The organism is Phyllobacterium sp. CL33Tsu, from assembly GCF_900113985.1.
GTDB classification, from domain to species: Bacteria; Pseudomonadota; Alphaproteobacteria; order Rhizobiales; family Rhizobiaceae; genus Phyllobacterium; species Phyllobacterium pellucidum.
In genome coordinates this window covers 795690-1024730 of record NZ_FORJ01000001.1, presented here as the reverse complement: position 1 = coordinate 1024730, position 229041 = coordinate 795690, and the positions used below count along the sequence as shown (strand labels likewise).

The 229041-nt window shown below is 58.0% G+C and carries 217 protein-coding genes, 2 tRNA genes and 2 pseudogenes (1 of these 221 cut by a window edge); 128 read left to right on the top strand and 93 right to left on the bottom strand.

Annotated features, from left to right (window positions below; genetic code table 11):
• The first annotated feature begins 251 nt into the window (after positions 1-251).
• Genes BM074_RS05070 through BM074_RS05055 form a run of 4 tightly spaced genes read left to right on the top strand, consistent with a single transcriptional unit; the run spans position 252 to position 3599 of the window.
• Positions 252-1424: an MraY family glycosyltransferase gene (locus BM074_RS05070; protein WP_091920219.1), complete on the top strand. Its 1173-nt coding sequence runs from the start codon at positions 252-254 to the stop codon at positions 1422-1424.
• Between the two features lie 43 nt (positions 1425-1467).
• Positions 1468-2280: a glycosyltransferase gene (locus tag BM074_RS05065; RefSeq protein WP_091921480.1), complete on the top strand. Its 813-nt coding sequence runs from the start codon at positions 1468-1470 to the stop codon at positions 2278-2280.
• A complete protein-coding gene (locus tag BM074_RS05060) occupies positions 2277-2948 on the top strand; it encodes a YdcF family protein (RefSeq protein WP_175498899.1) in 672 nt (223 codons plus the stop codon). The genes BM074_RS05065 and BM074_RS05060 overlap by 4 nt, the downstream gene beginning before the upstream one ends.
• Before the next feature lie 60 nt (positions 2949-3008).
• Positions 3009-3599, top strand: coding sequence for an LbetaH domain-containing protein (locus BM074_RS05055; RefSeq protein ID WP_091920215.1), 591 nt, complete (start codon positions 3009-3011; stop codon positions 3597-3599).
• 25 nt (positions 3600-3624) lie between these two features.
• On the opposite strand, the gene BM074_RS05050 is transcribed toward BM074_RS05055, so the two are convergent.
• From BM074_RS05050 to BM074_RS05040, 3 genes are read right to left on the bottom strand one after another with little or no spacing between them, the layout of a single operon-like run.
• Positions 3625-4833 (bottom strand): glycosyltransferase, encoded by a 1209-nt coding sequence (locus BM074_RS05050; RefSeq protein ID WP_091920214.1) that lies wholly within the window; start codon positions 4831-4833, stop codon positions 3625-3627.
• On the bottom strand, positions 4830-6086 hold the full coding sequence (locus BM074_RS05045; RefSeq protein ID WP_091920212.1) for a glycosyltransferase family 4 protein: 1257 nt from the start codon (positions 6084-6086) through the stop codon (positions 4830-4832). Before BM074_RS05045 ends, BM074_RS05050 begins: the two co-directional genes overlap by 4 nt.
• Positions 6083-7342 carry a glycosyltransferase family 4 protein gene (locus BM074_RS05040; RefSeq protein ID WP_091920210.1) on the bottom strand — a complete coding sequence of 420 codons (1260 nt, stop codon included), beginning with the start codon at positions 7340-7342 and terminating at the stop codon, positions 6083-6085. Before BM074_RS05040 ends, BM074_RS05045 begins: the two co-directional genes overlap by 4 nt.
• Positions 7343-7713: 371 nt before the next feature.
• Here BM074_RS05040 and gmd point away from each other — a divergent pair, with 371 nt between their 5' ends.
• Both gmd and BM074_RS05030 read left to right on the top strand, forming a co-directional pair.
• A complete protein-coding gene (gmd, locus tag BM074_RS05035; protein ID WP_027230553.1) occupies positions 7714-8784 on the top strand; it encodes a GDP-mannose 4,6-dehydratase in 1071 nt (356 codons plus the stop codon).
• Positions 8777-9766 (top strand): GDP-L-fucose synthase family protein, encoded by a 990-nt coding sequence (locus BM074_RS05030; RefSeq protein WP_091920201.1) that lies wholly within the window; start codon positions 8777-8779, stop codon positions 9764-9766. The genes gmd and BM074_RS05030 overlap by 8 nt, the downstream gene beginning before the upstream one ends.
• 127 nt (positions 9767-9893) lie before the next feature.
• On the opposite strand, the gene BM074_RS05025 is transcribed toward BM074_RS05030, so the two are convergent.
• From BM074_RS05025 to BM074_RS05000, 6 genes are all read right to left on the bottom strand, one after another.
• Complete coding sequence (locus BM074_RS05025) at positions 9894-11156, bottom strand: polysaccharide biosynthesis/export family protein (RefSeq protein ID WP_051614622.1); 1263 nt, start codon at positions 11154-11156, stop codon at positions 9894-9896.
• Between the two features lie 8 nt (positions 11157-11164).
• Positions 11165-13369, bottom strand: coding sequence for a GumC family protein (locus tag BM074_RS05020; protein WP_051614620.1), 2205 nt, complete (start codon positions 13367-13369; stop codon positions 11165-11167).
• Positions 13370-13418: 49 nt separating this feature from the next.
• Positions 13419-14210, bottom strand: coding sequence for a response regulator transcription factor (locus BM074_RS05015; protein ID WP_027230550.1), 792 nt, complete (start codon positions 14208-14210; stop codon positions 13419-13421).
• Positions 14211-14580: 370 nt separating this feature from the next.
• Positions 14581-15240 carry a PIG-L deacetylase family protein gene (locus BM074_RS05010; RefSeq protein WP_027230549.1) on the bottom strand — a complete coding sequence of 220 codons (660 nt, stop codon included), beginning with the start codon at positions 15238-15240 and terminating at the stop codon, positions 14581-14583.
• Positions 15237-16049, bottom strand: coding sequence for a sugar phosphate nucleotidyltransferase (locus BM074_RS05005; RefSeq protein WP_027230548.1), 813 nt, complete (start codon positions 16047-16049; stop codon positions 15237-15239). Before BM074_RS05005 ends, BM074_RS05010 begins: the two co-directional genes overlap by 4 nt.
• Entirely contained in the window at positions 16046-17341 is a 1296-nt protein-coding gene (locus BM074_RS05000) for a class I SAM-dependent methyltransferase (protein WP_091920197.1), read from the bottom strand. The genes BM074_RS05005 and BM074_RS05000 overlap by 4 nt, the downstream gene beginning before the upstream one ends.
• Before the next feature lie 330 nt (positions 17342-17671).
• Here BM074_RS05000 and rfbC (BM074_RS04995) point away from each other — a divergent pair, with 330 nt between their 5' ends.
• Complete coding sequence (rfbC, locus tag BM074_RS04995) at positions 17672-18211, top strand: dTDP-4-dehydrorhamnose 3,5-epimerase (RefSeq protein WP_027230546.1); 540 nt, start codon at positions 17672-17674, stop codon at positions 18209-18211.
• A 5-nt stretch (positions 18212-18216) separates the two neighbouring features.
• Here the strand turns inward: rfbC (BM074_RS04995) and BM074_RS04990 are convergent, their stop codons facing one another.
• The 5 genes from BM074_RS04990 to BM074_RS04970 form a co-directional block, all read right to left on the bottom strand.
• Positions 18217-19518: a DUF4910 domain-containing protein gene (locus BM074_RS04990; RefSeq protein WP_175498958.1), complete on the bottom strand. Its 1302-nt coding sequence runs from the start codon at positions 19516-19518 to the stop codon at positions 18217-18219.
• A gap of 46 nt (positions 19519-19564) precedes the next feature.
• On the bottom strand, positions 19565-20635 hold the full coding sequence (locus BM074_RS04985; RefSeq protein ID WP_027230544.1) for an NAD-dependent epimerase/dehydratase family protein: 1071 nt from the start codon (positions 20633-20635) through the stop codon (positions 19565-19567).
• A gap of 161 nt (positions 20636-20796) precedes the next feature.
• Positions 20797-22125 carry a glycoside hydrolase family 140 protein gene (locus tag BM074_RS04980; protein WP_175498897.1) on the bottom strand — a complete coding sequence of 443 codons (1329 nt, stop codon included), beginning with the start codon at positions 22123-22125 and terminating at the stop codon, positions 20797-20799.
• Positions 22118-23488 carry a glutamate-1-semialdehyde 2,1-aminomutase gene (locus BM074_RS04975; protein ID WP_091920192.1) on the bottom strand — a complete coding sequence of 457 codons (1371 nt, stop codon included), beginning with the start codon at positions 23486-23488 and terminating at the stop codon, positions 22118-22120. The genes BM074_RS04980 and BM074_RS04975 overlap by 8 nt, the downstream gene beginning before the upstream one ends.
• Positions 23489-23612: 124 nt before the next feature.
• On the bottom strand, positions 23613-24809 hold the full coding sequence (locus BM074_RS04970) for a glycosyltransferase family 4 protein (RefSeq protein WP_091920190.1): 1197 nt from the start codon (positions 24807-24809) through the stop codon (positions 23613-23615).
• 305 nt (positions 24810-25114) lie between these two features.
• Here BM074_RS04970 and BM074_RS04965 point away from each other — a divergent pair, with 305 nt between their 5' ends.
• Complete coding sequence (locus BM074_RS04965; RefSeq protein WP_091920188.1) at positions 25115-26320, top strand: polysaccharide pyruvyl transferase family protein; 1206 nt, start codon at positions 25115-25117, stop codon at positions 26318-26320.
• 23 nt (positions 26321-26343) lie between these two features.
• On the opposite strand, the gene BM074_RS04960 is transcribed toward BM074_RS04965, so the two are convergent.
• Both BM074_RS04960 and BM074_RS04955 read right to left on the bottom strand, forming a co-directional pair.
• Entirely contained in the window at positions 26344-27339 is a 996-nt protein-coding gene (locus BM074_RS04960; RefSeq protein WP_091920186.1) for a glycosyltransferase family A protein, read from the bottom strand.
• Between the two features lie 37 nt (positions 27340-27376).
• Entirely contained in the window at positions 27377-28822 is a 1446-nt protein-coding gene (locus BM074_RS04955; RefSeq protein ID WP_228019323.1) for an oligosaccharide flippase family protein, read from the bottom strand.
• A gap of 426 nt (positions 28823-29248) precedes the next feature.
• Here BM074_RS04955 and BM074_RS04950 point away from each other — a divergent pair, with 426 nt between their 5' ends.
• Both BM074_RS04950 and BM074_RS04945 read left to right on the top strand, forming a co-directional pair.
• On the top strand, positions 29249-29548 hold the full coding sequence (locus BM074_RS04950) for a hypothetical protein (RefSeq protein WP_027230538.1): 300 nt from the start codon (positions 29249-29251) through the stop codon (positions 29546-29548).
• A gap of 6 nt (positions 29549-29554) precedes the next feature.
• Entirely contained in the window at positions 29555-30670 is a 1116-nt protein-coding gene (locus BM074_RS04945; protein WP_091920182.1) for an NAD(P)/FAD-dependent oxidoreductase, read from the top strand.
• 732 nt (positions 30671-31402) lie between these two features.
• On the opposite strand, the gene BM074_RS04935 is transcribed toward BM074_RS04945, so the two are convergent.
• Both BM074_RS04935 and BM074_RS04930 read right to left on the bottom strand, forming a co-directional pair.
• The gene (locus BM074_RS04935; RefSeq protein ID WP_091920178.1) at positions 31403-32605 is read right to left on the bottom strand and encodes a tyrosine-type recombinase/integrase; all 1203 of its coding nucleotides are present in this window, start codon (positions 32603-32605) and stop codon (positions 31403-31405) included.
• Positions 32602-32970: an Arc family DNA-binding protein gene (locus tag BM074_RS04930; protein ID WP_091921478.1), complete on the bottom strand. Its 369-nt coding sequence runs from the start codon at positions 32968-32970 to the stop codon at positions 32602-32604. The genes BM074_RS04935 and BM074_RS04930 overlap by 4 nt, the downstream gene beginning before the upstream one ends.
• Positions 32971-33087: 117 nt before the next feature.
• Between BM074_RS04930 and BM074_RS04925 the strand changes: the two genes are divergently transcribed.
• The 9 genes from BM074_RS04925 (at position 33088) to BM074_RS04890 (ending at position 37048) form a co-directional block, all read left to right on the top strand.
• On the top strand, positions 33088-33276 hold the full coding sequence (locus BM074_RS04925) for a hypothetical protein (RefSeq protein WP_091920176.1): 189 nt from the start codon (positions 33088-33090) through the stop codon (positions 33274-33276).
• The gene (locus tag BM074_RS04920) at positions 33276-33998 is read left to right on the top strand and encodes a hypothetical protein (protein ID WP_139217632.1); all 723 of its coding nucleotides are present in this window, start codon (positions 33276-33278) and stop codon (positions 33996-33998) included. Before BM074_RS04925 ends, BM074_RS04920 begins: the two co-directional genes overlap by 1 nt.
• Positions 33989-34123: a hypothetical protein gene (locus BM074_RS23420; RefSeq protein WP_280139065.1), complete on the top strand. Its 135-nt coding sequence runs from the start codon at positions 33989-33991 to the stop codon at positions 34121-34123. The genes BM074_RS04920 and BM074_RS23420 overlap by 10 nt, the downstream gene beginning before the upstream one ends.
• Positions 34123-35208, top strand: a complete 1086-nt coding sequence (locus BM074_RS04915; protein ID WP_091920161.1) for a phage major capsid protein — start codon at positions 34123-34125, stop codon at positions 35206-35208. The genes BM074_RS23420 and BM074_RS04915 overlap by 1 nt, the downstream gene beginning before the upstream one ends.
• Positions 35209-35210: 2 nt before the next feature.
• Positions 35211-35405 carry a hypothetical protein gene (locus BM074_RS04910; protein WP_091920159.1) on the top strand — a complete coding sequence of 65 codons (195 nt, stop codon included), beginning with the start codon at positions 35211-35213 and terminating at the stop codon, positions 35403-35405.
• A complete protein-coding gene (locus BM074_RS04905; protein ID WP_091920157.1) occupies positions 35402-35641 on the top strand; it encodes a hypothetical protein in 240 nt (79 codons plus the stop codon). Before BM074_RS04910 ends, BM074_RS04905 begins: the two co-directional genes overlap by 4 nt.
• The gene (locus BM074_RS04900) at positions 35641-36006 is read left to right on the top strand and encodes an HNH endonuclease (RefSeq protein WP_091920155.1); all 366 of its coding nucleotides are present in this window, start codon (positions 35641-35643) and stop codon (positions 36004-36006) included. Before BM074_RS04905 ends, BM074_RS04900 begins: the two co-directional genes overlap by 1 nt.
• Positions 36007-36242: 236 nt before the next feature.
• On the top strand, positions 36243-36812 hold the full coding sequence (locus tag BM074_RS04895; RefSeq protein WP_091920153.1) for a hypothetical protein: 570 nt from the start codon (positions 36243-36245) through the stop codon (positions 36810-36812).
• Positions 36809-37048, top strand: coding sequence for a hypothetical protein (locus BM074_RS04890; RefSeq protein ID WP_091920151.1), 240 nt, complete (start codon positions 36809-36811; stop codon positions 37046-37048). The genes BM074_RS04895 and BM074_RS04890 overlap by 4 nt, the downstream gene beginning before the upstream one ends.
• Before the next feature lie 96 nt (positions 37049-37144).
• On the opposite strand, the gene BM074_RS04885 is transcribed toward BM074_RS04890, so the two are convergent.
• The 4 genes from BM074_RS04885 to BM074_RS04870 all read right to left on the bottom strand — a co-directional run bounded on the left by BM074_RS04885 (position 37145) and on the right by BM074_RS04870 (position 40059).
• Positions 37145-37903, bottom strand: coding sequence for a hypothetical protein (locus BM074_RS04885; protein ID WP_139217630.1), 759 nt, complete (start codon positions 37901-37903; stop codon positions 37145-37147).
• A gap of 156 nt (positions 37904-38059) precedes the next feature.
• Complete coding sequence (locus tag BM074_RS04880; RefSeq protein WP_091920147.1) at positions 38060-38806, bottom strand: hypothetical protein; 747 nt, start codon at positions 38804-38806, stop codon at positions 38060-38062.
• Between the two features lie 291 nt (positions 38807-39097).
• Positions 39098-39823 carry a hypothetical protein gene (locus BM074_RS04875; RefSeq protein WP_091920145.1) on the bottom strand — a complete coding sequence of 242 codons (726 nt, stop codon included), beginning with the start codon at positions 39821-39823 and terminating at the stop codon, positions 39098-39100.
• A gap of 162 nt (positions 39824-39985) precedes the next feature.
• Positions 39986-40059 (bottom strand) — tRNA-Gln (locus tag BM074_RS04870).
• Positions 40060-40299: 240 nt separating this feature from the next.
• Between BM074_RS04870 and BM074_RS04865 the strand changes: the two genes are divergently transcribed.
• Complete coding sequence (locus BM074_RS04865; RefSeq protein WP_244532734.1) at positions 40300-41214, top strand: glycosyltransferase family 2 protein; 915 nt, start codon at positions 40300-40302, stop codon at positions 41212-41214.
• 17 nt (positions 41215-41231) lie between these two features.
• Here BM074_RS04865 and BM074_RS04860 read toward each other — a convergent pair whose 3' ends face one another.
• Complete coding sequence (locus BM074_RS04860; protein ID WP_091921474.1) at positions 41232-41978, bottom strand: ABC transporter ATP-binding protein; 747 nt, start codon at positions 41976-41978, stop codon at positions 41232-41234.
• A 35-nt stretch (positions 41979-42013) separates the two neighbouring features.
• Positions 42014-42823, bottom strand: coding sequence for an ABC transporter permease (locus tag BM074_RS04855; RefSeq protein WP_210183739.1), 810 nt, complete (start codon positions 42821-42823; stop codon positions 42014-42016).
• Positions 42824-43080: 257 nt separating this feature from the next.
• On the opposite strand from BM074_RS04855, the gene rfbA reads away from it, so the two are divergent.
• The 5 genes from rfbA (at position 43081) to BM074_RS04830 (ending at position 48006) form a co-directional block, all read left to right on the top strand.
• Positions 43081-43965 carry a glucose-1-phosphate thymidylyltransferase RfbA gene (gene rfbA, locus BM074_RS04850; protein ID WP_091920143.1) on the top strand — a complete coding sequence of 295 codons (885 nt, stop codon included), beginning with the start codon at positions 43081-43083 and terminating at the stop codon, positions 43963-43965.
• Complete coding sequence (rfbC, locus tag BM074_RS04845; protein ID WP_091920141.1) at positions 43958-44515, top strand: dTDP-4-dehydrorhamnose 3,5-epimerase; 558 nt, start codon at positions 43958-43960, stop codon at positions 44513-44515. The genes rfbA and rfbC (BM074_RS04845) overlap by 8 nt, the downstream gene beginning before the upstream one ends.
• 13 nt (positions 44516-44528) lie before the next feature.
• Positions 44529-45599, top strand: a complete 1071-nt coding sequence (gene rfbB, locus BM074_RS04840; RefSeq protein ID WP_091920139.1) for a dTDP-glucose 4,6-dehydratase — start codon at positions 44529-44531, stop codon at positions 45597-45599.
• Positions 45596-46501, top strand: a complete 906-nt coding sequence (gene rfbD / locus BM074_RS04835) for a dTDP-4-dehydrorhamnose reductase (protein WP_091920137.1) — start codon at positions 45596-45598, stop codon at positions 46499-46501. The genes rfbB and rfbD overlap by 4 nt, the downstream gene beginning before the upstream one ends.
• A gap of 92 nt (positions 46502-46593) precedes the next feature.
• Entirely contained in the window at positions 46594-48006 is a 1413-nt protein-coding gene (locus tag BM074_RS04830) for a phosphomannomutase (protein WP_091920125.1), read from the top strand.
• Positions 48007-48013: 7 nt separating this feature from the next.
• Here BM074_RS04830 and BM074_RS04825 read toward each other — a convergent pair whose 3' ends face one another.
• Positions 48014-49273 (bottom strand): hypothetical protein, encoded by a 1260-nt coding sequence (locus BM074_RS04825; protein ID WP_091920123.1) that lies wholly within the window; start codon positions 49271-49273, stop codon positions 48014-48016.
• A 179-nt stretch (positions 49274-49452) separates the two neighbouring features.
• Positions 49453-49962: a GNAT family acetyltransferase gene (locus tag BM074_RS04820; RefSeq protein ID WP_091920121.1), complete on the bottom strand. Its 510-nt coding sequence runs from the start codon at positions 49960-49962 to the stop codon at positions 49453-49455.
• Positions 49963-50126: 164 nt separating this feature from the next.
• Between BM074_RS04820 and BM074_RS04815 the strand changes: the two genes are divergently transcribed.
• Positions 50127-50519 (top strand): GFA family protein, encoded by a 393-nt coding sequence (locus BM074_RS04815; RefSeq protein WP_091920119.1) that lies wholly within the window; start codon positions 50127-50129, stop codon positions 50517-50519.
• Between the two features lie 13 nt (positions 50520-50532).
• On the opposite strand, the gene BM074_RS04810 is transcribed toward BM074_RS04815, so the two are convergent.
• Positions 50533-52041, bottom strand: a complete 1509-nt coding sequence (locus BM074_RS04810; protein WP_091920117.1) for a winged helix-turn-helix domain-containing tetratricopeptide repeat protein — start codon at positions 52039-52041, stop codon at positions 50533-50535.
• Between the two features lie 322 nt (positions 52042-52363).
• On the opposite strand from BM074_RS04810, the gene BM074_RS04805 reads away from it, so the two are divergent.
• The 4 genes from BM074_RS04805 (at position 52364) to BM074_RS04785 (ending at position 55064) form a co-directional block, all read left to right on the top strand.
• Positions 52364-52615 carry a DUF1127 domain-containing protein gene (locus tag BM074_RS04805; RefSeq protein ID WP_228017226.1) on the top strand — a complete coding sequence of 84 codons (252 nt, stop codon included), beginning with the start codon at positions 52364-52366 and terminating at the stop codon, positions 52613-52615.
• 92 nt (positions 52616-52707) lie between these two features.
• Positions 52708-54093, top strand: a complete 1386-nt coding sequence (locus BM074_RS04795) for a tyrosine-type recombinase/integrase (protein ID WP_244532733.1) — start codon at positions 52708-52710, stop codon at positions 54091-54093.
• Positions 54094-54361: 268 nt separating this feature from the next.
• Positions 54362-54763, top strand: coding sequence for a hypothetical protein (locus BM074_RS04790; protein ID WP_175498895.1), 402 nt, complete (start codon positions 54362-54364; stop codon positions 54761-54763).
• 85 nt (positions 54764-54848) lie between these two features.
• Complete coding sequence (locus tag BM074_RS04785) at positions 54849-55064, top strand: helix-turn-helix domain-containing protein (protein WP_244532732.1); 216 nt, start codon at positions 54849-54851, stop codon at positions 55062-55064.
• A 68-nt stretch (positions 55065-55132) separates the two neighbouring features.
• Here the strand turns inward: BM074_RS04785 and BM074_RS22685 are convergent, their stop codons facing one another.
• A complete protein-coding gene (locus tag BM074_RS22685) occupies positions 55133-55384 on the bottom strand; it encodes a hypothetical protein (protein ID WP_139217628.1) in 252 nt (83 codons plus the stop codon).
• 40 nt (positions 55385-55424) lie between these two features.
• Here BM074_RS22685 and BM074_RS04775 point away from each other — a divergent pair, with 40 nt between their 5' ends.
• From BM074_RS04775 to BM074_RS04730, 9 genes are all read left to right on the top strand, one after another.
• Positions 55425-56474: an MT-A70 family methyltransferase gene (locus tag BM074_RS04775; RefSeq protein ID WP_244532731.1), complete on the top strand. Its 1050-nt coding sequence runs from the start codon at positions 55425-55427 to the stop codon at positions 56472-56474.
• A 10-nt stretch (positions 56475-56484) separates the two neighbouring features.
• A complete protein-coding gene (locus tag BM074_RS22680; RefSeq protein ID WP_139217627.1) occupies positions 56485-57489 on the top strand; it encodes a hypothetical protein in 1005 nt (334 codons plus the stop codon).
• Complete coding sequence (locus tag BM074_RS04765) at positions 57490-58011, top strand: hypothetical protein (protein ID WP_091920100.1); 522 nt, start codon at positions 57490-57492, stop codon at positions 58009-58011.
• A 26-nt stretch (positions 58012-58037) separates the two neighbouring features.
• Positions 58038-58637: a terminase small subunit gene (locus BM074_RS04760; protein ID WP_348271654.1), complete on the top strand. Its 600-nt coding sequence runs from the start codon at positions 58038-58040 to the stop codon at positions 58635-58637.
• A gap of 268 nt (positions 58638-58905) precedes the next feature.
• On the top strand, positions 58906-59592 hold the full coding sequence (locus BM074_RS04750; protein WP_244532730.1) for a recombinase family protein: 687 nt from the start codon (positions 58906-58908) through the stop codon (positions 59590-59592).
• Positions 59593-59873: 281 nt separating this feature from the next.
• Positions 59874-60581, top strand: coding sequence for a hypothetical protein (locus BM074_RS04745; protein ID WP_139217626.1), 708 nt, complete (start codon positions 59874-59876; stop codon positions 60579-60581).
• 8 nt (positions 60582-60589) lie between these two features.
• Positions 60590-60799, top strand: coding sequence for a hypothetical protein (locus BM074_RS22675; protein ID WP_139217625.1), 210 nt, complete (start codon positions 60590-60592; stop codon positions 60797-60799).
• A 961-nt stretch (positions 60800-61760) separates the two neighbouring features.
• Positions 61761-64400, top strand: coding sequence for an autotransporter family protein (locus BM074_RS04735; RefSeq protein WP_091920089.1), 2640 nt, complete (start codon positions 61761-61763; stop codon positions 64398-64400).
• Entirely contained in the window at positions 64394-65032 is a 639-nt protein-coding gene (locus BM074_RS04730; protein ID WP_348271653.1) for a recombinase family protein, read from the top strand. The genes BM074_RS04735 and BM074_RS04730 overlap by 7 nt, the downstream gene beginning before the upstream one ends.
• Positions 65033-65247: 215 nt before the next feature.
• Here BM074_RS04730 and BM074_RS23250 read toward each other — a convergent pair whose 3' ends face one another.
• Complete coding sequence (locus BM074_RS23250) at positions 65248-65628, bottom strand: hypothetical protein (protein WP_244532729.1); 381 nt, start codon at positions 65626-65628, stop codon at positions 65248-65250.
• Here BM074_RS23250 and BM074_RS23245 point away from each other — a divergent pair.
• The 7 genes from BM074_RS23245 (at position 65623) to BM074_RS04690 (ending at position 75258) form a co-directional block, all read left to right on the top strand.
• Positions 65623-66186 carry a transposase gene (locus BM074_RS23245; protein WP_244532728.1) on the top strand — a complete coding sequence of 188 codons (564 nt, stop codon included), beginning with the start codon at positions 65623-65625 and terminating at the stop codon, positions 66184-66186. The genes BM074_RS23250 and BM074_RS23245 overlap by 6 nt on opposite strands.
• Before the next feature lie 970 nt (positions 66187-67156).
• Positions 67157-67681: a hypothetical protein gene (locus BM074_RS04720; protein ID WP_091920087.1), complete on the top strand. Its 525-nt coding sequence runs from the start codon at positions 67157-67159 to the stop codon at positions 67679-67681.
• A gap of 960 nt (positions 67682-68641) precedes the next feature.
• Positions 68642-70576, top strand: coding sequence for a SulP family inorganic anion transporter (locus tag BM074_RS04710; protein ID WP_091920084.1), 1935 nt, complete (start codon positions 68642-68644; stop codon positions 70574-70576).
• A 775-nt stretch (positions 70577-71351) separates the two neighbouring features.
• A complete protein-coding gene (locus BM074_RS04705) occupies positions 71352-72446 on the top strand; it encodes a porin (protein ID WP_091920082.1) in 1095 nt (364 codons plus the stop codon).
• A gap of 98 nt (positions 72447-72544) precedes the next feature.
• Complete coding sequence (locus tag BM074_RS04700) at positions 72545-72967, top strand: hypothetical protein (protein WP_091920080.1); 423 nt, start codon at positions 72545-72547, stop codon at positions 72965-72967.
• A gap of 3 nt (positions 72968-72970) precedes the next feature.
• Positions 72971-74203 carry an HlyD family secretion protein gene (locus BM074_RS04695; RefSeq protein ID WP_091920079.1) on the top strand — a complete coding sequence of 411 codons (1233 nt, stop codon included), beginning with the start codon at positions 72971-72973 and terminating at the stop codon, positions 74201-74203.
• 374 nt (positions 74204-74577) lie between these two features.
• Positions 74578-75258 (top strand): MarC family protein, encoded by a 681-nt coding sequence (locus BM074_RS04690; RefSeq protein WP_091920077.1) that lies wholly within the window; start codon positions 74578-74580, stop codon positions 75256-75258.
• Between the two features lie 18 nt (positions 75259-75276).
• Here the strand turns inward: BM074_RS04690 and aspT (BM074_RS04685) are convergent, their stop codons facing one another.
• From aspT (BM074_RS04685) to aspT (BM074_RS04675), 3 genes are all read right to left on the bottom strand, one after another.
• Positions 75277-76965: an aspartate-alanine antiporter gene (gene aspT, locus BM074_RS04685; RefSeq protein WP_091920066.1), complete on the bottom strand. Its 1689-nt coding sequence runs from the start codon at positions 76963-76965 to the stop codon at positions 75277-75279.
• A gap of 50 nt (positions 76966-77015) precedes the next feature.
• Positions 77016-79727, bottom strand: a complete 2712-nt coding sequence (locus BM074_RS04680; protein WP_091920065.1) for a decarboxylase — start codon at positions 79725-79727, stop codon at positions 77016-77018.
• Between the two features lie 114 nt (positions 79728-79841).
• The gene (aspT, locus tag BM074_RS04675) at positions 79842-81533 is read right to left on the bottom strand and encodes an aspartate-alanine antiporter (protein ID WP_091920063.1); all 1692 of its coding nucleotides are present in this window, start codon (positions 81531-81533) and stop codon (positions 79842-79844) included.
• Between the two features lie 376 nt (positions 81534-81909).
• Between aspT (BM074_RS04675) and BM074_RS04670 the strand changes: the two genes are divergently transcribed.
• Positions 81910-83523 (top strand): bifunctional aspartate transaminase/aspartate 4-decarboxylase, encoded by a 1614-nt coding sequence (locus BM074_RS04670; RefSeq protein WP_091920061.1) that lies wholly within the window; start codon positions 81910-81912, stop codon positions 83521-83523.
• Between the two features lie 81 nt (positions 83524-83604).
• Here BM074_RS04670 and BM074_RS04665 read toward each other — a convergent pair whose 3' ends face one another.
• The 5 genes and pseudogenes from BM074_RS04665 to BM074_RS04645 form a co-directional block, all read right to left on the bottom strand.
• Positions 83605-83856, bottom strand: coding sequence for a hypothetical protein (locus tag BM074_RS04665; RefSeq protein ID WP_091920059.1), 252 nt, complete (start codon positions 83854-83856; stop codon positions 83605-83607).
• Between the two features lie 126 nt (positions 83857-83982).
• On the bottom strand, positions 83983-84306 hold the full coding sequence (locus tag BM074_RS04660) for a hypothetical protein (RefSeq protein ID WP_139217624.1): 324 nt from the start codon (positions 84304-84306) through the stop codon (positions 83983-83985).
• A gap of 34 nt (positions 84307-84340) precedes the next feature.
• Positions 84341-84469 (bottom strand): annotated as a pseudogene (locus BM074_RS23240) (histidine kinase); the annotation flags it as partial.
• 224 nt (positions 84470-84693) lie between these two features.
• Positions 84694-85722 (bottom strand): DUF2955 domain-containing protein, encoded by a 1029-nt coding sequence (locus tag BM074_RS04650; protein ID WP_091920055.1) that lies wholly within the window; start codon positions 85720-85722, stop codon positions 84694-84696.
• Positions 85712-86836, bottom strand: a complete 1125-nt coding sequence (locus tag BM074_RS04645) for an HlyD family secretion protein (RefSeq protein ID WP_091920054.1) — start codon at positions 86834-86836, stop codon at positions 85712-85714. Before BM074_RS04645 ends, BM074_RS04650 begins: the two co-directional genes overlap by 11 nt.
• A 260-nt stretch (positions 86837-87096) precedes the next feature.
• Here BM074_RS04645 and BM074_RS04640 point away from each other — a divergent pair, with 260 nt between their 5' ends.
• From BM074_RS04640 to BM074_RS04625, 4 genes are all read left to right on the top strand, one after another.
• Positions 87097-88203 carry an AI-2E family transporter gene (locus tag BM074_RS04640; protein WP_091920052.1) on the top strand — a complete coding sequence of 369 codons (1107 nt, stop codon included), beginning with the start codon at positions 87097-87099 and terminating at the stop codon, positions 88201-88203.
• Complete coding sequence (locus BM074_RS04635) at positions 88200-88655, top strand: ion channel (protein WP_091920050.1); 456 nt, start codon at positions 88200-88202, stop codon at positions 88653-88655. The genes BM074_RS04640 and BM074_RS04635 overlap by 4 nt, the downstream gene beginning before the upstream one ends.
• 178 nt (positions 88656-88833) lie before the next feature.
• Positions 88834-89271, top strand: a complete 438-nt coding sequence (locus BM074_RS04630) for a hypothetical protein (RefSeq protein ID WP_091920049.1) — start codon at positions 88834-88836, stop codon at positions 89269-89271.
• A 179-nt stretch (positions 89272-89450) separates the two neighbouring features.
• Positions 89451-92201, top strand: coding sequence for a UvrD-helicase domain-containing protein (locus BM074_RS04625; protein ID WP_244532727.1), 2751 nt, complete (start codon positions 89451-89453; stop codon positions 92199-92201).
• 761 nt (positions 92202-92962) lie between these two features.
• Here the strand turns inward: BM074_RS04625 and BM074_RS04620 are convergent.
• From BM074_RS04620 to BM074_RS04605, 4 genes are all read right to left on the bottom strand, one after another.
• Positions 92963-93039, bottom strand: a tRNA-Arg gene (locus tag BM074_RS04620).
• Positions 93040-93192: 153 nt separating this feature from the next.
• A complete protein-coding gene (locus BM074_RS04615) occupies positions 93193-94026 on the bottom strand; it encodes a DUF429 domain-containing protein (protein ID WP_091920048.1) in 834 nt (277 codons plus the stop codon).
• Positions 94027-94032: 6 nt separating this feature from the next.
• Positions 94033-94983, bottom strand: coding sequence for a DUF5655 domain-containing protein (locus BM074_RS04610; RefSeq protein ID WP_091921461.1), 951 nt, complete (start codon positions 94981-94983; stop codon positions 94033-94035).
• Between the two features lie 234 nt (positions 94984-95217).
• Positions 95218-96183, bottom strand: a complete 966-nt coding sequence (locus tag BM074_RS04605; protein WP_091920047.1) for a zinc ribbon domain-containing protein — start codon at positions 96181-96183, stop codon at positions 95218-95220.
• Positions 96184-96489: 306 nt separating this feature from the next.
• On the opposite strand from BM074_RS04605, the gene BM074_RS04600 reads away from it, so the two are divergent.
• From BM074_RS04600 to BM074_RS04565, 8 genes are all read left to right on the top strand, one after another.
• Positions 96490-98040: a type I restriction-modification system subunit M gene (locus BM074_RS04600; protein ID WP_091920045.1), complete on the top strand. Its 1551-nt coding sequence runs from the start codon at positions 96490-96492 to the stop codon at positions 98038-98040.
• Positions 98037-99152 (top strand): restriction endonuclease subunit S, encoded by a 1116-nt coding sequence (locus tag BM074_RS04595; protein WP_091920043.1) that lies wholly within the window; start codon positions 98037-98039, stop codon positions 99150-99152. The genes BM074_RS04600 and BM074_RS04595 overlap by 4 nt, the downstream gene beginning before the upstream one ends.
• On the top strand, positions 99149-100084 hold the full coding sequence (locus tag BM074_RS04590; protein ID WP_091920041.1) for a hypothetical protein: 936 nt from the start codon (positions 99149-99151) through the stop codon (positions 100082-100084). The genes BM074_RS04595 and BM074_RS04590 overlap by 4 nt, the downstream gene beginning before the upstream one ends.
• Positions 100085-100087: 3 nt before the next feature.
• Positions 100088-103507, top strand: a complete 3420-nt coding sequence (locus BM074_RS04585; protein WP_091920039.1) for a DEAD/DEAH box helicase family protein — start codon at positions 100088-100090, stop codon at positions 103505-103507.
• A gap of 1430 nt (positions 103508-104937) precedes the next feature.
• Positions 104938-105444 (top strand): hypothetical protein, encoded by a 507-nt coding sequence (locus tag BM074_RS04575; protein WP_091920035.1) that lies wholly within the window; start codon positions 104938-104940, stop codon positions 105442-105444.
• A gap of 101 nt (positions 105445-105545) precedes the next feature.
• Complete coding sequence (locus BM074_RS04570) at positions 105546-106244, top strand: hypothetical protein (protein WP_139217623.1); 699 nt, start codon at positions 105546-105548, stop codon at positions 106242-106244.
• A 773-nt stretch (positions 106245-107017) separates the two neighbouring features.
• Entirely contained in the window at positions 107018-107149 is a 132-nt protein-coding gene (locus tag BM074_RS23415) for a hypothetical protein (RefSeq protein ID WP_280139063.1), read from the top strand.
• 3 nt (positions 107150-107152) lie between these two features.
• Positions 107153-107494, top strand: coding sequence for a Rap1a/Tai family immunity protein (locus tag BM074_RS04565; RefSeq protein WP_139217622.1), 342 nt, complete (start codon positions 107153-107155; stop codon positions 107492-107494).
• Positions 107495-108337: 843 nt separating this feature from the next.
• On the opposite strand, the gene BM074_RS04555 is transcribed toward BM074_RS04565, so the two are convergent.
• Entirely contained in the window at positions 108338-109324 is a 987-nt protein-coding gene (locus BM074_RS04555) for an integrase (RefSeq protein ID WP_091920027.1), read from the bottom strand.
• Between the two features lie 533 nt (positions 109325-109857).
• On the opposite strand from BM074_RS04555, the gene BM074_RS04550 reads away from it, so the two are divergent.
• Both BM074_RS04550 and BM074_RS04545 read left to right on the top strand, forming a co-directional pair.
• A complete protein-coding gene (locus BM074_RS04550; RefSeq protein WP_091920025.1) occupies positions 109858-112425 on the top strand; it encodes a TIR domain-containing protein in 2568 nt (855 codons plus the stop codon).
• Between the two features lie 130 nt (positions 112426-112555).
• Positions 112556-113836 (top strand): PAN domain-containing protein, encoded by a 1281-nt coding sequence (locus BM074_RS04545; protein ID WP_244532726.1) that lies wholly within the window; start codon positions 112556-112558, stop codon positions 113834-113836.
• 124 nt (positions 113837-113960) lie between these two features.
• Here BM074_RS04545 and BM074_RS04540 read toward each other — a convergent pair whose 3' ends face one another.
• Together BM074_RS04540 and BM074_RS04535 are read right to left on the bottom strand one after the other, a co-directional pair.
• Entirely contained in the window at positions 113961-114296 is a 336-nt protein-coding gene (locus BM074_RS04540) for a hypothetical protein (RefSeq protein WP_091920012.1), read from the bottom strand.
• A 354-nt stretch (positions 114297-114650) separates the two neighbouring features.
• Complete coding sequence (locus BM074_RS04535) at positions 114651-115232, bottom strand: thermonuclease family protein (protein WP_210186468.1); 582 nt, start codon at positions 115230-115232, stop codon at positions 114651-114653.
• Between the two features lie 230 nt (positions 115233-115462).
• Between BM074_RS04535 and BM074_RS04530 the strand changes: the two genes are divergently transcribed.
• A complete protein-coding gene (locus tag BM074_RS04530) occupies positions 115463-115963 on the top strand; it encodes a hypothetical protein (protein ID WP_091920010.1) in 501 nt (166 codons plus the stop codon).
• A gap of 272 nt (positions 115964-116235) precedes the next feature.
• Here the strand turns inward: BM074_RS04530 and BM074_RS04525 are convergent, their stop codons facing one another.
• The 3 genes from BM074_RS04525 to BM074_RS04515 are packed head-to-tail and all read right to left on the bottom strand — an operon-like array spanning position 116236 to position 119603.
• Entirely contained in the window at positions 116236-117150 is a 915-nt protein-coding gene (locus tag BM074_RS04525; RefSeq protein ID WP_091921457.1) for a plasmid partitioning protein RepB C-terminal domain-containing protein, read from the bottom strand.
• A 6-nt stretch (positions 117151-117156) separates the two neighbouring features.
• The gene (locus BM074_RS04520) at positions 117157-118056 is read right to left on the bottom strand and encodes a plasmid partitioning protein RepB C-terminal domain-containing protein (RefSeq protein ID WP_091920009.1); all 900 of its coding nucleotides are present in this window, start codon (positions 118054-118056) and stop codon (positions 117157-117159) included.
• Positions 118053-119603, bottom strand: a complete 1551-nt coding sequence (locus BM074_RS04515) for a recombinase family protein (RefSeq protein WP_091920007.1) — start codon at positions 119601-119603, stop codon at positions 118053-118055. Before BM074_RS04515 ends, BM074_RS04520 begins: the two co-directional genes overlap by 4 nt.
• A 103-nt stretch (positions 119604-119706) precedes the next feature.
• Here BM074_RS04515 and BM074_RS04510 point away from each other — a divergent pair, with 103 nt between their 5' ends.
• Complete coding sequence (locus BM074_RS04510; protein ID WP_091920005.1) at positions 119707-120117, top strand: hypothetical protein; 411 nt, start codon at positions 119707-119709, stop codon at positions 120115-120117.
• A 463-nt stretch (positions 120118-120580) separates the two neighbouring features.
• A complete protein-coding gene (locus BM074_RS04505; protein ID WP_091920004.1) occupies positions 120581-120814 on the top strand; it encodes a hypothetical protein in 234 nt (77 codons plus the stop codon).
• 70 nt (positions 120815-120884) lie between these two features.
• On the opposite strand, the gene BM074_RS04500 is transcribed toward BM074_RS04505, so the two are convergent.
• A complete protein-coding gene (locus tag BM074_RS04500) occupies positions 120885-122396 on the bottom strand; it encodes an L-piperidine-6-carboxylate dehydrogenase (RefSeq protein WP_091920002.1) in 1512 nt (503 codons plus the stop codon).
• 122 nt (positions 122397-122518) lie between these two features.
• Positions 122519-123925 carry a 2-oxoadipate dioxygenase/decarboxylase HglS gene (locus BM074_RS04495; protein WP_091920000.1) on the bottom strand — a complete coding sequence of 469 codons (1407 nt, stop codon included), beginning with the start codon at positions 123923-123925 and terminating at the stop codon, positions 122519-122521.
• A 121-nt stretch (positions 123926-124046) separates the two neighbouring features.
• Here BM074_RS04495 and BM074_RS04490 point away from each other — a divergent pair, with 121 nt between their 5' ends.
• From BM074_RS04490 to BM074_RS04480, 3 genes are all read left to right on the top strand, one after another.
• A complete protein-coding gene (locus tag BM074_RS04490; RefSeq protein ID WP_091919999.1) occupies positions 124047-124973 on the top strand; it encodes a LysR family transcriptional regulator in 927 nt (308 codons plus the stop codon).
• A gap of 98 nt (positions 124974-125071) precedes the next feature.
• Positions 125072-126355 (top strand): NAD(P)/FAD-dependent oxidoreductase, encoded by a 1284-nt coding sequence (locus BM074_RS04485; RefSeq protein ID WP_091919997.1) that lies wholly within the window; start codon positions 125072-125074, stop codon positions 126353-126355.
• A gap of 49 nt (positions 126356-126404) precedes the next feature.
• Positions 126405-127268 carry an endonuclease/exonuclease/phosphatase family protein gene (locus BM074_RS04480; protein ID WP_091919996.1) on the top strand — a complete coding sequence of 288 codons (864 nt, stop codon included), beginning with the start codon at positions 126405-126407 and terminating at the stop codon, positions 127266-127268.
• Here BM074_RS04480 and BM074_RS04475 read toward each other — a convergent pair.
• Together BM074_RS04475 and BM074_RS04470 are read right to left on the bottom strand one after the other, a co-directional pair.
• A complete protein-coding gene (locus tag BM074_RS04475; RefSeq protein WP_091919995.1) occupies positions 127240-128700 on the bottom strand; it encodes a phospholipase D-like domain-containing protein in 1461 nt (486 codons plus the stop codon). The two genes, BM074_RS04480 and BM074_RS04475, sit on opposite strands and share 29 nt — an antisense overlap.
• Positions 128701-128714: 14 nt before the next feature.
• Positions 128715-130196, bottom strand: coding sequence for a sensor histidine kinase (locus BM074_RS04470; RefSeq protein ID WP_244532772.1), 1482 nt, complete (start codon positions 130194-130196; stop codon positions 128715-128717).
• 258 nt (positions 130197-130454) lie between these two features.
• Here BM074_RS04470 and rpmH point away from each other — a divergent pair, with 258 nt between their 5' ends.
• The 4 genes from rpmH (at position 130455) to yihA (ending at position 133786) form a co-directional block, all read left to right on the top strand.
• Positions 130455-130589: a 50S ribosomal protein L34 gene (gene rpmH / locus BM074_RS04465; RefSeq protein WP_040853797.1), complete on the top strand. Its 135-nt coding sequence runs from the start codon at positions 130455-130457 to the stop codon at positions 130587-130589.
• A 48-nt stretch (positions 130590-130637) separates the two neighbouring features.
• Positions 130638-131000 carry a ribonuclease P protein component gene (gene rnpA, locus BM074_RS04460; RefSeq protein ID WP_091919991.1) on the top strand — a complete coding sequence of 121 codons (363 nt, stop codon included), beginning with the start codon at positions 130638-130640 and terminating at the stop codon, positions 130998-131000.
• A 30-nt stretch (positions 131001-131030) separates the two neighbouring features.
• Positions 131031-132884, top strand: a complete 1854-nt coding sequence (yidC, locus tag BM074_RS04455) for a membrane protein insertase YidC (RefSeq protein ID WP_091919990.1) — start codon at positions 131031-131033, stop codon at positions 132882-132884.
• A gap of 218 nt (positions 132885-133102) precedes the next feature.
• Positions 133103-133786: a ribosome biogenesis GTP-binding protein YihA/YsxC gene (gene yihA / locus BM074_RS04450; RefSeq protein WP_091919989.1), complete on the top strand. Its 684-nt coding sequence runs from the start codon at positions 133103-133105 to the stop codon at positions 133784-133786.
• 82 nt (positions 133787-133868) lie between these two features.
• Here yihA and BM074_RS04445 read toward each other — a convergent pair whose 3' ends face one another.
• The 3 genes from BM074_RS04445 to BM074_RS04435 all read right to left on the bottom strand — a co-directional run bounded on the left by BM074_RS04445 (position 133869) and on the right by BM074_RS04435 (position 135753).
• Positions 133869-134420 (bottom strand): fasciclin domain-containing protein, encoded by a 552-nt coding sequence (locus BM074_RS04445; protein WP_091919988.1) that lies wholly within the window; start codon positions 134418-134420, stop codon positions 133869-133871.
• Positions 134421-134509: 89 nt separating this feature from the next.
• Positions 134510-135217 carry an anti-sigma factor gene (locus BM074_RS04440; protein ID WP_091919987.1) on the bottom strand — a complete coding sequence of 236 codons (708 nt, stop codon included), beginning with the start codon at positions 135215-135217 and terminating at the stop codon, positions 134510-134512.
• The gene (locus BM074_RS04435) at positions 135214-135753 is read right to left on the bottom strand and encodes a sigma-70 family RNA polymerase sigma factor (protein ID WP_091919986.1); all 540 of its coding nucleotides are present in this window, start codon (positions 135751-135753) and stop codon (positions 135214-135216) included. Before BM074_RS04435 ends, BM074_RS04440 begins: the two co-directional genes overlap by 4 nt.
• A gap of 164 nt (positions 135754-135917) precedes the next feature.
• Here BM074_RS04435 and argB point away from each other — a divergent pair, with 164 nt between their 5' ends.
• A complete protein-coding gene (argB, locus tag BM074_RS04430; RefSeq protein ID WP_228017206.1) occupies positions 135918-136817 on the top strand; it encodes an acetylglutamate kinase in 900 nt (299 codons plus the stop codon).
• Here argB and BM074_RS04425 read toward each other — a convergent pair whose 3' ends face one another.
• On the bottom strand, positions 136818-137300 hold the full coding sequence (locus BM074_RS04425) for an Lrp/AsnC family transcriptional regulator (protein WP_091919985.1): 483 nt from the start codon (positions 137298-137300) through the stop codon (positions 136818-136820).
• A gap of 124 nt (positions 137301-137424) precedes the next feature.
• On the opposite strand from BM074_RS04425, the gene phhA reads away from it, so the two are divergent.
• Complete coding sequence (phhA, locus tag BM074_RS04420; RefSeq protein WP_175498890.1) at positions 137425-138258, top strand: phenylalanine 4-monooxygenase; 834 nt, start codon at positions 137425-137427, stop codon at positions 138256-138258.
• Positions 138259-138272: 14 nt separating this feature from the next.
• Here the strand turns inward: phhA and BM074_RS04415 are convergent, their stop codons facing one another.
• A complete protein-coding gene (locus tag BM074_RS04415) occupies positions 138273-139028 on the bottom strand; it encodes a GGDEF domain-containing protein (RefSeq protein WP_027230507.1) in 756 nt (251 codons plus the stop codon).
• A 158-nt stretch (positions 139029-139186) separates the two neighbouring features.
• Between BM074_RS04415 and BM074_RS04410 the strand changes: the two genes are divergently transcribed.
• On the top strand, positions 139187-139912 hold the full coding sequence (locus BM074_RS04410; RefSeq protein WP_027230506.1) for a pyrimidine 5'-nucleotidase: 726 nt from the start codon (positions 139187-139189) through the stop codon (positions 139910-139912).
• A 4-nt stretch (positions 139913-139916) separates the two neighbouring features.
• Here the strand turns inward: BM074_RS04410 and BM074_RS04405 are convergent, their stop codons facing one another.
• Complete coding sequence (locus tag BM074_RS04405) at positions 139917-140759, bottom strand: LOG family protein (protein ID WP_091919984.1); 843 nt, start codon at positions 140757-140759, stop codon at positions 139917-139919.
• A gap of 128 nt (positions 140760-140887) precedes the next feature.
• On the opposite strand from BM074_RS04405, the gene dapD reads away from it, so the two are divergent.
• The gene (gene dapD, locus BM074_RS04400) at positions 140888-141742 is read left to right on the top strand and encodes a 2,3,4,5-tetrahydropyridine-2,6-dicarboxylate N-succinyltransferase (protein WP_027230504.1); all 855 of its coding nucleotides are present in this window, start codon (positions 140888-140890) and stop codon (positions 141740-141742) included.
• Positions 141743-141747: 5 nt separating this feature from the next.
• Here dapD and BM074_RS04395 read toward each other — a convergent pair whose 3' ends face one another.
• Positions 141748-142773, bottom strand: coding sequence for a 2-dehydropantoate 2-reductase (locus BM074_RS04395; protein ID WP_091919983.1), 1026 nt, complete (start codon positions 142771-142773; stop codon positions 141748-141750).
• A 143-nt stretch (positions 142774-142916) separates the two neighbouring features.
• On the opposite strand from BM074_RS04395, the gene dapE reads away from it, so the two are divergent.
• Entirely contained in the window at positions 142917-144104 is a 1188-nt protein-coding gene (gene dapE, locus BM074_RS04390) for a succinyl-diaminopimelate desuccinylase (protein WP_091919982.1), read from the top strand.
• A gap of 13 nt (positions 144105-144117) precedes the next feature.
• Entirely contained in the window at positions 144118-144729 is a 612-nt protein-coding gene (locus tag BM074_RS04385; protein WP_091919981.1) for a hypothetical protein, read from the top strand.
• Here the strand turns inward: BM074_RS04385 and truA are convergent.
• Genes truA through def form a run of 4 tightly spaced genes read right to left on the bottom strand, consistent with a single transcriptional unit; the run spans position 144681 to position 147423 of the window.
• Positions 144681-145466 (bottom strand): tRNA pseudouridine(38-40) synthase TruA, encoded by a 786-nt coding sequence (gene truA, locus BM074_RS04380; RefSeq protein WP_091919979.1) that lies wholly within the window; start codon positions 145464-145466, stop codon positions 144681-144683. The genes BM074_RS04385 and truA overlap by 49 nt on opposite strands.
• Positions 145466-145957, bottom strand: a complete 492-nt coding sequence (locus BM074_RS04375) for a GNAT family N-acetyltransferase (protein WP_091919977.1) — start codon at positions 145955-145957, stop codon at positions 145466-145468. The genes truA and BM074_RS04375 overlap by 1 nt, the downstream gene beginning before the upstream one ends.
• A complete protein-coding gene (fmt, locus tag BM074_RS04370) occupies positions 145954-146883 on the bottom strand; it encodes a methionyl-tRNA formyltransferase (protein WP_091921451.1) in 930 nt (309 codons plus the stop codon). Before fmt ends, BM074_RS04375 begins: the two co-directional genes overlap by 4 nt.
• A 9-nt stretch (positions 146884-146892) precedes the next feature.
• Positions 146893-147423: a peptide deformylase gene (gene def / locus BM074_RS04365; RefSeq protein WP_027230497.1), complete on the bottom strand. Its 531-nt coding sequence runs from the start codon at positions 147421-147423 to the stop codon at positions 146893-146895.
• 114 nt (positions 147424-147537) lie between these two features.
• On the opposite strand from def, the gene BM074_RS04360 reads away from it, so the two are divergent.
• Positions 147538-148767 (top strand): DNA recombination protein RmuC, encoded by a 1230-nt coding sequence (locus tag BM074_RS04360; RefSeq protein ID WP_091919975.1) that lies wholly within the window; start codon positions 147538-147540, stop codon positions 148765-148767.
• A gap of 20 nt (positions 148768-148787) precedes the next feature.
• Here BM074_RS04360 and BM074_RS04355 read toward each other — a convergent pair whose 3' ends face one another.
• Positions 148788-149747 (bottom strand): cation diffusion facilitator family transporter, encoded by a 960-nt coding sequence (locus tag BM074_RS04355; protein WP_091919973.1) that lies wholly within the window; start codon positions 149745-149747, stop codon positions 148788-148790.
• A 152-nt stretch (positions 149748-149899) separates the two neighbouring features.
• Here BM074_RS04355 and BM074_RS04350 point away from each other — a divergent pair, with 152 nt between their 5' ends.
• From BM074_RS04350 to BM074_RS04255, 19 genes are all read left to right on the top strand, one after another.
• Positions 149900-151912 (top strand): hydantoinase/oxoprolinase N-terminal domain-containing protein, encoded by a 2013-nt coding sequence (locus BM074_RS04350; RefSeq protein ID WP_091919971.1) that lies wholly within the window; start codon positions 149900-149902, stop codon positions 151910-151912.
• 107 nt (positions 151913-152019) lie between these two features.
• Positions 152020-154197: a malate synthase G gene (locus tag BM074_RS04345; RefSeq protein ID WP_091919969.1), complete on the top strand. Its 2178-nt coding sequence runs from the start codon at positions 152020-152022 to the stop codon at positions 154195-154197.
• 10 nt (positions 154198-154207) lie between these two features.
• Complete coding sequence (locus BM074_RS04340; RefSeq protein ID WP_091919967.1) at positions 154208-154717, top strand: DUF3859 domain-containing protein; 510 nt, start codon at positions 154208-154210, stop codon at positions 154715-154717.
• A gap of 37 nt (positions 154718-154754) precedes the next feature.
• On the top strand, positions 154755-155570 hold the full coding sequence (locus tag BM074_RS04335; protein WP_091919966.1) for a DUF2066 domain-containing protein: 816 nt from the start codon (positions 154755-154757) through the stop codon (positions 155568-155570).
• Positions 155571-155626: 56 nt separating this feature from the next.
• On the top strand, positions 155627-155830 hold the full coding sequence (locus BM074_RS04330; RefSeq protein WP_091921449.1) for a type II toxin-antitoxin system VapB family antitoxin: 204 nt from the start codon (positions 155627-155629) through the stop codon (positions 155828-155830).
• A gap of 380 nt (positions 155831-156210) precedes the next feature.
• Positions 156211-156894, top strand: coding sequence for a tRNA (adenosine(37)-N6)-threonylcarbamoyltransferase complex dimerization subunit type 1 TsaB (gene tsaB / locus BM074_RS04320; RefSeq protein WP_091919964.1), 684 nt, complete (start codon positions 156211-156213; stop codon positions 156892-156894).
• The gene (gene rimI / locus BM074_RS04315; RefSeq protein ID WP_027230489.1) at positions 156891-157394 is read left to right on the top strand and encodes a ribosomal protein S18-alanine N-acetyltransferase; all 504 of its coding nucleotides are present in this window, start codon (positions 156891-156893) and stop codon (positions 157392-157394) included. The genes tsaB and rimI overlap by 4 nt, the downstream gene beginning before the upstream one ends.
• Position 157395: 1 nt before the next feature.
• A complete protein-coding gene (locus BM074_RS04310) occupies positions 157396-158241 on the top strand; it encodes a lyso-ornithine lipid O-acyltransferase (RefSeq protein WP_091919962.1) in 846 nt (281 codons plus the stop codon).
• 11 nt (positions 158242-158252) lie between these two features.
• Positions 158253-159692: a tRNA (N6-isopentenyl adenosine(37)-C2)-methylthiotransferase MiaB gene (gene miaB / locus BM074_RS04305; RefSeq protein WP_280139062.1), complete on the top strand. Its 1440-nt coding sequence runs from the start codon at positions 158253-158255 to the stop codon at positions 159690-159692.
• 27 nt (positions 159693-159719) lie between these two features.
• Positions 159720-160739, top strand: a complete 1020-nt coding sequence (locus BM074_RS04300) for a PhoH family protein (RefSeq protein ID WP_027230486.1) — start codon at positions 159720-159722, stop codon at positions 160737-160739.
• Positions 160740-160755: 16 nt separating this feature from the next.
• Positions 160756-161253: an rRNA maturation RNase YbeY gene (gene ybeY, locus BM074_RS04295; protein WP_228017156.1), complete on the top strand. Its 498-nt coding sequence runs from the start codon at positions 160756-160758 to the stop codon at positions 161251-161253.
• A 5-nt stretch (positions 161254-161258) separates the two neighbouring features.
• Positions 161259-162344 (top strand): hemolysin family protein, encoded by a 1086-nt coding sequence (locus BM074_RS04290; RefSeq protein ID WP_091919958.1) that lies wholly within the window; start codon positions 161259-161261, stop codon positions 162342-162344.
• 57 nt (positions 162345-162401) lie between these two features.
• Positions 162402-163991 carry an apolipoprotein N-acyltransferase gene (gene lnt / locus BM074_RS04285; protein ID WP_091919956.1) on the top strand — a complete coding sequence of 530 codons (1590 nt, stop codon included), beginning with the start codon at positions 162402-162404 and terminating at the stop codon, positions 163989-163991.
• A gap of 100 nt (positions 163992-164091) precedes the next feature.
• Entirely contained in the window at positions 164092-164502 is a 411-nt protein-coding gene (locus BM074_RS04280; RefSeq protein ID WP_027230482.1) for a helix-turn-helix domain-containing protein, read from the top strand.
• Positions 164503-164678: 176 nt separating this feature from the next.
• Positions 164679-165944: a methionine adenosyltransferase gene (gene metK, locus BM074_RS04275; protein ID WP_036813956.1), complete on the top strand. Its 1266-nt coding sequence runs from the start codon at positions 164679-164681 to the stop codon at positions 165942-165944.
• A 19-nt stretch (positions 165945-165963) separates the two neighbouring features.
• Positions 165964-166662, top strand: coding sequence for a tRNA (guanine(46)-N(7))-methyltransferase TrmB (locus BM074_RS04270; protein ID WP_027230480.1), 699 nt, complete (start codon positions 165964-165966; stop codon positions 166660-166662).
• A 257-nt stretch (positions 166663-166919) separates the two neighbouring features.
• Positions 166920-167870, top strand: coding sequence for a Bug family tripartite tricarboxylate transporter substrate binding protein (locus tag BM074_RS04265; protein ID WP_091919954.1), 951 nt, complete (start codon positions 166920-166922; stop codon positions 167868-167870).
• A complete protein-coding gene (locus BM074_RS04260; protein ID WP_091919952.1) occupies positions 167867-168349 on the top strand; it encodes a tripartite tricarboxylate transporter TctB family protein in 483 nt (160 codons plus the stop codon). Before BM074_RS04265 ends, BM074_RS04260 begins: the two co-directional genes overlap by 4 nt.
• Positions 168350-168363: 14 nt before the next feature.
• On the top strand, positions 168364-169881 hold the full coding sequence (locus tag BM074_RS04255; RefSeq protein ID WP_027230477.1) for a tripartite tricarboxylate transporter permease: 1518 nt from the start codon (positions 168364-168366) through the stop codon (positions 169879-169881).
• A 29-nt stretch (positions 169882-169910) separates the two neighbouring features.
• Here the strand turns inward: BM074_RS04255 and BM074_RS22955 are convergent, their stop codons facing one another.
• Positions 169911-170075 carry a hypothetical protein gene (locus BM074_RS22955; protein WP_172982540.1) on the bottom strand — a complete coding sequence of 55 codons (165 nt, stop codon included), beginning with the start codon at positions 170073-170075 and terminating at the stop codon, positions 169911-169913.
• Positions 170076-170346: 271 nt separating this feature from the next.
• Here BM074_RS22955 and rimP point away from each other — a divergent pair, with 271 nt between their 5' ends.
• The 9 genes from rimP (at position 170347) to BM074_RS04210 (ending at position 181502) form a co-directional block, all read left to right on the top strand.
• Positions 170347-171018, top strand: a complete 672-nt coding sequence (gene rimP / locus BM074_RS04250) for a ribosome maturation factor RimP (protein ID WP_091919950.1) — start codon at positions 170347-170349, stop codon at positions 171016-171018.
• A 51-nt stretch (positions 171019-171069) separates the two neighbouring features.
• Positions 171070-172674, top strand: a complete 1605-nt coding sequence (gene nusA, locus BM074_RS04245; RefSeq protein WP_027230474.1) for a transcription termination factor NusA — start codon at positions 171070-171072, stop codon at positions 172672-172674.
• An 81-nt stretch (positions 172675-172755) separates the two neighbouring features.
• Complete coding sequence (locus BM074_RS04240; RefSeq protein ID WP_036813405.1) at positions 172756-173397, top strand: RNA-binding protein; 642 nt, start codon at positions 172756-172758, stop codon at positions 173395-173397.
• Entirely contained in the window at positions 173394-176126 is a 2733-nt protein-coding gene (gene infB / locus BM074_RS04235) for a translation initiation factor IF-2 (RefSeq protein WP_091919948.1), read from the top strand. The genes BM074_RS04240 and infB overlap by 4 nt, the downstream gene beginning before the upstream one ends.
• A 75-nt stretch (positions 176127-176201) precedes the next feature.
• A complete protein-coding gene (gene rbfA / locus BM074_RS04230) occupies positions 176202-176654 on the top strand; it encodes a 30S ribosome-binding factor RbfA (RefSeq protein ID WP_091919946.1) in 453 nt (150 codons plus the stop codon).
• Between the two features lies 1 nt (position 176655).
• Positions 176656-177627 (top strand): tRNA pseudouridine(55) synthase TruB, encoded by a 972-nt coding sequence (truB, locus tag BM074_RS04225; RefSeq protein ID WP_091919945.1) that lies wholly within the window; start codon positions 176656-176658, stop codon positions 177625-177627.
• Positions 177628-177788: 161 nt separating this feature from the next.
• Positions 177789-178058 carry a 30S ribosomal protein S15 gene (gene rpsO / locus BM074_RS04220; RefSeq protein WP_027230470.1) on the top strand — a complete coding sequence of 90 codons (270 nt, stop codon included), beginning with the start codon at positions 177789-177791 and terminating at the stop codon, positions 178056-178058.
• Between the two features lie 206 nt (positions 178059-178264).
• Entirely contained in the window at positions 178265-180409 is a 2145-nt protein-coding gene (gene pnp / locus BM074_RS04215; RefSeq protein WP_091919943.1) for a polyribonucleotide nucleotidyltransferase, read from the top strand.
• Positions 180410-180485: 76 nt separating this feature from the next.
• On the top strand, positions 180486-181502 hold the full coding sequence (locus BM074_RS04210) for a class I SAM-dependent methyltransferase (protein ID WP_091921445.1): 1017 nt from the start codon (positions 180486-180488) through the stop codon (positions 181500-181502).
• A 65-nt stretch (positions 181503-181567) separates the two neighbouring features.
• Here the strand turns inward: BM074_RS04210 and fabI are convergent, their stop codons facing one another.
• From fabI to fabA, 3 genes are all read right to left on the bottom strand, one after another.
• On the bottom strand, positions 181568-182383 hold the full coding sequence (gene fabI, locus BM074_RS04205) for an enoyl-ACP reductase FabI (protein WP_091919941.1): 816 nt from the start codon (positions 182381-182383) through the stop codon (positions 181568-181570).
• A 74-nt stretch (positions 182384-182457) separates the two neighbouring features.
• Positions 182458-183684 carry a beta-ketoacyl-ACP synthase I gene (gene fabB, locus BM074_RS04200; RefSeq protein ID WP_091919939.1) on the bottom strand — a complete coding sequence of 409 codons (1227 nt, stop codon included), beginning with the start codon at positions 183682-183684 and terminating at the stop codon, positions 182458-182460.
• Between the two features lie 36 nt (positions 183685-183720).
• Entirely contained in the window at positions 183721-184236 is a 516-nt protein-coding gene (gene fabA / locus BM074_RS04195) for a 3-hydroxyacyl-[acyl-carrier-protein] dehydratase FabA (RefSeq protein WP_091919937.1), read from the bottom strand.
• 315 nt (positions 184237-184551) lie between these two features.
• On the opposite strand from fabA, the gene irrA reads away from it, so the two are divergent.
• Positions 184552-184983, top strand: a complete 432-nt coding sequence (irrA, locus tag BM074_RS04190; protein WP_027230464.1) for an iron response transcriptional regulator IrrA — start codon at positions 184552-184554, stop codon at positions 184981-184983.
• A 59-nt stretch (positions 184984-185042) separates the two neighbouring features.
• Here the strand turns inward: irrA and BM074_RS23235 are convergent, their stop codons facing one another.
• From BM074_RS23235 to BM074_RS04175, 3 genes are all read right to left on the bottom strand, one after another.
• Positions 185043-185279 carry a type II toxin-antitoxin system VapC family toxin gene (locus BM074_RS23235; protein WP_348271652.1) on the bottom strand — a complete coding sequence of 79 codons (237 nt, stop codon included), beginning with the start codon at positions 185277-185279 and terminating at the stop codon, positions 185043-185045.
• Between the two features lie 145 nt (positions 185280-185424).
• Positions 185425-185670, bottom strand: coding sequence for a type II toxin-antitoxin system Phd/YefM family antitoxin (locus BM074_RS04180; RefSeq protein WP_091919935.1), 246 nt, complete (start codon positions 185668-185670; stop codon positions 185425-185427).
• A gap of 67 nt (positions 185671-185737) precedes the next feature.
• A complete protein-coding gene (locus BM074_RS04175; protein WP_244532770.1) occupies positions 185738-186241 on the bottom strand; it encodes an SH3 domain-containing protein in 504 nt (167 codons plus the stop codon).
• Between the two features lie 239 nt (positions 186242-186480).
• On the opposite strand from BM074_RS04175, the gene BM074_RS04170 reads away from it, so the two are divergent.
• Positions 186481-187482 carry a 2-hydroxyacid dehydrogenase gene (locus tag BM074_RS04170; RefSeq protein WP_027230460.1) on the top strand — a complete coding sequence of 334 codons (1002 nt, stop codon included), beginning with the start codon at positions 186481-186483 and terminating at the stop codon, positions 187480-187482.
• Positions 187483-187491: 9 nt separating this feature from the next.
• Here the strand turns inward: BM074_RS04170 and BM074_RS04165 are convergent, their stop codons facing one another.
• The 4 genes from BM074_RS04165 to sugE form a co-directional block, all read right to left on the bottom strand.
• Entirely contained in the window at positions 187492-187899 is a 408-nt protein-coding gene (locus BM074_RS04165) for an aconitase X swivel domain-containing protein (protein WP_091919933.1), read from the bottom strand.
• Entirely contained in the window at positions 187896-189155 is a 1260-nt protein-coding gene (locus tag BM074_RS04160) for an aconitase X catalytic domain-containing protein (protein ID WP_280139061.1), read from the bottom strand. Before BM074_RS04160 ends, BM074_RS04165 begins: the two co-directional genes overlap by 4 nt.
• Positions 189142-189927, bottom strand: a complete 786-nt coding sequence (gene moeB / locus BM074_RS04155; RefSeq protein ID WP_091919931.1) for a molybdopterin-synthase adenylyltransferase MoeB — start codon at positions 189925-189927, stop codon at positions 189142-189144. The genes BM074_RS04160 and moeB overlap by 14 nt, the downstream gene beginning before the upstream one ends.
• Before the next feature lie 118 nt (positions 189928-190045).
• Complete coding sequence (gene sugE, locus BM074_RS04150; protein ID WP_027230456.1) at positions 190046-190360, bottom strand: quaternary ammonium compound efflux SMR transporter SugE; 315 nt, start codon at positions 190358-190360, stop codon at positions 190046-190048.
• Positions 190361-190675: 315 nt separating this feature from the next.
• Between sugE and BM074_RS04145 the strand changes: the two genes are divergently transcribed.
• On the top strand, positions 190676-191263 hold the full coding sequence (locus tag BM074_RS04145; protein WP_244532723.1) for an ankyrin repeat domain-containing protein: 588 nt from the start codon (positions 190676-190678) through the stop codon (positions 191261-191263).
• 409 nt (positions 191264-191672) lie between these two features.
• Complete coding sequence (locus tag BM074_RS04140) at positions 191673-192743, top strand: DUF2778 domain-containing protein (RefSeq protein WP_244532722.1); 1071 nt, start codon at positions 191673-191675, stop codon at positions 192741-192743.
• Positions 192744-192801: 58 nt separating this feature from the next.
• Here BM074_RS04140 and BM074_RS04135 read toward each other — a convergent pair whose 3' ends face one another.
• The 3 genes from BM074_RS04135 to BM074_RS04125 all read right to left on the bottom strand — a co-directional run bounded on the left by BM074_RS04135 (position 192802) and on the right by BM074_RS04125 (position 195060).
• A complete protein-coding gene (locus tag BM074_RS04135; protein ID WP_051614821.1) occupies positions 192802-193956 on the bottom strand; it encodes an acyl-CoA dehydrogenase family protein in 1155 nt (384 codons plus the stop codon).
• Positions 193957-194048: 92 nt separating this feature from the next.
• Positions 194049-194471 (bottom strand): DUF1801 domain-containing protein, encoded by a 423-nt coding sequence (locus BM074_RS04130; RefSeq protein WP_091919930.1) that lies wholly within the window; start codon positions 194469-194471, stop codon positions 194049-194051.
• 64 nt (positions 194472-194535) lie between these two features.
• Entirely contained in the window at positions 194536-195060 is a 525-nt protein-coding gene (locus tag BM074_RS04125; protein ID WP_091919929.1) for a DUF1801 domain-containing protein, read from the bottom strand.
• A gap of 162 nt (positions 195061-195222) precedes the next feature.
• Between BM074_RS04125 and BM074_RS04120 the strand changes: the two genes are divergently transcribed.
• Positions 195223-195915, top strand: a complete 693-nt coding sequence (locus BM074_RS04120; protein ID WP_091919927.1) for a winged helix-turn-helix transcriptional regulator — start codon at positions 195223-195225, stop codon at positions 195913-195915.
• A gap of 63 nt (positions 195916-195978) precedes the next feature.
• Here the strand turns inward: BM074_RS04120 and BM074_RS04115 are convergent, their stop codons facing one another.
• Both BM074_RS04115 and groL read right to left on the bottom strand, forming a co-directional pair.
• Positions 195979-196272, bottom strand: a complete 294-nt coding sequence (locus BM074_RS04115; RefSeq protein ID WP_027230451.1) for a GYD domain-containing protein — start codon at positions 196270-196272, stop codon at positions 195979-195981.
• A gap of 135 nt (positions 196273-196407) precedes the next feature.
• Positions 196408-198036, bottom strand: coding sequence for a chaperonin GroEL (gene groL, locus BM074_RS04110; protein WP_091919926.1), 1629 nt, complete (start codon positions 198034-198036; stop codon positions 196408-196410).
• 106 nt (positions 198037-198142) lie between these two features.
• On the opposite strand from groL, the gene BM074_RS04105 reads away from it, so the two are divergent.
• From BM074_RS04105 to BM074_RS04095, 3 genes are all read left to right on the top strand, one after another.
• Positions 198143-198415, top strand: coding sequence for an usg protein (locus BM074_RS04105; protein WP_027230449.1), 273 nt, complete (start codon positions 198143-198145; stop codon positions 198413-198415).
• A 208-nt stretch (positions 198416-198623) separates the two neighbouring features.
• On the top strand, positions 198624-199700 hold the full coding sequence (locus tag BM074_RS04100; RefSeq protein WP_091919924.1) for a fatty acid desaturase family protein: 1077 nt from the start codon (positions 198624-198626) through the stop codon (positions 199698-199700).
• A gap of 25 nt (positions 199701-199725) precedes the next feature.
• The gene (locus tag BM074_RS04095) at positions 199726-200052 is read left to right on the top strand and encodes a MocE family 2Fe-2S type ferredoxin (protein ID WP_091919922.1); all 327 of its coding nucleotides are present in this window, start codon (positions 199726-199728) and stop codon (positions 200050-200052) included.
• On the opposite strand, the gene BM074_RS04090 is transcribed toward BM074_RS04095, so the two are convergent.
• On the bottom strand, positions 200049-201095 hold the full coding sequence (locus BM074_RS04090) for a LacI family DNA-binding transcriptional regulator (RefSeq protein WP_091919920.1): 1047 nt from the start codon (positions 201093-201095) through the stop codon (positions 200049-200051). The genes BM074_RS04095 and BM074_RS04090 overlap by 4 nt on opposite strands.
• A gap of 24 nt (positions 201096-201119) precedes the next feature.
• On the bottom strand, positions 201120-201830 hold the full coding sequence (locus BM074_RS04085) for a glutathione S-transferase N-terminal domain-containing protein (protein ID WP_091919918.1): 711 nt from the start codon (positions 201828-201830) through the stop codon (positions 201120-201122).
• 210 nt (positions 201831-202040) lie between these two features.
• Between BM074_RS04085 and BM074_RS04080 the strand changes: the two genes are divergently transcribed.
• Positions 202041-202805 (top strand): SDR family oxidoreductase, encoded by a 765-nt coding sequence (locus BM074_RS04080; protein WP_091919916.1) that lies wholly within the window; start codon positions 202041-202043, stop codon positions 202803-202805.
• A gap of 52 nt (positions 202806-202857) precedes the next feature.
• Here the strand turns inward: BM074_RS04080 and BM074_RS04075 are convergent, their stop codons facing one another.
• On the bottom strand, positions 202858-204519 hold the full coding sequence (locus BM074_RS04075; RefSeq protein WP_091919914.1) for an L-lactate permease: 1662 nt from the start codon (positions 204517-204519) through the stop codon (positions 202858-202860).
• Between the two features lie 428 nt (positions 204520-204947).
• Here BM074_RS04075 and BM074_RS04070 point away from each other — a divergent pair, with 428 nt between their 5' ends.
• Entirely contained in the window at positions 204948-206336 is a 1389-nt protein-coding gene (locus BM074_RS04070; RefSeq protein WP_244532769.1) for a DUF1254 domain-containing protein, read from the top strand.
• Between the two features lie 93 nt (positions 206337-206429).
• A complete protein-coding gene (locus BM074_RS04065; protein WP_091919912.1) occupies positions 206430-207593 on the top strand; it encodes an FUSC family protein in 1164 nt (387 codons plus the stop codon).
• A 3-nt stretch (positions 207594-207596) separates the two neighbouring features.
• Here BM074_RS04065 and recF read toward each other — a convergent pair whose 3' ends face one another.
• From recF to BM074_RS04015, 10 genes and pseudogenes are all read right to left on the bottom strand, one after another.
• On the bottom strand, positions 207597-208745 hold the full coding sequence (recF, locus tag BM074_RS04060) for a DNA replication/repair protein RecF (protein WP_091919910.1): 1149 nt from the start codon (positions 208743-208745) through the stop codon (positions 207597-207599).
• A gap of 111 nt (positions 208746-208856) precedes the next feature.
• Positions 208857-209975 (bottom strand): DNA polymerase III subunit beta, encoded by a 1119-nt coding sequence (dnaN, locus tag BM074_RS04055; RefSeq protein WP_091919908.1) that lies wholly within the window; start codon positions 209973-209975, stop codon positions 208857-208859.
• Between the two features lie 179 nt (positions 209976-210154).
• Positions 210155-211612 (bottom strand): annotated as a pseudogene (gene dnaA, locus BM074_RS04050) (chromosomal replication initiator protein DnaA); the annotation flags it as partial.
• Between the two features lie 930 nt (positions 211613-212542).
• A complete protein-coding gene (gene rpsT / locus BM074_RS04045; RefSeq protein ID WP_027230438.1) occupies positions 212543-212809 on the bottom strand; it encodes a 30S ribosomal protein S20 in 267 nt (88 codons plus the stop codon).
• Between the two features lie 155 nt (positions 212810-212964).
• Positions 212965-213738, bottom strand: coding sequence for an enoyl-CoA hydratase (locus tag BM074_RS04040; RefSeq protein WP_091919906.1), 774 nt, complete (start codon positions 213736-213738; stop codon positions 212965-212967).
• 19 nt (positions 213739-213757) lie between these two features.
• Positions 213758-214651: a bifunctional DNA-formamidopyrimidine glycosylase/DNA-(apurinic or apyrimidinic site) lyase gene (gene mutM, locus BM074_RS04035; RefSeq protein ID WP_091919904.1), complete on the bottom strand. Its 894-nt coding sequence runs from the start codon at positions 214649-214651 to the stop codon at positions 213758-213760.
• Entirely contained in the window at positions 214644-215888 is a 1245-nt protein-coding gene (locus BM074_RS04030; protein WP_091919902.1) for a phosphopentomutase, read from the bottom strand. The genes mutM and BM074_RS04030 overlap by 8 nt, the downstream gene beginning before the upstream one ends.
• 77 nt (positions 215889-215965) lie before the next feature.
• Entirely contained in the window at positions 215966-216583 is a 618-nt protein-coding gene (locus tag BM074_RS04025) for a TadE/TadG family type IV pilus assembly protein (RefSeq protein ID WP_051614603.1), read from the bottom strand.
• Positions 216584-216618: 35 nt separating this feature from the next.
• Positions 216619-217236 (bottom strand): TadE/TadG family type IV pilus assembly protein, encoded by a 618-nt coding sequence (locus BM074_RS04020; RefSeq protein ID WP_091919900.1) that lies wholly within the window; start codon positions 217234-217236, stop codon positions 216619-216621.
• Positions 217237-217362: 126 nt separating this feature from the next.
• Positions 217363-217803: a pilus assembly protein N-terminal domain-containing protein gene (locus BM074_RS04015; RefSeq protein WP_027230434.1), complete on the bottom strand. Its 441-nt coding sequence runs from the start codon at positions 217801-217803 to the stop codon at positions 217363-217365.
• Positions 217804-218082: 279 nt separating this feature from the next.
• Here BM074_RS04015 and BM074_RS04010 point away from each other — a divergent pair, with 279 nt between their 5' ends.
• The 10 genes from BM074_RS04010 to BM074_RS03965 all read left to right on the top strand — a co-directional run bounded on the left by BM074_RS04010 (position 218083) and on the right by BM074_RS03965 (position 227632).
• Positions 218083-218283 (top strand): Flp family type IVb pilin, encoded by a 201-nt coding sequence (locus BM074_RS04010; protein ID WP_228017117.1) that lies wholly within the window; start codon positions 218083-218085, stop codon positions 218281-218283.
• 4 nt (positions 218284-218287) lie between these two features.
• Positions 218288-218812, top strand: a complete 525-nt coding sequence (locus BM074_RS04005; protein WP_091919898.1) for an A24 family peptidase — start codon at positions 218288-218290, stop codon at positions 218810-218812.
• Positions 218813-218918: 106 nt separating this feature from the next.
• On the top strand, positions 218919-219356 hold the full coding sequence (locus BM074_RS04000; RefSeq protein WP_027230431.1) for a VOC family protein: 438 nt from the start codon (positions 218919-218921) through the stop codon (positions 219354-219356).
• Between the two features lie 288 nt (positions 219357-219644).
• Positions 219645-220448, top strand: a complete 804-nt coding sequence (gene cpaB / locus BM074_RS03995; RefSeq protein WP_027230430.1) for a Flp pilus assembly protein CpaB — start codon at positions 219645-219647, stop codon at positions 220446-220448.
• A 61-nt stretch (positions 220449-220509) separates the two neighbouring features.
• A complete protein-coding gene (locus BM074_RS03990) occupies positions 220510-222060 on the top strand; it encodes a type II and III secretion system protein family protein (protein WP_091921435.1) in 1551 nt (516 codons plus the stop codon).
• A gap of 14 nt (positions 222061-222074) precedes the next feature.
• On the top strand, positions 222075-222764 hold the full coding sequence (locus BM074_RS03985) for a CpaD family pilus assembly protein (protein ID WP_091919896.1): 690 nt from the start codon (positions 222075-222077) through the stop codon (positions 222762-222764).
• Positions 222765-222792: 28 nt separating this feature from the next.
• On the top strand, positions 222793-224067 hold the full coding sequence (locus tag BM074_RS03980) for an AAA family ATPase (protein ID WP_091919894.1): 1275 nt from the start codon (positions 222793-222795) through the stop codon (positions 224065-224067).
• 18 nt (positions 224068-224085) lie between these two features.
• Positions 224086-225549 carry a CpaF family protein gene (locus BM074_RS03975; protein WP_091919892.1) on the top strand — a complete coding sequence of 488 codons (1464 nt, stop codon included), beginning with the start codon at positions 224086-224088 and terminating at the stop codon, positions 225547-225549.
• Positions 225550-225570: 21 nt separating this feature from the next.
• Positions 225571-226584, top strand: coding sequence for a type II secretion system F family protein (locus BM074_RS03970; RefSeq protein ID WP_091919890.1), 1014 nt, complete (start codon positions 225571-225573; stop codon positions 226582-226584).
• A 22-nt stretch (positions 226585-226606) separates the two neighbouring features.
• The gene (locus BM074_RS03965) at positions 226607-227632 is read left to right on the top strand and encodes a type II secretion system F family protein (RefSeq protein ID WP_027230424.1); all 1026 of its coding nucleotides are present in this window, start codon (positions 226607-226609) and stop codon (positions 227630-227632) included.
• A 73-nt stretch (positions 227633-227705) separates the two neighbouring features.
• On the opposite strand, the gene BM074_RS03960 is transcribed toward BM074_RS03965, so the two are convergent.
• Positions 227706-228509 carry a tetratricopeptide repeat protein gene (locus tag BM074_RS03960; protein WP_244506739.1) on the bottom strand — a complete coding sequence of 268 codons (804 nt, stop codon included), beginning with the start codon at positions 228507-228509 and terminating at the stop codon, positions 227706-227708.
• A 164-nt stretch (positions 228510-228673) separates the two neighbouring features.
• Here BM074_RS03960 and BM074_RS03955 point away from each other — a divergent pair, with 164 nt between their 5' ends.
• Positions 228674-229041, top strand: the start of a protein-coding gene (locus BM074_RS03955; RefSeq protein WP_091919888.1) for a leucyl aminopeptidase family protein. Its footprint extends 1003 nt past the window's final position; the window shows 368 of its 1371 coding nt (coding positions 1-368); the start codon lies at positions 228674-228676; its stop codon lies off the right edge, out of view.

The window sequence follows — 229041 nt, the reverse complement described above, 5'->3', positions numbered from 1 at the left end:
CATTTCGGGGTTGACGCGTTCGGCTAACAGGTCACGGGAAGCGCTTGTTTTCCCACGAGCGACGTTCTTTCACTCCACCAAAGGGACACACAAGTTCGAGCCGGGTTCATCCATCAGGTGGAACCTCTTCTCACTTCTCCTAAATGGCGCGCAATCACTCCCGCCGGTACTGTTTTCCAAAATCCACTCGGTTTGGCCGTGACAGGTGAACACACCTTGCATGGCGAGTGTTCAATTCGCGGGGGTGCGCCTTGTTTGCATGGATCACCAATTGTTTTGCAGCATTGATTGTAAGTGCTGCGCTGGTCGTAATCTTGAAACGGGTGTCGCCTGTGTTCGCCCTCGTCGATCATCCCGACCGGCGCAAATTGCACGATGGCGTCGTTCCGCTCTGCGGCGGCATTGCTATCTTTGCAACCTTTGCGCTCGTCATGATGTTGCACGACCACGCGCCGTCGCTTCCCGTCAATTTTTGGGCAGGTCTTTTCGTAACTTTGGTGGTCGGCATAACCGATGACCGCGTCGATCTGCCGGCCGTGCGTCGCCTGGCTGCGCAGTTTCTGGTTGCCCTGACGCTGGTCAATCCTTTTTCCGGAGCTACTATTGTCACCGGCATTGCCCTGCCGCCAGCGCTGCTGGCCATATCGTTTCCGCTTCTAACCATCGTCGCGATTCTCTTCGTCATAGGTCTTATCAATGCCTGGAACATGATCGACGGCGTCGATGGCCTTGCTGGCGGCTGCGCCGCAGTCGCCCTGTTATGGCTGTCGGTTATTGCTGGCTTTAAGGGCGTGACGGAGCTGATCCTGCCAATGCTGGTGCTTCTTGCGGCTGTGGGAGGGTTTCTTGCCTTCAACATGCGCAGCCCATGGCTCGCGCGCGCCAAGATATTTCTCGGCGATGCCGGAAGCACCGCGCTTGGTGCGGTCATTGCCTATTTCATCATAACCCTGTCCATCCACGCCAACATAGCTTTCACCGTGCTGCTCTGGATCGTCATTGTTCCGGTCATCGATACGTTGAGCCTGATCGTGCGCAGGGTCCATGCCGGCCGCAGCCCGCTTGCTGCTGATCGCTGGCATCTCCACCACCTCCTGCTCGACCGCGCGATCCCGCCTGCGAAAACCACACTGACGATCGTTGCGGCTTCGGCGGTGTGCGGAGGCATAGGGTGCCTCGGCATCATTCTCGGCATCTCGAACCTTGCCATGACACTGGCGTTGGTGGTGCCGTTCCTCGTGCACAGCGCCTTCGTCTACGCAACGCTGTCGGGGCGCTCGACGACCGTTCAGCGCCCGCTGGCGCCGGTGCAGAAAATCTCGGCCGTTTCGGCAAGCGCTATTCGGCCCGACCTCAATTTAACCCACACGTCCGTGCAACCAGCCAAGCCCACCCGGCCTGGCATCCTTTCGGACGCAGTTTGACGACCCAAGAAACCGGAGCGAGACAGTGATTTCTGCATTGATCATGACCCTCAACGAAGAAGAGTGCCTGCCGGCCTGCCTGGCATCCCTCAGCTGGTGTGACGATATCGTCGTGCTGGATTCGTTCAGCACCGACCGCACCGTCGAGATCGCCAAGGCCGCCGGGGCCCGCGTCTATCAGCACAAATATGAAACCGAAACCAAGCAGCGCATGTATGGGCTGAAGGAGATCGAGTTCAAGCACGCATGGGTCTATATGCCCGATGCCGACGAGATAACGCCTGACGATTTGCGCGACGAGATGCTGGCGATCGCCGCTGATCCGAACCGTCCTGAGGCGATGTTCAGCGCCCGCTACAAGAACATGTTCATGGGACGCTGGGTCAAGCACTCGAGCCTCTACCCGACCTGGATCACGCGGCTTGCACGTCCTGAACGCATCCAATATGAGCGCGAGTGCCACTCCCGACCGGTTGGCGATGGCCCGACGGGCCGCCTGAAGTCGCATTTCATCCACTACAGCTTCAACAAGGGCATGGCGGCTTGGTTCGATAAGCACAACCGCTATTCCGGCTTTGAAGCGCGCGAATCCCTGCAGATCCTGCGCAGCAAAAGGATTCCGTGGCACAGCTTCTTCAGCGCCACGCCGGAAGCAAGGCGCAGGGCGCTCAAGGAATTCTCCTATCGTCTTCCTTTCCGGCCGCTGGCACGATTTGCCTACATGTACTTCCTGCGCGGCGGATTTCTCGACGGATGGCAGGGCTATCATTACTGCCGCCTCATTGCGTCCTACGAGTATATGATCGTCATCAAGATGCGGGAACTGCAGCGGCGAGAGCTTGGCCTTTCGATATGACCGCAGTCAACGCGCATTCCGTGACGGTATCGGACGAGCGCGTGCGACGCCTGCCGTTACGGGAGTATGTCTTTCCGGCCATCGGACTTGTTGCGGTCCTGACAGTTCTTTCCGTACTGTCGCTTCCGCTCCTCGCGCAGAGGTTCCTGACCATTCAGGACCAGCCGGCCAAAGTCGATGTGATCGTCGTCCTTGGCGGCGACGGCCCGGCGCGCGCCAAGCTTGCGGCCAGCCTGTGGCTCGGCAAGTTTGCGCCCCGCGTCCTCATCAGCGGCGATGGCGATTGCTACTGGATCAAGACCGCAATGGTAGAGCGCGGCGTCGATGAAAAGGCCATCGACGTTGAGTGTCAGTCCGGCACGACATGGGAAAACGCGCTCTATTCGGCTCCCTACGTGAAGCGAATGGGCGCTCGCAGCGGCATCGTGGTGACAAGCTGGTATGCTTCGCGGCGAGCGATCACAAGTTTCGACGCCGCGTCGCCGGACGTTCACTGGCTGTCCGTCCCGGTGACAAATCAGCAGCCCATGTGGAAATTGGCAATCGGCACCGACACCTACCTGCAAAAGGAATTCCCGAAATTGATCTGGTATACCGTGCGCGGTTGGCTTGGGCTTAATTCGACATTCGTGCCGGGGCCGTTCCCGTCGCGGGAGGTCCGGGCATGAACGTAACTCGGCAGACGTGGCACAGGGTATCAAACAGAATTGGTAAGGCGGGGTAAGACAATGCGCTCACGGTACAACGATCCGGCATTCGACGCAGCGAGCGCGCCATTGCCGCGTCTTGGCGGAGCGACATTTGCTCTCAGGTTCCGCCTCATGCGCCTCCTTTGGATGATATCGTGGACCCTCCTTGCATCGTGGACGCCTTCGCCGCTCAGTCCATGGCGGGGTTGGCTGCTGCGCAAGTTCGGCGCCACGATCGACCCGTCAGCCATTGTCAGAAGCAGCGTGAAGATCTGGTGGCCCGGCAACCTCATCATGGGCAAGCATGCATCCATGGGGCCCGGCGTAATTTGCTACAACGTCGCCGAGATCACGATCGAGGATTTCGCCATCGTCTCGCAGCGCACACATCTTTGCACCGGAACGCACGACGTGGACGATGCGGATTTTCCGCTGAAGAGCCGGCCGATCACAATCAAGGCCAACGCCTGGATCGCGTCCGAAGCTTTTGTCGGCCCTGGCGTCGTCGTCGGCGAAGGTGCTGTCCTCGGTGCACGGGGTGTTGCCATGCGCAAACTCGATCCATGGATGATCTATGTAGGCAATCCGGCACAGCCGGTCAGGGCGCGCAAACAACCAGCCAACGACTGAGTTTCAGCCCTGACTATCCATGCGGCTATGAATGGTCGGGAGCGACGCGGAGATTTGCTGAACCGGTCGCTGCGCTGGGGCTCGGCGATGCGTAGCCCTGGAGCGTCAGTTCCGCAACGCGCGGCCACGTATAATTCTCACGCACGAGACGCTTGCCGTTCTCGCCCATGATCGCGGCCATACCCGGATCGTCGAGGATATCGCCGATCGCGGCGGCAACATTCGCGGGATCGAGCGAAACGACTGCGCCGGCGTGGGCCGTCCTGACTTCGGGAAAATGACAAGGCTCGCTGATCACCACCGGCAGGCCGCAGGCAAGGGCTTCGGTAATGGCGACGCTAAAGCCTTCCTGGCGGCTCGGCAGGCAAAAGCACGCCGCATCCATCAGCGCCCGTAACTTCTCCGCGCCATAGATCGGTCCGGTAAGATGAACCCGATCCGTAATCCCGAGGTCCGTGACGAGGCTGACGAAACCATCCTGCGCGCCGCCGTCCGGTCCCGCAACGGCGAGATCGACATCGGGGTGGGATTTGGCCAACATGGAAAACGCCGCGGCCAGAATATCGAGCCCCTTTTTCGTATGAAGGCGCGACAGGAACAATACGACCCGCTTGCCTTGCAATTGCGGAAAGCGCTCGGCAAAATATCCCTTGCCTGGCAAATCGGCGAATTCTTCGAGAAATATGCCGTTCGGAATGACCAGCCGTGGCGGGGTCAATCCCAACGGGTCAAGCAGGTTTGCTTCGTCCGTGTTGAGCGTGTGGATGAACTTTGCCCCATTCAACATCTTGCGGTAGCCAAGCAGCAGCGCCACACGCTTCTTCAGGCGCTTCTGCTGCATGCTCCAGACATCGAGCATCCCATGCGGTTGAACGCAATATGAAACCTTCAAACTCCGGGCAATGCGCGCGGCATGCTTCAGGATTGGTTCCCAAACGCCATGAATGTGGACGAAAGACGCGTCCTTCAATACGTTCCGAAGCGCTCTTGCTGCGCGGAGCCCGAGAACGCGCTCGATTTTGTCCGGGTCGGCCAGAAGGTGCCAGCGGACTTTTGCAAGCTGCGGCACATCGTGTGCCGCGCGCAACGCACGTTGCCGGATGTCGCTCCCGCCATAGCTGATGATCTCGACCTCGTGGCCGAGGGCTGCCTGTGCTGCCGCGAGGCGCAAGCAGCCGGCTTGTGGTCCGCCCTGCGCTGGATCGATCGAACTGACGACGTGATAAATTTTCATGAAAGCGCGGCCTGGTTGACTGTGTGCTGTTGCGATGGAAGCAGGGAAAGTGCTTCGAGCAAGCGCTCGCCATAGCGCTTGACCGTAAACTCTGCGGCCCGCGTCACCGCGCTTTCGGACATCGCCGCTCGCGTGCCGGGGTGTTCGCTAAGATCGGTCACCGCTTTGGCGATGGCTTCACTGTCACGTATAGGCACGATGAAGCCGTCCACGCCGTCCCGCACGACGCTGCCGGCATTTTCGGTACAGATGACCGGCAGACCTGCGGCGAGCGCCTCATAGATGGCGGTAGCCGAACCTTCGCATATGGATGGCAGGAGGAACACGTCAGCCCATTCATATTCCTTGGCCATTTCAGCGCGGGGCACGATACCGCGCAGTTCGACGGATCGGCCGATCTCGGCCTTGACTTCCGGTGACAATCTGCTTGGGCCAGCCATTCTAAAGGTAGCGGATTTGCCGAGCATACGTGCCGCCTCGGCGACGTAGGGCGAACCTTTGCGCAGGCCGACTTCGCCCACGGTCAGGACGCGCAAGGGACCGCCGATACGGATAATGTCTTGCGCCGGAAATTGCGGATCAATCCCATATGGCACGACGACGCATCGTTCCGCGCTGCCACCGCGCGCAATGACGTTGCGCCGTACAAATTCCGAAGGGCAGACGATCACGTCGGCGAGCGCCCACTCGGCTTTTTCTCGTTCGGCAAATGCCCGCGCATATTGATTCTCACTATAGGGACCCGCCCAATCGGGAAAGCGCGCGTGTTCGCCGGCGACGAGTTCTTCGACGGTGTCCCAAGGCGCAATCATCTGCTCGACCGCAGTCCACATTCCCTGCCGTTTCGCGGCCTGCATTTGCTCCAATGCATCGCCGGCAAAGGCATAGAGGCCGTCGGCGCCGTGGAAGCCGCTGGACGCCACCAGGCGGGAAAACTCGGAACCGGCCCAGATCGTATGAGCCATGTGCTCGATACTGTTCTTTTGCCGCAACCGGCGGACCGCCGACCGGGCGCCGAAGTTCGGGAAGGTCGAGATGAGTTCGGCCGGGACGCCTTTCGGGATCCGCCCTGTCAGGCGCTTGACGGATGACGGAAGCAGACGACGCGGCAGCTTGTTGACGAGTCGGGGCCATCCCTGAGTGGCACAGATATCCGTATAGAAATGTGCCAGCCGCCCCTCCGAGGCGAAGATGCGTGGCACTGCGTAGTGCATGCGCGCACCGAGCTGACTGACAACGACGCTACCGCTCATTCTGCTGGCCCGAAAACTGAGGTTTGCGATGAAGCCGCCGATTGCTGGCGGAACTGGTGCATGACGTCGGACCAGGCTCCAACCGCCCGGTCGCGCGAAAATACGGTGTCGAGCGTGTGCCTGGCATTGATCCCCATCTGCGCGCGGTGCGCGGGCTCGTTCTTCAATCTGAGAATATGATCGGCGAGCCTTTGGCCCTCACCGATCCTGACCGCTGCGCCGCAATCTGCCGAAGCAACGACGCGCGCAACCTCGCCATTACCGTCGCCGATGAACAGCGTCGGACGGCCGGCAGCAAGGACGCCGTAGAACTTGCTTGGAACGATACAATGTTCGAGCCTTGGAATGAGCGAGACGATATGCGCGTCGGCCGTGCTGAGGCTTTCAGCGATGTGTTCGGACGGCTGGAGCGGTTTGAACGTTACGTTCTTGAGGTCGCGGTTGCGGACGATTTCTTCGACATGGGCGCGCTGCTGGCCGCCACCGATCAGGAGGAACCGGATGTCGTCATGGTCGCTGAGAAGCACGGCGGCTTCGATCAGGGTCGAAAAGTCATGGGCACGGCCGAAATTGCCTGAGTAGCCGACGACGAACTTTTCCTGGAGTCCCCAGCGCGTACGCAGAGTGTTGTCGGCGGGAAAGACCGGATAGATTTCTTCCCCGTCGGACCAGTGATGCATGACGCTTAGCCGGTCCTCGTCAAGTCCGTGCTCGGCAAGGTAGGACGCCATCGAAGCGGTGGGACAGACGATCATCGTGGATTTACGCATCGACCAGTCGCGCGCAACCTTGCTCAGCCTGCCGGCGATGCCCGTTTCGGACAGCATGCCGAGCTCCATCGCCACTTCCGGGAACAGATCCATGACCCAGTTGACCATGCGTGCGCCGCGCCAGCGGATTGGGAGCGCTGTCGTCACGGAAAGGAGTGGCGGGTCAGTGCAGACGACGCAAATATCTCCCTTTTCCAGATTGGCGAGACACCAGAAGAACGCGGAAACATGGAAGGTCAGGTAGTCGATTGCCCGGCCAAGAATGTTGCTGCGCCCAAATCGCGTTGCCCAGAGGCGTTTAACGGTAACCCCACCGACCACCTCATCGGCGGGCAGCTCGATATTGGGATTGTCGTGCATGGTGCGACTGGCGATGGCGGCAACGTCGAAGCCGCGCCGGTGCAACGCAAACGCGAGCCCTGATACCATACGGCTCGTCGCCGATTGATCGGGTGAGAAGTAGCGATTTGCAAATACGATCTTCATGTAGACCTGCCTCGAGCCATGGCTGTGCCCAGCCCTGAAAACTTGGCTGTGATTGTTGCAGTTCGCAGCGAGCACGGACAGTTCAACAAAGGCACTACCAATGTCGGTGCCCCGTTTCCCGGATCTACCACTTCCGTAGAAGCCATCATCCATAGTCGCCGCTTTTATCGACCGGAATCAGCCCGCTACGCCTTATGTTCCATCGCCCTGGATGCCGCGCCTATCCCTATTGCCGAAGTGTCTCCCGGCCCGCGGTCTGTATAGTGAAACGAGGATTCTTCACTGTTTTCGGTTGCCGTTTCCATTCGGGGAAGCCGGTCCGGAGGCCAAAATGAAAAGAAGCTCTGAGAGCACGAGACCGGGGATAAGATATGACCGCGAAGACCGCTTTGATCATTGGCGTTACAGGCCAGGACGGCGCCTATCTGAGTGAATTCCTGCTCAAGAAGGGCTATATCGTTCACGGCCTGAAGCGGCGCTCCTCCTCGTTCAATACTGCGCGTATCGATCATCTCTACCAGGACCCGCATGAGGAAGACATTCGCTTTCGTCTGCATTTCGGCGACCTGACGGATGCAACGAACCTCTGCCGTGTCGTCCAGGAAATCCAGCCGGACGAAATCTACAATCTCGGTGCGCAAAGCCACGTTCAGGTCAGTTTTGAAACCCCCGAATACACCGCCAATTCGGATGCGCTGGGCACCTTGCGCCTGCTCGAAGCCATGCGCATCATGAAGATCGAAAAGACCTGCCGGTTCTACCAGGCTTCGACTTCCGAACTGTTCGGCAAGAGCAAAGAGGCGCCGCAAAACGAACAAACGCCTTTCTATCCGCGCAGCCCCTACGCCGCCGCCAAGCTTTATGCCTACTGGATAACCGTCAATTACCGTGAAGCCTACGGCATGCATGCGTCCAACGGCATCCTTTTCAACCATGAAAGCCCGCTGCGCGGCGAAACCTTCGTCACCCGCAAAATCACGCGCGCGGTTGCCGCAATCGAACGCGGCCTCCAGGAGAAGCTCCGCCTCGGCAACCTCGAAGCTAAGCGCGACTGGGGTCACGCGCGGGACTATGTCGATGGCATGTGGCGCATCCTGCAGCAGGACCAGCCAGATGACTATGTTCTCGCAACCGGCGAAACCCACACTGTGCGCGAATTCGTCGAAAAGGCTTTTGGCGCCGTCGGCAAGGAAATCGAGTGGGCGGGTTCAGGCGTCGACGAGATCGGTTATGACCGCAAGTCGGGCAAGGAACTCATCGAAATCGATCCGCGCTATTTCCGACCGACCGAAGTCGAGCTGCTCCTTGGCAATCCTGCGAAGGCGCGGGAAAAACTCGGCTGGACGCATACGGTCTCGTTCGACGCGCTGGTGACGGAAATGGTAGAATCTGATCTGAGGAACATCATGCGCGAAGAAGGGCGGAACGATTTCTATGGCTGAGACCGACGATCATCACTTTGACCTGCGCGGCAAGCGCATCTGGGTGGCGGGGCACACGGGTATGGTGGGCTCCGCGTTGGTGCGGCGCCTGCAGAACGAGGGATGCGATCTCCTGCAGGTCTCGCATGACGAGCTCGACCTCACGCGCCAGGCCGATACCGAGGCCTGGATGGCCAGAGCCCGCCCGGATGCGATTTTCATTGCTGCGGCCAAGGTTGGCGGCATTATCGCCAACTCCACCTATCCGGCCAATTTCCTCTACGACAATGCCATGATTGCCATGAACATCATGCACACCGCGCATCAGCTCGGTGTGCAGAAGCTGTTGTGGCTTGGCTCGAGCTGCGTCTATCCGAAATTTGCGGAGCAACCGATCAGCGAAGACTCGCTGCTGACCGGTGCGCTTGAGCCAACCAACGAGGCTTACGCAGTCGCAAAAATCGCCGGTCTGAAGCTTGCCGAGGCCTATGCGCGCCAATATGGCCAGCGATTTATTACGGCGATGCCGACCAATCTCTACGGCCCGAACGACAATTTCGACCTGCAGAACGCACATGTGCTGCCGGCATTGATTCGCAAGATGCATGAGGCGAAGATCGCGGGAAGTTCCAAGGCAATCGTATGGGGTACCGGAACGCCGAAGCGTGAATTCCTCCATGTCGATGATCTCGCCGACGCCTGCGTGTTCATCATGAAAAACCATGCCGGTCCTGAGATCATCAATATCGGCTCTGGCCGCGAGGTCTCGATCGGCGAACTCGCAAAGCTCATAGCCGGGATAGTGGGATACGAAGGCACGATTGTCTTCGATACGACCAAGCCCGATGGAACCCCGCGCAAATTGGTCGATCCGGCGCGACTCGAGAGCATGGGCTGGCGCCCGAGCGTGGCGCTCGAGGCCGGCATTAGCGACCTCTATCTGCGCTGGCAGCAATCCATGCACGTATCTCTCAGCGAAAAGCGCGTCGATACTGCCGCCTAATAACCAGAATTCGATCAACCCGCCTGCGCTTCCGGCGCTGGCGGGTTGATCTTTTGCAATCTGGACCCAACGGAGAAGCCCGCCGGGGTTAAAACCGCCGGCGGGCTTCTTCGATTTAATTACTTGGCTAATTGATTTTCTTTTCGACCTGGCCCGGCATGGTCAGTTGCGCGCGCAGAATATCGCCCGCCTTGATCGGATCATGCTCGGAAAGTTCGGTTTCCTTGTAATCGCCATTCACATTGCGAAGCACACTGAACGTCAGTTTGATCGATTCCTCGCGGGTGCTTGCACGCTGCGCGCTTGCACCGATTTCAGACATGGTCTGCACGATGAAGGAGAGCTTCTTGCGCAACCTCATAATGTCGAGGTCGATGTCCCGCAACTGACTGGCTGCATCGTTCGAGCGCTGCTCGCGCAAGGCAAGCAGGTTCTGCTGGATGGCATTCTCGTTCTGCTTCGCCCGGGCGAGGAACGAACCAAATTCCAGCGAGTCGCGGCGCATTGCCGAAAGCTGGCGTTGGGTGTCGCGCAGCGTCGACTGCGACGTAAGGCCCTTGTCGACCAGAGTCTGCGAGGCGTTGACATTCTTCTCCAGGAGCGAAATTTCGTCGTTGCGCAGCCGTGTACTTTCTTCGAGCGTCTGGATCTCCTCGCGGTAGTTCTGCGTCTGGGCTTTCAACGCCTGTTCCTGGCTCGCGAGTGTTGCGAGCCGCAGGTCGAATAACCTGCGTTCGGAATCGACCACGCCCTGGCGCGCATCCCTGTCCTCGGTTGGTGTATCGCTCGAAAGCACATATTCGAAAGGCTTGTCGTCGAGCTCCGCTTTCAGCCGCGCCTCCCTGACTTCTTGGGCGAAGAGCTGGAGGCTGGTGTCGGAATAATCCTGGCGGGCCGCCACGAGCTGCACGCCGGCAGCGTCGATCTTGCCCGCATCCTGTTTCAACCCCCCGCTCAAGGCGAAGAGCTCGAGCGCGATCATGCCGGGACGATACTCATACTTTCCCGGCTTCTGCACGTCGCCGATAACGAATACTGGAGCATATTCCTTGACCGCCACCGAGACCGAAAGGCCTGGTATGTGTTGCAGGAGCGCCTGGCTTATGCTGCCGGTAACTTCCGGGATGCTGTGATCGGCGACCGCAATGTTTCCGAGGATCGGATAGCCGATCGTTCCGTCGACACCGACCGGGAATACCCCGGAGAGGCCGGCGTCGCCATAGACAGTGATCTGCAGCACATCTCCGGACGCAATCTTGTAAGGCTCCTCAGCCCAGGCCGGGGACACCGTCGATGAAAGCAGCAACAGTGACGAAAAAGTCCAGGCTGCCACTGTGCGATTGATGCGAAAGCCGATGCCGTTACTTTTGTTCTTTTGTTTGATTGACATGGTTCACCTCATGCCTTCGCTGTGAAGGAGCGGGATTTTTTGACATGCCCGGCGATCTTCTTGATCACCTGAGGCGATGCAAGCTTGATCTTCGGGAGGGAGGTATCGATATGGCCAGCCTTGCCTTTCCGGCGATCACTGTTGAGCACGATGCCACTGATCTTGCGGCCATCCGCACGCAGCCTGTTAACGGCGGCAACCACCATATCGGTTCTTGCCGTGTCGCGCCGTACGACGACGATTGTCGTATCGACCAGCGCCGAGACGCGGATCGCGTCTGCGCCGTTATTGAGGGCAGGCGTATCGATCAGCACGATGTCATACTGACGCTTCAACTGGGCTATCATCTTGGCGAATTGTTCGTGGCCCAGCAGATATTCGGCTGGAACTTCGCAGCTTTGCGAAGCGACGAAATCGATGGTCGACGCGAGATCGTGTTGAACCGCAGCTTCCAATGTCTGCCTGCCGCGGATCACCTCTTCGAGATAGGGGCCGAACTGGTCGCCAAATTCCTGCGCAACCATCGGGTTACGGAAATTGGCGTCAACAACGACAGTCCGGATACCAGTCGCAGACAGGGACCGGGCCAGGCCGGCGACGATCAGCGTCTTGCCTTCCTGATCGCCGGCCGAGGTGATTGCGATGGCACGCGATGCCTTCGGCGAAGACGACAATAGCAAGTGGGCCTGAAGATCAGCGATGGCTCGTCCGAAGCTCGAGTGGCCATCCCTTACCATGCGGGCGACTTCCTGGCGCTCGCGATGCGTGAGCTCGGGAATACGGCCAATGATCGGCAGGCGGGTGATCGTTTCGAGCGATTCAGGCGAGCGGATCGACCGGTCGAACCATTCGATAAGGAATGCTCCGAGGAAGCCAAGACCCGTGCCGGCAATGATGCCGAGCAGTAGCCAGCTCTTGAGGCGCGGGCTCGATTTGGACGATGCCGGCTGCGCGCGGGAGATCATGCGGGCGTCAGCCGAGGCAATGCCATCCTGCTCGATCGTCTGCTTGTAGCGTGTCAGGTAGCTTTCATAGATGGCGCGATTGGCGGCCGCCTCGCGGTCGAGTTGGTCCGCGTGTACCAGCGCCTGGTTGGCCGTGGACATGCTGTCCTGAATCTCCTTCAGGTTGGCTTCCACCGCCGCCTGCTGGCGGTGCGTGACTTCAATCTCGCTCCGAAGGCTGTTGATGATCTGCTGGATCCCTTCATTGATCTGAACGTTCAGCGAATCCAGCTGAGAGTTCAGTTGCGGCAGCTGTGCGCTTTGCGTGGCGCCGCTCTGCTTGATTTCCAGAATGGCGCGTTCGACGCGGGACTGTTCGGTTCGCAACGCCAGGATTGCCGGGGAATTCAGGACTTCAGTCAATGCGACGCCGGCCTTGTTGTTTGCTGCGTCGATGGCCGTGGCGAGCCGGGCTTCCGTCCCTGCAAGCTTTGCCCGAAGATTGGCCAACTCGCCATTGAGTGCAGCGATCTGCTGGGACTGCAATGTCATGCCATTGGCCTTCACAAGGCCCGACTTCTCACGAAAATCGGCGGCGGCCCGTTCGGACTGTTCAAGCGTTGCGCGCAGGCTGACGATCTTGCCGCCAAGCCAGTCGCCGACGCGCCGCGTAGCGGATGTCTGAACATCGACCTGGTAGTCGAGATAGGCCTCGCCGAAGGCATTGGCCACTGCTGCGGAATAGACGGGGTTATCCGAACGGTAGCTGATATAGATTGTGTAGGAACGGCCGTCATTGGCAACATTCACATCCGACAGAAGCCTGTCGATGCGATCGCGGTTCTGATCCTCCAGCGTCGCGGCATTGGCGCTGTCCGGAACCGGCGGTTCCACTCGCGATGCGGCTCGCTCCGCCTCGGGAACAAGCCTCCCGTTGGCGTTGAAGCCCTCTCGATCGAGCCGGGCCAGGACGTTCTCTGCCATCGTTCGCGAGGTTATGATGTCGAGTTCCGTCCGCAACACCGGACTTTCCTGCGGCAAGGGGGAAACCACGGACTCCGTTGGCAAGGCTTGGAGTTTACGTACATTGAGGGCGAGGATCGCTTCGGAACTATATTGTGCCGGTGTGAGCATATAGCCGACGAGCGCCACGCCGACGGCTGTGGCAACTCCCGCCAGAACAACGAGCTTTCGGCGCCACAGTAGCGAGGCGATGCGAGGCAGCGCCATGCCGCTGCCATGGGTGGACGGTACTTCGGATACGATCATGATTGACCCCCCTGCAAGTTCAGATTTCGGTTAACTGGCCCAGGTCAGGTCAGAATCTGGTCTCATGCGGGATCATGTCGCTAATCTTGTAGGCAACCTCGGTCCGGTTCGTCGCGCCGAGCTTCTTCATGATATTGCGGATGTGCACCTTGACCGTGCTTTCGCACAAGTTCAGTTCGTAGGCGATGATCTTGTTGGCCTTGCCGCGGCGCAGACCCTCGGCGACGGCCGACTGGCGAGCCGTGAACGAGGTTGCGATGTGGCGGAATTCGTCGTTCCGGTTGCCGAGCATCTTGCGCAGTGCGAGGACGCTGCTTGCCGGTACGAACTTGCCGCCGGCAATGGCAAGCTCGATGGCCTGCATGCAGATCTCGATGCCGCACGTTGTCGGAATATAGCCGCGAACACCGATTTCGAGCGCCTTCAGAACATAGTTGAGATCATCATTTTCGGCGACGACGACGACAGCTGCGCTCTCGAATGTTGCAACGAGTTCGCTGATTTCCGCCGTCAGATCGGTATCATCCATGTTGCGGTTGCCGGCGTTTACCAGGACAGCGCGAAGATGGGAAACACTTCGCTTTGACGCGCGCCATTCTTCGAGGCTACCGAATGTATATACTTTAAGACCGATGTGATGATTGTGAAGAGCCTGAGCAAGACATTCGCGTTCAAGGGCGCGTTTGTCGACGATTGCGAGATAATCTTCAGGCTGATACTTTTGGAAATGGCGATCGTTGCTATATACTGCGTGATGGTGCTGATTGTTGTTTACAACGATTTCGCGGGTAAAGGATTCATTCTCGAGTTTCCCCATAAGGGACGGATGCGTATTCTCCATTTTACTACCCCAGTTTTTATATTTGTTGCGAGTTGATATATTGAACGTGTTAACCACGCCCAGCCGCACTTCTTTTCACGGTTTTCAATTTACGCCGATTATTTCGGGGTGTCTTTAATCCTCGAATAATTCATTCGATTGGGGCAATCGGGCCGATGTAGGCAGCGCCCAGATCTAGGCCTAGTCAGGATTAGTTCGACTTAGCCGGTGTTTAGTCATAAAAATGCGAAGAATCGGACGGGTTAATTACTTAATTACACGGTTTATACTTTAGGATAATCAATTTACGCACAGCAGGAGCGTGCCGATAGGGCGATTCGGTCGCCTATGGCCTCCGAATCGTGGGCTTGCCGTTTGCAAGCGTGAAAGCTCACTTGAATGTGATCGCGAGCTTGCGAACGGTGAAGCCCTCGGCAAAGCGATCGGCGGCCCGGCATTCCATGCCGCGCAGCCTCGCGAGGCCCTTGAAGGTCAGTTCATCGAACCAGTCCTTGGAGCGCTGCGTGCCGAAATGCTTCAACAGCAGCTCCACCTTGCGGTCCATGATGTTCGAGGTCAGGGGCACATAGGTGTTCGGTTGTCCGACATCACCATCCCATTTTGGGATCTCGTATTCCAGCACGAGATGATCGCGAAAGACGTTGGTGGTGAGGCGATTGACTTCGCGATGATCCTGATGCGCGTCGTCGCGCGCATGCGTAAAGATCACATCGGGTGAAACACGGTCGCGCAGCGCCATCAGCCACTGCTTGATCTCCCGGCTCTGATCGGGAAAGTAACTGTCCTCGAACTGGCCGAGGTCGATCATATAGGATGCAGCGCCCTGCAGGAACGACACAGCCGAATCATTGGCCTCGCGTGCCCGTACCCCGGATGCGCTCAGCACACACCAGTGAACATCGACGAGCACTCCATCCGCGATCAGGCTCAGGATAGTGCCTCCGGCGCCGATCTCGATGTCATCGGAATGGGCGCCGAGGCAAAGTATCGACAGGCGTTCACCGCGTTTTGCCAGAGGCAGTTGCTTCATAGTGCCTTGACCACTCGGATATTCGTTCCGTCTCGCGCAGCACCATGGGCCGTCCAAGGCATGTCGCCCCGTTCCACCATCTCCTGGAGCGACTGCCAGTCGCGCAGGGTGTCCATGGATCGCCAGAAGCCTTCATGCTTGTAGGCCATCAGCTTGTCCTCGGCGATGAGGCGGGTAAAGGGCTCAAGCACGAGTTCTTCGCCTTCGCGCATATAGTCGAAGATCTCCTTGCGGAAGAGGAAATAGCCGCCGTTGATCCAGATATCCGAGCGGTCGGATGAACGGAATTCGCGCACGCGCCCGTCTTCGGCAATGTCTGCAAGATGATAGGTGAGGGGCGGGCGGACAGCGAGGAAGCAGCCAATCTTGCCGCTTGCCTCAAACTTGGCGATCATGTCGTCGAGATCGACATTGGAAAGACCGTCGCTGTAATTGGCGAGAAAGATGGGCTCGCTCTTCACCTGGTCGCGCACGGCCCACAGGCGCTCGCCGATATTGCGCCAGATGCCGGTATCGATCAGCGAGATACGCCAATCCTTCTGCGACTCGCCCAGAAGTTCGACATTGCCGTTGCCGGACACCACGCAGTCCGAGAAGGTCTGCGGCCGGACGTTGAGGAAAAAGTCCTTGACCACGTTGGCCTTGTAGCCGAGGCACAGGACGAAGTCGTCATGACCGTAGTCGGCATAGTACTGCATCACATGCCGGAGGATCGGTTGCGAGCCAAGCGGGATCATCGGTTTCGGCACGTTCTCGGAGTATTCGCGGATGCGCGTTCCCATACCGCCGCAGAAAAGGACGACTTTCATGGCTGCAACTCCTTCGGATCGATGATGCTGACGCCGGGGATCGGGACGATGAACTTCGCGCCCCATTCGGCGACATGGCGCATTTGATTGACGATCTCTTTTTTGAGGTTCCAAGGCAGGATCAGGATGTAGTCAGGCTGCATCAGGTCGATGGCTTCGACAGGTTCGATCGGGATATGCATGCCTGGGGTATAGCGCCCGTGCTTGTACGGGTTCCTGTCGACGGTGAAGTCGAGGAAATCGGTGCCAATGCCGCAATAGTTGAGCAGCGTGTTACCCTTGCCCGGTGCGCCGTAGCCGCAGATCGACTTACCTTCTTCCTTGGCCTTGATCAGGAAGGAGAGAAGTTCACGCTTTACCTTGCGCGCCCGCTCGACAAACGACGTATAGACTTTGAGCGTGTCGAGGCCTGCCTTCAGTTCGTTGTCGCGGACGCGGGCAACGCTCGGCTGTATCTCGCGTGCACTGTCTTCGTGAGCGAAATGGATGCGCAGCGAGCCGCCGTGGGTGACAAGTTCTTCGACATCGATGACCTTCAGGCCATGGCGCTTCGCCATATGCTCGATGGTCAGCAGCGAGAAATAGGAGAAGTGTTCGTGGTAGATCGTATCGAACTGGTTTTCGGCGATCAGCTTTTCGATATGCGGAAACTCGAGCGTAATGACGCCTTCGGGCTTCAGCAGGACCTTCATGCCGGCGACGAAGTCATTTAGGTCCGGAACCTGCGCGAGGACGTTGTTGCCGACGATGAGATCGGCACGCAGGCCCTCGGCAACGAGTTCACGTGCATAGTTCTCGCCAAAGAATTCGACCCGCGTCGGTACGCCCTTTTCGATCGCGACCTTGGCGACGTTGGCTGCGGGTTCGACGCCGAGCACTGGAATGTCGAGCGGCAGAAAATGTTGCAGCAGGTAGCCGTCATTGCTGGCCAGTTCCACGACCAGGCTATTGCGATTGAGGTCGAGCTGCCGTGCCATCTGGTGGCAGTACTTCTTGGCGTGAGCGACCCAGCTTGTCGAGTAGGAGGAGAAATATGCGTATTCTTCGAAGATCGCCTGGGGGCTGACATATTCAGCAAGCTGCACCAGGAAGCATTCCTCGCAAACGAAGACGTGCAGTGGATAGTAGGCTTCCATCGAGTCGATGTGTTCGCGCGGCACGAAGCTTTCGCAGGGTGGTTGCATGCCAAGATCGATGAAGGTGTGCTTCAAACCGGTGCCGCACAGGCGACAATGGTGAACTTTGTCACTCGGGCGGTTTGCCAACAAAAGCGTGCTGGTTTGAATGTTCATGCGGTCGCTCCCGGTCACTGGCCACGATCCGCGCAAAGGAGACGTTCCCGGCGGACCGATCATTGCTGTTCATGGCTAGAAGGTACGGCGTCGGCGCTTCAGGGGCGATATGACTATGCGACCAGTGGGGTCATCCGAAGGTGGAACGTAGGCGGATCAGGTCGTTCAAACGGAGGCAGCATCTGACGGAAAACGGCCGTAAACTGGCGGTTAGAGATCCTTGTCGGCGCCAGAGCCGACGGCAAATTCTACCCCTATTTGTGAGTTTCGCGCGGGCAAAGAGTTTGACAGAATTGGCCTTGCGGAACGTAACCGATGCGAGGCTTGAGCATGCGATTCACCGAGACAGAACTGAATGGCGCCTGGCTGATCGAGGCTTTGCCGATATCCGACGAGCGCGGCTCGTTTGCCCGGACGTTCTGCGCCGCGGAATATGCCGAGCATGGCCTTGAAACCAATTTTGTTCAGCACAGCGTCTCGCATTCGGTCAAGAAGCACACGCTGCGGGGCATGCACTTCCAGAGCGCGCCGCACGCCGAAGTAAAGGTTGTGTCATGTATTGGCGGCGCGATCCTCGATGTGATTGTCGATCTGCGTCCGAACTCGCCGACATATCGCCGCTGGACCGCCTGTGAGCTCACGGCGAGCAATAATCGCCGGTTCTATATCCCCAAGGGATTTGCCCATGGATTTCAGACCCTCACCGAGGATGCTGTTGTCGCCTACCTGATCTCGGAATTTTATAATCCGCAGGCCTCGACCGGCGTCCGCTGGAACGATCCTGCCTTCGCTATCGCCTGGCCAGCTGAACCGACTGTGCTGTCGGAGAAGGATCAGGCCTGGCCGCTCCTCGATAAATTGCCTGCCTGACCGGATCAGGCAGCTTCAGCGAGAAGGTCGTTCTCCCTCAGCAGCTGCGCTGCGCGCACGATATCGCTGAAGGCCATCCCTGAGCGTTCGGCTATATCGAGCAGCGAGTGCTGACCATCGGCGAGGTTGAGAACCCAGAGATAGGCCATGGCAGTTTCGCCTGCGGATTTGTCACCGCCGAGCGCCGAATAGAGGCCGCGGCGTCCGAGCTGCGGCTCGCCCTTGGGAAAGAGATTGAGCGGCGTCCAGTCCAGTTCGAGGATATCGATTGCCTCCATGATCATCTTGTAGGACGAGGCAAGGTGCTCAGGCGCGATAAAATCGAGATTGTCCGCGGACGTGTGATATTGCGGAAACGTGCCGAACGCGCTGCGCTGGAACAAGCCGACAGGAAGATTGTAGCCTGGCGAACAATATTGCCGCTCATCATACCCGTAAGGGCTGAAATCCTTGATCGTGCCCTTGCGATCTTCCCGGTTGAGCACATATTCCATCGCCTTGTCGATCGTGGCATCGCCGCGCCGGCTGCGTTTGTAGTTCGGTCCGCCGCCGTCACCCACGCAGGAGACGATGAGGCCATGATCGATCCGGGCCGCATTTGCCTCATTATGGGCTAGCCAGGTAAGCGCCCCGATCGTGCCGGGGGCAAAGAGGAAGCGGTAGTTATAGCGGGTCTTGCGCCCGCGCATTGCCTTGGCCAGGCAGGCAAGCAGCGCGAGGCCGGAGCAATTGTCGTTGGCGAGCGAGGGATGGCAGATATGCGCCGATAGCAGCACGTCCCGGTCGGTCTCTCCCTTATGGACATATTCGCCATAGGTGAGATGTCCGTCCGCCTTTTGCGAATCGATCATGACCTCATATTCGCCGTCCTCCATGGCGAGGAAGCGGTTATGCGTCATGCAGAACCCCCACTGTTCGCTGTAATACGAGGTGCGGTAGGGGATGAGATCAGGCTGGTCTGGCAAAGTGTAGATATGCGCCTTGAGTTCGCTTAGCGGCATCGTCCGATGTACCGGCGCGCTGTATCCGAGGACATGGAGATTATGGTCGGCAAAATCGACGACCTTTCGCCCCGAGGCGTCCTTGATATAGCCGCCTCGGATGTTCCACTCCTGCGGCACAGTCCAGTCCAGCACCGGGGTACCTGTCGGAACCTCGTGCTGGGTCAGGTCGATCTGCTGGCCAAGGACCTGCAATGTCTTGCGAACGCCCTCGCCCGTTATGCTGCGGCAGATCGGGTAGAGGCGAGCCGCCAGCGCGTAGATGCGGATACCCACATCCACTTCCGCGTCGGCCGCCGGCCGCATGTTTTCGAACGAGACCATAAATGTGTTCATGTCATGCGCTTTGCGTTTAGACGACAGCATCTGCCAGGGCAGGATGTCGGCTCGAGGACGGAACGCGGCGCAGGCTCTCGTTGAGCGTACCTTCCTCCAGTGACTTGCGGATATTGGCGATGCGCTGGTAGCGCGGTCCCTCGAACTCCTGCAACGTCAGGCCGGAAGTCGCATAGGCCGCGTGCAACTGCTCGGCGCCCGCGCGCGCATCCCAGACCGGCTTGAAAGCCGGGAGAACGCGCGCAATCTTTTCGAAGCTGACGCGATAGGAGCGTGTGTCCGGCCCGGCATCGGCGGCAAATTCGAGCTTGCAGCCCGGAACGACCTCTGAAACGATCTCAGCGATTTCACGGATGCGATAGTTGTGAGCCGACTGGCCGACATTGAACGCTTCGTTGTGCACCTTGTCCTTCGGCGCTTCCATGGCGGCGAGGAAGGCACGCGAAATATCCTCGATATGAACGATCGGACGCCATGGCGAACCATCAGACTTCAGGAGGATCACGCCTTCGGTCACTGCCCATGCAACAAGGTTGTTAAGGACGATATCGAAGCGCAGCATCGGCGAAAGGCCATAGGCTGTTGCCGGGCGCAGGTAAGTCGGGGTGAAATTGTCATCGGCAAGCTTGGCTATGTCCTTTTCCGCAAGCACCTTGGACGAACCATAGGCTGTTACCGGATTGAGTTCGCCCGTCTCGTCGATCATGCCCTCGCCGGACTTGCCGTAATTGCTGCAGGAAGACGCAAAGAGGAAGCGTGAAACGCCTGCCTTCTTGGCGGTCTCGGCAAATTTGACGCTACCACGGTGATTGATCTCGTAGGTGATATCCGGATTGAGGTTGCTCAAGGGATCGTTCGACAACGCAGCAAGATGGATGACCGCATCGAACCCCTTCAGGTCGCTTACCTCGACGTCGCGCACGTCCTTGCAGAGCCCCGGAACATCCTTGATCGAGCCGCCCGGCGCATAGCCACAGCTGCGATAGAGTTCGGCGTCATAGCCATGAACGTCGTGGCCAGCCTTCATCAGGAAAGGCACCATGACCGTTCCGATGTAACCCCGATGCCCTGTCACGAGTACTTTCATGTCGCAATCCTTTTGAAATTTACGTTGGATTTGTAAAAACGGTACTTCCGGGCGCGTTCGACAGCGAGAGAGGAGTTCGGTGGATCAGGGTGTAACAAGGGCTACACTTTGGGGAGGTTCTCTACGCCTTTTGCCCGATTGCACTTTCACCGAACCGGACTCTAGCCGCGATCCTCGAACACGAGGAGCCAATCCGTATAACCGGCGGCATTTTGCGCAGCCGGAACTTCAAATGTTACCGTTTCCCGCCGCTGGGTTTTCTGCTCGGCGGCATCCGTATATTTGCCGGATGCGGGATCATACCAGCGGGCGCGTTTGGCATGGGGCGCAAGTACCGCCGAATTGATGGCGACGTCGCTGCGCCCTGAAACATAGATCACGGCGAGGCTACCGTCCTTCGACATGCTTCCAAACGCGGTGCCTGGAAACAGCGTGTCCGGATCCACCAGAAGCCTTCCCTGTTCGGGCTCGAGTTTCCACCATGGCAACGCGTCAAAGAACTGCTTCAAATAGCTAATGCTTTGTGCTCCCCGGCTTCCGAGGGCCGCTTCCCAACTGTCCTTGGCATCGAAAAGTCCAGGCCCGGAAAAATGCCAGATGGGGTTACTGCCGAATATCTGGCCGCAGGCGCCGCCCAGAAGGGCACCGTATGCGATCTCGCGAAGGCTCTGCTCGGTCGAATCGTGTTCTCCCTCATAGGCGCCTTCGATGAACAGGAATGGGGTTTTTGCATTGGAAGTGTAGCGTTCGAGCGCTTTGTCTTCTACCTCGTCATAGGTGTAGATGGTATCGAAACTGAGCCATTTCGCCTCCGCCCACATTCGCTGAATATCGGTATCCGGACTTCCGTGAACGGTTTGGAGAGCTTCTGGATTTGTTTCGGCCAGCCCCTCCGCGACCGCATTAACCAGTACGTGGTCTGGCGGGTTGTAGTCTCCACCCTGAACCCAAACGATGTTCTTGTACTTTCGAAAACGCTGGCCGAGATAGCGCCCGTACGATTTGAGGGCTGCCGGTCCTGCAGCCGCCATTTCCTTGTACCAGCCTTCGTCACCGCCGCCTGCTCCGAGATAGGACGGCACGAGAAGGACAAGAAAACCGCGCTCCTGGGCTTTCTGCAGGATCCAGTCGGCATCGTCGAAATAGGCGTCGTTTGGCCGACTGAAGTCGCCCTTCGCGAGAAACGGATCGCGGTCATAGAAATTGCGCGGTGCGTTGCGGCTGAAGCGGTGTTCAATCAACGATACGAGGATCGTGTTGAAGCCACGCTTTTGCCGGTCAGCGAGATACTTGTCCGCCTCTTCGCGCGACAGTTCGCCAATCAGCGACCAGGCGGCATCTCCGGTGACGAGGAATGGCTTGCCGGAGGCATCCTCCAGATAGCGGTGATTTTCTGAAACGCGCAGCGGAAATGCCACCGGATCTGCATGGCTAGTAAATGGAAAAAGCACCAGCAACAGGCATGCCCATCGCCGGATATATTCAGCCATTCGATGCACGTTCCAGTTGGCGGTGCGCCACGGGCCCCCTGTTGAACCGACGGAAGACGACGTCTGACGGGCGTCCGACGAGGTAGTTCTCGACGCCATTTTCGAGCGCCTGCTTGTAGACGCCCAACGCCCCGTCAACTGCATCGATCGTGCGGGCCACGTCTTCGTCGCTATGGGTGTAGCTCACCACCAGCGACGGCATGAGGATGCCGCGTTTGATGGTTTCCTGAAGGAACAGGGTGCGGAATGCCTGGGAAGGGGCTCGATCCTGATCAAGCGTCGCATAGGCCAGACAGCAGGCGCGGCCGGTTACCTTGACGTAGGCGCTAAGACCATGACGCGTCGTTGCCTGCGCGATCCCGGCGCGCAAGGCCTGGCCCTGATCGTAGAGATGTTCGATAACCGGTTCGTTCCGATAGATGCGCATCGTGGCGATCGCCGCCGCTAAGGCGTGCGTTTCCGCCCCATGCGTGGTCGACAGAAGGAATACCCGCGGCTTGCCCGTCTCTTCCAGCCCGCCGAGACGCATGAATTCGCGCTTGCCGGCAAGTGCGGAGACGGAGAAGCCGTTGCCGAGTGCCTTGCCGAAGCAGGAGAGGTCGGGCTCGATACGATAGAACTGTTGAGCGCCGCCGACATGCCAACGAAAACCGGTGATCATCTCGTCGAGAATGAAGAGCGCGCCGTTGCGGTGGCAAAGATTGCGCACTTCATGCAGGAAATTGTTTTCTGGATCGTCCCCGCGCGATGCCTCGAGAATCAATCCCGCGATCTTTCCCGGATGGTTCTCGAACAGCGCCTTGACGCTTGCAATGTCATTATACTTGAACCCGAGTGTCAGTTCCTGAACGGCTCGCGGTATGCCGGCATTCATTTCCGTCGTACCGATGAACCAGTCGTCGGTCGAAAAGAACGGATGATCACTGCAGCGGGCAATATAGTCCCGGCCCGTGACTGCTCGTGCCAGACGGACCGCGCCTGACGTTGCGTGCGATCCGTCCTTACAGAACTTGACCATCTCGGCCGTCGGGATTGTTTCAAGGAAGGTCTCGGCACATTCGACTTCGATATCGGCCGGACGGACGAAGTTGCAGCCGCGCTGTAACTGCCGGGTGACCGCTTCGAGCACCGGGGCGTATGCATGGCCAAGCCCGACGGATCGGTTGCCCATGCCATATTCGATATATTCGTTGCCGTCGACGTCCCAGATATGGCTGCCGAGCCCGCGTGCTATGAAGCCAGGCGATAGCACCGGATATTGATCATCGCCCTTTGCGTAGGTGTGGGCGCCGCCCGGGATAAGGTGATGCGCCGGCCCGCGCAACTGGTCCGATTTTTCGAAGCTCTCGATCAATGTCGACATTTGCTAACCTCATAACCACGACGCGGGCGTTTTCTCCCACGATCAAATATGACGGCGGCGCCGGGAAAATTCACTTCGGCAATTCAGTCAGCAGCAAGCGTCAAAAGGGGTAGGGACCTAAACTTCAAGTTCTTTCCCGCATGACGCGCAGCCAGTTCTTGATCGGAGTCGGGATATAGGTGCGCAGGCCCGGACGAAGCCCTTTCGGGAACGACCAGTCGGCAAAGCTGAGCGGAGGCGCGATTTCGGGGGGCGCGGCCGTGACGTTACGGATGACTTCGGCATAGCGACGCGCCATTGCATCAAGGGTGAAGACGTGTTCCGCTTTGTCTCGCGCGGCACTCGAAAGGAGCTGCGCCGCCTCCGGATTTGCCGCAATGCCAGTAATGATCCGAGCGGCCTCCGCGCTGTTGCCGATCTGGAAGAGAAAACCATTGATGCCATCGTCAATGATCGTGTCGGTAACGCCCCGGATCCGCGAAACGACGGGAACGCAGCCGACTGCCATCGCCTCTGTCAGCGTAAGGCCAAAGCCCTCAAACCGCGACGGCATGATCATCACATCCTGATGGAGCAGGACCCTGTGAACCTCTTTCGGGTGTACGGCTCCGAGAAAGGTGACACGCTTGCCATGGCGGGCAAGCTTGAGCTTCAGCGCCTGTAGGTCTGGGCCATCCCCCGCGATGGTCAGGTGAATGGAGGCGTCGAGATGGTCGAGAATGTCGGCGAGCCAGAATACGCCTTTGGAAGCGTCCTCGACGCGGCCGAGGAACACGAGGCGAAGCGGTTCCGTAGCTCGCGGCGTACGATTGAGCAGTCTCGACAATCGGGTCTCGGCTGCGTGCGGAATGGCGAACGTATGGTCTGCATCAAAACCCATGGTCCTGACGAGATCGGACTGGATCCGATCCGAAACACCGATTGCGGCATGCACATGATCACGCACGGCGACCGCAGCTGCATAGGTGCCGGCGGTGATGTTGTGCACGATCATGATGCGCGTGATCGCTTCCGGCAGGTAGCGCGCGATATTGGTCTGGATTCGGTCGCTGAGGACGTTGATGAACACGCCGTCGAAGCCTCCTTCCTCGATTGCAGCCGCGAGGGCGCGGGCTTGATCGCGCTCGTTCGCCAGGCCATCCGTACTGACTGACGTGCCAAGCGCAAATTCCGGGAACCATTCCGGGTCTTTCAGCGCTTCGGTTTGGCCCATCGACATCCAGCAGACCTCGATGCCGTAGGGCGCGAGCCCCTCGCGCAACTGCTTGAAGACCGTGTAGGTTCCGCCGATATGCGGGCGTACAAAATAGGCGAACTTCATTCCGCTTGATCCTGCTGGGGTCCGCGCCACATCGCCCGGCCACAATGCAATAATAGTGGCAATTTGGCTCGCGACTGTACCTGCCGCGATGGGCAGATGCCGTAGCCTTTTGGGGGAACACCTTCATCGTTCGGGTGCCCCCGGTGTTCCAAGAGCCATGTGTTTTTTTGCATCGCAGCGCAGCAAGATCAAATCCGGTGCCCAATCGACCCCGCTTGTTCGAACAGCGGCACGCGACAGAATGTGGGTCAGGTGTTGAGTACGCGTCGATCGGTGGTCCGAGCAATGTACAATTGAGGGCTTGAATGAAAATCGGCTTGCTAGGTCAGTTTGGCAGCGGAAACACCGGCAATGACGGTTCGCTCGAAGCCATGCTCGATTTCCTGCGTGCTTCCAAACAGGAGGCCACGCTGCTTTGCGTCTGTTCCAATCCAGCTGCGGTCACGGAACGCTACAAGGTCGATGCAATCAGCATCGGCGGCGTCCAGCTTGAAGGCAATTGGTCCAACAGGCTCAATCGGTTGCTCGCGGATTTTCCCCGCAGGCTGGGCAGCCTTTATGCCGTCATCAGTGGACTGCGCGGCGTGAGTGTCCTGATCATCCCCGGCACGGGGATTCTCGATGACTTTCAGGAGACCGCGTTCGGTTGGCCTTTCGTTGTATTTCGCTGGTGCCTGGCTGCGCGTCTGCAAAATGCGCGCATCGCCTTCGTCAGTATTGGAGCGGGTCCCATTGAAAACCCCTTGAGTCGCTGGTTTTTGAAATCCGCGGCCAGAATGGCGCAATACCGGTCGTATCGCGATGATTTCTCACTGGAATACATGAAGGGGATTGGGCTCGACGTGACGCCGGACCTGCGCTATCCGGACATCGCCTTTCGGCTTCCCTTGCCTGCCGCGGTGCCCGCGAAAGACACGGCGCGCACGACCATCGGGGTCGGTGTGATGGATTACCATGGATGGAAAAAGGCGAATGCAGACAATGCGGAAGGCGAACGTATCCACAACAACTATATTGCGAAACTGACCCAATATATTTGCTGGCTGATTGACGAAGGACATAACGCACGCCTTCTGACCGGCGATCTGCGCGATGGCAGAGCCGTAAAGCAGTTGATGAAGTCAATTTCCTCGACACGGCCCGATATTCCCATGGAGCGCATCGCGGTCGGTCACGGGGGGTCGTTGCACGAGCTGATGAGCGAAATCGCACAGACGGACATCGTCGTTGTCTCACGTTATCACAACGTGGTCTGTGCTTTGAAATCCGGCCGGCCGACAATTTCGTTGAGCTATAATCTAAAGAACGACTATCTGCTGTCCCAGTTCAGGCAGGCTCATTATTGCCAACACATCGAAACCTTTGATGTCGAAAAGCTCAAACAGCAGACGAACCAGGTGCTTGGCAACATGGATGCCGTCAAGCAAGAGATAGCGGGGGTCAATCGTTCGCTTCAAGAAAAGCTGGCTGAACAGGAAGCCGTCCTGCTACATCGCGTCATCGCCGGGTGATCGGCGCGTAGCCCGCCAGAGCTTCAATCTGCAATCGCAGTTCCAGTCATCCGCCGCGTTAGCGATGCAATACTGGCTTTGGCCAAGGACCAGGCGCCAGCACGCTTCCACAGATAGCCCACGGGCGGCAACAATGCGGCGGCCGGATGCAAGTGCAAGGCCCTGGCAAACAGTTGGCGTCCGCCGGGTTCGCCACGGCATATCAGAGAGATGGCCGACCAGTAGGCCCGGTCGCTGAGCGCAAGACGCGCCGTGCGCAACAGTTCCTCGGAATTGTCGAGGTGCGCGCCGACACCATTGAAGAACGCGTTGTAAGCATCCTCGAACTCAATGCTCCATTGGCGAATGTTTCCAACGGTCGCTGACTGGTTGTTCGAATGGACCCGCGCGATGGCCTGAACCGCCGCGGTGGATGCAATCGAGCCACGCAATGCAAATCTCATCCACATTTCCATATCGTCAGTGTGGCTCAATTCGGGGTTGTAGTATCCGACTTGCTTCTGGACAGACGTACGGACCACGACGGTCGGCCCGCTCACGTAGTTGAGGCCGGCCTGGCAAATGTCTTTCAGAAAAGTCGGGCCATCCTTGATCGTCCACTGCGCCCTCGCGCCAATGTTCGGCGCGGTATCGCTGCCTCTGCCCTCGACCTGGAAGAATGTTGCCCCATGCGTCAGGTGAACGTTCGGGTTCGCCTCCATGCAACCGACCGCGTTTTCGAGTGTCCCGGGGGCAAGGAGATCGTCCGAGCAGAGGATGAGGAAATAGTCCGACTGGGCCCACTCGATTCCATCATTGAATGATGCGTGAGGTCCCATGTTCTTTTCGCGAAGCAGGAGTTCGACGCGTGGATCTTCCGCTGCGATATCGCGCGCTATCTGCTGGCTGCCGTCGGTCGAAGCATTGTCGATGATTAACACGCGAATTGCATCGACATTCTGGTTCAAGGCACTTTCGACACAACCTCGCAGGTAGCGGGCATAATTATAGTTCGGTATGACGACATCGACCGATTTCATCGATTGAACCCATGAAACTGATGTCGGTACCAGGTGATCATTCGGCGGGGACCCCCGGCCTGTTTGCGAGCAGCCGGGGCATGAACAGCTCGACCATATGGATGATTTCGTCAAGGAGAGGATGTTTCGTCAGGACGAGTGCCGTTAGCCACCCGGCCGCAGAAAGGAGGGTCGCGACGAGCGCAAGGCCGATCGACAGGTCGAATGCGAAACCATGGGCAGCCAATATGCCGAGTGGCCCTATGACAGCCCCGAAGGTGACAAGCGCGCTGTTGCAAAGTATCGCAGCGAATTCAGTCCATGCGAACGGTACATGCCGGCGCACATAGATCAATGAAATCGCCATTTGGAAGGGCAGGACAATAAACTGGCTGAAGACGAGTGCGTAAAGGCCATAGAAGCTCGCGACGCAGATAACCACCATCGCCAGACCTCGACCGATGAAGTTCGCCTCGAATGCCTCCCTGTTGGCGCCCAAGGCAACAAGAACCGGGAACGTCAGAATATTCGGAAACCAAAAAATGGCAGCCAGCGACAGGAGCTGGACGAGCGGTACTGCTCCATCCCACGCCGGTCCGAGAGCGATGTGGACAATGGGGTAGGCCAGTATCGCGAGGACAAGCTGGGCCGGCCAGTAAAGGGCGGTGATATAGCTGATCAACCTGAGATAGGCTTCCTTTACGCTGCGATTTTGTCGAACCTCAGCGGCAAAGGCCGGAAAGGCAATGGAGAACAGCGCCGACAGCATGAACTTGTCGGGGAGCCCGCATACGAGATTGGCGCGGTTGAACAGGCCGACTGCGGTGAGCGGCATGAAGTGTCCGAGAACGAGTTGAGGCAGCGCTTCGTAGGTTCGGTCGAGGACGGTCGAGGCCCCCTTGTAACCGCCGAAGACGAAGAAGGACCGCCAACCTTTAAGGCATGGGCGATACATCCAGAGAATGGGGCGTGCGTGAAACGCAAGCACCATCCGCACCAAGGCGGAAACCAGCGTACCCCAGGCATAGCTCATGAAGCCGAAATCGAACCAGGCCAGCGTGACCGTGACGGCGGCATTGGTGATGACGCCGAGGGCGTTGATCCGGGTCATCGCTCCAAACTGCATATCCCGCTTCAGCAAGGCGGCGATGGTGCTGACGGACGAATCGATAACGCCGGAGAATGCCAGAATAATGATGAACATCTTCAGGGCCGGCTGAGAGTAGAACTCCGCGATCCAGGGGGCAAAGGCAGACAGGCCGCAGCAGATAAGAAGCGATGTGCCGAACATCAGCGTAAAAGCGGTGCGGATATCCTCACGCGAAACGTCGATGCGCTGAATGAGATACTCCGAGGTGGCAAACTCGCGGATATTGAACGCAATCGTACCAATTCCGAGGCCTATGACCGCAATACCGATTGCTGTCGTGTCCAACAGACGCGAAAGAACGGCGATCATTGCCAAGCTTACGATCACTTGGGAATATTGCTCCAAGGTCGCCATGAAAAAAGCCCGGCGTACTGTGCCCAATTGATGCGCTCCTGTATGTCGCTTCGATGCCGCATGTGCGAAGGGCATTGATTGTTGATTGTTTTGCGATCGCACAGCAATAGGAGATGATTTGCCTCCCGTGATCCAACGAAGGTAACTGCAGCAGGGACGGCATTTAAGATGCCTAATGAGATAGCGCACGCTAAGCCGTTTGAAGTAAGCAGTGCGAATTCTGGCTGACCGCGCGATCAATCGGATGTAGCGAGACGCCACTTGACATTGGTCGAACGTGCACCGCGGCTATAATACTGCCGTGGCGGGCATGCAGAAAGTCCGCTTTTGGATGCGTCCTCTATCCGTCAAGCCGAATTATCAATCAATAACAAAAAGGTCTTTAGTTAGATGGCTTTAAACCCTTGCGGCGGGATCTGAATTTTCATGATCGAAGACGAACAAATACGCATCGAACTTATGGCCACCCAGTTCTGGCTGCGTGCACTTTTCATGCATGTGGCAACGGGCACGCCGCCGAGCTCCTTTTCAGTCCAGGAATACCTTACAGAACTCAAGAACTCTGCGCCCCAGGATTGCTGCCCCCACGGCCTGTCGCCTGCCGATTGGGACAACGAGCATCTTTTGCATTATCCATGCTATGAACGGGTCGGGCTGCAGATCATGGAAACGCTGCAAAGCCTCGAACGCAAGCTTGCCCCGCTCGCAACGCATGGAAGGCACTGAAAAACGTTGGAACGCGTCGAATGCGTCATTGCTGGCGGCGGTGTCATCGGCCTGGCGATTGCCCGGGAACTTGCGATGCGCGGCATCGAGACGCTCGTTGTCGAGGCGGCGGAAACCATCGGTACCGGGACCAGCTCACGCAATTCCGAGGTCATCCATGCGGGCATCTATTACCCGCAAGACAGCCTCAAGGCGCGGTTTTGCGTTGCGGGGAGGAGGGCGCTCTATGCTTTCGCCGAAAGTCACGGCGTTGCCTACAAGCGCTGCGGCAAGCTGATCGTCGCAACCAACGAGGACCAGATCGGGACTTTGGCGACGATAGCCTCGCGCGCCCGCTCCAACGGAGTTGACGATCTTGTCGAACTGTCGGCAGCGGAGGCCAAAAGCCGGGAGCCGGACCTTTCCTGCAATGGAGCGCTGCTTTCGCCCTCGACGGGCATCATCGATAGCCATGGACTGATGCTCGCGCTGCTTGGCGACGCGCAGGACCACGGTGCAGCGATTGCCTTTGGCACAAGAGTGGTGAGCGGTGAGGTCGATGATAAGGGGCTGCGGCTCGAGACCATCGGCGTCGAGAACGACCGGCGCTACGAATTGCACACGTCGATCTTCGTCAACGCCTGCGGACTCGACGCGCCGGCGGTGGCGTCAACGATTGCCGGCCTGCCGCAGAGGTTCGTTCCGCGCGCCCGCTATGCCAAAGGAAACTACTTTTCGGCACCCGGCAGGACGCCCTTCAAGCACTTGATCTATCCGGTGCCGGAAGAGGGAGGGCTTGGCGTGCATCTTACCCTTGATCTCGACGGGCGCATGCGGTTTGGGCCCGACGTCGAATGGGTCGAAGGGATCGACTATTCCGTTGACCCGCAGCGCGCCGATCGCTTCTACGCCGAAATCCGCAAATACTGGCCGGACCTTGCGGACGAAGCCTTGCAGCCGGCCTATTGCGGCATACGGCCAAAGCTTGTGATCGATGGCGAGCCGGCTGCAGACTTCGTCATCGAAGGGCGAGAAACGCACGGCGTGAACGGCCTCGTCAATCTCTTCGGTATTGAGAGCCCTGGCCTCACCTCCTGCCTCGCCATCGCGCGGCATGTCTCGAAAATGATAGAAATTTCCTGAAGCCGGGATTCGCCCGGCGCACCCCTCAAACGTATTTGCAGCAAGGCAGCAGCGCCCGTTCTTATCCAAGCCACGCTTGCCACTCTATCGGCAACGGTTATCGGAGCGGGGGGTAAAAGCCGCGCTGTCCACCGCCGTTGCGGGCGGTAACTCGCAGTTTGCTCAGGTTGAATTCCCGCCATGCGCAGGAATCGGGTGGCGCGCTGTTTGAGCGAGTGCAACTTTCAACGTATCCAAACTGGAGTGGAGGCCCATGGAGAATCTGTTGACCGGCATGCACGCAATCGCTGCGCAGCGCGGCGATGGCCTCCTGCCCGATCTGGCAAGAGTGATAAGCATGCGTAGCGCCAATTACGACGGCAACGCTCACCCGCCTGTGTACGGTTCGACTATTGACTTACAGCAGACTTCCGACGCGACGATAGGGTCAACTTCGTTGAGACAGGCGAAGGGCCAATCCGTTGTTTAGTTTCCAATAAATGTAGGAACAGTGGATCGCCGATGCCCGTGCCGCCGCCGTTTCGGTCGGGTTTCACGCCTGTCCATGGCGCGCTCACTTCAGGGGAGATCGCACAGACGTGGTGCGCGGAGCAGTGCACAGCCTGGCGCTGCAATACTAGGAAATGTGTTGAAATCAGTTGGCTGGGGAACCTGGATTCGAACCAGGACTAACGGAGTCAGAGTGTTTCAACGATTGTTGTTTTCATTACGGATTTTCATGCTATGTCGCGTCTATGTTGCGCCAACCGCGAGTAGGCGGCTCTCCGCATCGGCCAAGGCTTGCGCTTCGTCGGCCGCTGGAAAGAGGTGACCATAGGTATCAAACGTCACTTGGATGCTCGAATGTCCCATGCGCGATTGTACCGCTTTGGGCGATAACTCAAGGCCGCCGTCGACCTTGCTGTTGATGCACCATGAAGCGAACCAGTGCCGCAATGCGTGCAGGCCGGTGTATTTCGCCTTGATGACAAGCTCGTCATCCTTGTCCTTCTTTTCGATCGTGACGCCTGCTTTGATCAGCGTTGGATGCAACCCGCGCTTAATGATGTTCTGATGCCATTCGATATTCCCTTCCCCGTTCGGAAACACAAGATTCAGTTCGCCTTTGGGGCAGGCGAGCTTCCACTCCTTTAGGGCATTGATGACCATCGGTGTCAGCGGAATTGTCCGCTGTCCGGCGTCGGACTTTGGCATGCCGATCACATGATATTTGTCGGCGCGCTGCCGGACGTGAAGTCGGCCTTTATCAAAGTCAATATCTGTCCAAGTCAGGCCGCGGAGCTCCGACGCACGAAGACCGGTAAAGATGGCCGTGATCAAAAATGGCCGGTATCTGCCCTCAGCAGCCCCGAGGATTGCGCGCACCTCGTCCATGGTGGGAATATCAATCCCGTACCGCAAACGCGCTTTCTGACGCTTCTCCGCCTTGCTGGCGCCGCTTCCCCGTTTCTTCGACATTTCGTGCACGGCATTGCGAACGACCAGACCACGCTCTTGAGCGTCAGAAAGGATGCTGCCGAGGCTGACAGTCACCCGCTTGATCATTGCAGTCGATCGGCCGTTCTCTCGCAGTATGTCCTGAAAGTCCCTGACCGCCGGCACGGTGACCTTGTTCAGCTTCGTAGAGCCGAGGTAGGGAGCAATGTGCAGATTAAGGTGCTGGGTGTACTGGTCGATCGTCGATCGCTCGAGCCCGGCCTTATCGCAGCTTACCAGCCAAAGATTTCCCGCCTCGGTCACCGTCACCGTGTCGCTCTCGGCGACATGGACCCCTTGGCGTACCTCAACGCTTGCAGTGGAGGCAAACTGATCTGCCTGCCTCTTCAGTTTGAACGTCTTCAGCCGGCGCTTGCCTTTGGTGTCGACATAATCGACCACCCAGGCGGTTTTCTCCTCGCCCTTGCCATTGGTCCATGTGCGCTTACGCGTGCTCATCGCCGCGCCGTAATCTCTTCTGCGCTCAGGTATCCTTTCTCGACCAGGTGATCGACGACGAGTTTCGAGAGAGCAATGTCTCGATTGCTGATTTGTTGATCATCCATGAATTCGAAGAATGCCAGTTGGACGTTCCTCGGAATTGAATCGGACAGGAACTTCCATGTGACAACATTCCTTACGGCGTTCACGACCTCTTCAGCATCGTACTCGGAAACTTTCGGCTCGAATGATCTTTCAAGCCGGGAAACTATCTCCGCATTCATTGATCGATTGTTGGCCTGTGCCGACTCCTCAATCAGGCCTTTCAACTCCGAGGTCAGTCGCAACTTGAACTGCGGGTCGGTCTGTTTAGGTGTCGCCATGTCTTCCCCATTAACAAATCTTTGAAACTCAGTGTATGGACCAAAAAGGTCCTTGACGCCAGTGGTACCAATTAGGTACATGGGACCTGTTAGGTACATGGTTAAGAAAGGATGAACATGTCCGAAAAGGAAAACCTAGATCTTGTTTGGGGTGTGCGTGCAATCGGCGACATCATCGGCCGCAGCTATCGTCAGACTTATCACATGATCTCCACCGGCAAGCTCCCAATGGTGAAGCAAGTTGGCGAGCGATACTTCGCCAGCCGTTCGAAGCTGATCAAGTTCTTCATGGAGGACATGGCGTAATGGCGTTGAAAACAGAAAGGCCCGGAGAGGCGGCAACCTCGTCCGAGCCATCGTTCTCAATTTCCCAGGGAAGGAAAATGTCTATGAACGCCGCAATCTTTATCACGCCGGGCCAGCCCATGGCAACCGATCCGTCCCTTGAAGCTATAAACGCACTCATAGCGGCTCACCAAGCCGTATATGCCACCGATGAGGCCGCGTGGCTGGCCGTATCAAAGATCGAAGATTCAGACCCTATGCGGGCCATCAAATTCCCATCGGTGCACATAGGCAGGACACTCATCGGAATGGATGAGCACCGGAATAACGTTTGGGAGCCGATCTACGTCTACTCCGTTGAAGATATCGACCACCACATCGACATGCATCTGCGGTCGGCATTGGCGATGTGCGGGAGCCGCGAGGATTGGAAGGAACTTGAGCGGAGAAAATACGAAGCCAAGCGGGCCGAGCATAAGGCCAACCTGGCAATTCAGAAGGCCGAGCAGAAGCGCGTTGAAGACGGCTCTGGCTATACCGACGCGCTCGAAGCTGCACGAGCCACCAACGCCGAGGTGAAAAAAATAGAGAGGGCGATCGTGGCCTTCGTTCCGCAGTCGCTCGCCGCGGCTGTCAGGCTCGCCTCCTTCGCCTGCCAGAACTTGGATGGAAATTCCTGTTTCGAGGAGAAAGACCTTCTCGCTGTACTTGCCTCGATCGGGAGGGCGCGGTCGTGCGATTGATGCGCTCCTACTATCTCCTTGCACTGCTGAAAATCTCTCATTGGTGCGCCGATCAGGCAGACGAAATCTTCGACCAGATCAATGAAGAACGCCGGCTGAAAGAACTCAATCGGAGACATTTCTGATGACTGGCCGTCACGTTTCCCGTCGCATTGTGGTCTTCAACGATTTCAAAAACGATCAGGAGGCAATTGTGGCGCCACAGCCCGAAAATGCAACAATACCCTGGATTGCTCGCGCACTGCTTCACGCCAAAGGCGACCTAATGTTAGCCGCCAAGTGGTCTGAACTGAACTCGGCACCGGATCGCGCCTTGCGCATTCTCAAGGCCGCCGCAAGCGCCGGAACCATATCGGATCCTGATTGGGCCGGTGCGCTGGCAGACTATCGCATAGCAATAGGCGCGTTTGTCGAATCCATGCGCACCCGCAGCGTGTTCTATCGGTTTTTAGCTGAGAATGCGTTCCGCAGAGTTCCGCTCCGGACTCGCATCGCGCTCACGACGATTTCGGCTACAGGCTGGATCATCGGCGAAAGCCGGCCTATTCCTCTTTCCGAGATGAACTTTGCCGGTAAGTCGCTCGAGCCTATCCATGCCGCCGCGTTGGTGGTCGTCACGGCCGAACTGGTCCAAAGTACAACCGCAGCCGGCCAGAGTTTGCTCGCCTCGGAGCTTAAAGGCGCTGTTGCTGATGTCGTAGACGAAAAGCTATTCGACATAGCACTCACAGGCATCACCCCTGTGGCTTCATCCGGATCGACCGCGGCGGCGATTGCGGCCGATCTCCGCAAACTACTGATGGCGGTAAACGTCGTCGGTCAGACATCGAATTTGGCATGGGTTTTTTCCCCAGACGTAGCCAACGGCCTTGCAGCGCTAACCACACCCGATGGGATATTCATACACCAGAATATGTCCCCGACCGGCGGCGAGTTGCTAAACCTTCCTGCCCTCGTATCGAACCGCCGACCATCTGGGACGATCATGCTTCTGGATGGTCTCGGATTTGCTGCTGACAGCGATACGATTGTCCTGGACTCTTCCGGTCAGGCCACGGTCGAAATGTCCAACACGCCAAGTTCGGACCCCGTACTGACCAGCCTATGGCAGCATAATAACACGGGACTGCTCGCCAGGGCCTTCTTCGGTGCCGAACGACTTCGCGACAATGCTGCCGCAGTTCTTACCGGCATCGAATGGGAGGCGTGAACGTGAGCACGTTTGATGGGGAAGAATTTGGCGCCAAGGTTGTCGGCGCGGTTAAAGGTTACCTTGAGCGCAAGGTGACGCCCTTGATTGAGCGGATCGAACATCTTGAACATGAGATGCTTCTCATCGAACAGCAGCTTGGCGTCAAAAAGCAGAAGCCACGTTATCGGGTTCCTAGCGGGAGAATTGATCGATGAACAATAAGCAGTTCATTGACGAGGCCCTGCGAGTGGGCAGCCGGCACTTCGATGAGAAGTCGAAGGAAATGGTGCAGGCGTCCATCGATCGCATGGTCGCAAATGGCCAAGGCCACGAGACCATAGCTGCAACGTCGGCCGAACTGCAGGCCTTTACCGCGCTCCAAAAGGCGCAGGTGATGATCGAGCTCGAACGAAACATACGTCAATACCTCAAGGATGAGGGCATGCTCTGATGGTCAAGTTGCTCAAGCCCCGTCTCGGCACGCTTGCGCCACGCCTCGGCCCTACGCCCGGCGACAGTAAGGCGCGGGACAGACATCGAGAGAAAACTCAACACTGGCGCGCCTGGTATCACTCAGCACGTTGGCAGAAGCTCCGCCTGCAGATCCTGATCAGAGACAACTACACTTGCCGGCAAACAGGCGTGTTGCTGATTGGCAAGGCACGATCTCCCAACAGCCCGGTAGTGGATCACATCATGCCTCACAACGGTGACGAGACGCTTTTCTTTGACCCTACAAACCTGCAAGCCGTGTCGAAAGAATACCACGACTCCGAGAAGCAGAAGCAGGACAGGCGCAGGGGTCTGTTTGCATGACCGGGGGGGTAGGTCAAATCGCTCGAATCCATTTCAAGCCGCACCCGCGTCCCCGTAATTCGCATAATTTTTTTGGTCAGAATGAAATTTTGGCGGAAACGCTAAAACGACGGAAAAACTTGGTCCCCACAGCATTTATTTTTTGCGGTAAGCGAGGGCGAGATGCTGAAACAGTTCGCTTTAATCGGCGATTTGAGCTTAGAAATTCAAAGAACGTAGAAAGATGGAGGAGCGAATTGAACCTACCTGCCGTATTTTTCATGGTTTGTATGTCGTTGTTTTCAATGGGAGCTCAGGCGCAGAGCAGCTGCTTTCATGAAGATGAGCTTAGATCCAAAGCTATATTTATGGAGCGTATTACCGTGCACGTTATCAGAAAGACGTGTGAGCGTAATTTTGAAAATCTAAAACCTGAAATCGAGGCTGCTTTCGTAGCATTTGCAAATACGTTTGACCGAGTGCTTCAAGAAGACAAAGCGAGGGCCCAGGTCGCCTCAGATCGCGTCCAGGGGCAATTAGGAGCGGAGGTTTGGGAGCGCGAGTTTCTAAACAACCGTACTCATGAAGTTGAGAAGTTTTCCGAAAAATTGTGCGGCGACACCATGGAGGGCTATGCGGTTCTAGCGAGGGCTTTTCAAACTCACCCCGAGAGGATCCGAACTATACTATTGCAGGATCTCGAGAATTATCGAGGATGGCTTCCGGCGTGCAAAACCAAGGAAGGCAGCATCGTCGGCCCATACTCCTGCGGAGAGGACCCCAAAACCGGTGAGTTTGACTGTGGGCCAGAGTGGGGGCGTCAATGATCACCGAAATCGAGATTGAAGACGTCGGAACCTATCGATTGCCCAACATGTGGCAGCAAAGTCGCATTGGAAAGATCAATGGACCAAACCGCGGCATTGCTCCTCTTGCATTCGGTCTCGGGATGACGATCCATCAGTTCAAAAAGCTGCCGGCCGACAGACAGGAAGCCACGCGGCAGGCTTACATGGCGCTCACGTCGCCGGCGAACATCGTGTCGATCGCACAAACCTTGTGACGATTCAGCCTTTATCGCAATATCCCGTTGTAGTTGCACTCGCTCGTCAATATTTGACCACACGGGTACAGTCATTAAAAGATGATGATAATGCTATTACTCTCTTTCCGATGGGATAGTGAGTGTAAAGAGTTTTGGGTCGTTGAAATAAGCCTTCGCAGCCAAGTTAATGTCTTCGCAAAGCGCCAAGGCTTCGTTAAAATCTATCCGTACGAGCTTGTAACATTCCCGAATCAAATCATTGAGCTCTTGAGATTTCATCTCAAAGAGCGCTCTGAGTTCTGGTGGTATAACTGTAGTGGCCATACCGGTCGAAGGATCGACAACAGAGTGAGGGGCGAGCACGTCCTGTAAAGCGCTCCTTCGATCGCTGTAGAATTGAAAACTCAGCGCAGTCGATTCATAGCGTAGTGAAAGCATTGTTGCGCGATCGATAAGATCGGCTCGCCCTGCGCGAATGAACATCTCAAAATCCTTGCTTTCAAATTTAGGATGCACTGCAGGACCGCCAATCGCTGGCTTCACTAATTGCCAAAGTGGGTGGTGGAGTTGCCGATCTGCATTCGCCCGACGTAACGAATTTTGAATGTACAACAGATTTGTGTAGTAACCGTTCGTAATTTCCTGGATCTTCAACATCGTGCGAATCGTGGTGGCTTTTTCGAGCTCGGTTCGCTCTGCGGCGGCCAACGCCCTTGCATGCCGCTGCGAACTGATGCCGAGCAGCCAAGATATAACTCCTCCTAACAGAACGCCCCCAAATCCCGCTACCAACGTCGCAGTATCTGAGCTTGGTACTTCAATGAAGATAGCTGGGTTTAAAGCGGTACTGAGTTCTTTTGCGAGGTCAATCATCGTGGAGGGCATATTTGTTGAGGTTTGTGGACCCTATATATTTGACAGCCCAAAATCAGCTATTTTTTCCAGTGGGACAACGTTCAGGTATCGACCTCACAGCGCGTGTGTCTTTCGTAACTGGATGTACAGCGCAATGAAAGCAATTTGAATCTCTCACATAAGCGGCAAAATAGTCTGTGCTGCCGCTATCCCTTTCTTGAGCTGAGTTTCCGCGATGAGCGTAATAATCGCGGGCGACACCTCATCAGCGAACTCTAAGAGGGTTTCGAGCCTATCCCTCAATTGATCGATCGGCTCCTTGCCAAAGCTCGGGATGACTTGTTGCTGCGTGGTCGGAGAGATCGAATGTTGTACCGAAACAAGTGTTCTGCAAATGTCCGTGAGTACTCCTTGATCCGATGATTTGGTAACTCGAAGCAAGATACGGTTCTGGTTACCGTTCGTGACGATATCAATATGTTGGTTTTGAAAATTGTGCGAAACCCAATGACTAAGGGAAGCCAGCGACCTCAAAAATGCGTCATCGGCGACTTTCTGTTGCATGAGCTTAGTTTGCAGTCCAATAAACTCAGCTTGCTTCCTGGCTTCTTCCGTTTGCGCCTTTAGCACCTCACGGCTTTGTTCCATTTCCTGACGAGTAAGCTTGAGTTCCTCACGCTGTGATTTCAATTCGCTCGATTGAATAAGCACTGCTACTACCAGCCAAATAAAGGCAAGCGGAGCGAATACGCCCGCAAAGAAGTCGCCTAATCCGTTCAGGTCCAGGCACGTAAGGCCTATTGCATCGGAGGAACAGTTCCCCGTTCGGGTGGCGATAATGTGTGTTAACCAGCCGATATATATGACAGTGAGCGAGATGCCCAAGCTCAACCACGACCGAAAAATACCGAAAAATTTCATTGTGTTCGCACCCCCCTTATGGGGCAGAGCAATTGCAGAGGGTTTGGTTCCCGTCAATGCATGTAGAAAATCGTTAACGTCACCAATCTGGGTGAATGGAGCCGGCGCATGGTGGCAATTAAATCATTGGTGCCATACCGACACTAGAGTTGACCGGCCCGAATGGTCTCGGCCCTTCACGCTGTTAACGCCGGTTTTCGACCACTATTTCGCGATGGTCGCCTGACAGCGCAGGTCAGGAGGCCCAGGCTTGCGGCGCTGGGCCGAGACGCGCAAGAGTTTGGAGACACATCAGTTACCTTGCCAATGCCCGGGATCCTGACCGATTCCTTGCAAGGCACTGAGACGTTTAGATACGTGAAGCATCTCTTTAATCATGCCATCGTGCCCGTCAACGACGCCCTTCGCCATAATGGCAGCAATTTCGGGCAGAACCTTTGGTAACTCGCTCTCTGGGTATACTGAAACCTTGCCAAAGATAGAGGCCACGTCTCCTGCTACGGATGAGCCAAGCACTCCCAGCCTGGCAATGTTCGCCTCGAAAATTGGCGTCTTATAGCGAGGCCAATTGACAGGAACTTCGATGTTCTTAAATTGATTGTCCCCTGCTAACTTTTCCCAAACCACACGCTGCAACTTATAGAATTGTTGAACATTGAGGCATCGCTTTTCGAGCGCAACCAACTCACCGAACAACGCTGCGGCAAGGGTTCGCTTTTCGTGCTCCCGTTCTTCGGCTCTTGCCTTTTCCTGAAGCGTGTATTGATCGAGCCGCGCACTACGATCGCGCTTGGCTTGCAATTCCTGAGAATGGATAAGATTTCGGAAACCGAAATAAGTCGTAAGCGCAACGCCCGAAAACCCGATGACGGCAGAGAAGATTGTCGCCGCCGCTGGCGATAGACCACCGCTCATAGCTCTTTCGACTAGAACAATAATGGGACGGATGCTCAACAAAATACCGAACCCTAGCGCGGAAAAGCACAGCCATGGCTTCAACCAAGTTTTCTCTGGCATATCTAATCCTGCTATGTTGCATCCATGTTGCATGGATTTGCCGAGTGTCACAGAAAATCGTTGGAAATCAATGGGACTCAGTTGCAACATGGCGCAACATGAAATCAACTCAGCGCCATTACCGGCACCAAGTTAAATAATTGATTTTACTATGGAAAAGTTTGGCTGGGGAACCTGGATTCGAACCAGGACTAACGGAGTCAGAGTCCGTGGGTCTACCGTTAACCTATTCCCCAACAGCCGACCGGCAGCGGCCGGTGCGGGTCGTCATATAGTTGAATTCTTGGAGGATGCAAACCCCCGATCGCATGTTTTTGGCATTTGTTTTGCCGAATGCCGGGAACAGGCGGCGGGGCGAGGAAGGGCGATCGCGATTTTGGGCTATGCGCGACGGAAAAAAGCTGTATCTGCATGAGACAGCCAGAACATTCTTCAGCAGGGATTTTAACGCATTGCCAGGCGCCCCATCCACCGGAGTGGTTTCAATCCTCCTTGCAACATATAACGGCGCCAAGTTTCTGGACGAGCAACTGGCCTCGATCGAAAACCAGATCTACCCCGCGATCGATATATGGGTTTCGGACGACGGATCGACCGACGCTACCCTGGAGGTGCTGGACGTGTGGCGCAGTAAGTGGTCGAAGGGCAGGTTCACTATCCTGCCTGGACCGTGCAAGGGCTACGCGGAGAACTTCCGCTCCCTGATCGTCAATCCCGATATCATCTCCAACTATTACGGATTTGCCGATCAGGACGACATCTGGGAGCCCGACAAGATAGCCAAGTCAGTTGCTTCGATCGAGAAAATCCCCTTGTCGACGCCCGGCTTGTTCTGCTCGCGAACCCTCGCGATAACCGAAGACGGCGAAACCATCGCGCCTTCAGCGCTGTTCAGGCGCTCACCCAGCTTTAGAAATGCGCTGGCGCAGAGTCTTGCGGGCGGCAACACCATGCTCTTCAATCATGCAGCGCGTGTCTTGCTTGCCGACGCTTCGCGCCGTACCGGCTTCGTCAGCCATGATTGGTGGATCTACCTGATCGTTTCGGGGGCCGGTGGTAAGGTTCGCTATTCCCCGGAAATGCTCATGCGCTACCGCCAGCATGTGCGCAATCAGTTCGGAACCAACGTAGGAATTATGGCGGCCATGCAGCGGTTGCGCCTGCTCTTCAAGGGACGTCTTTCCGAGTGGACCGACCTCAACTTGCAGGGGCTTGAGCGAAGCCGCGACCTGCTTACGGCGGAATCGCGCGGCATCCTCGACGAATTCAGCAAAGCGCGAGGACGCGGGCCCTTGCGACGGCTTTACTATTTCGTTCGATCCGGCGTCTATCGGCAGACTGCGCTCGGGCAGCTCGGCCTCTATGTGGCAGCGGTTCTCGGCAAGATCTGATCGGAAGCAGGCGGCGGTCAGTGATGGCCGAAATAGGCGTTGGCCACGGTCTCGGCATCGCCGTCCATCTTGACCCGCCCATGTTCGAGCCAGACAATGCGTGTGCAGTTCTTCACGAGCAGGTCTCTTGAATGGCTGGCGATGATCAGGATTTTAGTCTTGTTGACGAGATCGTGCAGGCGCTCATTGGCCTTGTGCTGGAACCCTTCGTCGCCTGTCGCCAGCCATTCGTCCATGATCAGGATCTCCGGCTGAATTACTGTCGAGATTGAGAAGGCAAGGCGTAGCTGCATGCCGGTTGAATAGGTACGCACCGGCATGTCGAGGAAGTTGCCGAGCTCCGAGAATTCCTCGATCTCCGCCAACCGTTCTGCGAGTTCCTTTTTCTTGAAGCCGAGGAGCGCGCCGCGAATTCCGATATTTTCCCGGCCCGTCGCCTCGGGGTCGATGCCGAGCGAAATGTTGATCAGCGACGTGCACTTGCCATTGATGGTGATATTGCCGCCGGACGGGTAGTAGACGCCGCTCATGACGCGCAGGAGCGTTGTCTTGCCCGATCCATTATGGCCGATCAGCCCGAGCCGCTCACCCTCCTTGAGGCTGAGCGTGACGTTCTCGAGCCCGCGAATGACGACATGACCTTCCGGGTTCGAGCCGATGGTGCCACCCGTCGCCAGACTCATGACCTGGTTCTTCAGCGATCTGCTGCGCGTGTTGTAGATCGGAAAATCCACGGTCACATTTTCAAGGTGCATCGACGTCATGTCTGCCTGCGCAAATTGGAGCGGGGATGTAATGTTCATAGCCAATAAGTAATCCGGGTGCGGTAGCGATTAAGAAACAGGAGTGCGACGACCCAACCGATAAGGGCCATGCCGATGGAGACGACCCAGTTGAGCGGTGTTGCCACGCCGCCGAGCAGGGGTTCGCGCACGATGCTGATGAGATGATAGAACGGATTGTAGTCGAGCATGAGCTGCGAGCGCGCGCCGCCCGGGAGGTTTTTCGGCATCCACATGATCGGCGTCACATACATGCCGACCTGCATGATATTCTGGACGATCTGCGTCAAATCGCGATAGCGCGTGCACAGAACCGCCAGAATGACCATCACCCAAAGCAGGTTGACCGACACCAGGATGAAGCCCGGAATGGCCAATAGTGCGTCGAAATTGACAAACTTGCCGAAGATCAAGAGGACGAGAGGGAAGATGATGATGTTGTGGGCGAGGATGATGGTATTGCGCCACCAGGTCCGCAGGATATAGGTGAAAAACGGGATTGGAAGCTGCAGCATCGTCTCGGTATTGGCAACGAAGCTGCCGCAACCCTCGGTCACGAGGCTCGAGAAATAACCCCACATGATCAGGCCGACGCATATGAACGGCAGGAACTCCGACATGGGCGTGTTGAAGATCGTGCCGAAAACCAATCCGAGCGCGCCGATAAGCACACCCATGTTGATCGTGAGCCAGAAAGCGCCGACGCTCGATCTGCGGTAGCGCTGGGCAACGTCCTGCCATCCGAGCAGCGCCGCCAGTCGAAAATTGGCAAGGGACGCGGAAATATCTTGCCATGCCGTCATCTTTTGCGAAGTCGCTGTGGCCATCGAATTGCAGTCTCTCTTCTGTCGTCCTTTTGCAGAGCCTCGCGGTTAGCACATTAGATTGGGACTTAATAGTGACTGCCTGTCGCAATTCGGAAGCGAGAAATGGCGACGGTCTGGCGGTGCGGTCGATTTCATGCCGCTTTTCCCCCTTAAGCGGCAAACCTCCTCTGGCGGGAGATCGCCCATTGAGGAGTTGTCCTATCCAAGCGGATAGGATAACGGTTCCAAGCTATCGATAACGTAGGAATTTGGCTTACATGAAGGGTATTATTTTAGCTGGCGGCAGCGGAACGCGGCTTTATCCACTGACAATTGCGGTGTCAAAGCAGATCTTGCCGATTTACGACAAGCCGATGATCTTCTACCCGCTGAGCGTACTCATGCTCGCAGGTATCCGGGACATTCTGATCATATCGACACCGCGCGATCTGCCGGTATTCCGCGACCTTTTCGGGGATGGCAGCGATTTCGGCCTCAATTTGACATTTGCCGAGCAGCCGCAGCCCAACGGCCTCGCGGAAGCCTTCATCATCGGGCGCGAATTCATCGGCAACGACCCTGTCGCCATGGTACTTGGCGACAATATTTATTACGGCGACGGCCTGTCGCGATTGTGCAAGGAAGCCGCCGACCGCAAAAAGGGCGCTTCGGTTTTCGCCTATCACGTCGAGGATCCCGAACGCTATGGCGTGGTCGAGTTTGACCGCGCAACCAAGCGGGCGATCTCGATTGAGGAAAAGCCGCAGAAGCCGAAATCCAATTGGGCGGTCACCGGCCTTTATTTCTACGACAACGACGTTGTCGATATTGCGGCCAACATCAAGCCGTCGGCGCGCGGCGAACTGGAGATCACCGCCGTCAACAATATGTACCTCGAGCGCGGCGATTTGCATGTGCAAAGGTTGGGGCGCGGCTATGCCTGGCTGGACACCGGGACCCACGACAGCCTGCACGAGGCGTCATCCTTCGTCAGGACGATCGAGCACCGCCAGGGCGTCATGATCGCCTGCCCGGAGGAGATTGCCTATCAGAACCGTTGGATCAACGATGAGCAGGTTCTGGCTCGGGCCGCGCAGCTTGGAAAGACCGGCTATGCCGCCTATCTGCGCCGGCGTATTGCGGAGCTTGCGACAGATGCTTGATATCCGCCCCCTCGGCCTCGACGGCGTCCTCGAGATCGCGCCGAAGCGTTTCGGCGACGACCGCGGCTTCTTTTCGGAAACCTATAACGCGGCCCTGTTCAAGGATGCCGGAATCGACCTCGTCTTCGTGCAGGACAATCACTCGCTCTCGGTTGCCAAGGGCGTGCTGCGCGGGCTGCATTACCAATTGCCGCCGAAGGCGCAGGACAAGCTGGTGCGCGTCGTTCGCGGCTCGATCATCGACGTTGCAGTCGATATTCGCAAAGGCTCGCCGACCTTCGGCAAGTGGGTTGCGCTTGAACTTTCCGCTGCGAAATGGAACCAGATTCTCGTTCCCAAGGGCTTCGCCCACGGGTTCATGACGCTCGAGGAAAATACCGAGGTCGTCTACAAGGTTACCGATTATTATTCGCCGGCACATGACCGTTCGATCCGCTTCGATGATCCGGAGATCGGCATCGACTGGCCTATCGCCACAGATTTGATCCAGCTTTCGGACAAGGACCGCGCGGCGCCGCCGCTCGCCGACGCTGAAACCTTCATTTATTGACGGAGTTTATTTGATGCGGATTCTCGTTACTGGGGGTGCTGGATTTATCGGCTCGGCGGTTTGTCGCCAGCTTGCAGCCAATCCGGGCAATCATGTGGTCAACCTCGACAAGCTGACCTATGCCGGTAATCTCACATCGCTGCGCCAGATCGAAAACTATCCGAACTACCGCTTCGTGCAGGCCGATATTTGCGACGATGCGACGATGCTGGACCTGCTGCGGAGCGAGAAGATCGACGCTGTCATGCACCTTGCAGCGGAGAGCCATGTCGATCGCTCCATCGATGGCCCCGGTGCATTCATCGAGACGAACATCGTCGGCACATTCCGCCTGCTCAATGCCGCACTGGCCTATTGGCGCGAATTGCCGGCCGACGCAAAGAGCGCCTTCCGCTTTCACCACATCTCTACGGACGAGGTATTCGGCGACCTACCCTTCGACAGCGGCATGTTCACCGAAGAGACGCCCTACGCACCGTCTTCCCCCTATTCGGCATCGAAGGCGGCATCTGACCATCTGGTGCGCGCCTGGCACGAGACCTATGGCCTGCCGGTGGTGCTATCCAACTGCTCAAACAATTACGGGCCGTTCCATTTTCCGGAGAAATTGATTCCTCTCGTTATCCTGAACGCCCTCGATAGCAAGCCATTGCCCGTCTACGGCAAGGGCGCCAATGTCCGCGACTGGCTTTATGTCGAGGACCACGCGCGCGCGCTCGAGACCGTTGTTACCAAGGGCGCCGTGGGCGAGAGCTACAATATCGGCGGCCACAACGAAAAGACCAACCTGAATGTCGTTGAAACGATCTGCGATATTCTGGATCAGAAGCGGCCGCGCAAGGGTGGCGGGCGCTACCGCGACCTGATCACCTTCGTATCCGACCGGCCCGGCCATGATCGCCGCTACGCCATCGATGCCTCGAAGATCGAGCGCGACCTTGGCTGGACCCCGCAGGAATCGTTCGAGACGGGTCTTGCCAAGACGATCGACTGGTACCTCGCCAATGAATGGTGGTGGGAGCCGATCCGCAGCGGCCGGTATGCAGGTGAGCGTCTTGGCGCGGACATCAAGGCGAGCGCATGAGGATCGTTGTCACCGGCACCGAGGGGCAGGTCGTACGCAGCCTCGTCGAGCGTGCTGCGCGCCATGGCGATATCGAAATCATTGCCCTTGGGCGCCCTGATCTCGACCTTGCCGTGCCGTCAACCGTGGCCAACGCCATTGCCGAAGCGAAGCCGGATATTGTTGTTTCGGCTGCCGCCTATACGGCGGTCGATCAGGCCGAAGACGAGCCTGAGCTCGCCCACGCAATCAATGCCCTTGGCGCCGGCGCTGTGGCGCAGGCCGCTGCCGACCTCGGCGTTCCGGTCATCCATCTTTCAACCGACTATGTTTTTGCGGGCGACGGTGAAGCGCCCTACATCGAGACTGATGCGATGGGTCCGCAGGGCGTCTATGGCAGGACCAAGCTTGAAGGGGAGGCTGCGGTAATTGCCGCCAATCCGCGGCACATCATCCTGCGCACGGCCTGGGTCTACAGCCCGTTCGGCAAGAACTTCGTCAAGACAATGCTGCGCCTTGCCGAAACGCGCGACCAGGTCTCGGTCGTCAGCGATCAATGGGGCAACCCCACCTCGGCAATCGATATTGCCGACGCGATCACCGAGGCGGCCAGGCGCATCGACGTTGAACCGTCGTTTACGGGCTATGGCATCTATCATCTCGCGGGGACCGGCAATATCAATTGGAGCGGCTTTGCCCGGGCAATCTTTGCATCGAGCCGCAACAATGGCGGACCTTTTGCTGAGGTCGCCGACATTGCCAGTGCCGATTATCCGACCAAGGCCAAGCGCCCCTTCAATTCGCGGCTTTCTACGGACAAGTTTTTCAAGGTTTTCGGTTGGCGCGCGCCGGACTGGCAGGTTTCAACCGAGGCCACCGTGTCGCGTCTCCTGGCGGAAGCAAAGGGCCGGGACGCTTCTTAGGCCGTCGCAGACGCACGTCTGGGTGTCCAAGGGAGAAAATGCTGCATATAGTAGCGTTTCCATAGTCGCCCTCTTCCCCAACGTGAAAAACCATGAGCAGTCTCAAATTTGGAACGAGCGGTCTGCGCGGACTGGTAACGGATCTGACCGATCCAGTTTGCATGGCCTATACGAGCGCCTTCCTGCAATATATGTGGGGCAGATACGGCACGTCCGCCGATACTACCGTTCTTGTCGGATATGATCTGCGCTCAAGCAGTTCGCGTATCGCCGGCGCCTGCATGGCGGCCATAACGGATACTGGCATGAAACCCGAAAACTGCGGACCGCTGCCAACCCCCGCGCTGGCGCTTCGCGCGATGAGGGTTGGAGTCCCCGCCATCATGGTGACGGGTAGCCACATACCCGACGACCGCAATGGTTTGAAATTCTATCGCCCGGACGGCGAAATCGACAAGGCCGACGAAGCGGGTATCCTCGCGGTCCTCGATGTCGACCGGACCGCCGCCCCGGGTCCGGCGGGCCTTCCCGCGATTTCACCGGAAGCGCTGCAGAACTATATGGCTCGCGGCCGTGCCATCCTCAGAAAAGGAACCCTGGCGGGCAAGCGCATAGGCGTCTATCAGCATAGTTCGGTTGCGCGCGACGTGCTCGTCGATCTTCTCGCGCATGCAGGCGCCACGGTCGTTGCGATAGGACGCTCTGACGTTTTCATTCCTGTGGATACGGAGGCGCTGCGTCCTGAGGATGTGGACCTTGCTGCCGCAGCAACGAACGAAAATTCGCTCGATGCTCTGGTATCGACGGATGGCGACGCCGACCGCCCGCTTATTGCCGACGAGCACGGCAATTTTTTGCGTGGCGACAGTGTTGGATTGCTGACCGCGCATTTCCTCGGCGCGGATGCGGTCGTTACGCCTGTTACGTCGAATACGGCGATCGAGCTTTGTGGCTTGTTCAAGCGGGTCTACCGGACGAAGGTCGGCTCGCCCTACGTCATTGAGGGCATGCAGCGGGCGCTCAAGGACGGTTACCATAGCGTCGTGGGCTTTGAGGCGAATGGCGGTGTGCTCCTCGGCTCTCCGGCAGACCTCGATGGCCACAGGCTCGACGCGCTCCCGACCCGCGATGCGGTGCTCCCGGTCATGAGCGTTCTCGGCATGGCGGCACGAACCGGATCGACGATATCGCAGCTTCTGGGTGGCCTGCCTTCGCGTTTCACGCGCAGCGGGCGGCTTGAACATGTTTCCGCAACCGCCAGCGGTCCGTTCCTCCAGGGTCTCCTCGATGGCGAGGCCCGCGAGCGGTTCTTTGCCGAAGTCGGGACCATTTGGGAAAACGATTCGATCGATGGCGTTCGCGTCGTCCTCGCGAGCGGTGAGGTCATCCATTTTCGTGCGTCAGGCAATGCGCCGGAATTGCGCTGTTATGCCGAAGCGTCCTCCGACGTGCGCGCGGAGGAACTTTTGGCCTGGGGACTGAGGAGCGCGGTCACTGCCCTATAGGGTAAGACTACCCGCCGGGGTTCACCGCGAACTTGGAGAACGGCGCATTGGGAATGCGCGCGTAGTAGAGCGCCGGCCCGAGGAAAATAGCCATATGGACCCATGCGATGACGATCTCGTTGGTGAAGTGCGTGATGACGAGAATCGATTGCACTGCCGAGAGCATGTAGATTGTCTGGGCGGTAGTGTTGCCTTTCATAGCCGACATATAGAGCCGCGCCATGAGATAGGCGACCAGGAAGAATTTCAGGCATCCGAACCACCAGAATGATGCAAAGGCGTCCGCCATGCCCGTGGGCGTTTCGCCGACGCCCGGCGTATAGCGCCCGAACATGGAGTCCTGCGGGATCATCAGCGATTTCTTGAACTCGGGCCCAAAGATCTGTGCCGGAACGAAGGTGAAGACCATGCTGTTCCAGTGTTCGATGCCGTAGTCGAATTCATGCGTCTCATCGATGTAGTTGATGGCTATCAAGGCGTTGGTCATTTCCGGTCCGCCCTCCTTGAGGAGACGGTTCCAGTTTTCCGCAAGATTGATATCGGCCACCGCGCTCCAGTCGCGCGTTGCCCCGTAATAGGTCGCCTGCCGGTATTCGGCGGCGCCGAGCATACCGACGATAGCGAAGAACAGGCCGGCGACGACAGCGATACGCGGCACCACCCAACGCCTCTGGAACCAGAAGGCCAACGCGATCATCAGGCAGAATTCAGCCGTTTCGCCGCGTCGCCCCGCAATGACGATGCGGTCTAGGTAAAAGATCGTGTCGAAGAGTATGATGCCAAGCGCGAGCGGCGAACTGCGCCGCGCGTAGCAGACCAGCGCTATGGCGAGGCCGTAGGTGAGAAGCCGCGCAAAGAACAGGTAGGCGACGGGGAGACCCGTAAGCTGGCCCTTCAGCCGAAGATCATCGGGAAGGTGACCGAACTTATAGAAGAAATAGGCGCCGATCACCGAGAGGACTGCGGCAGCCTTCAAAAGATGGTCTTCGCTGTAAACGTGGTCCTTCATCGGCCTGGCGCGCATGCCATAGCGCCAGCCTATGCCGCACATGGCAAGGCAGAGCGTCGAGAACAGGAGGGTTTTTGTCAGTGCCTCGTCCGAAATGAAGCGGCTATTGGCAAGCCCGGGCAATTGCGGAAGGATGAAGCTGAGGAAGATGCCAGCTGCGAAAAATGGAAAATGATAGAACCGCCCTGGCACCAGCAGGCCGTAAACCAGCATTCCAAAACAAAGAAGAGTGAGAATCCAGAGCGCCGACCAGTCCATATTTCCAATCTCGGTTGCAGCGTTGAATCAACCGCAGCCGGGCGCCGGAATCAATTTGTCCATAAGGGGTAACGGAAATTAAAAGACCGCCTTCTGCGCCGGAAGGCCAGTTGATCCGACCGCAATCTTAGCCGAATGGGTGAGGACTTCCGATATGTGATGCCTGAAGGGCGAGCCGGTCAGGCCGTTCCGCGCGCCGCTCCTGCCTTCGGTGTCTTCTTTGAGCTCTCCGGATCGCTGGTTTCGTTCTCGACCATGGCGCTCAAGCGCTGGTAGATGCCAAGGCCGATGATAAGCGCGACGCCGGTGAAAAGCAGAAGCGTCGGATAGATCATCATCCGCAGATCCTCCTTGCCGGCCTCGAAGACGGCGACGAGACCCTCAAGGAACACGGCGATGGCGATCGTGGAAATGAACTTCGTCAGGCTGCGCCGCGCTTCAGCGGCCTGCCGCATCTCCCGGCCACGGATCGCTTCTTCCTCGAGGAGATATTTTCCGACATCGAACACCGCAATGGCAATGACTGTATAGCCAACGGCTTCGAGCAGCGTTGCTCCAATGTCGGTTCTGTCGATCAGGAGGGAGCGCACGACTTCATAGGCCGCATAGGCGATCAGCCCGAACGCAAGCAGCATAAGGAATGCGCTTGCGACACCGAACGCAATGCGCGTAATCCGGTCAAACATCATCGGCCACTTTCCCTTCTCCTATCCCATTGAATATTTAAACATTTCTCGTCATTGCGGAACAGCAAAAAATGGGCGCTAGCCGCGAGGAGCGGTGGATCGTGCATGGACGCTCGACAGGGTTCGTTGTAACCATTCTGGCGGGTTGATTTCAAAGGAGGCATGGCATGCAACGATTCACCGGCGGTTGCCTGTGCGGCAGCGTCCGAATTGTGGCATCGGGGTTGCCATACCGGGTCGGCGTTTGTCATTGCCTCGACTGCCGCAAGCATCATGGCGCCCTGTTTTACGCTGCTGCGGTGTTCCCTGAGGACGCAGTAGCGATCGATGGCGAAACGCGCGATTACGCCGGACGGTTTTTCTGTCCCCGCTGCGGCTCGTCGGTCTTCGCACGCACCAAAGACGAGATCGAAGTGCATCTCGGGTCGCTCGATGCCCCCGACCAACTGATGCCTACCTACGAAAGCTGGACGCTGCGGCGCGAGTCCTGGTTGCCGCCGTTCCCGCTGGCGAAGCGGTACGAGCGCGGTCGCAATTCCACAAGCCGCTCCGAGGACTAGGTCTGTCGGTCCGTTACTCCGGAAGACCGGCTTTAAGATAGCCATCGACGAAATGCGCACGTGTAGCGTCGTCGCGAAACGGCTCTGTCGCGGCCCAGCGGCTTGTCGTGAAATGCGGATTGGCGACAAGGAACAGTTGGACCTCGGATCGCGCTTCGTCGAACCGGCCGAGTTGCGCAAGGCTTGCGGCGAGGAACCGCCGTGAGCTCGTGCGATACGTCTCGTCCCGGCGCAGCGTCTCGACGGCCGCTTCGTAGTCGCCGGCCGCGTATTGCGCCTGGCCGAGCGTCAGATAGTACCAGCCCGACGGGAACGGGTTGAGGCGGAACGCCTTGCGGATATGCTCAAGGCCCTCCTCGACCCGCCCGGCCAGAACCGCGATGTCTGACAATGTCGCCCAGGTGTCCGCCTCGTTCGGGTCGAGATCGATCGCCCTGGCGAATTCCGCATCGGCCTCGGCAAAGCAGCGCTCGTAGGCTAGCAGGTTGGCGAGGACCCAGCGGCAGCCGGCGTCATTGGGGTCGATCGCGACGGCCTTGCGCGCCAGATCCAGGGCGAGGCGGCGCGTCGGTTCAATGGGATCGCCCCAATGCACCCATCCCATCCAGTGGTTCATGGCAAGCCAGCGATAGGCTTCCGCATATTCCGGATCGAGCGAAACCGCGCGCGTGAGCATAAGATGCGCTTCCCGCGCCGTCTGCGGCGAATCGTCGATCAGCTTGCGCGCGCGCACGCACAGATCGTACGCCTCGAGACTCTTGGGCCGATTGCGTGGCGGCGGTGCGCGCAGCCGCCCGAGCAAGGCCTCGACGATCTTGGCGGTGACCTCGTCCTGGACGGCAAAGATGTCCTCGAGGCCGCGATCGAAGCGTTCCGCCCAAAGGTGATCGCCATTGACGGCATCAACCAGCTGGGCGTTGATGCGCACGCGCCCCCCGGCATGGCGTGCACTCCCCTCAAGGAGATAGCGCACGCCAAGCTCCTGCGCGATCTCGCGCACATTCGTCGCCTTTCCCTTGTAGGCGAAGGCCGAGTTGCGTGCGATAACGAAAAGGCCCGCGATTCTCGAGAGGTCCGTGGTCAGGTCTTCGGCCAGCCCGTCGGCGAAGGATTCCTGCGCGGGATCGTTGCTGAGATTGACGAAGGGCAGCACGGCTATCGAAGGTTTATCGGGGAGTGCCAGGGGTTTTCGTGCCGGGCCATCGCGCCTTTCGATGGCGCCGGTGAAGCGGTAGCCGACGCGCGGCACCGTGGAGATCCATTCGCCGCCATCGGTTGCTGGGCCAAGCAGTTTCCGCAGCTGCGCGATCTGGACTGTGAGGTTGCCTTCCTCGACGGCCGTGCCTGGCCATGCCGCGTCCATCAGTTCGGCCTTGCCGAGGATTTCGCCCGGCCGGTCGGCGAGCGCCGCAAGCAGCTTTATCCCGCGGTAGCCTACGGCAACAGGCTCATTGTTCCGAAGGAGCGTTCCCGCACCCGGATCAAGCACGAACGGACCAAAGGCAAAGCGCGATCCTTGCATATGGCGGATATAGCCGGTTTGGAACGTTTTGAGAACTCTTTGGGCACGCCTTTAAGAAACCGCATCGTTGACCGGGTTTGCGAGCGTTGCCCCCTGCACCTTCAAGCTATTCGAGGCGCCCGAGGATATGCGCGTCTTCGCGGACGAGGTTGCATGCCGACAACGTTGAGCAATAGGCGGACGATCGCCAAACACGCCCCGTACAGCTCCGTTTGGAAGTTTTGAGAACTATTTGGCAGGGCTTAATTACGACGCCGACCGCATCCTGCACAATTCACCCTTCTTTAGGGCCTTCAGGTCCTGAAGCCATCAGGAGGTTGTCATGGACGATATTCGCACCATTACCCCGGTCCCGCATCAGTTGGTACGGAAGCTCGCGCGCCTGGCGCCTGAACCGCGCCGAGACTACAGCCTCGCGGCGTTGCGCAGCACAATGGCCGCATGGAGCGAGCGGGCCCGCTTTCGCTGGGCACTTGCGCAAATGGCCAAGGACAATCCGCATTTGATTGACGATATCGGCCTGACGAGTTGGCAGGTCGAGGAAGAGATCGCCAAGCGCTTCTGGAGACGGTGAGGTGGGGATCGAAGAATGGCGCACCCGACAGGATTCGAACCTGTGACCTCTGCCTTCGGAGGGCAGTGATCAAGTGATCGGTACGTTCATTCATGTTCATCAATGTGTTTTATATCAATAAGATAAGAAATCAATGTTCGCTCTTGTTCGTTGATGTGCACAGAGGTATATTTGACAGATATTTTACAATTTCAGGAACCGCAATGGCCAAAACTCTAAAAGAAGCGAAGCTCACAACGCCAAATGCTCGCAAAGAATTAAAGTCTGGGGTCCATTGGCGGTCGATCGATCCTGAAATACACCTTGGGTATCGGAAAGGCATACGAGCAGGTCGGTGGCTTGTGCGCTGGTATTCGGGCGAAGGGAAATATCAGCAAGCGACGTTGGGCACGGCAGACGATGTAATAGCCGAAGGCACCCTTTCCTATGCCAGCGCGGAAAAGGCTGCTCGCAAACATGTGACCGCTGCTCGACTTGAGGCGAGGGCAAAGGCGGGGGGGCCATTGATGACCGTAGCTCTTGCCGTTGAGCAATACGTAGAAATGCGAGACGCGACCGATACCAAACGCGCCGGTAGGAAAACCCGCTCCAATGCATCGCAACGGCTGGGCAAGCACGTGACTGGGACGCCGCTATCCGCTGTTGCCTTACATGCTTTGACGGAGCAGGACTTGAAGGCTTGGCGCACAGGGCTTTCCGAAATGAAAACCGCGACTGAAAATCGTCTCATCAGCGATCTGAAAGCAGCACTCAACGCGGCTTGGCAAAATAACCGTAACCGCCTGCGGTCAGATACTCCCACTATAATCAAGTACGGCTTGAAGGCGGCTCAAGTACACGGTGATGGAGAAGAAATCGCTCGTGAAAATCAAATTTTGACAGATGCCGAAGTAGGCAGGCTGATCAAAGCGGCGCAGATCGTTGACAATGGGCGGAATTGGGATGGTGATCTCTACCGGATCGTCCTCCTTTTGGCAGCGACAGGAGCCAGGTTTTCGCAGCTCGTTCGGCTTCGCGTTGCAGACGTTCAGGAAAGCCGTCTCATGGTTCCGACAAGCAACAAGGGGCGAGGCACGAGAGCCAGTAGGATTGCGGTTCCAGTAGGCAAGGACGTCCTGCAAGCGCTTGTTACGGCAACGCAGGGCAGGGCTGGCGAAGAGTTGCTCCTTATGCGCTGGAGGCACAAGCAGAGGGCTGGAAGCATCGAGTGGGCGCGAGATACCCGTGGCCCGTGGCAGCCTACCGAATTGACGCCACCGTGGCAGGAAATCCGCAGGATTGCTGAGATGGCGGATGTAATTCCCTACGCATTGAGACACTCATCCATTGTTCGCGGCATTCGCGCCAACCTTCCAATCCGACTTGTCGCTGCTCTTCACGACACGAGCGTTCAGATGATCGAAAAGCATTATGCCCGTTGGATTGTTGATGGGCTTGATGAATTGGCGGCACGGGCGATTGTGCCCCTGGTCCACTAAGCAGGGGCTGGAAACGTCGTGCGAATTGACGCGAGGGGCGGATGGACTCAGACGCTGTAAGCAGAATCATCGACGCCGTTGGGGCCGAGGACTACCGCAAGCGCAAGTCCCGTGAAGACCTAGTGCTAGACTCGATTGGGCAGGGTTCTGGCATGGCGTCAACGTTGATTTGCGGAGGAGCAGCACGTCACGCGAGAAACGCCTCTCGGCCGCTCTAAAAGCCGCCAACCGATACGAATTGGCACTCCGGGCGCTTGACAAGGACGACATGCCCACAAAACCGCCCAAGGGGGAGCTGCAAATAGGAGTCGAATTGCTCAAGGCCGCGCTATCTCCGCCAGCACCGGAGTCGGAATGGCAACAGAAGGCAGCAAAGAAGATGATCAGAGAACTTCATCTCAAAGAGCGCAGTTCGCTCGAGTGGCTTGTCGGCGTTGAATTGCCGCGGGTCTTCAAGAAGTTCTTCGTTCTAAAAAAGGGGCCGAGCGTTGGTTTTTCTCGAGGCAAAGCCAAAGAAGCGCTAGGCCCATACATCCGGTTTGCGGAGCAAGCACTCCGCGAGCTCGGAATTACGAATCACGGTGAACCATACAGCGCCGATACAATAGCCAAGGCGCTGTTTGATGCGCGAAAGCGACGCTCGCGTCGGACGTTGGGCAAGGCCAAGTAAAAAATCGCGGGCTGCCCAACGACATCTTATCTACGAACTGTGCTGAACTCGCCGTGTACCGCCATTGAATCAGGAGGTAGTCACGATGGACATGGCGCAGCATGCCTTGGCGAGCATCTCCCCGCTCGCTCTGAGCGTTGATAGAGCCGCGGCGGCGGCCGGGATCGGCCGCACGAAGATTTATGAGGCCATCAAGCTTGGGAACCTCAAGGCGAGGAAAGCCGGCAGGCATACCGTTATTCTGACGGACGATCTCAAGACTTTTCTGGAATCGCTGCCAGTGAAGGAGGTCGTGTCATGACCCCTTGGCGCGAATCTCTCAAGGTGCACCGCGCGACTAGCGTGTTTCCACCGCTCGAGCCCAATCAACTAACTGAGGTGGCGGACGCCGTCGGTACGAACGGACTGCTGCACCCGGTTCCCGCCTGTAAGGCCGGCGCGATCGCCGAGGTGATTGTCGCTACGCTGCATATTGATGACATCGTAATCGGCCCGCGGACCAGCAGGGACTTTGGCAATATCGACAGCCTCGCCGCTTCTATCGCGACCGCTGGGTTGGACCGTCGCCTCATTGCCAGCGAGGGTGGTGGCGCGCCCTACCGCCTTCGCCACTGTCAACATCTACTGCTCTTTCCACGGCAAAAAAAGCTAGGTCGCGCCCATGAGCACTGAGCTCGTTCACTACGACGCCGCCTGCCGCGCCATTTCCATTGCCAAAACGGTCGATGAGGTGCGCGAGATCCGTGACCAATCGGCAGCGATGAAGGCCTACGCCCGCCAGGCCAAGAACCGGCAGTTAGAGGCAGACGCCGTCGAGATCCGCTTCCGCGCCGAACGGCGGATCGGCCAGCTAATGCAGGCGCAGCGCGAATCGGTCGGCCTCAACCACGGGACGATGGGCAGCCCGCTCAAGGGAGCGCGGGTTAACAACAAACCCACGCTGCTCGAGGCAGGCATCGACAAGAACCTGGCTCACCAGGCCCGGATCCTATCACGCCAAGATGACGCCAGCTTCGAGCAGACGGTGGCGGAGGTTCGCGCTGGCATCGACCGCGCGGTCAGGACCGTCATTCGCAGCGTCGACATCGAGCAGGCCCGCGAACCCTACCGCAATGCGATCGCCGAAGGCTGCACCGTCAGCGACCTCAATACCCTCGCGGCCTCCGGTTACCGCGCCAAAGTCATTTACGCGGATCCGCCGTGGAAGTTCGAGGTTTACAGCGGTGAGGGCAAACAACGCTCGGCCGATCGGCATTACGACACGCAATCGCTCGCCGACATCATGGCCCTTGGCCCCAGTATCGACGCCATCGCGGCCGAGGATTGCGTGCTGCTCCTCTGGGCCGTCATGCCGGAGCTGCGAGGGGCGCTCGCCGTTATCGACGCGTGGGGTTTCACCTATAAGACCGTGGCTTTCGTTTGGGTCAAGACCGCCGCCGGCGGCCAGCCGATAACCGGGATGGGATATTGGTCGCGAGCTAATGCCGAGCTTTGTCTGCTTGCGACACGCGGCGCGCCCCAGCGTATATCGAAGGACGTTCATCAAGTCGTGATGGCGCCTCGGTGTGAACACAGCGCGAAACCGGACGAGGTCGCCTCCCGCATCGAGCGGCTCCTCCCAGGCCCTTACCTCGAACTCTTCGCCCGAGAGACAAGACCTGGATGGCAAGCTTGGGGCAATGAAATCCTGGCGTCCTGGGTGGCGGTGTAGGAGTGGTTAGATGTGGTCAACCTCCAGACCTCCCAGATCAGCCGGCTTTCCGCCTGGCAGCAAGAAGATTGTGACCAGCAAGGGACATCGCGGAAAGCTGAGCGGCAAGTGGCTCGCCTATAAAGCCTTGCTCATCGCGCCAAACTTATCGAGTAGCCAGCGCCGGGTCGGCGCCGCGTTAATCGACCACATGCATGGCTTACACGGACGTTGTGATCCTGGCATGCGGCGGCTGGTCTGGGACACCGGCTATACGCTCGGCACCGTGCAATCAGCCATTGTCGCGCTCTGTGATCCAAGCAATCCGGACGGGCTTTTCGACAACGTCAATGCGGGACCGGGAAGGCGTCCGAGTTATCAGGCGCGTTGGAGAAGCATCGAGGCGATCGTCGACGAGTTCGAGGCTAGGACGCGTTCACGAACTGTTCAACGACAACCGAACAGTGCGGGTACGCCAACCGTTCGGGAACACCTGAACAGTCACTGTTCGGAAAGTGACCCGCCAACTGTTCGGGAGTTGCCGAACAAAACCAATGTAAGAACCAATACAGGCGCGCGGCCGGCCGCCCCTCAAGCGGCTGCGCCGTGCCGCGCGCCTGTATCTAGCGAAGCAAAAAGTGCATTTGGAAATACCCGTCAGCCGGACCGCGCTCTTGCTGTGAGGGCAAGCGCGCCCAGCTTCCCTCCCGTTGGCGATCCCCACCTGGAGCCGCCGGTGGCGGCTTTAATCCAAGCAGCGTGCGCTGAAGCCGAAAAGGGCAGTGTCGCCAACCCCAAACCTACCCGGCTCGACCGCCCACTCATCACCGCTGAGCAACGCCGTGAGAACGAAGCTTTCGAGCGCCTCGATGCAGGCCTGCGGAACGGCGGAATAGAGTTCTACCTCTCGGCCATGGATCGGCTCGATGCAGATCTTCGCGATATGGCCGTTGCGGCTGAAATCGCCGAACCCGGCGCGGGTGCCGCCACGGTTCGGCTCGCAATTCTGACACCCATAACCGAAAGAAAGGACTAGATGGCCATGAGTACCGAAATTTATGGAGTCCATCCCGATGCACGAGTTGGCGAAGATTTTCAGCCGCGATGGAGAGGGTCTTTCGATGGCCTCGTCGCTTGCTTGCGTGCTCTCGCCCCCGATATTGGTGCCGCTTGGGACCGGGGATCTGACGGTGACACGCTCAAAAACGATGATTGCGTGGCGCTTGCCAACGAACTCGATCGCTGCCTCGCTGACGGCAGCGTCGAACAGTATGTCGCGGAACGTAATGCATACATTGAGCAGCTGCCCCGCGTTCAGTGCGACCGCTGCGGTGGCGCGGGCATTTGTAGCGGTGATAAGAGCCGGGAGAACGAACTATTCGAACTCCTCGGTGAGCTTGCCGAACGCCGTTTGACAGCTGGTTTCGTTGAACAGTGCAATTGCTGCAGTGGCGCGGGCACCTTCAAAGATGGGAGATCATATAGAGACTTGTATGTCTCCGATGTACGAGAATTCAGCGAATTCCTGCGTCATTGCGGCGGCTTCTACACCAAGTGAATCCTAAGCTGGATGGCTTCTTCAGAATGCGGTATTATAATACCGCTATGCTTACAGCCAGACAGGAAGCCTTTTGCCGCAATCTTGCTGAAGGACGCTCGCAATTTGAGGCCTACAGGAAGGCTGGCTATCGATCGAAAGGGCGAAACGCAACTGATGCACATGCCGCAAGGTTGGCAAGAAATGGCAAGGTGGCCAGCAGGGTGGCGGAATTGAAGGAGAAGGCAGCACGACGAACCGAAAAGACCGTTGCCTCGCTGGTTGCGGAACTTGACGAAGTCATTGTTTTCGCACGGCAATGCAGCAATCCGTCCGCCATGATCGCTGCAATCGCCCAGCAAAGCCGGCTGCTCGGACTTGAGGCTCCACGGTCGCTCGAGATCATGCATCGTCCCGCCCCGCTGCCGACAAAAGTGCTTGAACTTACCGTCGAAGAATGGACGGCGCAGTTCTCCCCACGCGGGCTTCCCGAGCCCAGCAGAACTTTAAAGCCCCTCAGGCAGATCCGGGCGGAAAAGCCACCAAAAGTGCTTGCCGTCCAGGAAATCGTCGCCGAACCGCCGGATACATCGGGGGCGCAAACCTGGGTACCTGGCGAGATTTGCCTCGATGACGATGAACAGTAAAACAGCGAGAAGCGCCTATCCGGTTACTCGGGCTCGGCTTATCGCCGACTTGAGAGAAATTGCCACCGAAGCGGAGAAGCATGGTGATATGGCTGCGGCCGATGAGGCACTCGAATTGGCATGGCGCATTGCTTTGTCCGAGTGGGAGAACCGCACGCTTCACTAAGCATCCGTTGCATTTTGCTGGCATCCACTCGTAAGCTGTTGTATCATTTGCTCAAGGAAATGATACAAAAATGAGGGTATAGGTATTGATAACAAAGGGAAAGTGAAGGCTGTTGCCTATCTCCGTACCTCCAGTTCGGCCAACGTTGGCCAGAACAAGGATAGCGAAAAGCGGCAGCGAGATGCCATCAATGCCTACGCGCAGGCAGCAGGCTATGACATCGAGGACAATTACTACGACGCGGCCGTCAGCGGTGCCGATCCGGTGACGGCACGACCTGGCTTCTCAATTATGCTGGAGCGGCTATTGTCGAACGGCGTGCGAACGATCCTGGTCGAGACTGCCTCCCGATTTGCCCGCGACCTCATCGTGCAAGAAACCGGGCACGCTATGTTAAAGGCGCGCGGCATAGATCTGATCGCAGCTGACAGTCCCGACAGCTTCGTCGCCGACACGCCAACGGCGACACTGATCCGCCAGGTGCTCGGCGCAGTCTCGGAGTTTGAAAAGGCCATGCTGGTGGAAAAGCTGCGTGGAGCGCGTGAGCGCAAGCGGAGGGAAACCGGCCTCAAGGTCGGCGGCCGACGAAACTACACCGAGATAGAAGGCGGCGCCGAGATGGTTGCGCTGGCGAAGAAGCTGGGTCGCTATCCGGTCAACGGCAAGAGGCGGTCTCTGGCGGATATCTCCGACGAGTTGGCTCGAGCCGGCTACCTTTCAAGCGCTGGAACCCGCTTCACCAGAGCATCTGTGTCTCGCATGATCAGCCGTAGCAGGCGGACGTCCTAGGTCTCCTCGGCAGGAGGCGGACCCCGGTTCATCGGCAGGCGGGGTGGGCGTCGAAAAAAGGGCCCCACCTCGAGATGGCGCTGCGGTCAGACAACTACTCGCAGCATCAACAAGGATTTGGCATTATAAGCTATCTAAATAGTTGATGTTTACTCATTTTGGACGACAGCAATATTTGCAACGGAAAACATGCTACAAAAGGTGTGGGCAAGCGGATGAGTACAGCAGAGACGATCGCGTTTAGCAGATCAGTTAAGGCTATGCGCTTGGCGATTGACCGAATGACTAATTCCCTCCCTAAGCCAGCGATCGTTCAGACGGTGGGAGGGGCACACTATCGATATCGTGAAGAGCTTGTCGGCCAAGCGTTGTTTTTGAAGTCCGTCCGCATTCTCAGCGCACTTCTTGCTGGACGGACGTTGCTGGAGGCTGGACTTTTTTTAGATGCCGGCGCATCGATGAGAATCTTGGATGAGGTTGAGTCCGATATCCTATTCTTGGCTGGTCCGATCATCTTCCGTACTGCTCCCGAGAAGGGTCACGAGCAATATCTGAAAGAATTCTTTCAAGAAGAGTTCGATCACCCTGATCCCCTTAAAGCAACACAGAAACGGCATCGGGTTGGCCGCCGGGACATCAGAGCATATGTGGCTCGAGCATATCAGGCCGGGATGGGCGTCAGCGACATTATATCTGTGACAGAAACGATTGAGAGAATCTTTTCTGGGTATGTTCATGGTGCCGCCGTGCATACTCTAGACACCTACGATGGGCGTCATTTCCGTGTGCCTATGGTGCGAGGCGACCGTTCGCTGGAGGCACTAAGGGACCAATTTAGCCAATACACCTCGCGGGCTTTAACGGCGCTAGCAACCGCTGCGAAAGCAATAGGCGATGAAGACCTCTTCTCGAACTTGTATCGGCTTAATCACGAATTATACGACGAATATGGCACCCTTCGCTCCCAAGCCGGGACACGGTCAGGCTAGAGGATCATATGACGTCCTTCACACTCGATATGAATTGTTTGATCGCTATCGAAAAGGCCGAGCCAGTGCAAGCTGATGTCCTTGCTTTGATCGACAAAGAAACATCGATCTCGCGATGGTTGCGTCCGGGGCATCCGAAAGACAGCCTGGCGGAGGCTATCTCCAAAATATTTCAGATTTCGAAGCCCGCATGGCTGAGCTTGGGTTTCACTCTATAGAGTTGCTCAAACCCATAGGCAAATCGGGGATCAGCTTCTGGGGGCACGCGATATATCCCACTGACGAAATGGTGGCGAGGGAAACGAGCAAATTCAAGGTATTGATCCCGCAGCACTCAGCGTCTTGGCCAGAATATGCTTCCGCCTACGGGGCTGATGTCATGACATATCGTCAGTAGCCGGAAGCGCTGGAAAAACATGCGGTTCGACGCTCAGGCATTTTGTGCGCATGAGCACGGCAGAGACCATTTTGTCACCATTGACGACAATTTTCGAAGGAAGCTCGTTTTGACCGGCATTGTCCCAGCCGACGTCATTGTGGCTCCTAAACAGGCAATTGCGAAAATCTAACGTTCAAAAGAGCTACCAGCGACCTATGCCGAAATGCGCATGGCAGCAAGGCGCGCAACTATCTGGCGCCAGAAAGTAAGAAGTATAGCCCCCGCTGCTGTTGGGGCATCAGGTCTTTAACTTCCAATCGAGACTACTCGTATTTTCAAGATCTAGGGCTCTGTTCGCACTCGTTCGGGACACTCGGCGAGATCGGGTTGGCCCCGGGCAAAAAGTGTGAAGGATCGGTCCGATCCGCTCTCATTTCGCCATGTTCATTCACGCTGCACGGTAGCTTTTTTGGGTCATCCAGTCCGAGTTGCTCAGTCCGCGTAACTCAATGCGCAGATCGCTTGCAAAGGTCGAGACCGGTGCCACGGTCGGATACAACAAGCGGCCGCCGGGTGTAACACGACAACACTCGGTGCTCTGCAGCGCGATACAAAGCTGTCTCCCTGCGGCAACACTCCACGCCTTTCCGGGACCCACCTGGCGGGTAGGCGGTTTGCGCTTCTGATTTCGACCCGTTCACCGTAATGTTACACGAGATCCTGCCGGAGGGAGTAGGCAGCGTCGGCACGGAGGTGCCGGACGTGCAGGCTATGAGACCTGCGGAGAGGGGAGCATAGCAATGCGCGCATTTTCCCGCGGACTTCGTGTTCAATTTTGGACACAGTGCTTTTCACAATTCAGATTGCTGGCGGCAATTACGCTTTTAACGGCAGTTACAGTTTCGGCACACGCTCAGACGAACTGGAACGGAACCAGTTCCTCCGAATGGGTTGATCCTGGCAACTGGACTGCCGGCGTTCCAATCGCGGGAACAAGTGCAAACATCAATACTGTGATGTCGAATGCAACAGTGCTTAGCACCCCGGGCGCAGTTGCCCTCAACCTATCTGTCGGCCAGAACCGGACAGGAATGCTTACAATTCAGGCCTCAGGTTCATTGACAGATTTTGGCGGGTTTGTCGGCAGTTTGCCTGGCGGGCAGGGGATAGTGACTGTCACTGGCACCGGATCCGTGTGGACGAACACCGGAACTGTCGTGGTCGGCGGCCAAGGCGCGGGGACACTCATAATCCAGGACGGCGGCACGGTAACAAGTGGCGGCGGCGGCTCCGTCGGACTGTCTGCCGGCTCGTCTGGTACGGTGATGGTGACCGGCGCAGGCTCGCGTTGGATCAACGCCCCAGGTGGTGGGCTCAATGTCGGCAGTTTTGGCAAGGGCCTGCTTACGATCGAGAATGGCGGGATGGTCATCAACAACACCAACTTCGCCGCCAACATCGGCAATGGTGCAGGCGCGACCGGTCTGGTGACGGTAACCGGCGCGGGCTCGACATGGAGCAATAGTGTGGGGATGAACGTTGGCGGGTCGGGCACAGGAACTCTGACAATTACAGACGGCGGCATTGTCTCCGCTGGACCCACCGCGATCGCGGCCAACGCTGGTTCGGTCGGAACGCTCAACATCGGCGGCGGGACAGGCAGTCCGGCGGCTGCCCCCGGTGCGCTTACGGTGCCTAGCGTTACGTTTGGTGCTGGCATCGGCACGCTCAACTTCAATCACACTAGCGCAAACTACGTTTTTGCCCCTGCGGTCAGCGGGAGCGGGACTGTCAACGTGCTCGCGGGCACCGCCACGCTCACAAGTGCCAACAGCTACAGCGGCGCAACAAATGTCAACGCGGGCACGTTGCGTGCAGGGGGCCTGAACACTTTTAGCCCCAATTCGGCAATGATGATTGCGAGCGGTGGAACACTCGATCTCAACGGGTTCAGTCAGACCGTACCCCGCGTCACCAATGGCGGCTTGGTGACCATGGGGACGAGTACTGGGCCGGGCACGGTGCTCACGACGGCCAGCTACATTGGGAGGGGCGGAACGATTAGTTTGAACACGTTTTTGGGTACCGACGGATCACCCTCCGATCGGCTGCTGATCGACGGGGGTCCGGCGACCGGCACAACCCGCATGAGCTTCACCGACACGGGTGGCGGCGGCGCGTTAACCACTGGCGACGGTATCCTGGTTGTCGACGCTCAGAACGGCGGCAGGACCGCGCCTCGCGCCTTTGCCGGATTCGCCGCTGCAGGGCCCTTCGACTATCTTCTCTTCCGTGGCGGTTCGACGCCCGGCAGCGAAAACGACTTGTTCCTGCGTAGCAATCTCCAGCCGATACCGCCGGAACCTTCATCGCCTGGAGCCGAACCTGACCCTAACCCTGAGCCGCCGTCGCCGCCGGGACGGCCGGTACCGCGCTACCGCCCGGAGGTATCACTGTATGCGGCGATGCCGGTACTGGCCTCGATCTATGGCCGCCATATCATTGGCACGCTGCATGAGAGGATGGGTGGCGATGCACAATTGCTCGGGCCGGGCAAGCAGGACGTGCCCGACGGAATGTGGGGCAGGATTATCGGCTACTGGGGCCACCGCGACGGTGATCCGATCGGCATTTATGGTCGCAGCGGTCCTGCATTCGACTACGACTTTGGCGCGGTCCAGACCGGCCTCGATCTTTACCGAAACGAATATGCCAACGGCCAGCGCGACAATGCCGGCCTTTATGTGGCCGTCGGCCGCGCCAATGCCGATGTCGAGCATAACCTCCTGGGGCGTACCTTCAAAGGAGGCGAAGACAAATTCAACGCAGTTACCGTCGGCGGCTACTGGACGCGCTTTGGCGAGAGCGACTGGTACGTTGATGGCGTCCTGCAGGGAACCTGGTACGACATGGACATGACAGCATCGCGGGGCTTGCGCGACGGTGACACGAACGGCTTCGGTCTGGCAGCCTCGCTTGAGGGGGGATATCCGTTCCACCTTGGCAATGACTGGCTGCTCGAGCCGCAGGCCCAGCTGGTCTACCAGGCGCTCAACATTGACGATTTCAACGACGGTGCGGCCGATGTCAGTTATTCCGATACCGATTCACTAGCCGGCAGGCTCGGCGCACGGGTGGCGCGCGACTGGCACATTGGTGCGGCCGACGCCAGTGGCCGGGCGGCCCGCAGGTTCAGCCTGTGGGTTCGCGGGGACATCTGGCACGAGTTCCTCGACGAACCGACGACGGAGTTCTCCTCGGCGACTGGTGCTATCCCCTTTACCGCTGACCTGGGCGAGACGTCTGGCAGGCTTGGGATCGGCGCGGCTATGCAGGTGACGAATGCCACGACCGTATATGGCAACGTCAACTATGAAAGCAGTTTCGAGGGCGATGCCGATGCCTGGGCCGGTAAGGTCGGCTTCAAAACGACTTGGTAGCTTGGATCATTTGGGGCAAGACCTTGGCCCCGCACATTTGTAGACAGCTTCTCATTATCAGCTTCAGTGGTGCCTTAACTGATAGCCAAGAGCGACGCCGTACAGAATTGGTACGTCGGCTATGCGCGCGTGTCCAGCGTCGGGCAGGAACATGCGGAACAGGTGGAACGGCTGAAAACGGCCGGCGTGACCAAAATATTCCAGGAGTAGCCCTCGGGCGTCGACCGCGAGCGGGACAATTCCTGGACTATGTGCGGGATGGCGACACGTTTTTGGTAACGAAGCTTGATCGCCTGGCGCGGTCGGCCATTGATCTGCTCAACATCATTCGGGAAATGCAGGGCAAGGGCGTCGCCTTTAAGGCGCTGGACCAAAGCCTCGATATGACGACGCCGGCTGGCAAGCTCCAACTCCAGGTACTCGCGGCCGTTGCCGAGTTTGAAACGGCCATTCGCCGCGAGCGGCAAATGGAAGACATGGCACGGGCCAAAGCCGAGGGACGCACGGGCGGCCGGCCCAAATTTGTCACGGACGCCATCGCCGGCGAAAGCTTTCGCTCGATCGCGAAGAGCGTCGGTTTCAGCGTGGCAACGATCCATAACGTTTTGAAGAGCGCGCCGGCGAGGGGGTAATACCGAGGATTGTTTGTTCGAGATGATGTAATTTTGGAATGCGGCTGCGGGCTCTGTTACAGCCCGCAGCCGCTGTTGCAGGCGACCGTCCGAGGAAAGGGTTGCACCCGTCGTCATCACGGCTCCCTGCGGCATGCTGCCATCGCTTGGAGAGTTGATTGGGCCGCTGTTTCACGCCCGCAAACAATCCGAAGCCTGCACCCGAGAGGATAGCATCAGTATGGCCTTTCTGCATCATCCCCCGTCACGCTGCCTGGGTTTCGATATCGCCAAGGAGACGATCGCCGTTTGCGATGGTCGAAGGTGATCACCATCGCCAACCGGCGCAGTGACATCCGCCGCTTCCTCAGCGTTCGAACGCCGATCTCGCCGTCTGCGAGCCGACGGGAGGGTTCGAGACCCTTCTCATCGAGGAATGCCAGCGATGCGGCCTGGCCGTCCATCGCTGCGACACCCGCAAGCTCAATGCCTTCATCCGTTCGAAAGGACGGATTGGCAAGAGCGATGCGATCGATGCGCGTGAACTGTCGGCCTATGGTCTGGAGCGCTGGGCAAGCCTGGTCTTGTGGTGTGCACAGGAGTGCAGGGAGGTGCACCTCAAGGCACTCGTGCGAAGGCGCAGCGACCTGATGGCGATGCGGGTTGCCGAGCGCAACCGGTCGAAGGCACCCGGTGCCCGCAGGCTCGCTGCAACCTTCAAGGCGACACGCGCCGTCATCGACAGGCAGATCGCCCAGATTGACCGTGACATTGCCGTCCTGACCGGAACCGGCCCTCTCAAACGCCGCGCCGAGATCGCCACCGCCATGACCGGCATCGGCAAGACGACGGCTGCAGCCCTCATTGCCACCTTGCCCGAGCTCGGGCGGATGGATCGGCGCCATGCCGCCTCGCTTGCCGGCCTCGCGCCTCACCCGAACGAAAGCGGCAAGACAATCGGCTATCGCAGGATCCGCGGCGGGCGGCCCGAGGTTCGAACGATCCTCTTCATGCCTGCCATGCAGGCCGCACGTGGCAAAGGCGAGTTCGCCGCCTTCTACAAACGTCTCGTCGCCAGTGGCAAAAAGCCGATCGTCGCTCTCGCTGCCGTCATGCGAAAGATCGTTGTCGTGCTCAATGCGAGACTCAGAGACGACCTCGTTCAACAGAGTTGATGACGATGGGTCGTGCGGCAACGACCATTGCCCAAAGAGGACTCCGCGCCCCTATGCGTTGGTCACAATCGGTATTGGCTTTTATGGGCCACAAAGGCTTCCGATGCGGTGGCGGTGACGGCTACGCTGGGACTCGCGATGAAGCACGAGCCGGCATTACACTACCCGCCATAGGCGGAGGCCTCGATGTTCTGGCTCACCGAAGGTCGCTCGGCATCTAAAGATTATACGCCTTCACCAAACTGTTTAAACGCGGTCAATGAACAAAAGGCAAATCAGCCTCACACTCGCCTCGGCTTCGCCGCCGCGGGAAAAATATATGCACGAGGATCGGGATATCAAGCCTGCCATATTTGGAATTATATTTGTCGTTGGGATGCTAGGGCTGCCTCACGAAAGCGGGTGGTTCTTGGGTTGAGGGCGCCTATTGCGTCAGATCGCGTCGTTTCCCGCGACTGCTAACAAGTCGATCGTTGAGTTCAACCCGAGGCAGGATTGCGAATTCAGTTAGGATTCACACCGCTGCACTTGGGCTTTTATGCATACATTTGGGACGCACGTTACATTGTCGCGAACCTCGAAGTGGAGTATGTTGTATTGTAGAATCGTGCCATCAACTGCCCGATTGACAACCCCCAAACCCGTCGTTGCTTGAACACAGCGACGGGTTATTTACACTTCCTTTTGAACTAACTGCACAGCATGCCGAGCGTTTGATGCTTGTCAGTGGGCAATTGAAGAGGAAGTGATTGAACTGGTCGGCCAGAAGGTTGATAAAAGGTGGCATAGGACAAAGTTGCGATCATAGGGCTGGCCGACATCTGGCCTAACGCTCCGCGAATAGCGATTGAAATGCGAGTGCTCCGAATGACAAGAAACGCGAACTCTAAAAGTCGCTTCTAGACTGCACCGTGACTACCTACAATTCTCGACAATCAACTGGAGCCCAGTCTGCACAAGGGGAATATTCATGCGAAACTTCCTGACACTGATCGCGGCCACGTCAATAACACTTTCGTCTGTGATGGCTTACGCACAAAACCAGAACCCGCTTCCCAAGGCCAGCGACGCGCTTGTTCGATACGGGGACGACATCGAGGGCTGGACTGTCTATACAAATCAAACCCGCGGAGATTGTTTGATCGTGCGCTCGGATGGCCCAAGTTCGGTGCAAATGGGCGTTACGGCAAATCAAGAGGTCGGGTATCTCGGTGTATTCACCAAGGTCGATATCGGCCTCAAGAACGGGAATATGTCGGACATCTTCGTTTCTATCGACGGTCAGCTTTACAAAGGTGTGGCCACCACCACGAGCGGCGACCTTAAGGACGGCTATTCTGGTGGCTATATCTTGACTGATGACCCGAAGTTTAAGCGCGCCGTCGCGAAGAGATATAAAATGACTGTATTTCCGGAAACAAAAGGAGCCTTTGTTGTTGATCTGAAGGGGACCTACAAGGCAATGGCAGCAGCCCGCAAGTGCCTCAAGCATTGACTGCCCCTCTAGCTGCTCTCAACTGTAGCCCATAGGCTTTATTGGCGTTATTTCACCCAAGCGCCACGTTATTGTTAGTTGCAATACGAGAATAGTGGGACCCGCCGGTGGCGGGCCACCTTGTCGTTCGTCGTGAAGAGATAGGCGCCCCCCATCAGTATTTGATGGCGCGACCCGTTTGACGAGCGTCCTGCTTTGTCGATCGCTTATCCTGCCGGCACGCCGCATTGCTTTTCTGATCAGCGGCGCGACAATCCTGCTTTGCTTGTCGTGCATCAGGACGCGCTTGCTGGCGGGTGTCCCGTGCCTGTTGGCGTTGTTGCGATTGGTCGGTCGCCCACGAAATTCCCGGTAACGCCACGAGGGATACCGATACTATCGAAGCGGCGAATAGGGACTGCAATTTAAACATTTTAGTATCCTCCCACGAATGGGTTGTCAGAGCGATACTAACGCGTAAGGGTCGCCCGACCAAAGGCGGCTGGATATCCGGTAGTCGTCAGCGATCAACGTTATACGCTCGGATAAGGGTTTAGTTTTCCGAAAAGGGCTCGCTGCCGCGTGGTCTGCAAACAGCGGGCTTATTTTCGGCAATCACCGAAAAGGCGGAATGCCCTTCCACCAACTATAGTACGCTTTGGCTGCTTGAAATCCAAACGATATCACGCATCGTTGCGGTACAAGCAAAATCCCCAATAAAGTTAACCTCGCCAACAGAGTCCGCTTGCATGGTGCAAGATTTAGATCAAGCTGAACTAGCGCCGGACGCACCCTAACCTTTTCAGGGCAAGGCCAACACCCCGTGTCCGGCGCCACGCCTTCAACTAGCTAAATTCCCGGCGGAAAACTCAAGTGGCCTTCTACCACTCCATGTTCGCTAAAGTAGATCCTAAATCGCTAACAGATCTGGTGACCAAAGCAAGGACCTCGTGTGTTGCGGGCAATTAGGAGTATTGTGTAATGACATCCGACCGAACGGAGAAGCCGGCTGATCAGGTACTGCGTCCCGACTTGGTTGCGGGTCTCACAGTGGCGGCGGTCGTACTGCCCAAAGCTATGGCCTATGCGACCGTCGCTGGCTTGCCAGTCAGCGTAGGGCTATACACGGCCTTTGTCCCGATGATCGTTTATGCACTTCTGGGCACCTCACGGGTTCTGAGCACGAGCTCAACGACCACCTTGGCAATACTCACCGCCACTGAGCTGGGCATGGCCGTGCCTGACGGAGATCCCGGGAAGCTAATCATAGCGACAGCGACGCTCACAGCCCTAACCGGCTCCCTGCTGGTTCTGGCTTCCTTCCTTCGTCTTGGGTTTGTTGCAACCCTGATTTCAGCGCCTGTGCTGACCGGGTTCAAGGCGGGCATTGGGCTCGTCATAGTCCTCGATCAAGTGCCGAAGCTTTTTGGCGTCCACATATTGAAAGAAAGCTTTTTTCGCGACGCGTTTAGCCTTGTCCAGCATCTTCACGAAAGCTCCCTCATCACGCTGGCACTGGGAGTGGCGGCCTTGATCCTGCTCCTGGTTACGGAGCGCGTCTGGCCGCACTCTCCAGCACCGCTGGCGGTGGTCGGCGCCGGCATTGCCGCGTCCTGGTTAGGCGATTTGAGTGGAGCTGGCGTGGCAACGGTCGGTCTCATCCCCCAATCGTTGCCTTCGATAACGTTGCCAACCCCCGGCCTCGCAATAACGCTGCTCCCGGGGGCAATTGGCATAGCGCTTATGAGTTTTACCGAGACGATTGCCGCCGGCCGCGCCTTTGCTGTCCCGTCCGACCCGCCAATCAGGGCAAATCGGGAACTTATCGCTATTGGCGCAGCGAACTTGTCTGGCGCCTTTTTTGGTGCCATGCCTGCTGGTGGCGGGACATCGCAGACGGCCGTGGTGCGCGCCCTTGGGGCGCGGACGCAGAAGGCATCGCTCGTCACGGCTGGTGTCTCGGCGGCAACCATGCTGGCTCTGGCCCCGTTGTTGGTACCTCTGCCACAGGCCGTGCTCGCGGCTATCGTAATTGTCTATTCAATCGGTCTGATCCAGCCGCTCGAATTCGCATCGATCCGCAAGGTCCGCACGATGGAGTTCCGATGGGCGGTCGCGGCTTTCCTCGGTGTGCTCGCATTTGGTACCCTTCAGGGGATAATAGTTGCGATCGTGCTGTCGCTGCTCGGACTGTCAAGTCAGTCGACGCGTCCACGTGTCCATGTGATCGGTCGCAAACGAGGGTCTGATCTGCTACGCCCAATATCGCCGGAGCATCCGGATGACGAAACCTTTGATGGACTCCTGATCGTGCGTCCGGAAGGAAGGTTATTCTTTGCTAATGCCCAGCATGTCGGCGATCGCGTCCGGGAACTCGTTACTCAGAACAAGCCCAGCGTACTCATGCTAGACCTCAGCCGGGTCTTCGATATTGAATATTCCGCACTTCAAATGATGATCGACGGCGCACGCCGTTTCGCAAAGGAGGGAACAGCGACGTGGCTCGCGGAGCTTAACCCGGACGTCCTCGATTATGTGCGGAGGTCGGGCTTTGCCGACCACGTCGGCGAGGATCGTATGTTTTCCAATGCCGAAGCAGGCCTCCGGCGATATCTCAACGAGTCCGCCCCCCAGACCGCCGACCGTTGGGTAGAGCACCATGCGTTTCAACGTCTGGGCGCCTTGCTCCAGGGTCCGATGAAGGTGTGTTCCCTGCGCCGCCTGCGCAGTGATGCAATGGGCCAGCGGGGCGACCCACTGATCTTTATCCTTTTTACAAGTCGGGGCAGCAAGGTAGTGAATCCTACCCCGATTAATTACGTGGATCACTCGGCGAGTCAGACTCCGTATTCTCCAGTGCCCACTTCGGATCATGCTTCCGTGTATTCGGTCCGCAGCAGCTCGGCCCCCATGTAGTTGCAGCAGCCAGTGCCGAGAATGTGTCACGCATTTGGCCTCTGGTCACAACGCGAACGTCCGCTTCCTTGCAGGCATCGATGAAGGCTGTCCGAACCTCTCTCCTGAAAGCTGACTCGAAGCGGTAACACGCAGCCGACAGGAATAGTCTATCTTGCGCGGGCCAATGATTGCAGAGGTGTTCAACAGCTTGCGAAGCAGGAGAGATCGTTCGAGATTTTCTTTTGACGACTGTCGCTGCAATCGCAACGTCGTCAAAATGAAATGCGGATTTGATCGCGTTGAGGAAAATTTCCGTGTTCTTGATATCTAGATAGATCGTCTTGGATTTCTCAAGCCATTATCACCGTCGATCTTCAACGTGCAGGTGTCGTCGTCGTACCGCAGCTTCTTCAACTGGCGCATGTGCATTGCGATCTCTCCTCCACCACTTTTTGCCGCTGGACTTGGATGGGAACGTCACAACGTAGACAACCCAGGCCAAGAGGGTTATCTCGATTGTTTCACGCAACACCAAACAATTTGTAGGCTCCGCAGGCCACTGAGCCCGGCTTCTGTCAAGAATTACATATCAACAACGCCAGCGCCTCGTTGTAAGTCCAATCGGTCAGTTACCGCCGTCCCTCGTCTCCTGGCTCAGAAGTGGTATAGGTGTGGTGATTTGGCAACACTTTGCATTTTTTGATCAACGTTATGATCCTCGACACTTGAAAGGGATAAGCTGCAGCGATTGCTGAAGCAGAAATGCTCGGGCGGGCAATCTGGAGGGGATCGCATGGCTATTCGGACGCTTTTTCTGATATCGGGTGCAGTCCTCGTGACGACGTCGGCCTATGCGGCGGATGCAGTCGTCGTTGCGGAGCCCGAGCCTGTTGAATATGTCCGGGTATGCGATGCCTACGGGGCGGGGTTCTTCTATATCCCGGGAACCGAAACATGCCTCAAGGTCAACGGTTACCTGCGCTTCGAGTTTTCCGGGGGGGATAACGTGTTTACCGGCGGCCCCGTTGGTGCAGGCGGAAATGATACCTGGCGTGTCCGCACCCGCGCCGAAATTCGTTTTGACGCGCGTTCCGAAACAGAACTTGGCACGCTGCGGTCGTTTATTGACACTCGTTTTCAGAATACTAACAGCGACGACGCCGGAGGCACGCTGCATCAGGGGTTTATCGAGCTGGGCGGGTTCCAGATGGGCGTCAACGACGTCCTCTTCGGCTCCTGGCTCGGCTATGCCGGGACGATTATTCAGGACGACGTGATCCAATATGGATCCGATAGCATTTCCAGCAATCAGATCAGCTACACCTTCAAGGGTGGCAACGGATTTTCCGCTGTCGTCGCCGCGGAACAGGGCATGGTATTCAACGGTTATGACTACGTCATCGATGATTACATGCCGCATGTCCTTGCCGGCGTGAAATATCAACAGGGTTGGGGCCAGATTGGCGCTGTTGTCGGTTATGATTCCGTGCAGGACGCCGTCGGCGTCAAGGCACGACTCGACGTGAGCCTCACGGATGCAATATCGGCCTGGATCATGGCGGGCTATCAATCCGACTATGATTCTGATTCTTTCATCACCAATCAGAACAAAAACTGGTACGGGTTGTGGGAAGGCGACTGGGCCGGCTGGGGCGGCTTTGCCGTCAAGGTTACCGACAAGGCGACGATCAACGGCCAGGCGGCTTATGAAGAGCAGGGCACCTGGGCTCTCGCCCTCAACGTCAACTACGAGCTTGTGCCAGGCTTCTTTATCAGGCCGGAAATCGACTACACCAAGTTCGGCGGCGACCGAAAGGAAGTGGCAGAGAGCGATTTCGGTGAGGATGACGCACTCGGCGGCATCATTCGCTTCCAGCGCAACTTCTAGATCCTTCAAGACTGTTACCGTAATTTTTTTGCTGGAGCCAAGGCCTAGGTTTAGAGTTGTGGGTTGGGCAAGAATGTTTGTTTTGAGGAGAAGGCTGAATGGGGGAGCCGAAGATGAATCCGGCGGTAGTGGATCACCTGCCGGCATTTATTACACTGCCGGGACAGAGCGACTGGCTTTTTAACGCCGTCGTGGTCTTCCTTCTCATCGTGGTTCTTGCCGTAGGCAATCTCTATTTCCAGTTGCACGCCGTGCCGGAGCGCATGGCGCACCGCACCAACAAGGTGCAGATTGAAATCGTTGCAGTATTGGCGCTGATCTCGCTGTTTACCCATAATCACATCTACTGGATTCTTGGGCTGCTGCTCGCAATGATCGAGTTTCCCGATTTCTCGACCCCGATGGGATCAATTGCCCAGTCGCTCGAGCGGATCGCCGGAAAGGAGCCAGAGGCGACTGGCGGAGACGTGGCAGCGACAGGGGTCGGTGAGAGAACGCCCGGCTCCAGTGAAGGAATCTGAGCCATGTTCGAGTTGATGCTTTGCTCCATGCTCACGATCTTCCCCGATTATCTCTTCCGTCGCTATGTCCAGGGCAAACGTCTCGGCCGGGAAATCACGCTCTATACGGTGTGGTACGAGTTGCGCTGGGGCATCACCACGTGCCTGCTCTTGACCGTGACGCTCATAACCATGATTTTCTACTTTCATCCGACGACGCAAAACGTCACCGCCATCTTCCGCACAATCACGATCCTGCCTGAGACCAATGGGCGCGTCGCCGAAATCTATGTCGTCAACAACCAGAAAGTGGAAGCCGGCGCACCGCTGTTCCGCCTCGACAGCTCCGAACAGGAGGCCGCAAAGCAGACGGCACAGCGCCGCATCGCCGAGGTGGACGCGGCGATTAGCGTGGCAGAGACCGAACTTGTTGCTTCCGATGGTTTGATCCAGCAGGCGCAGGGCGCCTATCAGCAGGCGCTCGACGAACTATCGACAAAACAGGAAATCATGCGTCGCAACCAGAACGTCGTTGCACCGCGCGAGATCGAGCGGCTGCAGGTCGCCGCCACAGGGCGGCAGGGCGCGGTTGACGCCGCCATTGCCAATAAACAAACGCTGCAGACGCAAATCTCGGCGCTGTTGCCCGCGCAACGGGCGAGCGCCGAAGCCGCGCTGGCTCAAGCTCAGGTCGAACTTGACAAGATGGTCGTTCACGCCGGCGTTTCGGGGACCATTCAGCAATTCGGGCTGCGCAAGGGCGATTTCATCAACTCGCTGATACGCCCTGCCGGGATCCTCGTTCCGAGTGAAGCGGGCCGCGTATCTCTCGTCGCCGGCTTCAACCAGATCGAAGCGCAGGTGATGAAGCCAGGCATGATCGCCGAAGCAACCTGCATCGGCAAACCATTCATCATCATACCAATGGTTGTCACGCAGGTGCAGGACGTTATTGCCGCCGGGCAGCTACGACCGACGGATCAGCTTATCGACGTGCAGCAAATCAGCAAGCCCGGAACCTTGACCGTCTATCTGGAACCGATATTTTCCGGAGGCCTCGACGGTGTTTCGCCGGGCAGCAGCTGTATTGCTAATGCCTATACCAGCAATCACGCAGCGCTCGAATCCCAGGATCTCGGCACGCTGCAGCGGATCTTCCTCCATGGCGTGGATGCCGTCGGTCTCGTCCATGCGGGTATTCTGCGCATGCAGGCCTTGGTGCTGCCGGTTCAAGTCCTGGTGTTTAGCGGCCATTGATGTTTCCGCCTTATTTAAGGGCGTCTTGCTGGTCCTCAATTACTCGGATCAATTATTGGGGTCTTCGACTTTGGCCACGGCGTAGGCTCAAGAATAAGAGCCTTGTAGGCATAAGCGTGTTCGTCAAAACTTGAAACAAGGTGAGATATCGTTCAACTGGCGTTCGTTGAATTGATCCAGGGGCCCTTCACAATGATAGCGTAGTAACCTCTCCGGGATAGATGTATGGTCTATCCTCGACGAGAAGGGCCCGCTCGTTCAACTGCGCATGGTTTGAAAGGCAATGAGATGACGCAAGCCGCCGGCTGGTTGTTCGCCTCGGAGACCTTCCTGGGGCTCAGCGTTGCGAGTCTGGTTTATAGGCTCACGCGTCAATGAGTGCCGCCTTCAGTACGTTTGCGCTGGTGCTGGCCTCGATTTTTCCCGTGGTCAACCCGCCCGGTTCGGCGCTCGTGTTTCTCGGTCTGACGACCGGCGCGACGCCCGAGCTTCGCGCCATCCTTGCAAGACGCATTGCGCTGAATTCCTTCGTCCTACTCGTGTGCTCATTCTTGCTGGGCGCGCTGATCCTGCAGTTTTATGGCATTTCAATCCCCATCCTTCGCATCGCCGGTGGATTCATCGTCGCGGTGGCCGGCTGGAAACTTCTCAATGAAGGAAGCAGAAAGGAACTCGAAACCCCGACGGGGGGCGTCTCGAACAAGAAACTGCTCGATCAGGCCTTCTATCCCCTAACTCTGCCGCTGACGACAGGGCCGGGGTCGATGGCTGTCGTGATCAGCATCGGACTTTCGGAGGCAACGATTGCGAGGCCCGCGGACCGGATAATATTCGTGGTGGCGAGCGTTGCCGCCATCGCCGTTCTGGCGCTGACGATCATGCTTTGTTTCACCTATGCGGATCGAATTCAGCGATTTCTCGGGCCTGGAGGCACCGATATCGCCGTTCGCCTTTCCGCGTTCATTCTGTTTTGCCTTGGCCTGCAGATACTATGGTCGGGAGGAAATGAATTGTTGAGATCCGTACTCATCGCAAGTCCCGCCCCATTGCTATGAACCGGCTTCAGCTGCCTATCAGGCTATGACGCCGACGATGACGGTCCCCCAGGTGGTGAGGAGAATGTGGCCGATGGGGACTGCGGGCGTATAGCCGAGGACGGCAACCGGACTCCCCGAGCGGTCCTGCACAGCCGCCATGCCGGCCGTCATTGTCTGGGCGCCGGCGAGCCCGCCGAGGAGCAGTATCGGATTCATGCGGAGCAGGTAACGTCCGACATAGAGTCCAATGATCATCGGCGCAAGCGTGACGACCATCCCGCCAAATAGAAGTCCGACGCCCGCCTCAGCTATGGCGGAGACAAAGACAGGTCCGGCGTGAAGGCCGGTCATTGCGACGAAGGCGGCCAGGCCAAGTGCAGTCATAAGCGAGACGGCACCGTCCGGTATGCGGCCGAATAGTGGAAACTGCGTGCGCAAATGGCCGACGATCAGTCCCGCCAGCAAGGTTCCGACGCTTGTGCTCAAGGATATTCGCATATCCCCGATTGGAATAGTGACGAGCACGCCAACCAGCCCCCCAAGGAAGATGGCAAGGCCAAGTACAAAGAAGTCGGTTGCCGTTGTCGGCGCAATGATGACGCCCACCCGCTTGGCGGCCCGTGCGACGACGGCCTCGGGCCCCACGAGCCGGAGGATGTCGCCCCGCTGTACCGCGATCCCGGGTGCGAGCGGAAGCTCCTCGGTGCCGCGCGTGATTGCTCGCAGGTAGAGGCTGCGCGCCCAATCCTGTTTTGCGGTGTCGGCAATGCTCCGCCCGTCGACTTCCCGGTTCGTCACAAGCACGTCCGCGACTGAAACCGGGATATCGAGGAGTTCGCGATCCTCGACTTCCTCGGCACGGGGACCGAGTACTTCCACCAGACTCTCTCGTCGGCCAGACACTGCAACAATATCACCGGCGCACATCTTAAACTCCGGTGTCGCCTCGAAAATCTTTTCACCTCGGCGCACGCGCTGGATAAACAATCGGTGCTCGGGAAATTTGACTTCGGCCGCCGCTATGGAAAGGCCATCAACGGGCGCGCCTTTCGCAATCAGGTAGGAGCGGAGTTCGAACCTGTGCCAAGCCGAAGATACGCCCGCCGCCGTCCGTTTGATGCCAAGTTCTTTTTCCAGCTTCAGCGCCTCGGTCGGAAGGTCGATGCCGAGCAATTTCGGTCCAGCGACACTGCAGAACAAAATGACGCCGACAGCGCCGAAGATGTAGCACACCGCATCGGCAACGGCGACGTGCGCCACCAGTCGCGCCCGCTCGGCCTCCAAAAGCGGGAGTGCGTTGATCGCCTCTGTCGCCGTTCCCATGGCGGGGCTCTCGGTGAGCGAACCTGAAACAAGGCCCGCGGCGAAACCTGCATCAAGTTTCAGCGCCTTGGCGATCACGATCGCAGTAAGCAAGCCCGTCACGCAGACGACCACAGCGAGTATAACGGGCTTCAAGCCGTCCCTTTTAAGCGCCTGGAGGAATTGTGGACCGACGGAATAGCCGATGCCGAAGAGGAAGAGAAGAAACAGAAAGGATTTGGCCATGCTGGCGGTCGGCACCTCGGCGAACTGGCCGATCAGAATCCCGGCAAAGAGGGAGCCGGTGACAGGGCCGAGGCCGAAGCCCCTGATCTTCACGCCCCCGATCAGATAGCCGATGCTGATTGCAAGAAACACGGCAAGCTCCGGATATTTTACCAGGAAGTGCTCGAACCAGACCATAACAAAACCCTCCCCCCGAGGACCTTAACGTGCTCGCTGCTCTGCTCTTGCTAGCGCTTGGCCTTTTTCGCTACTGCATCAGGTAGCAACAGCTTGAGGCCTCTGGCCTTTTCGTATCCGTGAATTTCCTTCACATCGAGCTTGCGCATGAAGTCTATTGTTTCCTGGGTGAGGACCTGGCCCGGCACCATAATCGGGAACCCTGGCGGATAGGGTATAACGAAGTTGGCCGAAACCATCTCCGGGCCATCACGCAGCCGGCGGTCGCACTCCGAGCCAAATAGCGGAACGTATTCGCATATCGTCGGATCGTAGGCGCTGAAAAACGCCGTGCGTATGTCGCCCTCGGGCGTTGTCCGGCCCGCGTCGCCACGGAACACCTCATGGAAGTTGCTGAAATTCGGCAGATCCGGCACATCGGTCATCAAGGATTTGACCCGGGCTTTAAAGGCCCTGCTCTCAGGCTCCCCGCCATCCGCGAGCCGCTTGTCGATGGCGTGGCAGATTTCCACCAGGACGCGGACAAGTTGCGCCACATCGCTGCGCGTGTTGTTTATATTGGACTGCAACAGCACGCTGTTGCGCGACGTCTTGTTGAGCTGGATATTATAGGTGCTGGCGAGAAGGCCTTTGAACTGGGTGCCGTCAAAGCCGGCCGTTCCGCACACAAGGGTCATGCGCGTTGGATCAAGATAGAATTCATCCTCGCGCATTGCCTTGACGACGTTGGCCCAGGTGGAACCGGGCGACAGGTAGTCCGTAAATCCTGACGAGCGATAGGATGCAGGCATCATATCGTTCGCTCCAAGGACGCGGAAATATTTCGAGATCAATGGATGCTCGGCTATCGCCCGCCTGATCGTGAGCGCGATCTCGATCGCATTCATGACGAGACCGTACCCCTCAAGCTCCATCTGCCGGCGGGCAATGTCGAGGCTGGCAATCAGCTGCTGGTTCGGGCTCGTCGAGGCATGCGTGAACACTGCCTCGTGGAACTGCGCCTCTACCGTGTGAAAATCGACGTCCTTGACCAGGAGCATCGATCCCTGGCGGATCGCCGACATTGATTTATGGGTGGAGTTGGTCTGGTAGACTCGCAGACGCACCTCGCGCGGATCCGGCAGGAGCCTCGCTGCAAGCAGCGCCTCGTCCGAGGGATCGGCGCCCAGTTCCTCCTTTTGCTTCTCATAGGCCGCTACGGATGCCGGATCACGCAGCCAATCCTCGATGTCGGCGGCCGCGCCCATCGCGGTGCGGGGGCGCAGGAACGGCGAAAATCTGGCAAAACCCGACCAGGCCTCGTCCCAAAGGAAAATAAGGTCCGGTTTGATCGCGAGGCATTCTTCCATGACGCGCCGGACGTTGTACATGTGACCGTCAAACGTGCAATTGGTCAGGTCGAGGAGTTTCACACGCTCCAGCCGCCCCTCGGCCCTTAGCGCAAGCAGGGCGCGTTTGATGGTATCGAGCGGTACCGCTCCATACATCGAATATTCCGTCATCGGAAACGCTTCGACATAGTATGGTTGGGCCCCGGTGAGCACCATGCCGTAATGGTGCGATTTGTGGCAATTGCGATCGACTACCGCGATGTCACCGGGAGCAAGCAATGCTTGCACGGCCATTTTATTAGACGTGGAGGTGCCGTTAGTGACGAAGAACACATGGTCGGCGCCAAACGCCCGAGCTGCCATTTCCTGGGAGCGCTTGATATTGCCGGTCGGCTCCAGAAGACTGTCGAGGCCGCCCGTCGTTGCGCTGCTCTCCGCAAGGAAAAGGTTGATGCCATAGAACTCGCCCATGTCGCGAATCCAGTCGGATTGAAACACCGACTTGCCTCGTGCAATCGGCAGAGCATGGAAAGTACCGATTGGTCGACGCGCATAGTTCTTCAGATTGTCGAAGAACGGGGTGTCGTAGCGCGCCTGTACACCTTCAAGGATGGCCAAATGCGTTTCAAGCGGCTCCTCGACCGCATAAAAGATGCGCCGCACCGCGTCAGCTGCGGGATCACCGGCAAGTTTTTCGACTTCACGGTCGGAGAGCAGGTACAGGTCAAGCTCAGGGCGGATGCGCTTTAGCGATCGTGCCAGCCGCAACGCCGACTTGTCGGCTGTTTCGGTTTCGCCGAAAGGATCAAGCACCGATCGTAGCACTGGCATATCGTGGCGCGAGCGATAGGGGAAACCTTCAGCGAGTACGACAGCGGCAATGTCCGGGTTGACAATCGCGGCGCACAGGGCGTCCTCGAAAGAGCCGACAAGGACGGGCTCATATATGAATGCGTCCTCCGGGCGGCGGAGCCGCCGTAGTTCCCCAGCCAGCGCCGGCCACCTCGCGGCTGGTTGGCTGGTCAGGAACAAGGCTTCGAAATAGGGGCGGCGCACGCCTGGCTCGCCCGACGATGCTGGCATCAAATCAGCCACCTCGCTCGGCGACACTTCATCGTGAATGTCCCATTCGGCCGGACGTCCTCGATAAACACGGGTCAGCAGGCCATTGGAAATACGCCGCGCGAGTTTCGCCGCACCTGCCGCGTCGTTGGTGGCAATGCGCTCGTTCAGGGCGCCCAACAAACGCGCGCCGGGATATGCATGGTATTCTTCCGTCGGCAGTATGCCGGCGACAGCCTCTTCCACAGCGCCTCTTTCACCGCGCTTTGTAGCCCAGGCGTCGGCCAGGGTCGTGATCTCGCGCCAGTGGTCGGCCCGCGTGGAATGAATGAGCAGGAACTGATCTAGGCGTTTGGGCTCGCGTGACATCGCACCCCTCCCTTGTTTCTATGGTTATGAGCAACCGTCCGATACATTCGCGAAGTTGGACGCTTGCGATACCGAGCGGACAATGGTCTGCGGCCCGCGTGATCCGGCCAGCCGTCAAGTCATCAGCATAACGAGGACCATGCCCCAGACGGTCAGCAGGGTGTTTCCCACCGCATAAGTCACGGTGTAGCCGAGACCGGGAATTTGGCTCTTTGCACGGTCGTTGATCATGCCCAGCGAGGCGGTGGTCGTGCGTGCACCGGAACAGCAGCCCAAGAGGATGGCGGGGTGAAAGCGGAAGACGTATTTCCCAACGTACATCGCCAATACCAGAGGTACGGTCGTTGCGAAGATGCCCCAGAGAAACAGGCTGAAGCCCAATTGCTGCAATCCGGCCACAAAACCCGGACCCGACGAAATGCCAACAACCGCGATGAAAATATTCAAGCCAACCGAGTTCATGAACCATACGGTTGACGACGGAATGCGCCCGAAAGTCGGATGGACGGATCGCAACCAGCCGAAGACCAATCCCGATATCAGCGCGCCGCCCGAGGTCGACAGTGTCAAAGGTATATCGCCGACTTTATAAACAAATGCACCGACGAGCGCACCGATTGCAATCGCAGCGCCAATAAAGGCCACGTCGGCGACGTCGCTTGGACGGTCGGCGACGCCGAGTGCCTTGGCAGCGGCCGTGGTGTCCTGCGTGCGGCCGACCAGGGTCAATATGTCACCGCGATGGATGGTTGTGTTGGGGAGGATAGGAATTTCGGTGGACGTTGCGCCGCGGACGATCTTGCGCAGAAATACACCCCGAGCTGAGGGCAGCTGCGCGAGTTCAGCCAGGGTTTTGCCATCGGCTTGCTTGCTGGTAACGAGGACATCAACGCCTTCAACTGGCACCGCCAGCAAATCGCGGTCGTCAACTTCTTCTGCAGCAGTGCCAATTAGACTTACCAGCACCTCGCGGCGTCCGGCGACAGCAACGATATCGCCTGCCTGTATGACGGTTTCGGCCGTGGCATCCAGAATTTTGCCGCCCCGTTTTATCCGCTCGACAAAAACCCGCTCCTCCGGAATCTGCCGCTCGGCGTCGTGAGCGGTGAGACCGACAACCCGTCCGCCCTCTTTGACGCGATATGCCCTCAGCTCATAATTGTGCCAGGCCGATCCCGCCCCGCCGACATCCTTCTTGCCCCCATACTCTTCCTCGTAACGCTTGCACTCGGCTTCGAGGTCGATACCCAGAAGCGCCGGGCCCAGCAGCGCCAAAACGATGGCTGAGCCCACGGTGCCGAAAATATAGGTGACGGCATAGGCCACCGGCATTGCATCGAGCAGGCGCTTGGCTTCTTCCGGCGCCAGGCCAAGGCGATTGATTGCATCTGTGGCCAGACCCATCGAAGCTGAAATGGTCTGCGATCCGGCGTAAAGTCCTGCCGCCGATCCGACATCGTAGCCGGCTATCTTTGCGGCGAGGAGCGGGGCACCGAGGCAGAACACGCAAACAACGGCGGCAAATAGCGCTTGCGGCAGGCCGTCCTTTGCTATGCCGCGAACGAATTGCGGACCGACGCCATAGCCGACGGCAAAGAGGAACATCAGGAAGACCGTCGCCTTCAATGGCGGCGATATGGTAATACCTAGCTGTCCGATGATGACAGCGGCGATCAGCGTTGCCGTCACCGCACCGAGGCCGAGGCCCTTATAGGTGAATGAGCCGAAGTAATAGCCAAACGCCAGAGAAATAAAGATAGCGATTTCTGGATAGCTGCGAAGCGTGTTTGCGAACCAGTCGAACATGCTGCTGTTCCCATGTCAGAACGCCCCGCTAATGCTCTGCGACCAGCGGACGTTGTTTGCCCTAGGTAACTATTGAAGAGTTTTTTTAATGCGAGCGCATGAATCCAAGTGCAGCTATCAGTAAAATATTATAAGTATAGCGTCAATACCTCATGTAAGACGCCTTATGTCGAAGTCGAGGGACTTTTTGCATATGTTTGGAACGGAATGACAAAGTCATTCTGCCTGTTGGTCTTTTGTTTTATTTTGAATGGGAAGAAATGTTGGCTCATCCTGCGAGCTACAACGGTGCCGCGACGTTGGCTCACGGTCTCACGTGGGAGCAGGGAGGGACGATCCGGGCTCGGGCACGAATGTCAATTGTGGGAGAAATATCATGAAGACGATCGACTACCGCGACTACGAGAAAATGAGCCCGTTCGAAATCAAGGACGGCTTGATCAAGCTCGCCAAGCGTAAATCTCAGAAGTCGGCGCAGGTTTTGCTCAATGCGGGCCGGGGCAATCCTAACTGGATCGCGACCAAGCCGCGCGAGGGCTTCTTTCTGTTTGGCCAGTTCGCCCTGTCCGAATGCCGCCGCACGATGGACGACCCGAAGGCCGGCGTCGCCGGTATGCCGCAGCAAAAGGATATCGCTGCGCGGCTGAAGGACTGGCTTGAGAAACACGCCGACATGGAGGGGGCGGATTTCCTTTCCAGGATGGTGGAACACGCCGTCACCGCGTTCGGGTTTGATGCGGACGCGTTCGTGTTCGAACTGACGGATTCGATCATCGGCGACAACTATCCTGTTCCCGACCGTATGCTGGTGCACGCCGAACAGGTGGCGCACCGCTATTTGATGTGGGCCATGTGCGGCGACAAGGCTCCTCCCGGCAAGTTCGACCTCTACGCGGTCGAAGGCGGAACCGCCGCCATGTGCTACATCTTCAAGTCGCTGATCGCCAACCGTATCCTTAAGAAGGGTGACACCATCGCCCTCGGTACGCCGATCTTCACGCCCTATATCGAGATTGCCGAACTCGAGGACTATGCATTCAAGGCGGTGCACATAAAGGCGACGCAGGAACATCGTTTCCAATACTCCGACGAGGAAATCAAGAAGCTCGAGGATCCGAAGATCAAGGCCTTCTTCGTCGTAAATCCCGGCAATCCGACGTCCATGGCAATCGATGCCCCGACTATAAAGAAGCTCGTTGAACTCGTGAAAAAGAAGCGGCCCGACCTGTTGCTGCTCACCGACGATGTCTATGGCACCTTCGTTCCAGGTTTCCGTTCGCTTATGGCGGAATTGCCGGAAAATACCATCGGCGTTTACTCGTATTCGAAGTATTTCGGCTGCACGGGCTGGCGGCTTGGCGTCATCGCCATTCACGAGAAGAATATTCTTGACGAAATGCTCACCAAGCTTCCTGCGAAGGAACTCGAGGCGCTCGACAATCGCTACATCTCGATCACGCTAGAGCCGCGCAAGCTCAAGATGATTGACCGCATCGTTGCCGATAGCCGCGATGTCGCCTTGAATCACACCGCGGGCCTGTCGCTGCCGCAACAGGTGATGATGACGATGTTCTCGATCAGCGAGTTGATGGACACCGAAAAGCTCTATCAGAAGGCCTGCATGGACATTTGCCGGGCTCGTGTGGAAAGCCTGCTCGAAGGGTTGCCGCTCGATGTTCAGCCCAACCCCAATTTTGCCTACTATTACGGCACCATCGATTTCGAATTCTGGCTGCGCAAATATGTCGGGGAAGACATGGTGAAATGGCTGAAGAAGAACGTCCATCCGCTTGATCTTGTCTATCGTCTGGCTGAAGACCACTCGATCGTGCTCCTGAACGGCGGCGGCTTCGATGCACCCAACTGGAGCGTGCGCGTATCCTTCGCCAACCTGACCGACGACGTCTATGACGATATCGGGCGGGCGGTCCGCGCCGTGGCGCGCGGCTACATTGATACGTTCAACGCATCAACGAAGAAGGGTAAGTAACTTGCCTGACTTCAAGCGTCGGGCGAGGGGGTGATCTCCTCCTTTGATGGTTGGAATGAAAACAACGCGATACGAGGTCTGCTATGTTCGATATTCGTAATGTTGGGAATGCGGCTTCCGACCTGCTTTCCTCTTGTTGAGGAAAAACTTTTCCACGCTTTCCAACGCGCTTCCCGAATATTCCTTAGGATCGAGATCCGCTAGCACATCGGGAAAAGCCTGGCTTGAATTGGGGTGGTCGATAAATTCCTCTAGGAGCCTACAGTTTTTATGTTCGCGCACCGCGCACAGCGCCACCGCTTCAAGAAAGCCAAGACAGTCCCCATAGTCCATGGGGTCCTTCGCATTCCCACTTGAAGTTTTGCAAATGAGGGCGCTTCGGCGAAAGCCGGATTACTAAGGCATATCATTGCCAATGCAAAAAAGACCGGGCGAGAGCGGACTGATTCAACATCTGAGTTACCTCCCGGATGGCGGGCATATTTCGTCCACGGCGTGCACGATCGCACCTACTGCGCTGCTCTGTTCAGGATGCATTTTGATGTAGCTGATGACGGTCCCGTAGAGCTGTTGCGACATGAACTTGCCATCGACCAGACATTTGCGGATCTCCTGGCGGCGTGCCGAAACACCGTCGTCACATACCACCGCCAACTGGTACTCAATAGCGCCAAAAATGTAGCCGGAGGCGAATCCCCTATCGGCTTTCAACAACTCGGCGGCACCCATTGCATTGACCGGTGACGCAGAAAGCAGGACAAACAAAAGTGAAGCTAGCTTCATGATTTTGGCTCTCTGTAGAAGGAATTTTGCAAGTTCAACCACCCAGATCCGAGCCCCAAACCAAGAAGAAATCCACGTCTCCCGGCATGCCGTGGGGAGAACTGACAATCATTGCCTTGAGCCTAAGTGCCTGGGGCTTGCCAAATTTCTGGTAACGACCGTAGAGTCCTGAAGAGGTCAGGGCCAGCTTTTATCGCCGCTGTCAGCATCCGTTGGTAGAGCTTGCTGATCTACCAAACGTGCCATTCGCCGCAACGCTCTCCCTTGGTCCCCCGGACAAGCAACCGCCACTTACGGTTGCATAGTGGAGTATCTTACGCCCTTCGCCGGAGTTATTGCAATATGGGCAGCGCGCGCAGAGTGATTGCGGTAAGCTCCGAAAAGCATTTAACCGCGATGAGCTTCCTGCCGGGGCCAAAGCAAAGTTGTCATGAAGATCGCATAGGCGATGGCCACGAGTATGTAAGTGACCCTGGTGGAAAAGGAATCGGCAGCGGACCCTGGAAGCGGTGAAACGCCCGTTCCGAAGACGAGCAGGAAGATCGTCAGGGCGCCGGCATGGAGCTTGGCGGCCGGTGACCGCATGGCTGCACGGCCGCCAAATACCAGGCCGGCGAGCAGTACCAGAAGAAAGAGGAAGAGGAGCGATGGCCGCACCTGAAGCAGTCCGAAGGCGACGGACGCCGCCACGCCACCCGTGATATTGGTTATCATGATCCCCAAAGCAGCCCGCGTGCTTGCTGCAACGTCGAATTGGGAAAGCAGCGATACGACGGTGATCGGAATGACAATCGCCGTGGCCAGTCCATCGCGTGTCAGACAGGCAACGACGGCGATCAGAAGTATGGCGGTATTGGCGGCAGCGTAGCCCACCGCGCGCGGATAGGTCGTCACCGTCGCAGCCTTCGTGGCGGGCCTGCCCCTGTCTGGGATAAGGACGTATGCCAGCCACATCAAGAGCATGCCGGTCACGACACTTTGAACAAGGATCCCGAGAATCGTGTCGCCGAGATCCTCGTTCAGGATTGTAAGGAGCGGCACCATAACGGCAATGACCAGCACAAGAAAAATTACGGGCCCGCCCTTGCCGTTCGCCTGCTGATAGAAGCATCCAAAGTAAATCAATCCGAGCAGCAGTATGAGTACCGGCGGTCGGTCCCCGGTCAACACCGTTACAAATTGCAGAAATGCTCCAACAACAAGGATCAATACAGTGACCGCCAGTGCTTTTTGGAGCGGCATGGGGCGGGAACTGGAAATCAAGAACTGTGCTGCAAACAATGGCCCAAGGAAGGGAATGATCGCGCCCGAATAGACCAGCCACGAAAAGCCCACCGCAACGGCCAGCGCTATGCGCATACCCTTGCGCTTAATATTAAGCTGGTCCTCGTGGGCGAGATAAGCGTCAGTTGACATAGGTCAGGACTGACAGGACGCGGATCCAGATTCTGCCGAGCATATTGGTGACCGGATGGTCCCCGGTGTAGATGACCACATTCGCCTGCGAGCCGTACCGGACGCCCTTGGGGCGCCCCTCGTCAAGCACCAGACGAATGGGAAAGCTCTGAGGCGTTCTCACCCATCCAGTATCTGTGGAAATCTTCGGCAGGCCGGTCGCCGGATCGACGCTTCCTTGCGCCACACCCAATCCGATGCCTTCAACGGTGGCTCCGAAAATCTGGCCCGGGAGAACATCGAAAAGCACCTCGGCGCGGTCGCCCGGCGTAACCATCTCAAGGCTGTTTTCCTTAAAGGCGGCTGTGATCCAGATCGTCCCGGTATCGATGAACGTCATCGCGCTCTCGCCAGCGCTGATCATGCCTCCAACGGAAAGCTGAAGATTGGTGACGACGCCTTCAGCCGGCGCCACGACGGTCGTACGAAATTGATCAAGCTGAGCGCTTTCAAGCGCAGCCAGCGCCTCTTTCAACTGCGGGTTGTCCTTCCCTGCGGGTCCAAGCTCCTCCTGCGCCCGTTCGAGGTCGGCTTCAGCTGCATTGACGCCGGCCTCCGCCTGATCCAGCGCTGCAGCTGCCTCATCATATTTCGCCTGAGCATAGATACCCCGCCTGACGAGTTCCATGGCGCGGGTGGCTTGATCCTGGACGTTGACGCGGACGGCCTTGGTCTCCGCTACCTTGGCCTGTGCGACATCGACTGCCGCTGTCGAAGCCCCTATCGTCTGTCCTACCCCTGCAAGGCGTGCCTCCGCTTCGTCAACCGCGAGCCGGTATTGTTCAGGATTGAGGCGAAACAGCATCTGTCCGGGCTTTACGGCGCTGTTGTCGGCCACGCCGACTTCAATGACGCGGCCGGTAACTTCGGGCGCGACACCGACCACATATGCACTGACGGTTGCCTGGGAGGAGGACGGCGTGCGCCTTTCCATGAAAACAGTTACGACGAACAGAAGGAAAGCCGCCAGAAGCACGATAATTGCAACCGCGCGTTGCGGGTTTTTTTCTTTGCGCGGCGTCTTTACTCTATTTGGAGCGTTATCAGGAGTTGCTCCTGTTGCTTCCGACGCCATGACCTTCCCCCTTAGGTCCGCGGCTTTCACCCCGCAGCTTTGCTCACGCCGGCACCTGCGCTGAAGTGACAAGTTAATCCTAACTGAGCGCTCTCGCAACCGGAGGTCGTGCGGAGCTCGGGCCTCGCCGAATTTCTCGCATGACACAGGCCTCAAGTGAGCACGGTTGCCTCCTTCTTGCGGAAAGCTCGAAACAGGTGAATACTTGCGGTAAGGACCGAGCCATCTGCATTAACGGTTGGCTGGGAGGGGACAGCTAAATGCAGCCGAACGTGACAACGACTGAGAGTGCGCCGTCGCTCTTGAGAATGCTCGATTCAGCGCTTCAGATCGGACTGGTAGGCTTACTGATCTTTGCCTGCAGCCGCATCATATTGCCGTTTACAGGTATCCTGCTCTGGTCGGTGATCCTCGCAGTCATGCTCTATCCCCTCCACCAGCGCTTGGTGGTCCGGATTGGCAATCGCTGGTCGGCGACCTTAATCGGATTGGTCAGCGTTGCACTGATGCTGGTTCCGTTAATCATGGTGGTAACATCGCTCGGATCGTCTATCCTTGAGTTCGTCTCGGGCCTGCAAGAAAGCAGCCTAACGGTACCGCCTCCGCCGGCATGGCTTGCGGATCTGCCGTTCGTCGGTCAGAAACTGACCGAGACGTGGGCTCTCGTCGAGACAAACATGCCGGCAGCGCTTGCCAAATACGGCAAGATGCTCAGCGGTATTGCAACATGGCTGGCATCGTTCGCGGGTGGCTTGGCAGCAGGTCAATTATCATTCGTGCTTTCGTTCGGGGTCGCCGCAGTGCTCATCGCCTATGGGGAAGGCGCCACCGACTTTGCAAGTCGCCTGTTGGAACGCATCACGGGGAGCAAGGCGCAGGGCCCGCGGCTGGTCGCAATGACCGCAGCCACGATCCGCGGTGTGGCCGTCGGTGTAGTCGGCGTAGCGGTCATTCAGTCGCTGCTTATCGGGATCGGCTTCTTCGCCATCGGTCTCGCGTCAGCCGGCATTTTGACGCTTGTTGTGTTGTTGTTTGCCATCGTGCAGGTGCCCGCGGTGCTTATAACATTGCCGGTTATAGCCTATGTACTGGCGACGGAACCGACCACGCCGGCGATCATCTTTACAATCTGGACCATCATTGCAGGGCTCAGCGACAATCTTCTCAAGCCGTTGATGCTTGGGCGAGGCCTTGAAGTCCCGATGCCGATCATTCTCATTGGCGTGATTGGCGGCATGATCGCTGACGGGCTTCTCGGCCTGTTCGTGGGCCCGGTACTCCTGGCCGTTGGCTACGTACTGCTCGTGGAGTGGGTTCGGTACGAACCAATCGAAGTCAGGACCCCGAGCGACGTTCCCCCGCTATGATAGCGGTAATTGCTCTTGGCTTGCTGGCGATGCTTGTATGCCTTGCATTTCAGGTACTGACATCTGTATTAGCCGCCCGCTACTTCGCCCACGCTTCGCGAAAACCGCTCGGTCCCAAGCCGCTTCGCGGAATTTTCCTGCAATTCTCCATTTTGATGGCAGTCCTCATGATCGGCAACATCGTCCAGGTTGCTTTCTGGGCAGTGCTGTACCGACTTGTCGGTGCATTTGCCGACTTTGAAACCGCGATGTATTTTTCGGGCGTAACCTTCACTTCGCTCGGTTATGGAGACGTTTTGCTGACTGGCCGAATGCGGCTGCTTGGGCCTCTTCAGGCTGCGAACGGCCTGATGATGTTTGGGATAACCACGGCTCTCTTCATCTCGGTTATCCAGCAGACCACCGCCAAATGGATTGCAGCGCAGTCAGCAGGCACCCAGAATGTCCGATAGGAAGGCGGTCGCCGGTTCGCGGCCGCCCCTGCAATGCGATGATCAGCAACTGGAAGACGTGTAAGAGGTAGCGAAAGATGGTTTCGCACTACATAACCCGTGGAACGCCGAGAAGATCGATTTAAAGCCTTGGAAGATAATGTGAGCGACTCCCCTCGAATCACAATGGGAGCAAACAATGGCTGTATCCAAGCGGCTGGTAGGCAAATTTTCATGGACGGCCGAGTCGGGCGAGCATTTGTTAGTACAAGGCCCCGCCATCTCGACCCCAAATGCGTCTTTACGCAGACATCTGGTGGTATTGCTCCACCGAAAAGCTTCCTCGACAGAATTTGTCGACGGGATGCTTCGGTCGCTGCCCCGGGCGTTGTTTCTTTTTCAAGGTTCGACGCTCATCTGCCATATATTCAACGGTTTTAGGCGTCGGATCGTTGAACTACCTGACGCTCAGCGTTTGCAGTTTGTTCCCATTATCCAGGGCGAAGCTCACGCGAGGCTTTTGACGCCGTCAGCACAGTTCGTGCGCTTCCTCTTTACCACTCCTGGATGTAAAGGTCGGGTCATTAGGATGGCCAAGTCGAACTGCGCCGCCGAACGCGATACGAGGCTGGATTGAAACGACTGCAACAACGGCCATTGCTTGGACTGCTCGTGAACCTATTCGGGACGACATTTCGCGCTATGGAGCTTGACGGAGATCACTTGCGGCTAACGCGCCGCGGATTGACCTCGTCCGTTCCCCTTGAAGCGATATCTGCCGCCCCGCTTGTGCGAAAGGGGACGGTCGGTGCGACGATGACTGTCACGACGGCAGAGCGCTCCTTAGTCATGCGTGGCCTACGATATTCTGACGGGTGCGCGTTCGCTGAAGTCGTCAAAAGCGCTTGGATCGGGTTCAATCTTTCGGCGCTGGAGCGCGAAGCAGCTCGCTTTCTGCGAGTCCATCGAGCGGTTGCCGGGCTGGCCAAGCCAGCTCGTTATCCCGCGGCCGCTGAACTCACGCCTCTTCTGAGCGATGCCAGGGCACTTGATACCTCGCTACTATCGAAACTTCAGTTAGCCGCCATCGGGGCCGAGCAAGCCGAACGTGTTGCGCTTGTCAGGAGTTTCACCGCCAACCCTGTCGCGATGAAAACGAGCGCCGCCGCTACCTTTGTTCCTGCCGAGCTTGAACGCTGGAAAGACTTCTTCGATACGATCGAGGATAGGCCTCTAACGCCGGAACAGCGGCTTTCTGTTGTGGTGGACGAGGAAGCAACGCTAGTGCTTGCCGGGGCCGGATCCGGAAAAACTAGCGTGATTACGGCCAAGGCCTCCTATCTCGTCAGGGCCGGTATCCGCCGGCCGGAGGAAATACTGCTGCTGGCATTTGCAAAGAACGCCGCAAAAGAAATGTCGGAACGGGTCGAGGCACGGTCGGGCGTGCCAATCGTGGCGCGAACTTTTCACGCACTTGCCTATGACATAATCGGTAGTGTCGAGGGGTCAAAGCCGGCTCTGGCCGATCACGCCATAGACGACTTAGCATTCACGAACTTGATCAAACAGATTCTAAAGGATCTGGTTCGCGAGAACTATGGAGTATCTAGGGCAATCATACAGTGGTTTGGGCACTTTCTAGTCGAGCCGAAAGCCGAATGGGATTTCAAGACCAAACACGAATTCTACACCCATATCGAAAAGCAGGATCTTCGGACCCTGCAGGGCGAAAAGGTCAAAAGCTACGAAGAACTGCAGATTGCCAACTGGCTTTACGAGAACGGCATCGAGTACGATTATGAGCCGGACTACGAACACAAGATTCGGGAGACGGGACGACGGAACTATTGCCCGGATTTTCGTCTGATCGAAAGTGGTGTCTACATCGAGCATTTCGGTGTGCGGCGTCAGCAAATGCCAGATGGCACTGAGAGGTTGATCACAGCACCCTTCGTCGATCGTGACGAGTATCTGGCGGACATGGAATGGAAGCGCGGGGTTCACGCTGCTCATCAAACCACCCTCATTGAGACATATAGCTTCGAGCGGCAGGAGGGTCTTCTGCTCACCGCTTTGGCCGAAAAGCTCGTACCGCATGTGACGGTAAAACCTCTCTCTGCCGACACTATCTTTGACCGCGTGATTGAATTGAATCAGGTCGACGCGTTTTCACAACTGATCGGGACCTTTCTGCGCAAATTCAAAAGCGGCAGCTACAGCGTCGCTGACTGCGAGACGAAGTCAGAACAACTTAAGTTAGGCAGTCGCGCCATAGCGTTCCTCGCCGTTTTCGCGCCAGTTTTCGCGGAGTATCAGAAGCGGCTTGTTGGAAGGATCGATTTCGAAGACATGATCCTGCGAGCCGCTCGCTATGCTGAAACTGGGCAATTTGTTAGCCCGTTCCGCCACATCCTCGTCGATGAATTCCAGGATATCTCACAGAGCCGTGCCAAGTTGGTGAAGGCGTTGAAAGCCCAGCACACTGACATCCGTGTCTTTGCTGTTGGTGACGACTGGCAATCGATCTTCCGCTTTGCTGGATCTGACATCCATCTAATGCGCCACTTCGGAGATGAATTTGGTGGGAGCTTCAACGGCGAGACCGGTGTCCATCAGATAGTGGATCTTGGTCGCACATTCCGATCGGTCGACCAGATCGCATTCGCAGCCAGAACATTCGTGCTGAAAAACCCGGCCCAGATATCCAAGGAAATCGTTCCCGCGGGCAATGCAACCGAGCCAGCCATCAGGATCGTGATGACGCCGAAGAACGATGACGAGAAAAAGCTCGACGAAGTTCTGGCAGAACTGTCCGCAAGGATTGACCTCGCGAACACGGCAAGCGTGTTGCTGCTGGGACGGTACCGCTTTCTTGAGCCGAATATGATCGATCTGAAACGACTTTTCCCCCAGCTGCATATTAGCTTCAAGACTATCCATGCATCAAAGGGCCTCGAAGCCGATCATGTGATACTTCTGGGTGCGGACAGCGGCCGGATGGGCTTCCCCTCCGAAATCGTCGATGATCCCTTGCTTGCGTTGGTATCGCCGGAGGAGGAGTTGTTCGAAAACGCGGAAGAACGGCGCGTAATGTACGTAGCAATGACGCGGGCGCGTCACACCTTGACGATCCTCGCCTCCAACTCGAGACCATCGTCCTTTGTGACCGAACTCCACAAAGACCCGGAATATGGCATTGCTACGCGGCCTGGCGGCCGACAGACGGCGCACGAGTGTGGAGAGTGTGGCGGAAGGTTAATCGACGTGCGGGGCCAGGCTGGTCGAACCCGGTATCGCTGCGAACACGTGCAGCATTGCGGAAATTATCTACCCGCCTGCTCGTCCTGTGGTGTTGGACTTCCAAGACATACGGGCGGACCAGCGGAGGCCAAATGTAGTTGCGAAGCCACTTACCCGTCCTGCCCGGAGTGTAAGGATGGATGGTTGATCGAACGATCTGGGCGTTACGGTGCCTTCCTGAGCTGCGTCCGCTATCCTGCATGTACCGGCAAGGCTAGGATTTCGACCAACATGGCGGGTATCGGGGTGACACAGTCAAAGCGTTAGCCAGATGCGGCGACGCTCCGCCGTCGATTTGGTGGAGCGAAATTATCGCCGGACAGCACGGATGCCATAAACGCCATTCTGGCCGGTGTAGGTGACCCTGTTTGCGCCGTAAGAGGGGCTCGACCACGCGCTTCCAAGCGACGCCCTGGCGAGCAAATGAAGTGACCTAACTGCTGCTGCGTTGGCGCACCCCGTCGATGCCTGAGCAGGCTAGTCCATCAACGGCAGCCTAGGCGGCCATCAACGAGTGAAATCATTCCCAAACGCAAGAAACCCCAGAGCGTCCTCCGGGGGGCTGGCCTGTTGCTATTGGTGCTGGCGGATCGATCGGGTCTTTTTCGGACTGATTCCTCGTGAGGAATACTGGCCCTTTTTACACTGTCGATACAGCGCGCTGACGCTCTTGCTAGGCCCTTGCGTTGCGTTGCGTTGAACCCGGGTGATCAGTCCGGGACGACGGGTTCGTCCCCTGTCTGCCACGACAGAATGTCGCAGCAGTTGTCGGATGTCAATGCAGTAGGTCATTCGGGCGCGCGAACGCAGCGCTCGTCGGAACTGTCGAAGCGAGCAATTTCAACGAACAAATGGATTGGCTCGATGCGAGCGAAAAGAAGCTGGCGCCTAAATGGATGAAGCCTCTATGGCGATCGAGCTTGTAAGTGTTCGCGATCATTCGTCCTCGTACCAAGGGGTATATTTGACGTATATTCGACTGTTATCAAGCGGGTATCCGGAAAATAACTATATTTTGAGGACTTAGTTGGCGCACCCGACAGGATTCGAACCTGTGACCTCTGCCTTCGGAGGGCAGCACTCTATCCAGCTGAGCTACGGGTGCTGATACAAGGCGTTGGCCTTACATGCGCGAAGCGTTTCTAGCCGATGCGGGCCAAGGCTTCAATGGCGAATTTTGGAGATGGAGCGATATCCAGAAGGCAGAGGTCACAGGTTCGAATCCTGTCGAATGCGCCTTGCGTGCGCCGGGGAAGAGCTAAGCGAAGAGCTGACCATCGATAGGAACTCCCGTCTCGCGCGCTTTCGCCAGAATCCGGGCGTGAATGCCATCGATGCACGGGGCAATCATATAGCCGTTCTGCAGGTCTCCAATCATCATCGACTGCTTGCGCGGCGCAGTGAGCCAATGCAGGCCGATCAAGGCGCAGATCATCGCATCAAGTTTGTCCTGATCAGCTTTCCTTGGCGAGGCGCCTGATCGTGTGGCGTCGCACCAATCGTCGATAAGGTCGATCGCTGCTAAAGTTCCAAAACGCCGGATAGTTTCAATAACATCATGCCAATGGGTGAGATTGAAAGTCTTCCGCCGCTCCGGATTATAACGGGGACCTTTCAAGCGATCGCAAAAGGCACTGTTCAATCCAGCGAGAGCCAAAGCTGGGAACACCTCCATAATATATAGGCCGTCTGACGCAGCACGCGCAGCTTCTGGGTCCTCGACTGCGCCGAGTGCCTCCTTGAATTTCCAGATCGGAGCCGCATCATCGAACATGCCGACCTTCGAGCGGTTGGCCGGTTGAACGCCTCCGCCAAGCCAGGAGATCAGCGCGCCGGCAATGCGATCGACTGGGCGTAGGCTCGTGAGATTTGGCACGATCGTGGGCTGATCGATTGCAACAAGACATAGTTGGCTGCGTTCCCGCTCATCACGGATGATGTCGAGCGCCTGCGCAAACGACGCCAGTTGCGGCTCTTTGTAAGAGAGCTTGCCTTCGGAATTGGATCGTATGACACAGACTGCGCCCGGAGCTTTGGGCTTGTCAGTCCAGGCAGAATCGAAGCCAACGATTGTGAATGCTTTTGGTGACATCTGATCTCAAGACCCTTCATAAGCACGCCGGAACAGAGGTTGTGCTCTTTCAAAATCGGCCATCGACTTCAACGACAACTCCAGATCACCTGTGCCGTGATGCCCGATGTCTCTAACGTCGCGTGAAAAACCCTCATTGGGATCAACGGTTGTTGGATCGAGACGGACGTAAGCGGTCAGTGTCTTGGCTTGAGGGTAGATTTGCAGGCATGTGAAGTTCTTGATGCGCTTGAAGGCGGTGTATTGCTTCAGTTCTCTCACCTGAACGTCATCGCCGAGACTAACCAGAAACTGATGGGTAGCATCGTAGAGGTCGCGAAGCTCTGGTGAAGACTGAGAGAGCTTATGTCCCATCCGGTTTGCCCAATAGGGATCGGACAAATTGCTAGAATCGTTGTTTGTTACCTCTGCGCTTGTTATTTGTTGAGGCGCTGATTGCGTGATGCGTGCCACCTTGGGTGTATGAACCAGCTCCATCATAAGTAGGTCTTCGCCAAAACGGCGATAGCGGATCAATTCAATGTTCCGGGCAATCTGCTTGACCGCGTGTGCGTCATATTTGGTAAAATCCCCGGCGATGCAGAGAAGACGCGGCGCCGACCAATCGACGTTTTTCGCAGCATCGGGTCCAAGTTTTTCAAGCACCAGCCACTGAAACTCCTTGCGATGATCTAGCAGCCAATCGAGGTAAAAGAGCCCCTGATTGATGACGTTCTCGTTGACCGCGCGCTTGTATTCGATGATGACGGGACAGTTGTCCTCATCAAGGCCCAACGTGTCGATCCGGCCACCGTGCACGGAACCGGTTGTATGTTCGGAAGCGAGGAAGCGAATTCCGAGTAAGGGCTCAAGATTTCGTTCGAACAGAACCTGTAAGGATTTTTCTACCTGGACTGCTGTTCCAATGAGCTCTAGCACCTGCCCGGCATTGAAATGAAAGAGCTTGATGTCGCTCACTGTGATCCCCCGGTTCCCGTTTTTTAGTGGACTATTTCTGCTTTTGTCTCTGCTGTCCAGAGATCGCATTGATGGCGCACTTGCCTATCAGCAATGGCGAATTTTGGCGATGGTGCGATATCCCAAGGTAGAGGTCACAGGTTGCCGGAATGTGTTTGCTGGCTACCGCGATTCGGCTGTAGAACGCATCCCAAGCAAGTCACTACATTACGACGCAACCCAACACAGCCGACTCTATTCTCTCATCACCTTATCAAGCATGTGACCGCAATATCCGCATAGTCCCTCATGCTCGGAAAATATGATCTCGTTCAACGGAATGGAGGTCCCGCAGCGAATGCAGTCCTGATCGCCATATTCGTGTCCACAATTGGCACACGAGCCTTCAAAGTCCACATACGTCTCATTTCCACATTCTGTGCAATGATAGAGCGGGCCGTCCTCTCCTGTTTCCTTGGCGCGCGAATAAGCTTCAAATTCAAGTGCTTCCTGAAGGGAGTGGGCGATTACTTCGTCTACTTCGGGCTCGTCATCACATGCTCTGCAATGAAGCTCCATTGCAGACTGTTGTTTGTTTTCCTTCTCGCGCTGGCGAACTAATTTTGACTCGCATTTCGGGCAAACTAGGCCGCTTTGTGCAATCGTTCCCGATACCCAATCAATTTCGGACAGCGTTTCCCGGCAGCTTTTCAGTTCCGTTTCGTAAAGTGCCTTTGCGTCCAGCATGACGTGCCAGGCTTGCCCAAGATGAGCTCCGGGACTTTCATCCATGTGCGCAAACAGCTGAACAACAACGGGAAATGCGTTCGCTATCGCTTCCCTCATGGCGTGATCGGGTTTCTGGGTATAAAGGTGCTCCACGTCGTTTCGGAGCCTGTTAAGCTCTTCAAGGGCCTTTTGGTCGATCGACAAACCGAAATCCTTGAAGCGCTTCCCAATGGTCACAAAATCGATAGTGGAATTGCCGTCCGGGACGAAATCAACTCCACCCTTTCCATCCGGAACAGGCTTATACTTCGCTCCAATAAGCTCACTTACATCTGCGTCGGGAACAGTTCTTACCAATGTTTCTTTTGCCAGCAGTAACACGCCGGCATAGAAATTTCGGACCGCAGATATGGCGCGCCTCGGATCGTTGGCTTGGTAGTCCTCGACACCAAGTTGGATCGATACGATTGCATTCTCGAAGAGCTTACTCACTTACTAAAGTTCCCCTAAGTTTCCATTGGACCAAATCGACACCGCTGATTCGCATCTTCATTGCTGATGGATTTCGCTTCGCCCGCCTTTGGGCCCCACACCATCAGTCATCAAGATAGTTGATGGGTTTACGTCTACAACACCTCGACAGGTCTATGAGTCGCCATGTCACGATACAATGCAGAGTCGCGCTTGAGCGAGGCTGTAGCCCCCAACTCTATTTATTCCCAATTGTTTTAGACCGCCTGCTTGCCGATCAACAAAGTGCTGCTAAGGTCCGCAAAAACTGAGTTGTAAGGGACTGGCATGCTCACAGGTGAAATACGCGCAAAGGTTGATCAGGTCTGGAACGCCTTCTGGGCGGGCGGGATTGCCAACCCACTCGAGGTGATCGAGCAGATTACTTACCTTCTCTTCATGCGCGGGCTGGATGACATCCAAACGCGCGAGGAGAACAAGGCCAACCTGCTCGATAAGCCTATGGAGCGGGTGATCTTTCCAGAAGGCGTCTATCGGCAGGACCGTGAGGGCAATGATGTCGCCTATGACGAGCTGCGCTGGTCAAAGCTGAAGAATGCCGATCCGAGCCGAATGTTCTTGCTTGTGTCCGAGTTCGTCTTCCCCTTCCTGCGTGAGATGGCTGAAGACGGCACGGCACATGCAGAGCATATGAAGGGTGCGCGCTTCACCATTCCGACGCCTGGTCTCCTCGCCAAGGTCGTCGATATGCTCGCGGACATACCAATGGAGGATCGCGATACCAAGGGCGACCTCTACGAATATATGCTTTCCAAGATCGCCAGCGCTGGCCAGAACGGTCAGTTCCGCACGCCGCGCCATATCATCAGGCTGATGGTAGAGCTGACCAAGCCAACACCGAACGATGTGATCTGCGACCCGGCGAGTGGCACCTGCGGCTTCCTCGTCGCGGCTGGCGAACATCTGCGCGAGCATCACAGCAAGCTGTTCATGGATACATCGCTCAACAAGCATTTTCACAACACCATGTTCCATGGCTATGACTTCGACCAGACCATGCTGCGCATTGGCTCAATGAACATGCAGCTGCACGGCGTGGAAGGCGCAGACATTCGCTATCGCGATTCGCTCTCTTCCAGCCATGGAGATGACGCCGATAAATATTCGCTGATCCTCGCCAATCCGCCGTTTGCCGGCTCGCTCGATTTCGAGACGACGGCCAACGATCTACTCGCCATCGTCAAGACCAAGAAGACCGAACTCCTGTTCATGGCGCTGTTCCTGAAGCTCTTGAAACCAGGTGGTCGCGCGGCGGTCATCGTGCCGGACGGTGTGTTGTTCGGGTCATCGACAGCGCACAAGGCGATCCGCAAGATGCTTGTCGAGAATCATAAGCTCGACGCGATCGTGAAGCTGCCGTCCGGCGTGTTCAAGCCCTATGCCGGCGTCTCCACGGCGATCGTCTTCTTCACCAAGACCAATTCCGGCGGCACTGATAATGTCTGGTTCTACGACGTTCAGGCCGACGGCATGAGTCTCGACGACAAGCGCCAGATGCTTTTGGCAGAGGAAAAATTCGGACCCGTGCCGACATCGGCGCTGAGCGAAGACGAGCATGCGAAGAACAACCTGCCAGATGTTGTCGCTCGCTGGAAAGAGCGCAACGGCACCGAACGCGATAATCGGCGCACCGGCCAGAGCTTTATCGTTCCCCACAAGGAAATTGCCAACGCCGACTACGACCTCTCGCTCAACCGCTACAAGGAAGTCTTCCACGAAGCTGCCGACCATCGCCCGCCCAAGGAGATCATCGCGGAGTTGCTGGAGCTTGAGGATGACATTGTTAGGGGGCTCAGAAAGCTGGAGGCGATGCTGTGAAACAGTTAGTCGAACTCGGAAACGTCGCAGACGTGAATTGGGGGGATACCTCCACCACAAAAGGCGCCTACGTCGATGAAGGGTTCAAAGCCTACAGCGCGACAGGACCTGACGGTTTTTTACCTTATGCAGATCATAATCGAGAGGCCGTCGTTCTTAGTGCGATAGGTGCTCGCTGCGGCAAAACATGGTTCGCCTCGGGTAAGTGGTCGTGCATCAAGAACACAATCCGCTTCTGGAGCACAACACCTCACGTAGACAATAAGTATCTTTATTGGGTGACCAATAAAGAAGACTTTTTTCCGAAGCGCGGCGCGGCTCAGCCATTCATCACAATTGGAGACGCGCGTAAGGCACTTATTCCCCTCCCACCCCTCAACGAGCAAAAGCGGATTGCGGCGATCCTGGATAAGGCCGATCAGCTGCGCCAAAAGCGCCGCCAGGCCATCGCGCTACTCGACAACATTACCCAATCGATCTTTTTGGAGATGTTTGGCGATCCGGTCAGCAACCCGAAAGGGTGGGATCAGGCTACCCTCGGTGAAGTCACCGAGTTTATGAGTGGCGGAACTCCATCGAAGTCTTCCCCAAGCTTCTGGGTCGGTAACACACCTTGGGTGTCTCCCAAGGACATGAAGACTGTTGTAATTCGAGATTCCATCGACCACATCAGCGAAAATGCAGTCGAACACTCAGCAGCAAAACTCGCTCCAGAGAATGCCGTGTTGATCGTTGTGCGTGGGATGATCCTAGCCCACTCGGTGCCCATTGGAATTTTGGCCCGACAAGCGGCCTTTAACCAAGATATCAAGGCGCTTCTATTCCATGACGTAATCAATCCTCTCTTTGGACTCTGGAACTTGGTGGTGCAAGTTCCAGCCATTTTGAAAGAAGTGTCTACTGCCGCCCACGGCACGAAGCGCTTGGAGATGGTAACGCTTTCCAGGCTGCCTGTCTTGTGCCCACCGATTGCACTGCAGAAGCAATTCGCGGATCAATGTGCAAATGTCGATCAATCCTTAAAAGCACAGACCAAGGCAGCCTTTGTAGCCAACCTCCTCTTCCACTCGTTGCAGGAAGCGGCATTTTCGGGCAAGGGCATCATGCAATGAACGGCGATTTCAAGCATGTTTGGCGAAGACTCTGGAGCGAACTGTGGGTTCCGCTCGCAGAAAATCGGCGTCATCCCGAATTGCTCTTTGCCGACATTTATCGCGGCTTGAAACGACCCCCTGTTCCACCAGTCGAGCCAGAACGACCCGATGAGGCGGCATTCGATGCGGACGGAAACCTCACTGCTCGGGTGGCAATTGCCGCGTTCGAGTCTTACCAGCGATCGCTCGAAGAATACCAGCTCGCTAGATCCAATTACGATCTTGCGGCGACCGGGAAGGGTTCGCGAGACGCGTTGCGAAATGTAGTTGTTGGCGAGGTTGAATCTGAGCTGGCGTCACTGGTCTGTCTTTCAAAGACCTACACGGCGCTTGTCGATCTCGAAGAGCCCGAGCTGTTGGTTCGGTTTAAGAGGCTCGTCGGCGAAGCGATTGATACATACAATCTCGGCTACAGGCTGGTGGATCCATTTATATTGGCACCCACGGTGCCTGGCGTGATCTCTCGACTCTTTCAGGAAATGAAACGGCTCTCGTCCCTTGATGCGCATTTAAGACAACTGTGTGATGAATACGAGGAATCTTGCATCGATTTGAGCTCGGATCCCACACCGGGGCGCATAAAGAACTGTATTCAAAAGCAGTTCATTTTCGTTGAAGGCGTTGGAAAACGGACATTCAATGTAAATGGAACAACGCTTGGAGCTATTTGTGATCAAGTCAACCTCTGGCCACACGTTACGCTGAAGGAGATAGGTAAGAAACTCTACGGATTCCGTTCGGACTATCCTGGACTTGGTCACGCTGGTAATCCTGACGCTGTTTTGCGCGAGGTGGACCTCAAGGATTTCGTAGCGCTCTCCTGTCTGTTAGCCGGACTCTATCCTTATATGCATGCTCAGATTGATCCCGCAGTGCTTTACCGAGGATAACGTATGTCCAACTTCGCCTTCCTCGCCGCCGAGTTTCCAGAAATCTTCGACAGCGCGAAACGGGCGGAGGCGAACGCTGCCGGCGATCCACGCGCTGCGGCATTCTATGCCCGGCGCACAGTGGAGCTTGCCGTGCAATGGGCCTACAAACACGATTCCGGGCTGCACTTTCCCTATGACGACCGGATTTCGACGCTGATCCACGAGCCGAGCTTCCAAAAGCGTGCCGGTCAGGCTGTCTTCACCAAGGCGAAGCTCATCGTTCAAATCGGTAACCGCGCGGTGCACGAGGCCAAGGACACGTCGGCGAAGGAAGCCGCCGATGCCGTGCGCGAGCTTTTCCATCTGACTTTCTGGCTTGCGCGCACCTATGGCAAGACGCCGCCGCCCGACGGTTTGGCATTCGATCCCCTGCGACTTTCCCGCAAGGACGAGCTGGTCAAAAAGGCCTTCGAGGAGCTCACGCGCCTCAAGTCGGAAATGGAGGCGCGCGACAAGGCTTTCGCTGACCTGTTGCGCGACAAGGGCGAACTCGATGCCGAGCTTGAGCAAGCACGCGCCGAGCGTGACCACATCCGCCGTGAGAACGAGAAGCGGCCGGACCATCACGATTACTCCGAAGCCGAAACCCGCGATCTCTACATCGACCTACTCTTGAAGGAGGCCGGCTGGAAGCTTGACCAGCCGCGCGATCGCGAATTTCCCGTCGAGGGAATGCCAAACAATGAGGGCAAGGGCTTCGTCGACTACGTGCTCTGGGGTGAAGACGGCAAGCCGCTAGCCCTCGTCGAGGCCAAGCGCACCAAACGCGATCCCCGTGCCGGTCAGCAGCAGGCAAAGCTCTATGCCGATTGCCTTGAGCGGAAATTCGGCCAGCGGCCGGTGATCTTCTACACCAACGGCTATGATCACTGGATTTGGGACGATGCGGCATACCCGCCGCGTGAGGTTTCCGGTTTCTACAAGAAGGATGAGCTACAGCTTTTGATCCAGCGGCGAACGACGAGGAAGACAATGGCTTCTGTTCCCGTCAATCGGAAAATCGCCGACCGCTACTACCAAGAGCGGGCGATCGCGCGCGTCAAGGAGAGTTTCGAAACGCACAAACAACGCAAGGCGCTGCTGGTCATGGCCACGGGCGCTGGCAAGACGCGCACCGCGATTGCTCTCGTCGATACGCTGATGCGAGCCGGCTGGGTGAAACGTGTGCTGTTTCTGGCCGACCGCGTCGCGCTCGTGAATCAGGCCGCGAGGGCGTTTAAGGCTTTTCTTCCGGAAACGTCACCGGTGAATCTCGTGACGGAAAAGTCAGCGGAGGGCCGCGTCTTCCTCTCCACCTATCCGACGATGATGAACCTGATCGACGAGCGGGCGAAGGGAGCGGCGCGCTTTGGACCGGGACATTTCGACCTCGTGATCATCGATGAGGCGCATCGTTCGGTCTACCAGCGCTATGGCGCCATTTTCGACTATTTCGACAGCTTGCTGGTGGGTTTGACTGCGACGCCGCGCGGGGAAATTGATCGCAACACCTATGGTCTGTTCGATCTTGAGGAAGGCGTTCCCACGGATGCCTATTCGCTCGACCAAGCCATTGCCGATGAATGGCTGGTGCCACCTGTTCCCATTTCGGTGCCGCTCCGATTCGTGCGTGAAGGCATCCACTACGACGACCTTTCCGAGGAAGAGCAAGAGCAATGGGACATGCTCGAATGGGACGAAGAAGATGGGGAGCCGCCTGATAATGTAAGTGCCGAGGCAATCAACAAATGGCTGTTCAACGCCGATACGGTCGACAAGGTGCTTGCCCACGTGATGACCAAGGGGGTGCAGGTGGCGGCTGGCGACCGGATCGGCAAGACCATCATTTTCGCCAAGAACCAGGCCCACGCTGATTTCATTGAGAAGCGCTTCAATCTGGCCCATCCGCACCTTGCCGGTCATTTCGCCCGCGTCATCACCTTCAAGACTGAGTATGCTCAGACGCTCATCGACGACTTCTCAAAGAAGGAAGGTGCTCCCCATATCGCCATCTCTGTTGATATGCTGGACACCGGCATCGATGTGCCTGAAGTGGTAAATCTCGTCCTCTTTAAGCTCATTCGTTCGAGAACCAAATTCTGGCAGATCATGGGCCGCGGCACGCGTCTCTGCCCTGACCTTTTCGGACCGGACGAAGACAAGGAGTTTTTCCGCGTCTTTGACTTTTGTCAGAACCTCGAATTTTTCAGGCAGAATCCGAAATTCGTAGAGGGGCGGAATGCGCGATCCCTAAACGAGCACCTGTTTGCCGGCCGCTTCGATCTCATTCGGGCGCTGGATGAGAAGAATGGACACCACACCGGCTATGGGTTTGCCGAGGAAGGTGACGAATACGACGCCGGCGACGATGTCGCTCCAAGCGAAGGGAAAATCAGGACGCAATCGTTGGAATTTCTCAAGACCTATGTGGGTTCGATGAGCTTGGACAATTTCATCGTTCGAGGTAAGCGGCGGCTAGTCGAAAAATATCAGACCGAGAAGGCATGGAGCACGCTGACCGATGAGACGCGCGATGAACTCGTCAACGAAGTCGCGCCGCTGCCGTCTACCGTAAGGTCGGAACTGGAGGAGGCAAAGCGGTTCGATCTCCTCCTGATCAATCTTGAACTTGCTTTGCTCAAAGGCTCCAAACGTTTTGACCGACTGAAGAAGCAGCTCATCGAGATTGCTTCTGCACTCGATGAACAGACGGCGATACCCGCGATTGCGGCGCAGCACGAATTGATCCTGGACATCCTTTCGGATCACTGGTGGAAGGGCGTAACCGTGCCGTTGCTCGAGCTTGTGCGACTGCGGCTCCGCAACGTCGTGCATCATATAGAGCCGGGCAAGAAGGCAATTATCTATACCGACTTCAAGGATCAGCTTGGCGAGGGGACCGAGCTTGAACTCCCGCAGGTTGGCGAAGTTGAGTTCGCTCGATTCAAGAAGAAGGCGAGGCACTTCCTGCGTCAGCATGAGGATCACATTGCGCTTGCAAAGCTGCGTCACGGCAAGCCGCTGACCCCGACAGATATAGAGCAATTGGAGCAGATGCTTCTCGGCGCCGGGATCGGCCAGCCTGTGCATATCGAAAAGGCGACGGAAATCGCCCATGGTTTTGGTGCGTTCATCCGCTCGTTAGTTGGGCTTGATCGACATGCGGTGGCGGAGGCCTTCAGTGAGTTCCTTGGCGACACTGGGGCGACTGCTCAGCAAATCGAATTCATCGATATGGTGATTGAGCATCTGACCGAGAAAGGCGTGATGGACCCCGGGTTGCTCTACGAGAGCCCGTTTATCGACGTAGCGCCGGAAGGACCGCAGCAGGTGTTCGATCTTGAAAAGACCAGGCGCTTGGTAGCGGTCATCAAAGAGCTCAACGAAAGCGCGGCGGGATAGCGCGCCATTGACTCGAGGATCGTCACTGGCGCGATTGCCCGAGTTGTCTGCGTAATCGACTTGCCTGATCGGAATGCGCTTCGGTGACTCACAATGACGCTTAGCATTATTTGTTTGCGCTACCCGTTCTCAAAGCTGCGTGGCCCCTTTCTGCTGTTTTTTCCGTCCAGGCTCACAGATTACACTTGCGTTTTTAGATTCGACTATGGCAATCTCATTCAGCCGACCGTTTTCGCTAGGCAGTCTCAAAGCGCCCCACCTACCAAAGCACCCAAATCACAAAGCTTTGTCAGTTCCTTATTCCGGAATTGACTTTGGACTGTCGCCAATTCGTTCACTAGCGCATTGGTTTGCATACTGGCCTTACTTCAAGGAACGGCGCGGGATCATGACCGCCATCTTTACAGCCAGATACTACGGAAGCCGAGATGTCAGCTCCCCTATGGAAAGCGTAGGACGCCCATCTCGTAGGCTGGAATGCCTTGCAGCGAACGCCGGATATCTTCGATATCGAAGGCCCAAAAAGACGGCGCAATGTGAAACGCTCACAAGATGAGCACCCACAACGCCGGTCACATTTCGATTGAAGGAAAGTCGTATGTGATGCGTGAACCCCGCGGGGTTCATAACCGTTTGATCGTAAGATCGGATAGCGGAGCTGATAGTTAGGTAAAAGGAAACCACCTAGCTGGTCTAATGAACCAAGGCTCTCCACCAACTGTGTAACGCAGAAATCCCCCTCTAGGTAATGAACACGGCCAGTTGCTGGCTTTATGCTAGTTGCTGGGATGTTTATTGCCTAGGGGGGATAAGACTATGTCCGCAGGCTTGATCCGATTAAGAGAAGAAGCGCAAACAGCATCCGAGCGAAGCGAGGGGCAAGCGAAGCGCGCAGGCGAACGAGAGAAGCGAGTGAGTAACCGCCGCCGTTGATGTAGGGCACTCATTCCTACCTTTCGGCAATTGGTCGCAGTGTTCACGACCATCAAGGCGCGCGCTGAATACGACGCTAGTCACGAAGAAGTAGTCACGCGGCTTAATGCCCAGTAATAGCTAACAAATCCGCGAGAAAAGTCAGTCAGCGCTGACTGTAATATATTGTTTTTGTTGCATTTACTTTAGATTTTGCTTGCCAAGGCGCGAGCTTCGACACATGATTCCGCTTGTAAACGCCAACTCGCGGGTGAACCATGACGACATACTGCAATTCCGACGACTACCGCACGGCAATCGATCAGATCATTGCCGCACCTTCAGCCGACTCTTTGTTCGATCTTCGCTCTCGGATCACCCTCATTCTTGGTGAAGTCTTGGACGTGTGGCCCGATACGATCCGTGAAAATGATGAGCTGTTGTTTTTTCCTACGGACGCCTCTTGATTTCCAAAATCTGTTTCGTTACGTGTAACAGTAACGAAACGGAGGTTGACGATGGCCAAGTCAAATCGTGAGCGGATCAAGGTATATCGCGAACGCCAAAAGGCAAAACGCAAAGCTGCCACCGATTCTGGCAGTGACGACTTCCGGCGATCCTTTAGTGAATGGCTTTCGTCCAACGACGCAAACTGGTCGGAATTCGAGATACCTCTAGACATTGCCGGTATTCAGCCACCCAGCTTCTCGGATGATTGCGATCCGGTGTCGGCTACTGGCGCCATCGATCCCGAAACATATGATCATACGAAGGCCTCGATCGGTCGTGCTGAGGTGATGGTTGAGAGCTTGCTGGAAGCGGCACGCGCGCTTGCTGACCACGTCAACGCCTATAAGCGCGCTGAGCTTTCAGCACGCATCGAAGAGCTTGGTAGCGCCGATCTGTCCAATCCAGCGACTAAGAAAACTGCGTTGGCCGATATCGTGCGGCTGACGAAGGCACGTGACCGGCTTGATAAGCAGGTCCGTTACACCCTGCCCGAATGGAAAGTGAAAGGGGGCTAGGCAGGCTAATAGGCACGACCAGGTTGCCGCCCGGTCATGCCTAATATCAGAACATCGACGGTGGTCAATATTCAATGCCCATGGGGCAGAAAGAGATTAGCATGTATGTTGAAATGAACTCAACAATTCTATCCCGCGACGCGGCGATTGGTCAGATTTGTATTGCACTAAGCGAGGTTGAGCGATCGCAACTGCACGATCCTCATGTGATCATTGATCTTTACGCAATGGCCGAAGACCTCCTTGAAAGACTCCTAACGCCCGTGGATAACAGCAGCGATGTGGAGATGAATATAGGCAAAGGTTCACTGTCGGTGCCATACACGCAGCAGCGCATGAGCAAGCTAGAATTTGATTATATCGTGCGAAATGTCTTTAAAAGCGACGATACAAGGGAAACTATTGCTGAGGCCAATATTAGCGACCACCGATATTCCGACATTCACCGTGTCGAAGCCATAAATGCGGATGTCGGATTGCATATTGCCGTTCATTTTGAGGATGACGTGCATTTGATACGCCCGACCGTCCCCGGAAATGAAGTAGTTGAAGCGATCTATAATACTTTCGCTCGACACAATGAATTCATGCAAGATCATCTCGAACTTGTGAGGGAGCACCGAGCACTTCAGAACCGTTGCCAGAAAATTTCAAAGGATTTCGACGAGCTTCTTGATGAGTGGTTGGAAATTCAAGAGGATTATCCGGAGCTATTTGAGTGGCCGCAATTTGATTCCAGACAGTTACCCAACTCACTCGATAGTCCACGCAGTCACGGGCACTTACACCTGGTGAAGTGACGGCTCCAATCTAACGGCATGGGGAGGTGTTAGACCACCTTCCCGGATCGCCAAAAAGCAGAAGCAGGGCCGGAATGAAACAAACAAAGCCGACAAGAAACTAAAGCGGCGCGCTAAAAATATCCCCTCACCAAAATAGCACAGCAACCAGTCGGGCACCCGTGCAGGAGTTCACCCTCTGTGAAATTTGGGATAGCGACTGCTCTCGACGTTGATGCGAGAGAGCTATTCGATACATCCTTTAGACGCAGTTCTTGATCAATATCTTGCTCATACGTTCTCCAAGGATATCTGTTTTCCCTAGAGCCTCTGAGGGTTTAGCGCTGCGGTGTTCCTCTAATCTAATTGTCTCGAGGTTTGCTCCGGATAGATATCCGATATATTTTGCGAGGCGGGGCGGTAAGCGGGACGGTTCATTCTAGTGAACTTCTACGACATTTTTGATGATCACGGTTTGCGCTCGGGTTCAGGTTTACATCAATGTCCGTTTTTGCATTTTCATTGGTTGCGCCAACTTAAGGTAAACTTCATGTTAATTAAGTGTCTATTGGCGACGACACTGAACAGAATCTTGGTTTACATGGCCTCGGTCGATGTAAACTTCTTGGGCCTTGCCGGGGTGGTTTTGGACCGGTTTGGTTTACGTTTTGCGTGGTGATGTAAACCAGACTCAACCATCTGGGAGAGGGTGAGATCGCCGGTCCCAAATCAGCTGAGGACTATCCGGATCGGGACATTGATTGTCAGTTCGCCCTCTATAACGCTACCTCGAGGTGCTTGACACTGAGGACGATGGTGAGAGCCTCATCGCCATGATCCGGGATGGCATGAGTGCAGGCTGGAGCCTTGACGAGGTTGAGACGGCGCTGCGTGCCTTCGTGCGGTCGTTTGACAATTGGGGGTGATGAATGAGGCGTTTTCTATTAGTTGCTGCGATGGTGGTTGCGACTTCGAGTGCGCAGGCTGGGTTTTATACGGGGAATGAAATGCTCGAAATGTGTGAGGCGAAAAGAGGCACGGTAGATAGGGCGATTTGCAATGGCTTCATTACGGGTGTCGCTGACTCCATGGATGCTATTCGTGCATGGCTCGGTATAAAACGCCAATGTGTGCCAGGGAGAGTGACGACCGGCCAGCTCGTGGACCTGTTGAAGGACTATCTTGAGAAACATCCGGCTGTGAGACACGACGATGCGGGTGCAATAGCGGTTCTTGCTATCTCGGAGGCGTTTTGCCCAGGAAAGCAGTGATCTAACGATCCTGATTGACCGTGCCGAGAAGAGACCGGTTCGGCTCTGGCATTTGATGCCCTGGCATACCAGGAGCGGCTTTAAGGTGTTGATGTAGGTCTCCGTGCCATACTTCCAGCCGAGCGCGCGCTTGTCCAGCTGCGCCTTATGTCCACACGGTATGGGTGGATTGGCGGCGAAAAATTGCTCTGGCAGCAAAACGCATCCCCATCGCACAGGACGAATTTTTCTAGGACTTCGATGTCATACCGATGCGACAATTCCACTGTGAGCAACGACCGTTGGTGGCGCAGCTCACAATGGTGACGGACGAGTCAAGACGGATCGAATGCGCGATGGCGCGGTCGTGCAACAGCTATTGGCACATCGTGTCTTGTAGCAGCTCCTCAAGTGGCTGGAAGAACGCGGTAACCGGTCCGACTGACAGTTGGCCATCCCTGAGAAACAAGAGCGCTTGATAGGAATTCATTGTGTCGGCGAAGCGTGGGCTACCAACTGGAGCGATGCGACCGCAAACAAAGCCGACTTGGCGTTCGTGGCGTGGCATTACGCTCAACAGTAAAGCGCATGTTCTCAGCATCAAGCACCGTTAGTGGTGCTTTCGCATTGACTGCAATCTCGACATCGAGGCGGTCAAACGTATGGGTTTGAGCTGGCGCAACAGTGATGACGCTGGGGAGCGCGAGTGCGAAAATAGAAAGTCTCGCTAAGTTGCGGCGACGGGACAGTTTTGCGTTAGTCATTCTCAGGCTCCAGTAAGTGTAGATGAGTGATGATTAGGATGGGGCTGGAGCGGAGCCAAGGAGCGAGCGCTCGTATTGCAGGAATAAATTCCTAAGAGTGTTAACCCAAGCGATCCACGAGATCGACAGCTCTCAGATGTGAGTATCGCTGCAACATGCGAAGCTCTTTGTGTCCGGAAATGGTCGCCGTCTCAATGACGTTGAAACCGCGTTCGAGGAGACGCGTCACCGCCTCATGGCGTAGATCATGAAAGCGCAAGTTTTGGGACCCGGCGCGTGTGCGCAGATGCTCCCAGGCTTGGCAGACCGCGCCCTTGGTCGTGGGAAACACCCTATCAGCTAGGCGTTCATCTTGCAGGCGACGCAGCTCATCCAACGCGCGTTTGGAAAGCGGCACGTCGCGGCTTTCACCGTTTTTCGTGACCTTCAGATGCACGATCCGGCGTTCAAGGTCGACGTCGTCCCATAAAAGCGACAGCAATTCGCCCTGACGCATCGCCGTCTCGATTGCGATGATAATCAATGCACGCATATAGGGATTGCGTCCGGCATCAGCGGCGTCCAGAAGTTTCCGCTCTTCGCCGTCTTGCAGACGACGATCGCGCGCGCGCGCCGGAGCAGGGCGCCGTATCATGCGACACGGATTCTGAGGTAAATGCACGCCCCATTCCTTGCGCGCGATGTCGATCGCATGTCCAAAAATGTTGAGCTCTTTTAAGACTGTGGATCCTGATACCACTTGCAAACGCTCGTCCCGATAAGCAGCGATGTCGGTGGGGCTAAGAATTGCGAGCGTGCGATAGCAGATGGCGCGTTTCAACATGCCGCCTATGCGTGTTGCTTCCGTTGTGGCACTGCGCTTTACAGATGTGATCTCGCGCCGATAGCGAGTTAAAAGGTCATGAACGGTCATCTGTTCAGCAAGACGCGTATCTGGCATCGATCCACAACGATCAAGCTCTGCCTCGAGATTGCGTGCCCACTTTTCTGCCTCGCTCTTACTGTCAAAGCTTTTGGCACGCGGTCGCATGCCCTTGCGTCTGACCTGTCCCTGCCAGCGGCCTCGAAGCTTGCGGATCGTTGCCATGAAACATCTCCCAAAAAGTGTGCCTCTCTCGCGTAGGACGCCCCCGTCGCCTGGCCAAGAGCGACGGCAAACTTTTCCGGGGGTTGCAAAGCTAGGACGCCAGCCTCTTTCATGACTGGATAGACGCCGACTTTGATTTCTGTTGTGCTGAGACAGTCGCAGCGCGAGAGGCACGGCATTTGGTCGAGTGTGACGGATTTGTGCCGCAACGGACTAAAAGTGCCTATCCCACCACCAAGGTCGCCTCAGCTCTCAACGAAATCAACGACTTCCGCATTCGGATTTGCCGAGAGAGTGCTGTCTTATTTAGGCAGCAATTTATAGATGGCGCCGCCGCAAGTTTCATATAGATGACTCGAGGGAGAATAAGTTAGGGATATTGAAGTGAAAAGCACCTGCACCAGCATGGTTAGACTCAGACAAAGCAACCGCCTGCGGTGGGCCAAACACAGCTAGTTCAACCCCTATGCAGCAACGATTTACAGTTGCATCACGCAACATCAAGTGTTTGATTGGGTCAAGCGAGGGGAACGATGAAAAGCATACATGGCAATATATTTTTATCGCATGCTAGTGAAGACAAAGACATTGTCCGGACAGTTTATGAAAGATTAGATACTGCCAGCGCATTTTTCGATGTCCAGAGTATCGATAGCGGCCAGAAAACCATTGACGCAATGGAATCAGGTGTGGCCCAATCATCCGTATTTGTTCTCTTCCATTCCCCTAATTCAAACAAGACGTGGGTAAATTTTGAGAAGGACCGCGCAAGAATACAATCCATTCTTAGGAAAGAAACAAAAATATTAGTTTGTGCAGTCAAAGGAGAAACTTATAAGACTCTACCGTCTTGGATGCAGTCTTATATGACTACAGGCGAACAATATAGGTCCAACGACATTATCAGAAGTATCTTAAGGTTACAGACCGAGTCTATACGAGAGCAGACCGGGACAAAGGAGCTTTTCGTAGGACGCGAAACCCTATTGAGGCAAATTGAGCTCGAGGTCTTGGGAGCTCCGGCAAAGGTAGGAATGCCGCTACAGCATATTGTTCTCGCGGGATTGCCAGGTATGGGAAGATCAACGTTGGCAAATAACGTGATCGAAAACTCCTTCTCTGCGATGCGCCCAGCGGGACCAATTTTTGATCTGCCGGATATGAGCGAGGCTGTAGACATCTATCTTAGGATAAAAGAAGACCTCGATGGCGTAATGTCCAAGGCGGAAATAGAGTCGCAGATCGCGATGTTTCAAACGCTCGATGTTGAGAAACAAGTCGACTACATATTGAAATCACTATCACATTGGGCGGAGCTAAACCAAGTAATCACGCTACGAACTCGGTGGGGCCTTCGTGACAGGTCAAGACGGTTGAAAGTGTGGGTCGAACAGCTGTTCCGCAAATCGACGTCCATTCGAAATCTGCGAATAGTTTATATTTCCGAGCGAAAGCTGCCCGTCGAAGAAATAGCCCGACTCGGAAACGTGGCTCAATATGAAGTGTCGCAACTCGAAAATCAGGATATACAGTATATTTTGAGTAAGAAAATAGAAGGTCGATTTTTTGATCCCAACTTAGCGAGTGATATAGCATCAAAAATTAGAGGACATCCATCGACTGCACTTCACGTTGCTTATTTAACGAATGGAGGAATGAGTTTTGATTCGATTAATTCGAATCCTGAACCAATATACTCATTTCATGACCATATGTTTGATGGCATTTTTGCTGGAAACTCACTGTCAGATATACAATTCTCGATATTAAATCTCCTTGGCTGGTTTCCAAAACTTTCAATATCTATTATAGAGAGAGTATTTAATATTAAAGAGCGAAAAGAGATAGTTGAGGAAATATGGGGTCTTCTTGATTATTCGTTATTATATTTAGGTGAGGGCGGATTTTACCACGTGCCTGATGTCGTAGCTGCAAAAATAAAAAGATCGGCTAGTTCTGATCATAAGGAAATTTTCGTCAAAGTGGGCGAAATAATACAGGATCAAATCAAAGCCGGTTATCTGGAAGCGGAACTCATAGACGCGTTTTTGATATCGGTGGTTGAAACAGGCGGTGATTTGCCCGACGAGCTACTAGGCATCGTTACTAGCGCATCGCTTTTAAGCCTGGTGCAAGAACAATTCCTAGCGGCCAGATCGTCCAAAGATCAAAAAAGTGTCGCCTACGATCGCATCTATAAAATGTCAAAGCTAGCATTCAAAATGAGCACGTCGGATGATGCCGTTGAACAGATCCTTTTTACCGGCGGCGACAGCGCCATCCGTAGTGGTCAATTTCCTGCTGACATTATAGATTTTATGAACAAGAAGGCGTTACCCTCAGTTTATTACTTAATAGGAAGCTTCGCCTTTCACGTCGAGAAAGACTTCGCAAAAGCCGCCAGCAACCTTGAGAAAGCACTTGCCTTAAAACACTTTCGGACAAGGAACACCCGCTTGTTGGCAAGGTGCTACGTAAGAGCTCAACGTTTCGATAAGGCAAAGGATTTATTAGAAAAGTTGCCAGAACGGCAGTTGTTTGCGGATTCTGGTCTTCTTGTTCTGATGATAAGAGCACTGAGGGGAATGCGGTTAAACAGACAAGCTGACGACCTAGAGAGGCAGCTACAGTCGGTGACGGACGAGTTTGGGAATGTGTCGCTCTATCTAGCTGGGAGGGCTGTTCGTGAATCCAAATTTGATCTTGCCCGAAAACACATTAGGAAAGCGCAAGAGTCGCCGCGAGTAAATCAATTAAGCGTTGCGCTTTTGGAATGTTCTGTAGCCATTGAGAGCGGTGATGCGACTTTGCTTCCGCAGACCGTGGAGATGGCAATATCCGCCGGTCGCCAGTATGATGCATGGGCACTTCAGGCACGAATGTCGCTGGTCGGGGGCAACTGGCAAGAGGCTTTAGACCTTCTCGCCAAAATTCAACGTAAAGATTTCTTCGATCTGTCTATTGAGCATCGCGCACTCCAAATGAAGAAGACAGATAAGGACATTCTTCGCGATCCCATCCTCATAGCAGAGGTCCAAAAGCGGGAGGAAGAGATATTGCGTCTGAGCGTGAACGCTCCCGAGGGTTTTCGGGACGCTTAATTGGCAAGTTAGCTTCACACCTCGTCTCTTGTGTTGAATTACGCCAAAGGTGTAGGGCACGAGCAACTTGAAATGCGCCCCCGATTGATGGTTCAATGGGAAAAAAAACGGCGCCGGGGGGGGCGTGGTGATGCGTATCAGTGTTGGAGTCTGCCGACTGTTGTCGGTTCTTGTGTTTTTGGCGTCTTTGACCGCTGCAGGCTTGGCAGCGCAGCAGACGTTCGGACCATTTTCCGTTGACGATAGCCGACCGGATGTCATCGCTCTCAATGGCGAAATCGGCGTTGGCGCTGCGCTCGACTTTCGTCGTGTTCTACAAGCGGCCCCAAATACCAAGTTGCTTGTTTTGAACAGCCCAGGCGGCACCGTGGAGATGGCGCTGCTAATCGCCGATGACGTGCATCAGCGCAATATCGCCACCTATATTGCCAAGGGGTCGGGCTGTTACTCCGCCTGTGCTTACATCTTTCTCGCCGGTAAGGAGCGGCAAGTTGACGGTGAACTCGGTGTCCACCAGATTTCGAGCGACAGCGGCAATCTCGTTAGCGCGCAGTATTCGATTTCCGACATTATCGACGTCCTCAATCGCTTCGAGACACCGACCGAGGTGCTGACGGTGATGTTCAGGACGCCGCCGAAAGACATGCACGTCTTTACCCAAGACGAAGTGGCGCAGTTCCACATCAACCGCAAGCGCGACGATCCGGTAAGCGCTGCCAGCGTCGCCGACAAGGCGGCGCCTCCCGCGGTGGCGTCTCCTCCAAGTCCTGAACTGCTGCCAACAGCGGCGCCATCAACGCCGACGGTCGAGCGTGCTGGCAGTGGTGCGTCTCTGTCCAAACTCTCGGTCATTGAGGACTATGCGCGGCGGCCAACGCGCATGGCGGTCTATACCGGGCTTGACCTCTTCGGCGATGATTTGACATCGGTGCGCAGCAGCGACGCGGCGCAATGCGCTAGGAGCTGTCTGGCGATGAACGGGCAATGCAAGGCGTTCACCTATAATGCCAATACCCGCGCCGGCCGCGGACCGAACTGCTTCCTAAAGTCGAGCGAGGGCAGGGCCGATGGCAACGCGGTTGCGATTTCAGGGAAACTCCTAACCAGCGCCGATCCCAATCCGCAGCAATTTTCCATGGGCACCATTGATCCGAAGCTGTCGCTGTTCAAAGATGTCGATTTACCTGGCGGCGATCTCTTCAGGCGGCCGTTTCGCAAGGGTGGGACGGCGCAGGAGTGTCGATTGGCCTGTGTTGCTGACAATCGCTGCATCGCTTTCACCTATATCAAGCGCAAAAGCGAGTGTTGGCTCAAAGGCGCGGTCGGCACGCCGATCTACGGACCAGGCATGGTGACGGGCGTCAAAAAGATGCAGACCTTTGCGCCAGCAACGATCATTAGCCTGGAGTGAGCCTTATCGCGGTGCGGCCGCTCTCAGGGGCGAGAGCAAAGGGTTTCGCTCGAGTTCCATAATGGGGCGTTATGCAACGCGGATTCTGAAACGCTACGCCCAAGGGATTGCCCGGGCAGACCGCTCAATGGTTGTCAGCGGCTGTTTCCGCAATAGGAGCAGAACCCGAGTTTGCGGCGAACCCATTGCCGATGATCTTATTTGCAACGGGAGACCCGTTTCCGATGATCTTACTTGCCAGCTGAATAATGGCAGTAGCGTCATCGGTTTTTTCATCGGTTGCTTTGTTTTCGAGCCCCTTAGTAAGGCACTGGATGGCTTGCGCCAGCTCAACGTCGGTTACGCCTGACTTGTTGATGAGCTCAGTTGAATTTGGACACGTCTTAGCGTCACTTGCAATTGCGGGGCTGATCGTAAATGGAACCAAAACCATCGATGCCAAGGCCAGGATGCGAAACATAGTCACCTCCCATGGAAAAAACCATTTGAGTATCGCACCATGGCGCGCTCATGTCGATGATCGGCAGAGCGTGGCGCTAACGCTTTGCTATGTTGTTATCGACGGCAAGTTCTGTAAAGGCGCGAAGTCCAGTCCACATTGGGTATCCGGGACCCCAACGGCTTGGCTTCAACTCTCGGACAGCTTTTGCCGGCAGTTGGGGCAGTGGTTATCGCACTGGCATGTGTCCAGCGGGGCGCTCCGGCACTGGCTGTGGCTCGAGATACCAGCCATATACTCTTAGGATGTCCGCTCTCAACCGCCAGCTGTCACACACGACAGTCACGATTTCCTATTATTAAGGAATGAGGCCAGTCAACACCATGGCATCCGGCGCCCAACCCAAGGTCGCGCATGGCGCTGCTGGATGAGAATCGTTCCGACGTCACGACCGCGTATCGATACAAGCGCCAAGGTTCGACCATACTTATCGATGGTCCGACCTGTTGTTGGGTCGCCGCGCCGAACTTCCAGGCGCTCGCCTTCGAGAAGATGTTTGAGGGCGGCCTTGGCATCCGGGCCACGCTTCAACTCCGTATCGCACTTCGCACCGCTGATTTCTGGCGTATCGATATTAGCTATTCGAATCTTTTCGCCATTGTAGTGAATGGTATCGCCGTCGACGACATAGAGCGCCGTCTTAGCAACGAACGGATTGACAAGGGAGAGGGGTTGCTCACCACCGGACCCCATATCAAAACGCAAAGCAAAGACACCGGCGAGCACGGTTGCGCCCATGACAAGGGAAGCGAATGTAAATTTGACGCGCTGTCGCCATCTTGGGCGGGGCGGCTCGCGTTGCAATTTGTCTATCCACGGCGATGCATTACTTTGCCACGGCGACGGCCGTTTCTTCTTGACCTGGTTGTCTACGACCAATCTCGGGCGATCACTCATGCGTCCCCTCCTTTGCAAGCAAGGATAGAACGCGAGCCATAAAGGACAGCTTGAGAAATCAGTTAAAGTTTGGGGGACTGAGCCAAAGCCCGATCGTGCGCAACTTGTCTCTTAAAGGCTTGGCCCTAATAGCGAATTGCGTTGATTCCCCGATCGCATAGCGCGATGATAATGTCGTGGGTGCTTGGCTTGCGGAGATTGGCCTTATTAAAAGAAAAGGGAGACTTGCCATGGCGACCAAGACAGATTTTACCACAGAGGAATGGAGCGAGGTGCTTGGCAGCGTCATGCTGGCGGGGATGGCGGTCACGCTAGCCGACCCAAGTGGTCTGATTGGCATGGCCAAAGAAGGGCTGGCGAGCGGCAGCGCTCTGATCGCGGCCAAGACCGATCCCAATTCGAATGCCTTGATCAAGTCGGTGGTATCCGATTTCGAGACCTCTGAGGGGCGCGGAGCGGCGCGCGACATAATTAAGGGCAAGCTCGCGGGGAAGCAGGCGGCCGAGATGAAGAGCACTATTCTGGAGACGCTCAGCCAAACCGTTGCGCTGGTTGACACAAAAGCTCCAGATGATGCAGCGGGTTTCAAGGCGTGGCTTCGAAGCATAAGCGAGCGGGTAGCGAATGCTGCCACCGAGGGTGGTTTCCTGGGCTTTGGCGGCGTGCCGGTGAGTGATGCCGAACGATCAACGCTTGACGAGATATCTAAGGCACTGAAGCTTACAGTTTAGTGATGAGGTCCAAAGCATTGGCGAAGATGCGCCACCACTGACCCTCATTCGCCCTTGAATAAACGAAACTGGTTGTCTCTCAGAAGTGTGCACTGGCTTTGTGCGTTTGGATCACTGCGAAGCCCATGGGTTTTCGGGTCGAGCGCACGCCGGTCTGCGCGGACCGTAAGCGAGGTGAAATATCAGTCCCAAAGCGACGTTGCGAGCTGAAATGATGCCTTGATCCGAGCGTGTGAATTTGGAGTGGAAGCGCGGCGTTGCGCTGCGGTCGCTTAGATGTCGGTTGAAGAGGAGGTCATATCGACCACGCTTTGCAGCTCAGGCACATATTCCGGCCGCGTTGCCAAAAGATAGCTAACGACGCGCGCGTTGCCTAATAGTCGTTTGATATAGCCTTTGATGACGGTCAGCTCCAAGTGATCCTTGCCGTAAGATTCTTGTATCGAGCTCATCCCCTGTTGAAGCCGGGCAAGTTCTTTTTCCATTCGCGCGATCGCCTCGACCGTCATTCCCCGTAGCTGTTTTGGTTTAGTGGGGTCCGCTAACTGAGCCTGTGGCGTTCCGGCCAAGATTGCGCCGATATAAGCGGTCGAGTAATTGTTGGCGTTTATCATAAGCTCGGCGGCTTCTATTTGCCGAACAGCCTGCATCTTTCGCAGCACCTCGAAAACGGCCATTGGACAGTTCTTGTCCTTCAAAAGCTCACTGGCTTCGATACAAACGCCATTCAGCATGCGCTTGCGCCGGCGGATGGTCTCGATGTTTACAGCGAATATACTGGCAAGCCGTTCTTCTGGGACGCCCTGTTCTAACGCCTTGACAATCATGGCGTGCTCTTGAACAGCGGCCAGACGACTGACTTGTTTGTTGTAAGTGAAGGCTTCGTCGTCTGTAGAAATGAGGCATTCAACCTCCGTCTGATTTAAGTCGCGCAGAACTTCGATCCGCAGATGCCCATCAAGGATAAAAAACAGTGAGGAGTTGCCGGGGTCGCGCGCAATCACAGGTGGTTCTACCAGACCAATTTCGACAATTGACGTGGCAATCTGGCGGTATTTCTTGCTATGCTTCACACCCTTGGGAAGACTTTTGCGGGGAAGCAGTTGATCAAGGCGGACGAGTAAGCACCGCTTCTCAAAACCTTGGCTAACGGCTGGCAAGGCGATCTCGGTTTCTTCGATAGTCATGACCATTTAGCCTTCGAGCAACCGATGTTTCAATTGTGAAGGCACCGCATCAAGTCCTTCCGATTTTAGCAGTTCTAAGAAGCGGTTGTCTGCTAGTAATGTCCGCAGGGCCTCTACGACGAACAGCAGCTTGCCTTGCGTCACTTCAGCCTTCTTGACGAGCACCTTTTGCCTGGAGGCTTCCAGTTGGTAGGCGCGCACGATTGCCTCGCTGGTGATGGGGCGTTGTCGCTCATGGCGGCCAAAAGCATGACCGCGTAATTGTCCGCCCCGCCGATTCCGTGTTTGCAGCAGCCGCCGCAGAGCAACTAACTTTTTGCCTCTGATCTTGTTCTTGGTGTAGGCTTCAATAAGGGCCGTTTGCGCGCCGTCCTCGTCAACGCGTGCGATTTCAACTGCAAGACTGAGCGGTAAAACGCCGACTTCGACGGCGGTTAATAACCGATCCTCGCCCTTTTCCAGAAGGCCGACAATCATACCAATATATTCAGGCGTAACTCCAATCTTGTCGGCAATTTCACGGTCACTATAGCCAATTTCACGAAGCTTAAGCACATCCTGCAACAGATCGATTGTCCGATGCTGACGCCGGGCGCAGTTTTCGACCAGGCTCATGATCAAACGCTCATGGAGGCTCGCTTCAACGATGATTGCAGGAATATGCGTCTCGCCGAGTTCTTTATATGCTTCTATACGTCCCTGCCCACAGACGAGGTCATATTCGCTGGATTCGTCAGCTAGTCCACGTGCCACTGTTATCGGACGCTTTAAGCCAACCTTGCTTATGCTGTCGACGATTTGCTGAAATTTCCGCTTGTCTCTGAAACGGGGATTTAGAATGCGAATTTGAGCAATGGGTATGACCTCAATATCCTTCCAGGAGGCAATGAGTGCGTCTTCGATCATGCGACGTTCTCCAACTTTGCCGGCATCGCGAGTTGATAAAAGAAGTCGAGTGAATCGAACCGGTAGGCGTCCAGAGAAAATGGATTGCGTTCGGCCAAGCGGAGCTTCAGTAGGGTCATGTCGATGGAGGGGAGCAGATAGTAGTCAAGGGTGGATTGATTTGTCCCATCCATCCGCACCACCAAGGTTATGTCGGGCGCGAGGCCTGTATCTAGTCGAACTTTCCAACGAAGGGCACCGCTGGGAAGTGCAAATGAACGCGAAAGAACGATAGAAACCGAATACTGACCGTTGATTTCTATCAATTCAGTCGCTGGATCGTAAGCGACCGATGCGCCGACAGTCTTGAGGTCATTGATGAGACTGGAAATGATCTCGGGATGGCGGCGGCGTAGCTCTTGATTGATTTCGATGTAACGATGGTCACGACCCGGATCGTATTCGATCAATGCATAGGCTCGATAGAGGCTACCGAAACGACGTCTGTAGATTGAACTCGATGGCATCGAATCCATCTCATCAATTATTATACCGGAGAGGCGACCTTCGCTTGTTAGTAAAGCACGTAGTCTCTCCAAGAGTTCAGTATCGGTTATGTGTTTATGTCGAGCTTCTATAATCGATATCGCGCGCAAGAACGTGCCGGAATCGACTAGCGGGGTAAAGGCACCTTCGGCGCGCACCCAAGCCTCAGGCTTATTCCTGACCCGTTGTTTCTTAAGCTTGTATGAAATGCGGTTGTAGACGTTATTACCTACGTATTTTTCATTGGTCAGAATTTGATGAATCGAGCTCCTTCGCCAAGCGCGGCCCAAATCGGATAGGATGCCTTCGGAATTTAAAAGATCGGCTATGTAGTGTTCGGTCTTTTGATCGTTAACAAATAGGCTGAAAATTCTTCGGACGGTTTCGACTTCTTTAGGCGGTCCAGGCACGAGAATGACACGGTCCGTTTGAAGGCTCTTTCGCTGTCCCGCTTGAAGTTCGCCCTTTGGATTGCCATGCTCATCGACGAGCTGGCGTCTGAGGCCAAAGCCAGGTGCGCCGCCCTGGCGGTAACCAAGTTCGATTAATCGGCATTGGCCAGCGAATACCTTGACTGAGAGCTCTCGGCTGTATTCACCGGCCATTACCCTTTTGACCGTTTTTAGCAGATTTGAACCGATACTCCCGTCATTCTCAAATTGTTCCGCGCAATAGTGAACCCTAATACCGGCGCGAGAGCACAGGTATTCATAATAAGCGCTTTCGTCCGCGTCTTGGAAACGCCCCCATCTGCTGACGTCATAGGCGAGAATAGCGGTAAAATTGGCTTGACCGGATCGAACATCGTTCATCAAGCTTTTTAGTGCTTCTCGACCATCAAGACGAAGGCCACTTCGACCTGAATCTTCGTATGTCCGCACAATTTCGAAGCTGCGATCGTTGGCGTATTTACGGATCGCCTCGAGCTGGTTCTCTGTTGAATATTTCTGATGGTCCGTCGACATCCGCACATAGGCTGCGGCGGGTTCCGGAACGCTTTCGTCATCCCCTGACACGACCATTGGCTAAATCCGTTTAATGGTGTCCACGTCGGATTGTGTTAAAAGCGACATCACTCCGCTCGTATGATTTTAAGAGCACCAACTCTACGAAGCGGAGAAAGAAATGTCGTTTCCTAAGAAGGGTAAGTTCTTTCCATTCAGTGATGAAAATGTTGGACCGGTCATCGACGAATTGAGCTATCCAATGGTGATCTCGCTCGCCTTAAAGCGCTCAATTGGAGAATCACACAGTGCGATAAAAACGGCGGCAAAGTGGACTGGGGCCAACGAACGCACAGTGAAAAACTGGTTCCGAGGGAAGTATGGCCCCAGTGGTGAACATTTGATGTCTTTGGCTAATCACTGCGATGAAGTCATGGAGGCAATGATGTTGCTAGCCGGTAGGAAAACCCTGTTGTTGGGCATGAATCTGCAAGACTTGGAAACGCGACTGGAACTGGCTTTAAAGATCGTGCGCAGCTTTGCTGATGACGAAGCCAGTGGTGAAAAATCGAACACAAAAGCCCATAACTAGGGCGATATAGCTATCGATAGCGCCTGGACCTGAACCTTGAACTCTGTTCACTTGGAAGTGGCGTAAGTGTGCCGTCAGGTCAGCGCAATCGCGGGCCCGTCATCACAATCGCATGAAAATAAGGGGAAAAAGCCAGGATATTTCAATCGTTTACGTGGATTCGGAGGGCAGCACTCTATCCAGCTGAGCTACGGGTGCTGATACAAGGCGTCAGCCTTACATGCGCGAAGCGTTTCTAGCCGATGCGGGCCAAGGCTTCAATGACGAATTTTGCTTTGTCTTCGTTGCCACATGGGGGCCGGCTTGAGGTCACGCAGTATTAGGCCCTAACTCCTGTCCCAATCCAAATAGTAGTCGATGGGATACTCCGGCCACCGCTGATGCCCCCCTAACTGATTAATTGTCCGATGTCATGGCGAGGCGTAAAATATAGGCGCGGGTATAACAATAAGGCACTGGGGCCATGAAAAAAACTCGAGACTACTATGATGATGACAGCAGAGACGCGCGCTCGTTCCTGGTAAAGGTATGTGACTACGGCGTGGCGATACTGCTTCTGGCAGGTCTTTTCTATTCGACATTTCTCGACGTGCAGGGCCGGTTCAAGCCGAGCAATGCGGAAATCGTCGCAGCGCGGCAGTCGAAGATCGCCAGCGAGCACGCCAAGCTCGAGGCGCCTGTCACCATCGTCGAATAAGCCGACAGAATTTCCCCTGCGGGAGCCGGCCCCGGTCATGAAACCGGGAACGGCTTGTTATGCCCTGGACTTATTCGATGTCGAAGGAGACGCCCTGGGCAAGCGGCAGGGCCGTCGAATAGTTCACCGTATTGGTCGCGCGGCGCATATAGGCCTTCCATGCGTCCGAACCCGATTCGCGGCCGCCGCCGGTTTCCTTTTCGCCGCCGAACGCGCCACCGATTTCCGCCCCTGACGTGCCGATGTTGACATTGGCGATGCCGCAGTCCGAGCCGTCGGCGCTGAGGAAGCGCTCTGCCTCCTGCAGGTTCAGCGTGAAGATCGAGGAGGAGAGGCCGGCGCCAACCGCATTGTGGTCGGCGATCGCTGCGTCGAAATCATCATATTTCATGACATAGAGGATCGGCGCGAAGGTTTCTTCGAGAACCGGGCCTGCCTGCTTGGGCATTTCGACGAGGGCAGGACGGACATAATAGGCATTGGCATGGCCGTTTTCGATGCGGTTGCCGCCGGTGACCTTGCCGCCATGGTCGCGTGCTTCGCCAAGGGCGTTCTGCATGTTGTCATAGGCGCCCTTATCGATCAGCGGGCCAACCAGGGCCGAAGTCTCGAGCGGGCTGCCGACGCTGACGCTCTCATAGGCCTTCTTCAGGCGCGGCACCAAGGCGTCATAGACGCTCTCGTGAACGAAAAGGCGGCGCAGGGTGGTGCAGCGCTGACCGGCCGTGCCCATGGCGCCGAAAGCGATGGCGCGCAGCGCCATATCGAGATCGGCCGAGGGGCAGACGATGCCGGCATTGTTGCCGCCGAGTTCGAGGATCGAGCGGGCAAAACGTTTTGCAAGACGAGGACCGACCTCGCGACCCATCCGCGTGGAACCGGTTGCCGAAACGAGCGCAACCTTCCGGTTGTCGACGAGGGCTTCACCGATCGTGCGGTCGCCCATCAGCGTCTGCGACAGGCCGGCCGGAACCTCGCCGAAACGGGCTGCGGCACGCTCGAAGATGGCCGCGCAGGCGAGAGCGGTGAGCGGGGTCTTCTCCGACGGCTTCCACACGACGGCATTGCCGCAGACGAGGGCCAGTGCCGTATTCCACGACCAGACGGCGACCGGGAAGTTGAAGGCCGAAATCACGCCGACGACGCCGAGCGGGTGCCAGGTTTCCATCATGCGGTGGCCGGGGCGCTCGGTGGCAATGGTGAGACCGTAAAGCTGGCGCGAAAGACCGACAGCGAAATCGCAGATGTCTATCATCTCCTGCACTTCGCCGAGACCTTCGGAGGGGATCTTTCCGGCTTCGATCGAAACCAGGCGGCCGAGTTCGTTCTTCAGGGCGCGCAGTTCCTCACCGAACAGACGGACAAGTTCGCCGCGCTTCGGAGCGGGGACAAGGCGCCATTCGCGGAATGCGGCATCGGCCTTGTCGATGATCTTTGCGGCGTCGTCGGCCGAGTGGACGGCAATGTCGGCGATCTTCTCGCCCGTGACCGGGCTGAACGATGGCATCGCGCCGCCTGTATAGGCGGCCTCGGCGACGCCGAGCTTGGAAAGGAGGGTCTTTACTTCTTGAGCAATGGTCATCTTGCTTCCCTTAATTTGTCTTTCTGCCGGGCTGGCAGAGATATTGGATGCGTGACGGGCTTTTGCCAGCCATGTTCGAGGGTCAGCCACCTTAGCAGGTCCTGACCCCAAGTTTTAGTTTCTCAATCTACAAGTGCGACTGGCTGGAGATTGCGGCGGCAGCGGGCGATCGACGCCTTCTCAAGGCCTTCGTAATGGGCGAATTCGTCGAGGACCGGCATGCCGAGATGGGCTTCAAACTCCTGCTGGCTCGGGCTTGCCGCAAATTTCTGCGCACCGTTATCGCCAAGGTTCGACTGGAAAATGCCGGCGGCGCTTACCGGGAGGAAGTCTTCATAGACGATCGGATCGAAAACGACTGCGCCCATGGCGACCAGCGTTTCGAGGCTCGCCGGCTCGCGCGCCGAAAGCGCTGCCCGGGGGAACCCTTCAACGGGCGTATACCGGAAATAGCCGAGGCCCTGCTGACGGATCGTGTTCCAATCGTCCGGGAAGGCTTTGAAGGCTTCGCTGAGGGCGGCGATGTAGGCGGCCGCGTTCGAACCGTCGGGAGCAGGACGCACAACCTCTCGTGCCTGCGCAAGCAGCCGATCATAGAGCGCGCGGCCCTTCGGCGTCAGCGCGACTCCGCGCTGTTCGATTTCGCCAAAGCGGGCAGTGTGCGAACCCTTTGCCCACGTGCCCTCTTCATCCCGGAACGACACCGCTTCCTCGAGGGCTTTGAATGAGGTCTGCCGCAGGAGGATGGGGCACTCTCGGGTGGGCGGGCCCTCGATAACGGCCTTGGGCGCGATGCCGTGGGCCGGCATCAGCTTCTGGACGGCATCGATGTCGAGCGTGCGCGGGGTCAGATGATTGATATGCGGTCCTTTGAACGACACGACGTCGGCGATCAGCCGGTGCGCATCGTGCAGGCGGCGGTAGAGGTCGCTGCTGACGCTGGCCTGGTCGTGCCAGCGGAACGTCTCGAGGATTTCCTTGACGAACAGGGCGGCGTCCGCAGCGTCGAGGCCGCCCGCAGCTTCAGCCTTTTCGATCAGGAGAATCGCCTTGTCCGTGAATATCTGGCGCGCTGCGAGGGTCTTGCGCGCTTCCTCCCGCAATGCGCCGTCGTCGATCAGATCGAGGCGCAGGAGCGAAGTGAATACGCGGAATGGATTGATTTTCAGCGCTTCGTCACCGACAGGCCGAAAAGCGGTCGAATGGACCGGCACGCCGGCTTCGCTGAGATCGTAATAGCCGACCGGATACATGCCCATGACGGCAAAGGCACGGCGCAGCATGGCAAGTTCGGCAGGGGTTCCGACGCGGATAGCGCCATGCCGCTCCTCAGAGATGCGGTCGAGCGTCTCGGTCTGTTCCAGCCGGTGGCGCAGTTTCGGCGAAGCGGCGAGCGTATCGTCGTTCACCTGCGCCACGAGTTCGAGGAGCGTTCCATAGGCGGGAACCTCGGTCCTGTACATGGTCGACATCGCTGTCGAAAAGGATGCGCGGATCACGTCCGTTGAGGTAAACGTGGCTGAATTCATAACTCTGCTTCCGTTATTGTTTGCGACGGCAATTTCTTTCCGTTCATGCATGTTATGGATTATAGAGTGGTCACCGGCCTGCGGATTGCGAAGAATCAAACTGGGTTAATGCGAGATTGGAATGAAGTTAAGCCGCCGATTGATCCCGGATATCGACATATTGCAAACGTTCGAATGCGCGGCGCGCCATGGCAGCTTCACGCAGGCGGCCAAAGAGCTTTCCCTGACCCAGAGCGCGGTGAGCCGCCAGATGAGCGAACTCGAAAGCCAGATCGGCGTGCTGCTGTTCGAGCGCGTTCGCCAGCGCGTGGTGCTTTCCGAGGCAGGGCAGAAATTCCTGCCAGAGGTGCGGCATCTGCTTGGTCTTACCGAGGAGACGATGTTGCGAGCCATGGCCGCCTCGCAATCCGCCTCGTCGCTGAGCATCGCCACGCTGCCGACCTTCGGCAGCCGCTGGCTCATGCCGCGCCTTCCGGATTTCGTGCGCAGGAACCCGGAAATGGCACTGAGCGTGGCCTCACGCTCACGGCCCTTCGATTTCGAGGATGAGCCGTTCGATCTCGCCATCCATTACGGCCAGCCGGTATGGGCGCATGCCACTTGCACCTATCTGTGCAGCGAGTTGATCGTACCGGTGGGCAGTCCCGAACTCTGCACGGCCAACCCGATCAGGGCAGCGGCCGAACTTGCCGATGCGCCGCTTTTGCATATTTCGACGCGGCCGAAATCCTGGGCCTCCTGGTTCGAAGCGGCGCAGGTGAGCGTCGCGAGCCCCTATAAGGGCCACCGGTTCGAACATTTTTCCATGGTCATCGAGGCTGCGCTTGCCGGGCTCGGATTTGCGCTCCTGCCGCGCTATCTGATCGAACAGGAGCTTGCATCCGGCCGGCTCATCGTCCTCTTCGATCAGCCCTTGCGGACGGAAAACAGCTACTACCTCGTCGTGCCGGACCACAAGAAGGAAAATCCGCTGATGCAGAGCTTCGTCACCTGGATCGCCGAGCAGGTGTCCGAACGCGCGGGCCCCGGTCATTCGCTCACCGCATAATGTCTTCGAAGAATTTCACTTCTGGTTGCAAGATTGCGCTTTATAACCACCATAGGTAATTGTGCCGCGCCCCCTCGGCCGACTGTTCAGGTGATCCCATGCTCAATGACGAACGCTCCCACGGCTTGTGGGAAAAGACCGCCCCGCCTGCGCCTCGCACGGATGCTTTGCGCGGCGATATTTCGGTCGATGTCGCGGTCATCGGCGCGGGCTTCACCGGCCTCTCTGCCGCCCTCCACCTTGCCGATGTCGGCACCAAGGTTGCAGTCGTCGATGCCGTGGAGATCGGCTTCGGCGGCTCGGGCCGTAATGTCGGCCTCGTCAATGCCGGCATGTGGGTGATGCCGAATGACCTGCCGGGCGTTCTCGGGCAAGTCCACGGCGAAAGGCTGCTTGAACTTCTGGGTAATGCGCCGCAATCGGTGTTCAACCTCGTCGACCGTTTCGAGATCGATTGCGAACTCGAACGCAATGGTACGCTGCACTGCGCCGTCGGCGATGATGGCGTGAAACAACTCGAACAGCGGGCCGAGCAATGGCTGGCGCGCGGCGCAGCCGTGCGGCTGCTGAACGCCGCCGAAACCGCCGCAAAGGTCGGCTCGACCGCCTATGCCGCATCGCTTCTCGATAGCCGGGCGGGTACGATCCAGCCCCTCGGCTACGTGCGCGGGCTTGCGCGAGCGGCGCTTTCCAGAGGCGCGGCGATCTATTCGGGTTCTCCCGTTACTGCGACCGAACGGAGCGGCGATCGCTGGCTGGTGCGCACGCCATCGGGCACCGTCTCGGCCGAGTGGATCATCGTTGCAACCAACGCCTATACGACATCGCCGTGGCCGCAATTGCGAGCCGAACTCCTGCATCTGCCCTATTTCAACTTCGCGACCACACCCTTGCCGGAAGACATTCGGAAAACTGTCCTTCCCGAGCGGCAGGGCGGCTGGGATACGAAGGAGATTCTGAGCTCCTTCCGCATGGACAGGGCAGGGCGCCTGGTGTTTGGCAGCGTCGGCGCCCTGCGCGGCACCGGCATGGCCGTGCACAAGGCCTGGGCGGCACGCTCGATCCGCAAGGTTTTTCCGCAGATCAAGAATGTGCAATTCGAAGCCGGCTGGTACGGTCAGATCGGCATGACCAGCGACAGCCTGCCCCGTTTCCACACGCTCGCCCCAAAGATCATCAGTTTCAGCGGTTATAACGGTCGTGGCATCGCGCCCGGGACGGTCTTCGGCCGCATTCTTGCCGAGCACGTTGCAGGCAAGGTCAGCGAAACAGACCTGCCGCTGCCGGTCACCCAGCCGCGGGAGCAGGGTCTTCGCACTGTTCGCGAAGGCTATTACGAAGTCGGTTCGCAACTCGCGCATTTCGTCGGGAACAGGTTTTAGCCATCCGCATTTGCTTGCCATCTTGCGCGTTGCGACATATTCCTAGCGGATGGATAGCAAGAAGCCGACGCGGCCATTCAGACCGAGCGTCTCCGCCAGCATTCTCGCAGCGGTCAGGAACCGCAACAAGCGCTCCACCGGCGCGACCAAGGTCGTGCGCAGCGACCTGCTCATCGCTTCCTACAATGTTCACAAATGCGTCGGCATCGACAAGAAGTTCGATCCGGACCGCATTGCGCACGTCATCAGCGAGATTGGGGCGGATGTCGTCGCCATCCAGGAGGCCGACAAGCGCTTTGGCGAACGCAGCGGCCTTCTCGACCTGGCGCGCCTCGAACGGGAGAACAAGCTGATACCCGTGCCCGTGGCGTCGCTCTATCCGAAAGGCCATGGCTGGCACGGCAATCTGCTGCTGTTTCGCGCCGGCGTCGTCCAGCGCGTACAGCAACTGGTGCTGCCGGGGCTGGAGCCGAGGGGCGCGCTGGTTGCCGATATCGACCTTCAGGCGGGGCCCTTGCGCATTATTGCCGCCCACCTTGGCTTGCTCAAGCACTCGCGCCAGCAGCAGACTGAGGCGATCCTCGATGCGGTGCATGCCGACCCCTCGCGCCCGACGCTCCTGCTCGGCGACCTCAATGAATGGCGCGTCGGCAAGGGATCGTCCCTGCATTTCCTGAAGCCGATCTTCGATCCGGCGAGGAACGCTGTTCCAAGCTTCCCGTCGCGCTTTCCGGTGCTCGCGCTCGACCGGGTCCTCGGCCATCCGCACAGCCTCGTCACGGCGATCGAGGTGCACGACACGCCGCTTGCGCGCGTCGCCTCCGATCACCTTCCGATCAAGGCGCATGTTGATCTCAAGGCCGCGATTGCCGAGACAAACGCCATCAAAGATAGGGCGAACCTAGCCAGATAATCCGGTCGATCAGCCTCGCCCAGAACGAGCGGGCCCGCAGCTTTTGCAGGAGCACTGGTTTCGCTGAGGCGATTGCCGTGTCGATCAGCGCCTCCACTTCGGCAGCGAATGGCGCATCGATGACTTCAAGATCGACCTCGAAATTCAGCCGCAGCGAGCGCGGATCGAGGTTCGACGATCCGACATAGGACCAGGCGCCGTCGATTGCGAGCAGTTTCGAATGGTTGAAGTTGCCCGATGCGCGCCAGATGCGGCAATGGCTCTTCAATATCTGATCGAACTGCGCGGTCATGGCCCGGTCGACCAGCTTGAGATTATTGACCGACGGCACCACGATATCGACCTCGACGCCGCGCCGCGCCGCGGTCACGAGCGCGCTGATCAACTCGCGGTCAGGCAGGAAATAGGGCGACATGATGCGTATGTGTTGCTGTGCGACCGAAAAAGCGCCCATCAGCATGCGATGATTGGCTTCGACGCTCCGATCGGGACCCGACGGCACCACCCGGATAAACACCGGCTCGCCCGGCTGCTTTGCCGGCGGCTCGATGGCCCAGGCCTCGCCGCCAAGGTGCTCACGCGTGGTGAAGCGCCAATCTTCGGCCGCCACGTGGAAAAGATCGGTGACGATCGGCCCTGTCAGCCGGAAGTGGGTGTCGCGCGCATTGTCTTCGCCAAAAATTTCGCGCGAGAAGCCAGCGCGGATATTCATGCCGCCGGTAAAGGCGACCCTGCCGTCGACGACGAGTATTTTCCTGTGGGTGCGAAGGTTGGCATAGGGCAGGCGCAGGCCGATAATGATGTTGCCGTTGAAGACGTCGACCTTGACCCCGTGCTTGGCCAGATAGCCGACGATCGTCGGTATCGAATAGCGCGCGCCGACGGCATCGATAAGCACCCTGACTTCCACCCCGCGCTTCTTTGCGGCAATGAGCGCGTCGGCGAGGCGCAGACCGATCTTGTCGCGGTCGAAAATATAGGTTTCGACGAGGACGCTGCGTTGCGCGCCCTGAATTTCCGCAAGCATGGCATGGTAGGCTTCGTCGCCGCCGTGCAGCATGTCGATGTCGTTTGCCGTGGTGAGCCGACAGCGGCTGACCCTATCGCCCAGCGTCTTCATCGTGGCGAGGCGCTTTTCGAAATGCGCAAGGACATCCTGATCGCGCGCGTGAAAGCGCACGAGCTGATCCTGGCCAATCTCGCGCAGGAATTCGCGCTGCGACGAGATGGTCGAGCGCCGGATGCGATTAATTCCGGCAACGGCATAGATGACGGCGCCAATGACCGGCGAGAGAATGATGACGCCGACCCAGCCAATCGCTGCGCGCACCTCCTCCTTGGTCATCGTCGCATGGATAGCGGCCGGCACACCAAGAAGAACCGAGAGCACGAAAAAGATGTGCGGCCAGTAGGTTGTAATGAAATTAGACATGCGAACGCATCATATCAGGAAATCGAATCCCGACGCGAACGCCATTCGGCCAGCGAGATAGGCTGGTCGGGAATACGAATTTCGAAACTCGTTCCCGCCCCTTCATTGTCACGCAATTCAATTGTTCCCCCATGTGCCCGTACCAGCTCGTGTACGATTGCAAGGCCAAGTCCGGTACCCCCGGAGCGTGCCGATCCCCTGAATGCCCTGAACAAATTCTCCCGCGCCTTGGCGGGAAGGCCTGGCCCCGTGTCCTCGACGCCGATGATCGATGTCGTCCCGATCTGGCCGGCCGTTATTGTCAGCCGCTTGATAATGGCGTCGTCGTCGCGCGTATCGCCGGTCATGGCCTGCACCGAATTGCGGCAGAGGTTGAGAATGATCCGGAAAAACTGATCCGGATCGGCATCGAATTCGAAGGATTCCGGCACGAGATTCTTGAATTCAATACCGGATTTCGCGTCGATGCTGAGCATTTCCTCGACTTCGTTGACGAGCGTGCGCAGCTTCACGCGCCGGCGTTGCGGCGGTGGCTCCTGCGTTCCGCCATAGGCGAGAACCGTCTGTGAATAATTGATGGCGCGGTCGATCGTGCGCACAAGCTTGGGGACAAAGCGCTGGATCGCCGGATCACTGGTATTGGCGAGATGATCGGACATCAGCTGCGCCGAGGCGAGGATATTGCGCATGTCGTGATTGATCTTGGAGACGGCAAGGCCAAGATCAGCGAGATGCTTCTGTTCAGAAAGGGTGCGCTGGAGCTGGCGCTGCATGTCGGCAAGCTCGCGCTGGGCAATGCCGAGTTCGTCCTCGCGGTTCTCGGGCTTGATGATTTTTTGCGGATCATCCGGAGAGCGCGCAAAGGCGAGCATATTGTCGCTCATGCGCTGGATTGGCCGGATCAGCAGACGGCTTATGGCAAGGAAGACGAGACCGGCGGTGATCGCCGAGATGAACAGCGAGATGAGTGCCACATTGCCGGCATAGCGCAGCATGGCATTGCGCAGCGGCCCGTCGGAGGTCAGGAGCTCGATGACCTTGCCGGTGTCGCCGATCGGCCCATAGACGCGAATGATCCGGTTGCCGCCATTGATTACGGTATCGAAGGCGTCGCGAATTACGGTGATCGGGTCGGTCACCGTGATATCGACGTGGCGATCGACCTTCGACGGCATTTCCGCCACGGCCAGCAGGCGCGAGGCGCCTTTTTCGCGCAAGGCGATTGCTTTCGTGCCGGTGGCAAGGAGCACGTCGTCCTGCACTGTGCGCGGAATTTCCTCGCTGTCGTTTGCCGCAAGGACGACGCTCGCGGCGGCGACGGTATTGAGGCGATCCGACAGCCAGCGAATGCGCATGTCAGCCATGGTCGGCACGAAGATCATCACTTCGGCAACGAGGCCGAAGAGCAGGGTGAGCAGCAGCAGCTTGCCCGATAGGCGCTTGAAGACGGGCAAGCGCCGTCCGGCGTGCCGTGTCACGCTCGTTTCGGCAGACATTTGTTCCGGTGCAGCCATTTGATCTCCGTCGTCAGGCGGTGTAAGCCGCCTGACGAATTAGCACAATAATTCACTTAGCCGTTTTTGCCTATTTTGAATCACGGCAACGAATTGACTTCTCGGCATCGGGCCTCTATAAGCCGCGCACGTCCGGGTTGACCGCCCCGGCGGCGTGTTTTTACGCGCTAATGGCGGTCCTGATATGCTCCTGTCAAAGAACAGACCACAAGAAGGGCCGCACACCGCGGTATTTAACAAATGAAGCGTACTTATCAGCCATCCAAGCTTGTCCGCGCACGTCGCCACGGGTTTCGCGCCCGTATGGCTACGGCTGGCGGCCGCAAGGTAATCGCAGCGCGCCGCGCCCGCGGTCGCAAGCGGTTGTCGGCATAAAGGCAAAACCGCGCGACTTGGTGCGGTTGCCAAAGTTGGCACTACACGATGAATGAGCAAAAACCACTCCGCCTTCGCAAGAGAGCGGAGTTTTTGACTGTTCGGAACGGAGAAAAGCGCCGCGGCGCCTACTTCCTGCTCGAGGTCAAGGAGCGCGACGACCAGGCTGGCCCACCGCGCGTCGGTTTCACCGTCACCAAAAAGAACGGCAATGCCGTCATCCGCAATCGCATCAAACGCCGCCTGAAAGAGGCTGTGCGCGTCAATGTTGCTGATGACATGCAGGCGGGAACCGATTATGTGATCGTTGCTCGCCGTGATGCGCTAGACGCGCCGTTCGCGGACCTGACACGGGAACTCTTAAAACGGGTTTCCAGGAAAACACAGACCCGGCGTTCGACAAAGCCCTGATGGCGCACCCGACCCGACCCAAGGACTACAATGGAAACCAATCGTAATTTCTTTATCACCATTGCCTTGTCCATTGTGATCCTGACGCTTTGGCAGGTGTTCTACATGAACCCCAAGATCGAAGCGCAGCGCGAACAGGCCCAGATCGAGGCCACGCGGCAAGGACAGACGCGCGTTGACGGACAGGCGAGCACGCCGGCCGGAACGCCAACCACCGGCACCGCGGCAAACCTGCCGTCGTCGACGCCGGCAACGCCTGGCGCCAATATCCCCGGCCAATCCCAGGATGGCGCCCAGGCCGGCAGCCTGACCCGCGACGCCGCGCTCGGCCAGACCTCCCGCATAAAGATCGATACGCCGAGCCTCGGCGGCTCGATCAGCCTGACCGGCGCACGGCTCGACGACCTGCAGCTCAAGAAGTATCACGAGACCGTTGACGACAACTCGCCGGCCATCCAGCTTCTGAGCCCGGCGCAGATGGCGGACGGGCAATTCGCCGAGATCGGCTTTACCGGCAACGAGTTGACCGGCACGGTCCCTGGGCCGGGCACCGTATGGACGGTCGAGGGCAACAGCACGCTGACGCCGGCAAATCCGGTGACGCTCTCCTTCACCAACGAGAAGGGCCTGACGTTCAAGCGCACCTTCACGGTGGACGACCGTTACATGTTCACGGTCAAGGACACGGTAACCAACAGCACGTCCGCTCCCGTTTCGCTCGCCTCCTATGGCCGCGTTACGCGCTTCTCCAAGCCGCTCCATCCGAGCACCTATGTGCTGCACGAAGGTCCGATCGGCGTGATCGGCGACGAAGGCCTGGTGGAATACAAGTTCGCCGCCATCGAAAAGGCGCGCGAAGTGTCCCCGCCGAAGGCGACGACCGGCGGCTGGATCGGCATTACCGACAAATATTGGGCAGCAACCCTCGTTCCCTCGGCAGCAAAGCCGTTCCAGGCGCGCATGTCGTACTTCGACGACGGACGCCCGCGCTATCAGAGCGACTACCTTTCCGACCCGACGACGATCGAGCCCGGCCAGTCTGCGACGATTGAGAACCTGCTCTTCGCCGGCGCCAAGGAAGTCGGAACGATCAATGCCTATGAAAAGGAACGCAGCATCCGCCAGTTCGATCTCCTGATCGATTGGGGCTGGTTCTATTTCATCACCAAGCCGATGTTCTACCTGATCGACACGCTCTACAAGGCGATCGGCAATTTCGGCATCGCCATCCTCCTCGTCACCGTTATCCTCAAGGGCTTGTTCTTCCCGCTCGCCAACAAGTCCTACGCCTCCATGGCGCGGATGAAGCTGGTGCAGCCGAAGATGACCGAAATTCGCGAGAAATATGCGGATGACAAGGTCAAGCAGCAGCAGGCGCTGATGGAGCTCTACAAGACGGAAAAGATCAATCCGATCGCCGGTTGCTGGCCGATCCTGATCCAGATCCCCGTCTTCTTCGCGCTCTACAAGGTCCTTTACGTGACCATCGAAATGCGCCACGCGCCGTTCTTTGGCTGGATTCAGGACCTTGCCGCGCCCGATCCGACCTCGCTCTTCAACCTCTTCGGGCTTATGCCCTGGGCGGTTCCGGCCTTCCTGATGATCGGCGTCTGGCCGTTGATCATGGGAGTGACCATGTTCCTCCAAATGCGCATGAACCCGACGCCGCCCGATCCGACGCAGCAGATGATTTTCAACTGGATGCCGCTGATCTTCACCTTCATGCTGGCAAGCTTCCCTGCAGGTCTCGTGATCTACTGGGCGTGGAACAACACGCTCTCGATCATCCAGCAAGGCGTCATCATGAAGCGCCAGGGCGTCAAGATCGAGCTCTGGGATAATCTGGCGGGCATGTTCAAGAAGAAACCGAAACCGGCCGAGTAGCGGCCCGAGTTTCGCGAAATTCTTTACATCGGCCGGGCCTGACAGGTCCGGCTGATCTCGTTTCAGCGCCTGGTTTCGCTGGACATTGACGGCAGCCTTACGCAAGCCATGACGCAATAAGGGGTAAAAGCTGTTGCGCCGGTCTGCCCTGCTGTGTTGACAAGGCGAGGATAAACCTTGATGCACACTTCTCAATCCCGCACGCGCAATGGAATGGAATGAACGTGACTGAAGCCGAGGACAGGACAAACGGGTTGATCGAGAGGGGCAGGATGCTCTTCGCGCAGGGCTGGGTATTCATTCGCGGTGTGCCGTCGATGAAATTCCTGCCGCCTGAAGGACCGCTTGAAATCGCGTTCGCCGGCCGCTCCAACGTCGGCAAATCATCCCTTATCAATGCGATCCTCGGCCAGAAGCTGGCGCGCACCTCGAATACGCCCGGCCGTACGCAGGAACTCAACTATTTCGTTCCCGACGGCTATTCGGGCGAGGGCAAGGACCTGCCGCCGATCGCCGTCGTCGATATGCCAGGCTATGGCTTTGCAGAAGCGCCGAAGGAACAGGTCGACGCCTGGACCCGTCTGGTGTTCGACTATCTGCGCGGGCGTTCGACCTTGAAGCGGGTCTATGTGCTGATCGACGCGCGTCACGGCGTCAAGAAAAACGATGCCGAAGTGCTCGATCTTCTCGACCGGGCCGCGGTTTCATACCAGCTTGTTCTCACCAAGATCGACAAGATCAAGGCTGTGGGCGTGCCCCGGTTGATGGAGGAGACGGCGCAGGCCATCAAAAAGCGCGCAGCCGCCTATCCGGAAATCCTGGCGACGTCATCCGAGAAGGGCGCCGGGCTTGATGAGCTGCGCGGTGCAATCGCGCTTTTGCTCGAAGAAAACCAGAAATAAAAGGGCCCCGCACGACCTAGGGCTAGGAGATCGCCGCGGGGCAAGATGCGCAGATGCCGTCTGCGCATTTGAGTGCTGCGGTTTACATTTTTGGCAGCAGCACCTTGTCGATTACATGGATGACGCCGTTCGACTGTTTGACATTGGCGATCGTCACATGAGCAACGGTGCCGTTTTCATCTGTCAATGTCAGGTTCTTGCCCTTGTACTTCGCGGTCCAGACGCAGCCGCCCACGGTCTTCACCGGATGCGCGCCTTCATCATCATCAATCATCTTCATGATCGTCTTTGACGAGGCGTCGGCAGCGACGACATGGCAGGTCAGGATCTTGACCAGCTTGTCCTTGTTTTCAGGCTTCAGCAGCGTCTCGACGGTTCCCTTCGGCAGCGCCGCGAAGGCCTCATTGGTGGGTGCGAACACCGTGAAGGGCCCCTTGCCCTCTAGGGTTTCGACGAGGCCCGCAGCCTTGACGGCAGCGACGAGGGTCGTGTGATCCTTCGAGTTCACCGCATTCTCGATGATGTTCTTGTTTGGATACATGGGCGCACCGCCCACAGTCGGATTCTTGGCGAACGCAGTTCCGGCAATCAGGACCGTGGAAAGTGCGATCAGGCTCAGTGATTTGCGTAACATCTCTATCTCCACTGTTGCATTGCCTCTCTTGAGAGGTCGGTGGAGATACGGGAGTGCTGACGGCAAAGTTTCAGCGGTGGGATATTTTTTCAGATTGCGCGGATCGTACCAGTTGCGACGACTGCCCCGGTGGGGGCTCCGCTTGGCGAACCGCCAAGCGGTTCGACCGAAATGGCAAGCGTCGTACCGTCACGCAGTTTGGCGACCAAACCCTGCGGGACATTGAATTCGGTGACCTGCGGCGATTTCATCAGCCCGAGTGAGACTGGCGCTTCATTCCCGGCAATCAGCCAGAGTTCGAGCGAACGGTCTGAGGGCATGTCACCGGCAACCAGGCTCACTTTCAGGCGCTTTGTCTGCTCGTCATAAACTGCGACTGTGCGAACCTTGCTGTTGTCAGCAGCCATGGATGCCACCAGCTGCGCCGGCGCGGGACGCTGCAAAATAAGGTCGCGCCCGAAACCGATCATCGCCAGCAACAGGGCGGCGAGTGCAAGCCCGCGCCAGAATACGAGGCTGGTCCATAGCGGCATCGCCGGCGCCGGCGCATCGGTTCCGAACAGGCGATGATCGATCTGGGACTTGATATGGTGCGGCGGCGAAACCGGCGTGAACCCCTCATCGAGTGCGCTGAAATATTCCTGCCACCGGGTGACAAGGCGGGCGAATACCGGGTCCGTTTCGATGCGGCGCGCGGCGTCGCGGCGCTCCTCTTCGGGCAGCACGCCCAACACATATTCGGCGGCAACGAGATCGTCGCCGTCCGGAACAGTGTCATCGGGTGGTGTCGCGCTCATCCTTCCAGGCATTCCTTCAGTTTCAAAAGGCTGCGTCGCAGCCAGGTTCGCATTGTATTCAACGGCACTTTATGACGCTGCGCGAGCAACTCGTAGCTGTCGCCATTAAGGTAAGCGCCGCGCACGGCCGCCGCACGTGGAGCGTCGAGTTGGTCGAGGCAATCCCCAAGGCGGCGCGCCTCTCCCGTCGCAATGGCGGATTGTTCGGGATCGGCGGAAGGCTCGGCGATATCCGATGCCTCGTCGAGATCCTCCGTTCGGCCTTTGCGCGCCCGCAGGCGGTCGATGCAGTGGTTCCTGGCAACGGCGACGAGCCAAGAAATCGGGCTGGTGCCAGCGACAGCAAACCGGTCCGCCTTGTTCCAGATCTTGACGTAGATGTCCTGCAGCGCGTCTTCGGCCTCCGTGCGGTTACCCAAGACACGCAGGCACACGCCGAAAAGTTTCGCGCTCGTCGAAGCATAGAGCGCATCGAAAGCCGCCCGGTCCCGCAGGGAGACGCGTGAGATCAGTTCCGATATGCCTTCGGGCGTCATGTGAAGGGCGTTTCCAACTGCTGGTTGCATGATTTAAATCCGGCGGTGCGGCACACTGTCAATGGCTTCGGGCAAAAACCTTGGCGGCGAGCCGAAATCATGTTTGCCCGGGATCGCCTTTGGCGCTAAGAACCCCACGACCTTCCAAAAGCCGGAGCCCGCGCATGTCCCTGATGCCCGACGACCAAACCGCCGAAATCCAGGCAAATCTGCTTTCGGCTGCTCTTCCCTATATGCAGCGCTATGAAAACAAGACCGTCGTCGTGAAATATGGCGGCCATGCCATGGGCGATGCCGCGCTGGGCAAGGCGTTTGCGCGGGACATAGCCTTGCTGAAACAATCGGGCATCAATCCCATCGTTGTTCATGGCGGCGGACCGCAAATTGCTTCGATGCTGGCGCGCATGGGGATCGAATCGAAGTTTGAAGGCGGATTGCGCGTCACCGACGAAAAGACCCTCGAGATTGTCGAGATGGTCCTTGCGGGCTCGATCAACAAGGAGATCGTGGCGCTCATCAATGCCGAAGGCGAATGGGCAATCGGCCTGTGCGGCAAGGACGGCAACATGGTCTTCGCCGAGAAGGCCAAGAAGACCGTTATCGATCCCGACTCCAACATTGAAAAAATCGTCGATCTGGGCTTCGTCGGCGAACCGGTGGAGATCGACCGCACGCTGCTCGACCTTCTGGCGCGCTCCGAGATGATCCCGGTGATCGCACCCGTTGCCCCGGGACGCGACGGGCATACCTATAACATCAATGCGGATACTTTCGCGGGAGCCATCGCCGGCGCGCTGAAAGCCTCGCGCCTTCTGTTCCTCACCGATGTTCCGGGCGTGCTTGACGCCAACAAGGAGCTTATCAAGGAGCTTTCGGTCGGCCAGGCGCGCGCGCTCATCAAGGATGGCACCATTTCGGGCGGGATGATTCCCAAGGTCGAAACTTGCATCGACGCAATAACACGCGGCGTCGAAGGCGTCGTCATCCTTAATGGCAAGACGCCGCATTCGGTTCTGCTCGAACTTTTCACCGAGCGCGGCGCCGGCACGCTGATCGTTCCCTGATCACCGCTTCAGGTGTTCGAGCGGGATCTTTCCCGGCCCCTTGATGTTCTGCAGGACGAGTTGGGTGTGCACGTCGCGCACGCCTTTCAGCCGCATCAGCCGATGCATGACGAAATCGTTGAGATCGTCGACCGTCGGTACCATGACATGCAGCAGAAAATCGTATTCGCCGGTCATGGTCCAGCATGACGAAACTTCGTCCATGCGCTCTATCTCTCCGACGAAGCGCTCGGGCGAGTCGTCGCTGTGCGTATTGAGCCGCACCTGGATGAACACTTCGACCATGAGCCCGATGGCGCGGCGGTCTATCGTCGCTGCGAAACCCTTGATCACGCCGCTCTCCTGGAGATGCTCGAAACGCCGCGCGCACGGCGTCGCGGACAGCCCGATCATCTGCGCCAGATCAGTGATGGCAACCCGGCCATTGGCCTGGAGGATCTGCAGCATTTTGATCTCGAACTCATTCAATTGAGGTGATGTCACCCGATTTCCTCCAAAAAAGATCAAGTTTCACCTTATAGCATGCGTTTTTGAGATGATTAGGTCAAATTCTCTCCTATCCTCAGGGTATCCTGCACGTCATGGTTCCATGGTGGAGGAGAAAATCATGACGATCAGTGTTGAAGCCTATGCGCGCGAATGCGCTGAGCTGGGTCTGCGCGGCGACTATACGGCGTGCAACGCCGACTTCACGATCGAACAGCAATATGACTATTCGGACGAAGACCAGGAGGTATGGCGCTCCCTGTGCGATCGCCAGACGAAGCTGACGGAAAAGCTTGCGCATCGCAGCTATCTCGACGGCGTGGAAGCGCTCGGCCTACTGGATCGCATCCCGGATTTCCATGAAGTCAGTGACCGGCTGCGCAAGTTGACCGGCTGGGAAATCGTAGCGGTCCCTGGCCTCATCCCCAACGAGCCCTTCTTCGATCATCTCGCCAACAAGCGTTTTCCCGTCACCAACTGGCTGCGCAAGAAGAAGGAACTCGATTACATCGTCGAACCAGACATGTTTCACGATTTCTTCGGCCACGTGCCTATCCTGAGCCAACCCGTATTTGCCGATTTCATGCAGCTATACGGGGTCAAGGGTGGAGCAGCGTCGCGGATGGGCGGCGAGCAACTGGCCGCTCGTCTCTACTGGTACACCGCCGAGTTCGGCTTGATGCAGGAGGAAGGCGCCCCGGTTAAGGCCTTCGGCGCGGGGCTGATGTCGTCTTTCAGCGAGTTGCAGTTCGCGGTGACGAGTGCCGATGCGCACCACGTCCCCTTCGACATCGAAACGGTTATGCGGACGGGATATGAGATAGACAAGTTCCAGCGGGCCTATTTCGTACTGCCGTCGTTCGCCGCCCTTCGCGATGCTTTCGAGACGGCGGACATGCCGGCGCTGATTGCGCGGTGGAAGGAGGCAGAACCGCTTGACCCCGCCATGGTCTGATGGGAGCGCCGCGTTCAGGCGATGTTCTTGACAGGCGAGCGGACGCTGACGCAATTGCGGCCGCGACGTTTGGCATCGTAAAGACGCCGGTCGGCTGTCCGGAAGTGTTCCTTGACCGTACCGGCGGCAACGCCTGCTACGCCGCCGATGCTGACACTGAGCGGAACCTCCGCGCCTTCGGCCGATTTCAATGCATGGCTGCAGACCTCGGCGCGAATGCATTCGGCTACGCCGCGTACCTCGGTTTCATCCGCCGTCGCGAGGAATATGGCGAACTCCTCGCCCCCGATACGGCCGGCGCAGTCATCTTCACCGATACACCGCGATATGCACTGTGCGATTGCAATGAGCGCAGCGTCACCGGTGTGATGGCCATGGTTATCGTTGATCTTCTTGAAGTGGTCGGCATCGACAATCAGCAAGGAGCCCGGTCCCTGCCTGCGCAAAGCCTCCATCCGCTCGAAGAACGTTTCGCGGTTGAGAAGCCCGGTCATGTTGTCGCGCAGGGATGCCTCGAATAGACGGACGTTCGTTGTCTCGAGTTCCTGCATGATTCGATTGAGGTCGGTTAGGGCTTGTCGCAACTTTTCCGATTGGCGCAGGCACAGGTAGATTATGGGCGGAGTGATCAGCAGCGGACAGAGGATGGCAATGAGGCGCGCAGGCCCATCTGACATATGGACCGCCTCGCGGATCGCGTTGGTAATCACGACGCAGGAGGCAGTCATGACAATGGTTACCAATATGCACTTGAAAATGACTTTGGACATCGTTTCTCTGGAAAATGCATGAAACAAGAAATTGGGAAAATGCAGGCGAGCGATAAATCTAAAATCGGTCGTAGTTGCGACCATTTTCGTCTATTGATGAGACGCACTAATAAAATCGATGCATGAGCAGCGCAGATAAATAGCGGAAACCCTAACGGATGACAAACCAGCCTGATCCATTAAACTTTGCGCATATAACGGACTGGGTCTTCGATCTGGACAACACGCTATACCCGCATCATTCCAATCTCTTTTCGCAGATTGATGTCAAGATGACGGGCTATGTCGCTGATCTGCTGAAGCTTTCGCATACGGATGCACGCGATCTCCAGAAGCGATTTTACAAGGAATACGGCACGACGCTCAAAGGCTTGATGGACCGCTACGATATCGATCCCGATGATTTTCTGCAGAAGGTCCACGACATCGATTATTCCTGGCTGGTGCCCGACCCGTCGCTTTCCACGGCGATCAAGCAGTTACCGGGACGGAAATTCATCTTCACCAATGGCGACCGGGGCCACGCTGAACGCGCAGCGCGCCAGCTCGGTGTGCTCGAGCAGTTCGATGACATTTTCGACATCAGGGCAGCGGAGCTGACACCCAAACCGGCGCGCGAGACGTACGATCGGTTCCTGGCAATGCACAAGATCGACGCCGCCAGCTGCGTCATGTTCGAGGATCTGGCGCGCAACCTCGTCGTGCCGAAGGCGCTCGGCATGACCACGGTCCTCATCGTTCCGCATAATTTCGAACCGACCTATTCCGAGATATGGGAGCGGGATCCTGGCAACACCGACCACGTCGATTACGTGACCGATGAACTTGCCGCATTCCTCGACGCGATCCTGCCAAGGCAGGTCAAGAGGAGCGAGCCGGTCTGAGGCGTCAATCCAGCTTGTAGAAGGCCTGGATCACATCCCAGGCCTCGTCGGCGGTATCGACGAAGGTGATGAGTTCGCGATCCGATGGCGAGATCACGCCTTGCTCGGCGAGGAAGTCGAAATTGATCGCCTTCTCCCAGAAAGACTTCCCGAAGAGTAGAAGCGGGATGCGTTCCATGCGTCCGGTCTGAATGAGTGTGAGCGTCTCGAAGGTTTCGTCCATGGTTCCGAAACCGCCGGGAAATATCGCCATGGCCTTCGCCCGCATCAAAAAGTGCATCTTGCGAATAGCGAAGTAATGGAAATTGAAGCACAGATCCGGCGATACATAGGGGTTTGGCGTCTGCTCGTGCGGCAGGACGATATTGAGCCCGATCGTCGGCGCGCCGACATCCGATGCGCCGCGGTTGCCGGCTTCCATCACACCGGGGCCGCCGCCGGTAACGACGACGAACTCGCGGTAGTAGGTCGTTGACGAATAGGTAGAGCAGAGTTCGGCGAACTTGCGCGCCTCGGCGTAGTAGCGTGAATTGGCCTCGAGGTTCTTTTTCTGGGTCGCGTTCTTCGCCGCCCAGGCGGCGCCGCCAGGTTCGGGGATGCGCGCTCCGCCGAACAGGACCACGGTCGAGCGGATGCCGCGCTCGGCGAGCGCCATTTCCGGCTTCAACAGTTCAAGCTGCAGGCGCACGGCACGCAATTCGCGCCGCGTCATGAATTCCGGATCGGCAAAGGCCAGCTTATAGGTGCTGGACTGGGTCTGCGGCGTCTCCGGCGCAGTCTCGACACGGCGTACCGCTTCGGAAGAATGAGAAAACGGTGTCCAGCTGTCTTTTTCATCGGTGTTCAATTCGGCTTCTCCTCCTGCGGACGCTTATGACGTTCTGAGACATTCTTTCGCGGTCCAGCATGGTAATGGTGAGATTGACCCTCTCACAGACTTAAATTAAACCGCCCGTGTAATGGAGTGACCTGCAAATGTCCAAGCCTGACCTCACCAGCCTCGAATTGACCATCGAGAAGGCCTTCGATGAACGCGATGCAATCAATACCGATACGCGCGGCGAAGTTCGCGACGCTGTCGAGGCAGCGCTTCTCCTGCTCGACGGCGGCGAGGCTCGGGTCGCTGAGAAACAGGCTGACGGAAACTGGAAGGTCAATCAGTGGCTGAAAAAGGCAGTGCTTCTGTCGTTCCGTCTCAATCCGATGGGGATCATCGAAGGAGCCCCGGGCGGCGCTGTCTGGTGGGACAAGGTGCCGTCGAAGTTTGACGGCTGGGGTGCGACGGAATTCGCCAAGGCGGGCATCAGGACGGTGCCCAACGCCATCGTCCGCCGCTCGGCCTATATCGCGCCGGGCGCGATCCTGATGCCATCCTTCGTCAACCTTGGCGCCTATGTCGGCGAGGGAACCATGGTTGACACCTGGGCCGGCGTCGGTTCGTGCGCGCAGATCGGCAAGCACGTACATCTGTCGGGTGGCGTCGGCATTGGCGGCGTGCTCGAGCCCATGCAGGCCGGTCCGACCATCATCGAGGATAATTGCTTCATCGGCGCCCGCTCCGAAGTGGTCGAGGGCTGCATCGTTCGCGAAGGCTCTGTCCTCGGCATGGGCGTTTTCATCGGCAAGTCGACGAAGATTATCGACCGTGCAACGGGCGAAATCTTCTACGGCGAAGTGCCGCCCTATTCGGTGGTCGTCGCCGGCTCGCTTCCCGGCAAGCCCTTCCCCAACGGCCAGCCTGGTCCGAGCCTCTATTGCGCCGTGATCGTCAAGCGGGTCGACGAACAGACCCGCTCGAAGACGTCGATCAACGAATTGTTGCGCGACTGATCCGCTCACGCGGGCGAGTTGCGGATTTCCTCCACGGTGTGAGAGCGGAGCGGCTTGCCCTCCGCCTCCCTGATACACGCGATAATCCGCCGCGTCAGGGGGACGTCGATGTTCTTCTCCTGCGCCAGGCGAAGGATCACGCCTTGCAGATAGTCGATTTCGGTCGGACGCCCCCGTGACAGATCCTCCCACATGGAGGATCGCGCGTGTGGCCCCACGCTCAGCATTTTCCGTGCGAGAATTCCGAAGAGGAAGTCCGGCAACCGCAATATCCACGGCAGAAGCGCCGGCGGAAGGCCCTGTATCTTTGCCGGCGCGATCCCATGGGCCTTGAGCACCTTGATGCCTTCGTTCATCTGGTCCGCCAGCAGCCGGCGCCAGTTGCGATCGGACAGTTCGGTTGCAAGCGGCAGGTTTGACAGGGCATTAAGGGCGTTGTTGAGGTTCATCAGCAGCTTGCCCCAGAGAACGCTCTGCATGTCTTCGTCATTTGCCACCTGGAGACCGGGGACCGAGAGTTCATCGGCAAGGTCTCCGGGCTTGTCGTCGATGAGAATCGTGCCTTCCGTGGTCCGCCGGACAGTGAGCGGAACCTCTCCTGGTTCCGATTGCACGACGTTGAAGGGAACCATGCCCGCAGCGACGGTGAAACCCGTGGGGAGGGTGCGACGCAGCACCTTTGCGTTGTCGACGCCGTTCTGCAGGCTCACAACGACGGCGCTGGAAGGGGCGTGCGCGGCAATCAGCTTTGCCATCTCTTCAGTCGCGCCACTCTTGACCGTGACGAGAATAATCTCGGCCGACCCAAAGGCTGCGGCAGGATCGACCGCGAGCTGAAGCTTCTCCGGCGTGACGAGGCGCTCGGTCCCGTCGAGATCGACGATGTTGAGGCCCCCTTGGCGAAGCGCTTCATCGACCCTTGGCCGTACGAGAAAAACCACGTTCTTGTCGGCGGCGGCGAGGCAACCACCGACGTAGCACCCTATCGATCCGGCTCCAGCGATGACGATACGGCTTTCGTTTTCGGTCATGTTGCTGTTCCCGGTTCATCGGTCGCGGCATTTAAACAGATGCGGATGCTTCAATCCAGCGCCCGATGCCGGGAACCGCAATGCCCCGGCACCCGCCGCAGTAGTAGGTGACAGGCCTATCCTTTTCCATTATCGCTTCTTGCATGAAATCCGCGACAGATCCCGTAGAAAACCTCGTCCAGCTCATCACTTGCCCGTCGGTAACGCCCGCCGAGGCCGGAGCGCTGACTGCTCTTGAATCCATGCTTGCGCCCCTCGGTTTTTCGGTCGAGAGACCGGTTTTCAGCGAGGAGGGCACGCCCGACGTCGAGAATCTTTATGCGAGACGTTCAGGCAATGGACCTCATCTTATGTTCGCGGGACATACGGATGTGGTGCCTGTCGGCGACGAGGCCGCGTGGAAGTTCCCGCCCTTTTCCGCCGCCATTCACAATGGCCAGATGTATGGCCGCGGCGCCGTCGACATGAAGGGCGGGGTCGCCTGCTTCACCGCTGCCGTCGCGCGTCACATCACGAAACATGGCAGCCTCAAGGGGTCGATTTCGTTTCTGATCACCGGCGACGAGGAGGGCCCGTCGATCAACGGGACCGGCAAGCTTCTCGAATGGGCAAAGGCCAAGGGCGAAAGCTGGGATGCCGCGATCGTCGGCGAGCCCACCAATCCCGACAAGCTCGGCGACATGATAAAGATCGGAAGACGCGGCTCGCTCTCCGGCACGATAACCGTAAACGGCGTTCAGGGTCATGCAGCCTATCCGCACCTCGCCGACAATCCGGTGCGGGGCCTCGTCACCTTGCTCGACAGCCTGCTTTATCCCGCGCTCGACAAGGGCACCAAGGATTTCCAGGCGACAAATCTGGAAGTCACGACGATGGATGTCGGTAATCCTGCGGTCAATGTCATACCGGCCAAAGCGACGGCAACGTTCAACATCCGCTACAACGATAGCTGGACCGACGAAACGCTGATGGCCGAGATCCACAACCGGCTCGACCGTGCCGCCGGACGGCGCAAGCTGCGCCCCGGGCGGAAAACCCCCGTGAACTACGAGTTGACCTGGCGCGACCGGCCGAGCCACGTGTTCCTGACCCACGACGACAAACTCGTCGGCACGCTGACGAAGTCCGTCGAAGCGGTAATCGGCCGGCGCCCGCAGCTTTCAACGTCCGGCGGCACGTCCGACGCCCGCTTCATCAAGGACTATTGCCCTGTCGTCGAGTTCGGCCTTGTCGGCAAAACCATGCACATGGTTGACGAAAGGGTAGATATTGCCGATCTTGAAACGCTTACCCAAATATACGAACGCTTCATCGAGGATTTTCTTGCGTAGAGCATGAGTGACAATGCCGGATTTCGATGAAACTCAGCAATATTTGTGGGGCGCATGGCGGATGATGAACGGTCATGCCGACGGCCTCGACATGCTCGATTTTTCCGAAGACGGTTTCTGGCAGTCCTTTCACGCCATAACGATCTCGCTGCCCCCGCTCATCCTTGGCTGGATCATCTTCGCCAACGATATGATTGCGCTGCGGCCCGAAACCGGAAACCGCTTCTCGATCATGGGCCGCGTCGCCTTCGTCGATCTCGCCGCCTGGGTCGCGCCTCTTGTCGTTCTTGCTTTCAGTGCGCGCCGCCTCGGTCTCAGCAAGCGCTTCAGCCCCTATGTCGTCGCCAGCAACTGGGGCACGGCAATTGGCGCCTGGCTTATGGTGCCAGCCACGTTGGTGCGGGTGATCGTGCCGGATTGGCCGGGCTTCACCACCGCGATCAGCCTTTTGCTCTATGCGGGCATCATGTTCCTGACCTACCGTCTCACACATATCGCCCTGAAACGATCACACGCCTATACGGCGGGGTTTTTCGTGGTCCTGATGGTCGGTTCGCTTTTCGTAATGATCCTGCTTCAGGGCGCCCTCGGCATTTCCCTGCCGGACCCGGTTACGATCGGGTAGTCGACCCCAATGAGATAGAGCCCGTAGGGCGGCGCAACCGGCCCGCAGGCCCTGCGGTCGCGGGCTTCGAGCGCCGCGCTCACATCGTCAGCGTCCCAGCGCCCGCATCCCACTTCGTTGAGCGTTCCCGCGAAAGAACGGATCTGGTTGTGCAGGAACGAGCGCGCCGATGCCCTGATCTCGATGATCTCCCCATTGCGCGTTACGTCGAGGCGGTCGAGCGTTTTTACCGAGCTTTTCGACTGGCACTGCGTAGCGCGAAACGTGGTGAAATCATGCGTGCCGATCAGGCGCTGCGCCGCGTCGTGCATAGCCTCGGCATCGAGCGGCTTCTTGACCCACCACGCGCGATGCGCTTCCAGCGGAGCAGGGGGGCGGCGGTTGATGATTCGATAAAGATAGTGGCGGCCCGTTGCCGAGAAGCGCGCATCGAATCCATCGCTGACGAGTTCGACATTGAGAATGCTGACAGCCTCACCGGCAATGACGAGATGGGCGTTGAGCGCCTCGCGGATCTTCGAACTGCTCCAGTTCTTGGTAAGATCGGCATGAGCGACCTGAGCGCAGGCGTGCACGCCCGAGTCGGTGCGACCCGCCGCCCCCAGCGAAATCGTATCGCCGCAAAAATTGAAGATTGCCTGCTCGATAGCCGCCTGCACCGTATGGCCGTTTTCCTGACGCTGCCAGCCCGCATAGGGCGTCCCGTCATATTCGACCAGAAGCTTGTAGCGGGGCATCAGAGCGCTCCGAATGCGGGCGCATAGGTGAGGGCGCCCGATATCGGCGCCTCACGAAACGCCAGCGCCTGCAAATGCTCGCCCTGGTAGGTACTGTCGTAGCCGGCGGCACGGGCATGCGTGTAGCCTAAACGTCCGTAATAGGCAGTATCGCCAAGGACGATGGAAAGGCTTTCTCCGCTGGCCTGGAGTTGATCATGGGCCGCTTTTACCAGCGCTGTACCTACGCCATGGCGCTGATTTGCGGGGAGAACCGCCAGTGGTGCGAGTGCGACAGCATCGAAATCATCGCCCACGGTGAGGCGGGAAAACAGGATTTGCCCGACAATCGCGTCACCCGCGACGGCCACCAGTTCGAGGACCACGTCGCCTGCGCCGCGAAGGTTTTCCACGAGGTCGGCTTCCTCCCTACCGCCGAAGGCGGCGTTCAGCAGCGTGGAAATAGCCGGATGGTCTTCAGGCCGCGCAGGTCGCACCGCGACGCCGCTCATGGCAGCCGTGTGCCCTGGGCGATCTTGGCGCCACGCTGGAATTCGATACTGTCCATGACCTTGCCGCCGGCCCGCTGCAGCGAACGCAGGCGGACCGCGCCTTCGCCGCAGGCGATGCGCAGGCTATCGTCGAGCACCGTGCCCGCATCGCCGACGCCGGTCGCAAGCACCGAGCGCAGCAGCTTGATGCGCTCGAGCGAGCCGCCGATCTCCATCTCGCACCAGGTGCCGGGAAAGGGCGCAAGCCCGCGAATACGGTTGTGAACGTCGATTGCCGGTTCGCTCCAGTTGATGCGTGTTTCCGCCTTGGTGATCTTGGACGCATAGGTGACGCCGTCTTCCGCTTGCGGCGTAAGCGTGAGGCTGTCCCGTTCAAGCGCGGCCATGGCGCGCACCATCAAATCCGCGCCTGCCGCGCTCAACTGGTCGTGCAATTCGCCCGCGGTCATATCGGCGGTGATCTTCACCTTTTCGACCATGGCGACTGGTCCGGTATCGAGACCCTCGTCCATCTTCATGATCATGATCCCGGTTTCGAGATCTCCGGCCATGATTGCCCGCTGAATCGGCGCCGCGCCGCGCCAGCGCGGCAAGAGCGAGGCGTGACCGTTGTAGCAGCCAAGCCGCGTGCCATCGAGGATTGCGCGCGGCAGGATCAGCCCATAGGCGACGACGATCGCAACATCGGCGTTGAGGTCGCGAAAGGCTTGCTGCTCTTCTTCGCTTTTGAGGCTTGTGGGCGTCCGCACCGCGATGCCGAACTGTTCGGCGTTGCGCTGGACCGGCGAGGGCGTGAGTTCCAGACCCCTGCGCCCCGCGGGGCGCGGCGGCTGGCTGTAGACTGCAACAATCTCGTGACCCTGGCCAATCAAGGCGGTGAGAATGGGGACGGCGAAGTCCGGCGTTCCCATGAAAACAATGCGCAAACTCATCGCCTACACCGCCAGCCGGCTCGGCGGACGATCCTTGGCGAGCTTCTTGAATTTCTTGACGACCATCTCGCGCTTCAGGCGGGAAATATGGTCGATGAACAGGATGCCGTTGAGATGGTCGATCTCATGCTGGAGGCAGGTCGCCAGAAGCCCGTCGGCGGCTACTTCCTGCGCCTTGCCGTCGAGATCGAAATAGGCAATGCGCACCTCCGCCGGCCGCTCCACCTCGGCATAATAGTCCGGGATCGAGAGGCAGCCTTCTTCGTAGACATTGCGCTGTTCGCTCGATGAGAGAATTTGCGGATTGATGAACGTCTGCGGCGCCTTGGGCTCGTCTTCCTTGGCAAGGTCGATAACGAGCATGCGGAGGGGCTCGCCGATCTGGATCGCTGCAAGGCCGATACCCGGTGCGTCATACATGGTGTCGAGCATATCGGTGGCGAACTTGCGCAAATCCGCATCGAAGCGTTCGACTGGTTTTGAAACCTGACGCAGCAGAGGATCAGGAAGAATGACAAGTGGTTTGATAGACATGCAACATCACCTAATAGTTCATCCATAAACCGTCAATCCGACGCAAAATCCATTTGCAAAAATGTTCTCGTTTTGATCTCACACTTGTCGCCCGAATCGGCTAGTCTGGTTCGCATGGAAACATCAATTTCTTTCGATCAAACACTTATCCATCTCGGTGCGAGCTCAATTTCGCTGGGTTCGGCGCTCATTGCCGGGGCTGTGGTCGCAGGCGGCGCCGTGCTGCTTGCCCTCATCGTCCTGTGGCGTTCGTCGAAGATACGGCTGACTGCCGAACTCCAGGCGGAGGACCGCGCCCGCGACGCCGAGTTCCGCATGGGCGAGATTCTCAAGAGCCAGGCGGAAATGCAGGGCCGCATGCAGACAATGGCTGAACTCTTCGGCTCGCGGCAGGCCGAACTCAACCAGTCGATCCGCGAACGCCTCGACGGTATGACCAGCCGCATCGGCCAGACCATGACCGAGCAGACCCGTTCCACCCACGAGAATCTTGCGAAGCTGCAGGAGCGGCTCGCGGTCATCGATACGGCGCAGAACAATATCCAGGCGCTGGCCGGCCAGGTCGTACAGTTGCAAGCCATTCTCGCCAACAAGCAGACCCGCGGCGCTTTCGGGCAGGCGCGCATGGAGGCGATCATCGCCGACGGCCTTCCGCAAGGCGCCTATGAGTTCCAGGCTACGCTTTCCAACGGCAGCCGGCCCGACTGCGTGGTCCACATGCCCAATGGAGCGCCGAACCTCGTGATCGATGCCAAGTTTCCGCTGGAAGCCTGGAACGCCATTCGCCAGGCCGACAACCCGGAAGCCAAGAAGGTTGCTCTTGCGCAATTCCGCCGTGACGTTGAGATACACATTCGCGACGTCGCAGAGAAATATCTGATCAACGGCGAAACCCAGGACACGGCGTTTCTCTTCGTGCCGTCGGAATCGATTTTCGCCGAGATTCACGAGAACTTCGAAGGTGTGGTGCAAAAGGCCCATCGCTCGCGCATTGTCATCGTTTCGCCTTCACTGCTGATGCTATCGATCCAGGTCATCCAGGCCGTCCTCAAGGATGTGCGCATGCGCGAACAGGCTCATCTCATCCAGGGCGAGGTGATCCGGCTGATGGAAGATGTCGGCCGCCTCGACGACCGGGTACGCCGTCTGCAGACGCATTTCGGCCAGGCGAACAAGGATATCGATGACATTCTTGTCTCTTCGAGCAAGGTCACGAGGCGGGGCCAGAAGATTGAAGCCCTCGAATTCGCGGAGGCGCCCACGAAGGAGACTGAGCCCAGCCGTGCCGCCGCCGCTTCGTCAACCGGGCAGTTGCGCCTGCGCGTCGTCGATGGCGAGGAATAGAAGAAAGGCCGGGTGACGGCTTAGGCCGCCTCGATCTTCTTGCGCCGAACTTCCCATGTTCTTGCGGTTTGCGGCTTGACGAACAATGTAACGATATCGGGATTGGCGGTTTTCAACGCCGCCTCGAGCCGTTCGACGCAGGCTTCGATCTGCGGAGCCTGGATATGGTCTTCGAACTCGACGCTCAGTCCGGCGACGATCTGCTTCGGACCCATATGGACCGTCAACACGCCGTTTGCCTTCTGGATGTCCGGATCCTTGTTGGCAAGATCGAGGATCTGCTGTTCCACTTCAGGAAGCGCTGCCTCGCCCATGAGCAGGCCCTTGCTTTCGCGGGCAAGAAACATCGCCGTCGCGGCGAGAATGACGGAAATGCCGATGGAGCCCACGCCATCAAGTGCCGGCATGTCGAATATCTGCGCCGCCGAAATCGCAACCAGTGCGATGATCAATCCGAGCAGCGCGGCCGTATCCTCGAACAGCACCGTGAAGACGCTCGGATCCTTGCTTTCCTGCACAGCCTCGACATAGCCGAGTTTGCCCTTCATCGTCCGGAATTCCTTGAGTGCCACGAACCACGACGCGCCTTCAAAGATCATCGCAAGGCCGATGACGACGTAGTTCACGATCGGATTGGCAACTGGTTCCGGCCGCATGATGTGGATGACGCCTTCGTAGAAGGAAACGCCGGCGCCGACGGCGAAAACCAGGAGCGCCACGATAAAGCTCCAGAAATAGAGCTCACGCCCATGCCCGAAAGGATGCGACTTGTCCGCAGGTCGCGCCGCACGGCGCAAGCCATAAAGCAGCAAGGCACCATTGCCGGTGTCGACAAGAGAGTGAACACCCTCCGACAGCATGGCGGAACTGCCGGTAAAGAAAGCGGCGATGAACTTTGTTGCTGCGATCAAGAGATTGCCAAGGATGGCGGCGTAGATCACTTTTTTCGAACCGGCATGTGTTCCCGATTGTGATGCCATCGACTATCCCCTTGTGCCCGACGAAACGTCTTTGGATTGAACAGGTTCCGCGTGAAACGTTCAACCGCGCCGATGCGTCAGCATCTGGTCGGAATGACGCTAGCTCTTGCCGGCGTCATGCGCTAACCCTGCCTCGAACAAGGCAGGACATCATGGCAGACACCACTGAAACGGCAATCTTTCTCGGCATCGATACGGGCGGCACCTATACGGATGCGGTGCTGTGGTCGGAAAGAGATGGCGTTATCGCGAAAGCCAAGGCGCTGACGACCCGGCATGATCTCAGCGTCGGCATTGCCGGCGCCGTCGAGCGTATCGTTGAAGAAACCGCGATCCGCCCAGCGGATATTCGCCTTGTTTCCATGTCGACGACACTCGCAACCAATGCGCTCGTCGAAGGGCAGGGCGGCCGCATCGCCCTTGTCATGATCGGGTTCTCGCAAGCGGATCTCGAAAAGGCGGACCTCAAGACAGCGCTTGGATCCGACCCGGTCGTCTTCGTCCCCGGCGGTCACGATGTCTATGGCAGGCCGCAACTGCTCGATACGGCTGCTCTCTGCGAGACGCTGCCAAACCTCGCCCGTGAAGTGACGGGTTTTGCTATCTGCGCCTATTTTGCGGTCCGCAATCCCGAGCACGAGATTGCCGTGCGCGATCTTATCCGCAACGTGACCGGGCTCCCCGTCACCTGCAGCCATGAACTTTCCGCCAAGCTGAATGGACCGCGCCGTGCGCTCACGACGGTCCTCAACGCACGCCTGATCGCAATGATCGACCGGCTCGTGGCGGCGACGGAAGGGTTTCTCGACCGCAGCGGCATCCACGCCCCCTTGATGGTGGTCCGTGGTGACGGCGCACTCGTCACTGCGGCTTTTGCGCGCCACCGTCCGATCGAGACGATCCTCTCCGGCCCTGCTGCCAGCCTGGTCGGGGCGAGTCATATGACCGGTCTCGACAACGCCATCGTTTCGGACATTGGCGGCACGACCACGGATGTCGCCGTGCTTGACAAGGGACGTCCACGGCTCGATCCGAATGGCGCGACGGTCGGCGGCTTTCGTACGATGGTGGAAGCCGTGGCGATGCGCACCTTCGGCCTTGGCGGCGATTCCGAAGTGTCGCTCGACGATAATGCCATGGCACCGAGCATCAAGCTTGGACCGCGCAGGCTGGTGCCGCTGTCGCTGCTTGCTGCCAACCACGGCGAGAGCGTGCTTGCCCACCTTGAGCGCCAGGTCAAGGCGGCCAATGTCGGGCGACTCGATGGCCGTTTCGCCCTGCGCACGGGGGTTCCCGCCCAACTCGCTTCCGGCCTGAGCAAGAGCGAAGCCGAACTTTACGAGCGCATAACCAGCGCGCCGCAGCCGCTCGACCGGCTTCTCGCTTCGATTTCACAGGCTGCGACCGTCAATCGCCTCGTTGCCCGCGGTCTGGTTCATGTGTCCGGCTTTACGCCTTCGGATGCGTGCCACGTGCTCGGCCTGCAGGGCAATTGGAACGCGGATGCCGCGCGCTACGGTGCGATCCTTTATGCCCGGCGCAAGGATGGCGCCGGACGTCCCCTCTGCGATACGCCCGAGGAAGTGGCGCATCGCACCTATGACGCCCTGATACGGCGCTCGTCCGAGGTCGTCCTGGAGACGGCATTTGCCGAAGACGAGCTTGACGGGCCGGAGACGGCTGCGAGCCCTCTTGTCCAGCGTGTGCTGTCGGGCGACGGGCGGATCGCCGGTGTCAAACTCGCCATCGACCGGCCGATCATTGGTCTCGGCGCCTCGGCGCCGGTCTATTACGCCGCCGTCGGCGCGATGCTTGGAGCAGAGTGCGTTGTCCCTACCGATACGGATGTTGCCAATGCGCTCGGCGCCGTCGTCGGTCAGGTGCGGGTTTCGGTGGAAGCGCATGTCAGCCAGCCGGCCGAGGGCGTATTCCGGGTGATGGCCGGCGAAGTGTTGAAGGATTTGCCCTTCGAGGAGGATGCTATCGCCTTTGCAGAAACCGTCTTGCGCCAACAAGTTTCCGACCTTGCCCTGCAAGCAGGTACCGACGAAGGCCAGATCGTTGTTTCAAGGAACATCAGCGCCGCAACAGTCGAAGATCAGCGTAAATTCATCGAGGCGGTGCTTATCGCCACAGCTTCCGGCAGGCCCAGAATCGTGCATTAAGTTTGATTTTATCCGCTACGGCACAAATCCTGTGCACTATTGATGAATTGACGGGGAATGCTTCTATATGATCAAGGGTAGGATCACGTAAAGACGAGGAACCGATCATGAGCGAAAGCATCGAAATCAATGGCTTGAAGGTAGCGAAGGAGCTCTATGACTTCGTGGTCGATGAGGCCATCCCGGGGACGGGCGTCGATGCGACGAAGTTCTGGGCCGGCTTTGCGCAGATCGTCAGCGACCTTGCGCCGAAAAACCGCGAACTTCTGGCCAAGCGCGATGCATTCCAGGCGAAGCTCGACGCCTTCTACAAGGAAAAGCGCGACAGCGGATACAGCCAGGAAGAATACGAGGCGTTCCTCAAGGAAATCGGCTACCTCCTGCCGGAAGGTGGCGCCTTTACGGTGACGACAGATAATGTCGATCCGGAAATCGCAGTCATTGCCGGTCCCCAACTGGTCGTACCCGTCATGAATGCGCGCTATGCCCTCAATGCCGCCAATGCGCGTTGGGGCTCGCTCTATGACGCCCTCTACGGAACCGACGCCATATCCGACGATGGCGGAGCCGAGAAGGGCAAGGCATTCAATCCGGCGCGCGGTGCGAAGGTCATCGCATGGGCGAAAGCGTTTCTTGACGAAAGCGCGCCGCTGGCGGGTGCACAATGGGCCGATGTCACGGGCCTCGCCATCGAAGGCGGCAAGCTGGTGCTGACGGCAAACGACAAAAAGGTGCAACTCGTCGACGCTACCCAGTTCGCGGGCTATCGCGGCGAACCGACGAACCCGACTTCAGTGTTGCTCGTCAAGAATGGTCTCCACGTCGAGATCGTTATCAACGCCGACCATCCCATCGGCAAGACCGACCCTGCGCACATCGCCGACGTGGTTCTCGAGTCCGCGGTAACGACGATTCAGGACTGCGAGGATTCCGTCGCCGCTGTCGATGCCGAAGACAAGCTCGTCGTCTATCGCAACTGGCTGGGACTGATGAACGGCGACCTTTCCGATACGTTCGAGAAGGGCGGCAAGACCGTTACACGCAAGCTCAACCCTGACCGCGAATATATTGGCCCGGACGGTCAGAAGCTGGCATTGCCGGGCCGCTCGCTGATGCTTGTCCGCAATGTCGGGCACCTGATGACCAACCCTGCCATCCTCGACCGTGACGGCAACGAGGTTCCCGAGGGCATCATGGACGCGGCCATCACCACGCTCGCTGCCCTGCATGACATCGGCAAGGGCGGTCGCCACATGAATTCCCGCGCCGGCTCGGTCTATGTAGTCAAGCCGAAGATGCACGGACCGGAAGAAGTCGCGTTTGCGGCGGAGTTGTTCGGCCGGGTCGAAGCGCTGCTTGGCCTTCAGCCGAATACGATCAAGATGGGCATCATGGACGAGGAGCGTCGCACCACGGTGAACCTCAAGGAGGCGATCCGCGCCGCCAGGGAACGCGTCGTGTTCATCAATACCGGTTTCCTCGACCGCACTGGCGATGAAATACACACCTCCATGGAGGCGGGCCCGATGATCCGCAAGGGCGACATGAAGCAGGCGTCCTGGATCGGCGCCTATGAGAACTGGAACGTCGATGTCGGTCTCGAATGCGGCCTCTCCGGCCATGCGCAGATCGGCAAGGGCATGTGGGCCATGCCCGACCTCATGGCCGCCATGCTCGAGCAGAAGATCGCACATCCGAAGGCCGGCGCAAATACCGCCTGGGTGCCGTCACCGACCGCAGCGACGCTGCATGCGACGCACTATCACAAGGTCAATGTGGCCGAGGTTCAGGCCAAACTGAAGCAGCGTACACGGGCAAAGCTCAGTGACATCCTCTCGGTTCCGGTCGCATCGCGGCCGAACTGGACGCCGGAAGACATCCAGCACGAACTCGACAACAATGCGCAGGGCATCCTCGGCTATGTCGTGCGCTGGGTGGACCAGGGCGTCGGCTGCTCGAAGGTGCCTGACATCAATAATGTCGGCCTGATGGAAGATCGTGCGACGCTGCGCATTTCCGCGCAGCACATCGCCAACTGGCTGCACCACGGCGTTGCCAGCGAAAAGCAGGTGCTCGACACGCTCAAGCGCATGGCCGCGATCGTTGATGAGCAAAATGCCGGCGACCCGCATTATCAGCCGATGGCCGCCGATTTTGATGGCTCCGTGGCATTCCAGGCCGCCTGCGACCTCGTCTTCAAAGGCCGCGAACAGCCGAACGGTTATACGGAACCGGTCTTGCATCGTCGCCGCCTCGAACTGAAAGCCAAGGCAAAGGCGGCATAGACAGGAAACAATGGGAACTTTCCGCCGCGCCTTGCTTGCTGGGGCCATCGTTTTGATGGCCGGACCGGTTGGCGCGGCGGAAGAACCCGTCATCGAGATTGTCGATTGGGGCCTGACCGCAGCAAAAGAGGTTGGTTCCGAGGTTTCGCCGGATACGCCGACGGGCATCAATCGCCTCGTCGAAGGACCGGTCGATGTGACGCGAGCGAACGAAATTCACGCCTGTATCGGAACGAGCTTCGGCATTGTCTATCGGGCAGCCTATACCGGCGAAGCGTCTGTGGTTCCGATTAAGGTCGTTGTGGATCATCCGCTCATCAGGACCCCGGACGGCCGGGCGATGGAACACAGCAGTTGGCCGGACAGTGCCATCCTCGCCCGCCGCTACGCCGGCTGGGTGTTTGAAGAAAATTTCGAGCTGGTGCCTGGCCGCTGGAAAATCTCGCTGCGGGACCTTGCGGGGAGCGAGCTCGCATCGAAGACGTTCACCGTTTCGACTGGGAGCTGCCCCATTTCCTGATAGAATGCCGAAAAAAATGTAGAGGGTGGTGACCGCGATGTTTCGCCAGTGGAGCCCGATCGGCCTGTTCCTGACGGTCATGCTCGCTTGCGGTGCGGCGCCGGCCGCCAACGGCGATCTCTATCAGGCAAGCGCAGTCGTTTCGGGGCAGGGCGAAGCCGGCCGGTCAATCGGGCTTGCTCAGACTTTCGAGGATGTGCTCGTCAAGGTCTCTGGCGACCCAAGGCTGATGGGCGACCCGAAGATCGCGGCGCTGAAACAGCAAGCGGCGCAGTTCGTCGCGACCTATCAGTATCGCGACCGCATGTCCGGCGTGCCGATCCATGACGAGCAAGGGACATATGACCGCCCGCATGACCTGACCGTCAGTTTCGATCCGGCCAGGATCGATGCGCTGTTGCACTCGCTCGGACGAAAAGCCTGGCTTGATCCGCGCCCGCGTATCGTTGTCTTTCTCGATGTTGTCGGACGAAAGGAAAGGTTCGCGCTCGCTGAGGATGGTTCGAAGGAACCGGATATGCGCAGTTCGCTGGCAGCGGCCGCCCGGAAGGTCGGCTTGCCCGTGGCGTTGCCGACTGTTGCGCAACTCACAAAGTACGAACTGAACGCCGAGACCCTGCCGAGCGCCGACCTTTCTGTGTCCGATGCCGCGGCGCGCAATGCCGGGGGCGATGTCGCGCTTGCCGGCGATCTGCGCTGGAGCGATTCCGCACTCGGATGGATCGCTGATTGGCGTATAGACTATCGTGGCACGCCCTTCCGCTGGCAGATCAAAGGCGTCGGCTTCGACGATGCGTTTCGCAATGGCATGCGCGGTGCAGCGCAGATACTGTCAGGGAACGGGCCGCCGTAGCGCGGCATTGTTTGTGGCATCATTCGATGCTGATAATGTGCCTTCTGGAGGCAACGATGCGAACCACAATTGCTTTGGACGATGAACTGATTGCAAAAGCCCAGGCCTATACTGGGTTAAATGAGAAGTCAGCCTTGGTTCGCGAAGCGCTTCGCGCCCTAATTGAGCGGGAAAGCGCGCGACGCCTTGCTCGCCTCGGCGGAAGCATGCCCGATCTAGATATTACGCATCGCCGCCGACCCGACCACTCACCTGACTGATGTGTCTCGTCGACACGTCCATTTGGGCCGATTATTGGTGAACGTGCCCTTGGTCAGTTGAGGGCCCGAACATCGACGCTGAACGCGCTCCTGGAACTGCCTCGAGCAGAGGTCGCCAATGACGCGGAGGTTCTCGGATGCATCGAAAAAGAAGGAATTTACGGCCGTGGCGTTGGATATGTCGACGCCCACTTGCTTGCAGCGGTGCGGCTGACGCCCGGAGCCGCGATATGGACAAGAGATAAGCGCTTGGCAAGACTTGCGGTGGAAATGCAGCTTGACGCAAATCTGACCTGACTGACCTGACCTCGCAGCGAATGAAGGAATGCACTCACCGCGCCCACTTGTTTGCTGGCTGATTCTTGTTTAGGCGAAGGCGCATGAAATTGCTTGCGCTCGATACCGCTGCCAATCTGTGCTCCGTTGCCGTTTTCGATGTCGAAACGGGAGTGGTGCTGGCTTCGAACAGCGAGGATATCGGCAAAGGTCATGCCGAGCGGCTAATGGGCGCAATCGAGCAGACTTTGCAGGGCGCGGCCGTAGAACTTATAGACATCAGCAGGATTGCTGTCAGCGTCGGCCCCGGTTCGTTTACCGGCGTTCGGGTGGGGGTCTCGACGGCACGCGGCTTTGCGCTTGTGCTTAAATGCCAGGTTGTCGGCATCAGCACCTTGCAGGCGCTCGCCTTCGACGGTGCCCGGGCGTTTCCCGGAAGACCGGTCCTGTCTATCATCGATGCCCGGCGCGACGAGGTCTATGCCCAATTCTACGGCAAAGACGGGGTGGCAATATCCAAACCGCTGGTGACCGATTTGCCGGCAATATTGGATGAATTGGCCGGGCGTGACATGGTGCTTTCCGGCTCCGGCGCTCTGCTCGTCAATGAGGGGCGGGATAAGCCCTTCGATGTCGCAACAACGGAAGCGACTGGAAGCATCGAGGCCTTTGCCCGCCTTGGCGCGGCAGGCGAGCCCCCGGCGGAGGCGCCGAAGCCGCTCTATCTGCGCGGTCTCGACGTCAAGCCGCAGCAGGGTTTCGTCATGCAGAGGAAGGTAACCGAATGATCGGCTTTCCGTTCGACAATCTGCGTCCGCGCAGTTTCGTCATCGAGCCGCTCGCGCGCGCCGACGCTGCCGCGATCGCGAATATTCACGGACTGACCTTCCGCCAGCCATGGAGCGATGAAGATTTTCACGCTCTCCTGGTCGATGAGAATGTGTTTGGGTTCGTCGCCCGCGAGGAGGGCAATCGCCGCGCCCAGCCGGGCGGCTTCGTTCTCGCGCGCCTGGTGCTGGATGAAGCCGAAATATTAACGATTGCCGTCGCGCCCGCAGCACAGCGGCGGGGCCTTGGCCATGCCTTGATGGATGCGATCCTCCGCCATCTTCACAATGCGCGCGCAAGCATGCTTTTTCTGGAAGTCGACGAACTCAATGGCCCCGCCGTTGCGCTTTACCGCCGCCTCGGCTTTAAGCAGGTCGGCAAGCGGCCGGGATATTACGAAACGTCGAGCGGCCGCTCATCGGCCCTGACGATGCGCCGCGATCTCAAGCCGGGACGTTGAAATGGCCTGGTTGCGCTTCGCCCTGACGTCCACCGTCTTCGTTCTCGCCATTATTCTGCTGGTGCCGGCGCAATTCATCTTTCTGAAGACAGGTGTCGGGCCGAGCGCCGGGACCCCAATGCTGTTCCACCGCATCGTATGCCGCCTGCTTGGCTTTCGCATCCATGTTCATGGCGATATGGCAAAAGGCCGTCCGCTGCTTCTGGCGGCCAATCATACCTCGTGGACCGATATCGTCATTCTCGGCTCGCTGCGCAAGATGGCCTTCATCGCCAAGGCCGAGGTAGCGAAGTGGCCGCTCTTCGGCATGCTCGCCAAGCTGCAACGCACGGTCTTCATCGAGCGGGAGAAACGCGGCAAGACCCACCATCAGGCGAGCGAAATCGCGCTGCGCCTTGCCGCGGGCGATGCCATGGTGCTTTTCGCCGAGGGTACGACTTCCGATGGTAACCGCGTATTGCCCTTCAAAACTTCGCTGTTCGGCGCGGCGCAGGTGGCAATTCGCGATACCGATGCCGAAACCGTGACCGTGCAACCCGTGGCCGTCGCCTATACGCGCATCCATGGCATGCCGATGGGCCGCACCCATCGTCCGATCGTCGCGTGGCCGGGCGATGTCGCACTTGGTCCGAGCCTCATAGGCCTCCTGAAGGAAGGCGCGGTCGATGTCGATGTCTGGTTCGGCGAGCCGGTGGTGATCGATGCCAGGAGCGACCGCAAGGCATTGGCGCGAACAGCCGAAGAGCGCGTGCGCGCCATGGTACACACCTCGCTGATGGGACGCGACTACCTCGACGCGTCGGAAAGCGACGCCGAGCCTATTCTCAAGGCGGTCAAAAACGGCTAGAAGCCTCGCCCATGGACGATATCAGTATCAATCACGAGCCGGAGACCGCTTCCGGAGCAACGACGCATTCGCCGGCGCAGCCGAACACGCGCAAGGTCTTTGTGAAGACCTATGGCTGCCAGATGAACGTCTACGACAGCCAGCGCATGGCCGACAGCCTTGCCGCCGAGGGCTATAGCCAGACCGACAGCGCCGAAGACGCAGATCTGGTGCTCATCAACACTTGCCACATCCGCGAGAAAGCTTCGGAAAAGCTTTACTCGGCGCTCGGGCGGCTGCGCAAGATGAAGGATGCGCGCGCCAGGGAAGGCCGCGAATTGACCGTCGGGGTCGCGGGATGCGTCGCGCAGGCTGAGGGCAACGAAATCACCCGCCGTGCACCGGTCGTCGATCTGGTGGTCGGACCGCAAACCTATCACCGGCTGCCGCAGGCCCTGGCGCGCGTGCGCCAGGGCGAGCGCGTCGTCGAGACCGAATACGCGATCGAGGACAAGTTCGACCACTTGCCGGCGCCGCCCAAGGAACAGACCCGGAGCCGCGGCGTCACCGCTTTCCTCACGGTCCAGGAAGGTTGCGACAAGTTCTGCACCTTCTGCGTCGTGCCCTATACGCGCGGCTCGGAAGTGTCGCGGCCGGTCGCCCAGATTGTAAAGGAAGCCGAGAAACTTGCCGATGCGGGCGTGCGCGAACTGACGCTCCTCGGGCAGAATGTGAATGCCTGGCATGGCGAAGGCGCGGACGGGCGCGAATGGGGACTTGGCGAACTTCTCTACCGCCTTGCCGAAATCCCCGGCATTGCCCGCCTGCGCTATGTCACCAGCCACCCGCGCGACATGGATGATACCCTGATCGAGGCGCACCGCGATCTCGATATGCTGATGCCCTATCTGCATCTTCCGGTTCAGTCGGGCTCCGATCGCATCCTCAAGGCGATGAACCGCAAGCACACGGGGGAGGACTATTTGCGGCTTATCGAGCGTATTCGCCAGGCACGGCCGGATATTGCCCTATCGGGCGATTTCATCGTCGGCTTCCCCGGGGAGACCGAAGAAGATTTCGAGGCGACGATGCAGATCGTACGCGACGTGACATACGCTGCCGCCTATTCGTTCAAATATTCGCCGCGCCCAGGCACGCCTGGCGCTGACATGGAGGATCATGTCGAGGAAAGCGTCAAGGATGAGCGGTTGCAGCGGTTGCAGAACCTCCTCACGGAACAGCAATATGCGTTTCAGCGCAGCCTCATCGGCAAAAACACGGATGTTCTGATCGAAAAGGCCGGCCGCCTGCCCGGACAGATGGTCGGACGATCTCCCTGGTTACAACCTGTAATTATCGATGTACACGGCGGTCGAATCGGCGACATTATCAACGTACGAATCATCGACACGGGCACGAACAGCCTGATTGGCGTGCGGGAGATGAACTCGCAGAGGAATGGGACTATATAGGGCTGAACACTTCGTTAGGAGAGCCGTTTGAACGCCACCGAAAAGCTGAAACCCGCTCCCTCAGGGGCCTCGGATCTGGCCCATATCGTACTGACATTCGACAATAACCGGTTGGCAAGTGCGCTTTTCGGTCAATTCGATGAAAATCTCGCCCGTATAGAACAAAAGCTTGGCGTCGACGTACGTTCGAAAGGCAACCAGCTTGCCATTCGCGGTGAACCCACCGCAACCGAGCAGGCGCGCCGGACGCTCGACCATCTCTACGAGCAATTGCAGAAGGGACATGATATTTCTGCTTCCGATGTCGATGGCGCGCTGCGCATGGCGATCGCCGCCGACGATCAGTTGACGCTCCCGACCATGGAAAACAAAAGCAAGATGGCTGCTGCCCAGATATCGACCCGCAAGAAGACGATTTTCGCGCGCACGCCGACGCAGGACGCCTATATGCGCGCGCTCGACCGGTCTGAACTGGTCTTCGGCGTCGGGCCGGCGGGCACGGGCAAGACCTATCTTGCCGTCGCCCATGCCGCGATGCTGCTTGAGCGCGGCCTTGTCGACCGCATTATTCTTTCGCGTCCGGCAGTCGAAGCAGGCGAACGTCTCGGCTTCCTGCCCGGCGACATGAAGGAAAAAGTCGATCCCTATCTGCGCCCGCTCTATGATGCGCTCTATGACATGATGCCGGCTGACAAGGTCGAGCGGGCTATTGCCGCCGGGGTCATCGAAATCGCCCCACTCGCCTTCATGCGAGGGCGCACGCTTGGCCATTCTGCCATCATTCTCGATGAAGCGCAGAATACGACATCGATGCAGATGAAGATGTTTCTGACGCGCCTTGGTGAAAATGCCCGCATGATCATCACCGGCGATCCAAGCCAGATCGATCTGCCGCCCGGCCAGAAGTCGGGTCTCGTGGAAGCCTTGCGTATCCTCGATGGCGTCAGCGGTATCGTGACCGTGCGCTTCACGGATGTCGACGTGGTCCGCCATCCGCTGGTTGCGGCAATCGTACGGGCCTACGACAAGGAAGGCGCGAAGCCCTGAGCTTGGCGACACGATCGTGATCGATATCGACATATTGGTGGAAACGGAAGGCTGGGCCGACGAGTCCAGCCTTCGCCAGTTATCGGCAAGCGCGATCGCGGCCGCCTGGGACGAGCTTGACGGCGGCGAGCAGCCGGTGAGCGAACTCAGCCTTGTCTTTACCGACGACGCCGCGATCAGGGAACTGAACAGCGACTGGCGGGACAAGGACAAGCCGACCAACGTGCTGTCGTTTCCGGCATTCACCCTCAAACCGGGACAGAAGCCCGGGCCCATGCTTGGCGATATCGTCATTGCCCGCGAAACCGTGGCGCGGGAAGCCTCCGATGAGGAAAAGCCTTTCGACCACCATCTGACCCATCTTGTTGTGCATGGATTTCTGCATCTCCTGGGGTATGATCACCTCTCCGATGCGGAAGCCGAGGAAATGGAGGGATTGGAGCGCAAAATTCTGGCGCGTCTTGCAATCCCGGACCCATATGCGCTATCCGTCATTGACGATCAATCCGATTGAGGACCATGTCTGACACGTCGCACCAGAACGATCCTGCCGCGCCTGCACGAGGGGTTACGGGGCAGGAGAGTGATGCCGAAGGGCAAAGTAGCACCAGAGCGCAAGGCCCAGAAAAGCGCTCGCTCCTTTCAACCATATTTCCTTTCCTGCGCGCCCGCCCGGGCACGACCTTGCGAGAAGATCTCGACGCGGCGCTGGCGGAAGATCATAGTGGCGACACCGCGTTTTCGCCGGAAGAACGCGCCATGCTGCACAATATCCTGCGGCTGCGCGAATTGCGCGTCGAGGATGTGATGATCCCCCGCGCCGATATTGAGGCAGTCGATATATCAACGACTCTCGGCGATCTCCTCGAAGTGTTCGAGAAATCCGGCCATTCGCGGATGCCGGTCTTTTCTGAAACGCTCGATGACCCGCGCGGCATGGTCCATATCCGCGACGTGGTGAATCACATAACCCGGAGTTCGCGCGTAAAGGCGCCGCGGCGTGGTGCCGCTCGCGCTAAACCGCCCGTGTCGGCGAAGCTTGATCTATCCCATGTCGATCTTGGCAAGACGATTGCAGACCTCAGTCTTATGCGGCCAATTCTCTTCGTTCCGCCGTCCATGCTTGCCAACGACCTGATGGCACGCATGCAGGCGCAGCGTATTCAGATCGCACTCGTCATTGACGAGTATGGCGGCACCGACGGGCTGGTATCGCTCGAGGACATTGTCGAGATGGTGGTCGGCAATATCGAGGACGAGCACGACGACGACGAGGTGATGATCATCGAGGAGCCTGAAGGCGTTTTCGTTGCCGATGCACGCGCCGACCTCGATGAAGTGTCGCAGAAAATAGGGCCTGCTTTTGTCGTCGGTGAGCACGGTGAGGACGTCGATACGGTCGGGGGCTTGATCTTCTCGATCCTCGGCCGCATCCCGGTTCGCGGCGAGATGCTGCAGGCCGTCCCCGATTATGAATTCCACGTGCTTGAGGCCGATCCGCGCCGCATTCGCAAGGTGCGCATCGTGCCTTTGCGCCATGCGGATCGCCGACCGCGCACCGTACGGCAGGATGCAGCAGACCAACCCGCAGAAACGGACGAATGATTGACGCAAGCCTCACCTTTTAAGACTGACGTCAAATCGGAAGTCGTGGGGCAAGGCATGATCGAGCGTCTGGCCGGAACAATCATTCTCTTGTCGGGCTGGAAGCGTATCCTGCTGGCATTTCTCATGGGCGGGCTCGCAAGCTTTGCCTTGCCGCCCTATGATTTCTTTGCGGTCTGTCTCGTTTCGTTTCCCGTATTGGTCTGGCTGATCGATGGCGCTGTCGACAATGCTGACGCCGGCCCCATCCGCCGCCTGCTTCCGGCCGCCATGGTCGGCTGGTGGTTTGGCTTCGGCTATTTCGTGCTTGGCCTCTGGTGGATCGGCAACGCGCTCCTCGTCGATGCGGAGAATTTCGCCTGGGCCGTTCCTCTCGCCATTCTTGGCCTGCCTGCGGTTCTCGCGATCTTCTATGCCCTTGCCGCCGCGATCGCCCGCCTGTTGTGGAGCGACGGACTGGGGCGAATTTTCGCGCTGGCCGTCGGATTTGGCATTGCCGAGTGGCTGCGCTCATTTGTGCTCACGGGATTCCCCTGGAACGCCATAGGCTACGCGGCGATGCCCGTACCACTGCTCATGCAGTCGTCGGTGATCGTCGGCCTTCTTGCAATGAACGTGCTTGCCGTGATCGTCTTCGCCATGCCGGCTCTGCTTTCGGGCCGCCGCGATCTGAAGACCGGACTGGGGCTCGCACTGCTCCTCGTTGCCGCGCATGTGGGCTATGGCGCCTGGCGGCTGTCGACAGCGACCGTCGATGCAAAAGGGCCGCTCGTGCGTATCGTCCAACCTTCGATCGAGCAGAATCTGAAATGGGACGATGATGCGCGGCGCAGTATCTTCGACCAGCATCTCGCCCTGACGGCGCAAACGCCGAAGGACGGCAAGCCGAAGCCGCAGATCGTTGTCTGGCCGGAAACGGCTGTTCCATACGTCCTGCCGCAGTCGCCGGAAGTCCTCGGTGCGATTGCCGACAAGCTCGACGACGGCCAGATCCTGCTTGCCGGGGCCGTCCGCATGGAGAGTAGGGGCGAAGGGGTAGACCCCCTCTATTATAACGCGATCTATGCCATTAACAGCGATGGTGAAATTATTGGCGCCGCCGACAAGGTCCATCTCGTGCCTTTTGGTGAGTATGTGCCGATGGAGAATGTACTGCGCAGGCTGGGCGTGAGTGAAGTCGTGGAACTTCCGGGCGGCTTTAGCGCTGCCTCGAGCCGTCGCTCGCTGGCCGTGAAGGATGGTTTCCAAATCCTGCCGCTCGTTTGCTACGAAGCGATCTTCCCGGCAGAAATGGGCTATGATGGTCCGCGCGCCGACGCGATCGTCAACGTCACCAACGACGCCTGGTATGGCGATACGCCCGGTCCCTACCAGCATTTTCGCCAGGCGCAATTGCGCGCGGTGGAACAAGGCCTGCCGATGATCCGGGCGGCGAATAACGGGCTTTCGGCGACCGTCGACCCCTATGGCCGCATTATCGACGGGCTCGCGCTGGATGCCGTGGGTGTGGCGGATTCCATCCTGCCGTCAAAGGTGGCGCTACCGCTTGGTGAGCGCGCTCGCAAGCTGCAATTTCCGATTGTGTTGGGGCTTGCTTTGCTTGCAACGCTAGCGTATTTTTCGCGCCAGAGGACAAGGGTTGGTTGACATTTTAAGCCCTGTCCTGTCAATGATGCCCCATTTGGTGCGTTGATACATTAGTGATAAAATTCTTTTTTAGTTCAATTTAAATACGAATGAGATTTTCATGTCTGATAATAAGAAGAGACCAAATCCGGTGGATGTACATGTTGGCGCAAGGATTCGATTGCGTCGCAATATGATCGGTTTGAGCCAGGAAAAGCTTGGCGACAGCCTCGGAATAACCTTTCAGCAAATCCAGAAGTACGAGAAGGGGATGAACCGCGTCGGTGCCAGCAGGTTGCAGGCGATCGGCAATGTTCTCAACGTTCCCGTAACGTTTTTCTTCGACGACATGCCCGGGCAGGATGACAAGCCCAAGGGGTTCGACGAGGAGAGCGAGACGACCTATGTGGTCGGTCTGCTGAACAGTTCCGAAGGGATTCAGCTTGCGCGGGCCTTTGCCAAGATCACCGATGCCAAGGTCAGGCGCAAAATTCTCGATCTCGTGCGTACACTCGGCCTAGAGGAAGATTGATTTCATCGACGCATTACGCCTTTTGGGGGCGGGAGGGGGCGGGAAAAAAATTCCCGGTCCCCCGAATGTTTGAAAATGAAAGCAATTGACTGATCCACTTTGGCTTGGCAAAGACTATGCGGCCCAGACTGGACTTGGTCTGGTGGGCTTTCGTTTGCTTTCAAGAGGGGTTCCCCGTGACACGCAGTTCTTATCTTTTTACCAGTGAGTCCGTATCGGAAGGACATCCAGACAAGGTCTGTGACCGCATCTCCGACGAAATCGTCGACATGATCTATAAAGAGGCAAAGAAGACGGGCGTTGACCCGTGGACTGTGCGAATTGCTTGCGAGACCCTGGCAACCACCAATCGCGTGGTCATTGCCGGTGAAGTACGTGTTCCGGACACGCTGTTGAAGAAAGACAAGAGCGGCGTAGTGGTAAAGGACGCCAAGGGGCATCCAGTCATCAATCCTTCCCGCTTCCGCGCTGCGGCACGCCGCGCCATCCGCGATATCGGCTACGAGCAGGACGGTTTCAACTGGAGGACGGCCAAGATTGACGTCCTCCTGCATCCGCAGTCGGCCGACATTGCCCAGGGCGTCGACAATGCATCCGACCGCCAGGGCGAAGAGGGCGCTGGCGACCAGGGCATCATGTTCGGCTACGCCTGCCGCGAGACCCCTGACCTGATGCCGGCTCCGATCTATTATTCCCACAAGATCCTCGAAATTCTTGCCGCTGCCCGTCATAAGGGTGAAGGCGATGCCGCCAAGCTCGGCCCGGATGCGAAAAGCCAGGTGACCGTGCGTTATGTCGACGGCGTTGCCGCCGAGACGACGCAGATCGTGCTTTCGACCCAGCATCTGGATGAAAGCTGGGACTCGAAAAAGGTTCGCAAGGTCGTCGAGCCCTATATCCGTGAAGCGCTGGGTGATCTCAAGATCGCCGACGATTGCGCCTGGTACATCAACCCGACGGGCAAGTTCGTCATCGGCGGTCCCGATGGCGACGCTGGCCTGACCGGCCGCAAGATCATCGTCGACACCTATGGCGGTGCTGCGCCGCATGGCGGCGGCGCTTTCTCGGGCAAGGACACGACCAAGGTCGACCGTTCCGCTGCCTATGCAGCCCGCTATCTTGCCAAGAATGTCGTAGCCGCCGGCTTTGCCGATCGCTGCACTATCCAGCTTTCCTACGCCATCGGCGTGGCGCAGCCGCTGTCGATCTATGTCGATTTGCACGGCACGGGCAAGGTAAAGGAAGATGCGGTTGAGGAAGCGCTGCGCAAGGTCATGGACCTTTCGCCATCGGGTATCCGCAAGCACCTCGACCTTAACAAGCCGATCTATGCCAAGACCTCGGCCTACGGTCATTTCGGTCGCAAGCCCGGTCGCGATGGGTCCTTCTCGTGGGAGAAGACCGATCTCGCCAAGCAATTGAAGTCAGCACTGGCCGTCTGAGCGGCCAGCATTGCCTACCATGACCGAGCCAAGGCGAGAACGTTCAACTGAGGCATTCTTCGGCAGAAGAGCCGGCAAGACGCTTCGCCCGATGCAGCGAGCCATTCGCGACGAGTTGCTGCCGCTCCTGAAACTCGATCTTGGTTCACCTGCACCTGACGACCTCCGCACGCTGTTTACTGCGGAGGTCGACGCAGTGCGGATGGAAATCGGCTTCGGGGGCGGCGAACATCTGCTGCACGAAGCAGCACGGCATCCGAAGGCCGGATTCATCGGCGTCGAGCCCTTCGTCAACAGTATGGCGAAGCTGGTGGTCGATCTGCATGACGAGCCGTTGCGGAACATCCGCCTCTATGATGACGACGCGACGCAAGTGCTCGACTGGCTGCCGGAAGCCTCGCTCGACGGCATAGACCTCTTCTACCCCGATCCGTGGCCGAAGAAGAAACACTGGAAGCGGCGTTTCGTCAGCCAGAAAAACCTCGACCGCTTTGCCCGGGTCCTGAAGCCCGGCAGCAAATTTCGCTTCGCCTCCGACATAGATACCTACGTCAATTGGACATTGCAGCATTGCCGGGCCCATGGCGGGTTCGATTGGCAGGCTGAAAACGCGGCCGACTGGCATACGCCCTACGAGGCATGGCCGGGCACGCGTTACGAGCAGAAGGCGCATCGCGAGGGCCGGATCGGCGCCTATCTGACATTCGTCAGGGTCTAGAGCAGGTCCTGAACGGTTCTGTTAAGGCAAGAAACGCTGTGATCGGCCGACCGGCCGCCATTTCGCGTGACAGCTTCCTGACAGTTTTCTAGTATCATTTCGACGGTGAGGAGACCGCTGGGAGGCTGTCAGCTTTTATTGTTGAGCGTTTGGATTTGACTGACCGTCAATTCAGAGGCTCGATTGTCGATATCTTCCCGCGACCTCGAAATCGATAGGCGCAGATGGCTGATGGCCGTCATGGGAGGAACTACATAATGCGTAAGATATTGCTCGCTTTTGTTGCAGCCGGGGCGCTGGCGCTTTCCGGTCAGGCCTTTGCGGCCGACTACAAGATAATGGCGCCGGCAGCGCCGGGCGGTGGTTGGGACCAGACCGCGCGCACCTTGCAGACGGCCCTGCAGGACGAGAAGATTTCCGGCAGCGTTCAGGTCGTGAATGTCCCGGGCGCGGGCGGCACGATTGGCCTCGCACAGTTCGCAAATTCGGCCAAGGGTGATCCTTCGCAGCTGATCGTCGGCGGCTACGTCATGGTCGGCGCGATTCTCACCAATGCATCGCCCGTTACGCTCGATCAGGTGACGCCAATCGCCCGCCTGACCGGCGAATATGAGGCGCTGGTTGTGCCGGCGGCGTCGCCCATCAAGTCGATGGCCGATCTCGTTGCCAAGCTTAAGGCTGACCCCGGCTCAGTGTCCTGGGGCGGTGGCTCGGCAGGTGGTACCGACCACATCACCGCAGGCCTCATCGCCAAGGCGGCCGGCGTCGATCCGACCAAGGTCAACTACATCGCATTCTCCGGTGGCGGTGAAGCCTTGGCAGCTATTCTTGGCGGCCAGGTAACCGTCGGTATTTCCGGCTACGGCGAATTTGAATCGCAGATCAAGGCCGGTCAGCTGCGCATCATCGGCATTTCCAGCGAACAGAAGGTCGAAGGCATCGATGCGCCGACCTTCAAGGAAGGCGGCGTCGACGTCGCGATCCAGAACTGGCGCATGGTCGCCGCGGCTCCCGGCATCTCGGCCGAACAGGAAGCTGCGATCAATGCCGATATCGAAAAGCTGGTAAAGTCGAAGACCTGGCAGGAGCAGCTGAAGGCCAAGGGCTGGGCTGACACCTATCTCGCCGGTGACGCATTCAAGGCGCAGCTGGCGAAGGATACCGAGGCAACCTCCACGATCCTGAAAGACATTGGTCTCGTCAAATGACGCAACAGCCACCGAGCACCGAAACGCGCCGCCCTGACCGGGCGGCGCTGGTTATCGCAGCCGTTCTGGCAATCATTGCGGCTGTGATCGTCTACAGCACTGCCACTGCCCGTGGCGGCAGCGCGACCCGGATCGGTCCCGGAGCATTTCCCTATGCAATCGCTGCGTGCCTCTTTGTTTTGGCGATCTGGACGGCGTTTGAAGCGGTTCGCGGTGATTTTCCCGAGCGGGAAGAACAAAAGGTTGGCCCGATCATCTGGATCGTTGGCGGTCTCGCGGCGCAGATGCTGCTCCTTCACATTGCCGGATTTGCCATTGCGACAGGCCTGCTCTTTGCCGCGACGGCGCGGGGATTCGGACGTGGACCGCTCTGGCTCACCATTCCTATCGGCATTGTTCTGTCTTTCGTTATCTGGGTCATCTTCGCCAAGGGACTGCAATTGTCGCTGCCCGCGGGACCCCTTGAACGCCTCATTTAGAAGCAGGTTCGGCTATGGATAGTTTCACTCTTCTGGCAAATGGTTTCGCCGTTGCCCTGCAGCCGCTCAATCTGCTCTATGCGTTGATTGGCGTAACACTCGGCACTGCCGTCGGCGTTCTTCCCGGCATCGGACCGGCGCTTACCGTGGCGCTTCTCCTTCCCGTTACCTACAAGCTCGATCCAGCCGGCTCGCTGATCATGTTCGCCGGCATCTACTATGGCGGCATGTACGGTGGTTCGACGACGTCGATCCTCCTGAATACGCCCGGCGAAAGCGCCTCGATCGTCACTGCGCTCGAGGGCAACAAGATGGCGCGGGCCGGGCGCGGTGGTCCGGCGCTGGCGACAGCTGCTATCGGTTCGTTCGTTGCCGGCTTCATAGCGACGATGGCGCTGGCGCTGATTGCGCCGACCATTGTCAAGTTCGCGCTTTCGTTCGGCCCCGCCGAATATTTTGCCCTGATGATCCTTGCCTTCATGACCGTCTCGGCCGCGTTCGGCGATTCGACGTTGCGCGGCTTGACGGCACTGTTCCTCGGCCTTGCGATGGGACTTGTCGGCATCGACCTGCAAACCGGGCAGGCGCGTCTCGCCTTCGGCATTCCGGATCTTCTCGACGGCATCGAGGTGACGACACTCGCGGTCGCGCTTTTTGCCATCGGCGAAACCCTGGCCGTTGCCGCCTCGCGCACCACCGCTGAAGAGAAGATCGAGCCGGTCAAGGGCTCGGTGTGGATGAGCCGCGAGGATTGGTCGCGTTCGTGGAAACCATGGCTGCGCGGAACCGCCATCGGCTTCCCGATTGGCGCCATGCCAGCCGGCGGTGCCGAGATCGGCACGTTCCTGTCCTATTCGGTGGAAAAACAGCTGGCAAAACGGCCGGAGGAGTTTGGCAAGGGCGCTATTGAAGGCGTGGCCGGTCCGGAGGCCGCCAATAATGCATCCGCCGCCGGTACGCTCGTACCACTTCTGACCCTCGGCCTGCCGACCAGCGCGACGGCGGCGATCATGCTCGCCGGCTTCCAGCAGTTCGGCTTGCAGCCAGGGCCGCTCTTGTTTGCGAACAATCCGCAGATCGTCTGGGGTTTGATTGCGAGCCTGCTCGTTGCCAACTTCATGCTGCTCGTCTTGAACCTGCCGCTTGTTGGGCTGTGGGTACGATTGCTGTCGATCCCGCGGCATTGGCTCTATGCCGGCATCCTGGTCTTCGCGACGCTTGGCACGATTGGGGCAAACCCATCGACCTTCGAGCTCGGCATGCTCCTAGCCTTCGGCGTGCTCGGCTATGTGCTGCGTCTCTTCGGCTATCCGATCGCGCCAGTCGTCGTCGGGCTAATCCTCGGACCGATGGCCGAGCAGCAGCTTCGCCGCGCTCTTGCCATCAGCCAGGGCGATCCGACGGTGCTCGTGCACTCGCCGATCGCGGTGATCCTGCTGCTGCTCGCTGTCTGCGCCGTCGTGGTGCCGCTCATCATGCGGGCACGCGGCAAAGGCAAGGTCCTGTCGGCCCTCGCGGCTAACGAGGACTGATCAGCGTCATCGATGATCCGCCGGGACTGTTAGTTCCGGTGGATCGCGTTGAACTGAACCGGATCGATGCCGAGCGCACGCAGATCCGAGGCGGCCGGCTGGTAGCCGGTGCGCGTGGCCGATGCCACGGCAACAGCGCTGCCCCATACGTTGAAGAAGCGGCCGATCCTGCTGGTTTGATTTTTCCTGGTCATTTTTTCCATCCTTCTCGCATCCATGCTGCGATGCCACAAAGATAGGATCGCTGAGCCGTCACCGTTAGGCCCGCTGCTGCAAGGCAGCCATGCGCAAATGCATTGCAATGCACGCTGCCGTGTACCAAGAGATGAAATGCGTCTCGGCGCTTGAAACCTTAACGGCAATTCGGTATATAGAAGTCATATTCTTGGTCGATAGAACAGGAGTGGGTCCAGACCGGTCCCGCTCTTTTTTGTTTCTTAAGGCCGAAACAAGGAACATTTCTGCGTGACTGAAAGCGCCAATACACAACAGGAAGCAGCCGCGAGCGGCGCGACCGACGAGCGGATCATTACCGAAACCGGGGTCGATGCGCGCGTCGCCGGCATCATCGAGCCGGTCCTGACTTCGATAGGCTTCCGGCTGGTCCGGGTCCGTCTGACGGGCCTTAACGGCTTGACCCTGCAGATCATGACCGAGCGCAATGACGGCACCATGACCGTCGAGGATTGCGAACTGGTCAGCCGCACCTTGTCGCCGGTGCTCGATGTCGAGGATCCGATCGATCGCCACTACCATCTCGAGGTTTCATCGCCCGGCATCGATCGCCCGCTGGTCCGCAAGTCGGATTTCACCACCTGGGCCGGTCATATCGTCAAGGTCGATACCTCAGCGGTCCACCAGGGGCGCAAGAAGTTTCGCGGCCGCATCGCTGCGGTATCTGATGAAGCGGTTACCGTCGAAAGCGATCAGGCAAGCTATGGCGACAGTCCAGTGGTCGAAATCCCGTTCGAATTGATCTCGGATGCGCGGCTGGTATTGACCGACGACCTTATCCGCGACGCGCTGCGGCGTGACAAGGATCTGCGCGAAGGCCGCATCGCGGATGACGACGCGGACGGGGCTGAAGCGAGCGATGAGACGCCCGCCGCCGACCAGGAACAAACAAAGAAGAATTGATCTTTCATACGCCAGCGGGAGAAGCGCGGCGGTGAACCCAAGGAGAAGAAAATGGCAGTCAGTGCTAACAGGCTAGAACTTCTGCAGATCGCTGACGCGGTAGCGCGCGAGAAGTCGATTGACCGCGAGATCGTCATTGCGGCAATGGCCGATGCCATCCAGAAGGCCGCCCGCTCGCGTTATGGCCAGGAAACCAACATCCGCGCCGACATCAATGCCAAGACCGGCGAAATAAAGCTGCAGCGCCTTCTTGAAGTGGTCGATGCGGTAGAAGACCCGGTCACCCAGATCGGCATGGATGCCGCGCGCGACCGCAATCCCGATGCGCAGGTTGGCGATTTCCTTGCCGATCAGCTGCCGCCGATGGATTTCGGCCGTATTGCCGCCCAGTCGGCCAAGCAGGTCATCGTGCAAAAGGTTCGCGAAGCCGAGCGCGATCGTCAGTATGACGAGTACAAGGATCGTGTCGGCGAAATCATCAACGGCAGCGTCAAGCGCGTCGAATACGGCAATGTGATCGTCGATCTCGGCCGCGGTGAAGCCATTATCCGCCGCGACGAACTCATCCCCCGCGAGACCTTCCGCTATGGCGACCGCGTCCGCGCTTATGTCTACGACGTGCGCCGCGAACAGCGCGGCCCGCAGATCTTCCTGAGCCGCACGCATCCGCAATTCATGGCAAAGCTTTTCACCATGGAAGTGCCGGAAATCTATGACGGCATCATCGAAATCAAGTCGGTTGCCCGTGATCCGGGTTCGCGCGCCAAGATCGCCGTGATCTCGCGCGATTCGTCCATCGACCCCGTCGGCGCTTGCGTCGGCATGCGCGGTTCGCGCGTTCAGGCGGTCGTCGGCGAGTTGCAGGGCGAGAAGATCGACATCATTCCGTGGTCGCCGGAGCCTGCATCCTTCATCGTCAACGCGCTGCAGCCGGCCGAAGTCGCCAAGGTTGTTCTCGATGAAGATGCCGAACGTATTGAAGTTGTGGTCCCGGATGACCAACTATCACTTGCGATCGGTCGTCGTGGCCAGAACGTCCGCCTTGCTTCACAGCTGACAGGCTGGGATATCGACATCCTCACCGAGCAGGAAGAATCCGAACGCCGCCAGAAGGAATTCGTCGAACGTTCGAACCTCTTCATGGAGGCGCTGGACGTCGATGAAATGGTCGGCCAGGTTCTTGCTTCCGAGGGCTTTGCCAGCGTCGAGGAAATTGCCTACGTCGATAGCGACGACATTTCCTCCATCGACGGCTTCGACGAGGAAACGGCGGCTGAAATCCAGCAGCGCGCCCAGGAATACCTTGCCCGCATCGAAGAAGAGCGGGATGTGCGCCGCAAGGAACTCGGTGTTTCCGACGAATTGCGCGATCTGCCGGGAATGACGAATGCCATTCTCGTTGCGGTCGGTGAAGACGGCGTCAAGACGGTCGAGGATTTCGCAGGCTATGCGGTCGACGAACTCACCGGCTGGCGCGAACGCAAGGATGGCGAAACGGTCAACTACCCCGGCATCCTGTCGCAGTTTGATGTCAGCCGCGCTGATGCGGAACAAATGGTCCTCGCCGCGCGTCTGAAGGCAGGCTGGATCACGGAAGAGGACCTTGCTGTGGAAGAGGCGGCGGAAGCCACCTCCGACGAAGAGGTTGCCGGCTGACCTTCGATCCCGAAAGTTGCATGACTATTCGGGAAGGGTCATGCGGAATTATCGAAGGGCGATTGAGGCGTGGAACCGGAAATGAACGACAGGACGTGCATCGTCACGCGTGACAGCGGTTCTGTCGACGACATGATCCGGTTTGTCGCCGGCCCTGACGGAACGGTTGTGCCGGATCTGAAGCGCAGCCTTCCCGGCCGGGGATGCTGGGTGAAGGCCGAGCGGCGCTATTTGGATGAAGCGGTCAAGCGCAAGCTGTTTCCGCGCGCATTGAAGGGTGCCGTCGTCGTCCCCGACGATTTCGGAGCGGTCGTTGATCGAATGCTCGCAAAATCCGCGCTGGGAAGTTTTGGGTTGGCGCGCAAGGCCGGGGTTGTGGTAACAGGGGCGGCAAAAGTCGACGCCGCCATCCGCAACGGTACTGCCGCACTCGTTCTTCATGCCCATGAAGCGGCGGAAGATGGTGTTCGCAAGCTTGACCAGGCACGCCGTTCGGTAGTTTATGCGGGCGGACCGGAAATACCCGCTCTTTCATTGTTCGAAAGCAGTGAAATGGATTTGGCATTGGGCGGGGTAAATGTGATACATGCTGCCGTACTCAAGGGAATGGCAGCTGCCGGGTTCGTTAAGCGGGCCTGGTTGCTTCAGCATTTTCGCGGTGGCCCCGAGGATCAGGCCATCGCAAAAACGGCATTTGCCGCGAAGGAAACGGAAACGGAATGAGCGATACGAAATCGACAGACGACAAGACGCTTGGCGTCAATAAGAAAACCCTGACCCTGAAGCGGCCCGGCGTTGAACAGAGCACGGTGCGCCAGAACTTCAGCCATGGGCGGACGAAGTCTGTTGTGGTTGAAACCAAGAAGCGCAAGTTTAATCTTCCGGATCACAAGCCGGAGGTCGCGCCTCCTGCTGCCGCCGCGCCGGCGCCTGCACCTTCGCCCGCACCGGCCCAGGTTCGCCCGGCCGTTCAGCCTGCGGCAGCGCCGGTGAGCGCGCCCGCGGCTGCACCGCGTCCAGCAGCGACGGCAACTGCCGCGCCGGTCGCTCAGCCCACCGCGCGCCCGGCCCAGCCGCAGCAGCGTCCTTCCGGCCAGCAGCAGCCGTACCGTCCCGCCGGCCAGCGTCCGAACGACCGTTCCGGCATGGTGCTGAACACGCTCTCGAGCGCCGAGCTCGAAGCGCGTCGCAAGGCGCTCGAAGGTTCGAAGGCGCGTGACGCCGAAGACCGCGCCAAAGCTGCGCTCGAAGCCACACGCCGTGCGGAAGAAGATGCATTGCGTGCCAAGGAGCGTGAGGAATCCGCCCGCCGCCAGGCCGAGGAAGAAGAGCGCCTGCGCCGCGAGGCCGAAGCCAAGCAGAAGGCCGAGGAAGAATCGCGCAAGCGCCAGCCCGAGCTAAAGACCGCCGACGATTCGGCGCTGAAGGCTCCGGCGCGCAAGACCAATGCCACCGAGGAAGAAGACGATCGCCGTGGACCAGCAGGTGCCCGCCGCGGTACCAGCGCCGTGCCGGCCAAGCCCGAGGTGCGCGCGCCGAAGGTTGTGCGTGGTGAAGACGAACGCCGTCGCGGCAAGCTGACATTGGGCGCTGCCCTTGATGATGAAGGCGGCCGCAACCGTTCTCTCTCGGCGATGCGTCGCCGTCAGGAGAAGTTCAAGCGCGGGATGCAACAGGAAACGCGTGAGAAGATCGCGCGTGAAGTCATTCTGCCTGAAACGATTACCATTCAGGAACTTGCCCAGCGCATGGCCGAGCGATCGGTCGACGTTATCAAGTTCCTGATGAAGGAAGGCCAGATGATGAAGCCGGGCGATCTGATCGATGCCGATACGGCACAGCTCATCGCCGAGGAATTCGGCCACACGGTTCGCCGCGTTGCCGAGTCCGATGTCGAAGAGGGCATCTTCAACGTTGAGGATGACGCTGCAGCACTGGAGCCACGTCCGCCGGTCGTCACCATCATGGGTCACGTCGACCACGGCAAGACCTCGCTGCTCGATGCCATCCGCCATGCCAACGTCGTCTCCGGCGAAGCCGGCGGCATTACCCAGCATATCGGCGCATACCAGGTCGAGCAGAACGGCCAGAAGATCACCTTTATCGATACGCCCGGCCACGCCGCCTTCACGGCAATGCGTGCCCGCGGTGCTCAGGCGACTGACATTGCGATCCTCGTCGTCGCGGCCGACGACAGCGTCATGCCGCAGACGATCGAATCGATCAACCACGCCAAGGCGGCCGGTGTTCCGATCATCGTGGCGATAAACAAGATCGACAAGCCTTCCGCTGATCCGCAGAAGGTGCGCAACGGCCTGCTGCAGCACGAGGTTTTCGTGGAATCGATGGGCGGTGAAACGCTTGACGTGGAAGTGTCGGCAAAGACCGGCGCCGGTCTCGAAAAGCTGCTTGAAGCCATCCTGCTCCAGGCGGAAATTCTCGACCTGAGGGCCGATCCGCACCGGACCGCCGAGGGCGTGGTCATTGAAGCCAAGCTCGAGCGCGGCCGTGGCTCGGTTGCCACCGTGCTCGTCCAAAAGGGTACCTTGCATCCTGGCGACATCATTGTTGCCGGCAGCGAGTGGGGCCGCGTTCGCGCGCTGGTCAATGATCGCGGCGAGAACATGAAGGAAGCAGGCCCGGCAACACCGGTGGAAGTGCTCGGTCTGCAGGGTCCGCCCCAGGCAGGCGATCGCTTCGCGGTTGTCGAGAACGAAGCCAAGGCACGCGAAATCTCTGAATACCGTACGCGCCTTGCCCGTGAAAAGGCCGTGGCCAAGCAGGCAGGTTCGCGCGGCTCGCTCGAGCAGATGATGAGCCAGTTGCAGGTGTCCGGCCAGAAGGAGTTCCCGCTCCTGATCAAGGGCGACGTGCAGGGCTCGATCGAAGCCATTTCCGGCGCGCTGGATAAGCTCGGGACCGACGAAGTGCGGGCCCGGATCATCCATTCTGGCGCTGGCGGCATCACGGAAAGCGACATCGCGCTTGCCGAGGCTTCCAATGCTGCGATCATCGGCTTCAACGTGCGTGCCAACAAGCAGGCACGTGACCTTGCCGAGCGCGAAGGCATCGAAATCCGCTACTACAACATCATCTACGATCTCGTGGACGATGTGAAAGCAGCCATGTCGGGACTTCTGTCGCCAGAACGGCGCGAGACCTTCCTCGGCAACGCGGAGATTCTCGAGGTCTTCAACATCACCAAGGTCGGCAAGGTTGCCGGTTGCCGTGTTACGGAAGGCAAGGTCGAACGTGGTGCAGGCGTACGCCTCATCCGCGACAACGTTGTTATCCACGAAGGCAAGCTCAAGACGCTCAAGCGCTTCAAGGACGAAGTTTCCGAAGTGCCGGCGGGCCAGGAATGCGGTATGGCATTCGAAAACTACGACGACATTCGCGCAGGCGATACGATCGAAGCTTTCCGCGTCGAGCACGTCACCCGCACGCTGTAAAAGCGTCTGTTAAGATCGATGGGACCGCCGGAATGAAAGCCGGCGGTCCGTTATCGTTATTTGGATAAGATCGTTATGTCTCGTTTTGCATCATCGGGTCCCTCACAACGCCAGTTGCGCGTCAGCGAGCAGGTGCGCCACGCACTTGCGCAGGTGCTCCAGCGTGGCGAGGTTCGTGATCCGACGCTCGAAAATGCCGTTGTTGCCGTCTCGGAAGTGCGCATGTCGCCGGACTTGAAGATCGCGACGTGTTTCGTCTCGCCGGTCGGCGCCACCGACAGCGAAGGCGTTATCACGGCGCTCAACAAGAGCGCCAAGTTCATTCGCGGACGCGCCGCGCCGTACCTCAAGCAGATGAAATACATGCCGGAGTTCCGCTTCCGCATCGACACCAGCTTCGATAATTACGCGAAGATCGATGCGCTTTTGCGCAAGCCGGAAGTCACGCGCGACCTTCACGCCGATGATGACGATGATGGCGGCGAGCCCAATCCCGGCGATGTTCCCGGACACGACGGTAACGACTAAGATGGCAAGACAGCGCAAGAAGAAGGGCCGCCCGGTTTCCGGCTGGCTGATATTCGACAAGCCGAAAGGCATGGGTTCGACCGAAGCCGTCTCCAAGATCAAATGGCTTTTCAAGGCGGAAAAGGCCGGACACGCCGGAACGCTTGACCCGCTTGCCTCCGGTATGCTGCCCATTGCCCTTGGTGAAGCGACAAAGACGGTTCCCTATGTCATGGACGGAACCAAGATGTATCGCTTCACGGTCACCTGGGGTGCCGAACGCACGACTGACGACCTTGAAGGCGAAGTGACGCTGACGTCGGCCGATCGTCCGGACGAGGCCGCGATCAAGGCGATCCTGCCCAAATATACCGGCGTGATCGAGCAAGTCCCGCCAAAGTTCTCCGCGATCAAGATCGCTGGCGAACGTGCCTATGACCTTGCCCGCGGCGGCGAGGAAATTGAAATACCCGCCCGCGAAGTCGAGATCGACCGGCTCGAACTCATCGCGCGGCCCGACGATTCGACGGCAATATTCGAAGTGGAGTGTGGCAAGGGCACCTATGTGCGCTCGCTCGCACGCGACATGGGACGCGATCTTGGCTGCTATGGACATATTGCGGACCTGCGCCGCATCGAAGTCGCGCCGTTTGACGAACAGGATTTCGTGACCTTGGCCGAACTTGAGGCGGCGCATCCGCCTGTGCCCGAAGGCGAAGAGGCCGGCGAGCAATCCTATCAGGCAATCGCCGAGCGCTTTGCCGTGATGGATGCCTTCCTCATCGAGACAGGCGCTGCGCTCGACTGCCTGCCGCAGGTGGCGGTTTCCGACGATCAGGCGCACCGCATCCGCATGGGCAATCCAGTTATACTGCGCGGCCGCGACGCGCCGGTAGAGGCTGACGAAGCTTGTGTCACGAGCCGCGGCAAGCTGCTTGCGATCGGTTTCATCGAGCAGGGCCAGTTCAAGCCGAAGCGGGTGTTTACGGCTTAGCTTCTGGGTTTCGGGTGAGAATCATTTGCGGCTGGTAATTTGCCGCGTTTTCGACTATACGGCCCCCAGCGACAAGCATTGCTCTCGCTTTAACCGGCCCCCGCTGGACGACATCCCGGCCGTGGGCATCCTGTTTTTCCCTTCCAAAGAAAGGATATACGATGTCGATTACCGCTGAACGCAAGCAGGCAGTGATCTCCGAATACGCAACCAAGCCAGGCGATACCGGTTCTCCGGAAGTCCAGGTTGCGGTACTGACGGAGCGCATTGTCAATTTGACCGACCATTTCAAGGACCACAAGAAGGATAACCATTCCCGCCGTGGTCTGCTCAAGCTGGTCTCGACGCGCCGCAGCCTTCTCGATTATCTCAAGAAGGTTGATGAGACGCGCTACCAGACGCTGATCGGAAAGCTCGGCCTGCGCCGCTAACAGACTGGACCGGCGGTCGCTCCTTGCGCCGCCGGTTCTTTTCATCCCTCGCGGGTGAAACTACCATGAGACAGATCATGGGGCAGGATTGCTGGCAACTCGGCTTGGGGAGTTGCACGTTGTCTTGCCCGTGATTGGTCTGAAACGAAACGGAAGATCATCGCGGCACCAAAGGGTGCGCGTTGCCTTCCAATGAAGGACAAGACATGTTTAATCAACACAAGGTTGAAATCGAATGGGGCGGTCGTCCGCTCATTCTTGAAACCGGCAAGATCGCCCGTCAGGCTGACGGCGCCGTGCTTGCCACCTATGGCGAGACCGTGGTCCTTGCCACCGTCGTTTCCGCCAAGGAACCGAAGCCGGGCCAGGATTTCTTCCCGCTGACGGTCAACTACCAGGAAAAGACCTATGCCGCCGGCAAGATCCCGGGCGGCTATTTCAAGCGCGAAGGCCGTCCGAGCGAGAACGAAACGCTTGTTTCGCGTCTCATCGACCGCCCGATCCGCCCGCTCTTTGCCGATGGCTACAAGAACGACACGCAGGTCGTCCTCACCGTCATCCAGCATGACCTCGAAAACAATCCCGACATCGTCTCGATGATCGGCGCTTCGGCGGCTCTCACGCTTTCCGGCGTTCCTTTCATGGGCCCGATCGGCGGCGCACGCGTCGGCTATATCGGCGGCGAGTACAAGCTGAACCCGACGGTCGACGAAATGGTCGAATCCAAGCTCGACCTCGTCGTTGCCGGCACAGGCGATGCGGTTCTGATGGTTGAATCGGAAGCGCAGGAACTCGGCGAAGACGTCATGCTCGGCGCAGTCATGTTCGGTCACCGCAGCTTCCAGCCGGTGATCGACGCGATCATCAAGCTGGCTGAAGTTGCTGCCAAGGAACCCCGCGATTTCGTCTCCGAAGATCTTTCGGCCGTAGAAGCCGCCGTTCTGAAAGTCGCCGAAGACGATCTGCGCGCTGCCTACAAGATCACCGACAAGCAGCAGCGTTATGCCGCCGTCGATGCCGCCAAGACCAAGGTCAAGGCGCATTTCTTCCCGGAAGGCGTCGAGGAGCCCGAATTTTCGGCTGAAGAGATTGCGACTGTCTTCAAGTCGGTTCAGGCCAAGATCGTTCGCTGGAACATCCTCGACACGGGCAGCCGTATCGATGGCCGTGATCTGAAGACCGTTCGTCCGATCGTCTCGGAAGTCGGTATCCTGCCGCGCACGCATGGTTCTGCCCTGTTCACCCGTGGTGAGACCCAGGCCATCGTCGTTGCCACGCTCGGCACCGGCGAAGACGAACAGTATGTCGACTCGCTGACCGGCATGTACAAAGAAACCTTCATGCTCCACTACAATTTCCCGCCCTATTCGGTCGGTGAAACGGGACGCATGGGTTCGCCCGGCCGTCGTGAAATCGGCCATGGCAAGCTTGCCTGGCGTGCCATCCATCCGGTGCTCCCGGCCAAGGAACAGTTCCCCTATACGCTGCGCACCGTTTCCGAGATCACGGAATCCAACGGTTCCTCGTCGATGGCAACGGTTTGCGGCACGTCGCTGGCCCTGATGGATGCAGGCGTCCCGCTGCTTCGTCCGGTTGCAGGTATTGCCATGGGCCTGATCCTCGAAGGCGAAAAGTTCGCAGTTCTCTCCGATATCCTTGGTGACGAAGATCATCTTGGCGACATGGACTTCAAGGTCGCCGGCACGGAAGGTGGCATCACCGCCCTGCAGATGGACATCAAGATCGACGGCATCACCGAAGAGATCATGAAGGTTGCCCTGGCCCAGGCCAAGGACGGCCGGGTCCACATTCTCGGCGAAATGGCGAAAGCCATCACCGAAGGCCGTTCGGAACTCGGCGAGTTCGCGCCGCGCATCGAAGTAATGAACATCCCGACCGACAAGATTCGTGATGTCATCGGCTCCGGCGGCAAGGTCATTCGCGAAATCGTCGAAAAGACCGGCGCGAAGATCAACATCGAAGATGATGGCACGGTCAAGATCGCCTCGTCCTCGGCCAAGGAAATCGAAGCCGCGCGCAAGTGGATCCATTCGATCGTTGCTGAACCGGAAGTCGGCGAAATCTACGAGGGCACGGTCGTCAAGACCGCCGACTTCGGCGCCTTCGTCAACTTCTTCGGCCCGCGCGATGGCCTGGTCCATATCTCGCAGCTCGCTTCCGAGCGTGTTGCCAAGACCTCCGATGTGGTCAAGGAAGGCCAGAAGGTCTGGGTCAAGCTCATGGGCTTTGACGAGCGCGGCAAGGTTCGCCTCTCGATGAAGGTCGTCGATCAGGAAACCGGCAAGGAAATCGTTCAGGAAAAGAAGCCTGCGGAAGAAGACGCAGAGTAATTTCGCGAGCGAACGCAATTGAAGAGCGCGCCCTTGTGGCGCGCTTTTTTCTTGAATGACCAGAATGGATAAGGCGATGACCGACGGCGCACTCAAGACGCTTTTTCTACCCTTTGAAAACGAAATCCTGCCGGTTCCCGCGGGTCAACGCTGGCTGTTTCTCGGCGCCGAGGCGAACCGCGACATTGCTCTCGCATGGCGCGATATCCTGACCTGCCTCCAGCCATTCAGGCCGGATTTCATCGATCTTGAAAAGGCCGGGTTCAATACGATTCCGCGCCTTGAGGGCCTGCAGACATTTGATGGTGCGCTGATCCTGATCGGAAAGCACCGCGGCCGCAATGAAGCCTGGCTCGCCCAGGCTTTCACTCACGTCAGGCCCGGAGGCACGATTGTCGTCGCCGGCGACAAGAAGCTGGGTATCGACAGTTGCCGCAGGACGGTCGAGACTTTTGCGCCGGTTATGGACCGGCTGTCCAAGCACCACGCCGTCGCCTTCTGGCTGACGCGCCCCGAAAAGCTGGCTGTCGACAGCGTCGAAGCGCTGAAGCCGCTCCCTGTTCGAGTCGAAGACCGATACACCACAGCGCCGGGCATGTTCTCGCACATGGCAATCGACAAGGGATCGGCGCTTCTTGCAAAGCATTTCGAAGGCCGCATCAGCGGCCACGTTGCGGATTTCGGTGCAGGCTGGGGCTATCTTGCCAGCGAACTTCTCGGTCACACCGAGAAAATGAAGTCGCTGGCGCTTTATGAGGCCGATTTTGAGGCGTTGGAGGCGGCAAGGCAGAATGTGGTCGGGTCGGCCGACATCCCGGTGTCGTTTCATTGGCACGACGTCAACCGCGAAGCAATTGCGGATATCTACGACACCATCGTCATGAATCCGCCCTTCCATGCCGCACGCAGCGCCGATCCGACCATGGGGCAGGGGTTCATCGCGGCGGCGGCCAAGCGATTGAAGCCAGGCGGTCGCCTCCTTCTCGTCGCCAACCGGCAGATGCCCTACGAAGCCGGACTAAAGGCGCTGTTTCGCACGGTGACACCGCTGGAGGACAATGCCGGCTACAAGATCATCGAAGCAAAGAAGTGACATAGAAACAGAAAGGCCCGCCAGCGTGTCGCCGGCGGGCCTTCGATAAACACTCGAGCGCTAGATTATTCCTTGTCGTCGTCGGACTTCTTCAGTTCTTCCAGCGTCGGCATCGAGACGATGTTGTAGCCGGAATCGACGTAGTGGATTTCGCCGGTCACACCGTTCGAAAGATTGGACAGAAGGTAGAGCGCCGAGCGGCCGACATCCTCGATGTCGACGGTGCGCCGCAGGGGCGCATTGCGCTTCTGGTAAGAGAACATGGCGCGCGCATCGCCGATGCCGGCGCCGGCAAGCGTGCGCACCGGACCCGCCGAGATCGCGTTGACGCGAATACCTTCCGGTCCGTAGTCGGCGGCGAGATAGCGCACCATCGCTTCCAGCGCGGCCTTGGCGACGCCCATGACATTGTAGTTGGGCATGACGCGCGTCGAACCACCATAGGTCAGGGTCAGAATCGAGCCGCCCTCCTTCATGAGCTTGGAGGCGCGCTGGGCAACTTCGGTAAAGGAATAGGCGGATATGACCATCGTGCGGCTGAAATTGTCGCGCGTCGTCACATCGGCATAGCGTCCCTTGAGCTGCGCCTTGTCGGAAAAGCCGATGGCGTGCACGACGAAATCAAGCGCGCCCCATTCCTTTTCCAGCGTCTCGAATACGGCGTCCACCGTGGCGATATCTTCCACGTCGCAGGGCAGCAGGAATTTCGATCCAAGCTGTTCCGCCAGCGGCGCGACGCGCTTGCCGAACGCTTCGCCCTGATAGGTAAAGGCAAGCTCGGCGCCATTGGCCGCAAGTTCCTTGGCAATTCCCCAGGCAATGGAATGGCTGTTCGCGACCCCCATGATGAGACCGCGCTTGCCTTTCATCAAATCACCCATGTTCAGAGCCTTTCCTGGCCACGCTGGCCGCATTCTGTTGCTCGGCTGACGAGACGATCCATTCGGCTCTCCCCTTAACCGTCGTAGCGCTGGAACACCAGCGAAGCGTTCGTGCCGCCAAATCCGAAGGAATTGGTGAGAACCGTGTTTAATTTGACATTGTCGATCCGCTTGCGCGCAATAGGCATGTCGCCGAAGGCCGGATCGATCTCCTCGATATTGGCGCTCTCGGCGATGAAGTCGTGGTTCATCATAAGAAGCGAATAGATCGACTCATGCACGCCAGTTGCGCCTTGCGAGTGGCCGGTCAACGACTTCGTCGCCGAAATTGGCGGGCACTGATTGCCGGACCCGAAGACCTCGCGAATGGCCTCGATCTCCTTAAGATCGCCGACCGGCGTCGATGTGGCGTGCGGATTGATATAGTCGATCGGTCCTTTGACATTGGCGATCGCCATGCGCATGCACCGGGCTGCGCCTTCGCCGCTCGGTGCGACCATGTCCGCGCCGTCGGAGGTGACACCATAGCCGACGAGTTCGCCATAGATTTTGGCGCCCCGGGCCTTGGCATGTTCGAGTTCTTCGAGAACGAGTACGCCAGCACCGCCGGAGATGACGAAGCCGTCGCGATTTTTGTCATAGGCGCGCGAGGCGACCGCCGGACGATCATTGAACTTCGAGGACATCGCCCCCATGCCGTCGAAGAGGACAGAGAGGGTCCAGTCGAGGTCTTCGCAGCCGCCGGCGAACATCATGTCCTGCTTGCCATACTGGATCATCTCAAACGCATTGCCGACGCAATGGTTGGACGTGGCGCAGGCGGAGGAGATCGAATAGTTGACGCCCTTGATCTTGAACCAGGTGGCGAGTGTTGCCGAAGCTGTCGAAGACATGGCTTTCGGTACGGCGAATGGGCCGACCTTCTTGCTCGATCCGGATTCGATGGTCTTCTCTGCGGCTTCGACGATGGTGCGCGTCGATGAACCGCCGGATCCCATGATGATGCCAGTGCGTTCGTTGGAGATCAGGTCCGCTTCGAGACCGGCATCGGCGATGGCCTGGTCCATGGCGACATGGTTCCACGCTGTCCCGCCTCCGTGGAAGCGCATGGCGCGGCGATCGACCAGGGTCGATGGATCGAGTGTCGGAGCGCCGTGAACCTGGCTGCGGAATCCATACTTTGCATATTCTTCGGCAAAGACGATGCCTGACTTTGCAGTCCGCAGGGATTCCAGCACTTCCTGCGTGTTATTGCCGATAGAGGACACGATACCCATGCCCGTCACAACCACTCGCCGCATCGCGATCTCCTTGAAGGTGTTGCGCTGGCTGAAGGCTCAGGCAGCGCTTTCCTTGAACAGGCCAACCCGCAGGTCGGTTGCCTTATAGATAGTTTCGCCGTCGGCCTTTAGCCAGCCATCAGCAATGCCAAGGACGAGACGACCGCGCATGACGCGCTTGAAGTCGATACCATATTCGACAAGTTTGGTCTTTGGTGTGACCATGCCGGTAAATTTGACTTCGCCTGTCGAGAGCGCGCGGCCCTTGCCGGGCTCGCCCAGCCAGCCGAGGTAGAAGCCGGTCAATTGCCACATGGCATCAAGGCCGAGGCAGCCGGGCATGACTGGATCGCCGATGAAGTGGCAGGGGAAGAACCAGAGGTCTGGTTTGATATCGAACTCGGCGCGGATATAGCCCTTGCCGTTTTCGCCGCCTATCTCAGAAATCTCAGTGATGCGGTCGAACATCAGCATGGGCGGAGCCGGCAACTGCGCATTGCCCTGACCGAACATCTCTCCGCGGGCACAGGCAAGAAGCTCCTCATACCCGTAGCTTGATTTCTGTTCTGGCATTCTTTCTCCCATCGACTGCTTTTGACGTTGGCGCATGGAAAGCAAGACGCTCCTGCGCATGCGGACCCTATCACAGACTGTTTCCGCCTGAAAACGCTCTCTAGAGCAATCCGAAGTCAAATGGAACCCTTGGCTTCGTTGTGCCTTCGGTGAAATCCTTATGACAGAAGATCGGCTGGAATCCGACATAGACGAATGGCCTAAATGCTGCCTATTGATCGATTTCGCAAGACAGCATATATCAAATAGTGCGCATCAGGGGCACTTTGCCCGTGGTGTGGTTTTGGATGTGGTTAACGGAGTGGCAGACGGGCCATGCATGTTTCTTACGAAATAGAGGCTGATGTTTCCTTGCAGGAGCGCTTGCGCTTTGCTGGTCTGAGGCCGACCCGTCAGCGCATCGCGCTTGCCAGCCTGATCTTCTCGAAGGGCGACAGGCACCTTTCAGCCGAGGAACTGCATGAAGAGGCGCAGGGCGCCAACGTGCCGGTTTCGCTGGCAACCGTCTATAACACCCTGCACCAGTTCACCCAGGCGGGAATGCTGCGCATCCTCGCCGTTGAGGGTGCGAAGACCTATTTCGACACCAATGTTTCGGACCATCATCACTTCTTCGTCGAAGGCGCCAATGAGGTCATCGATATTCCCGATGGTTCGGCGATGGTCGGGCACCTGCCTCCCGTGCCAGAGGGCATGGAAATCGTCAACGTCGATATCGTGATCCGGCTGCGCAAGAAGCGCGGGTAATGATCTATCAATAAGCTTTACGCGGCAGCAGGCCGATGAATTCGTCGGCTGCCCCAGCTTTAAACCAGCCGTATCGGACCGGGATAGCGCGCAACGATCGGATCCGAAGTTACGAGCGTTATTCCCTCAGACATGGCCTGTGCCACAAGTATGCGGCCAAACGGGTCCTTGTGGATCTGCGGCAACACCCCGACGGCAACGGCGTGTTCGCTCGTGATCGCCAACTCGGCATAGCCATTGTCCAATAAGCCACGACGGAGAATACGCGCATCCACCAGAAGGTCGGGGCGCTCCAATCCCTGCGTTATCGCGATTTCCCATAGACTGGCGGCGCTGAAGGCCAGGTCGTTCTCAGGATTCTTGAAAGCGATCGAGCATCAACGGAAAGTCTGTCGTCGAACGCCGCAGCCCAAAGGATAAGATGTGTATCGAGCAGCAACCTCATTTGGCAACGCTGAATAGAGCCTCTATTTCCTCTTTGCCGATCTCGTTGAAGTCGTCGGGGGCATCGATCTGGCCAGCCAGGAACCCAAGGCGCTTCGGTTGCGGCGTATCTTGAACGTCGACCGCGCTCACTTTGACCATCGGCTTTCCGGCCTTGGCAATGATGAACGGTTCCCCGTTGGAGGCTTGTTCGACAAGACGCGAAAGATGCGTCTTTGCTTCATGAATATTAACAGTACGCATTGCGCCGCCTATCAGACTTTGGCTGTTAAACTTAGTCCACTCAGGTAGGCGAAACAAATACTCGTTTTCAATCGTCGAATTTTTCGTCCGGGTAGGCGCCCCAGATGTCAGGCTGCTTTATCCAGCCGCTGGCGCCGCTGAAAACGACGCGGCAATAGGTGCCGTTACAGGCTTTCAACGTTCCAAGTACGCCCGGCTGGACCTTGGCGACAAGCGCGGACTGATCGTCGGCGCTGCGATAGACATTGAGCATGGCGCCGTCCTTGTCCCGCTGCCATGGCGCCGTCAGAGCCGTTCGCTTGCCGGAGAGCAATGACTGGTAGACCCAGCCTTCCGTGCCTTCGGAATCGCGGATGCGTCGCCAGTTGTCGAATTCCTGGACGATCTCGACCGGGAGGCCAGACTTCAGGAAGAGCCACGTCACCGCATAGTCGCGGCCCGGGCCAACGCGCAGATTGACGCGACCAGGCTTCAAGCTGACGAATCGGGGCAGGGGCAGACCGCTGGGCCCGACCTGCGCTGCCTGCGCCGGTGCGAAAGCCGGCAAGGTCAATGGCAGCCCCAGCGCCACGGCTGCAGCGAGGCTGGCGGCAGTCAGGAAGCGGCGAAAAGTTCCAATATTCAACAAGGTCGGTCCTTCGTCGTCCGGGCCTCAATCCGCGCGTTTTTCGGCAGAATGGCGGACGATCCCTATTTTTCTTTGTCTTTGATGCGCCGCCTTGATAGACAAGTGGAGGAGCGCAAAGAGCAATTGCAGTTTGCAATGACTTGGTTAAAGAGGTCTCAATAGCGCTGTCAAATGGGAGGGGAATATTGGTGAGCAAGAAGCCTCTGGTCGTCATAACTCGCAAATTGCCGGATCCCATTGAAACCCGCATGCGCGAGCTTTTTGAGGCCCGGCTGAATGTCGATGACCGGCGGCTGACCAAGGCGGAGCTGATCGAGGCGGTCAAAACGGCCAATGTGCTCGTCCCGACCATCACCGACCACATCAGCGAAGAGATTATTGCCGCCGCGGGACCCAACCTCCGGTTGATCGCCAACTTCGGCAACGGTACCGACAATATTGACGTCGTTGCCGCCGGCAAGCGCGGCATTACCGTTACCAACACGCCGAACGTTCTGACCGAAGACACGGCCGACATGACCATGGCTCTTCTGCTCGCCGCCCCGCGCCGCCTGGTCGAAGGCGCATCGATCCTTCTCGACGACGGAAAGTGGGAGGGCTGGGGTCCGACCTGGATGCTCGGCCGCCGCATCTGGGGCAAGCGCCTCGGCATCGTCGGCATGGGCCGCATCGGCACTGCGGTGGCGCGCCGGGCCAAGGCTTTTGGCCTTTCCATACATTACCACAACCGCAAGCCCGTCAACCCGCGTACCGAAGAGGAACTCGAGGCGACCTATTGGGAAAGCCTCGACCAGATGCTGGCCCGCATGGACATCATCTCGGTCAATTGCCCGTCGACCCCGGCCACGTTCCACCTGCTTTCGGCAAGACGCCTGGCGCTGATGCAGCCGACGGCGTTTATCGTCAATACGGCGCGCGGCCAGATCATCGACGAGCACGCACTTATCGAACAGCTGGAACAGGGCAAGCTCGCCGGCGCGGCCCTCGACGTGTTCGAGCACGAACCCGCCGTGAACTCCAAGCTGCGCAAGCTCGCCAAACAGGGCAAAGTGGTCATCCTGCCGCATATGGGCTCGGCGACCCTCGAAGGGCGCATCGACATGGGCGAGAAGGTGATCATTAATATCCGCACCTTTATCGATGGTCACCGTCCACCGGATCGCGTCTTGCCCGATCGCGTTTGACGGCGGAATTCAGGCGGCGACAGCGATATCACCATCGACGGCGATCCGGACTTTCTCTCCATTCAGCCCTTCGAATTTCTCGCGGTCGAGTTCAATGGCGATCGGCGTCTGGTAGCCCATCTCCTGTGCCACGATGAGCCCGAGAAGGAGAATCGCATCCGGTTCGTGAAGAATGATTGCCGCAGGCGCAAGATCGACGGAAACCAGCTCAAGCAGCACGGCGGCGGCCGAAGAGGAACCGATTGTCCCGGGCAGGCAAAGAATCGTTCCGGCAATCGAGGCACCGTGCTCCGGATGGCGCACGTCTTCGATCAACCCCGTCTTGGGATTGACCCCGCCCCAGAAACTGATCGGCGCAGAAAGGACGAGTGCCGGGCCCTCGGCTGCCGCGCCTGCAACAAGAACCTTCGCCTTCATGGCGCGCCTCCGAAGCGCGGCCGACCTGCAACGGCGCTTTCCACACATTCGGCCATCGACCCATAGAGCACGCCATAGCCGGTATTGCCGGGCGCATAGTGGGCGAACTTGCCGGAGTTGGTCATCAGCACGGCCCCTTCTGCCTCCGGCAAGATGGGCGTGACGACGACGCAGGTATCAGCAACGATGACAACGCCGGCGTCTTCGAGAGATTTGCGACCGCCATCGGCTTCCAGCTCCGCCAATGCGTGGCGGCTGGTGCAGGCATAGAGCGGGATTTTGAGCTTGCGGCCGGCAACGAGCTGTTGAAGCTGGTTGAACTCGTCACCCGACAAATGCGGACTGCCGATGGCGACGGCATCGAGCCTGTCTGTGCCTGAAACGGTGGAGAGCCGCCGGCGCGAGTCTGCGACCATTTCTTCGCTGACATGGATAGTCATCTCCGGCGGCTGATGCTGGAGCGCGGTGTCAAGATCGGGTGCTTCCGGCGTCACGCCCGACACGTGAAAAAGCCCGACTGCTCCGGCCGAAGCGGCCGCGGCGCCAAATGCTTTCAAAGCGTCTTCGCCGGGATGGCGGGCAAGCCCCGAAACGACGCCGACCGCGCCGCCAAGCTCGCGGCCATAGAGGCTGCCGAGAATAGGAAAGGCCACTTCGGAAGCCAGAAAGGCAGGGTCGAGACCCGACACGTCGAACACCACGGTTGCGCGGCGGTTCTCCTCGAGGTGAAAACCGTAATAGGGCGCAAAGCCGGCAATCGCGCAGGCGATGTCGAGGAAATCGCCATAGCGGTTGGTGCGGGCGCCCAGTACGGAATTGCAGAACACGACCGCATTGGATTCGCCCCAGGCGACGTCCGTGCCGGGGGCCGGCCGATGGCCCGCCTGATAGGGCGCGCAGGTCCAGCTCGGCTCGCAGCCAAGCTTGCGATAGGCGTCCATCATGCGCCGCGCCATCACCCGCTCGTGCGGCGGCAGCCGGTTCCTTGAGCATCCGGTAAGATCGATGGAGCCCACATTGAGTGTGGCGCGTACGGCGACTTTTGCCCTGCCTTCAACGAGCTTTTCGGCAAAAAGCGTTCCGGAATCGCCGTGGTAAAGCGCACCGTCAATATGGGCTGAAGCAATGGGGATGAGCGAGGGCGCCCCCATCAGCCGCGCCGTTGCTGCAACGATCCGCATCGCCATCGCTGCGCCTTCACCGCCCGCACCTTGGGCAATCGATTGCTGTTCCGCAGTCAGTTCAAGCGGCATCATCCGACCGCTTGCGCGCCTTGTACTTGATTGTATCGAAGCGCGAGGTCAGCGCATCATAGAGAAGAAGCCGTCCGACCAGCGGTTCGCCAATTCCGGTAATGAGCTTGATGACTTCCGTCGCCTGCAAGGTGCCAATGACGCCTGGCAGGACACCGAGCACGCCGGCTTCGGCACAGGCCGGAAGCAGTCCCGGTGGCGGCGGATTGGGAAAGAGATCGCGATAGGATGGATTGGCCTCGCCGGCAGGGTTCGCCGCATAGGGCATCAACGTCGTGACCGAACCGTCGAACCGTCCAAGCGCTGCCGAAATCAGCGGCCGCTTTTCCTCAAGGCAAATGTCCGCCAACAGATAGCGCGTATCGAAATTGTCCGATCCGTCGACGATGATATCGTAGCGGCGCACGAGATCGGCGGCATTCTCCCTGGCGATACGCGTCTCATGGGTCTCGACGATGACATGCGGGTTGATAGCGGCGATGGCCCGCGCGGCACTTTCGACCTTGGCCGATCCGACGAGGTCGGAGCTATGTATGATCTGGCGCTGCAGGTTTGAGAGCGAAACGCGATCATCGTCAATGATCCCGAGCGTGCCGACACCTGAGGCCGCGAGATACTGCAGCACCGGAGCGCCGAGGCCGCCGGCACCGACAACGAGCACCCGGGCACGTTTCAGCTTCTGCTGGCCGGGACCGCCGATCTCGCCAAGGATGATATGGCGCGCATAGCGTTCGATTTCAGCTTGGGAGAGGGCGGTGTTTTGCTCGTCGATCATTTTCTGCGCTGGCTATCCACTTTGCCGGTCAGCCTCCAATGCGATTGGTGCCCTTGGAGGCGCTCGTCGAGACCGACAGTAGAGCAAGAACGCCTCGAAATGCACGGCCGATTTGCACTCAGGCGAGAAATTTCAGCCCGCCGATGCCGGCAACGATCAAGCCGATGCAGACAAGACGGACGACGGTGGCGGGCTCGGCAAAAAGATACATGCCTAGAAGTGCAGTGCCGACCGTTCCGATACCCGTCCAGACCGCATAGGCACTGCCGACGGGAAGATCGCGCAGAGCCAGGCCAAGCAGCACAACGCTGATGACCATGCTGCCGGCGGTAAGGATCGAGGGAGTAAGGCGGGTAAAGCCATCGGTATATTTGAGCCCGATGGCCCAACCGATTTCAAAGAGTCCCGCAGCGACGAGTATTATCCAGGCCATGACGACCTCCTTCACATATTTGCTCGGGCCGTCCCGGATTTGTCTGGAAGCGCCGGAAATCCAGCGGCGTTGAGGTCGTCCTCACGAGGTCTATTTAGGAAACGGCAATGTGAATGGCAAGCCTGTCGCGTGATGACTAATTTTGTTGTTTATGTTCAAGGCCGATGAAGGGGCGACAGCGAGCCCCATTCACCTGTTCCGGCACGCAACAGCATGGAGAAAATAAGGATGAACAATGATCGGAAGCTCCCGAACGGTTTAACCCGGCGGGCGCTCCTAGTATGCATGACGCTGATATCTACGCGGGGAGTTGCGATGGCTGACACGAAGGCACTTGAACTGATTGAAGCCGCGCATGGCGGCGACTCGACGACCTTGCGGTCGTTACTCGCGCAAGGGGTTGATCCCGATGTGCGGAACGAACGCGGCGAAACGGCGCTGCTCGTCGCAACACATGCCAACCGCATAGAAGCGGCACGCATGCTGATCGAGGCCGGCGCCGACGTGAATGCCAAGGACAGGATCGAGGATAGTCCCTATCTGTATGCCGGCGCCCGCGGTCACCTCGAAATACTTCGCATGACGCTCGCCCATGGCGCGGATTTAAAGAGCACCAATCGCTACGGCGGCACGGCACTGATCCCGGCTTCAGAGCGCGGTCACGTCGAAACCGTCCGCACGCTCATCGAGGCCGGCGTTGATGTCGACCATGTCAACAAGCTCGGCTGGACAGCCCTCCTCGAGGCGGTCATTCTCGGCGACGGCGGTCCCCGCCATATTGCAATCGTCAAGCTGCTTGTCGATGCGGGTGCGAACAAGGCGCTTGCCGACAGAGACGGTGTCACGGCGCTGCAGCACGCACGCGCGAAAGGCTATGCGCAGATTGTGGCGCTGCTGCAGTAAATGGCATGCTGCTCATTGCGCTCGCCATAGCTACCTTCTAACGAACTCTTCGCCAGCCTGCAAACCCCTGCCACCATCCTCGGGCCTGCCCCGGGGGAGCCAACGCGGATGTGCGTGAGCGCCGCCGCGGGAAATGGAAAAAATCCCTCGCCCTCTCAATCAATTGGTAACCAAGATTCTTCATTGTTCATGCAGGACAGTCGCGGATTGAGGACGCGGTTTTGTTGCCCGCAGCCTCAGTTTTGCCACGGTAAGCGTGGTTTTGCGCGGACTGTCGCGTGGGTTGAGCAGTGTGGGTACGAGTATCATGGCGTTTGCAGTCGGGGCGGGCGGAAAGCCTTCGCAAAAAAATGGCCGTCGTCGGGGTCCCGGACTAACCTCCGCCGCCTTTCTTGCAAGTCTCGGAATCATGACCGCGTTCGGCGCGATCATTCTTGCCGTTACACTGCACCATGCCGTCGCCTCGCGGTCCGAGGGCAGCGCGCTCGCTGACAGCTACAGGCCGGGTGAACGGGCGTTTGGCCCGAGCAGCATCGCCCTCGCACCCAACCTCGTCCCGGTTCGCGTCAATCCCAAATATCCCCGCGTTCCGGAACTCACCGGCACGGCCTGGCAGGCTACCGATATGGACGAGGGCTCGGTGATCTCGGCTACCGGCGAAATCGTCGTCATCACGCCGCCGAAGCCGAAGTTCGTTCTGGCGGCAACGGCGCCGCTTGAAGAGGATGCGTTCGGTGTCCGGGCTTCGGGCCTCGATACAATGCATGTCGCTTCCGTGCGTTCCTACAGCACCTTCGACGAGCCGCCTTCGCCGCAAGTCGCCTTGGCCGGTGCGCCCGCCGCTGCGGGTTATCCGTCAGACGGTCCGTTCAGCCTGGTATTGGCTGAAAAGGACCCCGGGCTTGACGATGCAGACGATGCGGCTGAAGTCCCGCTACCCGGCATCCGTCCCAACCGCCCGGCCCGGCTGGCCAAGCGCGCAACGCCGCAGCTTCTTGCCTATGCGCCGCAGGACAACGACATTCGCGATGTTGCGCCGTCCTACGAACCGCCGGCGGCCCGCCTCTTTGCCCGCAATCGCACCGCGATCTACGATATCTCGGCCAAGACGGTCTACATGCCCAATGGCGAGCGTCTTGAGGCGCATTCCGGACTTGGTCCGCTGCGTGACGATCCACGCTCCGTACACAAGAAGATGCGCGGCGCAACGCCACCACATACCTACCGGTTGACGATGCGCGAGGCCCTCTTCCACGGCGTCGAGGCGATCCGGCTCAACCCACTCGATCCGAGCAAGCTTTTTGGCCGCGACGGACTGCTAGCCCATACCTACATGCTCGGCCCGCGCGGCGATTCAAATGGCTGCGTGTCGTTCAAGGATTACCGCCGGTTCCTTGCGGCCTTCAAGCGGGGTGAGGTCACGCAGCTTGTCGTCGTCGCCCGGATGCCGGCATCGACGACGAGCGTTGCATCGCGGTAATCCGCTTCTTGCGGAAGCCGACCCCACGCCTGCCAACGCCCGTCTTCTGTAGGGCACTCTAGAATACGGTATTCACCGATTGTCCGAGCGCCATCGCTCCGGCGTATCGCGCTTGCGGGCCTTGCTGGAGCGGGTGGAACCGCGCGCCCTGGATATCCCGGAAACGCTGTTCCAGACCGTTCGAGCGATAGAAACCGGCACCACCCGCCAACTCGAGAGCAAGCTCCACTGTCTTGATTGCATGTTCCGCCACCAGCGAACGTCCGATCATGACCTCGTTGACGCTTTCGGCGGAAGGCGAATTGCGCTCGACAATTTTCACCATCCACTGATGTGCAAGCTGGGCGGCGCGCAGCGAGGTGTCCATGCGACCGGCGAGGTTCATGGAGGTCTCGGTCGGCTGCTTCTTCTTGGCAAGATGGATGGCAATGTCACGCGCGCTCTCGGCAACGCCGAGATACACAGCATAGATCAGCGGAAATGCCGTCGTTGCGATGATCTGGAAAACCGGATGCCATTCGCCCGCCTTGCGCGAAAACGCGACGCTGGCGTCAGGCACAAAGAAGTCTTCGATCGCAACATCGTTGGAGCCGGTGCCTCGCATTCCGAGGGCTTTCCACGTATCGACGACCTTGACTTCGGCTGACTTCATGGGAACGCCAAAGTGGATCACCTGAGCCGAACCGTCTTCCCCGCGAAGGATCGCGCCGGTCATCAGGATGTCCCCGGCATTGGCGCCTGATGTAAACACCTTGCGCGCCTTGATGCGGTAGCCGCCCTCGACCTTGGTTGCGTCGCCAGAGCCGCCGATCCAGTCCGAGCCCCCGCTCGACAACAGGATCAGCTTTTCAGCGGCAATCCGCTTCAGAAGGGGCTCGACGGCCAAAGCCTTCTGGTGGCGCCAGCGCCAGGCAGGGATCGCGACCTGGTGCGTGTGCATTGAGAAAGCGAGCGCGGTCGACGAGCAGCCATGCGCGAGCACGCGCAGCATTTCGGCAAGCTCGCCAACGTCGGCGCCGCCGCCGCCAAGTTCGTGCGGCACGCCGGCATGGACGAGGCCGGCCTCCTTGAGGAGCTTATAGTTCTCCGCAACGAAAGTGTCGGTCTCGTCAAATTCCGCCGCCCTCGCAGCGAGAGCTGGTGTCAAAGAGTGCGCGATATCTACGGCACTCCCGGACGAAGCTTCGTCCGCAATGGATGATGTATGTGCCATGCTGTTCATAGGTCCTCCTTGGGGCTTCAGCAGCCCATGCGCAAAGGATCCTCTCAACGCTGCAATTCGTCCAGTTCAGGAAATGTACTAGCCTATTCGGCTTCGCCCTTGGCCGTTTTCGCCCGTGTGCGTGGCGTGGCTTTCCTTGCCAGTTTCTTGGCTTGGTTGAATTCGACGGCGGCGCGAATGAGCTTTTTCAAAGCGTCCTTGTCAACCTTGTCGCCCTCGTGGACGTCGATCGCGCGCCACACTTTGCCCCCGAAGCCATTGTTGAAAAGCTTATCTGGATCCGGAAGGCTTGCGCCGTGCGAGAACGTCAGCTTCACCTTTTCCTTGTGGGCATTGCCCACCGCGATGATCCCGTCGCGCTCCCAGACAGGGCTACCCATCCACTTCCATTCCTCGACGATCTCCTTGTCGGCTTCAAGGAAAGTCTTGCGGAGGCTTGCGAGCATCTCGCCGCGCCAGTCGCCGAGTTTTTCGATAAGCTGGTCAATATGTTCCGAGGGATTCATGGGTGCTTGTTCCTCCAGTTCCGGACCCCGATTCGTGCCGGCAAGCCTATATTACGTGATGCAATTAGGGGACCCAGCCGGGCAGGGCGGCGGCCTGACGGATCCACGCCGCCAGTTCCTCCTCATTAATCGCGTCGTTCTCATGGATGTGAAAGTAACGGGTGTTCTTGTCCTTGGATTCGACAGGCGGCATCGGGTGCAGCGACGCGCCGTGGAAGAAAGCGACCTTTATGTATTTGTCGAAGCAGTGGACGCCGAGAAAGAATCCCTGACCTTCAATACCGTAGAGCGGCGAGTTCCATTTCACCGCCTTTCGCACATCAGGAACGGTGCGAGCGATCAGCGCGTCCAGGCGTCGGCCGGCCTCGCTTTTCCAGCCGGGCATCGCCGCGATATAGGCCTGAACGGGCGCGTCGCCGTCAGCTTTCGCAATCTGGGGGTTTCCGCCCGACAAGAGCTTGGGCTCTGCGGGGGTGCCTTGGGGCTTGCGGGCAGGTGATTTGCCGAAGAGTTCCTTCGCTTTCTTCTTGACGGTCTTGCCCGGTTTCTTTTGGGCAACCGTACGCGGTTCATTCGAAGTATCGGTCATACGTCCAACCTTTCGAGCAGCGTTTAAAAGACAGGGCATAGTTGTATCCGCAGACTTCGGCACAAGGCAACGTTCCGACCCGAAATGTCCAGCCGGTAGGATTCGACCGCGTTTTAGGGTATTCTTGCCTTAAGAAAAGGGTCAGGAAGACCGGTGGGAACAATGGAACAACGTGGAGGATACGGGCAGTTCTGTCCTGTTGCGATGGCGTCGGAGATATTGTGCTCGCGCTGGACGACGCTCGTGATACGCGAAATGCTGATGGGAACGACGCGTTTCAACGATCTGCGCCGCGGCGTGCCGCGCATGTCGCCTGCGCTTTTGTCCAAACGGTTGAAAGAGCTTGAACGTGCGGGGGTGGTAGAGGTCGTAACCAACGCCAACGGCACGACCGAATATCATCTCTCGCCCGCTGGCGAAGACCTGCGGGCAATCGTGCTCGGCATTGGCTCCTGGGGGCAGCGCTGGGTTGAATCGGAACTGTCGCTGCGCAATCTCGATCCCTCGCTGCTGATGTGGGACATGCGCCGCAACCTCAATCCGAAGCCGCTGCCAAAACGGCGCTGCACGATTCAGTTTCTGTACCCCGAACTGCCGGAAACGAGGCAGAATTTCTGGCTGGTTGTCGACGGCAGTTCCGTTGACCTTTGCGGCTTTGATCCAGGATTCGATGTCGATCTTCTGGTGACAAGCTCGCTGAAGAGCATGACGGCGATCTGGATGGGGCTTTCAGCCGTCAGGCGCGAGGTCGAAGCAGGCCGCGTCGAATTCGACGGCGACCCCAGCATTGCGAACGCCATGCAGCAATGGCTCGGCCTCAGCACATTCGCCCCACAGCAACGCATGGTCTCATAGATTGCCGCAGCGCGGAAACCGCAAGCATGACTTGCGGCTTCCGTTGTTCCTTTCAGACGACAATCAGCCCAGCGATTTGATGATTTCGCGATAGGCTGCTTCCGGGAATGCCTTCAGCGTCCGCGTGCGCACAAAGCCCTTCTGCCCAAGGCCCAGCGTGAAGCGCGCCATGACCGCGTCGTCGGGCGCCGTCATAATGCCGACCATGTCGTATTCGCCCATCGTCAGAAAAAACTGATCGAACGAACCGCCCATTTCCTTGAGCATTTTCTTCGCACCGTCGAGCCTGTTAGGCGAGTCCCCGGCGTTCTTGAGGCCAAGTTCAGTCCAGTTCAAGAGAACAACATATGTGGTCATCGCTAACCTCCCCCGCGGCACGGCTCGTGCCGGTGGCCGCGATTTTGCTCCCTCCGCATCCCCGGATTAACTATAGTCCTGTTGGCAGGGTGGAACAATGCAAGGCCTGCGACAGACGCACCCGCAAAGACTTGATCAGTAGTCCATACCGCCGCCCGCAGGCATGGCTGGAGCCGCGGGCTTCTTGGGAATATCGGCGACCATCGCTTCGGTCGTGACGAGGAGACCCGCAATCGAGGCAGCGCCTTGCAGCGCGCTGCGCACCACCTTTGCCGGATCGATCACGCCCATCTCGTAAAGATTGCCATATTCGCCGGTCTGGGCGTTCCACCCAAATGCAAAGTCGCTATTCTCGCGCAATTTGCCGACGATCAGCGAGCCCTCCGCGCCGGCATTCTCCGCAATCTGGCGCACGGGCATCTCGATGGCCCGCCGCACGATCTCGATACCGACGCGTTGGTCCGCATTCTTGACCTGCAAGCCCTCAAGCGCTTTGGCTGAACGCAGGAGCGCAACGCCGCCACCGGGAAGTATTCCTTCTTCCACGGCCGCCCGTGTCGCGTGAAGCGCGTCGTCGACGCGATCCTTGCGTTCGCGCACCTCGACCTCGGTCGAGCCGCCAACCCGGATCACGGCAACGCCGCCGGCAAGTTTGGCAAGCCGTTCCTGCAGCTTTTCCTTGTCATAGTCGGATGTCGTATCCTCGATCTGGGTCTTGATCTGCACAATACGTGCATCGATATCGGCTTTCGAGCCGCCGCCGTTGACGATAATTGTGGTTTCCTTCTCGACGATCGTCTTCTTGGCACGGCCGAGCATGTCGAGTGTGACGTTCTCGAGCTTGATGCCGAGGTCTTCGCTAATCGCGGTGCCGCCCGTCAGGATCGCTATGTCCTCGAGCATTGCCTTGCGCCGATCGCCGAAGCCAGGCGCTTTGACCGCTGCAACCTTCAACCCCCCGCGCAATTTGTTGACGACGAGCGTTGCCAATGCCTCGCCCTCCACATCTTCTGCGATGATCAGCAGCGGACTTCCCGACTGGATCACGGCTTCGAGAATGGGCAGCATTGCCTGAAGGTTCGAGAGCTTCTTCTCGTGGATGAGGATATAGGGATCTTCGAATTCGACCCGCATCTTGTCCTGGTCAGTGACGAAATAGGGGGAGAGGTAGCCACGGTCGAACTGCATGCCCTCGACGATTTCGAGTTCGGTCTCGGCGGTTTTTGCCTCCTCGACAGTGATGACGCCTTCGTGCCCGACCTTCCCCATGGCGTCGGCCAGATATTGACCGATTTCTATGTCACCGTTGGCGGAGATGGTTCCCACCTGGGCAATTTCGGAATTGTTGGAGATTTTACGGGCATTGCGCTTCAGTTCCGCAACGACTGCTTCCACGGCGATATCTATGCCGCGCTTCAAATCCATCGGATTCATGCCCGCAGCTTCAGCCCTCGCGCCCTCGCGCACGATGGCCTGGGCAAGAACGGTAGCTGTCGTCGTGCCGTCACCGGCAACATCGCTCGTCCTCGAAGCGACTTCGCGCAGCAGCTGGGCTCCCATGTTCTCGAATTTATCCTCGAGTTCGATTTCCTTGGCGACGGTGACGCCATCCTTGGTGATGCGCGGCGCTCCGAAGGATTTCTCGATTACGACGTTGCGGCCCTTGGGACCGAGTGTCACTTTGACGGCATTGGCAAGTATATCGACGCCGCGCATCATGCGATCGCGCGCTTCGGCGCTGAATTTGACTTCTTTTGCAGCCATGGTCCTCACTCCTCCCTTTTACAAGTTCTGTAATTTTCCTTGAAAACACAGCGGAATCTGACAAGATTCACAGTGACGCATGAGTTGATCCACAAGGGAAATATTCATGACAACAAGCAGAGCATTCGAACTTCAGCTAAAAGGCTACGGTCTGACAACGGCCGAGATACATTATCGCCTTCCCGACCACCCGAGCTTTCTGCAGCTTTACATTTGGCAGGAATACGATCTTGCTCCGTCTTTCCCGGAATTGAAAGGCTTTCTTGATTTCTGGTGCAAGGACATCGAGGGGCCGCTGCACTCAGTCCGGATCGTCCACCAGCACCTGATTTCGCCGCGTGAATGGCGCGCAGTGGACGGCATCATATCGCTGCATTGATTGCGGCGCCCCTGGAACGCTTCAGCGCCGATAAGGGCGCATCGGGCCTGTTCTCCCTATTTGAAATATCTTCCGGACAATCCGCCCGCCCACAGGCGAGATGATGGAAAACCATCAATATCCAAATGGACCGGGCTGCATTCGGAAAGGTAATTTCGATGCACGGGCAATAAGAGGCCGGCGGGGCGCAGTTGCGGAGGATAATCAAATGACGAAAAGCTATGCGCTTGTTGGCGACGCAGCGCGCGCCGCAGTATTGACCGACGATGGCTTCGAGCACCGGGTCGAATCCGAATGGTTTTCCGCAAAAGTCGACCGCAAGGTCTTCAAGCAGCTGATGAAGCGTTCAGACCTGATCTCGCTGCGCCATTTTGGGCTCTGGCTCGCATTGCTTGCCGTATCGGGTGCCGGCGCTTTTCTGACATGGGGCACGCTTTGGTGCATTCCGTTTTTCGCCGTCTATGGTGTTCTCTACGCTGCCAGCGACCATCGCGCTCATGAACTCTCGCACGGGACGCCATTCAAGACGCGCTGGATCAACGAGGCGCTTTACCACCTCAACGGCTTCATGACCCTGCATGAGGGTTTTTACTGGCGCTGGAGCCATTCGCGGCATCATACAGACACGATCATCGTCGGCCGCGACCCCGAGATTGCAGTGCCGCGTCCGCCCGATATTCCAGGTATCATTCTCGATTTCTTCTTCCTGAAGTCCGGCCTGATCCAGATGGCGTCGATCCTGCGCCACGCCTGTGGCAGCCTGAACGAGGAAGGCCGTCACTTCGTTCCTGACAGCGAAAAGCCCAAGGTGTTCTGGTCGTCACGCATCCACGTTGCGATCTTCGTCGCGACCGGAGCCGCCTGCTGGTATTTTGCCTCGATCCTGCCTGCCCTGTTCATCGTCCTGCCGCGCTTTTATGGCGGTCCGCTGGCACAGCTCTTCAACATCACGCAGCATGCGGGGCTCGACGAGGATGTCTACGACCACCGGCTCAACACGCGGACATTCGAGATCAATCCTGTGTTCCGCTTCCTCTACATCAATATGAACTACCACATCGAGCACCACATGTTCCCTATGGTGCCGTTTTATGCCCTCCCGCAACTGCATGCCATGATCAAGGACCAGTGCCCTCCGGTCTATCCGTCCATCTGGGCCGTTTACCGCGAAATCATCCCGGCGCTGATCAGGCAGGTGAAGTACCCCGGCTATTTTGTCCAGCGGCCGCTGCCGGGAACGATTCGGGCCGCACCCGATATGCGCTTTGCCGCGCCCGCCGAGTGAACAATAATTTTGAGGAGAACTGACGATGAATGCTGTTTCGAAGACCTGGATCGAAGCGTGCGACGCCGATGACATCGACGAGGAGGATGTTATCCGCTTTGACCACGACGGTCGCACTTTCGCAATCTTCCGCTCGCCGGACGACGAGTATTATGCCACCGATGGCCTCTGCACCCATGAGAAGGTGCATCTTGCTGACGGGCTCGTCATGGACAACATCATTGAGTGCCCAAAGCATAATGGCCGCTTCGATTACCGAACCGGCGCGGCCAAGGGCGCTCCTGTCTGCGTGAACCTGCGTACGTATCCGGTCAAGGTCGAATACGGGAAAGTCCTCATCTCCGTTGGTTAGCTTGCCGTGCGATCGGATGTCTTCCCGACATTCTCCGGTCCGTGCAGCGTGAAGTCGATCGTCGCGCTATAAGGTGTCTTGAATTCGGGATGCTCGGCATAGCCGAAGTGGTGCAGCAGGATGTCGACCGCGAGCCGCGCCTGCTGCTGCGGGTTCTGGTCGATGGCGAGCGTCATCGTACCCTCTTGCAACATTTTACACGATTGCGGGGTCAGCTCGTGCCCGATGAAGATGGGTTGTTGCTGCAGCGCGCTCTTGCGAAGGGCGAGTTCAACGGCGTCATTCGGAGCACCGGCATTATAGACGCCGACAATATCGCGGTGACGTTTCAGTGCATCGACGAGGAGCCGCTCGGAAATTTCAGAATCGTCGCGCCCCTCAAGACGCTCCGCCAGTTTAAGCCCGGCGCCGTGGACATTCATTGCATCTGTCAAACCCCGAATGCGGTCGGCATGGCCCCTGATTCCGAGGTCATAGCACAGGGCAATGACGCGACCCGGTTGCCGCGCAAACTTCGCCATGAAGTAGCCCGCCGTCCGCCCCGCAGCGTAATGGTCTATTCCGGCATAGGCGAAGCGCGCTGAGGTTGGCAGGTCGGAGATGACGGTGATCACCGGAATACCCGCTGCGGTTATGGCGCCGACGGCGCCGATGATCGCGGGATCCTCCTGCGCATAGATGATCACGGCATTGCAAGTCGTGGCGCGGATACGCTCGGCAATGTGTTCCGCTTTGTCGTCCTTGAGCAAGCTACGCTGAATGGTAACCGAGCGGTCGAGGCTGGGTGCAAGCTGCATGAACGCCTGGTTCATGCGCTTGATCAGGGGCAAATACGGCCGCGCCAAGATTACCTCCAGGCGCAGGCCCTTATGATAGGTCGCGGGCAGGATGCGCTGCAGACCGAGCTGTCGCGCAGCCCGAATGATCTTCAAGGCTGTTTCCGGTTTGACGTTGCCGCGCTCATTGAGCAGACGATCGACCGTAGCGACACCAACTCCCGCAAGCTCGGCAACCTCGCTCAGTATGACCTTCTTACGCGCCATCAACCGCTCCGAGGCTGCATGGCGCTAGGCTGCCGGACGCTGTGGAATATCGAGGCCACGCTGCACGGCGGGCCGGGCAAGTCCGCGCTCCAGCCAGCCGGGGACATATTTCAGCCCGTCGAAATCAACGATTTCCCGCGCGCCGTAGAACCCGACAAGGTTGCGCACCCAGCCGAGCATGGAGATATCGGCTATGCTGTATTCGTCGCCCATGATCCATTCACGCCCGCTGAGCCGCGTTTCGATTACGCCGAGCAGGCGCTTCGATTCATCAACGTAGCGTTGGAGCGGCCGCTTGTCCTCGATCTCGCGGCCTGCGAACTTGTGAAAGAATCCGACCTGTCCGAACATCGGCCCGATTGCGGCCATCTGGAAGAAAACCCACTGGATGGTCTCGTACCGCAGGCTCGGATCCGCGGGAATGAGCTTGCCGGTCTTCTCGGCGAGATAAAGCAGGATGGCGCCGGATTCGAAGAGGCCGAGCGGCTTGCCGCCCGGACCATCGGGATCGATGATCGCGGGGATCTTGCCGTTGGGATTGAGCGACAGGAACTCCGGCGTCCAGCTTTCATTCTTGCCGATATTGACCGCATGCGGCTCGTAGGGCAGCCCAAGTTCTTCCAGCGCGATCGACACCTTGACCCCGTTCGGGGTCGGAAAAGAATAAAGCTGCAGCCGGTCCGGATATTGTGCCGGCCAACGGCCGGCAATGGGGAAAGCGGATAGATCGGACATTCACGTCTCCTTGGGGGGATTTGATTCTGGAGCGGGTAGGCTAGCATGCAGGCGAACGCGCATCCACGTTGGCGAGTTCCTGTGATTGTTCGGCTTTTCCGAAAACCAGTTCCGCCATCTGCCACCTACTTCGAACCGAGGCCAATCACCACTATCAAGTCCAACAATAGCGGCTGACCCTCAGCCCACATCAGACATCAGGAGAAGAACATGAGCAGATTATCTGGAAAAGTGGCGATCGTTACCGGTGCGAGCGCCGGTATCGGTCGGGCGACGGCAAAGCTGTTCGCCAAGGAGGGCGCAAAGCTTGTCGTCGGCGCGCGGCGCAAGGAAGAGCTTGACGCACTGGTGCTCGAAATCGAGAGCGATGGCGGCGATGCCGTTGCCCTTGCCGGCGACGTGCGTTCGGAAGATTATGCCAAGGGCCTCGTCCAACTCGCTGCGGAACATTACGGCAGGCTCGACATCGCCTTCAACAATGCCGGCGTTATGGGAGAAGCGGGCCCAACAACCGGCGTTTCTGAAGCAGGCTGGAACGATGCCATTGCGATCAACCTGACGGGCTCTTTCCTTGCCGCCAAGCATCAGGTCGCGGAGATGCTGAAGCACGGTGGCGGATCGATCATCTTCACGTCCACCTTCGTCGGCTACAGCTTCGCATTTCCGGGCGTTGCCGCCTATGCCGCCAGCAAATCCGGCATTATAGGCCTCACCCAGTCGCTGGCCGCCGAGTACGGACCGCAGAATATACGCGTCAATGCGATCCTGCCAGGTGCGGTCGATACGGACATGTACCGCGAGATGAACAATACGCCTGAGTCAAAGGCATTCATCACCAACCTTCATGCCTTGAAGCGGGTCGCGACCGCGGAGGAACTGGCGCGCTCCGTGCTCTACCTGGCCTCCGACGACGCTTCGTTCGTGACCGGCACGGCCTCGCTGGTCGATGGCGGTGTCTCGATCACACGGACGTAATCTGCTCGACGTTGATCCTCGGGCCCGCACTGGTCAGGCTCGAGGGCCAAAATCAAGGCGGCGTGACAATCATCCAGGTGAACACATAGGCTTGGAGCATCACCAGAGTGCCGACGAGGCAGGCCAGCACGATCGAATGCTTGAAGACAAAGCGCAGGATCGTCCCCTCATGCCCGTACCAGTTGGTAGCGGTGGAGGCGACGACGATCGACTGGGCATCGATCATCTTGCCCATGACGCCGCCTGACGAATTGGCCGCGCTCATCAGTATCGGTGAAAGACCGAGTTGTTCGGAGGTAATCTTCTGCAGATTGCCGAAGAGCACGTTGGAGGCGGTATCCGATCCCGTCAGGGCGACGCCCAGCCAGCCGAGCAAGGTTCCGAAGAAGGGATAGAGCACACCGGTCGCGGCGAAGGCGAGGCCGAGCGTCGCATCGATGCCGGAGAGGCGGGTGAGCGTTCCGATGGCAAGCATCGCCGAGATCGTGATCAGCGAGTAGGCGCACAGCTTTATCGTGCGGCCATAGGCCGTGATCAATTCAAGTGGTTTGTAACCCATGATGAAGCCGGAAATGATGGCGGCGATCAGCATGCCGGACCCGGTAAAGGAGAGCCAGGTGAAGGCAAAGACTGCCTTTTCCGGCGTCGGGGTGGCAGCAATCGGCGCGACTTTCATGATCTGGTTGTTAAGGCCCGGCACCTCGTAGCTCAACGTCGCCCATGGATTGACCATGCCCTTGAACCAATCAGTACCCCAAAGCAGAAGCACTGCGCAGACGATGATCCACGGCGTCAGTGAGGCCCAGACCTCCTTTCGCGTCGGCTCACGTTTGGTTGTCTTCACCGGTGGAACCTGGCTTGCCGAGTCGTCGCGAATACGCAGCTTGGCCGAGGTCCAGATGACTTGCGGCTGCCAGATGCGAAGAAAGCCTATGAGGCAGGCCATGGAGATCAGGGAAGCGCCGATATCGACGATCCAGGGGTTGACGAAATTGGATATCAGGAATTGCGGCACAGCGAAGGAAACGCCGGTGACGAGAATGGCAGGCCAAACTTCCTTCATGCCTCGCCAGCCGGCAAACGCCCAGACGACCCAGAACGGTATGATCAGTGAGAAAAACGGCAATTGCCGTCCCACCATGGCGCCGAGCAGAAATGGGTCAATGCCGGTCACGCTCGACAGGCCGGCGATAGGTGTGCCGAGCGCGCCGTAGGCCACCGGGGCGGTGTTGGCAATCAGCGACAGGCCCGATGCGGCAAGCGGCGAAAAGCCGAGGCCGATAAGGATCGCCGCGGTGACTGCGACGGGCGTGCCAAATCCCGACGCACCCTCGAAGAAGGCGCCGAACGAAAAGGCGATCAGCAGGATCTGCAGGCGCCTGTCCCGGGTAACGCCGCCGATCGTGTTTTGCAGCGTCTCGAAGATGCCCTTCTCGACGGTCAGCCTGTAGAGAAATATGACGTTGAGGACGATCCAGCCAATCGGAAAGAAGCCGGTTACAACGCCAAGCAGCGATGCCCTGACCGACATGCCGGCAGGCATTGTGAAGATAAAGATGGCGACAAGATTGGCAACGACCAGGGCGATGATTGCTGCGATGTGCACCTTGACCTTATTCGAGGCGATCATCGCAAGCAGCACGACAACAGGTATCGATGCGGCGATAGTCGATAGAACGGCGTTATTGAAGGGGTTATAAACCTGATTCCACATGTTGAATACGCTCCATGACGAATGTATGTGGCAGATGAATCGGTCTTGTCCCTAGTTGGTATGTCAAAAGTCCAATATTGCAAGGCGACTTACTCACAAAGCGTTTGATAAGTCCGGCGCCTTTCGCCGACGTCTCGAAGCAACTCAACACAATCCAGACGTGTGTTACCGTAACATACTTGCGTGTGAACGGGTTGCTGGTCACCAATGAAAGCAGAATGCTTTTGCTGGGATGCAGTTCCAACTCACGCAAATCTTCCACGCAGTGTCATGCCGCATCGGCGTCGCAGCTTGTGACGCGAACAGACGATCTCAAGAAAACCGGACGCAAGCCCATTGCATGAAACCAATGAATGGCGCGCGGACTTCCAACGGAGGCCAACATGAAAGTGAGAATAATAAGCCAAGTGGCTGCCGCGCTCATTGTTATGGGCGCATTGGTTCATGGCGCAGCAGCAGCTGACGCTATTACCGAGGAGGAGGCCGCGACGATCGGCATAGATGCCTATGTCTACTTCTATCCCATGGTGACGATGGACGTGACGCGGCGGCAAGCAACAAATATAGAGGCCGGTAAAGTCATGGGGCGAGGGCCGGCCAACACCTTCGTCAACGTTCCGGAATTTCCGACCGCAGACTACCGCGATGTGGTCAGGCCCAACTTCGACACGCTCTATTCCTCCGCCTGGCTCGACATGACCAAGGAGCCTATGGTCGTATCCGCACCCGATACCGGCGGGCGCTATTACCTCCTTCCCATGCTCGACCTGTGGTCGGACGTCTTCGCATCACCCGGCTGGCGGACCACTGGTACGGCCAAGGCCGATTACGTGCTGGTGCCACCCGGCTGGCAAGGCAAAGATCTGCCAGATGGCCTCCAGCGGATAGACGCGCCGACACCCCATGTCTGGATCATCGGCCGTACCAAGACCGATGGACCGGAAGACTACGACGCGGTTCACAAGATCCAGGCGGGCTACAAGATCACTCCGCTATCGCAATGGGGAAAGACTGCAGAAGCCGCCAAGGTGACGGTCGATCCCTCGGTCGATATGAAGACGCCGCCTAAAAAGACAGTCGACAGCATGTCCGCAAACGAATTCTTCGCCTACGCGGCCGACGTCTTGAAAATCAATCCGCCGCATATCACCGATCAGCCGATCATCGCACGCATGAAGCGGATCGGCATCGAACCCGGCAAGAGCTTCGACGCAGGCAAGCTCGATCCGGCCGTTGCAAAAGGGCTGCAAGACGTGCCCGCCCAAGCGCGAAAGCTTATGGAGTGGAAGGTGCCGACGCTTGCTCGCGTCGCCAATTATTGGTCGATGAATACCGATACGATGGGCGTTTACGGCAATTACTACCTCAAGCGGGCCATTGTTGCGCAACTCGGTCTGGGTGCAAACCTGCCTGAGGACGCGATCTACCCGCTCAATCTCGCTGATGAAAAAGGCGATCCTCTGACCGGCGCCCGGAATTACACCCTGCATTTCGACAAGCAATCACTCCCGCCGGTCGATGCATTCTGGTCGGTCACGCTCTATGATATGGAGGGCTTCCAGGTTGGCAATCCGCTCAATCGCTTTGCTGTCAGCAGTTGGATGCCGTTCAGCTATAATGCCGACGGTTCGCTCGATCTCTACTTCCAGAACAAGAGCCCTGGCGCCGACAAGGAAGCCAACTGGTTGCCCGCGCCTGAAGGTCCGTTCAACCTGACGATGCGGCTCTATGGGCCGCGATCCGAGGCCCTCACGGGAAAATGGAACCCGCCGGCCGTCATTGTCGCGCCTGCCTTGCAGCCCTTGGTGACGCAGTAACAGCAACTCTGCCCCGCGGCGCTGGCAACGGCGCCGCGCGTTTGTATCCCTGGAGCGCTTCTATTTAAGTGCGCAAAACTCTAAAACATCCCCATGAACTTCATTCGGCATCTCTTCGGTGTCTCCCGCAGCCTTTGGAAGGCGATCACGGATGAACTCCGTTCGGTCGGCCGCCCGGGGCCCCGGCTCGTCGACGAGCTTGAATGCGTCCTGTCGGTGCTGCTTGCAATTGTCTTCGCCCATGCCCTTGGGGCGCAATATGTCGGGTGGGCGGCATTCAGCGGCTATGCGGTCATGCGCTCGCGGCTGTCGGAAAATGTCATGCGCGGGACGCTGCGGATCACGGGAACGATAGCAGGCGCGATCGTTGCGCTTATCTTCGCGCCGCTTATCGCCGACAAACCATTGCCGCTCGCCATGGCTTTGGCGCTGATCGGGGCAACGACGCTCTATTTCGCGCTTGTCAGCCGGCGCAGCTATGCCTGGCTTTTTACGGGACTTACCTTCTGCATGATCCTGATCGAAGGCATGATGCAGCCCGCAAACTCGGTCGTTCCCTTTGCCCGGTCGCGTATCGTCGAAATCCTTGCAGGCACATTTGCCTGCATCATCGTCAGCGCCTTGTCCAATTGGACCATTCGCCGCGCGCTGCGGCGAGACGAGCCGAAAACTGCGACGCCCCTCGCGACCCCGGCGGCAACGCTTTGGCACAAGGGCGCTGCGCTTCACGCGCTCCAGGCCGGGATCGCGCTGGCGTTCATTCCGTTCATCTGGCGGTGGACCGGCTTTGCCTCGCTCAGCCAGTCGAGCGTCACCATCATGGCCGTCATGCTGTTGCCGGTGGCAACGCTTGAATCAAGCGTATTGAATCCGGTCACCTCGAAGATCGCGATGCGCTTTGTCGGTTGCGCTGCCGGCGGCGTGCTCGCCATCGCGGTCCTGTTGAGCAGCCATCACTCGCCGTTGCTTATGACGCTTGCCCTTTGCGTTGCCGTTATCGTCGGACGGCACGTCGAGAACGGCAATCCGGCGACGAGCTATATCGGCATCCAGTTCGCGCTTGCTTTCCTTGTCGTTCTCGTTCCCGACAACTACATGAATGCCGCGCCGGAGCCGGGTTTGAACCGCCTGGCTGGAATTTTGCTCGGCATCGTAATCCTCGAGCCAGTTCTGCTCGCCTGGCATCTGCTTTTCGCAGATAAATCGCCGCCAAAAGTTGGAATGGCGACCGAACCAGACAACATGCCGAGGGAATAGCGATCAATTCGGCGCGACCGCACCATGCGACACGTTGAAGAATTGCGCCCGTCCGCGAAGGCTGTCGAACAGCGAGGTGTCCGTACCGGTCATGAAAGCCTGGCCGCCAAGTTCCTCGATAATGTCGAACAGGGCCGCCCGGCGGCCCTCGTCGAGATGCGCGGCAATCTCGTCGAGCAGCAGGATCGGCGCCATACCGGCAAGCTTTCCCGTCAGCCGCGCATGCGCAAGGATAAGGCCAATCAGCAGCGCCTTCTGCTCACCTGTCGAGCATAGTTCAGCAGGCATCGCTTTTGGCCGGTGGCGGACGAGGAGATCGGAGCGGTGCGGCCCGTCGAGCGTGCGCCCGGCGGCGCGGTCGCGGCTTCTGCCATCACGGAGCGCTCGCCTGAAAATCTCCTCCACATCGGTTGCCGCCTCGATGCCGATGCGCTGCTCAAGTTCGCCCTCGATGAGGCAATCGGCCTTGGGGAAGGGACTGCCGTCGGGCGAGCGTTCGATCATGTCATTGATCAGCCGCATCAGTTCGGCGCGCGCTGCGGCAATCGCTATGCCGAGTTCGGCCATCGGCGTCTCTATTGCATCGAGCCAGGCGTCGTCGGAGCGCTCTTCGGTAAGCAGTCGATTACGGCTGCGCATCGCCTTTTCATAATCGAGAACGCGCTTGCCATGAGCCGGGTCTATGGCGAGAACCATGCGGTCGAGAAAACGCCGCCTGTCGGCGGAGGGGCCAGTAAAGAGGCCGTCCATCGCCGGCACGAGCCAGAGGATACGCGCGTAGTCGAGAAGTTCATCGGCGCTTGCGGCGGTGACACCGTTGACGCGGACGCGCCGTCCGCTTTCGCCCGGCGCATTGCCGGCAAGGCCGGTTCCGACATCGACCGAGCCTTCCTCCGTTTCAATGGCGGCATGGATGGCAAAACCGTCAGGCGCTCCGTTGCGAGTTACATCCGTATAAACGGCGCGGCGCAATCCACGGCCAGGCGAAAGAAACGAAATCGCTTCGAGGAGATTGGTCTTCCCCGCACCGTTTTCACCCGTCAACACCACATGCGATGGCCCGAGCCGCAGCGAGAGGCTTTCATAGTTGCGTAAGTTGGCGAGCTTCAGCCGGCTGATCGAAACGCGCGCTGGTGGGAGACTGTTTTCCATGCAGGCCTACTGTATGCCGCCTGGAAGGCCGCTCGACCTCCGACTGCGCTTCCACGCAGAGGAGGGTGACGGGATTTTCACACGATCACCCATTGAATGCTGGCGATCGCCCTAAACCCGCATCGGCATGAGGACATAGAGCGCATTTTCATCGCCCGTATCGCGCACCAGTGTCGGTGAACCCGCATCGGCCAGCATGAACACCGCCTCGGTACCGGTCAACTGCGCGGTGATATCGAGGAGATACTTGGCATTGAAGCCGATCTCGATCGGATCGGCGTCATAATCTGCGGCAATTTCATCGGTGGCACTGCCGGAGTCCGGGTTGTTGACGGTCAGCGTCAGCAGTCCATCGCCGATCGTAAGCTTTACGGCACGGCCGCGCTCGCTCGAGATCGTCGAGACACGATCGACAGCCGAAGCAAAGCTTTGCCGGTCGATCGACAGCTTCTTGTCATTGCCCGAGGGGATGACGCGCTGATAATCCGGGAACGTGCCGTCGATGAGCTTCGAGGTAAGGACGACCGATCCAATGGTGAAGCGGATCTTGGTTTCGGAGAGTTCGACAGTCACCGTAATATCCGGATCGTCGACGAGCTTCTGCAACTCAGCGACGGTCTTGCGCGGGATGATGATCCCCGGCATGCCCTCGGCACCGGCAGGCGCCTCGAGTTCGGCGCGGGCAAGACGATGGCCGTCGGTGGCGACAGCGCGCAGCTTCAGCTTGCCGTCGCTCTCGATGGCATGAAAATAGATGCCGTTGAGATAATATCGCGTCTCTTCGGTGGAGATGGCAAATTGCGTGCGCTCGATGAGGCTTTTCAGCGCGCTCGACGGCATGCGGAAGGTGTGGCTGAACGAGCCAGCGGTCAGCTCCGGAAAGTCGGACTGCGGCAGGCACTGCAGGCGGAAGTTCGAACGGCCGGACGTGACGGCCATGGAATTCCCATCCGTATTGGTGGCCAGCATCACCTCTGCGCCGTCCGGCAACTTACGGACGATGTCGTAGAGGAGGTGGGCCGGAACAGTCGTCGCACCGGATTGCTCGATTTGCGCGCTTGTTGCTTCCGTCACTTCGAGATCGAGGTCGGTGGCCTTCAAGGCGAGGCTGGCGCCGTCGCCATTGAGCAGGACATTCGACAGGATCGGAATGGTATTGCGCCGTTCGACCACGCGGTGGACATGATTGAGCGACTTCAGAAGGTTGGAACGTTCAAGAGTTACACGCATGATAAACCGGTCTCGCTGACTTCTATTCCGGCAGGAGGGCGGCGTATCTGCAATCCTCCTCCGGTGCGGGGCGCTTATTCCCCAGGGTCAAGCAAATTGGCAGAACTTCGCCTTAAAAAGCAAGCCTGCGGCAGGCATCAGCGTACCATACCGCAGGCTTTCTGTTGATAAGATGTGTCCTATTGGGCCTGTTCGTTGATCAGGCGCTTCAACAGTTCGAGTTCCTGCGAGAGTTTCTGGTCCTTGCCGACGATGTCCTCGATCTTGCGCACGGCATGAAGGACAGTGGTATGATCGCGACCCCCGAAACGACGGCCGATTTCCGGCAGGGAACGCGGCGTCAGCATTTTGGCCAGGTACATGGCGATCTGGCGCGGCTTGACGATCGTGCGTGTACGCCGGTTCGACAAGAGGTCCTGCTTCGATACGTTGTAGTGGCGAGCGACGATGCGCTGGATTTCCTCGATGCGGATGCGCTTGGCATCGCCGCCACGCATCAGATGGCTGAGGAGTTCATCAACGCGGTCGACGGAAAGGTTCGGTTCGAACGTCTGGCGGAACAGCAGCTGGTTGAACGCGCCTTCAAGTTCGCGGCCGCTGCCGGTCACGGACTGGGCGACATGGTCGAGAATTTCCATGGAAATATCCAACGAATGATCTTCGAGCTGGGCAGCAGCGAGACGGCGCTTGAGGATTTCGAGACGCATCGCATAGTCCGGCGAAATCATTTCCAGGGCAACGCCGCCCTGCAGCCGTGAGCGCACGCGTGCATCCAACGATTCAAGCTCGGAAGGCGGACGGTCGGCAGCAACGACGACCTGCTTGGCACTGTCGAGCAGCGTATTGATCAGGTGGCAGAATTCGTGCTGGATCGACTTACCCTGCAGGAATTGCATGTCGTCGATGATCAGAAGGTCGATATCGCGAAGCTGTTCCTTGAACGACAGCGCATTGTTGTCGCGGATTGCTGTCGCAAAGCGCCACATGAAATATTCGGCGGTGAGATAGACGACGCGGGCGCGCTCCGGACGCTTCAGCGCCTCTGCGGCGATAGCCTGCAGGAGATGGGTCTTGCCGAGCCCGACTGACGCATGAATGAACAGCGGATTGAAGCGGACGGCGCTGGCGCCGGCATCGGCGATGGTGCGCGCCGCAGCAAGCGCCACGCGGTTTGGCGTACCATCGACGAATGTCTCGAACGTATAGCGCGGATCAAGCGGCGAGCCAAAAACCGAGTTCTGCGAACGATCGGCGAAATGCGCTGGAGCCTTCTTTTCCTGCGAGGTGGTGCCGACCGGGAACACCGGCTTCTCACGGGCCAGCGCACGGGTCTCGGCACGCTGGGGTGCCTCGGCGTCACAGATCGGCCGGATGGCACGGCTGGCGCTGCGGAAGACGATCTCGACCTTCAGAACCTGCTCTTCTTCCTCGCGCCAGAGCGCGGTGATCATGTCGGAATAATGATTGTTGATCCACGAGCGCAGGAAGGCGGTCGGCACGGACAGCCGGACGATGCTCTTCGACGTTTCGTCGAGTTTCAAGCGGCCGAACCAGCTCGAATAGACCTCGCTGCCGAGTTTCGCCTTGAGCTTGCTTTTGACACGCTCGAATATCATTTCGCTGCCGGCCGAAGCCATGTCTTTCCCCTCATCCACATGGAGCGGGACCATGGCATTTGTGCCGTTTTCCATTATTCCGCTGGTCATTGTCATCGCCTCATCCTGGTATTTCATTCGGGTCGTAGAGACGCCCGTGTTTTATATTTGCCGACGTATCACCGTCAGGCAGTGATGACCGACGAGCCGCCCCAGTGGCCCGTCTGGTTAATGCCGTAACTAACAGATTGAGGATTTGGCGATCACGCAGTGTTGTACTGAATAAGACTTGTTCAGAATATCTGTCACAACCACGTTCGCATCCCTCTCGTTAGGCGCGTAAAGCCTTACGCCCGGCTCACGCCAGCGTCGCCAACCCGCTCGATTTATGAAACAACCCAACCCCGATGGGCTGAGTACTGACAAAAACCACTCGTTACGCAAACGGTCAAATCTGCGCCCGAACCCACTATTTAATAAGCCTGTTAAATGGGTTTTGCCCACCCCTTCGATGTCTTGGACCTTACAAAAACCTTTGCAGGAAGAGCAAGTCCGGCCCAAGGGTTTTTTGATGAATAAAAGGTTAATGGAATTTGATTTTTTTTAAGTGTCCCCGGCTCAACTTGGAAAAACCGTTCGGATTCAAGGCTTTTTTTGAGGCTCAGATTTTGTTGCACTGCGACCAGACACACAGAAAAAAAATTTATAAATTTACGCTTGACAGCGGGTGTGGTCGGAGATTCCACCGGACGGTCCCGAGTTATAATTACTACCTTTTATAACCCGTTGAAAAAACACACAAATTGATGATTGACGCTTTTTGTCCTAATCGATTTGTGACCACCAGATGTCATGGTTTTGATAAGCCACAATCTTTTCCCCGGGTAACGAATTTATTCCCAGAATCAGGCCCAAATAAAAAAACCCGGCTAAATAGATGCCGGGTTTTCAAATATAAATATGAAGGTCTGATTAAGCAGACATGCCCTTCAGGCGAGCCGAGAGGCGAGATACTTTGCGCGAGGCAGTATTCTTGTGAAGGACGCCCTTCGAGGCAGCGCGCATGACTTCCGGCTCGACAGCCTGGAAGGCGATGGCGGCAGCCGCCTGGTCGCCGCTTGCAACCGCATCTTCGAACTTGCGCAGGAAGGTGCGCACGCGCGAGCGGCGGGATTTGTTGACTTCGGTGCGGGCTTCGATCTTGCGCGCCGCTTTCTTGGCCGAAGGAGTGTTGGCCATGATGCCTCTCTTTTCTGTCAGCTAATCGGCAGCCTGAAAGCAGCCGTCACAAAATAATAGGGTGGCCGAGGGGCCACCGAACGTTGGGGGGCTTATAGATGACGTTTGCTTTTGCGTCAACTTGGAATCGCTGATGAATTCGGGGATATTTTCGTTCAGCGATTTTTAAAGGACGGCGCCCGCTTTTCGGCAAAGGCCGCCATGCCTTCCTTCTGGTCCTCGAGCGCAAACATCGAGTGGAACACCCGGCGCTCGAAGCGCAAGCCTTCCGAGAGCGTCGTCTCATAGGCGCGGTTGACGGTCTCCTTGGTCATCATCACGACGGGCAGCGAGAAGGAGGCAATCTTCGCGGCCGCCTTGACGGCCTCGGCCACGAGGTCCGCCGCAGGAACCACCCGGGACACCAGGCCGCAACGCTCGGCCTCGGCCGCATCCATCATGCGACCGGTCAGGCACAGGTCCATTGCCTTCGACTTGCCGACCGAACGGGTGAGGCGCTGCGATCCGCCCATTCCCGGCATTACGCCGAGAGTGATCTCGGGCTGGCCGAATTTCGCGGTGTCGGCGGCGATTATGAAGTCGCACATCATGGCGAGTTCGCAGCCTCCGCCAAGCGCATAGCCAGCGACCGCAGCAATCAACGGCTTGCGCAGCCGGGTCACGCGTTCCCACTCGCTGAAATAGTCGCCGAGATAGGCGTCGGCGAATGCAAGCGTCTGCATTTCCTTGATGTCGGCGCCGGCGGCAAAAGCCTTTTCCGACCCGGTGATGACGATCGCGCCGATATCGTTGTCCTTGTCGAACGCTTCAAGTGCGCCTGCAAGGTCTGCGAGTAGCGCCGAATTCAACGCATTGAGCGCTTGCGGACGATTGAGCTGGATAAAGCCCACCTTTTCGCGCGTCTCGACGATGATGTTTTCATAGGTCATGGTTGATCCTCCTCAATCGCTAATGCTGGCACACGGGGCAATAGAAGGTCGAGCGCCCACTTTGGACAATACGCGACACCGTGCCATTGCAACCCTTGCGCGGGCACGGGGCGCCTTCACGGTCATAGACCGAGAACGAATGCTGGAAATAGCCAAGTTCGCCATCGGCTTGCCGGTAATCCTTGAGGCTCGATCCACCGGCCTTGATCGCGTCGACGATGACAGCCCGGATCGCTGTCGCGAGTCGCTTTGCATCACCGGTCGGCCCGCCGTCCGTGCCGGAAATGCTCCCTGCCGGCCGCAATGGCGAGAGTTCCGCGCGCCACAGCGCTTCGCAGACATAGATGTTGCCAAGCCCGGCTATCAACCTCTGGTCGAGAAGTGCCGCCTTCAACGGCGCCGCCTTCTTGTGAAAAAGCTTCGCCAGCAAGCCGCCGTCGAGGCGGTTTCCCGTCGGTTCGGTGCCAAGGCCCTTGATCAGCGGATGGTTGTTGAGTTCGCCGGGCTCGGCAAAGAGCATGAAGCCGAAGCGCCGCGGATCATTATAGACGACACGGCTCGTCTTGCCGTCCTTGGCGCCGAGTTGCAGCACCACGTGGTCGTGCAGCGCGTTCTTCGAGCGCTCATGGGCAAAATCGCCGGGCGTTTCCGCCGCTTCGCCTTGCTCGATGCGATAGGATCCCGACATGCCAAGGTGGCTGATGACACCAAGACCGTTATCGAGATGAAGGATGAGATATTTGGCGCGCCGTTCGAGCGCTTCGATGCGCCGGCCCGTCAAACGCTCGGCGAAGCGCTCGGGGAAGGGAAAGCGCAGGTCGGGGCGCCGCTGCTCCACGCCAAGTATGGTCGCGCCCTCCATGACGGGTTGGAGACCGCGCCGGACGGTTTCAACCTCAGGTAGTTCAGGCATCGGAGCTGCGCTCTCCCGTTCCCTTGAGGAAGCTCTTGCCGTGGAGGCCGGGGGCAACGCCGAGATGGGCGGCGACCGTCTCGCCAATATCAGCGAAGGTCGGGCGTACGCCGAACGAGCCTTTGGGCAGGTCCGGACCGTAGCAAAGCACCGGAACGCGCTCGCGCGTGTGGTCCGTGCCCTGATAGGTCGGGTCGCAGCCATGATCGGCGGTAAGGATCATAAGATCGCCGGGACGGAGCTTGGCGATAGCCTCGGGAAGGCGCATGTCGAAGGCCTCTAGCGCTGCCGCATAGCCTGCGACATCGCGCCGGTGGCCGTAGAGCATGTCGAAATCGACAAAATTGGTAAACACGAGGTCGCCATCCTGTGCGTCGTCCATCGCGACCAGGGTTTCATCGAAGAGCGCCATGTTGCCGTTGGCCTTGCGCACCTGACCGACGCCCTTATGCGCATAGATATCGCCGATCTTGCCGATGGCGATGACCATGCGGCCGGCATCGGTAAGGCGGTCCAGCAGCGTCGCCTCTGGTGGCGGCACGGAATAATCGCGGCGATTGCCGGTGCGCTCGAATGTTTCCTTCGCCTCGCCGATGAATGGCCGGGCAATAACGCGTCCAATGTTCAGCGGATCGACCAGCTCGCGCACGGTTTCGCAAAGCTTGTACAAGCGTTCCAATCCGAAATGCTTTTCATGCGCGGCAATCTGGACCACGGAATCAGTAGACGTATAGAAGATGGGCATGCCCGTGCGGATGTGTTCTTCGCCCAGTTCCTCGATCACGTCAGTTCCCGAGGCGTGTTTGTTGCCGAGGATGCCTGGAAGCTGTGCAAGCCGAACCGTGTCGGCGATCAAGGTTTCGGGGAATGTCGGAACCGTCTGGGGAAAATAGCCCCAATCGAACGCCACCGGAACGCCTGCAATTTCCCAGTGACCGGAAGGGGTATCCTTTCCCTTCGATGTTTCTTCGGCCGCCCCCCACAAACCGACCGGGGCAGGGGCCCGCGATGATACCGGAAAAGTCGAGGCGATATTGGCGGCGTGGAAGAGGCCGAGCGAGCTCATATTGGGAACAAGCAGAGGACCCTGGCGCAGGCCCTCCTTGTCGGCCTCGCCGGCGGCACATCGTTCGACGATGTGCGCGAACGTATTTGAACCTTCGTCGCCGAAAGCCTTGGCATCCGGTGCGCCGCCGATGCCAAAGGAGTCGAGAACGAAAAGGAAAGCGCGAGCCATGCGATACTCCGAGTAAATCAGACATCACAGATAGGTCAAACAGCGCGCCGTGACAAATCAATGGTGGCGGAGCGTCCTCAGCAGTTGGTGCAGGTCACCGCGTTTGAACCCTGCCGGATGCGGCCATAGGTGTTCTTCGACATGTGAATTCCGATAACCGAAGCACCGGCGGCGGTGTTCGTCTGCCCGGTGATCGTCCAGGGGATGATCGGCACATAGGCAAGTTCGGCCTTCACCTGCACCACGGTGGTGCTGGGGATGCGCAGATTGGCGTCGAGCGTCACGGCGCTGCCGGCGTTGAACGGCCTTGACTCGGTGCCATTTACCACCCGCCGCGACCAGAGGACGGTCGCATTGCCGGCGGCGGATATATCGATGGAGGTTATTGTGATCTGCGGCGTATCCCGGCGATAGGGCAGCACCGTCGCCTGCCCGATCTTCATGATGTCGCCGAGCTGGGCAGTCGTGACAGTCGTTTGTTGCGTGACGAGATCGGCCACCATCGTCGCCGCCCGGCCGAGGTCCTTGTTGACGTTTACCCCCTCGGTCGTTTCGACCGTACCGAGGTAGAGCAGGATGAGGACGGGGGCAATGAGTGCGAATTCAAGCGCTGCGACGCCTCGCTTGTCGCCGATAAAGCGCTTCATTACGAGGGCCAAATATTTCGCGGTCTTTTGTTGTTTTTGGTTGTTCATGCGTCACACTTTCGAAGCTATGCCGGAATTGAGCATCAGACGAACGGTTCGTTTCTCCAGGTCGCGGTAGAGAACAGCAGAGTCCTCCCCGTTCCGTCGATCGTCTCGATACGATTGCGCATGAGATTGGTGAGGATTGGCCAGCGATAGAAAACGCGCAGCTGGTTGATCGTACCCGCACCGCCGACATTGTTCTTGAAACCCGTCGAATCGACGTCCCCATTCGGCTTTAGCGGGATGGTGACGGGAACGTTGGTGAAGTTCGCATAGGTCTTCAGGTCAACGACGAGGTTGGCGCAGCCGGCTTCGGGCAGGATAAGCTTTGCGCAGATGCGGTCGCGCAGCTGGTTCCCCGAGATATTTGCAGCCCTTAACTCGCCGGTACGCAAGCGCCTTGCGATTTCATCGGTAGCATTTGCCATGACCTGCTGCGCCATGAAGGTCATTCCAACTTCGAATATGACGAAGATCAGCAGGAAGAATGGCAGCGCGATCATCGCAAATTCGATGGCAACTGTGCCGCGCCGGTTGCGCCTGAAGCGGGCAAGCAGCGCCACGAGCCGGCTTTGCCTGACGCGCCCTGTGCAGCGTAGGGCGGCAGAGGCCGCCGCGACACCTTCATGCGATTGATTGTTTTTATCGTTGTAGAACATGGATGGAATTCCCCGACCACCTAAGGCAAGAAAATTCCTAGCATTCAGAAGTTAGAATCCCGTTCGAACCGCGGTGGAAATTGCAGTAAATTCCTTCACGATTTTTCAACCGTGAGTAGCGCCAGTTCAGTTGCCGCCGATCTTTTGATCGGATTCGGTTTCGGCAGTCGTCTTCTGCGCTGTTTCGCAATAGGGCGTACAGGAAAGTGTCTGGACGAAAGCACGCCGATAGACGCGCGTCGTGTTGGCAACGCTGCGGCTCACCATGACCTGATCATCGACAATCGGGCTGCCATCGGCGTCCAGAATGACAATATTGGTCATGCCGAAGCCTTTCCCCGTCAAAATTACGGTGCGCGCATCCTTGACGACCGCATCGGCAATGGCGGGATCGCCGACGACGACCGTATCCGCCGGACGCGCGAGTCTCAATATTCTTGCCTGGTTCATGATCACATGGATGCCCGTATCGGCGCTCGCGGGGGCGGGGGCGAGCGCAATGGCGACAAGCGCCAAGGCGATGGTCAATCCGTACGCAGAAACAGTGTGGAATTTATTGCCGACCATGGATAAGAGCCCCTCGAAACGAATGCTTCTCAAACATGGCGTGGATTGGTGAAGGAAAGCTTAAACCCGCAAAGCTTTTGTTAATCATAACGGCGCAAGACGACGTACAAACGGTAAAATTTTATGCAAATTCTAACTATACGATTTACCTTTTAGTCACCTCTATTTCGAGTTGCCAAAGCTTTACTATTTTGTAACGGTGTTCCTTAAGATGAATGAAATTCGCTGCCACTAGCGTTCGATCAGGCGCAACCAGTGGTACGAGCGAGGACATTCCAGATGACAGGCACGATGAATGCGATCCTCGACGTGTTCGCTCGCTTCCTGCACAACCGGTGCGGCGCTACGGCTATTGAATATACGCTCATCGCTTCGATCCTAAGCATCGCCATTCTGGCCGGCGCGAACGTGCTTGGATCATCGGTACAGACCCTTTACGGCTCCCTTGCGGACAAGGTTGCCCAGGCGCCAAATAGGTAAGGTCATGATTGAAGCCGCCATCCTCGTCATCTTTCCGTTTGCAATGGCCTTTGCGGGGATCTCCGATCTCCTGTCGATGACAATTCAAAATCGCGTTTCGCTCATCCTTGTCGTTTCATTTGTAATCCTGGCGCCGCTGACCGGCATGGGCTGGGAAGCCTATGCAATGCATTTTGCCGCGGGCGCTGCGGTTCTCACGGTAACATTCGGCCTTTTCGCGACCGGCACGATGGGCGGCGGCGACGCCAAGCTGATGTCCGCGACCGCGCTTTGGCTCGGCTGGAACATGGGCCTTGCCGAATATTTGTTGATGATGTCTGTGCTGGGCGGCCTGCTTACCCTCGCAATTCTCAACTACCGCAATTCCCATGCTGCAATAATATATGCGGACCGGATCGAGTTCATGCGGCGGCTCGCGCGCAAGGAAGAGGGCGTCCCCTATGGCATCGCCCTTGGCGGCGCCGGCCTCCTTGCATTTCCAAGCTCCCCCCTATGCCAATGGGTAATCGATCGCCTGGCGCACCTCTGATTGAGTTCGTATCCCAGGGCTTTTCCTGGATCTAAACCATCAGAACCGTGCATTGTTAGACTTGGCGTCACCTTGTAGATTGGATCGACACCCTGGAGATTTGAACATGGCGCTAAAGCGGATGGACAATGTCGGTATCGTCGTTGAAGACCTCGAAGCGACGATCGATTTCTTTCGCGAACTTGGCCTCGAACTCGAAGGGCGGGCGACGATCGAAGGCGAATGGGCCGGACGCGTCACCGGACTGGGCGATCAGCACGTCGAGATTGCCATGATGCGCACGCCGGACGGCCACAGCCGGCTCGAGCTCTCGCGCTTCATTACGCCGCCTGTCGTCGCAGATCACCGGAAGGCGCCGGTCAACGCCCTGGGCTACCTGCGCGCCATGTTTACCGTGGACGATGTCGACGAGACGCTTGAAAGACTGAGTGCCCACGGCGCGCAACTCGTCGGCGAAGTGGTCCAGTATAAAGACGCGTATCGGCTCTGCTACATTCGCGGGCCTGAAGGGCTTCTCATCGGGCTTGCCCAAGAACTAAGCTGAACGGCGATACAAATAAGACCGTGAGGAGCGGGCTGGATGACGATAGCCACGCGGCCCGCATCAACGTTTCAGAAGCCATAATCCATGTCGCCATGCGCGACGTTCCGCTGCGTCGTATCAGCTACTGACGTTCTCAATTTGACCCGCTGAGTATTCATAGATCGAAAGTCTAACGGTTAAACGCCGTTAAGCATAGATTTAAGCAATGCGTTAACCATAATTACACGATTGGCAAGTCAAAGTGCAACCGTGGGTAATCTTAGACAAAAGTCTAACGGGGTGCATTGAATGCAAAGAGCACGACTTGTCATTTTGACCGTCGCGGTCGCTGCCGCGGGCGCCGCGGGCTATATCGCGACGCAGATGAAGCCTGACGTTACCGTCGTGCAGTCAGCACCCCAACCACAGATGAAATTGCAGGATATTCTCGTTGCCACGGACAATCTCGGCGTCGGCACGGAACTGAACGGCCAGCTGCGCTGGCAGCCTTGGCCCGTCGATGCCCTTGCTGACGGATATATAAAGCGCGCTGACCGTCCGAACGCCGTCGAGGAACTCAAGGGCTCGACGGTTCGACTGCGCATATTCACGGGCGAACCGGTTCGTGAAGCAAAGCTCATCGGCAAGGGCCAGAGCTTCATGTCGGCGCAACTCCCGGCCGGCATGCGCGCTGTGGCGACGCAGATTGCCTCGGAGACATCGGCGGGCGGCTTCATTCTGCCCGATGACTATGTCGATGTCATTATGGTCCACGAGATCGAAACACAGGGCCAGGCGAAGCAATACATCACGGAAACTGTCCTTCGCAATATTCGCGTGCTGGCGATCGATCAGACGATCCAAGAGGACGAGAACGGTGAAAAGACCAAGCTGGGGTCCACCGCAACGCTCGAACTGACGCCGGAACAGGCCGAAGTCATCACCGTCGCGCAACAGATGGCTGCGCGCCTGTCGCTCGTTCTCCGCTCGGTTCAGGACGCCCAGGAACAGACAGGACCTGGCGCCGAATATCTCGTCAATTCGCCCGGCCGTAGCGGCAATGTGAAACTGATCAAGTCTGGAACCATGGTCGAAGTCATGGGGCGGAAATAAAAAAATGGGGCACGAAATCAACATTATGCAGCTCAAATGCGCATCCCCTATGTCGCCGCTGATGAAGGCGGCCCGCGTGCTGCTCGGCTGCAGCATAGCCGTTCTGCCATTGCAGAATACGGCCGCTGCGGAAGACGCTGTCGTAAGGCTCAACCAGAGCCAGACCGCTGGCAAGCGGATCAATCTTGGACTGAGCAAGTCGCTTGTCATCGATCTGCCGGCGGATGCCTACGACATTCTCGTTGCCAATCCGTCCGTTGCCGATGCCGTCACCCGAACGGCGCGGCGGATATATCTTTTCGGCAAGATGGTCGGGCAGACCAACATCTTCGTCTTTGGCCCGAATGGCGAGCAGCTTGCAAGCTTCGATCTCGTCATCGAACGCGATGTTGCGGGGCTCGAGGAAAGCCTGCAGAAATATATCCCGGACTCCGACATCAAGGTCGAGTTGATGAACGACAACGTCATCCTTACCGGAACGGTTCAAACGCCGCTCGACGCCAAGCGGGCAAGCGATCTCGCCAATCTTCTCGTTTCCGGCGGTGAAGCAACGACGGGACAATATGCGATCACGGCCTCCGGCCAGGGCGGCACCAATGGCGGCGGCGGGTCGGACGTTGCCATCAGCGACCCGGACGAGGCGCGCCAGAAAAGCAAGATCGTCAATCTCATTCAAATTGCCGGTGACGACCAGGTTACCTTGAAGGTAACGGTGGCTGAAGTCAGCCGCACGGTAATGAAGCAGCTCGGTGTCAATCTCGTCGGCAAGACCAAGTCGGACGGAATATTCTTCAGCTCGACCAACATCGCGTCGCTGGCCGGCAAAAGCCTGACAACGTCAGGCGTCACCGTGCCGATATCGATCGGCAGCGCAACGATCGATTCCTACCTGAATGCCATGGAAGTGGCGGGGGTCATGAAGACGCTCGCGGAACCGTCCTTGACCGCCATCTCGGGCGAACAGGCGACGTTCAAGGTCGGCGGCGAATACAACATGATCACCGGCCAGACGTCGAATGCGCAGGGTGCACAGTATCAGCTTACCAAGATCGAATACGGCATTGGCCTCGAGTTCCTGCCCGTCGTCCTCTCTCCGGGACGCATAAGCTTGAAGGTGCGGACCTCGGTGTCCGAACCGACACTTGAACAATCGATCCCGCTCGGTGCAGGCGTCAATCCGACCTACAACGGAACAACGAACAAGAACCAGGCCCAGAACCTCGCCACCAACATCATCTCATTGCGCAAACGTCTCGCCGACACCACCGTCGAACTGCCGTCGGGCGGCTCGATGATGATCGCCGGGCTGATGCGCGACGACAACCGCGCCGCGATCTCGGGACTGCCTGGAATTTCCAAGATTCCGGTGCTCGGGACCTTGTTCCGCAGCCGCGACTTCATTCGCAACGAGAGCGAACTCGTGATCATCATCACGCCCTATCTGGTGCGTCCGGTCGCCCGCACGGCGCTTGCAAGGCCTGACGACAATCTCAATCCAGCCAGCGATGCCGCCGGCATCTTCCTCGGCAAGGTCAATCGTGTCTACGGCACGAAGGAAGCCAGCCTGCCTGAAGGTCGATACGAAGGCACCATCGGTTACATTTACAAGTAAGCAGGGACGCGGACATGTCTGACACAACCACCATTCGTCGTATAAAGCCCGTCCTTGCATTGCTCGCCGTAACCCTGCTTGCAGGTTGCGCACCACGCGAGATGACGGGGAGCATTCCGGACGACTATCGCACCAACCATCCGATAATCATCTCCGAGAAGGAGCAGGTCGCCGATATTCCGGTCGGTCATGCTGACCGCAAACTGTCGATTACACAGCGAAGCATCGTCGAACAGGTCATCGCCAATTATCGGGCCAACGGTTCCGGCATGGTTCACATCCTGTTGCCGGCGGGCTCGCCGAACGAACGCGCTGCGGCCGGCCTGCGCGACGATATCGCCGCAGTTCTGCGCAAGGGCGGGGTCAAGCCGTTCAACATAAACAGTGAGCGTTACAGCGCAGGTTCTTCGGATTCAGCGCCGATCAGGCTTTCGTATTCGGCAATGACGGCGTCCACGCATCCCTGCGGTCAATGGCCGAAGGATTTGCTCGAGACGGCCGATAATCGCCACTACGCGAATTTCGGCTGCGCCAGCCAGAATAATCTCGCCGCCCAGATCGCAAACCCTGCCGACCTTCTTGGACCACGGGCATCTTCGCCGATCGATGCGGAGCGCCGCAACATCGTGATCGAGGACTATCGCGGGGTTCCGTCCGACAGGCCGCATACGCCAAGCGCAGCAGAAGTCGATTATTCGTGGTGACCAACTCCCTCAAACGCGGAATCTGAAGATGAGTCTAGCCTTTGACATAGAAGACCCGGCAGGGGGAGGCACAGAGCGGTCAGCGGGCCTGCACGCCTATCGTCCGGTCCCGCGCATATCGATCGAGGCATTTTGCGAGACCGATGCGGTCGCACGCCAGATCGCCAAGGCCAATGAAGACCGGCGCATGGCCAAGACCCATGCCCAGATTCATATGGGAGGTGTCGCGACCGCCGTTGAAATGTTCCAGACGGTGCCGACGCCCAATCTGATCCTTCTCGAAACCTCGGCAGCGCCGCGGGACATGCTGCAAAGCCTTTCCGCCCTGTCGGAAGTGTGCGACCCCAGCACCAAGGTCGTCATCATCGGTCATTTCAACGACGTCGCCCTCTACCGCGAGCTGATCAGGAACGGCATTTCCGAATATATGATCGCGCCGATCGAGCTGGCCGACATCATCGGCGTCATCGGCACGCTGTTCGTAGATCCGGAGGCAAAGCCGCTCGGCAGTGCGATAGCCTTCATAGGTGCAAAGGGAGGCGTCGGTGCCTCCACGCTTGCGCACAATATCGGGTGGTCGATTTCCTCGCTGTTCAAGAGCGAGGTCGTCATCGCTGACATGGACCTGCCCTATGGCACCGCGAACATCAATTTCGACCAGGACCCGGCACAGGGCATTGCCGAAGCCGTGTTTTCGCCGGAACGCATCGACGATGTCTATCTCGACAGGCTGCTTGCGCAATGCGCTGAAAATCTCTCGCTGCTCGCGGCACCATCGACGCTCGATCGCGTCTTCGACTTCCGCGATGACTCCTTTGCGCATCTGATCGATGTCGCGCAGCGTTCGGTCCCGCATGTCATTCTCGATGTGCCGCACTCCTGGAACGGCTGGACGCGCACGACGCTTGCCCGTGCCGACGAGGTCGTGATCGTTGCCTCGCCGGAACTTGCCAATCTGCGCAACACCAAAAACCTCCTCGACACGCTGAAGCAGCTTCGCCCCAATGATGCGCCGCCGCGGCTCATTCTCAATCAGGTCGGCGTGCCGAAGCGTCCCGAAATTGCGCCGCTCGAATTCTGTGGTCCGCTCGGCATCCCGGCGATGGCGACCCTTCCTTTTGAACCGGCACTGTTCGGCAGTGCCGCCAACAACGGACGGATGCTTGCTGAGACGGACGCGGCCAATCCCATTGTTCAGACCATCAATGAAATGGCCCATATCTTGACGGGCCGCATGACGCACAAAGCCAGGAAGAAGCCGGGACTGAAAGCCGTCTTCTCCAAGCTGACGCGCAAGAAATAGCGAGATCGAAGAGGCATCATGTTCGGCAAGCGCGGCGGAGGAAATCAACAGGTCCAGGAGTTTCGTGCCCCGGCGATGGAAGCGGCATTGCCCCTCGGCAATATTGCGGCAGAGCCATCCCGCTTGCCGCGCGATATATTGGAGCCGAAACGCCAACCGGCTGAAGCCGCAAAGCCGATTGTCGTGCTCCGCGAGAAGAATGAGGCCTACTACGACACGAAATCGCAAGTCTTCACGGCACTGATCGACACGATCGATCTTGCGCAATTGTCGAAGCTCGATCCCGATGTCGCACGCGAGGAAATTCGCGATATCGTCAACGACATCATCGCGATCAAGAACTTTGCCATGTCGATCTCCGAGCAGGAGGAACTGCTCGACGATATCTGCAACGACGTACTCGGCTATGGACCACTCGAACCATTGCTCGCACGCGACGACATCGCCGACATCATGGTCAATGGCGCGCGCAAGACCTATATCGAAGTGCAGGGCAAGGTGCAGGAATCAGGTGTAAGGTTCCGCGACAATCAGCAGCTTCTCAATATTTGCCAGCGCATTGTGAGCCAGGTCGGCCGCCGCGTGGATGAATCAAGCCCCATATGCGACGCGCGCCTGCCGGATGGCTCGCGCGTCAACGTGATTGCGCCGCCGCTCGCAATCGACGGGCCGGTCCTCACCATTCGTAAATTCAAGAAGGACAAGCTAACGCTCGATCAACTCGTGCGCTTCGGCGCGATTTCGCCGGCCGGTGCCGAACTGCTGCAGATCATCGGCCGCGTCCGCTGCAATCTCGTCATTTCCGGCGGTACCGGCTCGGGCAAGACGACGCTCCTCAACTGCCTTACGAATTATATCGACAAGGACGAGCGGGTCATCACCTGCGAGGACTCGGCCGAACTGCAGCTGCAGCAGCCGCATGTGGTGCGTCTCGAAACACGGCCACCTAATCTTGAGGGCGAGGGCGAGGTCACGATGCGCGATCTCGTCAAGAACTGCCTGCGCATGCGCCCCGAGCGAATCATCGTCGGCGAGGTGCGCGGACCGGAGGTATTCGATCTGCTTTCCGCGATGAACACCGGTCACGACGGTTCGATGGGAACGATCCACTCGAACAGTCCGCGCGAGTGCCTGAGCCGTATCGAATCCATGATCGCCATGGGCGGCTTTTCGCTGCCGCAAAGGACAGTGCGCGAAATCATCGTCGGCTCGGTCGATGTCATCATCCAGGCGGCGCGTCTGCGTGACGGTTCGCGGCGCATCACCCATGTGACCGAAGTCATCGGCATGGAAGGCGACGTCATCATCACGCAGGACCTCGTCGTCTACCAGATCACCGGCGAGGATGCGAATGGCCGCCTTATCGGCAAGCATGTTTCGACGGGTATCGCGAGGCCGCATTTCTGGGAGCGTGCGCGCTATTTCAACGAAGATCGCCGCCTCGCCCAGGCGCTTGATTCCATGGAAATCATGCAGGGATGACGACGCCGGGAGAATTCCACCATGTTTGGGCTTAGCCTTCCGCAGATCGTCTTCGTTGCCCTGGTAGCGCTTACCTTCGCTGCACTTGCCTATGTCTTCTTCTTCGATTCAATCGCCTCGCAGAAGCGCACCGAGGAACGCCTGAATTCCGTGAAACTCTCTGCCAGCGAAAGCATGGGCAAGTTTGTGGTTCGCGACAAGCTGGCAGAGGCGCAGAAGCGCCGGAGATCCGTTCAGGATACGCTCAAGGATATCGAGAAGCGTCAGAAACAGCGGGACAAGAACGCCAAGTCGCCGCCCTTGAAGATGCTGCTCATGCAGGCCGGGATGAGGGTGACTGTTCAGCGCTTTTATATCTACTCCGCAGTGGTTGGCGTTGTCGTTACTTTCGCCGGGCTTTTCCTCGGCTCGCCGCTCTATCTTGCCCCAGGCTTGCTGCTTGCCGGCATCTTCGGCCTGCCACGCTGGTTCGTTTACTATCGCCGCGGCCGCCGGATAAAGGCGTTCCTCAAGGAGTTTCCGAACGCGATCGACGTCATCGTGCGAGCGCTTCGATCCGGCCTGCCGCTCAATGACGGTATTCGGCTCATTGCCCAAGAGGCGCAAGAGCCGGTCAAGGCCGAGTTTCGGCGCATGGTCGATGCGCAGCAGGTCGGGGTGAGCATCCCGGAATCCGCGATGCGAATGGCCGAATACATGCCTTGTCCGGAAGCAAGCTTTTTCGGGATCGTGATCCAGATTCAGTCGCAGGCCGGTGGCAACCTTTCGGAAGCGCTCGGCAATCTTTCCCGCGTGCTCCGCGATCGCAAGAAGATGGCGGCCAAGGTTCAGGCGCTGTCCATGGAGGCCAAGGCCTCTGCCTATATTATCGGTTCACTGCCCTTCGCGGTTGCTTTGCTCGTCTACCTGTCGAGCCCCGGTTACATCATGGTTCTGTTCACGACCGACACTGGTCACGTCATCATGGGCTGCGCAGCCGTCTGGATGTCACTCGGGATCCTGGTCATGAAAAAAATGATCAACTTCAAGTTCTGAGCGGAAAAGTCGAGGCCCATCAATGATCACCACCATCGCCAAAGCCATGCACAACCCCGCCTTCATCTTTGCGGTGCTCGTTGGCATATCGATATTTGCAACGCTCATGACTTTTCTGATGCCGATGTTCTCCGGCACCAGCCTGAAGACGCGGATGAAGTCGGTTGCCCTGGAACGCGACCAGATCAGGTCGCGCGAACGGGCCCGCATGGCTGCGGATGCGGAGACGCGGCGCAAGAATGGAGCGAGTTCATTGCGCGTGACCGAGCGGCAGGGTGTCAGGCAACTGGTCGAGCGGCTTGATCTCCAGCGCGCTCTTGCCGACGAGAATACCGTCAACTCTCTGCGTATTGCCGGCTTTCGCGGGCAGAACGCCCTAAATATCTTTCTTGCTGCCCGCTTTGGCCTGCCCTTTGTGACGCTCGGCCTGACCACATTGTGGATCTTCGGCATGGACGGCCTTGCCGCACAGTCGACCATGATACGGATGGCCGCCTGCTTCGCCGGTGCCTATGTCGGGTTCTACTTGCCCAATCTCTACGTCAAGAACGTCGGATCCAAGCGGCAGCAGTCGATCAAGCTTGCCTGGCCGGATGCGCTCGACCTGATGTTGATCTGCGTCGAATCCGGCATGTCGATCGAGGCAGCGTTCAAGAAGGTTTCCGAGGAAATCGGCGCGCAATCCGCAGAACTTGCCGAAGAACTGGTACTGACAAATGCCGAACTGTCGTTCCTGCCCGAGCGCCGGCAGGCCTATGAGAACCTTGCCAACCGCACTGGGCTCGAGCCGGTCAAGTCCGTCGTCCAGGCGCTGACCCAATCGGAACGCTATGGTACTTCGATCGGCGGTGCTCTGCGCGTCCTTTCCGATGAAAGCCGCGACGCCCGCCTGATGGAAGCCGAAAAAAAGGCGGCGGCCCTGCCGCCGAAGCTCACCGTACCGATGATCGTCTTCCTGCTGCCGGTGCTTTTCGCCGTGATCTTGGGGCCGGCCTTCATCCAGATTTCCGCCCAAGGCGGCATCTTTGGCGACGCAACACCGAAGTAAATCGAAGCGATTCCATCAACGAAAAAGCCGCCCGGTTCGGGGCGGCTTTTTTTATTGGTTGGCCTGGTGGCACTCAGCCCTTCGGCTTTGCCTTATCCTTGTCTTTCAGCATGGTCCAGGAATTCTGCTGTGCCAGCATGGTGCGCAGATATTTGACATTGGCTTGCGCCTGCTGCGGCGACAATTCCTGGTTGGCGATGGTCTCGGCCTCATCGAAGCGACCCTGAAGTCCGACCACGAGCGCAAGGTTCTGGCGGACGCGGCTGTCGGACCCCGGTGCCTTTACCGCCTGGCGCATGTAGTTTTCGGCACTGGCGAGATCGCCCGAGAGGACGTAGGACATGCCGAGATTGGAAAGGATCGAGGCTTCGTTGGGATTGATCTGCAGCGCCTGCCGGTAGAGGTCGCGGGCTTCGCTTTCCTTGCCCAACTGGTCGAGGATAGCGCCTTGCGCCGACAAGAGCTTCCAGTCCGGATATTCCGGCGTCTGGGCCCGTCGCAACGCATCAAGCGCTGCTTCGAACTCGCCGGCGCTTGCCAGCGCTTTGCCGTAAGCGGCGAGCACATCCCGATCCTGCGGGTAGGCGATGGCGAGGCTGCGCATGACGGCAAGGGCCTGATCGCTGCGATTGGTCATCCTGAGGACCGCGGCAAACTTCATCGCCGTGACCTTGTCCTTTGGATTAGCCTGATAGCGCGAACCGAGGCTGGTCGATGCCTGCATCAACTGCTGTTCGTTCATCTGGTCGAAATCGCCGCTTGCGCTCGTTGCCGTCGCCGCTACAGCGGGTGAAATGGAACCTGTCGTCGTCTTGTCGGTGGTCGTGCAGCCCGATATGCCCGCCACGAGCCCCGCTATCGCCACAGAGAAAAGCATGCGGCGATTACGTTGAATAATGCCTGCGATTACCATAGTTTGCCCCGTACCCACACAAATCAGCTGTGTTAACCCAATCCCAGGACTAGAAATATTCTGTTAACCTTAACGGACCGTTAACGACGCGCGGTGCAGCACAAGAATGACCAAGGAGAAATTCGCCGATGCCGATTGAAATCAAAGGCAAAATGCCCGATGGCAGCAAACCCGTCTGGCTGGTGCGAAGCGGCGGACTGAACGATGCGGGACTAGACGACCGTGCGCTGAACTGGGCCCAGGCAAACGGTTTTGATGGTCAGTCCGCGCGCCTGTTAATCATTCCCAACGACAAGGGTGAAGTTGCCGGAGCGTTGCTCGGTACCGGCAAAGACGATGCACGTCTCGTGGCCGGCAAGCTTGCAACGGGACTGCCCAAGGGGAGCTGGCATTTTGCCAATGTCGTGGGCGAGCCCAACCTTGCCGCGCTCGGCTTTCTACTCGGCGGATACAAATTCACAAAATATGGCAAGAAGGACGAACTGGATGTGACGCT

Bases quoted from the DNA above. Each gene is read 5' to 3' on its own strand.
- BM074_RS05065 (WP_091921480.1), top strand. From the start codon at position 1,468: ATGACCCTCAACGAAGAAGAGTGCCTGCCGGCCTGCCTGGCATCCCTC.
- BM074_RS05060 (WP_175498899.1), top strand. From the start codon at position 2,277: ATGACCGCAGTCAACGCGCATTCCGTGACGGTATCGGACGAGCGCGTG.
- BM074_RS05055 (WP_091920215.1), top strand. From the start codon at position 3,009: ATGCGCTCACGGTACAACGATCCGGCATTCGACGCAGCGAGCGCGCCA.
- BM074_RS05050 (WP_091920214.1), bottom strand. From the start codon at position 4,833: ATGAAAATTTATCACGTCGTCAGTTCGATCGATCCAGCGCAGGGCGGA.
- BM074_RS05045 (WP_091920212.1), bottom strand. From the start codon at position 6,086: ATGAGCGGTAGCGTCGTTGTCAGTCAGCTCGGTGCGCGCATGCACTAC.
- BM074_RS05040 (WP_091920210.1), bottom strand. From the start codon at position 7,342: ATGAAGATCGTATTTGCAAATCGCTACTTCTCACCCGATCAATCGGCG.
- gmd (WP_027230553.1), top strand. From the start codon at position 7,714: ATGACCGCGAAGACCGCTTTGATCATTGGCGTTACAGGCCAGGACGGC.
- BM074_RS05030 (WP_091920201.1), top strand. From the start codon at position 8,777: ATGGCTGAGACCGACGATCATCACTTTGACCTGCGCGGCAAGCGCATC.
- BM074_RS05025 (WP_051614622.1), bottom strand. From the start codon at position 11,156: ATGTCAATCAAACAAAAGAACAAAAGTAACGGCATCGGCTTTCGCATC.
- BM074_RS05020 (WP_051614620.1), bottom strand. From the start codon at position 13,369: ATGATCGTATCCGAAGTACCGTCCACCCATGGCAGCGGCATGGCGCTG.
- BM074_RS05015 (WP_027230550.1), bottom strand. From the start codon at position 14,210: ATGGAGAATACGCATCCGTCCCTTATGGGGAAACTCGAGAATGAATCC.
- BM074_RS05010 (WP_027230549.1), bottom strand. From the start codon at position 15,240: ATGAAGCAACTGCCTCTGGCAAAACGCGGTGAACGCCTGTCGATACTT.
- BM074_RS05005 (WP_027230548.1), bottom strand. From the start codon at position 16,049: ATGAAAGTCGTCCTTTTCTGCGGCGGTATGGGAACGCGCATCCGCGAA.
- BM074_RS05000 (WP_091920197.1), bottom strand. From the start codon at position 17,341: ATGAACATTCAAACCAGCACGCTTTTGTTGGCAAACCGCCCGAGTGAC.
- rfbC (WP_027230546.1), top strand. From the start codon at position 17,672: ATGCGATTCACCGAGACAGAACTGAATGGCGCCTGGCTGATCGAGGCT.
- BM074_RS04990 (WP_175498958.1), bottom strand. From the start codon at position 19,518: ATGCGGCCGGCGGCCGACGCGGAAGTGGATGTGGGTATCCGCATCTAC.
- BM074_RS04985 (WP_027230544.1), bottom strand. From the start codon at position 20,635: ATGAAAGTACTCGTGACAGGGCATCGGGGTTACATCGGAACGGTCATG.
- BM074_RS04980 (WP_175498897.1), bottom strand. From the start codon at position 22,125: ATGGCTGAATATATCCGGCGATGGGCATGCCTGTTGCTGGTGCTTTTT.
- BM074_RS04975 (WP_091920192.1), bottom strand. From the start codon at position 23,488: ATGTCGACATTGATCGAGAGCTTCGAAAAATCGGACCAGTTGCGCGGG.
- BM074_RS04970 (WP_091920190.1), bottom strand. From the start codon at position 24,809: ATGAAGTTCGCCTATTTTGTACGCCCGCATATCGGCGGAACCTACACG.
- BM074_RS04965 (WP_091920188.1), top strand. From the start codon at position 25,115: ATGAAAATCGGCTTGCTAGGTCAGTTTGGCAGCGGAAACACCGGCAAT.
- BM074_RS04960 (WP_091920186.1), bottom strand. From the start codon at position 27,339: ATGAAATCGGTCGATGTCGTCATACCGAACTATAATTATGCCCGCTAC.
- BM074_RS04955 (WP_228019323.1), bottom strand. From the start codon at position 28,822: ATGGCGACCTTGGAGCAATATTCCCAAGTGATCGTAAGCTTGGCAATG.
- BM074_RS04950 (WP_027230538.1), top strand. From the start codon at position 29,249: ATGATCGAAGACGAACAAATACGCATCGAACTTATGGCCACCCAGTTC.
- BM074_RS04935 (WP_091920178.1), bottom strand. From the start codon at position 32,605: ATGAGCACGCGTAAGCGCACATGGACCAATGGCAAGGGCGAGGAGAAA.
- BM074_RS04930 (WP_091921478.1), bottom strand. From the start codon at position 32,970: ATGGCGACACCTAAACAGACCGACCCGCAGTTCAAGTTGCGACTGACC.
- BM074_RS04925 (WP_091920176.1), top strand. From the start codon at position 33,088: ATGTCCGAAAAGGAAAACCTAGATCTTGTTTGGGGTGTGCGTGCAATC.
- BM074_RS04920 (WP_139217632.1), top strand. From the start codon at position 33,276: ATGGCGTTGAAAACAGAAAGGCCCGGAGAGGCGGCAACCTCGTCCGAG.
- BM074_RS04915 (WP_091920161.1), top strand. From the start codon at position 34,123: ATGACTGGCCGTCACGTTTCCCGTCGCATTGTGGTCTTCAACGATTTC.
- BM074_RS04905 (WP_091920157.1), top strand. From the start codon at position 35,402: ATGAACAATAAGCAGTTCATTGACGAGGCCCTGCGAGTGGGCAGCCGG.
- BM074_RS04900 (WP_091920155.1), top strand. From the start codon at position 35,641: ATGGTCAAGTTGCTCAAGCCCCGTCTCGGCACGCTTGCGCCACGCCTC.
- BM074_RS04890 (WP_091920151.1), top strand. From the start codon at position 36,809: ATGATCACCGAAATCGAGATTGAAGACGTCGGAACCTATCGATTGCCC.
- BM074_RS04885 (WP_139217630.1), bottom strand. From the start codon at position 37,903: ATGATTGACCTCGCAAAAGAACTCAGTACCGCTTTAAACCCAGCTATC.
- BM074_RS04880 (WP_091920147.1), bottom strand. From the start codon at position 38,806: ATGAAATTTTTCGGTATTTTTCGGTCGTGGTTGAGCTTGGGCATCTCG.
- BM074_RS04875 (WP_091920145.1), bottom strand. From the start codon at position 39,823: ATGCCAGAGAAAACTTGGTTGAAGCCATGGCTGTGCTTTTCCGCGCTA.
- BM074_RS04860 (WP_091921474.1), bottom strand. From the start codon at position 41,978: ATGACGTCGATGCACCTTGAAAATGTGACCGTGGATTTTCCGATCTAC.
- BM074_RS04855 (WP_210183739.1), bottom strand. From the start codon at position 42,823: ATGGCCACAGCGACTTCGCAAAAGATGACGGCATGGCAAGATATTTCC.
- rfbA (WP_091920143.1), top strand. From the start codon at position 43,081: ATGAAGGGTATTATTTTAGCTGGCGGCAGCGGAACGCGGCTTTATCCA.
- rfbC (WP_091920141.1), top strand. From the start codon at position 43,958: ATGCTTGATATCCGCCCCCTCGGCCTCGACGGCGTCCTCGAGATCGCG.
- rfbB (WP_091920139.1), top strand. From the start codon at position 44,529: ATGCGGATTCTCGTTACTGGGGGTGCTGGATTTATCGGCTCGGCGGTT.
- rfbD (WP_091920137.1), top strand. From the start codon at position 45,596: ATGAGGATCGTTGTCACCGGCACCGAGGGGCAGGTCGTACGCAGCCTC.
- BM074_RS04830 (WP_091920125.1), top strand. From the start codon at position 46,594: ATGAGCAGTCTCAAATTTGGAACGAGCGGTCTGCGCGGACTGGTAACG.
- BM074_RS04825 (WP_091920123.1), bottom strand. From the start codon at position 49,273: ATGGACTGGTCGGCGCTCTGGATTCTCACTCTTCTTTGTTTTGGAATG.
- BM074_RS04820 (WP_091920121.1), bottom strand. From the start codon at position 49,962: ATGATGTTTGACCGGATTACGCGCATTGCGTTCGGTGTCGCAAGCGCA.
- BM074_RS04815 (WP_091920119.1), top strand. From the start codon at position 50,127: ATGCAACGATTCACCGGCGGTTGCCTGTGCGGCAGCGTCCGAATTGTG.
- BM074_RS04810 (WP_091920117.1), bottom strand. From the start codon at position 52,041: ATGCAAGGATCGCGCTTTGCCTTTGGTCCGTTCGTGCTTGATCCGGGT.
- BM074_RS04805 (WP_228017226.1), top strand. From the start codon at position 52,364: ATGGACGATATTCGCACCATTACCCCGGTCCCGCATCAGTTGGTACGG.
- BM074_RS04795 (WP_244532733.1), top strand. From the start codon at position 52,708: ATGTTCATCAATGTGTTTTATATCAATAAGATAAGAAATCAATGTTCG.
- BM074_RS04790 (WP_175498895.1), top strand. From the start codon at position 54,362: ATGCCCACAAAACCGCCCAAGGGGGAGCTGCAAATAGGAGTCGAATTG.
- BM074_RS04785 (WP_244532732.1), top strand. From the start codon at position 54,849: ATGGACATGGCGCAGCATGCCTTGGCGAGCATCTCCCCGCTCGCTCTG.
- BM074_RS22685 (WP_139217628.1), bottom strand. From the start codon at position 55,384: ATGTTGACAGTGGCGAAGGCGGTAGGGCGCGCCACCACCCTCGCTGGC.
- BM074_RS04775 (WP_244532731.1), top strand. From the start codon at position 55,425: ATGAGCACTGAGCTCGTTCACTACGACGCCGCCTGCCGCGCCATTTCC.
- BM074_RS22680 (WP_139217627.1), top strand. From the start codon at position 56,485: ATGTGGTCAACCTCCAGACCTCCCAGATCAGCCGGCTTTCCGCCTGGC.
- BM074_RS04765 (WP_091920100.1), top strand. From the start codon at position 57,490: ATGGCCATGAGTACCGAAATTTATGGAGTCCATCCCGATGCACGAGTT.
- BM074_RS04760 (WP_348271654.1), top strand. From the start codon at position 58,038: ATGCGGTATTATAATACCGCTATGCTTACAGCCAGACAGGAAGCCTTT.
- BM074_RS04745 (WP_139217626.1), top strand. From the start codon at position 59,874: ATGACTAATTCCCTCCCTAAGCCAGCGATCGTTCAGACGGTGGGAGGG.
- BM074_RS22675 (WP_139217625.1), top strand. From the start codon at position 60,590: ATGACGTCCTTCACACTCGATATGAATTGTTTGATCGCTATCGAAAAG.
- BM074_RS04735 (WP_091920089.1), top strand. From the start codon at position 61,761: ATGCGCGCATTTTCCCGCGGACTTCGTGTTCAATTTTGGACACAGTGC.
- BM074_RS04720 (WP_091920087.1), top strand. From the start codon at position 67,157: ATGCGAAACTTCCTGACACTGATCGCGGCCACGTCAATAACACTTTCG.
- BM074_RS04710 (WP_091920084.1), top strand. From the start codon at position 68,642: ATGACATCCGACCGAACGGAGAAGCCGGCTGATCAGGTACTGCGTCCC.
- BM074_RS04705 (WP_091920082.1), top strand. From the start codon at position 71,352: ATGGCTATTCGGACGCTTTTTCTGATATCGGGTGCAGTCCTCGTGACG.
- BM074_RS04700 (WP_091920080.1), top strand. From the start codon at position 72,545: ATGGGGGAGCCGAAGATGAATCCGGCGGTAGTGGATCACCTGCCGGCA.
- BM074_RS04695 (WP_091920079.1), top strand. From the start codon at position 72,971: ATGTTCGAGTTGATGCTTTGCTCCATGCTCACGATCTTCCCCGATTAT.
- BM074_RS04690 (WP_091920077.1), top strand. From the start codon at position 74,578: ATGAGTGCCGCCTTCAGTACGTTTGCGCTGGTGCTGGCCTCGATTTTT.
- aspT (WP_091920066.1), bottom strand. From the start codon at position 76,965: ATGGTCTGGTTCGAGCACTTCCTGGTAAAATATCCGGAGCTTGCCGTG.
- BM074_RS04680 (WP_091920065.1), bottom strand. From the start codon at position 79,727: ATGTCACGCGAGCCCAAACGCCTAGATCAGTTCCTGCTCATTCATTCC.
- aspT (WP_091920063.1), bottom strand. From the start codon at position 81,533: ATGTTCGACTGGTTCGCAAACACGCTTCGCAGCTATCCAGAAATCGCT.
- BM074_RS04670 (WP_091920061.1), top strand. From the start codon at position 81,910: ATGAAGACGATCGACTACCGCGACTACGAGAAAATGAGCCCGTTCGAA.
- BM074_RS04665 (WP_091920059.1), bottom strand. From the start codon at position 83,856: ATGGACTATGGGGACTGTCTTGGCTTTCTTGAAGCGGTGGCGCTGTGC.
- BM074_RS04660 (WP_139217624.1), bottom strand. From the start codon at position 84,306: ATGAAGCTAGCTTCACTTTTGTTTGTCCTGCTTTCTGCGTCACCGGTC.
- BM074_RS04650 (WP_091920055.1), bottom strand. From the start codon at position 85,722: ATGTCAACTGACGCTTATCTCGCCCACGAGGACCAGCTTAATATTAAG.
- BM074_RS04645 (WP_091920054.1), bottom strand. From the start codon at position 86,836: ATGGCGTCGGAAGCAACAGGAGCAACTCCTGATAACGCTCCAAATAGA.
- BM074_RS04640 (WP_091920052.1), top strand. From the start codon at position 87,097: ATGCAGCCGAACGTGACAACGACTGAGAGTGCGCCGTCGCTCTTGAGA.
- BM074_RS04635 (WP_091920050.1), top strand. From the start codon at position 88,200: ATGATAGCGGTAATTGCTCTTGGCTTGCTGGCGATGCTTGTATGCCTT.
- BM074_RS04630 (WP_091920049.1), top strand. From the start codon at position 88,834: ATGGCTGTATCCAAGCGGCTGGTAGGCAAATTTTCATGGACGGCCGAG.
- BM074_RS04625 (WP_244532727.1), top strand. From the start codon at position 89,451: ATGACTGTCACGACGGCAGAGCGCTCCTTAGTCATGCGTGGCCTACGA.
- BM074_RS04615 (WP_091920048.1), bottom strand. From the start codon at position 94,026: ATGTCACCAAAAGCATTCACAATCGTTGGCTTCGATTCTGCCTGGACT.
- BM074_RS04600 (WP_091920045.1), top strand. From the start codon at position 96,490: ATGCTCACAGGTGAAATACGCGCAAAGGTTGATCAGGTCTGGAACGCC.
- BM074_RS04590 (WP_091920041.1), top strand. From the start codon at position 99,149: ATGAACGGCGATTTCAAGCATGTTTGGCGAAGACTCTGGAGCGAACTG.
- BM074_RS04585 (WP_091920039.1), top strand. From the start codon at position 100,088: ATGTCCAACTTCGCCTTCCTCGCCGCCGAGTTTCCAGAAATCTTCGAC.
- BM074_RS04575 (WP_091920035.1), top strand. From the start codon at position 104,938: ATGGCCAAGTCAAATCGTGAGCGGATCAAGGTATATCGCGAACGCCAA.
- BM074_RS04570 (WP_139217623.1), top strand. From the start codon at position 105,546: ATGTATGTTGAAATGAACTCAACAATTCTATCCCGCGACGCGGCGATT.
- BM074_RS04565 (WP_139217622.1), top strand. From the start codon at position 107,153: ATGAGGCGTTTTCTATTAGTTGCTGCGATGGTGGTTGCGACTTCGAGT.
- BM074_RS04555 (WP_091920027.1), bottom strand. From the start codon at position 109,324: ATGGCAACGATCCGCAAGCTTCGAGGCCGCTGGCAGGGACAGGTCAGA.
- BM074_RS04550 (WP_091920025.1), top strand. From the start codon at position 109,858: ATGAAAAGCATACATGGCAATATATTTTTATCGCATGCTAGTGAAGAC.
- BM074_RS04545 (WP_244532726.1), top strand. From the start codon at position 112,556: ATGCGTATCAGTGTTGGAGTCTGCCGACTGTTGTCGGTTCTTGTGTTT.
- BM074_RS04540 (WP_091920012.1), bottom strand. From the start codon at position 114,296: ATGTTTCGCATCCTGGCCTTGGCATCGATGGTTTTGGTTCCATTTACG.
- BM074_RS04535 (WP_210186468.1), bottom strand. From the start codon at position 115,232: ATGAGTGATCGCCCGAGATTGGTCGTAGACAACCAGGTCAAGAAGAAA.
- BM074_RS04530 (WP_091920010.1), top strand. From the start codon at position 115,463: ATGGCGACCAAGACAGATTTTACCACAGAGGAATGGAGCGAGGTGCTT.
- BM074_RS04525 (WP_091921457.1), bottom strand. From the start codon at position 117,150: ATGACTATCGAAGAAACCGAGATCGCCTTGCCAGCCGTTAGCCAAGGT.
- BM074_RS04520 (WP_091920009.1), bottom strand. From the start codon at position 118,056: ATGATCGAAGACGCACTCATTGCCTCCTGGAAGGATATTGAGGTCATA.
- BM074_RS04515 (WP_091920007.1), bottom strand. From the start codon at position 119,603: ATGGTCGTGTCAGGGGATGACGAAAGCGTTCCGGAACCCGCCGCAGCC.
- BM074_RS04510 (WP_091920005.1), top strand. From the start codon at position 119,707: ATGTCGTTTCCTAAGAAGGGTAAGTTCTTTCCATTCAGTGATGAAAAT.
- BM074_RS04505 (WP_091920004.1), top strand. From the start codon at position 120,581: ATGAAAAAAACTCGAGACTACTATGATGATGACAGCAGAGACGCGCGC.
- BM074_RS04500 (WP_091920002.1), bottom strand. From the start codon at position 122,396: ATGACCATTGCTCAAGAAGTAAAGACCCTCCTTTCCAAGCTCGGCGTC.
- BM074_RS04495 (WP_091920000.1), bottom strand. From the start codon at position 123,925: ATGAATTCAGCCACGTTTACCTCAACGGACGTGATCCGCGCATCCTTT.
- BM074_RS04490 (WP_091919999.1), top strand. From the start codon at position 124,047: ATGAAGTTAAGCCGCCGATTGATCCCGGATATCGACATATTGCAAACG.
- BM074_RS04485 (WP_091919997.1), top strand. From the start codon at position 125,072: ATGCTCAATGACGAACGCTCCCACGGCTTGTGGGAAAAGACCGCCCCG.
- BM074_RS04480 (WP_091919996.1), top strand. From the start codon at position 126,405: ATGGATAGCAAGAAGCCGACGCGGCCATTCAGACCGAGCGTCTCCGCC.
- BM074_RS04475 (WP_091919995.1), bottom strand. From the start codon at position 128,700: ATGTCTAATTTCATTACAACCTACTGGCCGCACATCTTTTTCGTGCTC.
- BM074_RS04470 (WP_244532772.1), bottom strand. From the start codon at position 130,196: ATGTCTGCCGAAACGAGCGTGACACGGCACGCCGGACGGCGCTTGCCC.
- rpmH (WP_040853797.1), top strand. From the start codon at position 130,455: ATGAAGCGTACTTATCAGCCATCCAAGCTTGTCCGCGCACGTCGCCAC.
- rnpA (WP_091919991.1), top strand. From the start codon at position 130,638: ATGAATGAGCAAAAACCACTCCGCCTTCGCAAGAGAGCGGAGTTTTTG.
- yidC (WP_091919990.1), top strand. From the start codon at position 131,031: ATGGAAACCAATCGTAATTTCTTTATCACCATTGCCTTGTCCATTGTG.
- yihA (WP_091919989.1), top strand. From the start codon at position 133,103: ATGAACGTGACTGAAGCCGAGGACAGGACAAACGGGTTGATCGAGAGG.
- BM074_RS04445 (WP_091919988.1), bottom strand. From the start codon at position 134,420: ATGTTACGCAAATCACTGAGCCTGATCGCACTTTCCACGGTCCTGATT.
- BM074_RS04440 (WP_091919987.1), bottom strand. From the start codon at position 135,217: ATGAGCGCGACACCACCCGATGACACTGTTCCGGACGGCGACGATCTC.
- BM074_RS04435 (WP_091919986.1), bottom strand. From the start codon at position 135,753: ATGACGCCCGAAGGCATATCGGAACTGATCTCACGCGTCTCCCTGCGG.
- argB (WP_228017206.1), top strand. From the start codon at position 135,918: ATGTCCCTGATGCCCGACGACCAAACCGCCGAAATCCAGGCAAATCTG.
- phhA (WP_175498890.1), top strand. From the start codon at position 137,425: ATGACGATCAGTGTTGAAGCCTATGCGCGCGAATGCGCTGAGCTGGGT.
- BM074_RS04415 (WP_027230507.1), bottom strand. From the start codon at position 139,028: ATGTCCAAAGTCATTTTCAAGTGCATATTGGTAACCATTGTCATGACT.
- BM074_RS04410 (WP_027230506.1), top strand. From the start codon at position 139,187: ATGACAAACCAGCCTGATCCATTAAACTTTGCGCATATAACGGACTGG.
- dapD (WP_027230504.1), top strand. From the start codon at position 140,888: ATGTCCAAGCCTGACCTCACCAGCCTCGAATTGACCATCGAGAAGGCC.
- BM074_RS04395 (WP_091919983.1), bottom strand. From the start codon at position 142,773: ATGACCGAAAACGAAAGCCGTATCGTCATCGCTGGAGCCGGATCGATA.
- dapE (WP_091919982.1), top strand. From the start codon at position 142,917: ATGAAATCCGCGACAGATCCCGTAGAAAACCTCGTCCAGCTCATCACT.
- BM074_RS04385 (WP_091919981.1), top strand. From the start codon at position 144,118: ATGCCGGATTTCGATGAAACTCAGCAATATTTGTGGGGCGCATGGCGG.
- truA (WP_091919979.1), bottom strand. From the start codon at position 145,466: ATGCCCCGCTACAAGCTTCTGGTCGAATATGACGGGACGCCCTATGCG.
- BM074_RS04375 (WP_091919977.1), bottom strand. From the start codon at position 145,957: ATGAGCGGCGTCGCGGTGCGACCTGCGCGGCCTGAAGACCATCCGGCT.
- def (WP_027230497.1), bottom strand. From the start codon at position 147,423: ATGTCTATCAAACCACTTGTCATTCTTCCTGATCCTCTGCTGCGTCAG.
- BM074_RS04360 (WP_091919975.1), top strand. From the start codon at position 147,538: ATGGAAACATCAATTTCTTTCGATCAAACACTTATCCATCTCGGTGCG.
- BM074_RS04355 (WP_091919973.1), bottom strand. From the start codon at position 149,747: ATGGCATCACAATCGGGAACACATGCCGGTTCGAAAAAAGTGATCTAC.
- BM074_RS04350 (WP_091919971.1), top strand. From the start codon at position 149,900: ATGGCAGACACCACTGAAACGGCAATCTTTCTCGGCATCGATACGGGC.
- BM074_RS04345 (WP_091919969.1), top strand. From the start codon at position 152,020: ATGAGCGAAAGCATCGAAATCAATGGCTTGAAGGTAGCGAAGGAGCTC.
- BM074_RS04340 (WP_091919967.1), top strand. From the start codon at position 154,208: ATGGGAACTTTCCGCCGCGCCTTGCTTGCTGGGGCCATCGTTTTGATG.
- BM074_RS04335 (WP_091919966.1), top strand. From the start codon at position 154,755: ATGTTTCGCCAGTGGAGCCCGATCGGCCTGTTCCTGACGGTCATGCTC.
- BM074_RS04330 (WP_091921449.1), top strand. From the start codon at position 155,627: ATGCGAACCACAATTGCTTTGGACGATGAACTGATTGCAAAAGCCCAG.
- tsaB (WP_091919964.1), top strand. From the start codon at position 156,211: ATGAAATTGCTTGCGCTCGATACCGCTGCCAATCTGTGCTCCGTTGCC.
- rimI (WP_027230489.1), top strand. From the start codon at position 156,891: ATGATCGGCTTTCCGTTCGACAATCTGCGTCCGCGCAGTTTCGTCATC.
- BM074_RS04310 (WP_091919962.1), top strand. From the start codon at position 157,396: ATGGCCTGGTTGCGCTTCGCCCTGACGTCCACCGTCTTCGTTCTCGCC.
- miaB (WP_280139062.1), top strand. From the start codon at position 158,253: ATGGACGATATCAGTATCAATCACGAGCCGGAGACCGCTTCCGGAGCA.
- BM074_RS04290 (WP_091919958.1), top strand. From the start codon at position 161,259: ATGTCTGACACGTCGCACCAGAACGATCCTGCCGCGCCTGCACGAGGG.
- lnt (WP_091919956.1), top strand. From the start codon at position 162,402: ATGATCGAGCGTCTGGCCGGAACAATCATTCTCTTGTCGGGCTGGAAG.
- BM074_RS04280 (WP_027230482.1), top strand. From the start codon at position 164,092: ATGTCTGATAATAAGAAGAGACCAAATCCGGTGGATGTACATGTTGGC.
- BM074_RS04270 (WP_027230480.1), top strand. From the start codon at position 165,964: ATGACCGAGCCAAGGCGAGAACGTTCAACTGAGGCATTCTTCGGCAGA.
- BM074_RS04265 (WP_091919954.1), top strand. From the start codon at position 166,920: ATGCGTAAGATATTGCTCGCTTTTGTTGCAGCCGGGGCGCTGGCGCTT.
- BM074_RS04260 (WP_091919952.1), top strand. From the start codon at position 167,867: ATGACGCAACAGCCACCGAGCACCGAAACGCGCCGCCCTGACCGGGCG.
- BM074_RS04255 (WP_027230477.1), top strand. From the start codon at position 168,364: ATGGATAGTTTCACTCTTCTGGCAAATGGTTTCGCCGTTGCCCTGCAG.
- BM074_RS22955 (WP_172982540.1), bottom strand. From the start codon at position 170,075: ATGACCAGGAAAAATCAAACCAGCAGGATCGGCCGCTTCTTCAACGTA.
- nusA (WP_027230474.1), top strand. From the start codon at position 171,070: ATGGCAGTCAGTGCTAACAGGCTAGAACTTCTGCAGATCGCTGACGCG.
- BM074_RS04240 (WP_036813405.1), top strand. From the start codon at position 172,756: ATGAACGACAGGACGTGCATCGTCACGCGTGACAGCGGTTCTGTCGAC.
- infB (WP_091919948.1), top strand. From the start codon at position 173,394: ATGAGCGATACGAAATCGACAGACGACAAGACGCTTGGCGTCAATAAG.
- rbfA (WP_091919946.1), top strand. From the start codon at position 176,202: ATGTCTCGTTTTGCATCATCGGGTCCCTCACAACGCCAGTTGCGCGTC.
- truB (WP_091919945.1), top strand. From the start codon at position 176,656: ATGGCAAGACAGCGCAAGAAGAAGGGCCGCCCGGTTTCCGGCTGGCTG.
- rpsO (WP_027230470.1), top strand. From the start codon at position 177,789: ATGTCGATTACCGCTGAACGCAAGCAGGCAGTGATCTCCGAATACGCA.
- pnp (WP_091919943.1), top strand. From the start codon at position 178,265: ATGTTTAATCAACACAAGGTTGAAATCGAATGGGGCGGTCGTCCGCTC.
- BM074_RS04210 (WP_091921445.1), top strand. From the start codon at position 180,486: ATGACCGACGGCGCACTCAAGACGCTTTTTCTACCCTTTGAAAACGAA.
- fabI (WP_091919941.1), bottom strand. From the start codon at position 182,383: ATGGGTGATTTGATGAAAGGCAAGCGCGGTCTCATCATGGGGGTCGCG.
- fabB (WP_091919939.1), bottom strand. From the start codon at position 183,684: ATGCGGCGAGTGGTTGTGACGGGCATGGGTATCGTGTCCTCTATCGGC.
- fabA (WP_091919937.1), bottom strand. From the start codon at position 184,236: ATGCCAGAACAGAAATCAAGCTACGGGTATGAGGAGCTTCTTGCCTGT.
- irrA (WP_027230464.1), top strand. From the start codon at position 184,552: ATGCATGTTTCTTACGAAATAGAGGCTGATGTTTCCTTGCAGGAGCGC.
- BM074_RS04180 (WP_091919935.1), bottom strand. From the start codon at position 185,670: ATGCGTACTGTTAATATTCATGAAGCAAAGACGCATCTTTCGCGTCTT.
- BM074_RS04165 (WP_091919933.1), bottom strand. From the start codon at position 187,899: ATGAAGGCGAAGGTTCTTGTTGCAGGCGCGGCAGCCGAGGGCCCGGCA.
- BM074_RS04160 (WP_280139061.1), bottom strand. From the start codon at position 189,155: ATGATGCCGCTTGAACTGACTGCGGAACAGCAATCGATTGCCCAAGGT.
- moeB (WP_091919931.1), bottom strand. From the start codon at position 189,927: ATGATCGACGAGCAAAACACCGCCCTCTCCCAAGCTGAAATCGAACGC.
- sugE (WP_027230456.1), bottom strand. From the start codon at position 190,360: ATGGCCTGGATAATACTCGTCGCTGCGGGACTCTTTGAAATCGGTTGG.
- BM074_RS04145 (WP_244532723.1), top strand. From the start codon at position 190,676: ATGGCTGACACGAAGGCACTTGAACTGATTGAAGCCGCGCATGGCGGC.
- BM074_RS04140 (WP_244532722.1), top strand. From the start codon at position 191,673: ATGACCGCGTTCGGCGCGATCATTCTTGCCGTTACACTGCACCATGCC.
- BM074_RS04135 (WP_051614821.1), bottom strand. From the start codon at position 193,956: ATGGCACATACATCATCCATTGCGGACGAAGCTTCGTCCGGGAGTGCC.
- BM074_RS04130 (WP_091919930.1), bottom strand. From the start codon at position 194,471: ATGAATCCCTCGGAACATATTGACCAGCTTATCGAAAAACTCGGCGAC.
- BM074_RS04125 (WP_091919929.1), bottom strand. From the start codon at position 195,060: ATGACCGATACTTCGAATGAACCGCGTACGGTTGCCCAAAAGAAACCG.
- BM074_RS04120 (WP_091919927.1), top strand. From the start codon at position 195,223: ATGGAACAACGTGGAGGATACGGGCAGTTCTGTCCTGTTGCGATGGCG.
- BM074_RS04115 (WP_027230451.1), bottom strand. From the start codon at position 196,272: ATGACCACATATGTTGTTCTCTTGAACTGGACTGAACTTGGCCTCAAG.
- groL (WP_091919926.1), bottom strand. From the start codon at position 198,036: ATGGCTGCAAAAGAAGTCAAATTCAGCGCCGAAGCGCGCGATCGCATG.
- BM074_RS04105 (WP_027230449.1), top strand. From the start codon at position 198,143: ATGACAACAAGCAGAGCATTCGAACTTCAGCTAAAAGGCTACGGTCTG.
- BM074_RS04100 (WP_091919924.1), top strand. From the start codon at position 198,624: ATGACGAAAAGCTATGCGCTTGTTGGCGACGCAGCGCGCGCCGCAGTA.
- BM074_RS04095 (WP_091919922.1), top strand. From the start codon at position 199,726: ATGAATGCTGTTTCGAAGACCTGGATCGAAGCGTGCGACGCCGATGAC.
- BM074_RS04090 (WP_091919920.1), bottom strand. From the start codon at position 201,095: ATGGCGCGTAAGAAGGTCATACTGAGCGAGGTTGCCGAGCTTGCGGGA.
- BM074_RS04085 (WP_091919918.1), bottom strand. From the start codon at position 201,830: ATGTCCGATCTATCCGCTTTCCCCATTGCCGGCCGTTGGCCGGCACAA.
- BM074_RS04080 (WP_091919916.1), top strand. From the start codon at position 202,041: ATGAGCAGATTATCTGGAAAAGTGGCGATCGTTACCGGTGCGAGCGCC.
- BM074_RS04075 (WP_091919914.1), bottom strand. From the start codon at position 204,519: ATGTGGAATCAGGTTTATAACCCCTTCAATAACGCCGTTCTATCGACT.
- BM074_RS04070 (WP_244532769.1), top strand. From the start codon at position 204,948: ATGGGCGCATTGGTTCATGGCGCAGCAGCAGCTGACGCTATTACCGAG.
- BM074_RS04065 (WP_091919912.1), top strand. From the start codon at position 206,430: ATGAACTTCATTCGGCATCTCTTCGGTGTCTCCCGCAGCCTTTGGAAG.
- recF (WP_091919910.1), bottom strand. From the start codon at position 208,745: ATGGAAAACAGTCTCCCACCAGCGCGCGTTTCGATCAGCCGGCTGAAG.
- dnaN (WP_091919908.1), bottom strand. From the start codon at position 209,975: ATGCGTGTAACTCTTGAACGTTCCAACCTTCTGAAGTCGCTCAATCAT.
- rpsT (WP_027230438.1), bottom strand. From the start codon at position 212,809: ATGGCCAACACTCCTTCGGCCAAGAAAGCGGCGCGCAAGATCGAAGCC.
- BM074_RS04040 (WP_091919906.1), bottom strand. From the start codon at position 213,738: ATGACCTATGAAAACATCATCGTCGAGACGCGCGAAAAGGTGGGCTTT.
- mutM (WP_091919904.1), bottom strand. From the start codon at position 214,651: ATGCCTGAACTACCTGAGGTTGAAACCGTCCGGCGCGGTCTCCAACCC.
- BM074_RS04030 (WP_091919902.1), bottom strand. From the start codon at position 215,888: ATGGCTCGCGCTTTCCTTTTCGTTCTCGACTCCTTTGGCATCGGCGGC.
- BM074_RS04025 (WP_051614603.1), bottom strand. From the start codon at position 216,583: ATGAACAACCAAAAACAACAAAAGACCGCGAAATATTTGGCCCTCGTA.
- BM074_RS04020 (WP_091919900.1), bottom strand. From the start codon at position 217,236: ATGTTCTACAACGATAAAAACAATCAATCGCATGAAGGTGTCGCGGCG.
- BM074_RS04015 (WP_027230434.1), bottom strand. From the start codon at position 217,803: ATGGTCGGCAATAAATTCCACACTGTTTCTGCGTACGGATTGACCATC.
- BM074_RS04010 (WP_228017117.1), top strand. From the start codon at position 218,083: ATGACAGGCACGATGAATGCGATCCTCGACGTGTTCGCTCGCTTCCTG.
- BM074_RS04005 (WP_091919898.1), top strand. From the start codon at position 218,288: ATGATTGAAGCCGCCATCCTCGTCATCTTTCCGTTTGCAATGGCCTTT.
- BM074_RS04000 (WP_027230431.1), top strand. From the start codon at position 218,919: ATGGCGCTAAAGCGGATGGACAATGTCGGTATCGTCGTTGAAGACCTC.
- cpaB (WP_027230430.1), top strand. From the start codon at position 219,645: ATGCAAAGAGCACGACTTGTCATTTTGACCGTCGCGGTCGCTGCCGCG.
- BM074_RS03990 (WP_091921435.1), top strand. From the start codon at position 220,510: ATGAAGGCGGCCCGCGTGCTGCTCGGCTGCAGCATAGCCGTTCTGCCA.
- BM074_RS03985 (WP_091919896.1), top strand. From the start codon at position 222,075: ATGTCTGACACAACCACCATTCGTCGTATAAAGCCCGTCCTTGCATTG.
- BM074_RS03980 (WP_091919894.1), top strand. From the start codon at position 222,793: ATGAGTCTAGCCTTTGACATAGAAGACCCGGCAGGGGGAGGCACAGAG.
- BM074_RS03975 (WP_091919892.1), top strand. From the start codon at position 224,086: ATGTTCGGCAAGCGCGGCGGAGGAAATCAACAGGTCCAGGAGTTTCGT.
- BM074_RS03970 (WP_091919890.1), top strand. From the start codon at position 225,571: ATGTTTGGGCTTAGCCTTCCGCAGATCGTCTTCGTTGCCCTGGTAGCG.
- BM074_RS03965 (WP_027230424.1), top strand. From the start codon at position 226,607: ATGATCACCACCATCGCCAAAGCCATGCACAACCCCGCCTTCATCTTT.
- BM074_RS03960 (WP_244506739.1), bottom strand. From the start codon at position 228,509: ATGCTTTTCTCTGTGGCGATAGCGGGGCTCGTGGCGGGCATATCGGGC.